Source organism: Actinomadura coerulea (genome assembly GCF_014208105.1).
GTDB lineage: Bacteria > Actinomycetota > Actinomycetes > Streptosporangiales > Streptosporangiaceae > Spirillospora > Spirillospora coerulea.
Genome location: NZ_JACHMQ010000001.1, coordinates 3779772 through 4007340, shown reverse-complemented (window position 1 = coordinate 4007340; position 227569 = coordinate 3779772). Strand labels below are relative to the sequence as shown.

Below are 227569 nucleotides of genomic sequence, written 5' to 3'. Positions count from 1 at the left end.
CTGTATACAGCATTATCCCGAATCCCTTGGGGAGGCAAGATGGCGACCAACCCCGGACGGGCGGCCATCGGACGCCGGACCGTCCTGACCGCCGGAGCCGCCGGAGCCGTATCGGCGCTGCTCGGAGCGAGCGGGTGCGCCACCGGAGGCGGCGCCGGGAAGGCGGGGCCCGCGCTCAGCGCCGGCGCCCAGGCCAAGATCGAAGGAAGGATCGGCGTCTGGTCGTGGGACGTCGCGGCGAAGGCGCTCAAGCGGCTCGCCCCCGCCTTCGAGCAGCGCCATCCCGGGACGAGCGTCGACGTCGTCGACATCGGCTACGACAACGCCTACGACAAGATCACCGTGGGGATGAAGGCGGGGAAGGGCCTGCCCGACGTCCTCACCATCGAGGGCACCAGGCTCCCCGGCTACATCGGCGCCTTCCCCGGCGGGCTGTACGATCTGACCCCCCTCGCCGGCGCCCGCCGGGCCGAGTTCGCCCGCGCGGCCTGGAAGGACGTCACCGACGAGCGCGGCAAGGTCTTCGCCCTGCCCTGGGACGGCGGGCCCTGCGCCCTCTACTACCGCGCCGACATGTTCGAGAAGGCCGGCGTCGACCCGGCGAGCATCGCGACGTGGGACGACTACGTCCGCGCCGGCGAGCGGATCAAGGCCGCCACCGGCAAGAAGCTCCTCGTCATGGACCCGCAGGAGGACAGCATGTTCCCGATGCTGCTCCAGCAGCAGGCACAGGGATACGTGCGCGGCGGGAGGATCGCCGTCTCCGACCCGCGGGCCGTCCGCGCCGCGACGCTGCTCAAGACGCTCGCCGACAAGGACCTCGTCGCCTTCGAGAAGGGCTGGGACGGCCTCGTCTCGGCCACCAAGGCGGGCAAGGTCGCCACCACCCCGTACGCGGTGTGGTGGTCGGGCACCCTCACCGACGAGATGCCCGAACTCAAGGGGAAGTTCGGCGTCGCGCCCCTCCCGGCGTTCGACCAGGGCGGGGTGCGGACGTCCAACGACGGCGGGTCGACGCTCGCCGTCAGCGGCCACAGCGCGAACGCGCGGACGGCGTGGGCGTTCATCGAGTTCGCCCTCGCGAACACCGCCAACCAGGTGTCCATGCTGAAGAACGAGGGCCTCTTCCCCGCCTACCTCCCCGCGCTGAAGGACCCGTTCGTGACCGCGCCGCAGCCCTACTACGGCGGCCGGCCCGTCTTCGCGACGTTCGCCGACCTCGCGGACAAGGTGCCCCCGATCGAGATCTCCAAGGACGGCCCCAAGGCGAGGGACGTCGTCAACCGCACCGTCTCCGGCATCGTGCTGCACGGGGACGACCCGGCGAAGGCCCTGGACTCGGCGGCCAAGCAGATCGCCGCCGCCACCGGCCGGTCGATCGCCGGGTGACCCCGTGGTCGTCGACGTGACGAAACAGAGGTCCGCGAAGAGCGGACCCGCCCGCACGGCCCGGCCGGACCCGCCGCCCCGGTGGCGGGAGCGCTGGCGCCGCCGGTGCACGCCGTGGACCTTCGCGGGCCCGGCGGCGGCGCTGCTGGCGCTGTTCTTCGCCTATCCGCTGCTGGCCGGCCTCTACCAGAGCTTCACCGCCGACCGCGACGGCGTGACGACCTGGGTCGGGCTGGCCCAGTACCGCCGGATGGCGGCGGACCCGGTCTTCTGGGCCGCGCTGCGCAACACCGGGCTGATCCTCCTCGTCCAGGTCCCGGTCATGATCGGGCTGGCGCTGCTGCTGGCGTTCGGGCTGAACCAGTCCTGGCTGCGCCTGCGCGCGGGATTCCGCATCGCCTACTTCCTGCCCGCCGTCACGATGCTGGTCGCCTACTCGGTGGTGTTCCGCGTCCTGCTCAAGACCGACGGCGGCCTGGTCAACCAGATGCTCGGCGCCGTCGGCCTGCCCGACGTCGACTGGCTGAACGGACCCGGATGGGCGCGGCTGGCGCTGATCGGCTCGATCACCTGGCGGTGGACGGGATACAACGCGGTCATCCTGCTGGCCGGGCTCCAGTCGATCGCCCGGGAGCAGTACGAGGCGGCGGCGATCGACGGCGCGGGCCCCCTCACCACGTTCGTGCGGGTGGTCATGCCACAGCTGCGTCCCGTCATCCTGTTCTGCTCGGTGACCTCGACGATCGGAACGCTCCAGCTCTTCGACGAGAACTACGTCCTGACCGGCGGGGGACCGGGCAACGCCACCACCACGCCCGTCCTCTACCTCTACAAGGTGGGCTTCGAGCAGCTCGACTTCGGCTACGCGGCCGCCATCTCCTGGGTCGTCGTCGCGATCATCGGGCTGATCTCCTACGCCCAGTTCCGCTTCATCGGGAAGGACGGGTCACGGTGAGCCAGGCCGCCGAGGCAAGGAGCCGCACGCGCGGGGGCCGCCCCCGCGCGGGCCGCGCGCTCGCCCTGCTGCTGCTCCTGGCGGGCGCGCTGATCAGCGCGGCGCCGTTCTACTGGATGGTGGTCGCCTCCACCCGCGACGACTCCGAGCTGTTCGCGTCACCGCCGCCGTTCCTGCCGGGCGGCCGGTTCCTGCACAACCTGGTGGAGCTGGAGCACACGATCGGCTTCGGCCGCGTCATGCTCAACAGCGCGGGCGTCGCCGTCGTCTACACCGTGCTCAGCTCGCTGATCTCCGCCATGTGCGGGTACGCGCTCGCCAAGTACCGGTTCCGCGGACGGCGCCTGCTGCTCGGCGCCGTGCTGGCGACCATGATGATCCCGTTCCAGGTGCTGCTCGTCCCGCTGTTCCAGATGATGGCGAGCCTCGGATGGGTCGACACCTACCAGGCGGTCATCCTGCCGTTCCTGGCCAACTCGTTCGGCATCTTCCTCATGCGCCAGGCGTTCCTCGCCTTCCCGGACGAACTGATCGAGTCGGCCCGCATGGACGGCGCGGGCGACCTGCGCATCTTCTACCGCGTCGTCCTCCCGGTGGTCCGGCCCCAGTTCGGCGCCCTGGTCATCTTCACCTTCATGACGCAGTGGAACGCCTTCCTGTGGCCGCTGCTGATGCTGAACACCGAGGACAAGTACACCGCGCCGGTCGCGCTGTACACGCTCATCGGGCAGAGCCACGTCGACTACTCCGGGCTGATCCTCGGCTCCTTCCTGGCGACGCTCCCCCTCATGTTGATCTTCTTCCTGTTCCAGAAGCAGTTCGTGTCCGGTCTCCTAGGAGGGGCGGTCAAAGGTTGACTTCCTCCCCGCTCAAAAGGCAGGGAGCTCCCGCGGTCGCCCGCTGGGTTTCCTGCTTCGCCGACGACCGCCTCGTCCGGGAGGTGTTCCGTTGAGGTCTTACACCGTCTCCACAGGCGGATGCCGCCAGCCCGGCGGCCAGGATGTTGCATGCCGCGTTCACGTCGCGGTCATGCTCGGCGCCGCAATCGCACGTCCATTCGCGGACGTTAAGCGGCAGCTTCGCGCGGACCGTTCCGCAGGTTCCGCACAGCTTGGAGGAGGGGAACCAGCGGTCGATCACGATGAGTTCGCGGCCGTACCAGGCGCACTTGTACTCCAGCATCGAGCGCAGTTGCGCCCACGCCGCATCAGAGATGGCGCGGGCGAGCGTGCGGTTCTTGAGCAGGTTGCCGACGGCGAGGTCCTCGATCACGACCGTTTGGTTCTCACGGACGAGACGAGTCGACAGCTTGTGCAGGAAGTCGCGACGGCGGTCGGCGATCCGGGCGTGCACCCGGGCCACCTTGCGGCGGGCCTTGTCCCAGTTCGCCGACCCTTTGGCTTTACGGGCCAGGTTCCGCTGCGCGCTCGCCAACCGGGCCCGGTCACGCCGCTCGTGCCAGGGGTTGATGATCTTCTCCCCGGTGGACAGGGTCACCAGCGAGGTGATCCCGGCGTCCGCTCCGACCGCCGCGCTGGTGGCGGGGGCACAGATGATGCTGTCCTGGCACAGCAGGGATACGAACCAGCGTCCCGCACTGTCACGCGACACCGTCACTGTGCTCGGTTCGGCACCCCCGGGCAGCGGACGGGACCAGCGGATGTCGAGCGGCGCGTCCATCTTGGCCGGCTTGAGATGACCGTCGCGCCAGGTGAAGGCGCTGCGGGTGTACTCGGCCGACGCACGCGACCTCTTGCGAGACTTGAACCGCGGATAGGCGGCGCGTTTGGCGAAGAAGTTGACGAACGCCGTTTGAAGATGCCTCAGCGCCTGCTGCAGCGGGACGCACGACACCTCCGCCAGGAACGCGAACTCCGGGGTCTTCTTCCACTGTGTCAGCGCGGCCGACGACTGGGCGTAGGAGATACGTCGCTGCTCGCCGTACCAGGCCTCGGTGCGTTCATCCAGCGCCTTGTTGTACACCAGCCGCACGCAGCCGAACGTGCGCGACAGCTCGGCCGCCTGCTCGCTCGTGGGATAGAAGCGGTACTTGAAGGCCCGCTTGACCTGCTGCGCCATGCCACACGTTTTACCAACCTCAGTGCCAGCCAGCTTGGCGGACGCCGAACTGCCCCGACTTCGCCATCCAGCTCCGTAAAAGCCCACTTCCTCCCTGGCTCGAAGGCCGGGGCATCAACCGAGGAGTCCCGATGAGCGAAGCGAACCGCGGGGTGCGAGGGAGCGTTCACTCGCGGGGAGCGGGGCTGCTTTATGGCGGGGACTACAACCCCGAGCAGTGGCCCGAGGAGGTCTGGGCGGAGGACGTCCGGCTGATGAACGAGGCCGGGGTCAACCTGGTGACGGTCGGCGTGTTCTCCTGGGCGCGGCTGCAACCGGGCCCGGACGACTGGGACTTCGGGTGGCTCGACCGGCTGCTGGACCTGCTCGCCGAGCACGGGATCGCCGCCGACCTCGCCACCGCCACCGCGTCGCCGCCCGCCTGGCTGGTGCGCCGCCACCCGGAGATCATGCCCGTCACGGCGGACGGCGTGCGGCTGGAGTTCGGTTCCCGCCAGCACTACTGCCCGTCCTCGCCCGTCTACCGGGGATCGGCGACGCGGCTGGCCCGGATGATCGCCCAGCGGTACCGCGCGCACCCGGCGGTCGTGCTGTGGCACGTCCACAACGAGTACGGCGACCACGTGACCGAGTGCTTCTGCGCCACGTCGGCGGCCGCGTTCCGGGCCTGGCTGCGGGAGAGGTACGGCGATGTCGCGGAGCTGAACCGCGCCTGGGCGACGGACTTCTGGTCGCAGCGCTACGGCCGGTGGGAGGAGATCGAGCCGCCGCGCGCCGCGCCCGGGCCGGTGAACCCGACCCAGCTGCTCGACTGGCGCCGGTTCTGCTCCGACGCCCTGCTCGGCTGCTACCTGGCGGAGAAGGCCGTCCTGGACGAGGACGGCGGCGGCCTCCCGGTGACGACGAACTTCATGTCGATGTTCAAGCCGCTGGACTACTGGAAGTGGGCGGCGCACGAGGACGTCGTGTCCGACGACGCCTACCCCGACCCGGCCGACCCGGCGGCGCACGTGAACGCCGCGATGAACTTCGACCTGATGCGCTCGCTGAAGGCCGGCCGGCCGTGGCTGCTCATGGAGCAGGCGCCGTCGGCGGTGAGCTGGCGCCCGGTCAACGTTCCGAAGCCGCCCGCGCTGGGACGGCTGTGGTCCTTCCAGGCGGTGGCGCGCGGCGCGGACGGCGTGCTGCACTTCCAGTGGCGGGCGTCGCGCGCCGGGGCCGAGAAGTTCCACAGCGCTCTCCTCCCGCATCGCGGCACCGGCTCGCCGCAGTGGGACCGGACCGTGCGCCTCGGGCGCGACCTCGCCCGGCTCGCCGAGGTCGCGGGCACCCGCACCGCGGCCGACGTCGCGATCGTGCTGGACTGGGACTCCTGGTGGGCGCTGGAACTGGACGACCACCCCTCGTCCCGGCTCCGGCTCAAGGACCTCACGCTGTCCTGGTACGGCGCGGCGCACGCCCGGAACGTGGCCGTCGACTTCGTCCCCCGGGGGGCGGACCTGGCGCCGTACCGGCTGGTGCTGCTGCCCAACCTCTACATGGCGAGCGATGAGACGGCCGCCTGGCTCGGCTCGTACGTCGCGGACGGCGGACGGTTGGTCTGCGGCTTCTTCAGCGGCATCGTCGACGATCACGACCACGTGCATCTCGGCGGCTATCCGGCGCCGCTCCGGAACGTGCTCGGAGTCGTCGTCGACGAGTTCTGGCCCGTCCCGGACGACGCGTCCGTCGAGGTGGCGTTCGGCGAACGAACGGTCCCGGCGACGCTGTGGAGCGAATGGCTGGAGACCGCCGGGGCGGAGACCGCGGCCGTCTACGGCCCCGGGGCGCTCGCCGGCCGTCCGGCGGTCACCCGCAACGCGCACGGCGCCGGGCGGGCCTGGTACGTGAGCTGCCACCTGGGCGACGGCATCGGGTTCGTGCTGGACGAGGCGTTCGCCGACGCGGGCGTCCGCCCGGTGCACGCCGTCCCGGACGGGGTCGAGGCCACCCGCCGGGACGGGCCCGCCGCGTCCTACCTCTTCCTGCTCAACCATCGCGACGCCGAGACGGACGTTCCCGTCCCGGGCGGCGTCGATCTGCTGTCCGGCACCGCCGTGCGGGGAACGCTGCGGCTGCCCCCGCTCGGGGCGGCGGTGCTCAGGACGGCCCACCCCCACCCCGAAAGGTGATCATGCGACGACCGCTCAACGCCCTGGCCGGGCTCACGCTCGGCTCCGCCCTCCTTGTCGGCGCCGTGCCGGCGTCCTCCGCGGCCGAGCGGAAGGCCGGGCCGGAGGGCTACGCCGACGTGCTCGACATGCACGGTGTCCCGGCCAACGCGCTTCCCGCGGAGGTCAACGAGGTCAACGTCTTCAGCGACCGCGGCGCGTGGCACGCCTACGCCCTGCCGCGGCCGGGCGACAAGGACGCCTACGGCGGGTTCTCCGGGCCGCTCTACATCGCCCAGGAGTACCCGTGGTGGCTGAGCAAGGCGTTCAGCCGCATCCGGCTGCGCGCGGACGGCCGGGACCTCGACCTCGGTGCCGCCGGCGCGCCCCGGCTCACCGCGCTGCCCGGGATGCTGCGCCAGGTCTACGACCTGCCGGGCCTGCGGCTCACCCTCGAACTGCGCTTCGCCTCCGGGCACAGCGCGCTCGTCCGCGCCTCCGTCGCCAACACCGGGACCGGTCCCCGGACGGTGGAGGTCGGCTGGAGCGGTTCGCTGCTGCGCCCGGACGACGAGCCGATGAAGAGCGCGCCGTCCCTGCACGCCACGGCGCGCGGCGTCGCCGTCGGCTTCGCCCGCGTCCGCGAGCAGTGGGACTACCTCACCGACGGCACCGAACGGTTCGAGGTGACCCACGCCGACCCGGTCCGCACCACCGTCACCGGCGACTCCTACCGCACGGACCTGGCGCGCCCGCTCACCCTCGCGCCGCGCGGCTCGTCCGAGCTGACCTGGGCCGAGTCCTACACCTTCACCGCCGCCGAACGGCAGCGGGAGGCGGCGGCCGTCCGCGACCTGCTGCGCCGCCCCGGGAAGGCGATCGGCGACACCGACGCCCGCTGGCGCCGGTACGTCGAGGCCGTCACCGCCGACGTGCCCGCCGGACGGCGGCGGCTCGCGGTCAAGGCGCTCGAGACCCTCGTCACCAACTGGCGCGGCCCGGCAGGGAGGCTCGACCACGGCGGCATCACGCCGTCCATCTCCTACAAGTGGTTCACCGGCGGGTTCTGGGCCTGGGACACCTGGAAGCAGGCGGTGGGCGTGGCGGGCTTCGACCCGGCGCTCGCCCAGTCGCAGATCAGGTCGATGTTCGACCACCAGATCACCGCGGACTCGCGGGACCGGCCGCAGGACGCCGGCATGATCCCCGACTGCCTCTTCTACAACGACCCCGCCCGCGGCGGCGGCAACTGGAACGAGCGCAACACCAAGCCGCCGCTGGCCGCCTGGGCGGTCTGGGAGACCTACCGGCGCAGCGGCGACGTCCGGTTCCTGCGCGAGATGTATCCGAAGCTGGTCGCCTACCACGACTGGTGGTACCGCACCCGGGACCACGACCACGACGGCCTCGCCGAGTACGGCGCGACCGTCGACCCGGCCAACGACACGCCGGAGGCCCGGCGGCAGGCCGCCGCGTGGGAGAGCGGCATGGACAACGCCCCGCGCTTCGACGCCGCGCTCGGCACCACCGCCGTGGAGAACCGGGACGCCGCCGGTCGGGTCGTCGGCTACTCCCTGAACCAGGAGTCCGTCGACCTCAACTCCTACCTCGCCGCCGAGAAGGGCTACCTCGCGGCGATCGCGCAGCGGCTCGGCGACCGTGCGGCGTCCCGCCGCCTGACCGCGCAGGCGCGGACGCTGACCGCCGCGATCCGCACGCGGATGTACGACCCGGCGACCGGCTACTTCTACGACACCGACCTCGCGTCGGGCCGGCGCCTCACCGACCGGGGCCGCGGCATCGAGGGCGCGATCCCGCTCTGGGCGGGCGTCGCGTCCGGGCCCCAAGCGGCCGCCGTCCGCGGCAGGCTGACCGACCCGGAGGAGTTCGCCACCCCGATGCCGTTCGCGACGGTGTCGAAGAGCTCGCCGTACTTCGCCCCGGAGAAGTACTGGCGCGGCCCCGTCTGGCTCGACCAGGCGTACTTCTCCCTGGAGGGCCTGCGGAGGTACGGCTACCGCGCCGACGCGTCCGTCCTCGCCGACCGCCTGCGCGGCTCGGCGTCCGGCCTTCTCGGAGACGGGCCGATCATGGAGAACTACAACCCGCTGACGGGGGCCCCGCTGAACTCGACCAACTTCAGCTGGTCCGCCGCCCTGCTGCTGGCCCTGGACTGACGCCGCCAGGGGGCGGCTCCGGCCTCAGGGCCGCCCCCTGGTCAGCTCTTGTGGGGGATCTGCTGCACGGTCCCTCCGTCGATGACGAACTCGGCTCCGGTGGCGAAGGACGACTCGTCGCTGGCGAGGAAGACGACGAAGGAGGCGACGTCCTCCGGCAGGCCGGGGCGTCCGAGGGGGATCGGGACCATGTCGTCGGGGATGCCTTCGGTGAGCGGTGTCCGGATCAGGCCGGGGTGCAGGGAGTTGACCCGGATGCCGTGCGGGGCGAGCTCCACGGCGACCGACTTCGTCAGGCCCCGCAGCCCCCACTTCGAGGCCACGTAGCCGTGCGCCCAGGAGGTGCCGCGAAGGCCCTCGATGGAGGAGTTGTTGATGATCGAACCGCCTCCGGCGGCGATCAGCGCGTCGGTGGCCGCGCGGATGCCGAGAAACGGGCCGGTGAGGTTGACGTCGATGATCTGCCGCCACTTCTCCGGCCTGAACCGGTTGACGGCCGCGCCGTTGGCGATCCCCGCGTTGTTGAACAGGACGTTCAGCGCGCCGAACTCCGCGACGGTGGTCTCCACGGCCGCCGCCCAGTCCGCCTCGCTGGTCACGTCGAGGTGCACGTAGCGTCCCGCGTCGCCCAGCTCGTCCGCGACCGCCCCGCCCTCGTCGTCGAGGATGTCGCCGATCACGATCCTGGCGCCCTCGGCGGCCAGGGCCCGGGCGCTGGCCGCGCCGATGCCGCGTGCCCCGCCGCTGATCAGAGCGGTCTTCCCGTCCACACGTCCCATGGTCGCCGTTCCTCTCTGCCGGTGCCCCGGTCGGTCAGCGCCGCCGCGAAGACCCCGCGGGCGGTGGTGAAGGGCAGGTCGAGCGGCGTCCGCAGCCCCGGCGGCGCCGCGACGACGTCGGGGATCGCGTTGACGATCCGCCCGGCGCCCGCGGCGATCGCGGCGTAGTTGTGGTCGCCCTTGGCGCTGGCCGGGCAGATGTCGACGCGGTAGGACGGCTCGCCGGTGATCTCGACCCGGTAGGAGCCGCCGTCCTGCGCCGGCTGCGGCCAGTCCGGCCGCAGGTCGCCGCGCAGCCGGGTCGTGTGGTCGATGACGAGGACCTCCCGGCCGCCGGCGACGCCGGTGATCGTGAACCGGACGGCCGCCATCCCGCCGGCGGGGATGTGCCCGGCGGCCACGTCGAACGCCTCCGGCGCCGGCTCCTGCTCGAACCACTCGGTGATCTCGTCGAGCTCGAAACCGAACCCCCGGGCCAGCATCCGGAGACTGACGCCCCACGACGCGGCGAGCATCCCCGGCCGCAGCAGCTTCGGCAGATCCCCCACGGGGCGGCCGAAGCCCATGAAGTCGAACATGACCGGGCCGCCGTCGTAGGTCGCGTAGTCGGCGATCTCCGAGCAGCGCACCTGCTCCACCCGCTGGCAGGTGCTCGCGATCGCGAAGGGCAGCAGGTCGTTCACCCAGCCCGGGTCCACTCCGGTGGTGAAGACGCTCGTCCCGCCCGCCCGGCACGCGTCCTCGATGGGACGGATCATGCGGTCCGGCAGCAGGCCCCAGGGGTAGATCAGCGGCACCGGGGAGGAGGCGACCACGTTGCTGCCCGCGGCGAGGATCTTCCCGATGTCGGCGAGGGCGCCGGGCAGCCGGGTCTCGCCGATCGCGCAGTAGACGGTGCAGTCCGGCCGCGCGGCGAGGGCCGCGTCCAGGTCCGCGGTGGCCGCGACGCCCGTGACCACGTCGAGCCCGGCGAGCTCGCCGGCGTCGCGCCCGGCCTTCGCGGGGTCCGACACGACCAGCCCGGCCAGCTCGAAGCGGGGATCCTCGATCAGCTGCCCGAGGGCGATGCGGCCGACGTTGCCGGTGGCCACGTGCAGGACGCGGATGGCCATGATGCTCCTCGACGGGGAGAACGGTCGATAGAACCCGTTACCGGACCACGTGGCGGCGGCCGATTTCGACGTTCACCGCGCCGTGCTGGTCAGCTGGCTGGACACATGTCCAGCATAGGTCGAGCCCTGCTCTCCTTGCAATGGTCGACCCCGCGGCCCCTATCCGGACAGGTGTCCGGACAGCCTTCCAGTCCAGTTGGAACGCGTTCTACTATGACGCCATGCGCAACGGAGCCGCGCCCGCCCCGGGACCGGGCTCCGGCACCCCGGCCCGGCCGCCGCCGGGCGGGACCGCCGAGGCAAGGAGATCCGCAGATGGCCCACCCGCCGGCGACGCCTCCGGGCCGGTACGCCGCCCTGACCCGCGCGGAACTCGCGGTCCTCGTGCCCGAGCTGCTCCTGATCGGCCAGCTCATCGACCGCTCCGGGATGGCGTGGTGCATCTCCGCGTTCGGCAGGGAGGAGATGGCGCGCATCGCGATCGAGGAGTGGGCGGCGTCGAGCCCGATCTACACCAGGCGGATGCAGCGGGCGCTGGGCTACGCCCCCGACGTGCCGGGCGAAGGCGACGTCCCGACGATCTTCAAGGGCCTGCAGCTCGACATCGGCGCGCCACCGCAGTTCATGGACTTCCGCTACACCGTCCACGACCGGTGGCACGGCGAGTTCCACCTCGACCACTGCGGCGCCCTGATGGACGTGGAGCCGATGGGCGACGACTACGTCCGGTCCATGTGCCACGACATCGAGGACCCCACCTTCGACGCCACCGCGGTCGCGACCAACCCCAAGGCCCGGGTGCGGCCGATCCACCGGCCGCCGCGCCGCCCCGCCGGCCGGCACCCCCACTGCGCGTGGACGGTGGTCATCGACGAGTCCCACCCGGACGCCGAGGGCATCCCCCTGCTCGCCGACAACGAGCGCTCCCGCGCCGCGACCCTCGGACTCGCGCCGATCGACCCGTCCGACGACGGGCTCGCCGACTACTCCGGGCCCCTGCTCTCCGACCTCGACTTCGCCGCGTTCTCCCGGTCGGCGCTGGCACGGATCGCCGACGAGGTCTGCCTCCAGATGCACCTGCTCGACCGGGCCTTCGCGCTCGCCGTGGCCCGGCGGGCCTCCGGCGCCGGGGAACTGCTCCGCATCCGCCGCAAGCAACTCGTCGGCATCGCCGGGGTCGCCGCGGAGCGGCTCGCCCGCGCCCTGGACGTGCCGCGCGACGCCGAGGGAGCGGCCCGCCTTCTCGCGGTGCACCCCCTCCTCAACCCCGCCGCCTACGTCGACGCCGACATCGAGGGCGCGGACGTCGCCGTCCGTCCGTCCCCGGCGCATGAGGACGGCGCCTGGATCTCCCTCTGCGGACCCGGATGGACGACCGCGCTCCAGGCCGTCGTCCGCGCCGTGGACGACCACCTCGACGTCGAGGTGACCGGCCCCGGCGACGGGGAATGGCGACTGACCGTGGTCCGCCGCGACGACCCCGCCCCGGAGCCCGGCGAGGTGGCCGTCGTCCGCTTCAGCACCGGCACCGCCTTCGCCTTCCAGCCCCGCCGCCCCCTGCCGATCACTCCGGTCTGAGGCCGCCCGCGCGCAGGGCGGGGGCCAGCCAGCGGTACAGGACGGCGCGGACCTCGGCCTCGTCCCGCGGAGGCTCGCTCGGATGCTGCAGCAGCGAGGTCAGCAGGCGCATGACGATCTCGGCGAGGCCGTCGAGCTCGTCCTCTGCGACACCGGCGGCCGCCCAGTCGACGGGGAAGCGCTTCAGCATCTCGGCGCCGTAGGCGATCGCCTCCGCGGTGGTGGCCCCGCGGCCGAAGGCGGCGGAGTCCTCCAGCTGGAGCAGCAGGCTCAGCCTGGGCTCGTTCGGGATGGTCCGCACACAGAAGACCATGCCCTCGACCACGGCGTCGGCCGGGTCGCCGATGCCCTGGAGGTGGGCGATCAGCCGGTCGACGAACGACTCGGCGCCCTGGGCCGCGACCTCGCCGATGATGTCGCTGATGCGGCCGAAGTGGCGGTAGACGGTCTGGCGGGTCACCCCGAGCTCGTTCGCGACGTCGGACAGCGTCGTCTTCACGACGCCGTGCCTGTCGATGCAGCGGACGGTCGCGTCGACGATGCGCTGCCGGGCCTCGGCCTCCGACGCGGGAGGCCGGCCGCGCCAGCCGTGGTGCCCCATGGGCCTTAGGATCGCACAGGCTCCGCCGTCCGCCGGAACATGATCGCGCGGTGCGCGGCCACGATCATCCCGGTGGCGGCGACGGAGCACAGCGCCGCGTACCACAGGCTGCCGATCGGCGTCCCCCGCTCGGTGACGCCGCCGGTCGAAGCGAGGTACGCCGGCAGCGCGACGAGCCAGAAGACGACGTGGACGCCCAGGTACAACGCCGGATAGGTCCGCGCGAACAGCGGCGAGGCCACCGCGCCGCCCTCGCCGGAGCGCCCGGCGCGCCACGCGTCGGCGAGCAGGAGGATGCCGGCGACCCAGACCGCGGCGAGCTCGGCGCCGAGGATGGCCCGCTGAATCCCGAGGTGGCCCTCGAAGGCGCCGCTGGGGGCGCTGACGACGATCATCGCCAGGGGTGTCACGGCGCCCGCGACCAGGGTGCGCCGACCGATCCGCGGGCCGGCGAGGGGCCCGCGGCCGTCCCGTTCGCCGACCAGGCGGACGACGAGGTAGGTCATCGCGCCGAAGGAGACCGAGGCGAAGAGCAGCATGCTGTTCATCGGCACCGACGCGAGCGCCGGCTGGTTGATCTTCTCGTTGGCGGTGTTCCACGCCCACCACCTCAGCTGGGGGCCGAGCTGGTCGAAGACCTCGTAGAAGACCTGGCAGGCGAACGCGACCGCCACCGAGCCGACCAGCGGCCCGCGCCGCGCGAAGACGCCGAGCACCCGGACGAGCTCGTAGGCGAGCTGGGAGATCGCGGGATAGAACGCCACGATGTACAGCGGCAGCCGGTCGTACATGAACTGCACGGTGAACACGTTGTGGGAGAAGATGAACCCGACGTGGTCCTGCAGACCGAACCAGCCGGGGAAGTACAGGGGCGGTTCGATCACGGCCAGGTAGACGACCGAGGCGAACCACAGCGAGATGTTGACCGGGTCGCCGTCGCGCCGCCACCGCCGCCACGCGTGGACCAGGGCGAACACCGCGCCGCCGACGATGAGCAGTTCGAGCGCGGCCATGGTGCCGTCGGCCAGGTCGAACGGGTTGCGGAAGCTCACCACGGGGTCGGCGCCGTGGCAGGAGAAGCCGAGCCGCCCGGCGACGCGCTCGGCCGCCGAGTCGCAGGTGTGGTCCATGAGCCGCCTCCCGGCGTCAGGTGCCGACAAGGTCGTCGCCGCGGGCCGGCGGGGCGCCGGGACCGGTATGGCCGGTGAAGTCGATGCCGGGCGGATCCCGCCGGTAGTCGAACCCGTGGGGAACGACGGTGCGGCCGAGGCGCTGCCGCAGCTTGTACCGGACGACGCCGAACCAGAACCGCGGATCGGCGGCCATCTGCCGGAGCGACCTGTCGAGGTTGAACACCTGGGCGAACGTCCGTTCGACGTAGTCGTCCTCGCGGCTCGCGGCGGTGATGGCGTTGAAGACCGGCCAGCTCAGGCGCGCGGTGAGCCCGCGGCGCCAGGCGGCGGCGACCTCGGTCCCGGTCGCGAAGTCGTACGCCTGGTCACGGGCCATCGCCAGCATCCAGGGCACCTGGAGGGACTTCCTCTGCCCGCGCAGGAACTCGCGCGTGAACGCGAGGTCGACGGCGCCGCGCCTGCGCAGCACCTCGTCGAGGATGAGCGCCGAGCGCGCGGCGGAGCTCATCCCCTGGGCGTAGAAGGGGTTGAAGGCGCAGATCGAGTCGCCGACGCACACCAGCCCGACCGGGGGGGCCTTGAGCAGGTCGTACCGGCGCCACTTGTTGCCGGTGGAACGGGTCAGGTGCACCGCGGAGGTCGGAGTGCAGGCACGGGCGGCCTGCGCGAACACCGGTGTCCGCACACGGTCCAGGGCGTCCTCGAACGCCTCCGCCTTGCGCGGCATCTCAAGACCCCACGACCCCATGCACACGATGGCGCGCCCGCCCTCGATGGGGAAGAAGTTGCTGAGGAACTCGTGCTCTGCCGGGTGGTCGCCGCTGTCCTGGGTCGGAGTGATGACCAGGTGCTTCCACCACCACGTCTCCGGGCGCCGCCCCGCCGGGGGCAGGTCGTACCAGCGCGAGGTGTAGGTGACCTTGGCGTCGAGCGTCTTCTCCGGCGGCGCGGGCCACCCGGCCGCGCCGAGCCACTCCACGACCGAAGAACCGCGTCCCAGAGCGTCGACGACCAGGTCGGCCGCAAGGTGGCCCTCGCTGTCGTACTCGACCCCTTCGACGCGACCGCCCGTGGAGCGAAGCCCGGTGACGGTCACCCCCTCGCGGATCTCGATGGCCGGCAGCTCGCGGACCTTGGCGCGCAGAACCCGCTCGATCAGCACCCGGGAGCTGTACACCATCGTCATCGATCCGGACTTGCGCGGTGCCCAGCCGTCGTTCTCGCAGTAGGCCGCGTCCATCGACGGCATCAGGTGCATCCCGCCCGCGGCGATGAGCGCCTCCTCGAACCCGGGGAAGATCTCTCCGATCGCGCGCCGCCCGGAGTTGAGGAGGAAGTGCGGGTGCTTGCTCTGCGGGACGCCCCGCCGATGCTCGGCCTCCGGCGGCAGCCGGTCCCGCTCCAGCACGACCACCCTCTCGAAGTGGCGGGCGAGCACCCCCGCGGCGCACAGCCCCGCCACACTGCCGCCGAGCACCACGGCCGTCCCACGCGGCATGCCGCCACCACCCATCCATTCATACACTCAACGAGTGAATGTATGATTAACCCATGCGGAGGCCCCGCGCAAGGGTCGGCATATCTGGTCTTGAGCGACTGGAGACACGCGGACCTGGCCCACCTGCGCCCGTCCCGGCGCAGACCGAGTACCCGGCGGCTACTTCCAGAGGTAGTCATAGCGGGCAGGGGCCTGGGCGACCAGAACCTGGCCGTCTCTGACCTGCCACTCAGTCTGGTGTCCTTCCTCCTGGAAGACGAGGAAGAGCCCGCACACCCGGTCGCCGTCCTCGTCCGCCGCGGGGAGGGCGGCGATCTGCCGAACCTGGTCGAGGACTTCGCCGGAACCGGAGGAGCGAACCGCTCGGGCGTAGCACGCCGCGTCGAGCCAGCCGCCTTCCGGAAACGTCCATCCCGCAGGGTCGCCGCGGCGGATGATGCGCTCGGCATCGGCCCTCTGCCCGTGGAACTCCAGCCAGCCGCGTATGTAGACCCAGGCGCCCATGCCGCCATGATGCCGGGGAACGGTCCTCGCCCACGCAGATCGGAGTCCCGTGAGCTGGTTGCCTCCTGAGGAGTACGTCCGCACTCTTCCGAACGCCACCATGTACGCCGCCTTGTACTTCACCGACGTCGACGGCGATCCTCTCTTCCTGCGCTCGGCACTGGGCGTGGAGACCTGGCAGTTCCCCGGCGGCAACGTGGAGCACGGCGACGCCACCCCGTTCGCCGCGGCCGTGCGGGAGTGCGGAGAGGAGACCGGCATCGAGTTCGACGAACCGCCCGTCCTCCTTCTGACGCACTTCCTCCCGGCCCAACCGAGGTGGCCCCGCGCGAAGATCGGGTTCATCTTCGACGGCGGAACGCTCACGGACGCCGAACTCGGCCGGATCGTCCTGGACCCGTCCGAGCACACCGAGTGGCTCGTCCAACCGATCGGCGCCTGGAAGGCGACGATGAGCCCGCGCTCGTTCAGCCGGGTCGCGGCCGTGCACGAGGCCAGAAGCAGCCGATCCGCGACGTTCCTCTGCGAACCGCCGCCCGCGTAGCTCGTCCGGGTGTCGGCCGCGCCCGCTCCGTCTCAGGGGAGGCGGAAGGCGAGGAGGGTCTTGTCCTGGGCTGCCACGAGGGTGCGGTCGCGGGTGGCGAGCGCCCATTGCCTGGTGGGGGAGGAGGTGGAAACGGGGTGGTTCCAGACGAGCTCGCCCGTCTCGGCGTCCCAGCCGTAGAGTCCCGCGCCCGTGGCGCCGGCCACCCCGGTGCAGATCATTCCGCCGGCGGCGACCAGCCGGGCGGTGCGGGTCGCGGGCGTGTTGACGGACCAGACCCGGCGGCCCGTGCGGGCGTCGAACGCGATGAGCCGCGGGTTGTCGAGGATGTAGGCGTACTTCCCGCTCACCAGGAGGCTCCGTTCCTGCCCGCCGGGCGAGGCCGGTGTGTAGGTCCACCGCTCCTGGCCGGTGGACGCGTCCAGGGCGTACAAGGTCGGGCTGCCTGTGTAGACCGTCCCGCCGGCCACGGTGAAGTCCTGGGAGAGCTGAGCCTCGTCGTGGGGCTTCGCCGCGGCCTTGGGAAGCTCGACGGCCCAGAGACTGCGGCCGGTGTCGGCGGCCAGCGCCTCCAGCCTGACGCCCGACGGGTTGCGGAAGATCAGGTTCCCGCCGCCCTCGGGGACGAAGGTCAGGCCGCCCTCCGGATCCGCCCAGCGGAGCGCGCCCGTCGCGGTGTCGAGCCCGACGAGCAGGCTGTCCGCCCCGCGGGGGGTGCCGATCGCGACGAGGGTGTGGTTCGTGATGCCGTAGAGGAAGCAGAGGGAGGTCTCGGAGGGCCACTCGTAGGCCCAGAGCCGGCTGCCGGTGGCGGCGTCCACGCCGAAGACGGTCTGGTCCCGGCCGGTGATGACGAGTTTCCCGTCGTCCGGCCCCACCAGCTCGGGGTAGTCGTCGCCGGCGGCCACGTCGCTGCTCCACCTGACCCGGTGGGACTCGTCCATGGCGATCAGCCGGTCCTCCTCGTCCGGGACGCCGTAGATCATGTTCGGTCCGGTGACCGCGACGGAGAACCTGCTGGACCACAGCTGCCGCCCGGTGTCGAGCGAGTGCCAGCGGTACACCGGTCCCTCGTCGTGGGGGACGACCGTCCGGGAGAGGACCTCGACGGCGAAGCGCCGGTCGCTGAGGTCGCCGATCGTCGTCCGCCACAGCGGCTTCGGCGGGGCGGGCCTCCGGCCGGCCCCGCCGTTCGCCGCGGCCAGTGCCGCGGCCGTCCCGCCGCCGATGACGGCGAGCCCAGCGGCGGCGGCGCCGCCGAGCAGCAGCCGGCGACGGGTGCGGGACTTGGCGAGCTCCCGTATGTCCAGGAGGAGCGTGTCCTCCCGCTGCCGCAGCTCCTCGCCGAGGGGGCCCGGAAGCCACCCGGGTGCCACCGGCTCGGCCGCCAGAAGCGACGGAAGCAGCTCGGTGGGCGGACGCTCGCCGGGGTCGCGGCTCAGGCAGGCGGCCACCAACCGCTCCAGGGACGCCGGTACGCCGTTCAGATCGGGCGCCTCGTGCAGGCTCCGGTGAATGATCGCGGCCAACGCATCCCTGCCGAACGGGGGACGACCGGTGGCGGCGAAGGCCAGCACGGCCCCGAAGGCGAACACGTCGGCGGACGCGGTGAGCGTCCCGCCGCGGATCTGCTCGGGGGACATGTAACCGGGGGAGCCGATGATCTGCCCCTCGGAGGTGAGCGCCCGCGTGGGCCCGCGGGACGCGTCATGGTCGGCGGCCTTGCTGATGCCGAAGTCGATGACCCGGGGCCCGTCCTTGGCCAGCAGGATGTTGGCCGGTTTGAGGTCGCGGTGCAGCAGCCCCGCCGCGTGGATCGCGATCAGGGCCTCGCCCAGCCCCGCGCCGAGCGTGCGCAGCAGCGGCTCGGGCATCGGCCCGTACCGTTCGACCGTCTCCTTCAGGCTGAGCCCGTTGACGTACGCGGTCGCCAGCCACGGGACGGCCCCGTCCGGATCGGCCTCGACCACCGGGCTGGTGAACGCGCCGCTGACCCGCTGGGCGGCCGCGACCTCGGCCCGGAACCTGGCCCGGAACCCCGGGTCCCCGGCGAGCTCCGGCCGCACCACCTTGACCGCCACCGCCCGTCCGGCCGGGGACGCGCCCAGGTACACCCGTCCCATGCCGCCCTCGCCCAGCCGCCGCAGCACCCGGTACCTGCCGATGCGGTCGGGGTCCTCGGGCACTGGCGGGGCCGTCACGAGGCCGCCCGGAAGCAGAGCAGCCGCTCATGATCGGTCGCGAAGACCGACGAGCCGGACACGGCGACGTCCCACTTCCCGGCGCGGGGGACGTCGCCCCAGTGCGCCCACAGTCCCCGGCCGGAGGCCGTGGCGGCGAAGACGCCGCCGCCGAACGCGACCGCGAGGGCGTCGTCCGACGCCGCCTCGTGCCCCGCCTCGCCAACGAACTTCTCCGGACCTGCCAGGGTCCACGCGGAGGCCCCGGTCGCGCGGTCGTGAGCGTGCAGGTCGTCACCCCTGAAGATCACTTTGCCGGCCGCGTGCAGGACGGAGGGGAACTCCGCGCCGGCGGTCCGCGACCACACCCTCTTCCCACCGGCAGTGTCGACCGCCTGGAGCGTGTCGGCGAAGTTCCCGAAGACCCTGCCGCCGGATACCGCGATGCCCTGGGTCAGCCACTCACGCCCGTTCTTGGACCAGTCGACGGTCCAGCGCCTGCGGCCGGTGGCGAGGTCGACGGCGCTGAGCGTGTGCTTCACATTGAGGTACAGGCCGTTCCGGTCGACCGCGCCTTCGACGGTCGAGTCGGCGAGGGGGAGCCGCCACCGGGCCTTGCCGCGGGCGAGGTCCACGGCCCACACGGCCGGGACGTCCTCGTCCGAGGACGTCCCCGACTCCAGCAGGACCGCGCCGTCGGCCACGCCGAAGACGGAACCGGGAAACGCGCCGTCGGGCATCGGCAGATGCCTCGGCTCACCGGACGCCGCGTCGACCAGGGTGATCGTCGTCTCGCCGTCGAGACCGCCGCCGTTCGGGAGGATGAACGTCGACCCGTTGACCGCGCTGCCCGTGAACATGCCGACGTCCGCCGTCCACAGCCGCCGCCCCGATGCGGCGTCCACCCCGTATGCCGCGTCTTCGCCGCCCCACAGCACGACACCGCCCGCGACCAGCAGGTGCGATTCGTCGGACCCGACAGGCGCGGGCGGGACGAACGTCCACGCCGGCGCGGGCGCCGCGGCGATGGCGGTCCCGCGGGGCGCGGGCTTGGCGGGCTTGGACTTCCCGCCCGCCAGGGCCCAGCCCGCCGTCCCCGCGCCGATGCCGGTCACGGCGACCGCCGCCCCGGCGGCCAGCCCCAGCACCCGCCGCCGCCGCAGGCCGCCGGAGGCCGTCTCCTCGATCCTCGGCAGCGGCGGCGGCGGCGCCACGGGCCCGGACGAGATCCGGTTCGCCTCGGCCTCCCTGGCCGCCAGGTCCCGGCGAAGCGCCGGAGAGATGAGCGCCGAAGGATCGGCGGGGGTCAGCGCCGCGAGCACGTCCGTGAGCGGAGGCCGCCGGTCCGGTCGCTTGTCCAGGCAGGCGGCCAGAATGCTCCGCAGCGACGCGGGCAGCCCGTCCAGACGGGGTTCGCCGTACATGATCTCGTACAGCAGCGCGCCCGGGTCGCCCTCGCCGAAGGGCCGGGCCCCCGTGGCCGCGTAGACCAGCACGCCCCCCAGCGCGAACACGTCCGCCCCGGGCCCCGCGTCCTTGGCCCCGGCGACCTGCTCGGGCGCCAGGTACGCCAGCGTGCCGATCATGCCGCCGGTACGGGTGATCTGCGTGGCGTCGACGACCTTGGCGATCCCGAAGTCGATGATCTTGGGGCCGTCCTCGGCCAGCAGGACGTTGCCGGGCTTGAGGTCGCGGTGCACCAGCCCCGCCCCGTGGACGGCCTGCAGCGCCTCGGCGAGCCCCGCGCCCAGAGCACGGACGGCCGGTTCGGGCAGCGCCCCGCCGTCTTCGACGGCCTCCTTCAGCGTGGGCGCTGGGACGAAGCCGGCGGCGAACCAGGGTTGCGACGCGTCGGCGTCGGCGTCCAGCACGGGCGCCGTGTACAGCCCGCTGACCTTGCCCGCCGCGCCGATCTCGCGGCGGAACCGCTCCCGGAACCCCGGATCCTCGGCGGAGTCCGGCCGAATGAGCTTGAGAGCCGCCAGCCGCCCACCCCGCGACCGGGCGAGATAGACGACCCCCATCCCACCGGCACCGAGCCGGGCGAGAATTCGATACCCGCCGACCCCAACGGGATCCCCCGGCTGGAGTGGCCCCATCCCGCCCCCACCTCGAACGAACACCAGTGTCTGTAAGTCTATCGAACCTCCACCCGCTCAACTCGACCTCGCTGCCCCCGCCGGTCGCCAACGTGGTCACTCGACACGAGCAAGGCGCCGGCGGCATCAACTCCCTCAATTGGAGTCAAAGACGCCCCGCTCCCTTCAGCCGAGAGCCACAGTGACACCGTAAAGCCGTGGAATCGGCAAGCCTGGCCCCCGAAACCGTCGCTCTGTTGCTCCGTGACCTCTGCATCGATCTCGGGTTCTGCCTGTCGCCGGTAGCTCGTGCGAATGCCTGTGACCGGGTCCCGCGCGCTTGGCAGCTTGGAGAATGTGTGCGAGAAGTTGTCCGGGTCGGTTGGCGTGCCCATCTCGGACGGGCAGCCTGTGATCCTGCCACGCTTCACCGAGCGCGAGCCGCGCCTTTGCCTGGTCGGCATGCAGAGTGCGGAGCACGCTCATGGCCTGCGTTGTGAGCACGAGCGTCCCGGCGCGACTCGGCCGTCTTCAACTCACTGAGCATGATGCGCGTCTTCCGCCCGCAGCTCTTGATTGGGAGGCCGGGGACGACGTACGGCTCGGCAGGCTGACCGGGGGCGGTGAACGCGTCGGCAGGCAGACCGTCGATGAGCAGCGGCGAAGCCGTGCTTGCGTTCGAGCGCGCTCGAACTCCTAGCGTCGCCGGCATGACATCTCAACCAGGGACTCAGCGGACATGGATCATCACCGGCGCGTCGGCGGGCTTCGGCCGTGCCATCGCCGAGTGCGCGGTCGGGCGGGGCGACAACGTGGTGCTGGCCGTGCGGCGGCCGGCGTCGGTGGCCGACTTCGCGGACGCCCACCGCGACCAGGTGCTGGTCGCCGAGCTCGACGTGCGTGACACCGGGCGCGCCGGGGACGTCGTGCGGGCGGCGGTCGACCGGTTCGGTCGGGTGGACGTGCTGGTGAACAACGCCGGCCGCGGGGTCGTCGGCGCGGCAGAGGAGGTCGGCGAGGAGGAGCTTCGTGCGTCTTTGGAACTGCACCTGCTGGGTCCGGCGGCGCTCGTGCGGGCCGTCCTGCCGTACTTCCGCGAGCAGGGGTCGGGCACGATCGTGCAGATGAGCAGCCAGGGCGGGCGCATCTCCTTCCCCGGTGTCGGCGCGTACTCGGCCGGCAAGTTCGCGCTCGAAGGCTGGTCGGAGGCGCTGGCCGGCGAGGTCGCGCCGTTCGGGGTCCGGGTGATGATCGTCGAGCCGAGCCGGTTCCGCACCTCCTTCAATGCACCCGACGTGCTCGGGATCGCCGACGCAAGCACCGCCTACACCGGCCTCCTGCGGGCCGTCCGCGACGACATGGCCAGGGCCGACGGGATCCAGGAGGGCGATCCGGTACGGGCCGCGGAGATCATCGTGGACCTGGTAGCCGGTGACGAACTGCCGCTGCGCCTTCCGCTCGGACGTGAGGCGGTCGAGCGCATCGGAAGGTCCTACCGGCAGAACCTGGAGGAGCTCGAACGCTGGGCCCCCACCGCGCGTGCCGCCGACTTCCCCGGCGCCGCCGCATCCGCCCGGCCGATCTAGAGTGGCGCCATGGCCACGGACGATCTGATGGCGAGGGCGCTCGCCGCCCTCGACGAGGTCGACGGCCCGATGTCGGTCGAGGTGATCCACCGCCTCGTCGACGTCGGCGCCGCCACCGACCCCATGACCATCACGGAGGTCGCCGACCTGCTCGACATGTCGCCGCACACGCTGCGCTACTACGAGCGGATCGGGCTGGTCGAGGTGGCCCGCGACGCCAGCGGCCACCGCAGCTACGACGCGCGGGCGGTCCGGAGACTGGTCTTCCTGACCCGCATGCGCCTGTCCGGGATGGCCATGCGCGACCTCCAGCACTACATGCGGCTGGCCGACGAGGGCGACGACACCGTCCCCGAGCGCCTTGACCTGCTGCTCGAACACCGCGACACGATCCGCCGCCAGCTCAAGGAACTGACCCTGTCCCTGGCGGCGACCGAATACAAGATCGCCACCTACGGCGGCCACACCAGCCCCTCGTCAGCGGGCAAGGCCTGACCCGTCGGCACCGAACCGCGGACATGAAGCTGCAGGACATCACCTCAGAGACCGTCCGCGAGTGGATTACGCACGTCAATAATCAGGGCGCTTCCGCCTACCGCATCAAGTACTGCAAGACGGCGATCCTCAACGCCATCTTCACCACCGCTGTGAACGACGGCGTCCTCGTGTACCACCCCAGCCGCGGCGTGAAGACCGACCCGGGCCCCGAGAAAGCCGCGCCAGATCATCACGGCCGACCAGTTCGCCCGTACCTACGAGGCCTTCCCGGATGCGACCGCTCAACTCCTCGTCGAGACCGACATCGAAAGCGGTCTCCGCTGAGGCAAGCTGACCGAACTTCGCGTCAAGGACCTCGACTTCGCCACCGGCATCCTCACCGTCAGCCGCTCTGTCGTCGAACTCGTCCCCAAGCTCCATCCCGAGGGCCGCCGCTTCATCGGACGACCAAGAAGGCTCCGGCAGAGGTCACGTGGGCCGATCTGGCGTCCGCCGCGATGAGATCCGTCAGGCCAAGGCCGACAAGCTCGCATGCGAGGTCCGACCTCTCGCCGAGGACAGCTCCTACCGTTGGTAGGATTAAGTGGTGGACAGCAAGCGAACTTCCGTCAACCAGCCTCTCCGTGTCGCGAAGCGCCGCAACGCCGCGAGTGGACACAGCGCGACCGAAAAGTTGTCGGCCACCATCCGCCGCGGCCGCAAGGCTGAGATTCGCGAACAGGCCCGCAAGCTGGGCTTGTCCGATTCCGCCTACGTTGATGAGGCGATCGCGGCCAAGCTCCAACTCGATGCCCTCGCCGAGTTCGTTGACGAATTGGAAGAACGGCACGGGCCGTTCAGCGAGGACGAGATCCAGGCCGCCCTCGCCGCCTGGCCGTCTGCGCAAGATCAGTGAGTGCCGCTCGAGGCCGTCGAGCTGCAAGGCTTGGCGGGATCCTGGTACTCGACAACGACGCCATCAACAAGGCCGCCACCGACCGCAACGTTGCGATCTTCTTCGCCGCTGCGCTGCGCAAGCAGGCACGCTTGGTCACGTCCAGTGTCGTACTGACGGAGATCCTTCGCGGTTCCGACCGGGACACGAAGCTGAATCATGTGCTGTCCAGCACCAGAACGGTCGTTGAGCCTGTCACCGAGGACCTTGCACGCGCCGCCGGGAAGCTGATCGGTGACGCGGGGTTCGACTCAGCGGAGGTTGTAGAAGCCTTGGTCGCCGCGACGGCTCACATGTACGCCGACCGTGCGGAGGCGGCAGGGCAACAGCCTGATGTGCTGATCTTGACCGCCGACGCCACCCACCTGCCGGGGCTGGCAGGTGACAGGAAGGGAGTAAGAGTGCAGAACGTAAAGGACATTCGCGCTTCCTGAAATCCGATCGGCGCGGCCCCACTGGACGCTGGGGGGATGGCCGTGTCGGCGGCCCACGGTTTCGTCTGCGCGCTGGACCGTCCGCTCCGAGAAGCCGCTCAACGTCGATCCATGGCTCGACATCCGCATCGCAGATGTCAAGATCACTGGCGGCTGTCATCTGGAGCACTGCATCATCCGGTCCAGGACCGGTGGCGCGGCGCGGTCGTGGGTAGACGAGCGGGGCCGGGCACTGTTGGAGTGGACACACCGGTTCATCACCGATGCCTGGGGCTGGGATGTCCCCATCAGGGCATCCGCGACGGGGAGGCCTCGGCCGTCCCAGCCGCACGCGAAATTGAAGAAGAGAGCGGATGGCGGCCGGGGCCTATGCGTCCTCTCATGGTCATTCTCCCCCACGCCCCGGCCTGCCGCGTGCGGACGATCTGCGGCTCGAAGCGTCCCGATCACGTGGGCCATCTGTCCGCACCGGCCCGGCCTGTGTGATCACGGTCTTGGGCCGGTGCACGTGGCGGAGTTGCCGCCACCTCGCTCGTCCGGTTTTGCCGGTTATGACCCAGATGGCGATGATCTCGCCCGACAAGCCGAGCCAGGAGTGAGCCCCGGAGAGCAGGGGAGGACGGGTGAGATGGTTCGGCAGCTCCCGGAAGGGGGCGGGAGCGTGAAGCAGATGAGCCAGGACGGGTTGCTCGCCCTCCCCACCACGGTCAGCGTTGAGACCGCCGCCCGCGCCATCGGGCTAGGACGCACACGCGTCTACCAGCTCGCCCGGCAAGGCGAGTTCCCCTGCAAGGTGATCCGCATCGGCACGAGCTACCGCATCGTGACGGTCGATTTCCGCCGGCTCCTCGGCATCGAGCCGAGCTAGCGAGCCGTCCACGGAAGGTTCGGTTCCCGTCGGGGAGCCGGACCTTCCGCGCCGAGGACGCAAGATCCGTCACCGTGCTGATCTCCGCCAATGACGGCCAGAGCGTGATCGCGAAGGTTCGCAATTGAACCAGGATGCCGCCCAGGCGTGCCAGTTCCCAGTGACAAATGATCTTCAAAAGGGCGGCCAAGATCGCCTCATTGGGCTCTGGCCTGGGGAAATGAGAGAGCGGGCGACGGGAATCGAACCCGCGTAGCCAGTTTGGAAGACTGGGGCTCTACCATTGAGCTACGCCCGCTAGGCGTCTCGGGGGCCTGGGTGGGCCTCGATCGCCATCCCGTAGCGTACAGGGTTCTTGGGGTGGTCGTGCCTTCGCGGAGCGGGCGGGGGGCGAACGGGACTACACTTCTCGCGTCATCGCGTTCGGCGGTGGTTCGCGGGCTGTAGCGCAGCTTGGTAGCGCACTGGCTTTGGGTGCCAGGGGTCGTGGGTTCGAATCCCGCCAGCCCGACCGCGGGTCTCCTGCGACGCGGCGTCCGCACGCCCGTGCGGACGCCGCGTCCGGTCACGCCTGAGCCGCCAGGAGGGTGCGGGCCTCGGTCGCCGCGATGGTGATCGCCTTCGGGAGGTTCTCCGGGCGGCGGCCGCCCGCGTTCGCGACGGGGCCCTTGCCGCCCGCGCCGCCGCCGACCTCGCGGGCCGCGCCGGTCAGCAGGTCGCGGGCCTGGACTCCGGTGGACGCGCCCGCCGCTGCGACGAGCACCGCCTTGCCGTCCGACTCGGTTCCGAGGACCACCAGGCCGCGCTGGCCGCGGCGGGTGAGGACGCCGGTCGCGATCGCGCGCAGGTCCGCGCCGGTCAGGCCGGGGACGGTGTGCGCCACCAGCCAGCCGCCGGGGACGGGCTCGGCGAGGGAGCCGAGGCGGTCGGCCTCCGCGTCCAGGCGCGCTCGGTGAAGCGACGCCAGGTGCCGCTGGGTCTCCGCGAGTGTTTCGAGGCGTTGCCGGAGGCGGTCCGGGGCCTGGTCGGGGTGGACGTTCAGCAGCGCCGCGAGTTCGTTGAGCAGGTGGCGCTGGCGGTCGTGGTGGCGGAGGGCGTCGGCGCCGGTGAGGGCCTCGATGCGGCGCAGACCCGTGCCGATGGAGGACTCGCCGACGATGTGGACGGGGCCCGCCTGCGAGCCGTGGCCGACATGGGTGCCGCCGCAGAGTTCGCGGGAGGCGTCCCCGATGTCCACGATGCGGACGTCGTCGCCGTACCGCTCGCCGAACAGGGCGACCGCGCCGGCGCGCTCCGCCTCCGCCCGGGTCGCCTCCCAGACGCGCACCTCGGGGTCGTCGAGGAGGTAGTCGTTGACGAGGGTCTGGACGAGGTCGGTGTCGACGGGGGAGAAGTGCGCGAAGTCGAAGCGCAGGCGTCCGGGCTCCACGCGGGAGCCCTGCTGCGCCGCGTGGTCGCCGAGTGTGCGGCGCAGCATCGCGTGCAGGACGTGGGTGGCACTGTGCGAGCGCGCGGTGGCCGCGCGGCGGTCCGCGTCCACGATCGCCTCGGCCTCGTCGCCGGGGCGGACCTCGCCGTCCGCGACGCGGACGGTGTGGACGTGCAGGCCGTCCAGTCCCGGGCGGGTGTCGACCACCTCCAGCGTCGCGCCGGACGTGCGGATCGTGCCGGTGTCGCCGACCTGGCCGCCCGACTCCGCGTAGAACGGGCTGCGGGTCAGGATCACCTCCAGTTCGTCGCCCTTGGCCGCGGCGGGTACCTCGCCGTCGGGGCCGAGGAGGGCGCCGATCCGTGTTTCCGCTGTTTCGGAGGAGTGGCCGACGAAGTCGGTGAGGCCGTGCGCCGCGGTGACGCGGCGGTAGAGGTCCTGCCGCGCGACCGCGCCGCCCTTGCGGCCCTGTCCGGCGCGGTGCGCCTGGCGGCGCTGCGCTTCGAGGAGCTCGGTGAACGCGTCCTCGTCGACCGTGAGGCCGGCCGAGCGTGCCGCGTCGACCGTCAGGTCGATCGGGAAGCCGTAGGTGTCGTGCAGCTCGAACGCCGTCCGCCCGGAGATGGCGGTGGCGGCGCGGCCGATCGCCGCGTCGAGGAGCTGGGAGCCCTGGCGCAGCGTCCGCTCGAACGCCTCCTCTTCGGCCCCGACGACCTGCTCGATGAGCTCGGACCGCCGGGCCAGCTCCGGCCAGGCGTCGCCGAGGTTGCCGACGACGCTGGAGGTCAGCGCGGGCAGGGTGGGGCCGTCGATGCCGAGCCTGCGCGCGTGCCGGATCGCGCGGCGCATCAGGCGGCGCAGGACGTAGCCGCGGCCGTCGCGGGCGGGCATGACGCCGTCCGCGATGAGGAACGCGACCGAGCGGGAGTGTTCCGCGACGACGCGGAAGGACGTCGAGTCGTCGCTGCCGTCGCGGCCCGGGTAGGCGCGGCCCGCCATCTCCTGGACGAGACGGAGCGTCGGCGCGAGCAGGTCCGTCTCGCACACCGTGTCCACGCCCTGCAGCACCGCCGCGAGCCGGTCGAGACCGAGCCCCGTGTCGATGTTCCGTGAGGGGAGTTCGCCGAGGATCGGGTAGTCGTCCTTGCCGGAGCCCTCCCCACGGAGGTTCTGCATGAAGACGAGGTTCCAGAGTTCCTGGTACCGCTCGCCGTCCACTGCGGGTCCGCCTTCGCGGCCGAAGGACGGCCCCCGGTCGTAGTGCAGTTCGGAGGACGGTCCGCAGGGGCCGGGGACGCCCATCGACCAGTAGTTGTCCTCCATGCCGAGCCGCTGGATCCGCTCAGAGGGGACGCCCACGCGCCGCCAGAGCCGGACGGCCTCGTCGTCGTCCAGGTACACGGTGACCCAGAGGCGTCGCGGGTCGAGGTTGTAGTGGCGGGTGAGCAGCTCCCACGCCCAGGCGGTCGCCTCCGCCTTGAAGTAGTCGCCGAAGGAGAAGTTGCCGAGCATCTCGAAGAACGTGGCGTGCCGCGTGGTGCGGCCCACGTTCTCGATGTCGGACGTGCGCGCGCACTTCTGCACCGACACGGCGCGCGGGTGGTCGGGCGTGGTCTCGCCCAGGAAGTACGGCTTGAACTGGTTCATGCCCGCGTTCGCCAGCAGCAGCGTGGGATCGGAGGGGATCAGCGGGCTGGACGGTACGACGCGGTGGTCGCGCTCCTGGAAGAAGCCCAGGAAGGTCGAGCGGATGTCAGTCGAGCGCATGGGACGGCCTCACGAGGTCGATGGGATGAAGGCGCACACCGCCGAGCCGGGCCGGGCACGTCTGCGCGTTCCCCAGCTCGGCGCGGCTAGCTCGCCGTCCCACCTCGTGAATGACCATCGCCGTCCACGCTACCGGTGCGCGCCGTCCCCCTGCACGTCCATTTGGCGGGCGTCGTAGTCGGCGCGGGCGGCGTCGATCTGGGCGAGGTGGTCCTCGGCCCAGGCGACGAAGGTGCCGGCCGCGTCCATCAGCGTCGCGCCCAGCGGTGTGAGCGAGTACTCCACGCGGGGCGGCACCACGGGGTAGACGGTCCGGACGACGATGCCGTCGCGCTCCAGGCCGCGCAGCGTGACGGTGAGCATCCGCTGGCTGATGCCGTCGATCTCGCGCTTCAGCTCGGTGAACCGTTTGGTGCGTTCGCCGAGCACCGCGATGACCTGCAGCGACCACTTGTCGCCGATGCGGTCGAGGATCTCGCGGGCGCGGCAGCCGAGGGCGGTGTGCTCCATTGGTTCCCTCCAGGTGACCGGGGCAGAAAAAAGTGCCTTCTTGTGGCGGTCGTCGGGTTGTCCGCACCATGGAAGCGGTTCCTGAAAGGAACTGCCTTACCTTCCATAACCGTAGGAGACACCATGACGGCCCAGCTTGTCGAGATCCCCGGCTACGTCGCCGGGACCTGGACCATCGACCCCCTGCACTCCGGGGTCGGCTTCACCGTCCGGCACCTGATGGTCAGCCGGGTCCGCGGGCGGTTCGGGACGTTCGAGGGGACGATCGTGACCGGCGCCGACCCGCTCGCCTCGTCGGTGACCGCGACCGTCGACCTGGCGTCGGTCGACACCGGCAACGCCCAGCGCGACGAGCACGTGAGGTCCGCCGACTTCCTGGACGTCGCCAGGTATCCGGCCATGTCCTACCGCTCCACCGGCGTGCGCCGCGACGGCGAGGACTTCGTGCTGGACGGCGAGCTGTCGCTGCGCGGCCTCACCCGGGAGGTCCCGCTCCGGCTGGAGATCGGCGGCTTCGGTCCCGACCCGTTCCGGGAGGACGACCCGTTCAAGGGCGCCCGCGCCGGATTCACCGCGACGGGCGAGATCAGCCGCCTGGAGTTCGGTGTGGGCGCGGCGACGACCGCGGCGGGCGGCGGGCTCGCGCTGAGCGACAAGATCCAGATCGTCCTGGAGATCGAGGCGGTCCGCCAGGACGGCTGAGCCGCGTGGACCGGAGGGCGGTGCTCCTCAGCCGCCGAGCAGGGAGGGGAGCGCGTCCAGCGTCGTGATGCGCGCGACGTCCAGGGGGCCGGGGGACGGGCCGCCGGAGCGGTCGAGCCACACGCCGGTGAGGCCCGCGGCGGCGGCGCCCTGCGCGTCGGTGACGAGCCGGTCGCCGACGTAGGCGGCGGCGTGCGGTTCGGCGCCGAGGGCCGCGCAGGCCGCCAGGAAGATCCCGGCGGCGGGCTTGGCGGCGCCCGCCTCGCTGGAGGCGACGACGACGGGGAGCCGGGCGGCGAAACCGATCCGTTCGACCTTCAGGCGCTGCTGCGCGGCGTCCCCGTTGGTGATCACCCCGAGCCGCAGACCGCGTGCCGCGAGGGCGTCGAGCGCCGGTTCCGCGTCCGGGAACGGGCGCCAGGCGGCCTCGTAGCGCGCGACGAACCCGGCCAGCCAGGCGTCGGCGCGGGCGTCGTCCCAGTCGCCGAGGCCGAGCTCGCGGGCGAGGGTGACGATCCGGAGGCGGCGCTGCCCGGCGAAGGTCAGCTCGCCCGCCAGATACCGGTCGACGGCCTCCTCGGTCAGCTCCGCCCAGCGCGCGGCGAGCGCCGCCGGGTCCTCGTCCGGGAACATCCCGACGACGGCCCGGCGCGCGGCGCCCTCGTGGTCGAGGAGCGTCCCGTCCAAGTCGAACAGCACCGCCGAGATCATGAGAGGAACGCGCTGAGCGCGGCGGTCAGCTCGGCCGGCGCGTCCTCCTGCACCAGGTGCCCGGCCCCCTCGACCGTGTGGAGGCGTGCCCCGGGGACGAGCGCGGCCAGCTCGCGGCCCTTGGCGGCGGGGATCCACGTGTCCTCGGCGCCCCAGCAGACGAGGACCGGCAGGTCCAGCTCGCCGTAGCGGCCCTGGACGTCGCCGGCGCGGCTCCGGTACGTCCTGCCCAGCGCCCAGTCGTGCAAGAAAGCTCCTCGTGTCGTCCGTCCGGTGCGGTCTGGGGCACCTTGGCCTTTCCCATGATGGACGACCCGCGCGCCACGGCCGACAAGCCTCCACGGTTCGGGGCTCGGGAAGGGGCGGGCCCCTGACCGGCGTCCGGTTGGTCAGGGGCCCGAAGTCTCGGCTGTCTGAGGGGCTGGGAGTACCCCTTCTGCGAACAGCTCAGCCGAGACCGCTCTTGATCGCGGTGATCAGTTCACCGCCCGTCGTGTCGCCGCTGAGTTCCCAGAAGAAGGCGCCGCCGAGACCCTGGTCTCCGGCGAAGCCCATCTTCCCGCGGATGGTGGACGGGGTGTCGTAGCTCCACCACTCGCTGCCGCACTTGCCGTAGGCGGTCCCGGCGACCGTGCTCGTCGCGGGGCACTTGCCCTTCAGGACCTTGTAGTCCTCGATGCCGGCCTCGTAGGTGCCGGGCGCGGCGCCGGTCGCGGTGCCGCCCGGCTCGGACTGGGTGACGCCCGTCCAGCCGCGGCCGTAGAAGCCGATCCCGAGCAGCAGCTTGTTCGCCGGCACGCCCTTGGCCCTGAGCTTGGAGATCGTGTCGGTGCTGTTGAAGCCCTCGTGCGGGATGCCCGGGTAGGACGTGAGGGGCGAGTGCGGCGCCGTCGGTCCCTTGGCGTCCCAGGCGCCGAAGTAGTCGTAGGTCATGGGGTTGTACCAGTCGACGTACTGGGCGGCGCCCCCGTAGTCGGTGACGTCCATCTTGCCGCCGTCGCTCGCGTCCGCGGTGATCGCGGCGGTCACGAGGTCGCCGGACCCGAACTTGGCGCGCACGGCCGCCATGAGCTTCCTGAACGCGTCCGGTCCGCTCGTGTCGCAGGTCAGGCCGCAGGCGTTCGGGTACTCCCAGTCGATGTCGATGCCGTCGAAGACGTCGGCCCAGCGCGGGTCCTCGACCAGGTTGTAGCAGGACTCGGCGAACGCGGCCGGGTTCTGGGCGGCCTGGCCGAAGCCGCCGGACCAGGTCCAGCCGCCGAACGACCAAAGGATCTTCAGGTCCGGGTGCAGCTTCTTCAGCTTGCGCAGCTGGTTGAAGTTGCCGCGCAGGGGCTGGTCCCAGTTGTCGGCGACGCCGTCGACGCTCTGGTCGGCGGTGTAGGCCTTGTCGTAGTCGGCGTAGGAGTCGCCGATCGCGCACCGGCCGCCCGTGACGTTGCCGAACGCGTAGTTGATGTGCGTCAGCTTGGCGGCCGAGCCGCTCGTCTCGACGTTCTTGACGTGGTAGTTGCGCTGGTAGACGCCCCAGTTGGTGAAGTAGCCGACGACCTTGTCCCCGCCGCCTCCGGGGTTGCCGCCGCCCTCGTCGGTGGTGGCCGACACGGGGGCCGACGCGGAGGAGGTGTTCCCGGCGGCGTCCTTGGCCTTGACGGTGAAGGTGTAGGCGGTCTTGGCCGACAGCCCGCCGACGGTCGTGCTGGTGCCGGTCACCGACGCGGCCTTGGCCGAGCCGTTGTAGACGTCGTAGCCGGTGACGCCGACGTTGTCGGTTGACGCGTTCCACGCCAGCGACACGCTGGTGGCGGTCTTGCCGGTGGAGCGGAGGCCGGACGGGGCCGAGGGGGCCTCGGTGTCCTTCTCGGGGGGCGTGGAGCCGTCGCAGGTCGCGCCGTTGATCTTGCAGCCGGTGAACCAGCCGGATCCGGTGCCGCCGAACCCGAAGCTGGTGGTCGCGCCCGCGGCGATCGTGCCGTTCCAGCCGGTGTTGGCGAACGTGTAGTGGTTCCCGGAGACGGTCTTGGTGGCGTTCCAGACGTTGCCGACCGACGTCCCGGACGGCAGGTCCGCCTCCAGCTTCCAGCTGCTGATCGCCGAGCCGGTGCCGTTGGTGATGGTGCAGTTGCCGTCGAAGCCGGTGCCCCAGTCCGAGGTCTTCTTGCAGGCGGCGGTGACCGCCTCCGCCGACGACGCCGGGGGCGCCGTGAGCAGGGCCGTGGCCGCCGCCAGTGTCGCTGCGCCGGCGAGCGCGATGGCCCGCCGTCCGCCCGGTCGTGACATGGTTCTCCGTTCGGTTCGGCCCCCGAAGCAAACACGAATCCCCGTCAATTCTTAGGAAAGTTTCCTAAGAATTGCGCCGATCGTAACCGCGCCGAAGGGCGCCGACAAGGGCCTCCGGGGCGGCCGCGAAGCCCCCCGCGAGTGGTCTAAGCGACTGCCTGGACTCATACGGTCACCGGCCGCCGAGAAAAAGTCAGGGCGCGCCGAACCATCCCGGCATGTCGAGGCGCCACAGGTCGGCGGGCGTCATCCGGCGCAGATCGTCCTCCAGGGCTCGCAGGCGCTCGGCGCCGAGCGTCCGGACCCAGTCGCCCCGGATCCGCTCGAAGGCGCGCTCGGACCGGACGAGGGAGTCCACGGCCCGCGGGGTCAGCCGGACGATCTTCCGGCGGGCGTCCCGCGGGTCGGCCCCGCGCGCCAGGTAGCCCGCCCGCTCCAGCGACTCCACCATCTTGCCCGCGGCCTGCTTGGACACCCCGAGCCGGCGGCCGAGCTCCACCGCCGTCGTGCCGTCCGGGCCGATGGCCTGGAAGACGAAGCCGTGCATCGGCCGCAGCTCCGGGTGCCCCTCCCGGGCCAGTTCGGCGTGCAGCTCGTCGATGATCATGCGGAACGCCAGGAAGAGCCGCAGCGGCAGCTCGAATCCGGGCGCGTCCCGCGGCCCGCCGTCACTTGACATGAAAGACAACCTCGTTGACTATATGGACAACCACATTGTCTAACTTAGGGGACGGGGAGCCATGACGCTCATCCGCAACGCTGAGAGCCGCCGGACCGAGACGCCGAACGGCGTGATGACCACGGCCGCCACGCCGACCCAGGGCGGCACCCAGGGGATCGCCGTCTGGCGCGTGAAGGGGACGCCGGGCAAGACCGGTCCGCTGCACGCGTTCGACACCGAGCAGGTGTGGACGTTCCTCGGCGGCGACGCCGTCGTCGACCTGGACGGCCGCAAGCTGGAGGCGGGCGCCGGCGACACCGTCGTCCTGCCCGCCGACGCGCCCCGCCAGATCACGGCCGGGGGCACCGGGTTCAGCGCCGTCGTCGCCGCCCGCGCGGGCTGCCGCGCCTACGACCCGGAAGCCCTGGTGGACGAGACCCGGTGCGCCATCGCGCCCCAGGGCGACGAGCGGATCGTCCCGCCCTGGGCCGAGTGACCGAAGATCCCGGGGATCAGGCGCCCAGATAGGCCAGGACGGCGAGGACGCGGCGGTTGTCGTCCTCGGACTGCGGCAGCCCGAGCTTGCCGAAGATGCTGTTGGTGTGCTTGCTGATCGCCTTCTCGGTCACGAACAGCTTCGCGGCGATCGCGGCGTTCGAGCGGCCCTCCGCCATCAGCCCGAGCACCTCGCGCTCGCGGGGGGTGAGCTGCTGCAGCGGCTCCTCACGGGCGTGCCGGGTGAGCAGCTGGGCCACCACGTCCGGGTCGAGGGCGGTGCCGCCGCCCGCGACCCGGCGCACCGCCTCCACGAAGACCTTGACGTCCGACACGCGGTCCTTCAGCAGGTAGCCGATGCCGCCCCTGCTGTCGGACAGCAGCTCCCGCGCGTACAGCTGCTCCACGTGCTGCGACAGCACCAGGACCGGCAGGCCCGGGACCTCCTTGCGCGCGTCCAGCGCGGCCCGGAGCCCCTCGTCGGTGAACGTCGGCGGGAGCCGGACGTCGACGACCGCCACGTCCGGGCGGTGCGTGGTCAGGGCCCGCAGCAGGGAGGGCCCGTTGTCGACCGCCTCGACGACCTCGAACCCGAACGCGCCCAGCAGGCGGATCAGCCCGTCCCGGAGGAGGGCGAGGTCCTCGGCGATGACAACGCGCACGGCAGCTCCATGGTCACGACGGTCGGCCCGCCGACCGGGCTCGTCACCGCCATCGTCCCATCGAACGCCGCCAGCCTGCGCTCGATACCGCGCATTCCGCTTCCGGCCGCCGGGTCGGCGCCGCCCGTCCCGTCATCCCCGACGATCATGAGCAGCCGGTCCCCGGGGTACTCGATCTGCACCCAGGCGCGCCGCGCCGCCGAGTGCTTGACCACGTTGGCGAGCATCTCCGCCACCGCGAAGTACGCCGCCGACTCCACCGGGGCGTCGCTCCGTCCCGCCAGGTCGATCCGGACGTCGACCGGCAGCGGCAGGGTGAGCGCGAGGGCGCGCACCGCCCCGTCCAGGCCACGCTCGGCCAGGACCGGCGGATGGATGCCCCGGACGAGGTCGCGCAGCTCCGTCAGCGCCGTCCCGCTCGCCTCGCGGGCCTCGGCCAGGAGCTTCTGCGCCGTGTCCGGGTCGTGCTTCATCATCTCCTCGGCGAGGCCGATGTTCATGCTCAGCGCGACCAGCCGGGCCTGCGCGCCGTCGTGCAGGTCGCGCTCGATGCGGCGCAGCTCGGCCGCCGAGGCGTCCACCGCCTCCGAACGCGTCTCGGTGAGCCGCTCGACGCGCTCGGCCAGCGCGTCCCGCGTCGGCGCGAGCAGGGACTGGGAGAACCTGGCGTGCGCCTTCAGGAGCAGCGGTCCCACCGGGACGGACACCGCCGTCAGCGCCGCGCCCAGCACGACGGTGCCGACGAGGCCGACCGCGCCCCACTCGCCCAGCGGCCAGAAGGGGCCCCACCCGTAGTCGGTGAGCTGCGCCACCCACGGCGCCACGAACACGCCCTCCAGCCCGTAGAGCGTCATGCCGCCCGCGAGGACGCCGAGCACCAGCGCGGCCGGCACGTTCAGAAGGGACCACAGCAGGTCGCGCCATGAGGCCGGATCGGTGAGGACCCACTTCAGCCGGCCGAACACCCCTGCCTTGGCGGGCTCCGCCCGGTACGGGACGGGGATCCGCACCCCCGACCACTCGGCCGCCCAGACGCGCTGCTGGTTGGCGATCGTCCGGATCGCCTGGAACATCATCGGAGCCAGGACGACCCCGAACCCCAGCGGGATGAACGCGATCGACAGCACGGTCACGATGAACAAGGGCAGGTTCACCGCGTACGCCAGCACGATCTGGACGACCGATCGGAAGAAGCAGGCGAGGGCACGCCGCCCGTACTCGCGCAGTAGCTCGCTCACCGTTCCTCCAAGGGTTCGCCGTGGGATCTCCACCATTGTCATCGTTCGCCCCCTGGGGCTCGGTGGTGCTAGACCCCCTCTTCGTGACCGATGCGGTGGGGTTAGGCCTACCGTCATTCGAGCGTGACAAGACAACCGGCCCCGTTCCCTGGACAATGCACAGGCGACACTCAGGGGAGAAAGCGAATTCAAGCTGTGACAGCGACCATCAGCCAGACGTCCGACGGCCAGGGCCCCGGGCCCGCCCTGCGGCCCATCACCGAGCGCATCGCCGAGGAGATCGGCGTACGCGAGGGGCAGGTGCGGGTCGCGGTGGACCTGCTCGACGGCGGGGCGACCGTCCCGTTCATCGCCCGCTACCGCAAGGAGGCGACCGGCACGCTCGACGACGCCCAGCTCCGCGCGCTGGAGGAGCGGCTGCGCTACCTGCGCGAGCTGGACGAGCGCCGCGCCGCGATCCTGGAGTCGGTCGAGTCGCAGGGCAAGCTCACCGGCGAGCTGCGGGCGCAGATCATCACGGCCGACTCGAAGGCGCGGCTGGAGGACATCTACCTCCCGTACAAGCCGAAGCGCCGGACGAAGGCCCAGATCGCCCGCGAGGCCGGGCTCGAACCGCTCGCCGAGATGCTGCTCGGCGACCCGTCCCGCGACCCGCAGGCCGAGGCCGCGGCGTTCGTGGACGGGGAGAAGGGCGTCGCCGACGCGGCCGCCGCGCTGGAGGGCGCCCGCGCCATCCTGGTCGAGCGCTTCGCCGAGGACGCCGACCTCATCGGCGCGCTGCGCGAGCGGATGTGGAACCAGGGGCGCATGGTCTCGCGCGTGCGGGACGGCAAGCAGGAGTCGGGCGCCAAGTTCTCCGACTACTTCGAGTTCGCCGAGCCGTTCGCGAAGCTGCCCTCGCACCGCGTCCTCGCGCTGTTCCGGGGGGAGAAGGAGGAGGTCCTCGACCTCGACCTGGAGCCCGAGGAGGCGGGGGAGGACCCGGCCGCGCGCAGCTCCTACGAGGTGGAGATCGCCCGCCGGTTCCAGATCGCCGACCAGGGGCGCCCCGGCGACAAGTGGCTGTCGGACGCGGTCCGGTGGGCCTGGCGCACCCGGATCCTCGTCCACCTCGGCATCGACCTGCGCACCCGGCTGCGGCAGGAGGCCGAGGACGAGGCGGTCCGCGTGTTCGCCGCCAACCTGCGCGACCTCCTGCTCGCCGCGCCCGCCGGCACCCGCACGACCATGGGCCTGGACCCGGGCCTGCGCACCGGCGTCAAGGTCGCCGTGGTGGACGCGACCGGCAAGGTCGTCGCGACCGACACCATCTACCCGCACGAGCCGCGCCGCAGGTGGGACGAGTCGATCGAGACGCTCGCCACGTTGGCCCGCGAGCACCGGGTCGACCTGGTCTCGATCGGCAACGGCACCGCCTCGCGCGAGACCGACAAGCTCGCCGCCGACCTGATCGCCCGGCATCCCGACCTCGGGCTGACCAAGGTCATGGTGTCGGAGGCGGGCGCGTCGGTGTACTCGGCGTCGGAGTACGCGGGCCGCGAGCTGCCCGGCATGGACGTCTCGCTGCGCGGCGCCGTCTCCATCGCGCGCCGCCTCCAGGACCCGCTCGCCGAGCTGGTCAAGATCGACCCCAAGTCGATCGGCGTCGGCCAGTACCAGCACGACATCTCCGAGGTGAAGCTGTCGCGCTCCCTCGACGCCGTCGTCGAGGACTGCGTGAACGCCGTCGGCGTCGACGTCAACACCGCGTCCGCGCCGCTGCTCACCCGCGTGTCCGGCATCGGGGAGGGCCTCGCGGACAACATCGTCGCGCACCGCGACGCCAACGGCCCCTTCCGCAGCCGCTCCGGGCTGAAGGGCGTCCCGCGGCTCGGCCCGAAGGCGTTCGAGCAGTGCGCCGGCTTCCTGCGCATCCCCGGCGGGGACGACCCGCTCGACGCCTCCAGCGTCCACCCCGAGTCCTACCCGGTCGTCCGCCGGATCCTGGACACCGCGGGAACGGACATCAAGGCCCTCGTGGGCAACACCGCCGTCCTGCGCTCGCTCAGGCCGGCGGAGTTCGTCGACGACACCTTCGGGCTGCCGACCGTCACCGACATCCTCGCCGAGCTGGAGAAGCCCGGCCGCGACCCGCGCCCGGCGTTCCGGACCGCCACGTTCAAGGAGGGCGTCGACAAGCTCGCCGACCTCGAACCCGGCATGCTCCTGGAGGGCGTCGTCACCAACGTCGCCGCGTTCGGCGCCTTCGTGGACGTCGGCGTCCACCAGGACGGGCTCGTGCACATCTCCGCGATGTCGGACAAGTTCGTCTCCGACCCCCGCGATGTCGCCAAGCCCGGCGACATCGTCCGGGTGAAGGTCCTGGACGTCGACCTGCAGCGCAAGCGCATCTCGCTCACGCTGCGCCTGGACGACGAGCCGGGCCGCGACCAGCAGGGCGGCGGCCGGCGCGGCGAGCAGCGCGAGCAGCGCGAGCAGCGCGAGGGGGCCGCACGCCCCGGACGCGGCGGGCCCGACCGGCGCGGCCAGAACCAGCGGGGCCAGGACCAGAAGGGTCAGGACCAGCGCGGCCGGAACCAGCGCGGCGGGCAGCGCCGCGGCGGGCAGGGGGGCGGCGGCCAGGGAGGCGGCGGCGCCATGGCCGACGCGCTCCGGCGCGCCGGCCTGGACAAGGGCCTCCCCGGCAACGACAAGGGCCGTTCCGGCAAGAAGCGCTGACACCCGGCGGCGTGCAGCGGACGGCGTCCCGCGCTCAGCGCGGGGCGCCGTTCAGTTCTCGCCGAAGCCGCGCCACCGCCCGTCCGAGCCCGTCTCGGTCGGGCGCCGCGGGCGGACGGGACGCCGCGGCGCCGCCGCCTCGGGATGAGGCGCCTCGGGGTGAGGCGCCCCGGACCGGTCGGAGGGGTCCTCGCCGAGCGGGTCCTGCGCGTACGGGGAACGCTGCCGCGGCACCTGCGGCGCGTGCCGGTACGCCTGGCCGAGCCTCGGGCCGCCCAGCGCCGGCCCGCCGACCGCCGTGCCGAACGGGTCCACCGCGTCGGCGGCGTCCGCGGAGGAGCCGTCGGGCCCGTCCGGAATCGGCCGGTGCCGGGGGAACTGCAGGACGGCGACCGCGCCCAGCACCAGCGCGCCCAGTCGCATCGCCGAGTGCCCCGCGTCCCGCGGCCAGGGCTCCGCGTAGAGGAACGTGCCCATCGCCAGCAGGTAGGTCTTGGCGCTCACCGTCATCACGGTCGCCACGATCGACACCCGGCAGCGCTGGAACGCCATGACCATGATCCCGAACCCGATGGCCGCCGCCAGCACCGTCAGGTACGGCCACGGCGTCGCGGCGATGCGCAGGCTCGTGGCGTGCGGGTCGTCGCTCCACCCTTTGATCGCCAGCTCGGCGGTGCCGACCGGGAAGCCCGAGCTCAGGCCGTAGGCGATGCCGGTCACGGGGCGCGCGTGCCGGCCGTCGGGCCGGTGGTCGCCGAGGATGAGGATCAGCAGCGGGACCAGCACCGCCGGGGCGGCCACCGCGGCGATCCTCCACGGCGGCGCGTCCGCCGAGCCGATCGGCTCGTCCCCCCGCAGCGACGCGGTCAGCAGCAGGATCGCCCCGCCGATCAGCACCAGGCTGAGCCACTCGCGCGCGGTCAGCCGCTCGCCGAAGAACACCAGCGCGATCAGCAGCAGCGGCAGGATGCCGGACATGAAGATCGGTACCGCGGTGGACAGCGGCAGGTTCCCGAGCGCGAGGATCTGCAGGCCGAGCCCGCCGAGCACGATCCCGAGCGCGATCAGGAAGACCCAGTCGGTCACGATCGTCCGCACCATGTGCGGGATGCGGTTGCCCCGTACGGCGGGCATCCGGTCCGCCGCCAGCTTGAACACGGCGAACCCGAGGTAGTAGAGACCGGTCGCACTGAAGGCCGCGGCTATCCCGTTCATCCCGGACGAGTATGGGGGTCCCGGTGCTCCATGTCACTGCCTGTGCGGCGCCGCTGACTCGGATTCGCCGGGCTTGCGGGGCTCCGATGTCCGCAGACGGCGCCGCGACCCCATAGACTTGGCCGCGCGAAGGCGCGGAGCCGTATTTCGGCGTGCCCGCGCCGCCGAGAGACTGACCGGCCGAGCACCACGGCGCAGCCCGCTGCGTGGAGGCCGAGGGCTCGCACGTAAAGAGGAAGAGAACGCGTCGAACGCCGCGGCCGAGACAGCGCCCGATCAAGGAGACCGACCCCAGTGAAGACCGATGTCGAGGAGCTCACCCCCACGCGGGTCAAGCTCACCGTCGAGGTTCCGTTCGACGAGCTCAAGCCGAACCTCGACAAGGCGTACAAGGAGATCTCGCAGCAGGTGCGGATCAAGGGCTTCCGGCCCGGCAAGGTTCCCGCCCCGCTGATCGACAAGTACGTCGGCCGGGGCGCGGTCCTCCAGGAGGCGGTCAACGACGCGCTTCCCGAGCTGTACGGCCGCGCCGTCGAGGAGTCCGAGATCTTCGTGCTCGGGCAGCCCGACGTCGAGGTGACCGAACTGGAGGACGGCACCCAGTTCGCCTTCACCGCCGAGGTCGACATCCGGCCGAAGTTCGAGGTGCCCGACTACGACGGCCTTGAGGTCGTCGTCGAGGACGCCGAGGTCACCGACGAGCAGGTCGGCGAGACCATCGACAACCTCCGCGAGCGCTTCGCCTCCCTCACCGGCGCCGAGCGCGCGGCCGAGGAGGGCGACTTCGCCACCATCGACCTCGTCGCGCGGATCGACGGCGAGGAGATCGAGGACGCCTCCACCACGGGCTACTCCTACGAGGTCGGCAGCAACTCCGCGATCGAGGGCCTGGACGAGGCCATCACCGGCCTCGCCGCGGGCGAGGACAAGACCTTCACCGGCACCCTGGTCGGCGGCGAGCACGCCGGCGAGGAGGCCGAGATCACCGTCACCGTGCAGAGCGTCAAGGTGAAGAACCTGCCCGACCTGGACGACGAGTTCGCCCAGCTCGCCAGCGAGTTCGACACCATCGAGGAGCTGCGCGAGGACGTGCGCGTCCGGCTCGGGCGGCAGGTGAAGCTGCAGCAGCTGTCCGAGGCGCGCGACAAGGCCCTCGAGGCGCTCCTGGAGAAGGTCGACATCCCGCTTCCCGAGAAGGTCGTGGAAGAGGAGATCGGCCGCCGCAACCAGCAGCTGGAGCAGCAGCTCCAGATGGCGGGCATGACCCGGGACGACTACCTCGAGGAAGAGGAGAAGACCGCCGAGGAGTTCGACACCGAGGTCGCCGACGCGGCCCGGCTCGCGGTCAAGGGCGGCTTCGTGCTCGACCAGCTCGCCGTCCAGGAGGAGCTGGGCGTCGAGAACGAGGAGCTCAGCGAGTACGTCGTCTCGCAGGCGATGCAGATGGGCGTGCAGCCGCAGCAGCTCGCCGAGTACCTGACGCAGAACAACCAGCTCCCGGCGATCGTCTCGGAGGTGCTGCGCAGCAAGGCGCTGAACCTCGTGGTCGAGCACGTCACGGTCAAGGACGAGTCGGGCAACGAGATCGACGTCGACGCCGTGCAGCGCGAGCTGAACGGCGAGACCGCCCAGGCCGAGGACGCCGCCGAGGAGGCGGCCGACACGCAGGCCGAGGGCGGCCCGACGCAGGAGGCCCCCGAGGAGACGGCTGAGGCCGCCGCTGAGGAGGCCCCGGCCGCCGAGGCTGCCGACGAGCAGGCCGCCAAGGGCAAGGACGCCTAGAGCTTTCTGGACGTCCGTGAGGCACCGGGCACGCCCCGCATCCGTACGACGGGTGCGGGGCGTGCGCGTGAGCGGGGCCCGCGGGGCCGGGAGCGGCGGTGAAGATCGCACGCGTCCCGCGCGTCGCCGGGGCCGCGCCGGGTACGCCCCTGGCGAAAAGCCGGGCCCCCGGGCGTGAGTGGGCCCGTGAGCGCGTTAATGTCCAATCATCCGAACCGATTAAAAGGACCGGAGGAACACCCGGTGAGCATGCCTCCGACTTTCCACGAGTCGTCGCGGATCCAGGCGCGGGTCGCCGAGGCGCCCCTGTTGCCTCTGGGCGACCAGCTGTTCCAGCGGCTGCTGCGCGAGCGCATCGTCTTCCTCGGCCAGCAGGTCGACGACGACATCGCCAACCGCATCTGCGCCGAACTCCTGCTGCTGTCGGCCGAGGACGGCCGCCGCGACATCACGCTCTACATCAACTCGCCAGGCGGCTCCGTCACCGCCGGCATGGCGATCTACGACATCATGCAGTACGTCCCGAACGACGTGGTCACGGTCGGCATGGGCCTGGCCGCCTCGATGGGCCAGTTCCTGCTGTGCGCGGGCGCCCGGGGCAAGCGCTACGCCCTGCCGCACGCGCGGATCATGATGCACCAGCCGTCCGGCGGCATCGGCGGCACCGCCTCCGACATCAAGATCCAGGCCGAGCAGATGCTGTACGTGAAGAAGACGCTCGCCGAGAAGATCGCCGAGCACACCGGCCAGGAACTCGACCAGATCGAGCGCGACTCCGACCGGGACCGCTGGTTCACCGCCGACGAGGCCAAGGACTACGGGTTCGTCGACCACGTCGTGCTCAGCGCCACCCAGGTGCCCTCCGAGGGCCCCGTCTCCTGACGACCTCACAACGATTCGGAGGCACACAGTGAGCGACCTCATCCGACCCGGTTTCAGCGATATGGTCCGGCCCGCCGCGTACGCGGGCGGCTCTCCGAAGCCGGTCGACGACCGCTACATCATTCCGTCGTTCGTCGAGCGCACCACGTACGGGGTCAAGGAGATGAACCCGTACAACAAGCTCTTCGAAGAGCGGATCATCTTCCTCGGCGTGCAGATCGACGACGCGTCCGCCAACGACGTGATGGCCCAGCTGATCACGCTGGAGTCGATCGACCCCGACCGCGACATCAGCATCTACATCAACTCGCCCGGCGGCTCGTTCACCGCCATGACGGCGATCTACGACACGATGCAGTTCGTCAAGCCCGACATCCAGACCGTGTGCATCGGCCAGGCCGCGTCCGCCGCGGCGGTGCTGCTCGCGGCCGGGACGCCGGGCAAGCGGGCGGCGCTGCCCAACTCGCGGATCCTGATCCACCAGCCCGCGACCGAGGGCAGCTACGGCCAGTCCAGCGACATCGAGATCCAGGCCCGCGAGATCATGCGGATCCGCGATCTGCTGGAGTCGATCCTGGCCGAGCACAGCGGCAAGGGCATCGACGAGGTCCGCCGCGACATCGAGCGCGACAAGATCCTCACGGCGGCCGAGGCCAAGGACTACGGCCTCATCGACGACGTCTTCGCCAGCAGGAAGCGGAAGGCCGAGGTAGTGTCGTCCTGAGACGGCACGAGGACGAGGGAGTCCCCCAGCCCGGTCGTCACACTTCCGGGCGAGGGGCTTTCCAAGTCCGCTGGAGGCGGTAACGTCGAACCCGACGTCGTGAGCCTCCGGGACGCAACCAGCTGCGCCGCATCCTCCAAGGCTGGCGGCCCCACGAAAAGGAGACGGTTGGGTGGCACGCATCGGCGACGGTGGTGACCTGCTCAAGTGCTCGTTCTGCGGGAAGAGCCAGAAGCAGGTCAAGAAGCTCATCGCGGGTCCGGGCGTGTACATCTGCGACGAGTGCATCGATCTCTGCAACGAGATCATCGAGGAGGAGCTCTCCGAGACCTCCGACCTCAAGTGGGACAACCTGCCCAAACCACGGGAGATCTACGAGTTCCTCGACTCCTACGTGATCGGGCAGGAAACGGCGAAGAAGGCGCTCTCCGTCGCCGTCTACAACCACTACAAGCGGATCCAGTCGGGTGACACCGGCCGTGACGACCTGGTCGAGCTGGGCAAGTCCAACATCCTGCTCCTCGGTCCCACCGGATCCGGCAAGACGCTGCTCGCGCAGACGCTCGCCAAGCTGCTCAACGTCCCGTTCGCCATCGCGGACGCCACGGCGCTGACGGAGGCGGGCTACGTCGGGGAGGACGTCGAGAACATCCTCCTCAAACTGATCCAGGCCGCCGACTACGACGTCAAGAAGGCCGAGACCGGGATCATCTACATCGACGAGGTCGACAAGATCGCTCGCAAGAGCGAGAACCCGTCGATCACCCGGGACGTGTCGGGGGAGGGCGTCCAGCAGGCCCTGCTGAAGATCCTGGAGGGCACCACCGCCAGCGTGCCGCCGCAGGGCGGCCGCAAGCACCCCCACCAGGAGTTCATCCAGATCGACACCACCAACGTGCTGTTCATCTGCGGCGGCGCGTTCGCCGGCCTGGAGAAGATCGTCGAGTCCCGGGTCGGCAAGCAGGGCATGGGCTTCGGCGCGCAGATCCGCTCCAAGTCCGACTTCGAGGAGTCGTCGGCGGTGCTCGGCGACGTGATGCCCGAGGACCTGCTGAAGTTCGGCATGATCCCCGAGTTCATCGGCCGGCTCCCGGTGATCACCTCGGTCCACAACCTGGACCGCGAGGCCCTGATCAACATCCTCACCGAGCCGAAGAACGCGCTGGTGCGCCAGTACCACCGCCTCTTCGAGCTCGACGGGGTCGACCTGGAGTTCACCGACGACGCCCTGGAGGCCATCGCCGACCAGGCCATCCTGCGCGGCACCGGGGCCCGCGGCCTCCGCGCGATCATGGAGGAGGTGCTCCTGTCGGTGATGTACGAGGTGCCGAGCCGCCAGGACGTCGCCCGCGTCGTCATCACCCGGGAGGCCGTGCTGGAGCACGTCAACCCGACCCTCGTCCCGCGCGACCGTCCCAAGCGCGAGCCGCGGGAGAAGTCGGCCTGACACCGCACGAGATCTGAACCGCGCGAGAGCAGCGGGCGCCCAGGGGGCCCGCTGCTCTCGGCGTTTCCGGCTAGGGCCGCGTCCGTCCGGCCGCCTCGCGGGACGGGTGGTTCCCGAGGGCGAAGTCGACCGTGTCCAGCGCCCACGTCCAGGACGCGTCGGCCTCGCGGGCCGTGTGGCCGAAGGCGCCCGCCAGCTCCAGGCTCACGTAGCCGTGGAACACGCTGCCGAGGAAGCGCACCGCGTCGGTCTGGTCGGGTTCGGGAAGGTCGTACCCGCGCAGGATCGCCCTCGTCATCTCCGCGTGCCGGGGCCCGGCGCTCGCCGCCGCCGTCTCCGGGTCGAGTTCGAAGCGGGCCGCCGCGTACCGTCCGGGATGCTCCGCGGCGTAGGCGCGGTAGGCGCCGGCGCAGGCCACGAGGGCGTCCTTGCCCGCGCGCCCCGCCACCGCGCCCGCGACCCTGTCGGCCAGCTCGTCCAGGGCCAGCAGAGCGACCCGCGTCTTCAACTCCCGGACGTTCTCGATGTGCGCGTAGAGGCTGGGGTCCTTGACGCCGAGCCTGCGCGCCACCGCCGAGACGGTCAGCCGGTCGAAGCCGATCTCGTCGGCCAGCTCCGCCGCAGTCCGGGCGAGGCGTTCGGGAGTGATGCCCGCGCGCGCCATGGAACCTCCGAACTTAGAGCCTCTTGGTGATTACCTGTTCATGTTAGGGAGCGGGGGCGGACCTGACGAAGCGGCCCGCCCCGGCCGTCCCTCGCCGCCCGAGTTCCTCACACGCCGGCATCCGGCACTCTGGCCCGGCAACGCAAGGACCCCATTCCTAAGGTAACTTGGAGATTGCCTAATACTATTAGGAAGAACAGAGGGCAGGCATGACCGAGTGGATCACCACTCCCATCGACATGCGCATCGTGCGGGGGGCGCTCGAACTGGAGAGGACGGGGCGCGGAGTGCTGCCGCACCGGCTGCCCCTCGCCGCCCGCGCGCAGTACCCCGACGAGTACATGGCGAGGACGGAGGAGCAGCCGTCCGGCGTGCGGCTGGCCTTCCGCACCCGGGCCACCGCCGTGGAACTGGACGTCCTGACCACCAAGCGGGCCTATGAGGGCGCCCCGCCGCAGCCGGACGGCCTCTACGAGCTCGTGGTCGACGGGCGCCCGGCGGGCGCGGGCAGCGTGCCCGGCGGGCACCTCGCCGTCATCGACATGGCGACCCAGAAGGCGGTCACCAGGCCGGGCGAGCCGGGCACGCTCAGGTTCGCGGGCCTGGCCGCCGAGGCCAAGGACGTGGAGATCTGGCTGCCGCAGGTCGAGCCCGCCGAGCTGATCGCGCTGCGCACCGACGCCCCCGTCGAACCCGTCCCGGACACCGGGCGCCCCGTGTGGCTGCACCACGGCAGCTCGATCAGCCATGGCTCCACCGCCGCCGGCCCCACCTCCACCTGGCCCGCGGTGGCCGCCGCCCGTGGCGGCGTCGACCTGGTCAATCTCGGCTTCGGCGGGAACGCGCTGCTCGACCCGTTCACCGCGCGCGCCATCCGCGGCACTTCGGCCGACCTGATCAGCCTCAAGATCGGCATCAACGTCGCGAACGGCGACGCGATGCGCCTGCGCGCGTTCGGGCCCGCCGTGCACGGCTTCCTCGACACCGTCCGCGAGGGGCACCCCGAGACGCCGCTGCTGCTCGTCTCGCCGATCCTCTGCCCCGTCCAGGAGCACACGCCGGGCCCCCTGGCCCTCGACCCCGGGGCGCCGCGCCTGCGGTTCCGGGCCACGGGCGACCCGGCGGAGGTGGCGAGCGGGCGGCTGACGCTCACCGTCATCAGGGACGCGCTGGCCGCCATCGCCGCGAGCCGCGCCGCGGACGATCCCCACCTGCACTACCTCGACGGCCGCGCGCTCTACGGCGAGGCCGACTACGCGGAGGTGCCCCTGCCGGACGAGATCCACCCCGCCCCCGAGAGCCACCGCCTCATCGGGGAGCGCTTCGCCGCGCTGGTCTTCGAGAACGAGCACGGAGCCTTCGCGGCCCGCTGAGCCGGGGGAGGGGCCGGACGCCCGCCCAGAGCGCCCCTAGGCGGCCGGACCGCCGGAGATGTCGCCGACCAGCGCCGCGACCTCGTCGACGAGGGCCTTCTGGTGCGGCTGGAGGTCCTGGCCGGCCATTCCGGAGACCACCGGCAGGAACGGATCCGCGAAGGGCTCGGCGCCGGCCAGGGTCTCGATGACCGCCAGACCGCAGAACGGGACGTAGACCGGGTTGTAGCCGCCCTCGTGCGACATCGCGATCCGGCCGCCGCACAGGTCCTCGGCGACCTCCATGAGCCGGCGCGTCATGGTCCGGTACCCCTCGGAGGTCAGCAGCTGGCGGGCCAGCGGGTCCATGGCGCTGCCGTCGAAGCCCGAGGCCACGAGGATGAGATCCGGCCGGAACCGCTGCAGGGCCGGTGCCACCACTCGGTCCATGGCGTAGAGGTAGCCTCCGTCGCCGGTCCCGGGAGGCAGCGGGACGTTCAGCGCGTACCCGAATCCGGCGCCGTCACCGCGTTCGGTGAGCGCGCCGCTGTCCGGCGGGAAGCAGTTGTCCTGGTGCAGGGAGATCGTGAGCACGTCCGGGTCGCCGTAGAAGAAGGACTGCGTCCCGTTGCCGTGGTGGACGTCCCAGTCGACGACCGCGATGCGCCGCACGCCGAGGACGTCGCGGGCGTGCCGGGCGGCGATGGCGAGGTTGCCGAAGACGCAGAACCCCATGCCGCTGCCCGCGACCGCGTGGTGACCGGGCGGGCGGACCAGGGCGTACCCGTTGGTGACGTCGCCGCTGACGACCGCCTCGACCATCGTGATGACCCCGCCGGCCGCCAGGGCGGCGATCTCGTACCCGCCCTTTCCGAACGGGCTGAAGCCGTCCCCCGCGTCGCCTCCCTTCGGCCACCGGCTCTCGGCCTGGATCCGCTCCAGGTGGTCCCGGGTGTGGACCTTGAGGATCTCCTCCTCGGACGCGTGCCGCGGCCGCACCCGCTCCAGCCGGTCGATGAGCCCCGACACGACGATCAGTTCGTGGATGCGCCGCTTGGTCTCGGCGTTCTCCAGGTGCATGTAGGGCTGCAGCCCGGCCGCCGGGTCCGCCCCGAACAGTCCGGCGTTCGATCCGGTGTCATGCCAGCCGAAGATCTCGTGGTACAGGTAGCCCGTGGCCATCGCTCGTTCCTCTTCCGGTGACGAGGGCGCTTCGCCCAGTGGAGACATCGGTCGCCGCGGGTCCGCCTGCGGGCCCGGTCGCGTTATGGGACCGCGGGCCACGCGTCCGGGGCATCCGTAGAACTGCGGAGTCGCCCGACCGGTGCGGCCCGGCCCCCGCCCGGAGGGCGCCGGGCGTGTGCGGCTTCGGAGTGCGATGACGGCAGATCTTGTCCAGGAACCGTCCGCGCCATAGATTCGGGGCTCTCGTCGTGGCTCGCTGCCCGACCGTGCTCGTCCCGGAGGTGCCATGCCCACCTACCGGCATGTCGCGCTCGCGGCCGAGATCGGGATGCTGGTCCGCGAACCGGACGCGGTCCAGGCGCGCCAGGAGGTGCTGCGCCTGCTGAACGAGGTCCTGGACGGCGACGCCGCGTCCCTGGTCGCGGTCGATCCGTTCGGAGGGGAGCACCGCCAGATCGCCGGGCTGGGCTACGCGGCCGAGACGGCGCGCTCGCTGGCCGTCGACTTCGCCCGGACCCCCTGGTTCGACGACGTGCTCAACGCCGAGCTGCCGCCGTCCATCTCCGAGGAGCCGAGCCAGAGCTTCCGCCGCGGCTGGTTCTACGAGGAGTACGTGGAGCCCGCGGGGTTCCGGGACGGCATGACGGGCGCCCTGCGACGCGACGGGCGCTACGTGGGCCTCGTGCACCTCTCCACCGGACGGCACGGAGCCTTCGACACGCGGGTCCGCCGGCTGCTCGCGTCCGTCATGCCGGCGCTGGCGGCGATGGCGGATGCGACCGGGCAGGCCGTCCACGCCGGCGGCGTGGGTCCCCTGGATCGCGCCGCCCTCGTGTCCGGCGACCGGGTCGTGCCGGTCCCGGGGCGGAACCGGCCGCAGGTGCTGGAGGACGGTGCCTTCCGGGAGGTCGTCGCGGAGTTCCGGGAGTCGGGCGGCCGGCGGCTTCGCGTCCTCTGGCCCCTCGACCGGATGTGGCACCGCGTCGGGCTGCTCTCACCCGAGCTTTCCGTCTGCCCCCCAGGGGCGGTGCTCGTCCACACGCGACCTGCCGAGGTGCCCTACGGACTGACCGGTCGTGAAGTGGAGGTCCTGACGCGCCTGGCGATGGGGATGACCAACGACGTCATCGCCCAGCAGTTCTTCCTGTCGCCGCGCACGGTCCACAAGCACGTCGAGCACATCCTGCAGAAGACCCGGACGTCGAGCCGGACCGAGGCCGCGGCACTCGCCGTGCGCGAAAGCATCCTGTACCCCGTGCCCGGCCTGCCCCGGCGCGCAGGGGTGCGGGCCTTCCTGAGCCGTGCGGGCGGTTGACGCGCCGTCCGGGGGACGGTCCACCGGTCTGTGCCCTTGCGCCGGGACCGGGCCGTCAGGCGCGGGACTCGCCGAGGCCGGCCTCGCGGGCCAGGACGATGGCCTGGGCGCGGTCGGCGACGTGCAGCTTCATGAAGATGTTCGAGACGTGGTTGCGGACGGTCTTCTGGCTGAGGTAGAGCGTTCCGGCGATCTCGGTGTTGCTGCGGCCCTGCGCGATCAGCTCGAGGACCTCCCGCTCCCGCTCGGTGAGCTGCGGGAACGCGGCCTGCCGCGGGTCGGGCATGTCGGTGAAGTAGGTGAGCACGCGGCGCGCGATCTCCGGGCCGTAGATGGCCTCGCCCGCCGCGACCGCCTTCACGGCGCGGGCGATCTCCTCCGCGCCGGACTCCTTCAGCAGGTAGCCGCGGGCGCCGGCGCGCATCGCCGCGAAGACCGAGTCGTCGTCGCGGAACATCGTCAGCACCAGCACGCCGATGCGCGGGCTGGTGCGGGTGATGGTGCGGGTCGCCTCGATGCCGTTGCCGCCGGGCATGTGCAGGTCCATGATGACGACGTCCGGCTGGAGCTCCGCCGCCAGCCGGACCGCGCCCGGCCCGTTCTCGGCCTCGCCGACGACCTCCACCCCGAGCGCCTGCAGCAGCCCCTTCAGCCCCTGCCGGAAAACCGGATGGTCGTCGGTGATGAGCACCCGGATGGTCTCGGTCATCGCCGCCCGTCTCTTTCGATGGAGGGACGATGGTACCCGGCGGCGATCCGCGCGGCGGCGAGCGGCAGGCGGACGGTGACGACCGTCCCGCCGCCGTTCCGGGACGTGATCGCGCAGGTGCCGCCGACCTCGGCGGCCCACTCCTTCATCGCGGCCAGGCCGCGGCGCGGCCTCGGCTGGCTTCCGTTGCGGGCGGCGTCCGGCAGGCCTGGCCCGGTGTCGGCGACCACCAGGTGCAGGTCGGCGTCCCGGGTCAGCCTGACCGTCACCGTGCTTCCGGGGGCGTGCAGCCGGACGTTGGTCAGCGCCTCCTGCGCGATCCGGTACGCCGCGACCTCCACCGCGGCGGGCAGCCCGGCGGGGTCGCCGTCGAACCGGACGTCCACCCGCTCGCAGCAGCCGCCGGCGAACGACTCGATCGCGGCGACGAGGCCGAGGTCGTCCAGAGCGGGGGGCCGCAGCCCGTGCGCGAGGTCCCGGATCTCCCCGACGGCCGTCGCCAGCCGGTCCCGGACCTCGGCGAGCAGCGGGTCCATCCGCTCCGGCTCGCCCGCGAGGGTGATGCGGGCGGCGTCCAGCGACATCGCGAGGCTGGCGAGCGTCGGCCCGAGCCCGTCGTGCAGGTCGTGGCGCAGCCGGCGGCGCTCCTCCTCGCGGCTGGCGAGGATGCGCTCGCGGGAGCGCTGCAGGTCGGCGGTGAGACGGTGGAGGGCAGGGATGGTCGCGGCGCGTGCCGCCACGGCCCCCGCTGTGAACGCGCCGGCCAGCACGGCGGCGCGTGCCAGTCCCGCTCGCATCCCGTCCCTCTCCCTCCGCCCCGCCATCGCGGGACCTCGCGGCCACCCTTTCCGGCGAGGCGACCCGGTGTCAGGTGACCAGTGTCCCGACCGCGGCGGGAAAACGCTCTCTGACCCTTCCGCCGCGTGTCGCGGACGCCGAGCACGGCGCCGGCCAGGGGGAGGCCCGCCGGTGGCGCGCCTTCTGCACGGCGCCCGCGGACGTGGTGCGGGGCGGCCCGGCCGCCGGACGGGTGACCGCCAGGTGGTTCCGGTCGACCGGATCAAGGCGATCTGCGTGGACGTGGACGAGGCGTCGGGGGCTCGCCGATGCGGATCTCCTTCGCGCGGCAGGCCGTCCCTGGGCCGTCCACCCCCTGCGTCCCCGTAGAATCGTCAGCCGTGACACAGCCCAGCAAGGAGCGCGGCCAGGGCGCCGCCGCGGACGTCGACCTGCCCACCCAGTACCGACCGGCCGATGTAGAGGGCCGGCTCTACGAGCGGTGGGTATCGGCGGGGCTGTTCACCGCCGATCCGGAACGCGCGCCGGAGCGCCCGGCCTTCTCGATCGTGATCCCGCCGCCGAACGTGACCGGCTCGCTGCACATGGGCCACGCCCTCGACCACTCCATCCAGGACACCCTCGTCCGGCGCCGCCGGATGCAGGGCCACGAGGTGGCGTGGGTGCCGGGCATGGACCACGCGGGCATCGCCACGCAGAACGTGGTGGAGCGCGAGCTCGCCAAGGAGGGCCTGTCGCGGCACGACCTCGGGCGCGCCGAGTTCGTCGAGCGGGTCTGGCAGTGGAAGGCCGAGTCCGGCGGACGCATCCTCGGCCAGATGCGCCGCCTCGGCGACGGCGTCGACTGGACGCGCGAGGCGTTCACGATGGACGACGACCGCGCCCGCGCCGTCCGGACGATCTTCAAGCGGCTGTTCGACGACGGCCTGATCTACCGCGCCGAGCGCATCATCAACTGGTGCCCGCGCTGCCTGACGGCGCTGTCGGACATCGAGGTCGAGCACGAGGAGGTCGACGGCGAGCTGGTCTCGATCCGGTACGGGTCGGGCGAGGACGAGATCGTCGTCGCGACCACCCGGGCGGAGACGATGCTCGGCGACACCGCCGTGGCCGTCCACCCGGAGGACGCCCGGTACGCGCACATGGTCGGGCGGGAGATCGAGCTCCCGCTGACCGGCCGCCGCATCCCGGTCGTCGCCGACGAGCACGTCGACCCCGCGTTCGGCACCGGCGCCGTCAAGGTGACCCCCGCGCACGACCCGAACGACTTCGAGATCGGGCGGCGGCACTCGCTGCCGTCCCTGTCGGTCATGGACGAGCGGGGCGTCGTCACCGCGCCCGGCCCGTTCGCGGGGCTCGACCGGTTCGAGGCCCGCCCGGCGGTCGTGGCCGCGCTGCGCGAGCAGGGCCGGATCGTCAAGGAGGTCCGCCCCTACAAGCACTCGGTCGGGCACTGCCAGCGCTGCTCCACGGTCGTCGAGCCGCGGGTGTCGCTGCAGTGGTTCGTCAAGGTCGAGTCGCTGGCGCGGGCCGCGGGCGACGCCGTCCGCGACGGCCGCGTGAAGATCCACCCGCCGGAGATGGCGTCCCGCTACTTCGAGTGGGTCGACAACATGCACGACTGGTGCATCAGCCGCCAGCTGTGGTGGGGGCACCGGATCCCGGTCTGGTACGGGCCGGACGGCGAGGTCGTCTGCCCGGGCCCGGACGAGGAGCCCCCCGCCGGCTGGACGCAGGACTCCGACGTCCTCGACACGTGGTTCTCCTCCGCGCTGTGGCCGTTCTCCACGCTCGGCTGGCCGGACGAGACGCCCGACCTGAAGCGGTTCTACCCCACGTCCGTCCTGGTCACGGGCTACGACATCCTGTTCTTCTGGGTCGCCCGCATGATGATGTTCGGGCTGTACGCGATGGACGGCGTCCAGCCGTTCGAGACCATCGCCCTGCACGGGATGGTCCGCGACCAGTTCGGCAAGAAGATGTCCAAGTCGTTCGGGAACGTCATCGACCCGCTCGACTGGATCGACGCCTACGGCGCCGACGCGACCCGCTTCACGCTGCTGCGCGGTGCGAACCCCGGTGGGGACGTCCCGGTGGCCGAGGAGTGGGCGCAGGGCTCGCGCAACTTCTGCAACAAGCTGTGGAACGCGACCCGGTTCGCGCTCATCAACGGCGCGCACACCCGCGGCGAGATGCCCGCCGAGCTCTCCACGGTCGACGCCTGGGTCCTGTCGCGGCTGCACGCGGTGATCGCGGAGGTCGACGCGCACCTGGAGGCGTTCGACTTCGCGAAGGCGTGCGAGGCGCTCTACCACTTCGCGTGGGACGAGGTCTGCGACTGGTACGTGGAGCTGGCCAAGGTGCAGCTCGCCGACGAGCGCGCCGAGGCGACCCGCCGCGTGCTCGGCGAGGTCTTCGACAACCTGCTGCGGCTGCTGCACCCGGTCGTCCCGTTCGTCACCGAGGAGCTGTGGACGTCCCTCACCGGCGCGGAGACGGTCGTCACCGCGCCGTGGCCGGCCGCCGACCCGGCGCGCCGCGACGGCGGCGCCGAGGAGCTCGTCGGCTCCCTCCAGCGGATGGTGACCGAGGTGCGGCGGTTCCGCGCCGACCAGGGCCTCAAGCCCGGTCAGCGGGTCGCCGCGCGGATCGAGTGGAACGGGTCCCCCCTGCATCGCCACGAGGACGGCATCCGCTCGCTGCTGCGCCTCACCGAGCCGGAGGACGGCTTCTCCTCGACGGCGTCCCTGCCGGTCGAGGACGTGAAGGTGCACCTCGACACCGCCGGAGTGATCGACGTCGCCGCCGAGCGCAAGCGGCTGGAGAAGGACCTGGCCGCGGCCCGCAAGGAGGTCGACCAGGCGCGGCGCAAGCTCGGCAACGAGGCGTTCATGGCGAAGGCGCCCGAGGCGGTCGTGGCGAAGAACCGCGACCGGCTCGCCCAGGCGGAGTCCGACATCGTCAGGCTGGAGTCGCAGCTGGCCGCGCTCCCGGCGGGCTGACCCCCGCCGGCGGGCCGGCCCGGCCGCTCTTGACACGGGTGCTGACACGGCGATCCTTCGGCACGGTGGCGCCTGCCGCAGTTACGATCCCGTTGGGCCCGTGGGCCTTTGCGGTATTTGAACCATCGGGAGTGCAATGGCCGATTCACGACCCCGGTCCGGCACGCCGGACTCCCCGTCCGGCGAGGACCTGGACGCGGCGCAGGTCATCGAGGACGATCCCGGACCGGAGGCCGCCCCGGCGCCCTTCGGCGGCGCGCGCCCCTGGTGGTCGATCGACATCGGCGACGGGACCGGCCCGCACGCGATGGTGAACGGCACCGGCCCGCAGGCCATGCCTCCGCTGCGGGAGGTCTCGGGCCCTTACGCCCTGCCGAGGAACGGCACCGGCCCGCACGCGATGCCCGTCTCGGCGAACGGGTCGGGAGCGCTTCCGGTCGTGGGCACGGGCCCGCACGGCGTCCTGCGGGACGGCACCGGCCCGCTGCGGCCGGTGACCGGCGCCCCGGCGGGGCCCGGCGGGCGCCTGCCGAAGCCGCTGCTGGTCGCGGGCGCCGTAGCGGTCGCCGCCGGGGTGCTGCTGGTCGCGGGCGTGCTGGCACTGCGGGCCGGCGGCGCCGACGAGGACGGCGGGGCGCCGGCCGGTCCCGGGCCGTCCAAGAAGGTGGTCAAGGCGGGACCGACGGCGGGGGGCCTGCACAAGGATCCGCTGACCTCCCCGCAGGCGAGCGCCGCGTACCCGTTCGTCGCGGGCGCGGTCGAGGCGGGCGGCATCCCGGTGACCGGCAACGGCCTCGCCGTCTACACCGAGGAGCCGGTGCGCAAGGTCAACGTGCTGTTCGTGGGCGGGACGGGCCGGATCGGCGATCCCGCGGGCTTCCTGCAGGAGACGCAGCCGACCACGTTCATCGCCGGTCAGGACGCCGACCCGGGGCGCAGGGGCGGCAAGGCGGTCTGCGGGACGTTCGCCGTCCTCGCCGAGACCCACACCTACTGCGCGTGGGCGACCAAGGACTCCTTCGGCGTCGTCGCGTCCAACCGCCCCACGGCGAATCCGCAGTTCCCCCTGATGGCCGACCTGATGCACCGCGTCAGGAAGGACGTCGAGAAGCCGAAGTGACGTAGAGGCGCTCGGTGTCGGCGCCCACGGCGTCCAGGACGAGCCCGGTGAAGTAGACCGTGCCGAGGGCGACCACGCGGTGCCCGAGCGTCGCGAGCGACTCCGGCGTGATCGCGGCGGGCCCGACCACGTCCCAGTGGGGCGGCAGCGCGCGGGTGAACCGCAGGTGCGGCAACCCGAGCCGGACGAACGTCACGGGCAGCGCGCCCAGCTCGGCGACGGCGCCGTCCACATCCTTGTGGTCGGGGAGGCAGACCACGGCGTGGTCGATCGCCCCCCACGCCTCCCGGGCGGCGGTGAGGGCGGCGGCGACCCCGGCACGGTCGATCGCGGAGTCGACCAGCACACGGGTGGCCGACCCCGGCACGTCGTGCCAGGACAGGCGGCCGGGCAGGACGACCGAGGACAGCACGTCCCGCACCGCCGCGGCCGGGGGCTCGGCCACTCCGGGGAGGCGGCGCGCGGCGGCGACGCCGAGTTCCGCCGCCGCGCGTCCGAGACCGGCGGGGAGCAGGTCCCGGGGGAGCCCGCTGCCTCCGGGCCAGACGAACTCCGCGGCGCCGAGCACCCGCGTGACCTCGGCCGACTGCGGTGCCGACAGGACGCGCGTCCGCGGCCCGGCGACCCCGAGCTTCTCCTCGGCGATCTCCGCCGCCGTGTCGCCGAGCACCCCGGCGTGCTCCAGGAAGACCGGCGTGATCGCGGCCACGTCCGGCGGGAACAGGGCGGCCTCGTCCGACCGTCCGCCCATGCCCGCCTCCAGGACGAGCGCGTCCGCACCGGCGCGGCGCGCGTGCAGGACTCCCGCGAGCGTGAAGAGCCCCGACGGGGACAGGTAGCCGCCGGACGGCGGCGGGAGCGCGGCGACGGCCTCCCCGACGGCGTCCGCCAGGAAGGCGAGCTCGCCGGCGGAGACGGCGCGCCCGTCCACCCTGACGCGGTCGCGGTCGCTGCGCAGCCCGGGACTCGTGACCGTGCACACGCGCAGCCCGGCGGCCCCGAGGAACGCCGACGCGTAGGTCGCCGCCGTCCCCTTCCCCTTGGAGCCGACGACGGTCAGGACGGGGACGTCCGGCGCGAGGAGGCCCAGCGCGTCCGCCAGGGCGCGGGCCCGCCCGACGTCGCGGGTCTCGCCCGGGGCGCGCCGCTCCCACTCGCGGTAGAACACCTCCATGCCTCCAGTGTGGGCCCGGACGGGGGCGCGCCCACCGCCGAGTAGGCTCTGTGACCGTGAGTCAGCTATCCGAGCCGTCCGATTACAGGGCCACCGTCGGCGCGATCATGGGGCGCGGGGTCGAGTGGGAGATCGACCCGACCCTCGACCGGATCGCCGACCTGGTCGACGTCCTGGGGGCGCCGCACCGCGCCTACCCGGTGATCCACATCGCGGGGACGAACGGCAAGTCCACCACGGCCCGGCTCGTCGAGGCGCTGCTGCGCGAGCGCGGCCTGCGGACCGGGCTCTACACCAGCCCCGAGCTGACGACGCTGCGCGAGCGCATCGCGATCGACGGGGAGCCGATCAGCGAGGAGCGGTTCGTCGAGGCGTTCAACGACGTGCTGCCCTACCTGCAGCTGGTCGACGGCAAGCACGAGGCCCGGCTGTCGTTCTTCGAGGTGCTCACCGCGATGGCCTTCGCGGCGTTCGCGGACGCGCCGGTCGACGTGGCGGTGGTCGAGGCCGGCATGGGCGGCGCCTGGGACGCCACGAACGTCGCCGACGGCGCCGTCGCGGTGATCACGCCGATCGGCCTGGACCACACCCGCTACCTGGGCGACACGCTGGAGCAGATCGCCGGGGAGAAGGCGGGCATCATCAAGCCGGGCGCGATCGCGGTGCTGGCGCAGCAGCCGGTCGAGGCCGCCGAGGTGCTGCTGCGGCGGGTCGTGGAGACCGGCGCGACGGCGGCGCGCGAGGGCGTCGAGTACGGCGTGCTCGGCCGGGACGTCGCCTTCGGGGGCCAGCAGATCTCGCTGCGCGGCCTGCACGGCGTCTACGACGAGATCTTCCTGCCGCTGTTCGGCGAGCACCAGGCGAGCAACGCCGCGACGGCCCTGGCCGCCGTGGAGGCCTTCGCCGGCGGCGCCCCCACCCGGGGCGAGCCGAACCTGGAGGCCGCGACCCGGATCGCACCCGGCGAGTCCTTCCTCGGCGGCGAGGAGGGGCAGCTCGACCCGGCCCTGGTCCGCAGCGGCTTCGCCAAGTCGGCCTCGCCGGGCCGGCTGGAGGTCGCCCGGACGGGCCCGACCGTCCTGCTGGACGCGGCGCACAACCCCGCAGGGATGGCCGCGACCGTCAACACGGTCACCGAGTCGTTCGGCTTCACCCGCCTCGCCGGGGTCCTCGCCATCGCCGCCGACAAGGACGTCGCCGGGGTCCTCGACCAGCTCGAACCCGTGCTGGCCGAGCTGGTGGTGACCCGCAACTCCTCGGCGCGCTCGATGCCGCCCGAGGAGCTGGCCGAGATCGCCGAGGGGGTCTTCGGCGCCGAGCGCGTCCACGTCGTCCAGCGGCTGGACGACGCCATCGACCGGGCGATCGGCCTCGCCGAGGAGACCGGCGAGTACCGGGGCGCCGGCGTGCTGATCACCGGCTCGGTGGTCACCGCGGGCGACGCCCGGACCCTGCTGCGCGTCGGGGAAGGCCGGTGACGGGCATGAGCGCGCGGACCGCCCCGAACCCGGCGCGCAGGCTGTTCGCCACGGTGCTGGCGTGCGAGGCCATCGTGATCGCCCTGGCGATCCCGGTGGCGGTGACGGTGCTGGACGTGGACGGGGCGACCGCCGGCGGCGTGTGCGGCGGGCTGGCCGTCGCGTGCGTGGCGCTGGCCGGTCTGCTGCGGTTCCCGTGGGCGGTGCCGGCGGGAACGGTCCTCCAGGTGCTGATTCTCGCGACCGGGTTCATGGTGCCGGCCATGTTCTTCCTCGGTGTCGTTTTCGGGGCGCTTTGGGGCACGGCCATTTGGCTGGGACGCAAGGTGGGCGGCTCTCCACCGCGCTAGGTTCGCGGGGACGGCACCATTGCGTCCGCCGACCATCGCGTTTTCCCATTTACCGAGCTATTTGGACATATTGCCCTTTCGGGAAATGTGCGTGCGGCGGATGACGACGTCCTAAGGAGCACGCCGTGTCCTCCCACGCACGCGAACACCCGCCCGGAGACCTCGCCGGGACGCGGCCCGCCGCGCCTCCGGCGCGCCTCGCCGAGGGGGCCGCCCGGCGGAGGCTCGCGACGCTCGGCGCGCTGCTGCTGACGTTCACCGCGCTGCCCGCCGCCGTCCTGGTGGTGCCCGACGCCGTGGGCGGCGTCGTCCCGGCCGCCGCGAGCGCCCTCGCGCTCGGCGACGCCGAGATCCCTGGGCTGCTGCGCGCCACCGGGCTGTCCCTGCCCGCCCTGCTGGTCACGGTGCCGCCCGCCGCTGTCGCCGCCCGCCGGCTCCCCGCGTGGGGCGTGCTCGTGGCAGGGCTCGCGGTGCTGCTCGCCGGCGTCGGCGCCGCGGGCCTCGCCCGCTCGCTGCCCGACATCGGGGCCGTCCGAGCCGTCCAGGGCGTCGGGGCGGGCCTCGTGCTGCCCGCGAGCCTCGTCCTGGTGTGGGAGCGCCGGAACCGCGCCCTGGCGGCCGCCTGGGCCGGAGCCCTCGCGGGCACGCTGATCCTCGCGATGCCGCTGGCGCTGAAGGCCGTCCCCGTGCCCGCCGACGGCACCGCGGTCCCCGACTGGCGCGTCGCGCTCGCGCCCTACCCGCTGCTCGCCGTCGCCGCCGCCGGAGCCGCGCTCGCCCACCCCCTCCTGCACGGACGCCGCCGCCGGCGACCGCCCGCCCTCCGGCGCGCCGAGCGCGGCCGGCTGCTCCTCGTGCTGGTCCCGGCGGGCGGCTTCGCCTTCCTCGCCGTCGTCGCCGCGCACGGATGGTCGCCGGGCGCGCGGCTCCTCCTCGCCGGGCTCACGCTCCTCGCCCTGACCGGCCTCGCCCTCGCCGGCGGCCGGGACGCGGCCGCCGGGGGCCCGGCCGGCGGCGCGGTCGTCATGATCACCATCGGCCTGCTCTGCCAGCCCGTCGCGGGCCCGCTCGCCGGGCTGGCCGCCGCCGAGGCGGGGACCGGGGGCCCGCCGCTGCTCCCGTTCGCCGTGGCGGCCGCCGCCGCCCTCGCGGCGGCGCTCGCGGCCACCCGCGCCGGGGCCCGCGGCGCCGTCCGCGCCGGCCACCTCCTCATGATCTCCGCCGTGCCGCTCGGCCTCGCGGGCGGCGCCCTCGGCCGCTGGGCGCTGCTCGCCCCCCTCGTCCCCCTCGGCGCGGGCGCCGGGCTGGCCCTCGCCGCCTCGCTCCGGGACGCGCGGGTGGGCGCCGCGCTGTTCGGGCTCACGCTGTGCTTCCCCGCGGTGCTGGCCGGGCAGCTGCTCGTCCTGTCGCTGCAGGCGGCGCGGCTGGAGCGGATCCGCCCGCTGACCGACGCCCAGCACGTGCACGCGCTGCTGGAGGGCTACCGCGTCTGGCTGGCCGTCGCGGGGGTGGCCGTCGTCCTGCTCGCCGGAGCCACCACCCGCCTGTGCGCCGGACACGCCGCCGCGGCGCGCCCCCGCACCGCGCGGCCGCCCGGGGATGCCGCCGCGGACCCCGGGGCCGGGTAGGATTCGCGCGCTTACCGAATCCGAAATGCTCTAGGAGAAACTGTCGTGTCCGAGCGCACTCTTGTCCTGGTCAAGCCCGACGGCGTTCGCCGCGGCGTCGTCGGCGAGGTCATCTCCCGGATCGAGCGCAAGGGCCTGAAGCTCGTCGCGCTGGAACTGCGCACCCTCGCCCGCGAGACCGCCGAGGCGCACTACGAGGAGCACAACAGCAAGCCGTTCTTCGGCGAGCTGGTCGACTTCATCACCGGCGGCCCGCTCGTCGCCATGGTCGTCGAGGGCCCGCGCGCCATCGAGGCGTTCCGCTCCCTCGCCGGCGCCACCGACCCGGTCAGCGCCACGCCGGGCACCATCCGCGGCGACTTCGCCCTGGAGATCGGCGAGAACATCGTCCACGGCTCCGACTCCACCTACTCCGCCGAGCGCGAGATCAAGCTCTTCTTCCCCGAGGTGTAGTTCGAAAGCGGTCCGAGGGGGCCGGCCGTCGCTCGTCCAAGAACCGGCTCATGGACGGGTAAGGGCCGGCCCCTCGGCATGCCGGCGGGCTTCACGCGCCGGTAGATCCTCGGCCCGGGGTTCGGCTTTTCCGCGGACGCGCGGAGCGGTGCCGTGAAACGAATCCGACCGTGTTGCGGCGTGGGGCTGTGTCGGGCGGGGGAAGACCCCCTAAGATCCTCGGATACCCGGTGGCGCCGGGTCTGCCGTGGGGCGCCGCGCGTCTTTGGCAGACCGGTCGCCGGGTCAGTCCGCCGGGTTCTCTTTATGGAAAACCGGGCTGGTCAGGACGCGTTTTTTTCGCGACGCGCGGCGCGGGGGTGACTGCCCGCAGAGGTACGCGCACGTTACGATGGACACGCCGCTATACACGCCCGTCAATCATGAAGGGCTCCCTTTCTTCATGGGTAACAAGCTGTCGTTTCTTGGCCGTGACATGGCGGTCGATCTTGGTACTGCCAACACCCTGGTGTACGTGCGCGGGCGTGGCATCGTCCTGAACGAACCCTCCGTGGTGGCGATCAACACCAATACCGGGAAGATCGTCGCGGTGGGCATCGAGGCGAAGCGGATGATCGGCCGCACACCGGGCAACATCGTCGCGGTCCGTCCGCTGAAGGACGGCGTCATCGCCGACTTCGACGTCACCGAACGGATGCTGCGCTACTTCATCCAGAAGGTGCACAAGCGCCGGCACTTCGCCAAGCCGCGGATCGTCGTGGCCGTGCCGAGCGGGATCACCGGGGTGGAGCAGCGCGCGGTGAAGGAGGCCGGCTACCAGGCCGGCGCCCGCCGCGTCTACATCATCGAGGAGCCGATGGCCGCCGCGATCGGCGCCGGGCTGCCCGTCTACGAGCCGACCGGGAACATGGTCGTCGACATCGGCGGCGGCACCACCGAGGTCGCGATCATCTCGCTCGGCGGGATCGTCACCAGCCAGTCGGTGCGCGTCGGCGGCGACGAGCTCGACCAGGCCGTGATCTCTTTCTCCAAGAAGGAGTACTCCCTGATGCTCGGGGAACGCACCGCGGAGGAGATCAAGATGGCGATCGGGTCGGCCTATCCCGGCGGCGACGACGAGCCGCACGCCGAGATCCGGGGCCGCGACCTCGTCAGCGGGCTGCCGAAGACCGTCGTGATCTCCGCCGAGGAGGTCAGGCGGGCGATCGAGGAACCGGTCAACGCCGTGGTGGACGCGGTGAAGACCACTCTCGACAAGTGCCCGCCCGAACTCTCCGGCGACATCATGGACCGCGGCATCGCGCTCACCGGCGGCGGCGCTCTGCTGAAGAACCTCGACGAACGGCTCCGTGAGGAGACCGGGATGCCCATCCACCTGGTGGACAACCCGCTCGACTCGGTGGTGCTCGGCACGGGCAAGTGCGTCGAGGACTTCGAGTCGCTCCGGCAGGTGCTCGTGCCGGAGCCGCGGCACTGATCTGGACATGGCCGGTCCGGGGGCGCGAGGGGTCGCTCCCCGGGCGGGCCGATTCGGACATCGTCCGCCGAGGGCGGCAGCGCCCGCCGGGACGCGGGGGCGTCCCCCCTCGTGAAGCACTGGGCTCCCGGCGGACAAGGGAACGGGAGGTCGGTGCGTGAAGGACACCCGGCGCACCCGCGTGGTCCTCGGCGCATTGCTGGTCGTGGCGCTCGCGATGATCACGATTGACTACCGCGGCGGGCAGGACTCGCCGCTGCGCGGCCTGCGCGGCGTCGGCGCGACGGTGTTCGGCCCGGTGGAGCGGGCCTCGGCGTCCGTCGTCCGGCCCGTGGGCAACACCTTCGACGCGATCACCGACGCGCCGGGCGAGCGGCGCCGCGCCGACCGGCTCGCGCGGCAGAACCAGCGGCTGCGCGAGCAACTGCGCTCCAGCCGCCTCGACCAGGACCGGTCCGCGCAGCTGCGCAGGCTGCTCGGCACCGCCGGGATGGGCGGCTACAAGATCCACGCCGCGCAGGTGATCTCCGCGGGGCAGGGCTTCGAGGACACCGTCACCATCGACGCCGGCAGCCGCAGCGGGGTCAGGCCCGACATGACCGTGATGAGCGCCGACGGCCTCGTCGGGCGCGTCACCCGGGTCGGGCCCGCGACGGCCACCGTCCTGCTCGCCACCGACCAGACGTCCTCCATCGGCTCCCGGCTGGAGGAGTCCAAGGAGATCGGGATCATCCAGGGCCGGGGCCGGCGCGGACTCGGCCGGGGCAGCGCGACGCCGCTGCGGTTCCAGCTGCTGGACGCCGCCGCGCCGATCCGGGTCGGCCAGCGGATCGTCACGCTCGGATCGCAGGGGCAGAAGCCCTACGTCCCGGGCGTCCCGATCGGCATGGTCGAGCGGATCGAGCGGTCCACCAGCGGGCTGACCCGCACCGCCTACGTCCGGCCGTTCGTGCGTTTCACCAGCCTGGACGTCGTCGCCGTCGTGGTCGCCCCGCCGAAGACCGACCCGCGGGACGCGGTGCTGCCGCCCAAGCCCCCGCCTCCGCCGACCCCGACTCCGACCGCGACCGCGACGCCGTCGGCGAGCAAGAGCCCGAAGGCGAGGCCGCGCCACTCCAAGAGCCCGTCCACGAATCCGACACGGGGGGACTGACGTGCTGAACCCGCCCGAGGCGTCGCCGGCCGGCCGCGCCGCGGTGACCGCCGTGGTGATCGTCGTGACGCTGATCCTTCAGGTGTCGGTGGCGAACCGGCTGCCGCTGCCCGGCGGCGTCCAGCCCGACCTGGTGCTGCTGGCCGTGGTGGCGCTCGCGCTCGTCGCGGGCTCCATGACCGGCATGGTGGCCGGGTTCCTCGCGGGCCTCGCCGCCGACATCATCCCGCCCGCCGACCACACCATCGGCCGGTACGCGCTCGTCTACTGCCTCATCGGGTACCTGTGCGGCGTCGCGTCCGCCGAGATGGACCGCCAGTCCGCGGTGCCGTTCTTCGCCGTCGCGGCCGGCGCGCTCGCCGGGACCGTGGTGTACGCGGGCACCGGCATGATCCTCGGTGACCCGCGCGCCGCGTGGGCGTCCGTGTCCGGCATGGTGCCGCTGCAGGTGCTCTACGACGTCATCGCGAGCCCGTTCGTGGTGTGGGCGGTGCTGCGCGCCACCCGCCGCTACGAACGCGGGGAGCGCGCCCGCGGCGACCGCCTGGCCGTGCCCGCCGCCCGCTACCGCGCGATGTCGGGGCGGAGCGGGACCCTGTGAACCCGAGGACCCACTTCCGCCTCGTCGTCCTGTACGTGCTCGTCGCCGCGCTGCTGCTCGTCCTGATCGGGCGGATGTGGGCGCTCCAGGTCCTGGAGGGCGAGCACTACCGGGCGGTCGCCGCCGAGAACCGCACCCGCGACATCGTCGTCCCGGCCACCCGCGGGATGATCCTCGACGACCGCGGCAGGCCGCTCGTGCGCAACCGCAGCGCCCTCGTCGTGTCGGTCGACCGCACCACGCTGTCGCGGCAGAAGGACGGCGGCCAGACCGTCCTGAAGCGGCTCGCCGCCGTGCTCGGCACGTCCCAGGAGGAGATGGCCAAGCGGACCCGGCTGTGCGGGCCCGGCATCAAGCGGCCGTGCTGGCCCGGCTCCCCCTACCAGCCGATCCCCGTCGAGGACCACGTCGACCCCAAGCGGGCGTTGCAGATCATGGAGCGGCAGGAGGACTTCCCCGGGATCACCGCGCAGGTCCAGGCCGTCCGCGACTACCCCCAGCCGGAGGGCGCGCGCCCCGCGCAGCTGCTCGGCTACCTCCAGCCCGTCACGCAGGAGGAGCTCGACAAGCGCAAGGGCCTGAAGGTCACCGGCTACAGCGGCGTCGACCTCGTCGGGCGCGACGGCCTGGAGGCGCAGTACGACTCCGCGCTGAGCGGCGAGCCCGGGTTCCGCAAGGTCCTGGTCGACAGCCAGGGCCGCGTCACCGGCACCGCGCAGGAGCAGCCCCCGACCGCCGGCAGCAACCTCGTCACCAGCATCGACGCGGGCGTGCAGGGCGCGGCGGAGGACGCCCTCAAGCACGCGATCGACGGCGCGCGCAAGCAGGGCCGCCCCGCCGACGCCGGGGCCGCGGTCGTGATGGACGTGCGCACCGGCCGGATGGTCGCGATGGCGAGCTACCCGACCTACGACCCCGGCATCTGGACCGGCGGCATCTCCCAGGACGAGTACGACGCTCTGCTCGGCAAGAAGCAGGGCGAGCCGCTGATCTCCCGGGTCACCCAGGGAATGTTCGCCCCCGGCTCCACCTTCAAGATCTCCTCGGTGTCCGCCGCGGTGGAGGACGGCAACAGCCTGACCGGCACCTACGACTGCCCCGGCTCCTACAACGTCGGCAACCGCGCGTTCCGCAACTTCGAGGGCGAGGAACTCGGCGCGATGTCGCTGCACACCGCGCTCGTCAAGTCCTGCGACACGATCTTCTACCGCTTCGCCTACCAGGAGTGGCAGCGCGACGGCGGGATGAAGCCGAAGAAGAACCCCTCCGACCCGATGGTGAAGATGGCCCGCAACTACGGGTTCGGGTCGCGCACCGGCGTCGACCTGCCCAGCGAGAGCGAGGGCCGCATCCCGGACCGGGGGTGGAAGAAGAACTTCTGGGACGCCACCAAGGCCGCCAACTGCAAGGGCGCCAAGACGGGCTATCCGGAGGTCGCCAAGACCGACCCGGCTCGCGCCGCCTACCTGAAGGCCGTCGCGACGGAGAACTGCACCGAGGGCTACGTCTGGCGGCCCGGTGACGCGGCGAACTTCTCGGTCGGGCAGGGCGACGTCCTGGTGACGCCGCTGCAGCTCGTCCGCGCGTACGCGGCCGTGGCGAACGGCGGCAGGCTGCTGACCCCGCGGCTCGGCGTCGCGGTCGTGCGTCCCGACGGCTCCATCGTCCGGCGGATCGACGCGCCGCAGCCGCGCCGGCTGCCGGTCGAGGGGAAGGTGCTCAAGTACATCCGCGAGTCGCTCGCGGAGGTGACGAAGAGCGGCACGGCGTCCGGGGCGTTCACCGGCTTCGACTTCAAACGCGTCGACGTCGGCGGCAAGACCGGCACCGCGGAGGTCTACGGCAAGCAGGACACGTCCTGGTTCGCCTCGTTCGGCCCGGTGGACAAGCCGCGCTTCGCGGTGGTCGCGATGGTCTCCCAGGGCGGGCAGGGCGCGCAGACGTCCGCGCCGGCCGTCCGGGAGATCTGGGAGGCCATGTACGGGACGAAGGACCGCAAGGCCATCCTCCAGGACGGGAGGCTCCCGTCCGAGCTGCCGCGGATGCCCGCCGAGGGGACCGCGCCGTGATCACCGATTCCGGGGTCGGCAGCGTCGACGCCTACGCCGCCCACCGGTCGTGGACCAGCAGGCTCGCCGGGCTGCGCCGGCTGGACCTGCCGATGCTGCTGGCCGTGCTGGCGCTGTCGGCGGTGGGCGCGCTGCTGGTGCGCTCGGCCACCTTCCACCTGCTGACCGAACAGGGCAAGGACCCCGAGGGCTTCCTCAAGCGGCACATCCTGAACCTGGTCATCGGCTTCCTGCTCGGCGGACTGGTCACCGTGCTGGACTACCGGCTCCTGCGCGCCTACGTCCCGATCCTGTACGGACTGGCGTGCGTGGGGCTGCTGGCCGTGCTGACCCCGCTCGGCTCGACGATCAACGGCTCGCACTCGTGGATCGTGGTCGGCGGCGGGTTCCAGGTGCAGCCGTCGGAGTTCGCCAAGGTCGGGCTCGTCGTGCTGCTGGCGATGATCCTCGGCGAGCCGCGCGACGGGGAGATCGGCCCCGGCCGGCGGGACGTGCTGCTCGCGCTCGTGCTCGCCGGGGTGCCCGGCATGCTGATCATGCTGCAGCCCGACCTCGGCACCACGCTGGTGTTCATCGCGGTGGTGCTCGGCATGCTGGCGATCTCCGGGGCGCAGAAGCGCTGGCTCGTCGGGCTGGTCGGCGGGGGCGTCGCCGCGGGCGCCGCGGTGTACTTCTTCGGGCTGCTGAAGGCCTACCAGATCGCCCGGTTCACCGCGTTCCTGAACCCCGAGGCCGACCCGCGCGGCGCCGGCTACAACGCCCAGCAGGCCCGCATCGCGATCGGGTCGGGCGGCGCGTTCGGCAAGGGCCTGTTCCACGGCGAGCAGACGGGCGGCCACTTCGTCCCCGAGCAGCAGACCGACTTCATCTTCACGGTCGCGGGGGAGGAGCTCGGCTTCGTCGGCGCGGCCGTCATCATCGCCCTGCTCGGCGTGGTGCTGTGGCGCGGGCTGCGCATCGCCACCCAGGCCGCCGACCTGTTCGGGACGCTCGTCGCCACCGGGGTCGTGTGCTGGCTGGGGTTCCAGACGTTCGAGAACGTCGGCATGACGATCGGGATCATGCCGATCACCGGGCTGCCGCTGCCGTTCGTGTCCTACGGCGGGTCCGCGACCTTCGCGAACATGATCGCGTTCGGCCTGCTGCAGGCCGTCCACGTGCGCCGCCGCCCGTTCGATTAGCGACCCGCGACCGCGTAGGCTGGACGTTCATCCCCACGTCCCCTGCACGGAGGGTTCCGTCATGCCGGTCGAGTCGCTCTTCCCGCGCCTGGAGCCGCTGCTCCCGAGCGTGCAGAAGCCGATTCAGTACGTTGGCGGCGAGCTGAACTCCCAGCTCAAGGACTGGGACGAGACCACCGTCCGATGGGCGCTGATGTATCCGGACGCCTACGAGGTGGGGCTGCCGAACCAGGGCGTCCAGATCCTCTACGAGATCCTCAACGAGCGCGACGGCGTGCTCGCCGAGCGGACGTACTCGGTGTGGCCCGACATGGAGGCCGTCATGCGGGAGCACGGCATCCCGCAGTTCACCGTCGACGCGCACCGGCCGGTCGCCGCCTTCGACGTGTTCGGCGTGTCGTTCTCCACCGAACTCGGCTACACGAACCTGCTGACGGCGCTCGACCTCGCCGGCATCCCGCTGGAGGCCGCCGACCGCACCGGCGACCACCCGATCGTGATCGCGGGCGGGCACGCCGCGTTCAACCCCGAGCCGATCGCCGACTTCGTCGACGCCGCCGTCCTCGGCGACGGCGAGGAGATCGCGCTCGCCATCACCGAGGTCGTCCGCGAGTGGAAGGCCGAGGGCGAGCCCGGCGGGCGCGACGGGCTGCTCCTGCGCCTCGCCGCGTCCGGCGGCGTGTACGTCCCGCGCTTCTACGACGTGACCTATCTGCCCGACGGGCGCATCCAGCGGGTCGCGCCGAACCGTCCGGGCGTCCCGTGGCGGATCGAGAAGCACACCGTCATGGACCTCGACCAGTGGCCCTACCCGAAGAAGCCGCTGGTCCCGCTCGCCGAGACCGTGCACGAGCGGTTCAGCGTGGAGATCTTCCGCGGCTGCACCCGCGGCTGCCGGTTCTGCCAGGCCGGAATGATCACCCGTCCGGTGCGGGAGCGGTCGATCACCACGATCGGCGACATGGTGGAGCAGGGGCTCAAGGAGTCCGGCTTCCAGGAGGTCGGGCTGCTCAGCCTGTCCAGCGCCGACCACAGCGAGATCGGCGAGGTCGCCAAGGGCCTCGCCGACCGCTACGAGGGCACCAACACCTCGCTGTCGCTGCCGTCCACGCGGGTGGACGCCTTCAACATCACGCTCGCCAACGAGTTCTCCCGCGGCGGCCGGCGCTCCGGCCTGACGTTCGCGCCGGAGGGCGGCTCCGAGCGGATGCGCAAGGTGATCAACAAGATGGTCAGCGAGGACGACCTGATCCGCACCGTCACCACCGCCTACGAGAACGGCTGGCGGCAGGTCAAGCTGTACTTCATGTGCGGCCTGCCCACCGAGGAGGACGAGGACGTCCTCGCCATCGCCGGCATGGCCAAGCGGGTCATCCAGGCCGGGCGCGACGCCACCGGCCGCAAGGACATCCGCTGCACCGTGTCCATCGGCGGGTTCGTGCCGAAGCCGCACACCCCGTTCCAGTGGGCCGCGCAGTGCGACCACGAGACCGTCGACCGCCGCCTGCGCGCCCTCAAGGACGCCCTGCGCGGCGACAAGGAGTACGGGCGCGCCATCGGTCTGCGGTACCACGACGGCCAGCCGTCGATCGTCGAGGGGCTGCTGTCGCGCGGCGACCGGCGCGTCGGCAAGGTCATCCGCGCCGTCTGGGAGGACGGCGGCCGCTTCGACGGCTGGAGCGAGCACTTCTCCTACGAGCGCTGGACGGCCTGCGCCGAGAAGGCCCTGGCCGGGGAGCCCGTCGACCTCGCCTGGTACACCGTCCGGGAGCGCGACGAGGTCGAGGTGCTGCCCTGGGACCACCTCGACGCGGGCCTCGACCGCGAGTGGCTCTGGCAGGACTGGCAGGACGCCGTCGACGAGACCGAGGTCGAGGACTGCCGCTGGACGCCCTGCTACGACTGCGGCGTCTGCCCCACGATGGGCACCGAGATCCAGATCGGCCCGACCGGCAGGAAGCTTCTCCCGCTTGACGTGGTGTGACTGGATTCGGCCTCGCCGTCCCTTGAGCTGCAAGGGTTCCGGGCTTACGGGGGCGGTGCCTGGCGGAACCGGGTCCGGCGCCCCGTACTCTATAGGGAGACCTGTATCTCGACTCGACACGAGTAGGAAGGACCAGAACCCTGGCACCCATGCCGGAGGGTCCGGCGCCGGCCCCCGTGACCCAGCGACTGCGCGTCCGCTATGCCAAGCGGGGCAGGCTGCGGTTCACGAGCCACCGCGACATTTCCCGGGCCGTGGAACGCGCCGTGCGGCGCGCCGGGATCCCTGTCGCGTTCAGCGCCGGATTCACCCCCCACCCGAAGATCTCGTATGCGGGTGCGGCGGCGACAGGGGTGGCCAGTGAGGCCGAATACCTCGAACTCGGGCTCACCGAGACCCGCGACCCTGCGCGGGTGCGAGCCGATCTCGACGCGGCCCTGCCTCCCGGACTCGACGTCCTGGACGTCGTGCCGGTAAGGGCGGGACACGGCGACGCCCCGGTGAAGCCGGGCGCGTTCACCGATCGGCTCGAGGCGTCCGAATGGCGGATCAGGCTGGACGGTGTCGCCGAAGGCGACGCCGCCGCGGCCGTGGCCGCCTTCATGGGCGCCGAGAACATCGAGGTAGAACGTCTCACGAAGAAGGGACGGCGCCGTTTCGACGTGCGCGCCGCCGTGTCCGCCTGCGAGCTGGACCGGCGCGCCGCCGAGACGGCGAATGCCCCTTGTGCGATACTTCGAATGGTTGTTCGGCATTCCACACCCGCCGTTCGACCCGACGACATCCTCACCGGACTGCGTCAGGTCGCCGACCTCGCGCCGCCGTCACCGCCGCTGGTGACCAGGCTGGCGCAGGGGCCCCTCGACGCGGACACCGGTGGTCTCGCGGATCCCCTGGATCCCGACCGGGAGACCGGCCTACCGCCCGGCGACGACGCCGGGACGGCCCGCGGCCTTGAGCGGCCGCGGTCCGGGGACGCCGCGAGCGCGGATGCCGTCAGCGCCTGACCGTGGGACCGAAGCCGTGGAGGCACGGAACCGGCCCCGCAGGGTACGGAAGGCGCACCCCCGACGACTTCGTCGTCATGGCCGGACCACCGTCCGGCCGTGACGGCACCGACTGACGAGGTGCTCTCGTGCGGCGCACCGCATCGTTCCGCTTCCGGCGGGACGGGCGGACGCGCCCGGGAGCCTGACGGGAGATTGCCCGGATGCTTGAGAACGAAGCCGATGCGGCCGCGGCCGAAGGCGCCGACGGAACCGTTGACGACGAGACCGCGGAGGCCGCGCGGACCGAGAAGGCGCGGAGCGGAAGCGCCAAGAGCGGGGGCAGGGGCGTGACGTCGCGTCCGCGCCGCGCGAGCCGGCCCGCCGGCCCGCCGCCCGACGTGGACGAGACCCCCGCCGAGCCCCCCGCCGCGCAGCCGGAGCCCGCCTCCGCCGAGCAGCCCGCACCCGCCGAGGAGGCCGCGGCGCCCGCCGAGCCGGCCGAGCCGCCGAAGCGGACCCGGACCCGCGCGCGCAAGACCACGAAGGCCGCCGCCGAGACGGCCGAGCCCGTCCCGATGACCGGCGCCGAGACCACGCCCGAGGCCCCCGCCGCGCCGGCCGCCGCGCCGCCCGCCGAGCCGCCCGCCGAAGAGGCGCCGGCGCCCCGCACCAGGACCCGCCGCCGCCCTGCCAAGGCCGCCGCCGAGGTGCCGTCCGTGCCGCAGGTCCCGGCCGTCCCGGTCGCCGGGGAGGTGCCGGCCCCCGAGCAGGTGTCGGAGACCGAGCCCGCGAGCGGCGTCGGCGTCCCCGGCGTGACGTTCCAGCCGCCGATGGTCGTCTTCCAGCCGCCGCAGCCCAAGGCCGAGGCGCCCGCCCGGCCGAAGCCCGCCGAGGCCGAGCCCGCCGTGCAGGACGCCGGCGAGGAGGACCAGGACCAGGACCACGGGCCGGCGGACGAGGACGACTCCGAGGACCGCCCGTCCCGCCGTCGCCGCCGCCGTGGCGGCCGCGGCCGCGGCCGGGGCGGCAAGGAGGGCGCCGAGGACGAGGGCGACGACGCCGAGGGCGACGCCGAGGCCGAGGAGCCCGCGGAAGAGCAGCCCGCCAAGCCCGCCAGGGCCGCCAAGGGCAAGGCGGCGAAGGGCAAGGCGTCCAGGGCGAAGGACAAGGACCAGGACAAGGAGCCCAGGGCCGAGGAGCCCGAGCAGGGCGCCGCCGAGGGCGAGGAGGACGACGGAGAGGGCACGAGCCGCCGCCGTCGCCGCCGCAGGCGCCGTTCCGGGGCCGACGGCGAGTCCGGCGGCACCGACGACCCGCCGAACACCGTCGTGCACGTCCGCACGGCCCGCGAGGAGCGCGCCGCCGCCGAGGACGAGGTCCAGTCCGTGCGCGGCTCGACCCGCCTGGAGGCCAAGAAGCAGCGCCGCCGCGAGGGCCGCGAGCAGGGCCGCCGCCGCCCGCCGGTGATCACCGAGGCGGAGTTCCTGGCCCGGCGCGAGGCCGTCGAGCGGGTCATGGTGGTCCGCCAGGAGGGCGAGCGCACGCAGATCGCCGTCCTGGAGGACGACGTGCTCGTCGAGCACTACGTCAACCGCGCGACGCACCAGTCGTACGTCGGCAACGTCTACCTCGGCAAGGTCCAGAACGTCCTGCCGTCGATGGAGGCGGCGTTCGTCGACATCGGCAAGGGCCGCAACGCCGTGCTGTACGCGGGCGAGGTCAACTGGGACGCCTCCGGGCTGGAGGGCCAGCCCCGCCGCATCGAGTCGGCGCTGAAGTCGGGCCAGTCGGTGCTCGTCCAGGTCACCAAGGACCCCCTCGGCCACAAGGGCGCCCGGCTGACCAGCCAGGTCTCCCTGCCCGGCCGGTACCTGGTCTACGTGCCCGACGGCTCGATGACCGGCATCAGCCGCAAGCTGCCCGACAAGGAGCGCAGCCGCCTCAAGTCGATCCTCAAGAAGGTCATGCCGGAGCAGGCGGGCGTGATCGTGCGGACCGCGGCCGAAGGGGCGACCGAGGAGGAGCTCGCCCGCGACGTCTCGCGCCTGGCCGCCCAGTGGGAGAGCATCCAGAAGAAGGTCAAGACGGCCTCGGCGCCGTCCCTTCTCTACGGCGAGCCCGACCTGACGATCCGGGTCGTCCGCGACATCTTCAACGAGGACTTCACCAAGCTCGTGGTGTCCGGCGCCGAGGCCTGGGACACCGTCTCCGACTACGTCCAGTACGTCGCCCCCCACCTCGCCGACCGCGTCGAGCGCTGGACCGGCGACCAGGACGCCCTGTCGGCGTTCCGCATCGACGAGCAGATCGCCAAGGCGATGGACCGCAAGGTCTGGCTGCCGTCCGGCGGCTCCCTGGTGATCGACCGCACCGAGGCGATGACGGTCATCGACGTCAACACCGGCAAGTTCACCGGGCAGGGCGGCAACCTGGAGGAGACCGTCACCCGCAACAACCTGGAGGCGGCCGAGGAGATCGTCCGCCAGCTCCGGCTCCGCGACATCGGCGGCATCATCGTCGTCGACTTCATCGACATGGTGCTGGAGAGCAACCGGGACCTGGTGCTGCGCCGCCTCGTCGAGTGCCTGTCGCGGGACCGTACCAAGCACCAGGTCGCCGAGGTCACCTCGCTCGGGCTGGTGCAGATGACCCGCAAGCGGGTCGGCCAGGGGCTGCTGGAGGCGTTCTCGGAGACCTGCGAGTCCTGCAACGGCCGCGGCATCCACGTCCACCTGACGCCGGTCGAGCCGAAGGCGGAGAAGGCGGCCGGCAAGGAGTCCGGACGCCGCCGCAAGCGCAAGGGCGAGGTCGAGAAGGCCGTCGAGGAGAAGCTGTCCCGGCACGAGGCCAGGCCCAAGGAGGCCGCGGAGGAGCCCGCCGCCGAGGAGCCCGCGACGGTGCCCGCCGCCGAGACGGCGCCGGTCGTGGAGGCCGCGCCCGAGCCCGTCCGTTCGCGGCCGAAGCGGTCCCGGCCGGCCAAGCGCCCGGCCGGCCCGCCGCCCGAGATCGACGAGGCCCCGGCGCAGGCCGCCGTGGAGGCCGCCGAGGCCGCCGAGGAGACCGCCGGCACCGCGCCGGGCGCGCTGGACTCCGCCGAACCGGTCCCGGTCGACCCCAACGGCGCCGAGCCGGCCGCCGGCGAGCTGAACGGCGCCGGTGTGGCCGTCGGCGAGTCCAACGGCTCCGCGCCCGCGGGCGACCAGGACGGCGCCGAGCCCGCCCGCCGGCGCCGTGCCCGCCGCCCCCGCGCGACGGCGGCGCAGGCCGCCGACGGCGGAGAGTCCTCGGACTGACGCGGGGCCGGACGCCCTGGCCGGACGCGTTCGCGTTCCGGCCAGGGCATCCGGTACCCTTGACCTTCGGCGCGCCTTCGGTGCGTCGCCCGAATCCGCACCGCGAGCCCCGTCCGGGGATCGTTCGGTGCTCACCTCATCGATCCGGTGGGGCACAGCAGAGAGCGCCAGGGTCCTCCTGGTGTGCCGCCCTCGGCCCGGTGCCGGGGGTAGGCCCCCGTCCGGGGGCTGGTAAGCCACGCGTGGGACCGGTTCACTCCGGAAGCGCGCGCAGACGAAGGGTTTCCGCGGTGTACGCGATTGTCCGCGCAGGCGGCAGGCAGGAAAAGGTCGCCGTCGACGACGTGCTGGCCGTCGACAAGCTGGCCGGTGACGTCGGGTCGACCATCACGCTCCAGCCCCTGCTGGTCGTGGACGGCGACGACGTCGTGAGCCGCACGGCCGACCTCGCCCGCTACGAGGTGACCGCCGAGATCCTCGGCGCGGTCAAGGGCCCCAAGATCAACATCATGCACTACCGGAACAAGACCGGGTACAAGCGGCGGATGGGTCACCGTCAGCCGTACACCGAGGTCAAGATCACCGGTATCAAGGCCGGCAAGAAGTAAGGGAGAGCGGTCTCATGGCACACAAGAAGGGCGCATCGTCCAGCCGCAACGGTCGCGACTCCAACGCCCAGCGCCTCGGTGTGAAGCGCTTCGGCGGCCAGGTCGTCAACGCCGGCGAGATCATCGTCCGCCAGCGCGGCACCCACTTCCACCCCGGCCCGGGCGTCGGCCGCGGCGGTGACGACACGCTGTTCGCGCTCGTCGCGGGCGCGGTGGAGTTCCGCCGCTACCGCGGTCGCAACGCGGTGAGCGTCGTCCCGCCGGCGGAATAGTCCGCCGGGGGCAGCGACTTTTTGTTCGAAGGGGCGGACCGTTTCCGGTCCGCCCCTTCGCCGTTCTTACCAAGGTTCCCTGAGGAGAGTCACCGTGGCCGCTGGAGCGGGATCGGGCGCGCAGTTCGTCGACCGGGTGGTGCTGCACGTCGCGGCGGGCAACGGCGGCAACGGCTGCGCCTCGATCCACCGGGAGAAGTTCAAGCCGCTCGGCGGCCCGGACGGCGCGAACGGCGGCCGCGGCGGCGACGTGGTCCTCGTCGTCGACTCCAACGCCGCGAGCCTCCTCGAATACCACCGGCGCCCGCACCGCAAGGCCGGCAACGGCAGGCCGGGCCAGGGCAGCCTGCGGACGGGCGCCGACGGCGACGACGTGATCCTGGCCGTCCCCGACGGCACCGTGGTGAAGTCGGGCGACACCGTCCTCGCGGACCTGGTCGGCGAGGGCACCCGGTTCGTGATCGCCAAGGGCGGCAGCGGCGGTCTCGGGAACGCGGCGCTGGCGACGGCCAAGCGCAAGGCGCCCGGGTTCGCGCTGCTCGGGGAGCCGGGCGAGGAGCGCGACGTCGTCCTGGAACTGAAGAGCGTCGCCGACGTCGCGCTCGTCGGGTTCCCGAGCGCGGGCAAGTCGTCGCTGATCGCCGCGCTCTCGGCCGCCAAGCCGAAGATCGCCGACTACCCGTTCACGACGCTGATCCCGAACCTCGGCGTGGTGAGCGCGGGCGACACGACGTTCACGGTCGCGGACGTGCCCGGCCTGATCGAGGGCGCCAGCGAGGGCCGCGGCCTCGGCCTGGACTTCCTGCGCCACATCGAGCGCTCCTCCACCCTCGCGCACGTCCTCGACTGCGCCACGATGGAGCCGGGCCGCGACCCGGTCAGCGACTTCGAGGTGATCGAGCGCGAGCTGCAGGCCTACGACCGGGTGCTGGGCGACCGCCCGCTGTCGGACCGACCCCGCATCGTCGTGCTGAACAAGGTGGACGTGCCCGACGGCCGCGACCTCGCCGAGATGGTGCGGCCGGAGTTCGAGGCCCGGGGCCTGCGCGTGTTCGAGGTGTCGGCGGCGTCGCACGAGGGGCTGCGGGAGCTGTCGTTCGCGATGGCGGCGATGGTCTCGGAGTACCGCGCCTCGCTGCCCGCGGCGGAGCCCACCCGCATCGTCATCCGGCCCGAGCCGCTCGGCGGCGACACCGACTTCGAGGTCAGGACCCTCGGCGACAACACCTTCCTGATCACCGGCACGAAGCCGGTCCGGTGGCTGCGCCAGACCGACTTCGCCAACGAGGAGGCCGTGGGCTACCTCGCCGACCGCCTCGCCCGGCTCGGGGTGGAGGACGCGCTCGCCCAGGCGGGCGCCAGCGCCGGCGCCACCGTCCTCATCGGCACCATGGACGAATCGATCGTCTTCGACTGGGAGCCGGAGGTCGCGGCGGGCGAGGGCACGAGTGGCCCGCGCGGCACCGACCGCCGCCTGAGCGGCTGGTCCTGAACGAACAGCCGGGGGTGTGGGGGCGTTCCCGTAGAGAGCAGTGTCGTGAGCGGAGCTGAGTCATGAGTGGGCGTGAGGCGGTCGCGAAGGCGCGGCGGATCGTGGTGAAGGCGGGCTCGTCCTCGCTGACCACGCCGCAGGGCACGATCGACGTGAACCGCATCGACGCGCTGGTGGACGTCCTCGCCGCGCGCCGCGGCGAGGGCACCGAGATCGTGTTCGTGTCGTCGGGCGCGATCGCGGCGGGGCTCGGCCCGCTCGGCCTGACCCGCCGCCCGCCCGACCTCGCGACGCAGCAGGCGGCGGCGAGCGTCGGGCAGGGCCTGCTGTTCGCCCGCTACACCTCCTCGTTCGCCCGGTATGCGCTGACCGTGGGGCAGGTGCTGCTCACCGCCGACGACATGATGCGCCGCTCGCACCACCGCAACGCCCAGCGCACCCTCGCGCAACTGCTCGCCATGGGCGTCCTGCCGATCGTGAACGAGAACGACACCGTCGCGACCGACGAGATCCGGTTCGGCGACAACGACCGGCTGGCCGCGCTGGTCGCGCACCTGATCCGCGCGGACGCGCTGGTCCTGCTCTCGGACGTGGACGCCCTCTACACCGGCGACCCGCGCCGTCCCGGGACGCGCCGTGTCGACGAGGTGCGCGGCCCCGCCGACCTCAGGGACGTCGAGCTCGGCGGCTCCGGGCGGGTCGGCACCGGCGGCATGGTCACCAAGGTCGAGGCGGCCAGGATCGCGGGCATCCCCGTCGTGCTGACCAACGCCGCGTCCGCGGCGCGCGCGCTGTCCGGCGACCACGTCGGGACGCTGTTCCATCCGGCCGAGGGCCGCCGCATGTCGACCCGCAACCTGTGGCTGGCGCACGCGACGACGGGCCAGGGCCGCGTCATGCTGGACGCGGGCGCGATCGAGGCGGTCGTGCGGCGCCGCAAGTCCCTGCTCCCGGCGGGGGTGACCGGCGTGGAGGGCGACTTCGCCGCGGGCGACCCGGTCGACCTGTGCGACACGGCCGGCGAGGTCGTCGCGCGCGGCCTGGTGAACTACGACGCGTCCGAGATCCCCGAGCTGATGGGGCGCTCGACGCGCTGGCTGGCCCGTGAGCTGGGCGCCGAGTACGAACGCGAGATAATCCACCGCGACCATCTGGTGATATTGCAATGACGGGAGCCTGCTGATGAGCGACGAGCGCGAGGAGTTCCTGCGGGTGGCGCGGCGCGCCAGGGAGGCCGCCGCCGGGCTGGCCCCGCTGCCGCGGTCGGCGAAGGACGCGGCGCTGCACCGCATCGCGGACGCGCTGGTCACCGCCGCCCCGGAGATCGTCAAGGCGAACGAGGCCGACGTCGCGCGGGCCCGCGGGAACGGCATCTCCGAGTACATGATCGACCGGCTGAGCCTGTCGGAGGCGCGGATCGCCTCGATCGCCGACGCCGTCCGGAAGGTCGCCGCGCTGCCGGACCCGGTGGGGGAGACGGTCCGCGGGAGCGTGCTGCCGAACGGGCTGGAGCTGCGCCAGGTGCGGGTTCCGCTCGGCGTCGTCGGGATCATCTACGAGGGCCGCCCGAACGTGACCGTGGACGCCGCCGCGCTGTGCCTGAAGAGCGGCAACGTGGCGATGCTGCGCGGCTCGTCGTCGGCGTACGACTCCAACACGGTGCTGGTCGAGGTGATGCAGGGCGCGCTCGCCGGCACGGAGGTCCCGCCGGACGCGGTGCAACTCGTTCCGGGCACGTCCCGGGAGTCGGTGAAGCACCTGATGCGGGCGCGCGGCCTGGTGGACGTGCTGATCCCGCGCGGCGGCGCCTCGCTGATCAACTCGGTGGTGGAGGAGTCGACCGTCCCGGTGATCGAGACGGGCGTCGGGAACTGCGCGGTGTACGTGGACGCCGCCGCCGACGTCGACACGGCCTTGGACATCCTTCTGAACGCCAAGACGCAGCGTCCTTCGGTGTGCAACGCCGCCGAGACGTTCCTGGTGCACGCCGACATCGCCGACACGTTCGTCCCGCGCGCGCTTGAGGCGCTGAAGGGCGCCGGTGTCACGGTGCACGGTGACGAGCGGATCCGCTCCTTCGGCGGCGACGTCGTGGAGGCGACCGAGGACGACTGGTACGCCGAGTACCTCTCGCTCGACATCGCCGCCCGCGTGGTCGACTCACTCGACGACGCCGTCGCGCACATCCGCCGGTACGGCTCGGGGCACACCGAGGCGATCGTCACGACGTCCCAGCCGGCCGCGAAGCGGTTCGTCGCGCTGGTCGACTCGGCGGCCGTGATGGTGAACGCCTCGACGCGCTTCACCGACGGCGAGGAGTTCGGGTTCGGCGCGGAGATCGGCATCTCGACGCAGAAGCTGCACGCCCGCGGCCCGATGGGGCTGCCGGAGCTGACGTCGACCAAGTACGTGGTGACCGGGGAAGGACACGTGCGCGGCTGAGCTCCGGATTTGTGACATTTTTGCCATTGATGTCACGTGTCGGGTGTGGTCTGATTCACGATTGTGACTCGTCAGTACAGCCGCCGTCGCGTCCTGCGGGGCGCCGCCCTCGGCGCGGGGATCGCCACCACCGGACTGGCCGCCTTCCCCGCGCGCCCCGCCGCCGCGGCGGCGCCCGCGCTGCGCGGTCCCGCCGCCGGCACCACCCTCGACCGGACCTACCTGCTCGGCGCCGCGGGCGCCGGTGGGTACCGCAAGGTGACCACCGGTCCGGGTGAGCCGCACCTGCTGCGCCGCGACCTCGGCGGCGCCGCCTCCGCGCGCCGGGCCGCCACCCGCCGCGGCATCCTGGCGTTCGGCCATCTCACCGACGTCCACATCGTCGACGCGCAGTCCCCGGCCCGCGTCGAGTTCGTCGACCGGCTCAAGGACGGCCTGGACGTCCTGCCGGTCGAGGGCGCCTACCGGCCGCAGGAGATCCTCTCCACGCAGGTGGCCGAGGCCATGGTGCGGGCGGTGAACCAGGTCGGCCGCGGACCGGCGACCGGGCTCGGCCTCGCCTTCACCATCAACACCGGCGACGCCGCCGACAACGTCCAGTACAACGAGCTCCGCTGGATCATCGACCTGCTGGACGGCGGGCGCATCCGTCCGGACTCCGGCGACCCGAACCGCTACGAGGGCGTCATGGACTGGGCGTCCTACGACCGCGCGTTCTGGCATCCCGAGGGCCCGCCGCCCGGCGCCGAGGCCGACCTGCCGAGCACCCGGTACGGCTTCCCGCGCGTGCACGGCCTGATCGACGCCGCGCGCCGCCCGTTCCAGGCGACCGGCCTCGACGCGCCGTGGCTGGCCGCGTTCGGCAACCACGACGGGCTCGTCCAGGGCAACCTGCCGGTCAACCCGCTGGTCTCCGGCCTGGCCACCGGTGGCATCAAGATCGGCGCCCCGGCGGACCCCGGCCAGGCCGAGCGCCTCGCCCGCATGATGAGCGGGGGCGACGCCGCCGAACTCGTCCGCCTCAGCCGCGAGCAGGGCGGCGCGGGAGGACTGTTCCGCCCGGTGACCCCCGACCCGAACCGCCGCATGCTGTCGCGCGCCGAGGTCGTCGCCGAGCACTTCAGGACCACCGCGTCCCTGCGCGGCCATGGCTTCACCCTCGCCAACCTCCGCGACGGGACGGCCTACTACGCCTTCGACAAGGGCGTCGTGCGCGGCCTCGTCCTCGACACCGTCAACCCCAACGGCTACTCCGAGGGCTCGCTCGACAAGAAGCAGCTCGCGTGGCTGGAGTCGCAGCTCAAGGCCGGTAGCAGCCGCTACCTCGCCCCGGACGGCACGGTCGTGCGACACGCGGTGAAGGACCGGCTGTTCGTCCTGTTCAGCCACCACCCCATCGGCTCGCTGGAGAACCCCCTCGGCGGCGACCGCGTCCTCGGCGACGAGGTCGAGGCGCTCCTGCTGCGCTACCCGAACGTCGTCCTGTGGGTGAACGGCCACACGCACCGCAACCAGGTCATCCCGCACGCGCGCAAGGGCGGCGGGGGGTTCTGGGAGGTCAACACGGCCGCGCACATCGACTTCCCGCAGCAGAGCCGGATCGTCGAGCTGGCCGACAACGGCGACGGCACCCTCTCGGTGTTCGCGACGATCCTCGACTCCGCCGGGCCCGCCTCCTACGGCGGCCGCCTCACCGACCCGGTCCGGCTGGCGTCGCTGTCCCGCGAGCTGTCGGGCAACGACTGGCAGGACCGCGAGGAGAACCGCCGCGGCGAGGCCGCCGACCGCAACGTCGAACTCCTGGTTCCGGCGCCCTTCTGAGGAACGGCGAAGGGCCGCCGCGTCCGTGTCGCGGCGGCCCCCGTCCAGCGCCCGGTCAGCTGCCGGACGTGGGCCCGTTGTCGCGCCGGGTGAACCGGTCGAACAGCCCGCCGGCCGCCCCCGCCGCGGCGTCGGCCATGTCGCGGACCTTGCCCACGAACGGGTCGGCCGTCCGCTCCCACGACTCCCGGTACGACTGCGCGGCCTCCTTGATCCCGTCGCGGACCGACGCGTCGCCGTCGTGCTCCCGGCGCGCGTAGTCCCCGGCCAGGATGCGGTCGTACTCGCCGCTGCGCGCCCACCGCTCGATCTCGGCGAACCGGATCACAGCGAACGGGTGCGACTGCCCGAGCAGGTTCATGAACTTCAGCAGCCCGTCCCGCACGTCGCCGGCCGCGTCGTACTCCCGCGCCTGCTGCAGGAACGCCTCGGCGCTCATCTCACCGAGCCGCGTCCCGCCCGCGAGCTTCATGTTCACCCGCTTGGCCGCGTCGAGGTCCTGCCCGGCGAGCAGCCCGGCCCGGTCCGACGACAGCTCCGCCTTCCGGAACCACTCGCGCAGCCCGATGACGATCGCCGCGATGCCGACGTTGCCGAGCGGCAGCCACGCCAGCCGCGCCCCGAGCTGCAGCAGCACCTGCATCATCGTCTGGTACACCGCGTGCCCGGACAGGATGTGCCCGACCTCGTGCCCGACGACGAAGCGCAGCTCCTCCTCGTCCAGCAGGTCGATCAGGCCGGTGTTCAGCACGATGAACGGATGGTCGGACCCGAGCGCCATCGCGTTCGGCGTCGGGTCCTGCCGCACGTAGAGCTCGGGGACCTCCGGCATGTCCAGAATGTAGGAGGCGTCGCGGACCATGTCGTAGATGTGGCGGAACTGGTCCTCGCCGACGCGCACCGTCCCGCCGAGGAACATCAGCCGCAGCGACCGCTCGTTGACCAGCCCCGACAGCTTGCGCAGCACGACGTCGAACCCGGAGAGCGAGCGCAGCGCGACGAGCGCCGACCGGTCCGCCGGGTGTTCGTAGGCCCGGGAACTGATCCCGGGAAACCGCGTACGTGCTCGATCCGGTGTGTTCTCCGTCATCTCTGGCATGGTAGTTCCGACGATCCACCGTGCCGCAGGGTTCCCCGCCGCGGGAGCCGCGACCGGCTCTGGCCGCGCCCGGGAGGCAGCCATGTTCGACCCGAAGGCCGAGGCGATGTCCCTCGACGAGCGCGCCGCGCTGCAGCGGCACCGGGTGTGGGGGCTGGTCGACCGGCTCCTGGCGGCCGGCGGCGTGCAGGGGCGGCGGCTCAGGGACGCCGGCGTCGGGCGCGGGGCCGACGTGACGCTCGCGGGTCTGCGGGACCTTCCGTTCACCACCAAGCAGGACCTCTGGGACCACTACCCGTTCGGGATGCTCGCCGTGCCGCGCGACCAGGTCGCCGCCGTGCACGGGTCCAGCGGGACGCGGGGGCGCCCGACGCTCGTCGCCTACACCAGGGCCGACCTCGACCTGTGGGCGGCGATGTGCGCTCGCTCCCTGTCGTGCGCGGGGGCGTCGCCGGGCAGCGTCGTCCACAACGCCTACGGGTACGGGCTGTTCACCGGCGGGATCGGCATCCACCAGGGGGCCGTGGCGCTCGGCGCCACCGTGGTGCCGATGTCGGGCGGCATGACCGACCGGCAGGTGCGCATGCTCGCCGACCTCCGCCCCGACATCCTCACCTGCACGCCCGCGTACGCGCTGCGGCTGGGGGAGGCCGTCGCCGAGGCGGGAGTCGAGCCGGTGTCGCTCAAGGCCGGGCTCTTCGGCGCCGAGCCGTGGTCGGAGGAGCTGCGCACCGCCATCGAGGACGTCCTGCCGATCAAGGCGATGGACGTCTACGGGCTGTCGGAGGTCATCGGGCCCGGCGTGGCCACCGAATGCCTGGAGCAGGACGGCCTGCACGTCAACGAGGACCACTTCATCGTGGAGGCCGTCGACCCCGCCACCGGCGTCCCCGTCGAGGACGGCGCCCCGGGCGAGCTCGTCTTCACCACCCCCACCAAGCAGGCGCTGCCGCTGCTGCGGTACCGGACGGGCGACATCGCTTCCCTCACCCGCGGCGAGTGCGCCTGCGGGCGGACCCTGGCGCGGATGAGCAAGATCATCGGCCGCGCCGACGACATGATCGTCGTCCGGGGCGTGAACGTGTACCCGAGCGAGGTCGAGCGGGTCCTGCTCGGCTCCGGGCTCGTCCGGCCGCACTACCAGCTCGTCGTGGACCGGCGCAGCCCCACCGCGCGGCTCCTGGTCGCCTGCGAGGCCCTCTCCGGCGATCCGGAGGCCGCCCTCGTCCACGCCCTGTACGAGACGCTGGGGCTCACCGCCGAGGTCGCGGTCCTGCCCGAGGGGACCGTGCCGAGGGTGGAGGTGGGCAAGGCCGTCCGCGTCGTGACCTGGGAGGACGGCGACCCGCCGCTGCCCGGCCTCGCCTGAGCCGCCGGGGGCGGAGGTTCCGGACGCGGCCCCGCTGGCTATTGTCGTCGCTATGACGCAAAAGCGGCGCATGGGGATCATGGGCGGCACCTTCGACCCGATCCACCACGGGCACCTCGTGGCCGCCAGCGAGGTCGCGCACTTCTTCTCCCTGGACGAGGTCGTGTTCGTGCCCACCGGCATCTCGGCCCACAAGGAGGGGAGCAAGGTCGCCGCCGCCGAGGACCGCTACCTCATGGCCGTGATCGCCACCGCGTCCAACCCGCGCTTCTCCGTCAGCCGCGTCGACATCGACCGGCCCGGCGCCACCTACACCGTCGACACGCTCCGCGACATGCGCGAGATCCAGGGCCCGGACGCCGACCTGTTCTTCATCACCGGCGCGGACGCGCTGGAGAAGATGCTCACCTGGCACGACACCGACGAGCTCTTCGAACTCGCCCACTTCGTCGGCGTCACCCGCCCCGGCCACCGGCTCGCCGACCCCGGGCTGCCCGACGGGCGCGTCTCCCTCATGGAGGTGCCCGCCCTGTCGATCTCCTCCACCGAGTGCCGTGACCGGGTCGGCAGCGGCGAACCCATCTGGTATCTCGTCCCGGACGGGATCGTCCAGTACATCAACAAGCGGGGCCTCTACCGTGGTGCCGCCTGACGGGCGCCGCGGCCACATATTCTGGACGGGGAACGGGACCGCATCCGCCATTGCGGTCGAACAACAACAAAGAGGTCGATCGTCCGCCGCCCATGAGAAGGTGGGAGCGGAGACGACCCCTACAGGGAGGATCGCGAGCGCATCGTGACCGCATCCGAGAGGGCGGCGCAGCTCGTCCGGATCGCCGCCGAGGCGGCAGGCGACAAGCTGGCCGACGACATTCTTGCCTACGACGTGAGCGAGCAGCTCGTCATCACCGACGCGTTCCTGCTCTGCTCGGCCCCCAACGACCGCCAGGTCCGCGCCATCGTGGACGAGGTCGAAAAGCGCCTGCGCGAGGAGGCCGAGGCCAAGCCCGTCCGCCGCGAGGGCGAACGCGAGGGCCGCTGGGTCCTGCTGGACTACGCGGACATCATCGTGCACATCCAGCACGAAGAGGACCGCATGTTCTACGCCCTCGAACGGCTCTGGAAAGACTGCCCCCTCATCGACCTGCCGGACAGCGTCACCGCCCACCAGGCCCAGCGCGCCCGCGCCGTCGGGAGCCCGAGTGAGTGACGCCCGCCCGGCCCGCGAACCGGGCAGACGCCGCCTGGTCCTCTGGCGGCACGGCCAGACCTCGTGGAACGTCGAGCGCCGCTTCCAGGGCAAGACCGACATCCCCCTCGACGAGACGGGCGTCGCCCAGGCCGAGCGCGCCGCCCGGCTCCTCGCCGGCCTCCGCCCCACCGCGCTGCTCGCCTCACCGCTGCGCCGCGCCGCCGACACCGCCCAGGCCCTCGCCGACATCACCGGACTGCCCGTCCGCTACGACCGCGACCTCATCGAACGCGACGGCGGCGCCTGGGAGGGCCTCACCTCCCGCGAGATCCGCGAACGCTACCCCGCCGAGCACGCCGCCTGGCAGCCGCCCGGCGGCGAAACCAGCGCCCAGGTCGCCAAACGGGTCGGCTCCGCGCTCGAACGCGCCCTCGACGAACTCGCGCCCACCGGCCAGCTCGTCGTCGCCTCCCACGGCGCCGCGCTCCGCCTCGGCATGTCCCACATCCTCGGCCTCCCCGAGGAGACCTGGGAACGCCTCGGCGGCCTGTCCAACTGCTGCTGGTCCGTCATCACCGAGATGCGCGACGGCGGCTGGCGCCTCGCCGAGCACAACGCCGGCACCCTCCCCGAACCCGTCCTCAGCGACGACCGCCCCGACGCCGGCACCTGACCCAAACGATTCGAGACCAGTCCCGGCCGTCCTATACACTGGCTGGGCGCCGCGGGATGAACGTCCACGCGGCGGCGGGGCTATGGCGCAGTTGGTAGCGCGCCTCCATGGCATGGAGGAGGTCTGGGGTTCGAATCCCCATAGCTCCACGAACGGAGTTGGGAGGACCGTGCCCACGGAAAGCTTGGGCCGGGACTCCCTTCTTCATGTCTACCTGGGGGGCGACCCCCAGACCCCCGATGTGGGGGCTCCGCCCCCACGCCCCCTCCCGGCTTGGCTCCCTGGGCATCCGCGGGCTGGCGGGGCCCGCTGTGGGTGTTTGGGGCTTCGCCCCTCGCCCCCTTTCCCGGCCTTTGTCCTTGGGGATCCGCGGGCTGGCGGGGCTCGCTGTGGGTGTTTGGGGCTTCGCCCCTCGCCCCCTTCCTGGCTCTTGTCCTTGGGGAGCTTCGCGCCTTGCGTCCTTGCGGCTTAGGTCGCTGGCGACTCCGGGACGGGCTTTGCCGGTTGCTGGGGCTTTGGCCCTTGCCCCGCCTCGGGTCGGCCTTCGCCTTGGGGAACCTGCGCAAAGGCTTCACCATGGCGGCGGCTTCCTTTCCTCCCTCCGCGCTTCGCTGTGTCGATCATGAGGGAAGGCCCTCACGTGGCGATGCATGATCGAGATGAGGGCTGACCCCATGAGAAGCCGGTTCACCGGGAAGAGGATGCTGCTGGCAGCCGCGGTCGCCGGGGCGGCCGTCACGGCGGCGGCCGTTCCCGCGCAGGCCGCTCCGCCGCCCGACTCCGAGGCCAAGCAGGTCGACGACTGCGCCGAGGCGCTCGACGTGCTCTCCTCCTTCAAGCTGCTCCCGAGCAAACCCGACCTCGGCCGGACCGTGTGCTCCCTCGTGAAGCAGCAGAGGGATGAGAAGGACCCGTACACCAACGAGGTCCACACCGAGTACACCGACGACAACGGCAAGAAGGTCGAGAGCGACACGTCCCTCGGCTCGGTCGAGTGGCTCAAAAGCCTCACCGTCCATGTCCCGACGGTCAACGACCACTGGTACTCCTACACCTCGAAGAGGCCCTGACCCGCGCGCCGGCCGCGGAGGGGCGACCCTCCGCGGCCCGCGCGTCCCAACCGCTCCCAACGTGCACTAAGCTTTTCCTCGCGAGGGGCTATGGCGCAGTTGGTAGCGCGCCTCCATGGCATGGAGGAGGTCTGGGGTTCGAATCCCCATAGCTCCACAATCGATTCGGGAGTGGCCGCCCAGGGGGCGCCGCTCCTTTTCGTTTCTCAGGCCGTGAAGCGCAGCACGGCGCCCACGTGCAGAGCCGGGGCCTGACCGTTCGAGGGCAGGACGACCAGTTCACCGTCGGTCGCGGCGGCCGCCCTCACCAGGGCGGCGTCGGCGCGGTCCTCGCGGGGGTCCGCCACACCGAACTCCTCGCGCAGTTCCTCCGCGGTGGTGGCGACCTGGGAGGGGTCGGGGCCCACCCAGAGGCGAGCCTGCGAATCCGGCTCGTCCACCAGCAGGAGCGTCTCCACGCGGGCCTGGCGCACGGCCTCCGTCGTCGCGTCCAGCCCGGAGACGGCACGCTGCCCGTTGGCGAGTTCCCGGTCGAATCGCTCCGCCACGGTCATGATGCGCTCGGTGGACTTCAGGTGCAGCAGGCGGCGCAGCTCGGCGTCGAGGTCCGGGTCGTCGACCGTGGTGTTCTTGTCGGCCTCGACGGTGTGCGCCAGGACGTGCTCCGAGACCTCCTCCAGCACCGCCGTCCTGGCCCGGGTGTCACCGGCGATCACGACCGCCTCGGCGCCGCAGCGCTCCGCGGCCCTGTCGATCTCGTGGGCGACCTTCTTGGCGTTGACCTTCCAGACGTTCTCCGAGGAACGCTGGAACCGCGACTGGTTCCAGTCGCCCGCCTTGACCTTGCGGATGGGGTAGTCCTCGTCCCCGTCCACCTCGATGCGCTCGCGCTTCCCGTCGGCGGTGACGCAGTCGATCGCGCCGCCGCGGCGGTCCACGACCGCGAGCAGGTGCGGGAACCTCTCGCCGCGCTCGACGAGATAGGGCAGGACGTCGGGGAGTGGGGCGAGGGTGGCGCGCGTGCCGCGGGGCGGGCCCGGAAGGCGTTCGCTGTGCACCACCTCGCCGTCCGCCGCGAAGATCACGATGCCTTCGGAGCGGCGCTGCGCCAGATCCTCCTGGATGGTCTGCTCGATCGCGCGGAGCGTCGCGTCCGGCGTGCCGCCGGCCTCCAGCTCCGAACGCAGCGCCCGCCACCGAAGCTCCGCGGCCTTGGACGCGTCCTCGGTGGTCCGGGTGAGGTCGGCGTACACCGACGCGTACGGTCCCGGCCGTTGGTACAGCTTTTTGAGGAATGCCAGATCCATGGATTGGCCGTACCCCCCGTATCTGGGACAAACGTGGTGCGTGGGACGTCAGCCCTCGGCGGACTTCTGGAGCCGCGCGTAGGCGAGCTGCAGCCAGTCCGAGCCGGCGACCGCGGTCATCGTGGCCCCGGCGAGCCGGGTCGCGTCCGGGGCGAACACCAGCCCCGCCGCGTACGCCGTCGCCACCCACTGCGACGTGCAGAACGGGCATGTGATCAGCTCGCCCACGGCGTGCCGGGCGCCCTTGCCGCGCACCTCCTCCGACAGCTCCGCCGGACCGGCCGTCCCGGAGTAGCGGGTGAACGGGGCGCGCAGCGGGCTCGTCACCGGGTCCTTCGTGATCAGCCGGGACGCCTTGTGCGTGGTGATCGTCATGAGCGCGAGGTCGGCGAGGCCGATCGCCGGGGCGCGGTCGCGGAGGCGGCGGCCGAGCAGCGCCAGCGTCCCCGTGGTGAGGGCGTAGACGGCGAGCGTGCCGAGGTAGGAGCCGAGCGGCCGGTCCTCCCCGGCGGCGTACTCCTCCTTCTGCCTGCGCGCGGTGTCGACGACCGCGTTCATGGGCTCTCCTTCTCTCGGGGGGACGAGGCACGGCTCGCCGTCCGCGACGGGTGTCCTAGTGGTCGCGCAGCGCCTTGACCAGTTCCGACTTGTTCATCGAGGAGCGGCCCTCGATGCCGATCTCGCGGGCGCGCTTCAGGAGGTCGTCCTTGGTCCAGTCGTCGTAGGAGGGGCTCTTGCCGCCCCTGCGGCCGACCTTCTTCTCTCCCTGGCCCGCGGACGCGTTGGCGATCCGCGCCGCCTTCTCCTTGCTCTCTCCCTTGTCGCGAAGCTTCTGGTACTTCTTCTCGTCCTTGATCTGTGCTCTGGGCATACGGATTCCGTACCCGGCTCGCGGGATCCACACATCGGGGACAATGGCTACCCGGGAAGGGGGCCATCGTGCGCATCGGCATCCTGGGACCGCTCGACGTGCGGGACGGGGCCGCGCGGCCGGTCGAGGTCGCGGGCCGCAGGCTGCGGGCCCTCCTCGTGCGGCTGGCCGTCGAGGCGGGCCGCCCCGTGTCGGCCGAGCGGCTGCTGGACGACCTGTGGGAGGGCGCTCCGCCCGGCGGGAACGCGCTCCAGGCGCTCGTGTCCCGGCTGCGCGGCGTCGCCGGGCGCGACATGGTCGAGCACGGCCCGGCGGGCTACCGGCTCGGGATCGACCCCGCCGACATCGACGCGGTCGCGTTCGAGCGCGGCGTCGCCGCCGCCCGCGCCGAGCAGGACCCCTGCGCGCGGGCCGACGGCCTGCGCACGGCACTGGCGCTGTGGCGCGGGCCCGCCCTCGCCGACGTCGCCGACAGCGACTTCGCCTACCCGGCCATCACGCGGCTGGAGGAACTCCGGCTCGCCGCCGTGGAGGACCGCGTCGACGCCGAGATCGCCGCCGGGCTCCCCGTCCCGCCCGCGGCCGAACTGGAGCCCCTCGCCGCCGCGCACCCGCTGCGCGAGCGGCTGCGCGGCCAGCTGATGCGCGCCCTGTACGCGGCGGGACGCCAGGCCGACGCCCTGGAGGTGTACGAGGAGACGCGGCGCGCCCTCGCCGACCGGCTCGGCGTCGACCCGTCCCCGGAACTGGCCGCCGTCCACCTGTCGATCCTCCGTCGAGAGGCGACGGCCCCGCCGCCCGAGCCGGCCCCCGCCGTCCCGCCGCCCCCGCGCACCAACCTTCCCGCGCAGCTCACCAGCTTCGTCGGCCGGGAGGAGGAGTCGCAGCGGGTCGGCAAGCTGCTCCGCGAGACCCGCCTGGTCACCCTCACCGGCCCCGGCGGCGCCGGCAAGACGCGGCTGGCCGGGGAGAGCGCCGCCGCGCTCGTCGACGAGCTGACGGACGGCGTGTGGTTCGTCCCGCTCGCCCCGGTCAGCGACCCGGGCGACGTCGTGCACGCGGTGCTGTCGGCGCTGGCGGTCCCCGAGACCGTGCGCCCCACCGAGACCCGCGTGGCGGTGCGGCCACTCGAACGGCTCACCGACTTCCTCGCCACCAAGCGGACCGTCCTCGTCCTCGACAACTGCGAGCACCTCATCGACGCCGTCGCGCGGCTCGTCGACCACGTCGTCGCGCACGCCGACGGCGTCCGCGTCCTCGCGACCAGCCGCGAACCGCTCGGCATCACCGGGGAGTCGCTGTGCCCGGTGCCGTCCCTCCCGCTGCCGGCCGAGGACGCCGCCGGCGACCCCGCCGACGCCCTCGGCTACGCCTCGGTGCGGCTGTTCGCCGACCGCGCCGCCGCCGTCCGTCCCGGCTTCGCCGTGGACGCCGGAAGCGTCGCCGACGTGGTCGCGATCTGCCGTGCGCTCGACGGCATCCCGCTCGCGATCGAGCTGGCCGCCGCCCGGCTGCGCTCCCTCACCCCCGGCCAGGTCGCGGCCCGCCTCGGCGACCGGTTCCGGCTGCTGACCGGCGGCAGCCGCACCGCCCTGCCCCGGCACCGGACCCTGCGCGCCGTCGTCGACTGGAGCTGGGAACTGCTGGACGGCACGGAGCGCGCCGTCCTGCGCCGCCTCGCGGTGTTCGCCGGCGGCGCCACCCCGGAGGCCGCCGTCCGGGTGTGCGGCCTCGCCTCGCCGGACGCGCCCGACCCGCGGGACGTCATCGACGTGATCGCCGCGCTCATCGACAAGTCGCTCGTGATGGCCGACGGCGACACCGACGTCCGCTACCGGCTGCTGGAGACCGTCCGCGTCTACGCGGGGGAGCGGCTGGAGGAGGCGGGCGAGACCCGCCGTGTCCGCGACGCGCACGCCGCCTACATGGTCGAGTTCGCCGAGCGCGCCGAGCCGGAGCTGCGCCGCGGCGACCAGCTGGTCTGGTCCGCCCGGCTGGCCGCCGAGCGCGAGAACTTCACCGTGGTGTTCCGGCACGTCACCGAGATCGGCGACGTCGAGGCCGCGCTGCGGCTCATCGCCGGGCTGGTGTGGTTCTGGATCCTGCGCGACATGGAGCGGGAATCGGGCAGTTGGACGGTCGTCGTCCGCGACATGGCGGGCGGCGCGGCGCCTCCCGGTCTGGAGGAGGCGTACGCGCTGTGCGTCGTCTTCGCCACACTCGTGAGCGAGCTGACCGACGGGACGGGGCCGACGAGGGAGTCGATGCAGGCGGGGGTGAAGGGCACCCTGAGCGTCGTCCCCGCGTCGCCCGCGCACCCCGTGCTCGCGCTCGCCGAGACCGCGGCCGCCATGTTCGGCGGCGACGTCGAGGAGATCCGGCGCAGCCTCCACCGCATCCGGGAGCACGCCGACCCGTGGGTGCGGGCCGTCGTCCGCGTCATCCTCGGGCACATGGGCGTCAACACCGGCCAGATCGACGACGCCGCCGAGCAGGCCGCCGACGGCTACGCGCGGTTCCGCGAGCTGGGCGACCGCTTCGGAATGATCGTCGCGCTGAGCTGCATGATGCAGACCGCCATGGCGCGCGGCGACCTGGCGGAGGCGCTCCGCCTCGGCGAGGAGGCGTACGGCTACGCCACCGGGGGAGTCAGCCCCGAGCAGGGCGCCACGCTGCTCGCCCAGCTCGCACGGGTCCGCGCCCGGCGGGGCGAGACCGCGCGCGCCCGCGCCGACCTCGAAGACGCCATGGCGCAGGCCGAGCGGGTCGGCGAGTTCGCCGACGCCGCCGGCTCGTCCCTTCTGCTGTGCGAGCTCGCCTTGCAGGACGGCGACCGCGAGGCCGCGCGCCTTCATGTCGACCGCGCGTGCGGGTGGGTCGAGTCGCGCAGCCACCGCCCGGACTTCGCGCAGGCCGTCCGGAAGGCGCACAGCCGCCTCGGCTGCCTCGCGGAGGAGGACGGCGACATGGAGGCCGCGAAGCGCTGGCACGTCCAGGCGCTGAACGATCTGCCGAACGACGTGCTGCTCGGGAACCCGACCGTGGCCGCCCTCGTCGAGGGCGTCGCCGCCTACGCGGCCGCGCGCGGGGAGCACGTGCGCGCGGCCGAGCTGCTGGGCACGGCGCACAACCTGCTCGGCTACCGCGACGAGGGCAGCCACGAGGTCCGCCGGACGCTGCCGCTCCTCCTCGGCGTCCTCGGCGAGGAGGCGTTCGCCGCCGCGTACGAGCGCGGACGGCGGTTCAGCCGGGACGACGTCTTCGACCAGGCGGACGGGCTGGTCGACTCGATCTGAGCGTACCCGCTCCCCGGCCGGTGTGCGCCGCGAACGCGCGGCGCCCCGGGAGACGATCTCTCCGGGGCGCCGCGCGTTCGGGGGCGGACGTCATGCCCTCCGCGAGTACATGCGCATGGCCAGGGGGAACGTGACGACGACGATCCCCGCCGCCCAGGCGAGCGTGTACCAGGCGTGGTTGCCGATGGGGCCGCCGACGGTCAGCGCGCGCACCGACTCCGCCAGGTGCGTGACCGGGTTGACCTTCGTCCACGCCTCCAGCCAGCCCGGCATCGTGGACGTGTCCGGCACGAGGATGCTGCTGCCGAACGTCAGGGGCATCACCCAGATGAACGCGAGCCCTTGCACCGTCTCCGGCGTCGGCGCGACCAGCCCCACGAGCACGGAGATCCAGCAGACGGCCAGGTAGAACACGTACGCCAGCGCGAACGCGGCCAGCACCGACAGCGGATCGGTGTGGAACCGGAAACCGAGGACCGACCCGAAGCCCACGAGCACCGTCATCACGGTGATGAACCGGACCGTGTCCCCGAGGACGGTCCCGAGGAGCGGCGCCGAACGAGCGATCGGGAGGCTCCGGAACCGGTCGAACACGCCCTTGTGGATGTCCTCGTTCAGCGCCGTCCCGAGCCCCATCGTGGCGAACATCGCCATCTGCGCGACGAGACCCGGAAGCAGCTGCTGCAGGTAGGAGTGCGTGTCGCCGGACACCGCGCCGCCGAACACGTACAGGAACAGCAGCAGGAACACGATCGGCATCAGCGTCGTGTCCAGCAGCTTCTCGGGCGAGTGCTTCAACTGGGAGACGTTGCGCCACGCCAGCGTCAGGCCGTGCCGGAGCGTCCTCTTCATGCTGATGCGCGCGGGCGGCTCCGCCGCGGACGGACGGCTGCCAACGGTGATGGCGGTCATGTCAGGCCCCCTCGGAAACGAGCTCGGACTTGGTTTCTTCGGCGTGATGGCCCGTCAGTGTGAGGAAGACCTCGTCCAGGCTCGGCATCCGCAACGCCAGCTCGGCCGCCACGATGGACGCCTCGTCCAGCCGCCGCACCAGAGCCGACAGCAGGCGCGGATCGTTCACGGCCGCCGTGACCAGGCCCGCGGCCTCCTGGACCTCCGGACGCTCCCCGGTCAGCTCGGCGACGATCGAGGCGAGCTGTGCCACGCGGAACGGCTCGGCCGCCCGGACCACCAGCGTCTGCCGCCCGATCCGCCCCTTCAGATCGTCGGAGGTGCCCTCAGCGATGACCCGCCCGTGGTCGAACACCGCGATCCGGTCGGCGAGCGCGTCGGCCTCCTCCAGATACTGCGTGGTCAGCAGCACCGTCGCCCCCTCGGCGACGACATCCCGGACCGTGTCCCAGACCTCGTTGCGCGCCCGCGGGTCCAGCCCGGTCGTCGGCTCGTCCAGGAAAATGATCTCCGGGTGGTTGATCAGGCTCGCCGCCAGGTCCAGCCGCCGGCGCATCCCGCCCGAGTACGTCTTGACGGCGCGCGCCCCCGCGTCGGTGAGCCGGAACCGGTCGAGCAGCCTCCGCGCCCGCGCCTTCGCCTCCGCCCGGCCGAAGTCCAGCAGCCGGGCGATCATCACGAGGTTCTCGAAGCCCGTCAGCTCCTCGTCCACCGAGGCGTACTGCCCGGTCAGGCCGATCTTCGCCCGGACGCGCACCGCGTCCTTGACCACGTCGTATCCGCCCACCTCGGCGCGTCCGGCGTCCGGCTTCAGCAGCGTCGCCAGCACGCGCACCGCGGTGGTCTTGCCCGCTCCGTTCGGTCCGAGGACCCCGAGCACCGTCCCCCGGCGGGCCGCGATGTCCACACCGTCCAAAGCGTGGGTGTCCCCGAACCGTTTCCGCAGTCCCTCCGCGCGGATCACTTCGTCCATCTGGTTCCTCCCGTAAGTACTTCGCCGTGACGACCACCACCGTGGGGGAGATCGCTGACATCACACGGACATCGATGCGCGGACGCTGACGTGACGCTGACGGGTGGGTGACGCCGCCGATGTGAACCGCATGTGACCTGGAGGTTTCGGTGAAGGGACGAACAGGTGGCCGGGCTCGATTTGACGGGCCTTCCAAGGCTGCCTAATCTCAGTGGTGCCCCAAGGGGATGCGGGACGCCGACAGGCGGACGGCCCCGGGGGACACCGAAAGAGGAAAACGGTTCGCAGTGCTCTGCGAGCCGAGGTACTCTTGAAGGACAAGCCCGGACGGGATGCAGGACGCCGCAAGGTGGCCGGCCCGCAGGGCGCCTCCCACAGAACGATCTCTCCGAGTCTTCGGCTTGGTGCGGTGTCGTCGCGGGGGGTGGGCACACCTTCGACTCGTCAAAAAGATCTTCGCAGATCGGCTTGACAGTGAAGATGAGTCTGGTAAGTTAGCAGGGTTGCCCCGGAGCCGGGGGCCGCGAGAGCGGAGTCCGGCGCGGTGGGTGTCCGTTTCTTGAGAACTCAACAGCGTGTTAAAAGCCAGTGCCTTTATCGGCTCGGCCATGTTTTGGCCGGGTCGCCCCGTGCCGCTCCACTTTGTGGGGTGGTGGGGATTTCTTTGAGGCAATGCCATCCCCTTGGGGATGGTGATGCCGGGATTGTTTCCTGAGGTTTGGCCGGCTGGGGTTCGCCCCCTGGTTGGTCGTTGGACCTTGATGGAGAGTTTGATCCTGGCTCAGGACGAACGCTGGCGGCGTGCTTAACACATGCAAGTCGAGCGGAAAGGCCCCTTCGGGGGTACTCGAGCGGCGAACGGGTGAGTAACACGTGAGCAACCTGCCCCTGACTCTGGGATAAGCCCGGGAAACTGGGTCTAATACCGGATATGACCACTGGTCGCATGATCGTGTGGTGGAAAGTTTTTCGGTTGGGGATGGGCTCGCGGCCTATCAGCTTGTTGGTGGGGTGATGGCCTACCAAGGCGACGACGGGTAACCGGCCTGAGAGGGCGACCGGTCACACTGGGACTGAGACACGGCCCAGACTCCTACGGGAGGCAGCAGTGGGGAATATTGCGCAATGGGCGGAAGCCTGACGCAGCGACGCCGCGTGAGGGATGACGGCCTTCGGGTTGTAAACCTCTTTCAGCAGGGACGAAGCTAACGTGACGGTACCTGCAGAAGAAGCGCCGGCTAACTACGTGCCAGCAGCCGCGGTAATACGTAGGGCGCAAGCGTTGTCCGGAATTATTGGGCGTAAAGAGCTCGTAGGCGGTTTGTCGCGTCTGTCGTGAAAGCCCACGGCTTAACCGTGGGTCTGCGGTGGATACGGGCAGACTAGAGGCAGGTAGGGGAGAATGGAATTCCCGGTGTAGCGGTGAAATGCGCAGATATCGGGAGGAACACCGGTGGCGAAGGCGGTTCTCTGGGCCTGTACTGACGCTGAGGAGCGAAAGCGTGGGGAGCGAACAGGATTAGATACCCTGGTAGTCCACGCCGTAAACGTTGGGCGCTAGGTGTGGGGTCCTTCCACGGATTCCGCGCCGCAGCTAACGCATTAAGCGCCCCGCCTGGGGAGTACGGCCGCAAGGCTAAAACTCAAAGGAATTGACGGGGGCCCGCACAAGCGGCGGAGCATGTTGCTTAATTCGACGCAACGCGAAGAACCTTACCAAGGCTTGACATCGCCGGAAAACCATCAGAGATGGTGGGTCCTTTTGGGCCGGTGACAGGTGGTGCATGGCTGTCGTCAGCTCGTGTCGTGAGATGTTGGGTTAAGTCCCGCAACGAGCGCAACCCTCGTTCCATGTTGCCAGCACTTCGGGTGGGGACTCATGGGAGACCGCCGGGGTCAACTCGGAGGAAGGTGGGGATGACGTCAAGTCATCATGCCCCTTATGTCTTGGGCTGCAAACATGCTACAATGGCCGGTACAGAGGGCTGCGATACCGTGAGGTGGAGCGAATCCCTTAAAGCCGGTCTCAGTTCGGATCGAAGTCTGCAACTCGACTTCGTGAAGTCGGAGTCGCTAGTAATCGCAGATCAGCAACGCTGCGGTGAATACGTTCCCGGGCCTTGTACACACCGCCCGTCACGTCACGAAAGTCGGCAACACCCGAAGCCCGTGGCCCAACCACCTTGTGTGGGGGGAGCGGTCGAAGGTGGGGCCGGCGATTGGGACGAAGTCGTAACAAGGTAGCCGTACCGGAAGGTGCGGCTGGATCACCTCCTTTCTAAGGAGCACCAACTGGCCGGGATCGCCTCGCAAGAGGGATCGTGGTCGGTGGCTGCCGTTGACAGCGAATGTCTGTCAGGTGGCTGCTCATAGATGTGGAGCACTGGCTACTCAGCTCACCGCGTGTGTGAGCCGGCAAGTACCGTCCTGCGGCTTCGGCTGGAGGAAGGGGAACGGCGGTTTCAGGCAGGCGGGGGGTTGGACACGCTGTTGAGTCCTGAGGGAACGGGCGCGAGCCCGGGTGACCTCGGACTGCGGGACCAGGACCGCATCACCGGAAGGTGGTGTGGTTTTGGTGGGCCCGGTTGTTTTTTGAGAACTGCACAGTGGACGCGAGCATCTCTGGTGAACGATGAGAGCCGCTTTGAAGGGACCCTTCTTCGGGAGGGTGTCTTCGGGTTGGTCTTGTTGTTTATCTGCGATTTGTTCTGATCGTTTTGTGTGTTCAAGTTTTTAAGGGCATACGGTGGATGCCTTGGCATCAGGAGCCGATGAAGGACGTGGGAGCCTGCGATATGCCTCGGGGAGTCGGCAACCAGACTTTGATCCGGGGATTTCCGAATGGGGAAACCTGGCACCCGTCATGGGGTGTCGCCGCCTGCTGAATGTATAGGCAGGTTGGTGGGAACGCGGGGAAGTGAAACATCTCAGTACCCGCAGGAAGAGAAAACAATAGTGATTCCGTGAGTAGTGGTGAGCGAAAGCGGAGGAGCCTAAACCGTGCGCGTGTGATAGCCGGCAGGCGTTGCGTGTGCGGGGTTGTGGGACCACCCTGGTCCAGCTGCCGCTGGGCCGAGGAGTTATAAACCGCTGGGATAGTCGAATGGCTTGGGATGGCCGACCGTAGACGGTGAGAGTCCGGTAGACGAAATTTCAGTGGCTTCTGGGTGTGTTCCCGAGTAGCACGGGGCCCGTGAAATCCCGTGTGAATCTGCCACGACCACGTGGTAAGGCTGAATACTTCCTGATGACCGATAGCGGACCAGTACCGTGAGGGAAAGGTGAAAAGTGCCCCGGTGAGGGGTCGTGAAATAGTACCTGAAACCGTGTGCCTACAAGCCGTCAGAGCCTCCTCAGTTACCTTTCGGGGTTTCTGTTGGTGATGGCGTGCCTTTTGAAGAATGAGCCTGCGAGTTATGGTGTGTGGCGAGGTTAACCGGTGGCGGGTAGCCGTAGCGAAAGCGAGTCTGAATAGGGCGTTTTTAGTCGCATGCTGTAGACCCGAAGCGGAGTGATCTAGCCATGGGCAGGGTGAAGCGCCGGTAAGACGGTGTGGAGGCCCGAACCCACCAGGGTTGAAAACCTGGGGGATGACCTGTGGTTAGGGGTGAAAGGCCAATCAAACTCCGTGATAGCTGGTTCTCCCCGAAATGCATTTAGGTGCAGCGTCGCGTGTTTCTTGCCGGAGGTAGAGCTACTGGATGGCTGATGGGCCCTACCAGGTTACTGACGTCAGCCAAACTCCGAATGCCGGTAAGTGAGAGCGCGGCAGTGAGACTGCGGGGGATAAGCTTCGTAGTCGAGAGGGAAACAGCCCAGATCATCGGCTAAGGCCCCTAAGCGTGTGCTAAGTGGGAAAGGATGTGGAGTTGCTGTGACAACCAGGAGGTTGGCTTAGAAGCAGCCACCCTTGAAAGAGTGCGTAATAGCTCACTGGTCAAGTGATTCCGCGCCGACAATGTAGCGGGGCTCAAGCACACCGCCGAAGCCGTGGCATTGACACGTAAGTGTTGATGGGTAGGGGAGCGTCCTGTATCCGGTGAAGCCTCGGGGTGACCCAGGGGTGGAGGGTGCGGGAGTGAGAATGCAGGCATGAGTAGCGAATCACACGTGAGAAACGTGTGCGCCGGATGACCAAGGGTTCCTGGGGCAGGCTAATCCGCCCAGGGTAAGTCGGGACCTAAGGCGAGGCCGACAGGCGTAGTCGATGGACAACGGGTTGATATTCCCGTACCCGCTGGTATGCGCCAACGCTGAATCCTCTGATGCTAACCACCCGAACCATTCTTGAGGCCTTCGGGCCTGTTGGATGGGGAGCGTGGGACCCGAGGGGGTAGTAGGTGAGTGATGGGGTGACGCAGGAGGGTAGCTCAGCCCGGGCGATGGTTGTCCCGGGGTAAGGCTGTAGGGAGAGAGACAGGTAAATCCGTCTCTCGCGTATCCTGAGAGCTGATGCCGAGCCGTTTTAGGTGAAGTGAGTGATCCCATGCTGCCGAGAAAAGCCTCTAGCGAGTGTACCGGCGGCCCGTACCCCAAACCGACTCAGGTGGTCAGGTAGAGAATACCAAGGCGATCGGGTGAACTGTGGTTAAGGAACTCGGCAAATTGCCCCCGTAACTTTGGGAGAAGGGGGACCTCGCTCGGTGATGGCACTTGCTGCCTGAGCTGGGTGGGGTCGCAGAGGCCAGGGGGAAGCGACTGTTTACTAAAAACACAGGTCCGTGCGAAGTCGTAAGACGCTGTATACGGACTGACGCCTGCCCGGTGCCGGAACGTTAAGAGGACCGGTTAGGGGGACTTGTTCCTTCGAAGCTGAGAATCTAAGCGCCGGTAAACGGCGGTGGTAACTATAACCATCCTAAGGTAGCGAAATTCCTTGTCGGGTAAGTTCCGACCTGCACGAATGGCGTAACGACTTCCCCGCTGTCTCAACCACAGGCCCGGCGAAATTGCAGTACGAGTAAAGATGCTCGTTTCGCGCAGCAGGACGGAAAGACCCCGGGACCTTCACTATAGCTTGGCATTGGCGCTTGGAGCGTCTTGTGTAGGATAGGTGGGAGACTGTGAAGCTCAGACGCCAGTCTGGGTGGAGTCGTTGGTGAAATACCACTCTGGTCGTTTTGAGCGTCTAACCCGCACCCGTGTATCCGGGTGGGGGACAGTGCCTGGTGGGTAGTTTAACTGGGGCGGTTGCCTCCCAAAATGTAACGGAGGCGCCCAAAGGTTCCCTCAGCCTGGTTGGCAATCAGGTGGCGAGTGCAAGGGCACAAGGGAGCTTGACTGTGAGACGGACGTGTCGAGCAGGTGCGAAAGCAGGGCCTAGTGATCCGGCACCTACGTGTGGAAGTGGTGTCGCTCAACGGCTAAAAGGTACCCCGGGGATAACAGGCTGATCTTCCCCAAGAGTCCATATCGACGGGATGGTTTGGCACCTCGATGTCGGCTCGTCGCATCCTGGGGCTGGAGTAGGTCCCAAGGGTTGGGCTGTTCGCCCATTAAAGCGGCACGCGAGCTGGGTTTAGAACGTCGCGAGACAGTTCGGTCCCTATCCGCTGTGCGCGTAGGAGAATTGTGAGGGTCTGTCCCTAGTACGAGAGGACCGGGACGGACGAACCTCTGGTGTGCCAGTTGTCCCGCCAGGGGCACGGCTGGTTGGCTACGTTCGGTCGGGATAACCGCTGAAAGCATCTAAGCGGGAAGCCTTCCTCGAGATGAGTTCTCCCACCCCTTTGTGGGTGTAAGGCCCCCGGTAGACGACCGGGTTGATAGGCCGGAGATGGAAGCGCGGTAACGTGTGGAGTCGACCGGTACTAATAGGCCGAGTGGCTTGAACACACTGAACGTTCAGAGTGAGTCGCTGCGAGACGATGTTCGCGTCCCTGTGTGGTTCCCAGGAAACAACTGGGTGACCGCTGTTTTGATAAGTGAATTCTGAGCCGAATGGTTCGGACGTGGATTTGCACGCCCCCCTTGGTGTTTGTGGGGATGGTGCGTTGAGACGTTCGGTGGTTTTGGCGAGGGGGAAACACCCGGTCCCATCCCGAACCCGGAAGTTAAGCCCTTCAGCGCCGATGGTACTGCATGGGAGACCGTGTGGGAGAGTAGGACACCGCCGGACACATATTGCAGAAAGGCCCCGCCGTCACGGCGGGGCCTTTCTCATTTGTCGTGGCGGGCGGTCAGATGGGCCGGTGGGCGATCTGGATCAGGTTGCCGCACGTGTCGTCCAGGACGGCAGTGACGACGGGGCCCATCTCGACGGGCTCCTGGATGAAGCGGACGCCGAGACCGCGCAGCCGGTCGTACTCGGACTTGACGTCGTCGACGTCGAACGAGGCGAACGGAATGCCATCGGCGACGAGCGCCTCCTTGAACGGCTTCACGGCGGGGTGGCTGCTCGGCTCGAGCAGCAGATTCGGGCCGCCCGGGTCCTTCGGGGACACCACCGTCAGCCACCGGTCCTCGCCGAGGGGGACGTCGTGCATCTTCTCGAAGCCCAGGATGTCGGTGTAGAACCGCAGGGCCTTCTCCTGATCGTCCACGAACACGCTTGTCAGGTTGATTCTCATCTCGGTTCCCTTTCTGCCTTCGACGGTGCCGCCGTCACGGACGCTCGGGGCCCGAGGGCCGGCCGAGCCACCGCTCGACGATGTACTGGAGCGGGCCGGTGTTGATGTAGTGGAACTTGTACCGGCCCTCGCGTCTGGTCTCGACCAGTCCGGCGGCCTCGAGGACGTCGAGATGCTGCGAGATCGCCTGCCGTGACGAGCCGAGCCCGTGCGCGGTCGTCAACCGGCCGCAGATCTCGAAGAGAGTCTGGCCGTTCTGGCGGGTCAGCTCGTCGAGGATGGTGCGCCGGGTGGGGTCGGCCAATGCCTTGAACATGTCTCCCACTCACCCAACGTTATGCAAGTCACGGCTTGCCTGTCAAGATCGACCGCGGGTGGCGCGGCGGGTCGATCTGGTGCCTCGCAGCGCCGACCGGTATCCCCGCGATCGTTCACGCCGGCCTACGAGGAGGCGCGATGTGTGCTGGCCCTGCGAGCCGCGGCGATCGAGCCGAGGGGCGCCGGCCGGAGGAGCAGCGGTAGGGCGGTGGCGGCCAGGCAGATGACACCGGCCGCGAGGGTCGCCGCGTGCAGGCCGCCCAAGGTGGCGTGGATCGGGTCCGTCGTCGACGAGAGCGCACCCGTGCGCGCCGTGACGATGGCCGCCAGGCCGGCCGTGCCGATGCCGCCGAGGAACTGCGGCAACTGCGAGAGGCCGCCTGCGGTGCCCTGCTCGTCGTCCCGCAGCCCGGACGTCATGGCGGTGATAAAGGAGACGACCGTCAGGACATGGCCGAAGCCCATCGCGCCGGACGTGGCGAGCAGCAGCGGGAGTCCGCCCGCCGCGGGGAGGAGGGCCATGGCGCCGGTACCGATGCCCTGAACGGCGAGGCCGAGGCTCATGGCGCGGCCCCTGCCCAGCGCTGTGATCAGGCGGGCGGCCAGAAGCCCCGCGACGAGGGCCGCGACGCCTTCCGCGAGGAAGCCGGCGCCCGTGGCGAGAGGCGAGTAGCCGAGCACGTCCTGCATGTAGAGGCTGAGAAGGACCGTCGTTCCGCCGCACATGCCGAGGGTGACGAACCCGACGAGGCCGCCCCACTTCACCGTCGGCCTGTTCAGCAGGCCCAGTGGGATCAGCGGGGCTGGGTGCCGCCGCTCCGCCAGGAGAAACGCGCCAAGGCAGAGGACGGCCAGAGAGAACGACCCCAGCGTCGGCGGGCTCGCCCACCCCGCGTCCGCGCCCGTCGAAATGCCATAGGCCAGAGCGAACAGGCCGATGCTCGCCAGTACGGCACCGGGAACGTCCAGGCGGGCCGCGGCGCGAGTGCCGGTGCCGCGCGGCAGGGTCTTCGTGCCGAGCAGCACCAGGCCGCTGATGGCGGCCAGGAACAGCATGGTCCAGCGCCAGTTCAGCCCGCTGGTGATGATGCCGCCGCCCAGGGTGCCGAGGACGAATCCGAGCGACAGCACCGCGCCGTTGACGCCCAGTGCCCGCGTCCGGCGGGGTCCTTCGGGGAACGCCGCCGTCATCAGCGCGACGGCGGTCGGGGTGATCATCGCGGCGGACGCGCCCTGGCCCGCGCGGGCGGCGATCAGTGGTGCCGGACCGTTCGCCGCTGCCGCCACCAGGGAGAAGCCGCCGAACAGGACGACTCCGAGGATGAACAGCCGGCGGCGCCCGACGATGTCGGAGACGCGGCCGAACAGGGGCAGCAGGCTCGCGGTCGGCAGCAGGCAGGCCGTCGCGACCCACTGCAGAGAACCAGTGCCGGCGAACCCCAGGCTGCGCCCTATCTCTGGGAGCGCCACGGTCACGACCGAGTAGTCCAGCCCTGTCATGAACGTGGCGCCGCACAGGGTGAGCAGGACCAGCCATCCGCGGCGGCCGAGTGCCCTGGAACGCGCGTGCCGGATCGAGTCGTCCGTCATGTTCGCCCTTTCGATGTGTCGTGCCGGGACCCATGTCGGCGTCCCGGCACGACCCACCCTCCGGCGAACCGCGAGCGCTACCCAGCCCCCTGCTGGAAGCACCCCTCCGGTGCCTACACCTGACAGGTGCAGGCAAAGCGGGCCGGAAGCGAGCATGCTGGAGGGCATGGAGCAACGGTCCGAACTCGGCGAGTTCCTGCGCAGCCGTCGCGCACGACTGCGTCCCGAGGACGTGGGTCTGCCCGACCACGGCGGGCGGCGGCGCGTGCCGGGGCTGCGCCGCGAGGAGCTGGCGCAGCTCGCGGGCGTCAGCGCCGGGTACTACACACGCCTGGAGCAGGGGCAGAGCCCCAACGCCTCGGAGGCCGTCCTCGACGCGATCGCCCGCGTGCTGCGGCTGGACGAGACGGAGCTCGCCCACCTGCGGAGCCTCGCCCGCCAGAAGACCGCGCCGCGCAGGCGTCCGCGGCCGGAGCGGCTGCGCCCTGCCGTCCGGCTCATGATCGGCGCGTTCGGCGACACCCCCGCGCTGATCATGGGCCGCCGCTACGACGTGCTCGCCTGGAACCGCGCCGCCCACGCGCTGCTCGCCGGGCACCTGCCGTTCGAGGCGCCCGAGCAGCCCCATGGACGTCCCAACATCGCGCGCCTCGTCTTCCTGGATCCGCACACCCGCGAGCTGTACGCCGACTGGCGGACCAAGGCCCGGGACACGGTCGCGGACGTGCGCATGACGGCCGTCCGCTACCCCCACGACGCGGAGCTGACCGGCCTCGTCGGCGAGCTCACCGTGCACAGCCCCGAGTTCGCGTCCCTGTGGGCGGCGCATCCGGTTCAGGACTGCGCCGTCCGGTACACGCGCGAGTTCCGGCATCCGCTGGTGGGGGCGATGACGCTCAACAACGAGATCATGGAGCTGTCCAACGACGAGGGCCAGCGCATGGCCGTGTTCACGGCCACTCCCGGCACCCCTTCGGCCGAGGCCCTGACCCTGCTCACGGGCCAGGCCGGCGGGACCGGCCGGCCTGATGGCGGCGTTCAGGCCAGCGCGTTGAAGACCGCCTCGGCGCGGTCGCGCTTGGCGTAGAGGTCCCACGCGGTGTCGGCGATGGTGTCTGGATCGAGGGTGGGGATGCCGAGGCCGTCCAAGCCGTCCAGGCCGTCCTGCTGGGACGTCACCATCCGGTGGATGTCGCCGCGTTCGATCAGGCCGCCGATCGTCAGCGTCCCGGCGTAGATCCCTGTCTCGGTCAGGGCCGCGTTGAGCGTCAGGGCGTAGTTCCGCAGGGCCGCCGAGGAGAGCGCGAGGCCGCCGAGCATGGGCATCGGGACGACCGCGCTGAGACCGCCCGCGAACAGCAGCCCGCCGCCGCCGCGCTCCAGCATCCCGGGCAGGACGGCGCCCACCACGTCGATCGCGGGATACACCGAGCGCATCGCCTCCTGGGCGGCCGGCACGTCCGTCGAGGTGATGGGAACGGGCCGGGCGTTCAGATCCGCCGCGCCGGGGCCGTAGTAGACGACGTCGACGCGGCCGATCCCGCCGAGCGCGGCGAGCAGCGCGTCGCGGTCGCGGACGTCCGCCGCGATGGCCGCGGCCTCGACGCCCTCGGCCTCCAGCGCCGCGATGTAGCCGGGGTGGCGCGCCCCGTTCCTCGACATGAGCACGATCTTGTGGCCTTCGCGGCCGAAGCGGTGGGCGACGGACATGCCGAGACCAGGTCCGGCCCCGATGACGACGGTCGTGGAGGACATGCGCAACTCCTGTAAGTTGAGGTTGGCCTCAATTTAACACGAAACTTGAGGGTGCCCTCAACTTCATAGGATGGAGGCATGGCCGGGAAGAGCAGGCCGCTTCGGGCGGACGCCGTGCGGAATCGGGACAAGCTGGTGGCCGCCGCCGCGGCCGTGTTCGGGGAGCGCGGCCTCGACGCGCCGCTGGAAGAGGTCGCGCGGAGGGCGGGCGTGAGCATCGGCACGCTCTACAACCACTTCCCCGCGCGCGAGAACCTTTTCGACGCCATCTTCCCCGCCCGCCTGGCCGCGCTGGACGAGATCGTCGAGCGGTCCCTGGCCGATCCCGATCCATGGAGCGGGTTCGTCGCCTACATCGAGGGGCTGTTCGCGCTGCAGGCCGAGGACCGCGGGCTCAACGACGCGCTCGCCCGGCGCTTCCCGCTCGCCCCCGAACTGGACACGGCCTGCCATCGGGGATTCGACCACCTGGTGAAGATCATGGCCCGGGCCAAGGAGGCCGGTGGCCTGCGCCCCGACTTCGAGCCGCAGGACGTCGTGACGCTGATGTGGGCGATGTCGCAGGTGATCCGGGAGTCGGCGGACGGCGCGCCCGACGCCTGGCGGCGCTGCCTCGGGTTCTTCCTCGACGGGCTGCGCGCCGAGGCGGCGCGGCCGCTGCCCGTCCCGGCGCTGACCCCCGAGCAGGTCGCCCGGTTCATGGATTGACGCCGGTGCGCTGGTGCCTCTCCTGGGTTCAGGCTTCCAGGTCGTTCAGGAGGGCTTGCAGTGCGTCCAGTTCGTCCTCGGTGAAGACGTGGATGCCTGAGCGGCGCAGGAGGGCGGTCGTCACGCCGGAGCCGGGGACGGACGTGCCGGTGAAGGTGCCGTCGTAGACGCGGTGGCCGCCGCAGGACGGGCTGCCCTCCTTGAGCAGGGCGAGACGGGCGCCGGAGCGCCGCGCGGTCTCCAGGGCCAGGCGGGCGCCGCGGAGGAACTCGCCGGTGACGTCGGCGCCGCCGCCGGTGAGGACGCGGGCCGTGCCGTCGAGGACGTCGCCGCCGGAGCCGCCGACGATCTCGGCGGGCGGGCGGGGGATCGGCAGACCGCCCGACACCTCGGGGCAGAACGGAACGAGGCGGCCCTCGGCGCGCCAGCGCTCGAAGGGGCCGCCGGCCACCGGCTTGGCCGCCCCGTCGTAGCGGACGGGCCGCCCGGCAAGGCACGAGCTGACCAGGATGCGTTCCACGCCGCCCAGCCTATGCGGGCCGCGTCCCAGCGCCCGTACAGAGGCTGGGCCGCGTCCGCTGGTGCGGGTGCCACGCCTTTCGACCCGCGACGTCCGAAGACGTCGCGGGTCGAAGGCGCGAAAAGGGCGGCCGTCCTACTTGCCGGCGCGGATGCGGTTGACGGCGATCTGGGCGACGCGGACGGCCGCGCCCGGGTTGAGGCGGACGCCGCGCCAGGCGAGGCGGCCGTGGGCGGGCGCGACGATGAGGGCCTGGTTCCTGGCGACGCCGCGCATGATGTCGCGGGCGAGCTTCTCGGCCGTGTAGAGGCGCGGGGCCGCCTTCGCGATGTCGCCGGTGGCGTCGCCGCTCAGCGGGGTCTCGGGCAGGTCGGGGTTGATGTTGTGCAGCAGCGGGGTGTCCACGAAGCTCGGGCACACCACGCTGACCTTGACGCCGCGCCCGGCGGCCTCGGCGCGCAGGCCGAGGGAGAGGCCGACGACGGCGTGCTTGGTGGCGGTGTAGGGGATGCCGATCGGCATCGGGACGAGCCCGGCGAGCGAGGCGGTGTTGACGATGTGGCCGCGGCCCTGCTCCAGCATGATCGGGTAGGCGGCGTGGACGCCGTGCACGACGCCCTTCAGGTTGATGTCGATGGCGCGGTTCCAGTGGTCGAGGGTGAGTTCCTCGGCCAGCCCGCCGACCGCGATGCCCGCGTTGTTGAACACCAGGTCGAGCCGCCCGTGGTCGGCCCTGACGCCCTTGTAGAGGCCGGTGACGGCGTCGGCGTCGGTGACGTCGAGGGGCGCGGAGACGGCCTTGCCCTTGCCGAGGGTGTTCAGCTTGTCGGCGACCTGCGCGGCGCCCTCGGCGTTGATGTCGGTGACCACGACGGTGTCGCCGCGCGCCACCAGGGACGTGGCGATCGCACGGCCGATGCCGGACGCTCCTCCGGTCACGATCGCGATGCTCATTGCGCGCTCCGCTCGGGTGGTCGGCGGGCCCGGGCTCGTGGGTGGAGCGAGCCCGGACCGCGCCGACTAATTGGATCTTCTGTTCAATTGCGTGGATTCTAGGGGGCGGCGCGGGCCGCCGGTACTCACCGGGACGATGAGTTCGCCGCCGCCGGCTCGTCCCGCCGCTCGGTCCGGAGGCGCCGGCGGGCCGTGCTCACGCGGCCCTGGCCGGCGCGACGGCGCGCCGCTGCTTGGGCTCGTCCCAGATGCCGAAGGCCTTCCAGACCTGCTTGCTCAGCGGGGTGATGACGCCGAGCTCGGCCATCAGGTCGCGGATCTTGCCGACCGAGTTGGAGACCTCCGCCTGCGCGGCGTCGTTCTTGTAGGCGGCGCGGACGACGTCCTTCGGGATGTCGAAGTGCCGCACCATCGGCCCGGGCGGGGACAGCATGATCCGCGCCATCACGCCGAGGACGACGGGCGTGGCGATGCCGAGGATCCGGCGGCGGACCGGGTGCATGTTCGGGACCCGGTGCTTGAGGTAGTGCCGGGCGAACGAGATGTGCCGGGCCTCCTCCGCGATGTGGATCTTCATGATGGTCTCCTCCAGGGGGTGCTTGATGTGCCCGCCCTTGAGGGACTTGCGCTGGACGTAGTCGATGGGGTCCTCGCCGCCGAGCACGAAGATGAAGAACATCTCGGTGCTGACCAGCGGGATCCACGGGGCCGCCTGCGCGATGAGGCTGAGCGACCGCGGCATGCCGCGGATCGGCATCTTCGTCCGGTTCACGAACTCCTGGAACATCATGCCGTGGTGACATTCCTCGGTCGTCTCGTGGTAGACGTACCGGAACTCGGGCCGGCCGTTCGGCAGCCGGTAGGCGTAGTTGAGCAGCCCGCGCTTCAGCAGGTTCTCGAACTGCAGCCCGATCTTCATGGCGGTGGCGACGCGCCACAGGCCGATCTGCGACCGGATCTCCTGCGGCTGCGACTGGTACCACTCCGTCTCCCCGAGGCGGTCGAACGGCGGCAGCACCCAGCGCGGGTCGTTCTTGTCGACGAGGAACTCGGGGTCGTCCCAAGGGATGTCGGCGTAGGCCTCCCAGTGCTTGTCGACCGAGGCCTTGTTCAGGCGGTCGATGACGCCGAGGTACGACTTCTTGTCCTTGACCTGCTCGCGGACCTCGTCGGCGAGTTCGGTGGGGGCTTTCGGCATGGGGGACGCTCCCTCGGGGTGGTGCGGTCGGCCGGGGCCGGTGCGTGACGGGACGGGGCTAGGGGCCGGTGCGGGGCCGGGCCTCCCCCGTGCCCCGCTCGGGGACGATCAGCTGCGCGACGTCCTTGACCTGGCGCAGCACGGCGGCCTGGTGGCCGTCGGCGTCGTCGTCCAGCGCGTTCTGGATGGACAGCCCGACGAACATGGCGAACAGGGTCCGCAGCGTCGTCGAGACGAAGTCGGGGGGAAGGGTGTTGTCGGGGAACAGCCGCTCGAACGTCTCCGTGATCACCTGGAGGATCCGCTCGTTCAGGTCGCGGCACAGCGGCCGCAGCTCGTCGTCGGTGCGGGCCGCCACCGCCAGCTCCATGAGGGCCTTGGCCGGACGGCCGCGGAACACCTCCCAGAGGAGGTCGAGCGCCCCCGACACGTTGCGCCGCTCCGCGGGCAGCACCGCGAAGGCCGTCTCGTAGGCCAGGCGCTGCGCCTCCAGCAGGTGCTCCAGCGCCGCGGCGACGAGGACCATCTTCGTCGGGTAGTGGTGCTGCTGCGCCCCGCGCGAGACGCCGGCGCGGCGCGCCACCTCCGTGGTGGACGTCCCGGCCCAGCCGAGGTCCACCAGGCACTCCGTGGTGGCCTCCAGGAGCCTGGCCTGCGTGCGGGACCGGCGCTCCTCCTGCGTTCGCCGCCCGGGGGGCGCGAGCCGGTGACGTCTGCGGCTGCTTACTGACACGCCTCGAAGGTACGAGCGCGACATACATGCAATCAAGCCTGCATGTATGTTGCCCGCGTCACAATTGGACGCCGCGTCTTATTGATCTTCGTGTGTCCGCCGCGTACCGCGCGGGACGTACCCGGCGGCCCCCGAGACCGCCCCGGGGAGCAGGAGCAGTGCATCTCCTGGCCCGACGACGGGCCCCGTGGCGTGAGGCCACGATCCCGGTCATGGGAAACGCAGCGGAAGCAAGACGATCGATCGGCGAGGGCGCCGACGCGGGCGGCGCCCGCACGGTGGGCCTCGGCAAGGTGTACGGGTCCGGCGCCATGGCGGTGCGGGCCCTCGACGACGTCAGCGTGGAGTTCCCGGCCGGGCGGTTCACCGCGATCATGGGTCCGTCCGGGGCCGGGAAGTCCACGCTCATGCACTGCGTCGCGGGTCTGGAGGACGCGACGTCAGGCAAGGTCTACGTCGGCGGCCAGGAGCTCGGGGCGCTGTCGGACCGCCGCCTGACCCGGCTCAGGCGCGAGCGGATCGGGTTCGTGTTCCAGGCGTTCAACCTGCTCCCCACCCTGACGGCCCGCGACAACATCCTCCTGCCCCTGACCCTCGCGGGGGCGGGCCCGGAGCGGGAGTGGCTGGACACGGTCGTCCGCGTCCTGAAGCTGGGGGACCGGCTGTCGCACCGCCCGTCGGAGATGTCGGGCGGCCAGCAGCAGCGGGTGGCGCTGGCGCGCGCCCTGGTCACCCGCCCGCAGATCGTGTTCGCGGACGAGCCGACCGGCAACCTCGATTCCCGCACCGGCGCCGAGGTGCTGGCGCTCCTGCGCGACGCCGTGGACCACCTCGGCCAGACCGTGGCCATGGTCACCCACGACCCGGTCGCCGCCGGGCACGCGGACGCGGTGGTGTTCCTCGCCGACGGCCGGGTCGTGGACGTCATGGACGCCCCCACGGCCGACCGCGTCCTCGACCGCATGCGGGGACTGGGGGACGACCGGTGATCGGCCTCGTCTTCAAGGAGCTGTGGGGACGCAAGCGCCGCATGGCCGGCTCCCTGGTGGCGGTCTTCCTCGGCGTGACGTTCCTGACCGGGACGCTCGTGCTGGGCGACACCCTCGCGGCGAGCATCGACGGGTACGTCTCCAGCGCTTACGGCGACACGGACGTGGTCGTCAGGAACGCGACGAGGGTGAGCGACGCGCCGTGGGGCGCGCGCGGGCGGATCGACGCCTCCATCCTGGACAGGGTGCGCGGAGTGGAGGGCGTCGCCGCCGCCGAGCCGACCATCGAGGGGTCGGGGCAGCTGCTCGCCAGGGACGGCACGGTGATCGCGTCGCGCGGCCCCCGGACGGCGGGCAACTGGAAGACCGATCCGAAGCTCAACCCCTACCGGCTCGCCGAAGGGCGGGCGCCCCGCGCGCCGGACGAGGTCGTCATCGACAGGATGTTCGCCGACGAGGGCCGCCTGAGGGTCGGCGACCGGACGGCCGTGCTCACGCCGGAGAAGGTGCCGGTGACCGTCGTCGGCATCAGCATGTTCGGCGACGAGGAGGCCTTCGGCGAGACGTCGTTCACGGCGTTCTCCCTAGAAGGCGCCCGCAGGCACGTCGCGAAGGGCGCCGACCGCATCAGCGGGGTCTCCGTCCGCGCGCGGGACGGAGTGGACCAGGCGGAACTGGCCTCCCGCGTGCGGGCAGTGCTGCCCGCCGGGGTTCAGGTCCTCACGAAGAAGGCGCAGGTCGAGGAGGGCATGAGCCTCGTCCAGAACGGCTTCCTGCGCGTGTTCCGGACCGTTTTGGCCGCGTTCGGCGGGGTGGCGCTGCTGGTCGCGGCGTTCAGCATCCACAACACGTTCGCGATCACGATGGCGCAGCGGACCCGGGAGTCGGCCCTGCTCCGCGCGCTCGGCGCCGGTCGCCGGCAGGTCGTCACCATCGTCGGCTTCGAGGCGCTGGTGACCGGCGCCGCCGCGACCCTCGCGGGGCTCGCCGGCGGGCTCGGGTTCGCCGCCCTGCTGCGGGAGCTGTTCCTCCGCTTCCGCATCGGGATCGCGCTGGAGGGCCTCGCCGTCGCCGCCACCACGGTCATGATCGCGGTCCCGGTCGGGCTGCTGGTCACGCTGGCCGCCGCGCTCGGCCCGGCGCTGAAGGCGTCGCGGGTGCCGCCGCTGGCCGCGCTGCGCGAGGTCTCCGCCGAGGCGTCCCGGCCGTCGGAGACCCGCCTCATCGTCGGCGGCGTCTTCGGGGCCGTGGCGGTCGGCACCGTCGCGTTCGGCGCGGTCACCGGGCAGACGGCGATGGCGGCCGCGGGCGCGGTGGTGACCGTCGTGTCGCTGGTCGTGCTCGGCCCCGTCGCTGCCCGCCCCGCCGCGGTGCTGCTCGGGGGGCCCGCGGCGCGGCTGCGCGGCGTGCCCGGCAGGCTCGCGCGCGACAACGCCGCCCGCAGCCCGGCGCGCACGGCCGGGGCGGCGACCGCGCTGATGATCGGCGTCGGGGTCGTCACGCTGATGACGGTGTTCCTCGGATCGCTGCGCGCCTCCCTGGAGGACGGCGTGGCCGGGTCGTTCAAGGGCCCGATCGTCGTGGACGCGGGCACCAACGAGACCGGTGGGTTCGCCACCTCGCTCGTGCGGGAAGCGGCGAAACTGCCCCAGGTGGGCGACGTCGCCGGGATGGGCCCCGGCAGCATGCGGGTGGACGGCGCGCCGTCCACCGTCAGTGTCGCCGATCCGTCCAGTCTGCGTCGCGTCCTCGATCTGGACGTCACCCAAGGCGGCCTCAACGACGCCGGTACGTTCGCTGTCTCGAAGAAGGCCGCGGACGACAACGGCTGGCGCGTGGGTACCGCGGTCGGTGTGACGTTCGCGGACGGTGCCTCGCAGAAGCTCACCGTCGGCGCCGTCTACGGCAACACCGACCTGACCGGCGACTACCTCGTCCCGCGGTCGGTGTGGGACGCGCACACCAGGCAGCCGCTGGACACCAGGGCGTTCGTCGAGCTGAAGCCCGGCGCGTCGGTCGCGTCCGCGCGGCAGGCCCTCACCGCGCTGGCCAAGCCGTACGGGGCGCCCGAGGTGGAGTCGCGGGACGAGTTCGTGGCGGCGCAGACCGAGGAGATGGCCGGCTTCATCGGCGTCGTCTACGGGATGCTGATCCTGGCCATCGTCGTCGCGCTGCTCGGCATCGCCAACACGCTGTCGCTCGCCGTCCACGAGCGGACCCGCGAGCTCGGCCTGCTCCGCGCGGTCGGCGCGACGCGCCCGCAGATCCGGTCGATGGTGCGCTGGGAATCGGTCATCGTGGCGCTGTTCGGCACCGGCGGCGGGCTCGTCCTCGGCGTGTTCCTGGGCTGGGGCCTCGGCGCCGCCCTCGGCAACCCGTTCGCGCCGCCCCTCGCGCAGGTCGCGGTCATCGCCGTGGTCGGCGCGGCCGCCGGGGCGCTCGCCGCGATCCGTCCCGCCCGGCGCGCGGCCCGGCCGGCGATCCTGTCCGCCATCGCCGCCCCGTGACGGCGCCCCGCGACGGCGCCGTCCGGGGCGCGGCCGCCCCCGTTCCCCGGCGCCACGCCCGGGGAACGGGGCGTCCTCCCAGGTCGCGAGGCCGTCGCGGGGCGGGCCGCGTGTCGCGCGCGGGCCGTGGCTAAGGTAAGTCCATGCAGGTCAACCAGTCGGGCAAGCTGACCAACGTCTGTTACGACATCCGCGGGCCGGTCCTCAAGCGCGCCAAGCAGCTGGAGAACGAGGGCAGCAAGATCCTCAAGCTGCACATCGGCAACCCGGCCCCCTTCGGGTTCGAGGCCCCGCCCGAACTCCTCCAGGACATGATCCGCAACCTGCCGGAGGCGCACGGCTACAGCGACTCCAAGGGCATCCTCGCCGCCCGCCGCGCCATCGTGCAGCGCTTCGAGGACAGCGGCGTCGCGGGCGTCGACGTCGAGGACGTCTACCTCGGCAACGGCGTCTCCGAGCTCATCGTCATGACGCTGCAGGCGCTGCTCAACGACGGCGACGAGGTCCTCATCCCGACGCCCGACTACCCGCTGTGGACGGCGTCGGTGTCGCTGTGCGGGGGCACGCCCGTCCACTACCTGTGCGACGAGGACGACGGGTGGCAGCCGAGCCTGGACGACATCGAGTCCAAGATCGGTGACCGCACCCGCGCCCTGGTGATCATCAACCCGAACAACCCGACCGGCGCCGTCTACTCGCGCGAGGTGCTCTCGCGCATCGTCGAGGTCGCCCGCCGCCGCAACCTGATCATCTTCGCGGACGAGATCTACGACCGGATCCTCTACGACGACGCCGAGCACGTCCCGATCGCGTCCCTGGCCCCCGACCTGCTGTGCCTCACCTTCGGCGGCCTGTCCAAGAACTACCGCGTCGCCGGGTTCCGCTCTGGATGGGTGGTGCTGTCCGGGCCGAAGGAGCACGCCGAGTCCTACATCGAGGGCCTCGACATCCTCGCCAACATGCGGCTGTGCCCGAACGTCCCCGGGCAGCACGCCATCCAGGCCGCGCTCGGCGGCTACCAGAGCATCGACGACCTCGTCCTGCCGACCGGGCGCCTCGGCGAGCAGCGCGACCGCGCGTGGAAACTGCTGAACGACCTGCCGGGCGTCAGCTGCGTCAAGCCCACGGGCGCCCTCTACGTCTTCCCGCGCCTGGATCCGGAGATGTACCCGATCAAGGACGACATGCGCTTCGCCCTCGACCTGCTGGAGCAGCAGAAGCTCCTCATCGTCCAGGGGACCGGGTTCAACTGGCCGTCCACCGACCACTTCCGGATCGTCACCCTGCAGTACGCCGACGACCTGGAGGACGCCGTCGGGCGGATCGGCGAGTTCCTCTCCGCCTACCGCGGCTAGGGCTGCGCCGCGGCGGCGTCGAGGCGGCGGAGCGCGCCGCGGACGACGGCGGGATCCGTGGTCGCCCAGAACGGAGGCAGCGAGTTCTTGAGGAAGCCGCCGTAGCGGGCCGTGGCGAGCCGGGGGTCGAGGACGGCGACCACGCCGCGGTCGTCCATCGAGCGCAGCAGCCGGCCCGCGCCCTGCGCGAGCAGCAGCGCCGCGTGCGTCGCCGCGACCGCCATGAACCCGTTGCCGCCGCGCGCCGCGACGGCCCGGGACCGCGCCGACGACACCGGGTCGTCGGGGCGCGGGAACGGGATGCGGTCCATGATGACGAGCTGCAGCGACGGGCCGGGGACGTCCACGCCCTGCCAGAGCGACAGGGTGCCGAACAGGCAGGTCCGCTCGTCCTCGGCGAACTGCTTCACCAGCAGGGACGTGGAGTCCTCGCCCTGGCAGAGCAGGGGGTGGGACAGGTGGTCCTTCAGCTCGTCGGCGGCCTGGCGCGCGGCGCGCATCGAGGAGAACAGGCCGAGCGTCCGCCCGCCCGCCGCCTCGATCAGCTCGGTGATCTCGGTGAGGTAGGCGTCGGCGAGGCCGTCCCGCCCCGGCTGCGGCAGATGCCGGGCGACGTACAGGATGCCCGCCTTCGGATGGTCGAACGGCGAACCGACGTCGAGCCCCGACCAGACGACCTCGGTCTCCTCGCCCTTCTCCGTGGCGGTCCGCGCGAGGCCCTCGGCGGCGGTCCTGGCGTCCTTCGGGCCGCCCTCGCCGAGCGGCGGCAGCCCCCACTGGCGGGCGAGCGGCTCGAACGACCCGCCCAGCGTGAGGGTCGCCGACGTGAGGACCGCGGTGCGCTGCTCGAACAGCGTCGTGCGCAGCAGCCCCCCGACGCCGATCGGCGCCACGTGCAGCGCCGGCGGCCGCTTCGGGCGCCCTTCCTGGACGAACGGCTTCTCCAGCCACACCACGTCGAAGCGCTGCGCCATCTCGGGCTGGAACGCCTCCAGGATCCGCACGGCCGTGTCGTGCAGCTCCTCAAGCGAGGACCGCGCCGCCTTGCGCGCGGCCATGTCGCCGGGGTCGGCGTCCTTCTTCTCCGGGCCGAGCGCCGTGACGCAGGCGTGCGCGGCGTCCCGCACGGACGCCAGGGTGTTGCCCAGGGCGCCGGACAGGACGTCCATACGGCCGGCGGGCATCTCCTCCAGCAGAAGGCCGAGCCCTTCGGCGGCCTCCTTGAGCCGGTCGGCGAGGTGCTCCTCGGTCAGCCGCCCGCAGCGCCGCGCGGCCGTCTCCACGCCGGCCGCGCTCAGATCGCCGGTCGCGACCGAGGTGACCCGGTCGACCAGCTCGTGGGCCTCGTCCACGATCACCACGTCGTGCTCGGGCAGGACCTGGAACTCCTCCAGGGCGTCGATGGCCAGCAGCGCGTGGTTGGTGACGACGATGTGCGCCTCGCCGGCCTGCGCCCGCGCCAGCTCGGCGAAGCACTCGCTCCCCTGCGGGCACCGCTGCGCGCCCAGGCACTCCTTCGCCGTCACGGCGACCTGCCGCCACGCCTGCTCGCCGACCCCCGGCACGAGCTCGTCGCGGTCGCCGGTCGTGGTCTCCTCGGCCCACTCGTTCAGGCGCTTGACCTGGCGTCCGAGCGAGGACAGCTGCTGCGGGTCGAACAGGCTCGGCCCGCCGTCCTCCTCCTCGGGCACGCCCGTCTGTACCCGGTGCAGGCACAGGTAGTTGCGGCGGCCCTTGAGGATCGCGAACTTCAGCTCCGTCCCGAGCAGCGGCCCGAGGGCCTCGGCGAGCCGGGGCAGGTCGCGGTCGACGAGCTGCCGCTGCAACGCGATCGTCGCCGTGGACACCACCACGGTCGTCTTGTCCTTGACGGCATGGCGGATCGCGGGGACCAGATAGGCGAGCGACTTGCCCGTCCCCGTGCCCGCCTGCGCGGCGACGTGCTCCCCGGAGTCGATGGCCCTCTCGACCGCCCGCGCCATCGCCACCTGCCCGGGGCGCTCGGCGCCCCCGACGGACGCGACGGCCGCGGCGAGCAGGGTCGCCATGTCCGGAATCTGGGTCTCGCTGCCGGTCAGCAGATCAGGGGCGGGCACGTCGCCCAACGCTACCGCCCGCGGCCGACACCCGCGTCCCGTCCCGCGCGACCGCGTCCCGGATCGCCCGGGGGTTATCCACAGTTCCGCGAGCCGCGGCGGCCCCAGCGCCGCCCCTGAAACCCTCGGCACATGACATCACTGGTGCTCCGCTCAGCCCAGGACGCCATCGCGGCCGTCCCCTACCTGCTCGGCTTCCACCCCTCGCGCAGTCTCGTCGTCATCGGCTTCGAGGGGCGGTCCGGCGGCACGTGCGCGGTCCGGCTCGACTTACCGTCGCCGGGCCCCGCCGGACGCGTCGCGGCCGTCCTTGCCGGCAACGGCTTCGCCCGCTCGCTGCTGCTCGGGTACGGCCCGGCCCGCGAGGTGGCGGAGGCCGCCCGGCCCATGCGCGCGGCCCTGGCCGCCGCGGGCGTCCCCGTCGCCGAGGCCATCCGCGTCGCCGACGGCCGCTGGTGGTCGCTCACCTGCGACGACGTCTGCTGCCCACCCGAAGGGACCCCGTATGACATCTACGCCAGCACCGTCGCCGCCGAGGCGACCTTCGGAGGCCACGTCGCCCTGGCCGACCGCGCCGAGCTGGTCGCCTCCGTCCGGCCGCCCGAAGGCCCCGACCGCGCCGCCATGCGCCGCGCCGCCGAAGGCGCCGAGCGGCGCTACCTGGCCCGCCCGCCCTCGTCCCCCGAAGACGACCTCGCCTTCGTCCTCGCGCTGCTCGCCCGCGCCCGCACCGGCACCCGCCCGACCGACGAGGAGGTCGCCTGGCTCGGCGTCCTCCTCACCGACCCGCGCGTCCGCGACGAGACCTGGATCCGCCTCGACGAGGACGCGCCGGCCGCCGACATCGCCTTCTGGCGCGACATCGTCCGACGCGTCGACCCGGCGCGCGTCCCGGCGCCCGCGTCCCTGCTGGCCTTCGCCGCCTACTCCGCCGGCGACGGAGGCCTGGCGAACGTCGCCCTGCAACGAGCCCTGGACGCCGACCCCGCCTACTCCATGGCCGTCATCCTCCGCGAAGTGGTCAACGCAGGCATCTCGCCCGCCAAACTCCGCATGCGCGAGGCCGACCCTCCGCGCGCCGACCGCCAGAAGGCCGGCTGACCGTGCGCACCGGCGGCTCTTCGCGCACTCCCTCGCCGGAGGGGCGCCGTCCGGGACAGGGGGTCAGGAGGAGACGGCCTGGCCGGGGGTGCCGGGGTCGATGCGGCGGTCGCGGTTGCGGTCGTTCCAGGCGCGCATGCGAGGCGGGTACCCGACGATCTGGACGTCGTAGACGGGCAGTCCGAGGTCGCGGGCCACCCTGCCGATGACCTTGGGGGAGCCGACGCGGCGGCGGGTCCACTCGCCGTCGTGGGCGACGGCGACGGCCGTGGTGTCGGTGGCGTACGTCTCGGGCTCGACGAAGAACTCGACGCCGCGGCGGGCGCGGGCGAAGGCGATCAGCGCCTCGATGTCGGAGTCCGTCGCCTCCCTGTCGAGCTTGGTCACCGTGGACCCGCGGTGCCTGCGGATCCCGAACCGGTCCCGGAACCTCATCCCTCACCCCGTCGGCTGGTCCCGCCCGGAACGGCTCCCGAGCGGGCTGGCGTGTACGACGACAACGAGACCGGAGGCACGCCGGTTCCCGACACAGCGGCGGTGACCACGGCCGGCCGGGGGGCCGCGCCCTAGACTGGCGCCTTCGGGGGATCATCACACGGGGGTGTCGATGGACGGGCCGAACCTTGTTCGGCGAGTGGCCGGGGCCGTGCTCACGGTCTCGGTGCTCGGGCTCCTGAGCACCCTCACCCCGGCCCAGGGCGAGGTGAGGCCCCTCGCGCGGGCCGAGCCCCCCAAGGTGAGGGCCGCGCCGAGACCGGCGGCGCCTCCGAAGCCGCCGCCCCCCGACTGCGCCCGGGCCAAGTGCCTGGCGCTGACGTTCGACGACGGGCCCGCGGAGAGCACCGCGGAGCTTCTGGACATCCTCGACGCACGCAGGGTCAGGGCGACGTTCTTCATCGTGGGCGAGAACGCCGCGAAGCATCCGGAGCTGGTGCGGCGCGAGCTGGAGGCCGGGCACGAGATCGCCGACCACAGCTACACGCACGCCGACCTCGGGCGGGCGTCCCACAAGAAGATCATGGACGAGCTGACCCGGACGCAGGACGCGATCCGGCGGGCGTCCGGGGTCACGCCGACGCTGCTCAGGCCGCCCTACGGGTCGACCTCCGAGCGGCTGACGAAGATCACGCGGGAGCTGGGGCTGGCGCAGGTGCTGTGGACGGTCGACCCCCTCGACTGGGAGCACCGCGACACCGCCTACGTCGAGAAGCGGGTGCTGAAGGCGGCGCGGCCCGGCTACATCGTGCTGATGCACGACATCCATCCGACGAGCGTGAAGGCCGTCCCGAAGATCATCGACCGGCTGGCGGCCGAGGGGTACGTGTTCGTCACGGTGCCCGAGCTGTTCGGCGGGCGCCTGGCACCCGGGAAGGAGTACGTCCAGCGCGAATCAGGGGATCCTCAGGGTCTTCCCTGATGGCCCCGCGGCGGCGCCGCGCGGAGCATGGGCGTATGAACAGCAGTTACGCGGCGGGGGATCTGCGGGTCTCGGACGCCGAGCGGGAACCGGTCATCCAGCGGCTTCAGGAGTCCTACGCCGAGGGGCGGCTCGACGAGGACGAGTTCGACGTGCGCGTGCAGCTGGCGATGACGGCCAAGACGCGCAACGACCTCGGCGCCGTGCTCCTCGATCTGGTGCCCGTCCCCGCGCGGCCCGCGGCGGTCGAGGGCGGGGCCGCCACGGGCGAGGACCGGATGCTGGCCGCCGCCGCGCACGCGGTCGCCGTCCCCACGCTGTTCGTCGGCCCGCTCGTGCTGATGCTGCTGAGCGGCAAGCGGTCGGCCTACGTCCGGCGGCAGGCGGCGGAGGCCGTGAACTTCCAGGTGACGCTGCTGCTGCTCACGATCGTCACCTTCGGCGTCGGCGGGGTCGCGTACGCGGTGGCGTGGGTGCTGTCGGCGGTCGCGGCCGTCTTCGCGCTGACCGGTCAGGAGTTCCGCTATCCGTGGATCCTGCGCCTGGTGAAGTAACCAGGGGCCGCGCGAGCCCGGCGTTGAACGCGGCTCGGGTTTGTCGGAGTACGCCTCCGGGGAGGGTTGACGTGGCCGCGTCGAGCGCGGCCCGCCGCCTCCAGGAGATGGAACGACGCCTATGCGCACGCCCGTGGGTTTATTCCCCTCCCTACCTGTGACTCCTTTAACGTCCGAGTTATGTGGACCATGCATGGGATGATCGATTAACTATGCGAGGGAGGGGTAGATGACGGAGCTTGCGGTCAAGGGCGATCACCAGCAGGCGGTGGAGGCGCTCAGGAGGTCCTACGAGGCCATCCCGGAGGGCACTGCGGTGCGGCTGGCCAAGCGGACCTCGAACCTGTTCCGGTGGCGCGACCCCTCGGCGGCGCCCGGCCTGGACGTCTCCGGCTTCGACAAGGTGCTGGGCGTCGACCCGGACGAGCGGACCGCGCAGGTCCAGGGCATGACGACCTACGAGGACCTGGTCGACGCGACGCTGCCGCACGGACTGATGCCGACGGTCGTCCCCCAGCTGAAGACGATCACGCTGGGCGGGGCGGTGACCGGGCTCGGCATCGAGTCGACGTCGTTCCGGGACGGGCTGCCCCACGAGGGCGTCCTGGAGCTGGAGGTCCTCACCGGCGACGGGCGGATCGTCACGGCCACGCGCGACAACGAGCACCAGGACCTGTTCTACGGCTTCCCGAACTCCTACGGGACGCTCGGCTACAGCCTCCGGTTGAAGATCGAGCTGCGCCCCGTCCGGCCCTATGTCCGGCTGCGGCACCTGCGGTTCACCGACGCGGCCGAGCTCGCCCGCGTCCTGGGGGAGATCACCGAGTCCGGGACGTTCGAGGACGAGACCGTCGACTTCATGGACGGGACGGTCTTCGGCGCGGACGAGCAGTACATCACGCTCGGCTTCTTCGCCGACTCCGCGCCCTACACCTCGGACTACACCGGCCAGAAGATCTACTACAGGTCGATCCGGCAGCGGTCCGTCGACTTCCTCACGATCCGCGACTACATCTGGCGCTGGGACACCGACTGGTTCTGGTGCTCGGGCGCGTTCGGCGTGCAGAACCCGACCGTCCGGCGGCTGTGGCCCGACAAGTTCAAGCGCTCCGACGTGTACCGCAAGCTGGTCGCCTACGACCGCCGGTACCACATCGTCGCCCGGGCGGAGCGGTGGCGGGGGCTGCGGCCGCGCGAGGACGTCATCCAGGACATCGAGGTGCCGGTCGAACGGCTTCCGGAGTTCCTGGAGTTCTTCCACGACAAGGTCGGCATGAGCCCGATCTGGCTGTGCCCGCTGCGTGCGAAGGAACGGTGGCCGCTGTACCCGCTCGACGTGGGCCGCCCCTACGTGAACGCCGGTTTCTGGGGGACGGTGCGGATCCCGCCGGGGCAGATCCCCGAGTACCACAACCGGCTCATCGAGCGTAAGGTCGCGGCCCTCGACGGCCACAAGTCCCTCTACTCGACCGCCTTCTACGGCCGGGACGAGTTCTGGAAGTACTACGACGGGGAGAGCTACCGGCGGCTCAAGGGGGTCTACGACCCGCGCGGGCGGCTGCTGGACCTCTACGACAAGTGCGTGCGCGGACGCTGACCAGGCGCCCGCAGTTCGGGGGAGCCCCGCGCGGGAGGCGGCCGACCGCCGCCGCCCGGGCCGGGGCGGAGAGACAGGAGGAACCACAATGACGCTGGCCAGGGTCTTCGAGCAGCTCGCCGGGGCTGAGGCGCCAGTGGAGTTCACGGCCTACGACGGATCGCGGGCGGGAGTGCCCGGCGCCGACATCCGTTTCGACGTGCGCTCACCGTACGCGGTCTCGTACCTGCTGCACTCGCCGGGCGCGCTGGGGCTCGCCCGCGCCTACGTCACCGGCATGATCGACGTGAACGGCGACATGATCACCGCGCTGACCACGATGCAGCAGGTGCTCAGCGATGTGACGCCGCGCGACAAGGCGAGGATCGCCGGCGGGGTGCTGCGCGATCCGCTGCTGCGCGCGGCGGCGTCGCGCCGGCTGGACCCGCCGCCGCAGGAGGCGCCCTTCAGCCGCATCCCGGCGTGGCTGCGGCACTCCAAGAAGCGGGACGCGCGGGCCATCTCCCACCACTACGACGTGTCCAACACCTTCTACGAGTGGGTGCTCGGCCCCTCCATGGCCTACACCTGCGCGTGCTACCCGCATGAGGGGGCCACGCTGGAGGAGGCGCAGTTCACCAAGCACGACCTGGTGGCCAAGAAGCTCGGGCTGAAGCCCGGGATGCGGCTGCTGGACGTCGGCTGCGGCTGGGGCGGCATGGTGATGCACGCCGCGAAGGAGTACGGCGTCAAGGCGCTCGGGGTCACGCTGTCCAAGCAGCAGGCCGAGTGGGCGCAGAAGGCCATCGCCGACCGGGGCCTGTCCGACCTCGCGGAGGTCCGGCACATGGACTACCGCGACGTGGCCGAGACGGGCTTCGACGCGGTCAGCTCCATCGGCCTGACCGAGCACATCGGGAAGAAGAACCTTCCGGCCTACTTCTCCTTCCTCCACGGGAAGCTGAAGAAGGGCGGGCGGATGCTGAACCACACCATCACGCGTCCGGACAACACGTCCCCGTCCCGCAAGGAGAACGGGTTCATCAACCGGTACGTGTTCCCGGACGGCGAGCTGGAGGGCCCGGGCTACGTCCAGTGCCAGATGAACGACGCGGGGTTCGAGATCCGGCACCAGGAGAACCTGCGCGAGCACTACGCGCGCACGCTCACCGGCTGGTGCGAGAACCTCGACGCGCACTGGGACGAGGCCGTCGCCGAGGTCGGTGAGGGCACCGCCCGCGTGTGGCGCGTCTACATGGCGGGCTGCGTGCTCGGCTTCAACCAGAACTGGATCCAGCTGCACCAGACGCTCGGTGTGAAGCTGGAGGACGACGGCACGAGCCGCATGCCGCTGCGGCCCGACTGGGGTTCGTGACCGGCGACCGCATCAGGCGCCGACGAGCCGACCGGAACGCTCCGGTCGGCTCGTCGGCGTTTCGGGGCGCTCAGGCGCGCGCCTTCTCCCAGGGCTCGCTGGCGAGGAAGTAGGTGTCGTAGAGCTCCTGGACGTCCAGGAGGCTCTCGGGCGGGACCTTCCCGTAGGCGATGCGCTCCAGGTGGCGGAAGTACTCGAACCGCTCGACGCCCGGGGTGATCACGATGAGGATGTCGGCGGCCTCCCCGGGGGCGGCCGCGAAGGCGTGCGGCAGGCCGGGCGGCACGACGACGAGGTCGCCGCGTTCGGCGGTCACCACCTGCTCGCCGGAGAGCAGCTGCGCGGTGCCGTCCAGCATGTAGAACATCTCGGCGGAGCCGTCGTGGCGGTGCGGTTTCGCGCCGTCCGCGCCGGCGCCCAGGGTGACCCGCTGGGTGGACAGCGCGCCGCCGGTCGAGCCGCTGTCGGCGAGCAGCCGGATGGTGACGGGGGACCGGCCGATCACCTCTGCCTCGGCGGAACGGACGATCACGGACTCGTCGAAGTCGGGTGAGATCAGTGACATGCGGTGGGCTCCTTGTCCGGGACGGAAGAGATCAGAGGGCGAACAGCAGGGCCGCGCTGACGAGCACGATCACGGCGGTGGCGAAGTGGATGCCGAACGCGGCGGCCTTGGTGCCGCCGTGGCGCAGCACGATCAGGCAGTCGCCGAACGGCGCGATGGCCACGACCAGCATGTACCAGCCCACGGCGTGGGCGTCGGCGAAAGCGATCAAGGCGAGGCCGAGGATGCCGAACGTCAGGTCGCGCAGGCCTTTGATCTCCAGGTACGCGGCGTCGCCGTCGGGCTTGGCGGGCACGCCGTAGCCGGCGGCGGCCGGGCGGGGCGAGAGGAGGAACCGCGCGCCGATGAAGAGGACGAACAGGGCGAGCACGACGGCCAGGCCATAGGCGACAGGGGTGAGCATCGAGATCTCCACGAGTGCTAGCAGTGCTAGGAACGAGAACGACGCTAGCATAGCGCCGACAGGATGGCTAGCGATGCTAGAATCACTGCCATGTCGATCCAGGGGCGCCGGGAGCGCGAGCGGGCGGAACGCGAGAAGCTGATCATCACGGCGGCGCGGGAGCTGGCCGAGAGCGAGGGGTGGGACGCGGTGACGACGCGCCGGCTCGCCGCGGAGATCGAGTACAGCCAGCCCGTCCTCTACAGCCACTTCAAGGGCAAGGGCGCCATCATGGCGGCCGTCGCGGTCGAGGGGTGCGCCGAGCTCGCGGGGGAGCTGCGGCAGGCGCGCACCGCGGCCGCCGCGCCCGCCGAGGCGCTCGCGGACGTCGCGGCGGCCTACACGGACTTCGCGGAGCGCAGGCCCGCCCTCTACGACGTGATGTTCGTCAGGGACGTCGACCTGCCGTTCGCGACCCCCGAGGCGCCGCCCGCGCTCCAGGAGGCCTTCGGCGAGCTGCGCGAGACCGTCCGGCCGTTCGCGGGCGAGGACGACGTGGACGTGCTCACCGAGACGTTCTGGAGCGGCATGCACGGCCTGCTCACCCTGATGCGCGACGGGCGGATGCACCGCGAGCACCACGAGCGGCGCATGGCCGTCCTGCTCAGCCGCTTCTCCGCCTGACCCCGCCCGCCGCGGCCGGAGGCCGGGCCGGTCAGCCGGCGGCGGGGCCCGCGCCGGCGGCCTTGATGAGGCCGTCGGGGGTGAAGGCGACCGTCACCTGGCCGCCCTGCGGAGCGACGCCCTCGATGACCTCCTCGCTCTCCCTGATCCGGCACCCGTGGTGGGCGAGGAAGCCGCGGACGACGCGGCGCTGCTCGGTGGGGAAGACCTCGGCGGCCGTCGTCATCATGCGCGTCGCCGAGAGCGGGTCGAACTCGGGCTTGGGGAGGGCGGGGTCGGCGACGTGGAAGTAGAACGAGCCCTTGCCGTCGTTCACGCGGCAGCTCTGCACGCCGCTGCCGCCGAGCAGCGCGGCGGCGGCGATCGCCATGGTGGTCGCGGCCTGGTGCGGTTCGGGGAAACCGGACAGGTCCAGGCGTCCCGCCGCCAACTCCGGGACGGCGTTGCGCTCGCCGTGCTCGCGGACGGCCGCCAGCGGGGCGACGGCGGGCACGTGCTCGCCGTAGTGCGGGTTGGCCCACGCCCACAGCCACGTGTCGCTCAGGTGCGAGAAGCTGCCGAGGAACGTCATGCCGTGGAAGGTGCGGCCGCCCGCGGTGAGGACGCGCGCGTCGACGTCGAAGGTGATGTCGACGTCCCCGACGGCCTCGTTGAGGAGGTTCTGCCGCTGGATCGCCGCGGCCGACCCCGCACTGGCGAACATCGTGAACTCCGGGCTGTAGTCGCTGAGCCCGTTCGGGAACTCCGTCCAGAACCGGGCGCGGCGCTCGTCGCTCCGGAGCCGGTAGAGGGCGCCGAGCCTGCGGGCGGACTGCTCGGTGCCGGCCTCCTGCACGGACCTGCGGAACCAGCCGATGGCGGTGTTCACGTCCCCGGCCTGCTCGAAGTGCGCGCCGAGGCAGTAGGCGGCCTTGGGATGCCCGAGGTCGGCGGCCTGCCGCCACGCCTGGACCTGACCCGCGGGGTCGCCCCTGTCCTGCAGCACGAACCCCAGGTTGAACGCGGCGCCGCCGTTGCCGCGCTCGGCGGCGCGGGTGTACCAGGTCTCCGCCGCTTCGAGGTCGCCCTTCCCGTCGTCGTCGTACAGCCGGCCGAGGTTGAACGCGGCCTTGTCCGAGCCGAGATCCCAGGCCCGGCGGTAGAAGTCCATGGCCTCGCCGGCGTCGCCCCTGTTCTCCAGCAGGATGCCCAGGTTCAGGGCGCCGCCCGAGAAGCCGCCCTCGGCGGACCGCCGGTACCAGCGTTCGGCGGCCTCCAGGTCGCCGTCGCGCTCCGCCGCGTAGCCGACCTCGAAGGCGCTCTCCGGCAGCCCCGCCTCGGCGGCCCGCCGCCACCACGCCACCGCCTCCCGGTCGGCGCCGCGTTCCGCCGCGATGCCGCCGAGCTCGTGGGCACCGCCCGGATGCCCCGCTTCGAACGCCTGCCGCAGCAGCTCCTCGGCCTCGGCGAGGTTCCCTCCGCGCCTGGCCTCCATGCCGCGCTCGTACGGTTCGACTGATCCGGCCGGGTACTCGGTCATCGCACGCCCCCTTTGAGTGATCACAGGTTCACGGGATCGACGCTGCGCGCCCGATCCGGGTTCCGCCGGCGCCCGGACTTGCGAAACCGCTCCGCACGCATGGACGGGCCCGCCCTCCCGGTGGTAAGTCCGGGGGAAGAACGGGCCGTGCCGCGGCCCGTGGAGAGTGGGAGCCCCCCATGGAACACGACTATGTCATCGTCGGCGCCGGGTCCGCGGGGTGCGCGCTGGCCGCTCGCCTCTCCGAGGACGACTCCGTCACCGTCGCCCTCCTGGAGGCGGGCGGCCCGGACGACAGGAACGAGATCCACATCCCGGCCGCGTTCCCGAAGCTCTTCAAGACCGAGTGTGACTGGGACTACAGCACCGCAGCGCAGCCCGAGCTGGCCGGGCGCGAGCTGTACTGGCCGCGGGGGCGGATGCTCGGCGGATCGTCCTCGCTGAACGCGATGATGTGGGTGCGCGGCCACTACGACGACTACGACGACTGGGACGTTCCCGGCTGGTCGTACGAGGACGTCGTCCCGTACTTCAAGCGCGTGGAGGGGCGCGTCGGCAGCAACAGGGGCGACGTGTACGGCACGTCCGGCCCGGTCACGATCTCCGAGCAGCGCAGCCCGAACGTGACGACGCGGGCGTTCCTGGAGGCGTGCGCCGCCGCCGGCCTCAACAGGCTGCCCGAGCTGAACGGCCCGTCCAACGAGGGGTACGCGCTCACGCCGGTCAGCCAGCGGCGCGGCAGGCGGTGCAGCGCGGCCGACGCCTACCTTCGCCCCGCGCGGGGGCGCCCCAACCTGACCGTCGTGACCGGCGCGCAGGTGTCGCGGATCCTGATCGAGGACGGCCGCGCGACCGGCGTGGAGTACGGCGGCGAGCGCGTCACGGCGCGCCGCGAGGTCGTCCTGGCCGCGGGCGCGGTCGGGTCGCCGCACCTGCTGATGCTGTCCGGCGTCGGCGACCCCGAGCACCTGCGGAGCGCCGGCGTGGAGCCGGTCGTGGAGTCACCCGAGGTGGGGCGCCACCTCCAGGACCACCTGTCGGTCGGCGTCGTCCGGCACTGCCCCATGAAGGTCACGCTCGCGGGCGCGGAGTCGCTGCCGAACATCGCCCGCTACCTGCTCGCGCGGCGCGGGCCGTTCACCTCCAACGTCGGCGAGGCGGTCGTCTTCACCAAGAGCGCCCCCGCCCTGCACGCCCCCGACCTCGAACTGATCTTCGCGCCGGCCCCCTACGTCGCGCACGGGCTCACGCCGCCGACCGAGCACGGCGTGACGCTCGGCGTCGTGCTGCTGCGGCCCGAGTCGTCCGGGCGCGTCTCGCTCGCCTCGGCCGACCCGGCGGCCCCGCCGGTGATCGACCCCGGCTACCTGACGGAGGAGAGCGACCTGCGGCGCCTGATGCACGGCGTCCGGCGCGCGGAGGAGCTGTTGGCCGCCGACGCGCTCAGGCCCTACGTCGGCGACGTCATGGAGCCCTACGCGGGGGCGGACGACGAGGAGGCGCTGGCCGCCTACGTCCGGGGGCACTCCGAGACGCTCTACCACCCGACCGGCACGTGCCGGATGGGCACCGACGCCGGCTCGGTCGTCGACCCGGACCTGCGCGTCCGAGGCGTCGAGGGCCTTCGCGTCGCGGACGTGTCGGTCCTGCCGGAGATCACCCGGGGCCACACGGGCGCCCCCGCCATCATGATCGGCGAGAAGGCCGCCGACCTGATCAGGACGCCAGCCAGCTGAGGACGCGCTCGTTCACCTCGGCGGGGCGGTCCAGCTGGAGGAAGTGGCCGGCGCCGCCGATCCGCTCGGCCCGCGACCCCGGCGGGAGGGCGGCCCGGACGGCGTCGAGGTCCACCGCGTCCGCGGTGAGGCAGCCGTCCTCGGCGCCGTGCAGATAGAGCACGGGGCGCTCGCCCGTGGCGGTGGTCGCCTGCTGCTCGGCCGCGTACCGGTCGATGTGCCGGGACGGGTCGAGCATGGCGCGGTAGTACCCGATCGCCGCCGCGGCGTTGTCCGGCGCGCCGAGGCACTCCATCACGCGGTCGACGTCGCCGGACCGGTCACGGCCGTCGTCGGGCGACCAGTCGCGCCACAGACCTTCGACGAACGCGCGGCCGAACGCCGGCTCGGCGAGCGGCGTCTGGAAGACGAAGATGTAGAAGGAGCGCTTGAGCTGCTCGTAGTCGAAGAACGCGGTCGTCAGCACCGAGATGGGCGGGACGGACATGGCGACCGCCTTGCGCCAGCGGTCGGGAGCGGCGTTGGCGGCGCCGTAGGTGGCGAAGGCGCCCCAGTCGTGGCCGACGAGAACCGCGTCGGGGCCGCCGCCGAGCGCCTCGTGCAGGGCGATGGCGTCGGCGGTGAGGGCGCCGCCCTGGTACGCGCCGTCCGCGGGGACGGACGTGGGGGCGTAGCCGCGCATGAAGGGCGCCACGGCGCGGTAGCCGGCGGCGGCCAGCTCCGGCATGAGGTGCCGCCAGGTGTGCGGGGAGTCGGGGAAGCCGTGCAGCAGCAGCGCCAGGGGCCCGTCCTGGGGGCCGGCGGTGAGGTATCCGAAGTCGAGCCCGTTCGCGTTGACCGATCCGGTCGTGATGTCGCCCATGTGCGCCTCCTCGGTTCGCGGCGAACGGTACCCGCGGCTCCGCGGCGCCGGACCAGCGGGGCCATCCGTCTTCGGATATCGGCGTATCATCATGTATTTACAGCGGATTCCGTAGTCATATAGCATCAAGGCAACTGGATCAATCGCACCGAGGGAATCGTGATGACGGAGTCGGACGTGACCAGCCAGCAGCACGACGCGATGCAGAGGGCGGCGCGCGACCATCTGTGGATGCACTTCGCGCGGCACTCGGCGGCCGGGGGCGGCGGCGAGATCCCGGTGATCGTCCGGGGCGAGGGCCCCTACGTCTACGACTCGGCCGGCCGCCGCTACCTGGACGGCCTCGCCGGGCTCTTCACCGTCCAGGCCGGGCACGGGCGCGAGGAGCTGGCGCAGGCCGCCGCCAAGCAGGCCGCCGAGCTGGCCTACTTCCCGATCTGGTCCTACGCGCACCCGAAGGCCGTCGAGCTGGCCGAGCGGCTCGCCGCCCTCGCCCCCGGCGACCTGAACCGCGTCTTCTTCACCACCGGCGGCGGCGACGCGGTCGAGAGCGCGTGGAAGCTCGCCAAGCACTACTTCAAGCTCACCGGCAAGCCCGGCAAGCACAAGGTGATCAGCCGGGCCGTCGCCTACCACGGCACCCCGCACGGCGCGCTGTCGATCACGGGCCTGCCCGGCCTGAAGGCGCCGTACGAGCCGCTGGTGCCGAGCGGCTTCCGGGTGCCCAACACCAACATCTACCGGGCCGCCGAGCACCGCGACGACCCCGAGGCGTTCGGCCGGTGGGCCGCCGACCGGATCGAGGAGGTCATCGAGTTCGAGGGCGCCGACACCGTCGCCGCCGTGTTCCTGGAGCCGGTGCAGAACGCCGGCGGCTGCTTCCCGCCGCCGCCGGGCTACTTCCAGCGCGTCCGCGAGATCTGCGACCGGCACGACGTCCTGCTGGTGTCGGACGAGGTGATCTGCGCGTTCGGCCGCCTCGGCACGATGTTCGGCGCGCAGCGGTTCGGCTACGCGCCGGACGTCATCACCTTCGCCAAGGGCGTGACGTCGGGATACGCGCCGCTCGGCGGGATGCTCGTGGCGGACCGCCTGTTCGAGCCGTTCAGGGGCGGGACGGAGATGTTCGCGCACGGCTACACGTTCGGCGGGCACCCGGTGTCGGCGGCGGTGGCGCTGGCCAACCTCGACCTGTTCGAGCGCGAGGACCTGACCGGGCATGTCCTGCGCAACCGGGACGCGTTCCGGAGCACGCTGGAGCGGCTGCGCGACCTGCCGATCGTCGGGGACGTGCGCGGTGACGGCTACTTCTACGGCATCGAGCTGGTGAAGGACCAGGACACGCGGGAGACGTTCGACGACGAGGAGTCCGAGCGCCTGCTGCGCGGGTTCCTCGACAAGGCCCTCTACGAGGCGGGCCTGTACTGCCGGGCCGACGACCGCGGCGACCCCGTCGTCCAGCTGGCGCCGCCGCTGATCTGCGACCAGGGGCACTTCGACGAGATCGAGCAGATCCTGCGCTCCGTCCTCCAGGAGGCCTGGACGCGGTTGTGACCCGGCCGCCGGGGGCGCGGGCGCGCCGCGGCCCCGGCGGGCTGATGTGAGGCGCGTCACCCGGCCGATCAGTGTGCGCTTGCATCTTTACTTTGAGAGGGTGCATGTAAACCGAATTGGGTTCGGACGTGACGAGGTGGTGGGCGCGTGCTCAAGGTCGACGACATCAACCTGACGGACTGGGAGTTCTGGCGGCGGCCGCACGACTACCGGCACGAGGCCTTCAAGGCGCTGCGCTGGCACGCCGGCCTCATCCGCTACGAGGAGCCGGACATCGTCATCGCGCCGCAGGGCCCCGGCTACTACGCGCTGACGCGGCACGCCGACGTCGTCGAGGCGTCCCGCCGCCCGCAGGACTTCTGCTCCGGCCGGGGGGCCATCAGCATCCCGGACATGCCGGGCGACATGCACGAGTACTTCGGCTCGATGATCAGCATGGACGACCCCCGGCACGCCAAGATCAGGCGGATCGTGTCCCGGGCGTTCTCCCCGCGCATGATCCAGCGGTTCGAGGACCGGGTCGAGGCGGTCGCGGGCCAGATCGTCGAGAACGTGGCGGCGGGCGGCGGCACGGGCGACTTCGTCGCCGACGTCGCCGCCCGGCTCCCCCTGAAGATCATCTGCGACATGATGGGCATCGCCGAGGACCAGTACAGGACCGTCCTGGACGCCACGAACGTCATCCTCGCGGGCAACGACCCCGAGTTCATCCCGACGGCGGAGCCGGAGCAGATGGCGATGGCCCTGCTCGGCGCCGGGGAGACGCTGCGCGGCCTCGTCGAGGACCTCGGGCGGCAGCGCCGCGCGAACCCCACCGACGACCTCACCTCCGCCCTGGTGAACGCCAACCTCGACGGCGAGTCGCTCACCGACCAGGAGCTCGGCTCGTTCTTCATCCTGCTGGTCGTCGCCGGCAACGAGACCACCCGCAACGCGATCGCGCACGGCCTCGACCTGTTCACCCGCAACCCCGGCCAGCGGGCCCTGCTCACCGAGGACTTCGACGGCCGCATGCCCGGCGCGGTCGAGGAGATCGTCCGGTACGTCTCGCCGGTCATCTGGATGCGCAGGACCGCGACCCGCGACACCGTGCTGAACGAGCACGAGATCAAGGAGGGCGACAAGCTCGTCCTCTACTACTGGTCCGCCAACCGGGACGAGTCGGTCTTCACCGACCCGGAGCGGTTCGACATCCTGCGCGACCCGAACCCGCACGTCGGCTTCGGCGGGCCCGGGCCGCACTTCTGCCTCGGCGCGCACCTGGCCAGGCGCGAGATCACCGTGATGTTCCGCGAACTGCTGCGCCGCACGCCCGCCCTCCGCGCCTCCGGCGACCCCGACCGCCTGGAGTCCAACTTCATCAACGGGATCAAGCGCCTGCCCTACACGATCTGAGCCCGGACTACCAGGGCAGGGGGCCGTCCTCGGCGAGGAACGCGCCGGTCGGGCCGCCGTCGCCGAGGAGGGCCACCCCGGCGATCACGGACGCCCCCTGCTCCGGCGTCCGGTGCCCGGCGTGGTCGTTGAGATCCGTCGCGCAGTACCCGGGCGTGGCGGCGTTCACCGTGACCGAGGTGCCGGCCAGCTCCTTGGCGTAGGCGACGGTGACGGCGTTCAGCGCCGACTTGGACGCGTTGTACGGCAGCAGGTTGACACCGTGCACCGGGCTGGACGGGTCGCCGTGCAACGTCAGCGAGCCGAGCTCGCTGGAGACGTTGACGATCCGCCCGGCCGGGGAGCGGCGCAGCAGCGGGAGCATCGCGTTGGTGACCGCGACGACGCCGAACACGTTGGTCTCGAACGCGGTCCGGACCAGGTCCGGCGCCGTCCGGCTCGGCGGGAAGCCGGTGGCTCCCGTCGTGGTGATCCCGGCGTTGTTGACCAGGATGTCGAGCCGGCCGAACTCGGCGTCGATCCACTTGGCGGCGGCCTCGACGGTGTCGGCGTCGGTGACGTCCAGCCGGACGAAACGGGCGTCGAGCCCCTCGGCGGCGAGCGCGGCGGCGGCCGGCCCGCCGCGCTCGGCCGAACGCGCCCCGAGCAGGACGGTGGCGCCGTCGCGGCCGAGGACGCGGGCCGTCTCGAAGCCGATGCCCTTGTTGGCTCCGGTGATGAGTGCGATCTGTGTCGTCATGCCGTCCAGGTTCACCGGCGGCGTCCGGGCTGAGGAGAGACCGGCCGAAGCTGGGATCGGCCGTACCACCCTCGACCCGGCCGCCGCTCCGGCGTATCGGACATGCTGGAGGACATGGACAGACAGGAGATGGCGGCGTTCCTGCGTTCCCGGCGGGCCCGCATCCAGCCCGCCGACGTCGGGCTCCCGGGAGGGACGCGCCGCCGAACCCCCGGCCTGCGCCGGGAAGAGGTCGCGCGACTGGCCGGGATGTCGGTGGACTACTACATCCGGCTGGAGCAGGGACGCGGGCCTCGCCCGTCCAGGCAGATCCTCGGTGCGCTGGCGCGCGCGCTGAGGCTGACCGACGATGAGCGCGCCTACCTCCACGGCCTCGCCGGCGAGGCGCCGGAACCGCCGAGCGGCCCTTCGCAGGACGTTCCGCCGGGCATCATCCACCTGCTCGAACGGCTGGACGACACCCCCGCCTACGTGCTGAGCGCCCGGCAGGACATCATCGCCTGGAACCCGCTCGCGGCGGCGCTCATGACCGACTTCGCCGCGATGGCGCCCCGTGACCGCAACGTCGTCCGGTGGCTGTTCACCGGCTCCGACATCGAGCGGTACGGCGCCGACGAGTACCTGACGCGGTTCGCCCGCGGACTGGTGGCCGACCTGCGGGCGGCGTTCGGCCGGTATCCGGGCGACCCCGGCATCGCCGAACTGGTCGCGGAGGTGTCGGCCCGCAGCCCCCTGTTCGGCCGGCTCTGGGAGGAGGGCGAGGTCGGGATCAGGCGCGGCAGCCGCAAGCTGATGACGCATCCCGTGGTCGGCGAGCTGGACATGCACTGCGACGTCCTCCACGTGCCGGAACGCGACCAGCGGGTCGTCCTCTACACGACCACGCCGGGCACGCCCTCGCACGAGGCGATGAAACTGCTGCGCGTCGTCGGGACCCAGGACCTCAGCGTCCGCTGAGGCCCCGGGGCCCGCGCGCGGTCAGCGCAGCTCGCGCTTGAGGATCTTGCCGGTGGCGGTCATCGGCAGCTCGTCGCGGAACTCGACGATCCGCGGGTACTTGTAGTTGGCGAACTGCTCCTTGCCCCACGCGACCAGCTCGTCCTCGGTCACGGCGGCGCCGGGCGTGCGGATCACGTACGCCTTGACCTCCTCGCCGTGCGAGGGGTGCGGTACGCCCACCACCGCGGCCAGCGACACCTCCGGGTGGGTCATCAGGACCTCTTCCAGCTCCCGCGGGTACACGTTGTACCCGCCCCGGATGATCATGTCCTTGGAGCGGTCGATGATGTAGTAGTAGCCGTCCTCGTCGCGGCGGGCCACGTCGCCGGTGCGGAACCAGCCGTCCCTGATGGCCGCCTCGGTCGCCTCGGGCCGCCCGTGGTAGCCCTTCATGATGTTGTGGCCCCGGACGGCGATCTCCCCGGGCCCCTCGCCCTCGATCTCCTTCCAGTCGTCGTCGATCAGCTTCATCTCCACGCCCCACACGGGCAGGCCGATCGAGCCGGGCTTGGTCGGGCGGTCCGGGCGGTTGAACGAGGCCACCGGCGACGTCTCCGAAAGGCCGTAGCCCTCCAGGACGTCCACGCCGAACTTGGTCTTGATCCCCTTGAGGACCTCCATCGGCAGCGCCGACCCGCCCGACACCGCGACCCGCAGGTTCTCCCGGATCGCCTCGATGTCCTCGTCGGAGGTCTCGTCGGTCAGCAGGCCCCAGTACATCGTCGGGACGCCGGCGAAGATGTTCACCTTCTCCTTGACCATCAGCTCGACGGCCTGCCGCGCGTCGAACCTCGCCTGCATGACGAGCGTCGCGCGCCGGTAGAGGCCGACGTTCATCACGCACGTCTGGCCGAAGATGTGGAACAGCGGCAGCGTCACCAGCGACGTGTCGTGCAGCGTCCGGTAGAAGAGCGTGTCGTCCACCATGGCGTTCATCAGCAGGTTGTTGTGCGTGAGCTCGGCGCCCTTCGGCTGCCCGGTGGTCCCGCTGGTGTAGATGATCACGGCGGTGTCGCCCGGCCCGGTCCGCGCCGTCTCGAAGGTGCCCGGCTTCCCGGCGAGCGCGGCCCAGAACAGCTCCGCCCCCTCGACCGGGGACTCGGTGGCCGACGGGTCGGCGGACAGAAGGAAGAGGTGCTCGCACCCCTCCGCCTGCTCGAACCCGGCGCGCCCCATCTCGCCCAGCGGCAGCTCCGGCGTGCCCTCGAAGCAGAAGAAGGCCTTGGCGCCCGAGTCGCCGAGGTGGTAGGCGATCTCCCGCGGCTTGAGCAGCACGTTCAGCGGGACGACCACCGCCCCCGCCTTGAGCACCCCGAAGTACACCATCGGGAAGTACGGGAGGTTCGGGCTGGACAGGGCCACCTTGTCGCCCGGCCCGATGCCGCGCTCGCGCAGCAGGTTCGCGACCTGGTTCGCGACCTGGTCGAGGAAGGAGTAGGAGAGCCGGAGGTCGCCGAACACGACGGCGTCGCGGTCGGGCGTCTCCCGGGCGGCGTCCTCCAGCAGCACGGACAGGTTGAGCATGGCACTCCTCGCGCGGAAAGGTGACCGGCCGGTTAGTTACCGACGAGTGTATGAAACCGTTCCGCACATCCTGCTGCACGGGGCGCGTCCGGCGCCATCATTCGCAGGCCCTGACGTGGCGTTTTCGTCGTCGCGGCGGCGCGTCCGCAGGAAAAGGGAGGGCCCGCCCCCCGTCGTGGTCCCGGTCCTATGACCGGATCCGGACGGTTCGGGCGGTCGCCGGGCCCGCGCCGTATGCCCGTCACCCGGCGGCGCTAGCATGTGCCGCTGCAGCGAGAAAGGGTGCGCGATCTTGATCATCTTCGGCTGGCGAGTGGTGTTCTTCACCCTGACCAGGGGAATCTTCCACTGCCCCGGATGCGGCGGCGACCGCGACTACCGCCGCAGGCAGGGGCGCAACTTCTTCACGCTGTTCTTCATCCCGGTCATCCCGCTGACGAAGGCCGGCGGCGAGTTCGTCGAATGCGACACCTGCCACGGCCGCTGGAACCCCGCCGTCCTCGACGTGCCGACGACCGCGCAGCTCGCGCAGATGCCCGCGATGCTGCTGCGCATGGCCATCGCCCAGGTCCTGCGCTCCGGCGACTACACCAACGCGGCCGCCCGCTCCCGCGCGGTCGCCGTCGTCCGGCAGGCCGGCGAGCCCGGGTACGACGAGTCCGCCCTGAACGCCGACCTCGGCCGTCCCTTCGACGAGGTCCGGGTGGAGATGGGGCGCGCCGCCTCGGCCCTCGCCCCCGAGGCGCGGGAGAGCATCCTGCGCGCCGCCGCCGAGATCGCGCTGGTCGACGGCCCGCTGACCGTCTCCGAAGAGGAGACGCTGTCCGCCGTGGGCGCCGACCTGGAGCTGACCCGCGTGCAGGTGACCGGCGTCGTGTCCATGGCCCGCCAGGAGTCGGGGCACTAAGTCGCGGCGGGCGGGGTTGCGGTTGCGCTACCCTTTGAGGTATGCCAGCCAGGCTGCTCCTCGAAGGACCGCGTTGACGCACTGACGTCAGCGTGGTGGCCCCTCCTGTGCGAGGGGCCGTTTCATGTCGGCGGACGGCCACGACCCAGCAGCAGGAACCGGAGTCAGAAGCGTGAGCAGCGACGTTCCCCACCGCGCAACGCCGGGGGGTACCGGGGGGGCGTCCCCCCTGAGCGACGGGTACGACCCACGGGCCGTCCAGGACAAGTGGCAGGCCCGCTGGGAGGAACTCGACCCGTTCAAGGCGGACGAGAAGGGCACCGCTGACGAGCGCCGCTACGCGCTGGACATGTTCCCCTACCCCAGCGGCGACCTGCACATGGGCCACGCGGAGGCGTTCGCCATCGGCGACGTCGTCGCGCGCTACTGGTTCCAGCGCGGCTTCAACGTCCTGCACCCGATCGGCTGGGACTCCTTCGGCCTGCCCGCCGAGAACGCCGCCATCAAGCGCGACTCGCACCCGGCCGAGTGGACGTACGCCAACATCGAGACGCAGGCGGCCTCCTTCCACCGCTACGCCCCGTCCTTCGACTGGACGCGGCGCCTGCACACCTCCGACCCCGAGTACTACAAGTGGACGCAGTGGCTGTTCCTGCGCTTCTACGAGCGGGGCCTGGCCTACCGCAAGGGCGGCCACGTCAACTGGTGCCCGAAGGACCAGACCGTCCTGGCCAACGAGCAGGTCGTCGGCGGCCACTGCGAGCGCTGCGGCGCGCTGGTCGAGAAGCGTGTGCTGACCCAGTGGTACTTCAAGATCACCGAGTACGCGGACCGGCTGCTGGACGACATGGCGCAGCTGGAGGGCAAGTGGCCCGAGCGCGTCCTGCTGATGCAGCGCAACTGGATCGGCCGCTCCACCGGCGCCGACGTCGACTTCGTGATCGAGGGCCGCGACGAGCCCGTCACCGTCTACACCACCCGCCCCGACACCCTGTACGGCGCGACGTTCATGGTCGTGGCCGCCGACGCCGCCCTGGCCGAGGAGATCTGCCACCCCGACCACCGCACCGCGTTCGAGGCCTACCGCGACGAGGTCTCCCGCGAGAGTGAGATCGAGCGGCTGTCCACCGAGCGTGAGAAGACCGGCGTGTTCCTGGGCCGCTACGCGGTCAACCCGGTCAACGGCGAGCGGCTGCCCGTCTGGGCGTCCGACTACGTCCTGGCCGAGTACGGGCACGGCGCGATCATGGCCGTCCCGGCGCACGACCAGCGCGACCTGGACTTCGCGCTGAAGTTCGGCCTGCCCGTCCGCGTCGTCGTCGAGACCGGCCTGGCCGACCCCGCCGAGACCGGCGTCGCCACCCCCGGCGACGGCGCGATCGTCAACTCCGGCCCCATCGACGGGCTGACCAAGGCCGACGGCATCGCCCGCATCACCGGGATCCTGGAGGAGCGCGGCACCGGCCGCGCGTCGGTGAACTTCCGGCTGCGCGACTGGCTGGTGTCCCGGCAGCGGTTCTGGGGCTGCCCGATCCCGATCGTGCACTGCGAGGCGTGCGGCGAGGTCCCCGTCCCCGACGACCAGCTGCCCGTGACCCTGCCCGAGGGCCTGCGCGGCGCCGACCTGGCGCCCAAGGGCACCTCGCCGCTGGCCGCCGCGTCCGACTGGGTGAACACCGAGTGCCCCAAGTGCGGCGGCGCCGCCACCCGCGACACCGACACCATGGACACGTTCGTCGACTCGTCCTGGTACTACTTCCGCTACTGCTCGCCCGGCTACGAGGGCGGCCCGTTCGACGTCGAGCAGGTCCGCAAGTGGATGCCGGTCGACCAGTACACGGGCGGCGTCGAGCACGCCATCCTGCACCTGCTGTACAGCCGGTTCTTCACCAAGGTCCTGCACGACATGGGCATGGTCGACTTCACCGAGCCCTTCACCCGGCTCCTGAACCAGGGCCAGGTGATCAACCAGGGCAAGGCGATGTCGAAGTCGCTGGGCAACGGCGTCGACCTGGGCGAGCAGATCGGCGAGTTCGGCGTGGACGTCGTCCGGCTGGCGATCCTGTTCTCCGGCCCGCCCGAGGACGACATCGACTGGGCCGACGTGTCCCCGCACGGCATGTCGAAGTTCCTGTCCCGCGTGCACCGCATCGCCGCCGAGGTCTCCTCCGAGCCCGGCGCGGACGTCGCCTCCGGCGACACGACCCTGCGCCGCGCCACGGCCCGCACGGTCGACGAGGTCACCACGCTGGTCGAGACGCAGCGCTTCAACGTCGCCATCGCGCGGATCATGGAGCTGGTCACCGCGACCCGCAAGGCCATCGACTCCGGCCCCGGCGCCGCCGACCCGGCCGTCCGCGAGGCCGCGGAGACGATCGCGGTCCTGCTGTCGCTGTTCGCCCCCTACACCGCCGACGAGGCATGGGAGGTGCTGGGCCGCACCGCGCCGGTCGTCCGCGCGGGCTGGCCGTCCGCCGACCCCGCCCTGCTGGTGGAGGAGTCGGTCACCTGCGTCGTCCAGGTCGCCGGGAAGGTCCGCGACCGCCTGGACGTCCCGCCCGGCATCGCCGAGGAGGAACTGGAGCGCCGCGCCCTGGCCTCGGCCAAGGTCCAGGACGCCCTGGCCGGCGCCGGCATCGCCAAGATCATCGTGCGCGCCCCGAAGATCGTCAACATCGTCCCCAAACGCTGACCCCGGGCGCCGCGCCGCTCCACCCGAGCGGCGCGGCGCCCTTCGGGGAGGGCTGCCGGGGGCCCGGGCATGCGTGAGCGGCCGCCGGAGGCGCTCCGGCGGCCGCTGTGGGCCGGTGTCACATCTTGCGGAGGACCGCCACGACCCGGCCGAGCACCGAGGCCTCGTCGCCGGGGATCGGCTCGTAGGCGGGGTTCTGGGGCATCAGCCAGATGTGGCCGTCGTCGCGGCGCTTGAACGTCTTGACCGTGGCCTCGCCGTCGATCATGGCGGCCACGATGTCGCCCTGCTCGGCCACCGGCTGCTGCCGAACGACCACCCAGTCACCGTCCGCGATCGCGGCGTCGATCATCGAGTCGCCGGTGACCTTCAGCAGGAAGTGGGTGCCCTCGCCGACCAGCTGCTTCGGCAGGGTGAAGACGTCCTCGACGGCCTCCTCGGCGAGGATCGGGCCGCCGGCGGCGATGCGGCCGACGAGCGGCACGTAGGCGGGCGCGGGCTGCCCCGAGGCCGCCTCGTAGGCCTCCTCGTGTGTGCGCACCGGCGTCGTGCCCGGCACCCGCACCTCGACCGCGCGCGGCCGGTTGGGGTCGCGCCGCAGGAAGCCCTTGCGCTGCAGCGCCCGGAGCTGGTGCGACACGCTGGAGGTGCTGGTCAGGCCCACGGCCTCGCCGATCTCGCGCATCGAGGGCGGGTACCCGCGGCGCTGGACCGAGTCACGGATCACCTCCAGCACCATGCGCTGCCGCTGGGTCAGGCCCGTCTCGTCCATCGGCCCGTCGGGCAGGTCCCGGACCTTGCTCATCGCTCGTCGCCTCCCGGGCGCCTCGGATCCGTCACTCCTTGTCATGGAACGCTATCGCGTCCAGGCCCGATGATCAAACAATTGTTCGAAGATGTGCTCGCTTTTTCCGGACGCCCCCTGGTAGAACATCGTACAGGTGTTCGATCGAAAATGCATTCGAAGTCGAGGAGGGGAGAGATGCCGGGTTCACTCCACAGTGACCGCCCCCCGATCCGCCTGACCCGCCGGGGCCGCGCCGTCCTGGTCGCGTTCACCGCCACCGTCACCCTCGTGTTCCTCTGGCTCACCGTGGGCCCGGGCGCCTTCGCCGGTTCACGGGAAAGCCGCGGTGGCCCGTCGCGTCCCGCCGAAACGGTCGTCGTCGAGCCCGGCGAAACCCTTTGGGACATCGCGTCCGCCGCCGATCCCGGCAGCGATCCGCGCCTTGTGGTGCGGCGCATAATCGACCTCAACGGCATGGCCGGCGACCCCACGGTCCACCCCGGCCAGGAACTCCGGCTTCCCTCAAGCTGACCGGCGCACCGCAGGCTTCGTCACGCTCGGTTACCTTGTGGCGCGTCTCAAGGTGCCTGTCGAACGTCCTCCCTCTCGTCGGGCGGTTGCCGGGGCAGTCGTCCTCTTGCCGGTCGCGAGCGTTGGCCGCCGGTGTGTCGCCTGCCGTGCCGGACGTGCCCGCGCGGCTGTTTGAGATCGACTGTCGTGCGCGCGGAGCGGCTCGAGGTGCGGCGCGCCCGGTGGGATGGAGGCCCTGAGCGGCGGGCGACGGCCGCCCCTTCGCGGCGAGGTGGCGGGAGGCGTGTTCGAGCAGGGTGCCGCCGCCCGGGCCGGTAGGGCGGAGAGGGGTCTCTTGCTGCGACTTTGCCGTGGCGGGGGTTACCCGGAGGGGCCTGTCGGAGGCGGTGGGTGACGACACGCCCGGAGGGAAAATCCGGGGGCCGGAGATGACCTGCGCGGACGCGGCGGATGTGACGGAGGGGACTCGGGAGCAGGTTGCGAAGGAGTCCGGTGAGCCCTACGGTTGACCACAACATCTAGTAGTCACATCGATGTAGTTCCCTATATATGGCACTACCATCGGTGTAAGTCGTTTACGTCAGGGGAGGGATTGAACGTGCACTGCCCGTTCTGCCGCAACCCTGACACCAAAGTGATCGACAGCCGTTCGACCGATGACGGGGGCGCCATTCGGCGTCGCCGGTCGTGCTCGGAATGCGGCAAGCGATTCACGACGCAGGAGAATGTGCTCGTGATGGTGGCCAAGCGCAGCGGGGTCACCGAGCCGTTCTCCCGGGAAAAGATCATCGCCGGTGTGCGCAGGGCCTGCCAGGGCCGTCCGGTCGACGAGGATGCGCTCGCGAAGCTGGGGCAGCGGGTCGAGGAGGCCATCAGGTCGTCCGGGTCCGCGGAAATCCCCTCGCACGAGATCGGCCTCGCGATCCTGGGGCCGCTCGGCGAACTCGACGAGGTCGCCTATCTGCGATTCGCCTCGGTCTACCGGAGCTTCGAGTCGCTGGACGACTTCGCCAAGGAGATCGAAGCACTGCGGAAGGCCGGTTCCTCGGGGGAGCCCGGCCCGTCCCGTTAGGGACGGTTCCGGAAACACATCAGCACAAGTAAAGGCGTCTCCGCGCGGGCATCGCCCGTGCGGCGGCGTGGTTGTTCCTGGACAGGGCCCGGCGGGAGGGTCCGAGAGGGGGAAGGTCATGACGGAGACGGTGAGCGGCTCGGCGGCGCGGCGCGGCAAGGGGGGCCGCAAAGGGCTGAAGATCGAGCGCATCTTCACCACGCCCGGCGTGCACCCGTACGACGAGATGCGCTGGGAACGTCGTGACGTCGTCATGACCAACTGGCGCGACGGCTCGGTCAACTTCGAGCAGCGCGGCGTCGAGTTCCCCGACTTCTGGTCGCTGAACGCCGTCAACATCGTCACGTCGAAGTACTTCCGCGGGGCGGTCGGCACGCCGCAGCGGGAGTGGAGCCTGAAGCAGCTCGTCGACCGCGTCGTCCGGATGTACGTGGACACGGGCCTCAAGGAGGGCTACTTCGCCTCCGAGGAGGACGCCGAGATCTTCGACCACGAGCTGAAGTACGCGCTGGTCCACCAGATGTTCAGCTTCAACTCGCCCGTGTGGTTCAACGTCGGCACCAGGTCCCCGCAGCAGGTCTCGGCGTGCTTCATCCTGTCCGTGGACGACACGATGGAGTCGATCCTGGACTGGTACAAGGAAGAGGGCGTGATCTTCAAGGGCGGCTCCGGCGCCGGCCTGAACCTGTCCCGCATCCGCTCCAGCCGGGAGCTGCTGTCCTCGGGCGGCACCGCCAGCGGCCCGGTGTCGTTCATGCGCGGCGCCGACGCGTCCGCCGGAACGATCAAGTCGGGCGGCGCGACCCGCCGTGCCGCCAAGATGGTCGTGCTGGACGTCGACCACCCCGACATCGGGGAGTTCATCGAGACCAAGGCGCGCGAGGAGGACAAGATCCGCGCGCTGCGGGACGCCGGGTTCGACATGGACCTCGGCGGCAAGGACATCGGCAGCGTCCAGTACCAGAACGCCAACAACTCCGTCCGGGTGTCGGACGAGTTCATGCACGCCGTGGAGTCGGACGGCGAGTTCGCGCTGCGCGCCCGGATGACCGGCGAGGTCGTCGAGACGATCAAGGCCAAGGAGCTGTTCCGGCTCATGGCCAAGGCGGCGTGGGAGTGCGCCGACCCCGGCATCCAGTACGACGACACGATCAACGACTGGCACACCAACCCCGAGACCGGGCGGATCACCGCGTCCAACCCCTGCTCGGAGTACATGAGCCTGGACAACTCGTCCTGCAACCTCGCGAGCATCAACCTGCTCAAGTTCCTCAGCCCCGAGGACGCCTTCGACGTCGCCCGGTTCACCAAGCTCACCGAGCTGATCATCACGGCGATGGACATCTCCATCACGTTCGCCGACTTCCCGACGGAGAAGATCGCGCAGACGACCCGCGACTACCGGCAGCTCGGCATCGGCTACGCCAACCTGGGCGCGCTGCTGATGGCGACCGGCCACGCCTACGACTCCGAGGGCGGACGGTCCCTCGCGGCGGCGATCACGTCGCTGATGACGGGCGTCGCCTACCGCCGCTCGGCTGAGATCGCCGGCGTCGTCGGGCCGTACGCGGGCTACGCCCGCAACGCCGAGGGCCACAAGCGCGTCATGCGCAAGCACGCCGCCGCCAACGACGGCGTCCGCACGCTGGACGCGATGGGCAAGGCGATCCACGCCGCCGCGGCCAAGCAGTGGACGGACTGCCTGAAGGCCGGCGAGAAGAACGGCTACCGCAACGCGCAGGCCAGCCTGCTCGCCCCCACCGGGACGATCGGCCTGATGATGGACTGCGACACCACCGGCATCGAGCCGGACCTCGCGCTGATGAAGTTCAAGAAGCTCGTCGGCGGCGGGTCCATGCAGATCGTCAACCACACGGTGCCGCGCGCCCTGAAGCAGCTCGGCTACCAGCAGGAGCAGATCGAGGCGATCGTCGAGTACATCTCCGAGCACGGCCACGTCGTGGACGCGCCGGGGCTGCGCCCCGAGCACTACGAGGTGTTCGACTGCGCGATGGGCGAGCGGGCGATCAGCCCGATGGGGCACGTGCGGATGATGGCGGCCGTCCAGCCGTTCCTGTCCGGTGCGATCTCCAAGACCGTCAACATGCCGGAGCAGGCCACCATCGAGGACATCGAGAAGGTGTACTTCGAGGGCTGGCGGCTCGGGCTGAAGGCCCTGGCGATCTACCGCGACAACTGCAAGGTCGGCCAGCCGCTGTCCGCCGCGGGCAAGAAGGAGGAGCCGAAGGCGGCCGCGCCCGCCGAGACGGCGCCGCGCCCCGTCCGCCGGCGGCTGCCGAAGCAGCGCCCCGCGACCGTGACCCGCTTCTCCGTGGCGGGCGCCGAGGGGTACATGACCGCCTCGTCCTACCCGGACGACGGCGTCGGCGAGGTCTTCCTCAAGCTCGGCAAGCAGGGCTCCACGCTCGCCGGCGTGATGGACGCCTTCTCCATGGCGATCTCCATCAGCCTCCAGTACGGCGTCCCGCTGGAGACGTGGGTGGAGAAGTTCACCAACATGCGGTTCGAGCCGGCGGGCATGACCGACGACCCGGACATCCGTATGGCGACCTCGGTGATGGACTACATCTTCCGCCGCCTGGCGCTGGACCACCTCCCGTACGAGGAGCGCGCCGGGCTCGGCATCTTCACCGCCGAGGAGCGCGCGATGCAGGCCAACGGCGAGGACCCCGCCGCCCTGCACGCCGAGGAGGAGGTCGACCGCGAGTCGCTGGCGCAGTCCGCCGAGATCGCCCGGCCGGCGGCGCCCGCCCCGGCCGCGGGCGGTGAGGCGCGCTCGTCCATGGAAGTGATCGAGAGCCGCCAGGGCCGCACGGCCGACGCGCCGCTCTGCCTCACCTGCGGCACCAAGATGCGCCCGGCGGGCAGCTGCTACGTCTGCGAGGGCTGCGGCTCCACCAGCGGCTGCAGCTGATCCGCAGCCGATATCGGCTGCGTAGTTCCTGGTCAGAGCGGGGTATCGGCGACAGGCCGGTACCCCGCTCTCGCTTTCGGTTGGGTTATGCGACCGTCATCGGATCGACTCCTCGCCACGCAGGGGTTCGGGCGCGGGGTCTTGACGGGTCTTCATGGTCAGGGCCAGCACGATGGTGCAGGCGGTGAAAGCCGCTCCGACGGTGAAGGCCGTGGTCGCCCCCTTGGTGAAGACGTGGTGGCCTGTTCCGTGTGCCGTGCGGGTGGCGGCGCCGAACGCGGTGACGAGGATGGCCAGCCCCAGTGCGCCGCCGATCTGCTGCATGACGTTGAGCAGGCCGGAGGCGGCGCCGGCGTCCTCCGCGCGTACCCCGGAGGTCAGCACGGTGGTGATCCCGACCAGCAGGGTGCCCATGCCGAGGCCGGCGATGAGTGTCGGGCCGAGCAGCGATCCCGCGTAGCCGTCCGACGGTGTGAGCCGGGCAAGCCAGAGAAGGCCCACGGTGATGGCCGCCGCGCCGGAGGCGGTGAGCGTCTTCGCGCCGAGGCGGGGCAGCAGCCGAGCGGAGGCGTGGGAGGAGATGAGGATCAAGACGGTCAGCGGCACGAACGCGAGGCCGGCCTTCAGCGGGTCGTAGCCGCGGATCTGCTGCAGGAACTGGGTGAGGAAGAAGAACATGCCGTTGCCCGCGGCCATGACGAACAGCAGGCCGAGGTAGCCGGTGGCCCGGTCGCGGTGGGCGAACAGCCGCAGCGGAGTGATCGGCTGCCGGGCCCGGGCCTCGATGGCGACGAACAGCGCGAGCAGGATGACGGCCGCGCCGAGCGCGCCGAGGGCGGCCGGGTCGCCGAAGTCCTGCTCGGCGGCGCGGATGAAGCCGAAGACGAGTGCGGTCATGCCCAGGGTCGAGGTCAGCGAGCCGGCGAGGTCGAAGCGTCCTGGACGGCGGTCGGTCTCGGCGATGAACAGCGGGGCCGAGACGAGCAGGACGGCGCCGACCGGCACGTTGATGAACAGGACCCAGCGCCAGGAGATCCAGTCGGTGAGCATTCCGCCGGCGATCAGGCCGAGGGCGGCGCCGGAGCCGGAAACGGCCGCGTAGGCGCCCAGTGCCCGCCCTCGCGCGGCCTGGTCGGGGAAGCCGATGGTGATCAGGGCGAGCACGGTCGGCGCGGCGACGGCGGCACCGATCCCCTGCCCGGCGCGGGCGACGAGGAGCATCCCGGCCGAGGCCGACAGCCCACCGGCCAGTGACGCGACGGTGAACACGGCGACTCCGCCGATGAGCGCCCGCCGCTGGCCGAAGATGTCGCCGATGCGTCCGCCGAGCAGGAGCAGCCCGCCGAAGGCCAGCATGTAGGCGTTCAGCACCCACGACAGATCGGCGGGGGAGAAGGCCATGTCGCGCTGGATGCGGGGCAGGGCGATGTTCACCACGCTGGTGTCGAGGATGAACATCGTCTGGCAGGTCAGCACGATCGCCAGCACGAGGCCCGGCCGGCGCCGCGATCCGGGCGGGCCGGGCACACGGGTGCCCCCCGTTGTCGGCGTGGGCAGGATCTCTTCGGTCATGACGGCTCCTCGCTGCGGCGTGGGATTAAACGAGGAAGTTCCTCGCTTCAAGTCCGGTACGATATGAGGAGGTTCCTCGTTTAGCAACCGGCGGAGGGTTCATGACGAATGGGCGGGCGACCGGGCGGGCGCCGCGCAAGGACGCGCGGCGCAACTACGACCGGCTGCTGGCGGCGGCGCGGGCGGCGTTCACCGAGCAGGGCGTCGGCGCGTCCCTGAACGACATCGCGCGCAGAGCCGGCGTCGGGAACGTCACCCTCTACCGGCACTTTCCGACCCGCCAGGCGCTTCTGGAGGCACTACTGGGCGAGAGCCTGCGAGGGCTGCGCGTGCGCTCGGACGCACTGCTCGCCGCCGCCATGCCCGGCGACGCACTGGCCAGGTGGTTCGAGGCCGCGGTGGAGCATGCGATGACCTATCGAGGCCTGGTCGAAGCCCTCGTTGAGAGCCTCGCCGATCCGGAATCGGACCTGCACGCCAGTTGCCAGGCGATGAAAGCGGGCGGGGCGCAGCTGCTGGCGCGCGCTCAGCAGGCCGGGGCCGTCCGGCCGGACGTGAACGCCTCCGCGCTGTTCTCGCTCGTCGCGGCGGTCGCCTGGGCCGTGGAACGGGCTCCTGAGGACCGTGAGCAAATCCTGGCCGTCCTGTTCGACGGACTCCGCCCCGCTACTGACCTCCTGTGAAGTGACGACGGCGCTTGAGACCGAGTTTCGCACGAGCGAACCTTTGTCCGTGGCCCCGATCCGCGAGCGGGGCCGCGACCAGGACTAGGATCGGATCATGCCTTTGTCGGTTGAGGACATCGACCGGTTCGAGCTGGCGAGGCCTCGCCTGCAGGCCATCGCCTACCGTCTCCTCGGTTCCGCGGACGAGGCCCAGGACGTCGTGCAGGAGACGTTCCTGCGCTGGCAGGCCGCCGACGTCGGCCGCGTCGAAATCCCCGAGGCCTGGCTGACGAAGGTGCTCACCAACCTGTGCCTCAACCAGCTCAGCTCCGCGCGGGCACGCCGCGAGACCTACGTGGGCCGATGGCTCCCCGAGCCGCTGCTCGCGGGGGACGTGATGCTCGGGCCCGCCGACACGGCCGAGCAGCGCGAGTCGGTGTCGTACGCGGTCCTCACCCTGATGGAGCGCCTGTCCCCCAACGAGCGGGCCGTCTATGTGCTGCGGGAGGCCTTCGACTACCCGCACCGGGAGATCGCCGAGATCCTCGACATCACCGAGGCCGCCTGCCAGCAGATCTTTCACCGTGCCAAGAAGCATGTCGCGTACGGCAGGACGCGCAGCGAGATCGACGAGGCCGCCGCCCATCGGATCGTCGAGGAGTTCCTCGCGGCCGCCGCCAGCGGCCAGACCGACGAGCTCGTACGTCTCCTCACCAAGGACGCCGTCTCCGTCGGCGACGGCGGAGGGCGGGTCCCGGCACGCACAAGGCCGTTCGAGGGAGCCGTCGCGGTCGCGAAGTTCGTCCGGGCCCTGTTCAAGCCCGACGAGGCCAAACGCGCCGTCGTCGGCGGCTCGTCCGAGATCTACGCCTGGGTCGCCAATGGCGAGCCCGCCGTCGTGGCCGTCGTGGACGGCCGGGTCGTCGCCGTCATGTGCCTGGAGGTCACAGCCGAGGGCATCACTGCCTGCCGTACTCAGGCGAACCCCGACAAGCTCGAACGCGCGACCCGGCAATGGGCGGCGGCCGACCATGGGGAGCCCCTGCTCACGGTGTGACGCAGGTCACGTTCGACTTCTGTCAGCAATCGTCGGGCCATCCGGTTCAAGTGGCGAACCCGGACCGGAGAGCAAGGGAGCCGACGATGAGAGTACTGGTGGCAGGAGCGACCGGAGCGATTGGCAAGGAACTCGTGCCTCGTCTGGTCGAAGCGGGGCACGAGGTGTTCGCCATGGTCCGCAGCGAATCCGGCAAGTCCGGGGCGGCACGGCTGGGCGCGGTACCGGTCATCGCCGACGCGCTCGATCGCTCCCAGGTCGAGGCGGCCGTGCGCGAGGCGGCCCCCGAGGTGATCGTCAACCAGTTGACCGCCATCGGGGACATCGACACCCGTCATTTCGAACGCAGCTTCGCCGCCACCAGCCGGCTGCGGATCGAGGGGAACGACAACCTGCTCGCGGCCGCGCGCGCCACCGGTGTACGGCGGTTCGTCGCCCAGAGCAACGGCGCTTTCACCTACGACCGCACCGGCGGACGGGTCAAGAGCGAGCAGGACCCCCTGGACCGCTCACCGATCGCCCCGATGGCCTCCATGATCGCCGCGGTCGAGCATCTGGAGAAGGCCGTGCTGAGCGCCGACTGGACCGAGGGGATCGTGCTGCGCTACGGCGCGTTCTACGGGCCGGGCACCTCCATGGCGCCGGGTTCCGAGCAGATGGAGATGATCCGCAAGCGCAAGTTCCCGGTCGTCGGCGACGGCGGCGGGGTCTGGTCGTTCATCCACATCGCCGACGCGGCGGAGGCCACGGTCGCGGCGGTGGAGAACGGCGGCCGCGGTGTCTACAACATCGTCGATGACGACCCCGCCCCGGTCGCCGAATGGCTGCCGGAACTGGCGGCGATGCTGGGCGCCAAGAAGCCGCTGCGCGTACCGCGGTTCATCGGACGGCTGGCCGCCGGAGAGGCCGGAGTCGTGCTCATGACCGAGCTGCGTGGCGCATCCAACGCCAAGGCCAAGCGCGAACTGGGCTGGCACCCGGCACACCCGACCTGGCGCCAGGGCCTCCAGCCTGTGGCGTGACCCTCCGAGCCTGAGAACGGGGGCGGGCATCCGCCGGCGGTTCGGTGGCCGCGGAGTCAGGGATCGGCTTCGGCCGGTCCCTTCTCGCGTGCCTCAGTTCGGTGTGCCGGTGTCGTCCGCGGGGCGCCTGGCCGGCTGGGTGGACGAGGTCCGGCGGCGCTGGGCGGGCTTGCGGCGTCCGGCGACCAGCACGTCGTCGGGATCGTCGGCGGGCTTGTCCGGTGTCTCGGACGGGTCCGGGACGGGCGCCGCGGGCGGTTTGGGGGACCGGCGCGGCTTCTTCGCGGGCTTCGTCTCGGCCTGGCGCAGGGACTCGACGAAGCTCGCCGCGTCCTCCTCGTCCTCGTCGCCCTGGCTGGGGCGGTGGAGGCGCTTCGAGGCGACCCACTGGTCGAGGGTCAGGCGGCCGCCGCCGCCCGCCGCGAACAGCAGGCTGGCCATGCCGAGCGCGAGGACCAGCTCGTAGCCGTTCTGGACGCTCTTGCCGTCCACCAGGAAAAGGCCCTGGTCGGCGTGGACGAAGACGAACGCGCCCGCCATGTCGATGAAGAGCAGGGCCCCGGTGACGGGCAGGCCGAGCCCGACGATCAGCGCCGCCCCGCCGAGGAGTTCGACGAACGCGGAGTAGACGGCCGCGGCGGTCGGCAGCGGCACGCCGAGGGCGTCGAAGGAGCGGCCGGTCGCGGTGACCCCCGCCTCGATCTTCTGCCAGCCGTGCGCCATGAAGACGATGCCCACGCCCAGCCGCGCCAGGACGGCGGCGACGTCGTACAGCGGACGAGTGCGCATGCCGGCGGCTCCTTCGGAGCGGGGGGACGGGCCCTGGTTGACGGAGAGTATGACGGCCCCGAGGCGGATCTCGCGAACATCGCAGGTGAACGGGCCGCTCAGGTTTCGTTGAAGGCGCGGACGAGGACCGCGGCGACGTTTTTGAAGCGCCACGACGATGCCGGCCTTGTCGGCTGACGCGCCCGCGCAGTAATAGGAATCGCACATGGCGGTTCTCCCGGGTGAGAACATGACCGCATGATGGGTTCTCGCCAGCTGGAGTACTTCAGGGCGGTGGCGCGTGAGCTGCACTTCACGCGTGCGGCGGAGACGCTGCAGATCGCCCAGCCCGCCCTGTCGCAGCAGATCCGAAAGCTGGAACGGCAGCTCGGCATCACGCTGTTCGAGCGCAACAACCACCGGGTCGAGCTGACGCCGGCCGGGGCGGCGCTGCTGGAGCACGCCGAGCGGATCCTGTCCGACCTCGCGGCGGTCGAGGACGAGATGCGCGGCTGGGCGGCGGGCACGCGGGGCCGGATCCGCCTCGGCGGAGCCCGCGGCCTGACGGCCCGGCTCGCGCGCCTGCTCGCGGAGTTCACCGAGGAGTTCCCGGCCGTCGAGGTCGAGTTGCGGGAGATGAACACCGAGGAGATGGTCGCGGGCCTCGGCGGCGGGAGCCTCGACGCGGCGACCGTCGTCCGGATGCCTCCCGAGGAGGCGGGGCGGCGGCTGGAGTCCCTTCCGCTCGGCGAGGAGCCGCTCGTACTGATCACTTCGGTGTCGGCGCCGCTCGCGGGCAGGTACAGGGTGCCCGTCGCCGCGCTGGACGGTGCCGAACTGGTCTGCTACTCGCCGGGCTCGGTGATCCGCGAGATCGTCCTGTCGGCCTTGGCGGCCGCCGGTGCGACGGCGCGCATCCGGTTCGAGACGCGGGAGTACGGCACGGCCAGGGTCATGGCGAGCGTGGGGCTGGCCGCGGCCGTCGTCCCCCGCTCGGTGGCCGAGGAGCCGGGCCGTCCGGTGAGCATCGTCCGCCTCGATCCCGAACCGACGTGGGCGCCGTCCCTGGCCTGGCCCGCCGGACGCCGTCCGAGCCCGGCGCTGGCCGCGTTCATCGACTTCGTCGCGCGCCGTCCGGACCTCGCCTCGATCGGACCGTGACCGCGGGACGGCCGAGCCGCCGGAGCGGCCGCCGCTCCGCGAACGCCGAGGGCTGTGGTTCACGTGTCATAAGCCAGAGATATGACGTCGAGCTCTACTAGGTCTTGGACATCTTGCCGGCATCGGCATGAGGATGGAGGCGTCCCCCAGAACGTTGACTGCTTACAGAGGAGCGCGACATGAATCGTGGCGAGCGCGGGCGGCGCGAGTACGAGGGTTTGATGGGGCACGGGCCCGAAGAGGCGCTCGGTGAGGTGCTCCGGACCTCGCCTCAGATGTTCGAAGCCGTTGTGGAGGGGGCGTTCGGCGGGGCGCTGGCCCGGCCCGAGCTGAGCCGCCGAGCGCGCGAGCTGGCCTCCGTCGCCATCATCGCGGCCATGGGCGGCGCCGAACGCCGCCTCGCCAGCCATGTGCGGGGAGCGTTGCGGCAGGGCGTCGAGCCGTCCGAACTGCTGGCCCTCTGCGAGCACATCTCGGTCTACGCGGGATTCCCTCGTGCCCTGGACGCGCTCGCCGTCGTCAACGGCGTTCTGGAAGAGCAGGGCGGGGCGAAGCCGCCGCGCACGCACCGCGTCGCGCTGGCCGACCACGAGACCGTCGTCGCGCAGAAGGGCGAGCACGGGCCGGCCGTGATCCTCTCGCATTCCCTGGGCGTGGACTGGCGCATGTGGGAGCCCGTCATGGAACGACTGGCGAACGGGCGGCGGGTCTTCGCCTACGACTTCCGCGGACACGGCGCCGCCGCCGGGGCGCCCCGCCCGTTCACCATGGACGACCTCGCCGCGGACCTGCTCGGCGTCCTCGACGCGTTCGACGTGGACCGGGCGCACGTCGTCGGCCTGTCGATGGGCGGGGGCATCGCCCAGACCGTCGCCGTCCGCGCACCCGAACGCGTCGCCTCGCTGGCCCTGCTCGCCACCACCGACCACGCCTTCGACAGTTTCGAGGCCCGAGCCCGATCCGGCGAGGCCGACGGCATGGAGGCGCAGATCGTCCCCACTCTGACGCGCTGGTTCACGCCCGCCGCGCTCGCCACCGACCCGTGGGGCGTCCGGTACGCGCGGGAGCGCATCCGGCGCTTCGACTCCGCCGACTGGGCCGCGGCCTGGCGGGCCTTCAGGGGCGTGGACGTCCAGGGCCGCCTGACCGGGGAGGACTTCCCGACCCTGGTGCTCGCGGGCGAGCTGGACGCCTCGACGACCCCGGAGATCATGTCCGGCATCGCCGGACGCGTCCCGGGCTCGACCTACCGGGAGCTTCCCGGCACACCGCACATGCAGACCCTCGAACGTCCCGACCTGGTCGCCGAAGCCCTGGACGACTTCCTCCCGGCCGACCGCTAGACCCTGCGCCCTTGAACCGTGCGCCCTTGGACCGTGCGCCCTGTCCGCCGCGCGGGGGAGCCGGACACCCCGCGCGGGGGAGCCGGTGCACGCCCGGCCGACGGCAGGCTTCCCCCATGACGGAGATATCCGGAGCAATCGGAACGAGATGGGAGGCGGCTCGGCGGCTCGGCGGGTACGGCGCCGCCGCGTCCCTGTCGCTCTACCTGGCGGTCAAGGTCGTGTGGATAGCGGCCGCGGCGCTCGGTCGCGTTCCGGCGAACTTCGGTGGTGCGGACTGGATCGTGCTCAACGCGGTGACGGTCGGCATGTCCGCGACCGGGATCGCGCTGGGGCTCGTCCTGGCGCGGGGCACGCGGTGGCGGATTCCCGGCGCGCCTCTGGTCTTCTTCACGTGGGTGGCCAGCGGCTTCCTGATACCCCTCATGCCCTACACCCTGCTCAGTGCCCTCCTGGGCGCCGGTGAGGAGGACACCGGTGGCGACGCTGCGCCGTCCTGGGAGATGGCTCTCATCGGCATCGGATTCACCGGCATGGCCCTCGGCCTTGCCGTTGCGCTCCCCATCTACATGCGGCAACGATGGCCGACCGCCTTCCTGGGACGCGTCTGCGACCGCGGCAGAACCGCTGTCCGACGCGCGCGGACGGCCGCCGTTTGCGCGGCCGTGCCGACCACCTTCTGGGCGCTCTGGTCGGCAGGCGCGGAAGTCGGTCTCGACCCCGCGCACCGTGACCTCGTCGACCTGAACGCCCGGCTCCTCCTGGGCGATTCGGCTCTCTGGGCGCTCCTCGGCGTCGGGAGCATCCTGGCCGTCAGCTCCGCACGCCCGAACATGCCCGTCTGGCTGCCGACGGCCCTCGGATTCACCGCGTCCGGCTCCCTCTTCGCCTGGGGCGGCTGGAGAGCCGCGGTCGCACTCCTTCGCCCGGGCGGCTACGCATCCGCGGAGCATCCGAGCGCGGCCGTCGCTCTCAACGGCCTCGCCGCCGCAGGAGGCCTCCTGATGCTGAGCGTCCTCCTGACGTCTCTCCGCACCCCCGAAGCACCGGCCAGCAGCGCGCACGCCGGCAAGGGGTGAGCGGGGCGCGGGGCCGTTCAGCGAGTGCGGCCCCTTGGCTTCAGAGGTGTCGCAGGCATGGCGGGCGCCGGGATGGGGGAGCCGTCGTAGCCGCGCACGGTGCCGAACCGGTCCCCTCCCATCCAGTCCTCCCGGGCGCGGGCTATCTCTTCTCCCGTCCGGGCGACGAAGTTCCACCACATGACGAGCTTCTCCTCGAACGGTTCGCCGCCCAGCAGCACGAGGCCGCTCGCACCGTCGGCCCTCAGGGGCAGCTCGCGGCGGCCGGACCCCAGGTACAGCATCGAGCCGGGGTCCACGCGCATGCCGTCGACCTCCGTCACGCCGGACATCGTGAGGACGGCGTACTCGAAGTCCGGTTCCACGGGCAGGCGCACGTCCGCGCCTGCCGCCAGGGCGATGTCCGCCCCGACGATGGGCGTGAAGACCGTGCCGGGCGACGCGGCCCCGTCCAGTTCCCCGAGGATCACGGTGGCGCTGAACCCCGGGCCGTCGACGACCGGCAGGTCGGCGTGATGCTCGAACGCCGGGTCCGTGTCCCTGTCCGAACCGGGCAGCGCCACCCAGAGCTGGGCACCGTGCAGGACAGGGCCGTGCCCGCGCGGCGACTCCTCCGAGTGCGAGATGGCCCGCCCGGACGTCATCAGCCCGAGCTCCCTCGGCCGGACGGTCCGCAGACTGCCCAGGCTGTCGCGGTGGAGCACCTCGCCGCCGTGCAGCCAGCTCACCGTCTGCAACCCGATGTGCGGATGCGGCGGCACCTGCATCCCGGGCTCGTCGGCGATGTCGTCCGGCCCGTAGTGGTCGACGAAGCACCAGGCGCCGACCATCCGGCGGCCGAGGCCGGGCAGCAGCCGCCGGACGACCGTGCTCTCGCCGAGCGGCACCCGCCGGGGCGGCAGCAGCTCATGGACCGGCCCTCCCGGGACGTCCTCCCGCCCTCCGCACTCGACCGGTTTCGGCTTGACGTCGAGATTGCTCACCCGGACCACCCTCCCCGCGACGCCGCCATTCAACAACGCCCCCGCCGTCCCCACCGAACCGACCCGCCAGAAACCGCGCCACCACACCAGTACGCGGACACGTGACCTGCCCGGACGCTCTCAGGTTCGGTGTCGTGGAGAGGCGGCACAACCGGACGCCGGGAGGGTGGGGCCGCCCCCGGGCGGGGTCACGGGGTGGGGAAGGACGGAGCCCACGGCTCGTTGCCGATCTCCAGCGTGTTGATCAGCTGGCCGATGGCCCGGTACCAGCCGGCGAGCACCAGGATTTCGAGTAGCTGAGGCTCGTCATAGTGCTCGACGAGGGCGGTCCAGGTCCCGTGGGATATACGGGCCGAGTCGTGGAGTTCGTCGGCCGCGCTCATCAGGAGGCGCTCCCTCGGTGACCAGGGGGCGCCGTCGCCGGACACCGTCGCCCGGAGCTGCTCCCCGCTGAGCCCGGCGGCCTCGCCGAACGTCGCGGCGTGGACGCCCCACTCGTACTCGCAGCCGGTGCGGGCGCAGGTCCGGTCGATGATGATCTCTCGGTCCCGGGCGGGCAGGCGGCCGTGGGCGAGCAGCCCGGCGCCGAGCACGCGCATGCGGGACGCCAGTTCGGGGTTCCGGTGCAGGACGCGGAACAGCACCAGCGGGTCGTGCGCGACGTCCGGCGGCATCCATCTGGCCAGGGCGGCGGCGATCTCGGGGGTGTACGGGGGATCGAGCGGCGCGATACGCGGCACGGCGGCCTCCAAGCTGCTTCGATTTTAGAAGCAGTCTGATGCTTCGAAAAGAGAAGCACAAGGGGGGCTTCCCGGGTTCAGCCGGGCCCTTCGTCGAGCGCCGCGGCCCACCGGTCGGACCATCGCGACAGCGGGCGGAGAGCCTCACGGGCATCGCGGCCCAGTTCGGTCAGGGCGTACAGGTTCTCGGGCGTCCGGCGGACGAGGCCCGCGTCGATCAGTTCGAGGAGCCGCTGCCGCAGAACGCTGGACGACATGCCGTCGCAGCGCTGCTGGAGGGTGCGGAAGCCGAGGGGCCGGTCCCGCAGTTCCCAGACGATGCGCAAGGTCCAGCGGCGGCCGAAGAGGTCCAGGGCCGCCATCAGCGGGCGTCCCCCGGACGAGCCGCGCACCGGCCTTCCCGGTTTCGGCATGCCCCCTCCTGTGGTGCAATCCCCGAAACCCTAGCCGCCCCAACCGCCCCGCACTCCCGCCCGCGGCGTGTACCCGGGTGCGGCCCGTTCCCGCCCGCGCCGTGTTCCCCCGGCGCGGCCTGTTCCCGGGGCTGTGGAATCCAGAGCGGTGGAATCCGGGGCGGGGGTGCGGGGTTCAGGTCTACGTGATGCACGGTGAGTACAAGGTTCCCGGCGGCAAGCTGGTCGTCGCCGACGTGGACGTCGTGGACGGGCTGCTGCGCGGCCCGAGGATCAGCGGCGACTTCTTCCTGGAGCCGGACGACGCCCTTGAAACGATCAACGCGGCCCTGGACGGGCTCGCGGCCGGGCTCGACGCCCGGGCGATCGGGGCCCGCGTCCAGGCGAGCCTTCCCCGGGACACGGTGATGCTCGGCATCACCGCCGAGGCCGTGGGGATCGCGGTGCGGCGGGCCGTCGCGCGCGCGTCGGACTGGCGCGAGCACGACTGGCGGCTCGTCCACGAGCCGCCGCAGGACCCCGCGCTGCACATGGCCCTCGACCAGGTGCTCGCCGAGGAGGTCGGCGCGGGACGGCGCCCGCCGACGCTGCGGGTGTGGGAGTGGGCGTCGCCGGCGGTGGTCATCGGCAGCTTCCAGTCGCTGCGCAACGAGGTCGACGCCGCGGAGGCCGAGCGCCACGGCGTGGACGTGGTCCGCCGGATCAGCGGCGGCGGCGCGATGTTCATCGAGCCGGGCAACACCATCACCTACTCGCTGTACGCGCCGGAGAGCCTGGTGGCGGGGATGTCCTTCGCCGAGAGCTACGCCTTCCTCGACGACTGGGTGCTGGGCGCGTTGGGCGAACTCGGGATCAGGGCCTGGTACCAGCCGCTGAACGACATCACCTCCGACCACGGCAAGATCGCCGGGGCCGCGCAGAAGCGGCTGGCCGCCGGCGCCGTGCTGCACCACGTGACCATGGCCTACGACATCGACGCCGACAAGATGCTGAAGGTGCTCCGCATCGGCCGGGAGAAGATCTCCGACAAGGGCATCGCCAGCGCGAACAAGCGCGTGGACCCGCTCCGCCGCCAGACCGGCCTGCCCCGCGAGGAGATCATCGATCGCATGATCGCCCATTTCCGCGGCCGCTACGGCCTCACCGACGACCGCGTGACCGAGGACGAACGGCGCCTCGCCGGCAAGTACGTGACCGACAAGTTCGCCACCCCCGCTTGGACCGCACGGGTTCCGTAGGGGCGCGGCACCTCTCCGCCGGGCGACTCCCATGACGCCTTCCTCTCGGTGCGGGCGCGGTCGACCTGGCCGGGGACGCTCTGCGCGGGTCGCCGCCAGCGCGGTGGGCACGCCTCCTGCGGGTGGCCAGGTCGCTCCCGCGCGGGGCCGGGGGTGCGGTTCGTCAGGCGGGTTGGGTGTGGGTGCACGGGGCCGCTTCCGGGACGGTGTGCTTCTCGGGCGCGGCGGTTCGTTCGGGGCGGGCTATGAGGCGCCAGGCTGCCAAGGCCGCGGCGGTGTAGGCGGCTCCGACCAGTGAGAACGCGAGGGTCGCGCTGGTCGTCCAGTCGGTGGACGCGCCCAGGACGGCGCCGATGACCGCGATGCCGATGAGCGTGCCTATCTGGCGGCCCGTGTTGAGGACGGAGCCCGCGACGCCGCCGTTGCCCGGGCCTGCGGCGTCGACCATGACGGCCGTCATGGCGGGGGAGACGATGCCGCCCGCGATGCCGGTCGCCGCCAGGGCCGCGGCGGTCGTCCAGTAGGGGCCGGACGGGGTGAGCGTGGCCAGTGCGAACGAGGCCGCGGCCGCCAGGAGGAGGGAGGCGGTCAGCAGGACCCCGGTCGGGACGCGCGCCGACAGGTGCGCGAAGGCCAGGTTGCTCAGCGGCAGGAAGACGGTCATCGGGAGGACCATCAGGCCCGCCCGGAGCGGGCCGGCGCCCGTGCCGTGCTGGAAGTACAGGCCGACCAGGAACAGCGTTCCGAAGAACGCGGCGTTGAACAGGAAGCCCACGGCGTTGGCGCCGGTGAAGCGCGGGCCGCGGAACAGCGCCCACGGCATCACGGTGGCGGGCGCGCGGCGTTCCCTGAAGGGCAGGAGGGCGGCGACGGCCAGTGCCGCGGCGATCGCGGTGAGGACCGGGAGGGAGGTCCAGCCGCGGTGCGGTCCTTCGATCAGCGTGAAGCTCAGGGCGCCGAGGCCGGCGGCCAGGGCGGCGTGGCCGGGGAGGGCGAGCGGCGCTGGACGGCCGGGGACGGGGGCGATGTGGCGGCGGGCCAGCGCCATGCCCGCGATCGCGAGCGGCACGTTCAGCAGGAAGATGCTGCGCCAGCCGAGCGTGCCCACCAGGAGGCCGCCGACCGTCGGGCCGAGCGCGATCGAGGAGGACACGGTCGCCGACCACAGGCCGAGCACGCGCGCGCGGCGCCGCGGGTCGGGGAACGCCTCGACCAGCAGCGCCAGCGAGCTCGGCATGAACAGCGCGGCGCCCGCGCCCTGGACGAGCCGGGCCGCGATGAGGACCTCGATCGCGGGGGCGAGCGCGGCGGCCAGCGAGGCGGCGAGGAACACCGCCATGCCCCACAGGTAGACGCGCCGGGCCCCGAGCCGCCCGGCGAGGCCGCCCGCCAGCATCAGCAGGGCCGCGAACGTCAGCACGTAGCCGTCGACGGCCCAGGTGAGGCGGCTCAGCGGGGCGTGCAGGCGCTCCTGGACGGTCGCTCCGGCGATCTGCATGACCGTGGCGTCCACGCTCGCCATCACGAAGCCCGCGGCGAGTGCGGTGATCTTCATGGCGGGGGAGCCTCCGTGTCCGGATGCCATGATCAGTCCTCTCGTGAAGCGGACGGGTGGCGTCCGCTTCGAGGGAAGCTAGCGCAATCGGACGCGAGCTGTCCACTTAAATCGGACCGGAACCGTCCGCTTGTGGCTAGAATCCGGTTATGAGCGGTACCAGGAGCGCCGTGGACCGGCTGCTGGACGACGGCACGGGCCGCCGTCCGCGGGCCGACGCCCGGCGCAACGTGGAGCGCCTCGTCGCGGCGGCGCGCGAGGCGGCCGGCGAGATCGGCGGCGAGGTCACGGCCCACGACATCGCGCGCCGCGCCGGGGTGGGCGTCGGGACGTTCTACCGGCGCGTCAGCACCCTGGAGACGCTGCTCGAAGCGGTCCTCGCCGAGGTGCTCGGCGAGATCGTGGCCAAGGGCGACGAGGGGCTCGCCGACCCCGACCCCTGGGAGGGCTTCTGCGACTTCGCGGCCTCCTACACCCGGCTGCGGAACGAACTGTGCGACATCAACTACGCGCTGGGCGGCGGCATCGACCACGCGCGCGGGGAACTGCGCGAACGCATCCGCCTTCTCGTGGAGCGGGCCCAGGGCGCCGGTGCCATGCGCGCCGACATCACGTGGCAGGACGTCGCGTTCCTGCTGGTGTCGGTCTCCACCGGTGACCACACGGTGGGCCTGCGGGCGGGTGACCAGCAGTGGGACCGCAATCTCCGGATCGTGCTCGACGGCCTGCGCACGCCCGAGCCCGCACCGCTGCCGGGGGCGCCGCCCACCGACTCGTCCGGGTGAGGCGGCGCGAGCGGAACGGAACTCCCCCGGGCCGTCGTCCGTCCTCCTCTCGATGGCGAGTCGCGGGGGTCGGGCGGCTGCCCGTAGGTTGGTGACAGTCGGTCGATGACGAGGAGCGTTCATGTCGATGCAGAAGGGCGCCAACACGGCGGTTCCGGTTCCTTCGGTGCGGGTCGAGCTTGGCTGGCAGGGCGGCCCCGGCGTGCCCGACGCGGACGCATCTGCGCTCCTGCTGGCGGAGACCGGCCGGGTCCGGTCTGACGACGACTTCGTCTTCTACAACCAGCCCGTGCACGGTTCGGGCGCTGTCAGGCACGAGGGCAAGCAGCAGGGGCCGACCGTCCGTGACGTCCTGGCGGTCGACCTGAACCGGGTCGAGCCCGCCATCGACAAGATCGTCATCGCCGCGTCCTCGGACGGTGGGACGTTCTCCAAGTTCCAGGGCCTCTACGTGCGCGTGCTGGACGCCGCGGCAGGGGCGGAGGTCGCCCGCTTCGAGAACCCGGGCGCCACCACGGAGACGGCGTTCGTGCTCGGCGAGCTCTACCGCAGGCAGGGCGCGTGGAAGTTCCGTGCCATCGGCCAGGGCTACGACTCCGGGCTCGCCGGGCTGGCCACCGACTTCGGCATCAGCGTCGACGAGCCCGGCCAGGCGGCACCTCCCGCGCCTCCGCAGCCGCAGCCGCAGGCGCCCGCGCCGCCGCAGGCCCCGCCCCCGCCCGCGCCGCAGGAGCAGTACGCGCCCCCCGGCGGCCAGTACACGCCTCCGCCGCCCCCGGGCGGCCAGTACACGCCCCCGCCGCCGCCTCCCGGCGGGCAGTACGCGCCCCCGCCCGGGCAGTACGCCCCGCAGCCCGGCCAGTACCCGCCCCCGCCCGGGCAGTACGCACCTCCGCCGCCCCCCGGCCAGTACCCGCCGCCGCCCGGCCAGTACGCGCCCCCGCCTCCCGCCGGTGCCGCGCCGCCGCAGCAGCAGGGCGGCAAGATCTCCCTGACGAAGAACGCGCCGTCGGTGTCGCTCACCAAGCACGGGGCGACGGGCGGCCACATGCGCGTCAACCTCAACTGGACGGCGCGCGAGGGCGCGGCCAAGGGGCGCCTCGGCAAGCGCCGCCGCGGGGTCGACCTCGACCTGGACCTGTGCTGCCTGTGGGAGCTGAAGGACGGCCGGAAGGGCATCATCCACGCTCTCGGCGACATGGGCGCGCTGGACCGCCCGCCGTTCATCAAGCTCGACAAGGACGACCGCACCGGCGCGATCGAGACGGGGGAGAACCTCCACATCAACCTCGACCACACGGCGGAGTTCAAGCGGATCCTGGTGTTCGCCGAGATCTACGACGGCGCTGACGACTTCCGGGGCATGGACGCGATCGCCACGCTGTTCCCGGTGGGCGCGCCGCCGATCGAGATGCACATGAACGACTGCATGGACGCCTCCCGTGACGCGGTCCTGGCGCTCATCGAGAACGTGAACGGGGAACTGGTCGTCCGCCGTGAGGGCCGGTACGTCCTGCCGCCGCCCGGCCGTCCCCGCTGGGGCAAGATGACGGTCGACCAGGCGTACGGCTGGAACCTGGAGTGGGTCGCCTCGCGCGGCAAGGACTGAGCACCCCACGGCGCGCGGTGTGCCGGAACGGGCCCGGGAACGTTGGCTGATGCTGCCGATTGTCCCGGGCCCTTGGCCGACGGTAGGAACGGTCACATGAGCACCCAGCCGCAGTACCCCGTCGTGCCTGCGCCTCGTTTCGACGTCCCGCCCGGGCAGTCGGTCGAGCGCGTCCGGACTTTCGCCGACACGATGACGCTGCGCCGCACCGTCCGTGACTTCTCCGACCGTCCGGTGCCGCGCGCCGTCATCGAGCACGCGGTCCGGGCCGCGGCGACGGCGCCCAGTGGGGCCAACCTGCAGCCGTGGCGTTTCGTGGTGGTGACCGACCCGGAGCGCAAGAGGCGCCTCAGGGAAGCCGCCGAGCAGGAGGAGCGGGAGTTCTACGAGAAGCGCGCTTCACAGGAATGGCTGGAAGCGCTGGCTCCGCTCGGTACCGACTGGCGCAAGCCGTTCCTTGAGGACGCCCCTGCGGTCATCATCGTCTTCGAAGTGCACAAGGGACCTGAGACGCCGCGTCCGTACTACGTAAAGGAGTCCGTCGGCATCGCCGTGGGGTTCCTGTTGGCCGGGCTCCACCAGGCGGGGTTGGCGACCCTTACGCACACCCCGAGCCCCATGCGCTTCCTGAACGAGGTCTGCGACCGTCCACGGGAAGAACGCGCCTACGTCGTCATCCCCGTCGGCTACCCGGCGGACGACGCGATGGTGCCCGACATCACCCGCAAGCAGGTGGACGAGGTCGTCGTCTGGACGTGACGGGAGCGCGCCTTGCTCACGCCGCCTTCAGATGCTCGGCCAGCTTCTTGTCCCGGGCCACCCTGACGAGCGCCGCGGTGAGCCGGGCCAGGTCCTTCTCCGGCACCTGTGAGGCGAGCTTCTCGGTGTCACTGGTCAGGCCGAGGCGTTCGGCGCCCTTCTTCACCTGGTCGTCGACGTAGGGGCGGAGCCACGGCCAGATGGCCTGCGCCTCGCGGCAGAAGATGTCCACGCCGGTGGGGCCGATGCCGGGGAACTCCCGCAGCAGCTTCGCGGCCTTCTCAGGGTCGCGTCCGGCTTCGATGGCGAGCCGCCTGAGGTCCCCCTTGTACCGGTCCTCGACGATCTCCGCCATGTCGCCCAGCCGGGACGCGGTGCTCTCGTCGTAGCGGACGTAGTGGCCCCGGCCGAGCGCGTCGACGCGTTCCTGTCAGGTGAGCCTGCCCATGCCGCGTGCCGTGCCGCCCCCCGCGTCGAACAGTTCGCGGGCGGCGGCGAGGGCGATGTCCGAGGAGATGCGGGCGCTCAGCAGGTTGGCCAGGACGAGCAGCTTGAACAGCGCGGCCGGCTGGTCCTTCAGGGTTATGCCTGCTTCTTCGGCGAACGTCCCGCCGGATTCCCGCAGCAGCCTCTTGACGACGGCATCCATGGCATCCACCTCCCGTGTCTGCCGCTCTACCCGAGCCGTCAGGGATGACTCATGCACGCGCGCGGGAGGGTCACAGCAGGCTGAGTTGTCCTTCACCGGCGAGCGGGTCGCGGTGCTTCTTCATGTGCCGCCAGCGTGGGAGGTCGTCCAGGTACGACCACGACAGCCTGTGGTGCGGCGTAGGCCCGTGCTCCTCCAAGGCCCTCTGATGGACGGGGGAGGGGTACCCCGCGCTGTCGGCGAACCCGTAGCCGGGGAACTCGCCGTCCAGATCTGCCATGAGCCGGTCCCGATGGACCTTCGCCAAGACGGACGCGGCCGCGACGGTGACCGACCTTTGGTCGGCCTTAATTTCGCACCGGACGCGCCAGGGGCGGCTGAGGAAATCGTGCTTGCCGTCGAGGATGACCACATCGGGTTGGACAGGTAGCGATTCCAGCGCGCGGATGGCGGCGCGCCTCAGCGCGACGGTCATGCCCAGCTCGTCGATCTCTTCCGGGCTGGACGCGCCGATGGCGTGCCCGGCCAACCAGTCAGGAAGGATTTCTGCGAACGCCTCGCGATGCGCATGCGTGAGGAGCTTGGAATCGGTCAGCGCGACCGTCTTCTTCCCGCGTCCAGGCAGGACCGGTGGCGGGCCGAAGTCCGTCACCGCCGCGCACACCACGACGGGCCCCGCCCACGCTCCTCGGCCGACCTCGTCCACTCCCGCGATCACGACCGGGCGGCCGCTTCCGGACGGCGCGGCCCGCAGTTCCTCCTCGATCTCGTAGCCCGCGGCACGCAGCACGCTCGGGGCGGCGGCGGGCGAGGGGACCAGCCCGGGTAGCGCACCGGTGGGGTCGGTCAAGGGGTCTCCTTAAAGCGGGAACGGCCTGCGGCACCGATCGTAGGGGCGCGCCGTCCCGCGCGCTCGGAACCGGAAGCAGAGCGGAACCTTCACTTCTGGACAGGACGAATGTCCAGCTCCCAGGTGCGGGTCGGGCTCCGTTCCGCACCAGGCAGGGGTCGATGTAAGTCAACGAACAGGGCGCGGGTAGTCCCGTTCCGGGCGGTCCTGCGCTTTACTCGCTCTTGATGGCTTTGTTCGGCAGGTCCCGCTCCCGCCCGGCGAAGAACGCCGCGGCGCGGGATCTTTTCGAGCGCCTGCGATGGCGCTACTTCCAGGTCGCTCCCGGGCTGAGGTTTCTGGGGGCGGTCCTGCTCATCGCGCTTGTGCTGGTGGCGACGGTCCTTCTGGACGGGCCGATCCTCGGGGCGGCCGCGTTCACGGTGATTCTGCTGGTCGTCGTCCATCTGACACTGCGCTCGCCCACGGGCATGGCCGTCGTCGCGGTCATCCTGGCGTGGTTGGCCCTATCGGTGCCCTTGGGCAGGCTCTACCCGGACGAAGGAAACCCGCTTTATCTGAACCCGTCGCTGCTGCTCGCCCTGCTCGCCGTGCCCGTCGCATTCGTCGCCTTCCGTTTGCGTGGATACGCGCCGTGGCGCACGACGCTCCTGGGGCTGGCCGCCGCGGGTGTGGCGACCGCGGCGTGCGCCCACCCGCTGCCGGAGACAAGCGTGACGCCGGGCTGGCTGGCGGCGCTGGCCGTTCTCGCCTACCGCTGGGACCGGGCTAGACGGGCCGTTCCGGCGGAGGCTTACGAGACGGGTTGGGTGCAGGAGCAGGCGAGCCCGAAGGGGGACGCCATGACAGGGCCGCGCAAGAACTCCTCCGGCCCGGAGAAGCGGGAGCGGACGGACAAGCCGAGCAGGCCCGACCGGCGTGGTTCCGGAGAGGACGGAGTCGCCGGCACCCCCGCGCAGGCCGCGCACGACCAGCGCGCCGCGGCGCAGGCCGCCGACTCCGGTGCCGTCCCCGAGCGCAAGGTGCCGCCCGAGCGCCGCGCGGAGTCGCCCGACATCTCCGTGGCGGACGCGCTCGCGGAACTCGAGAACATGATCGGGCTGGAGCCGGTCAAGCGGCAGGTCCGCTCCATCGCCGCGTCCATCGAGGCGGCGCACATGCGCGCCGCCGCCGGGGTGCCCACCGAGAAGCCCATGCGGCACTTCGTCTTCGTGGGGCCGTCCGGCACGGGCAAGACCACCGTCGCCCGCGTCCTGGCCAAGATCTTCTACGCGTTCGGGCTGCTGCCCGAGCCCGCCCTGGTCGAGGCTCACCGCGCGGACCTCGTCGGTGAGTTCCTGGGGGCGACCGCCATCAAGACCAACCGGCTCGTCGACTCGGCTCTGGGCGGGGTCCTGTTCGTCGACGAGGCGTACAGCCTGGTCAACTCCGCGGAAGGGCAGCCCGACCGGTTCGGCGATGAGGCGGTCCAGACCTTGCTCAAGCGAGCCGAGGACGACCGCGACAACCTTGTCATCATCCTGGCGGGGTATGAGACCCAGATGGCGGAGTTCCTCGACTCCAACCCTGGGCTGGCCTCCCGCTTCGGCACGCGCGTTCTTTTCCCGTCCTACCGCTCCTCGGAGCTGCTGCAGATCGCCGACTTCCACACCGCCCTGCGCGAGGACCGGCTCGACGCCGACGCACGCCGCCGGCTCGCCGCCCGCTTCGAGGAGGTCGAACGGCGCGGGATCGTCGACGACCTGGGCAACGGCCGGTTCGTCAGGTCGCTCGCCGAGGCGGCGGCGCGCGCGCGGGACGTGCGCGTGGTCGAGGCCGTCTCGTCGTCGGGCGCGCCGGCCAGGCCCACCGCCGACGACCTGGTCACCGTGCGCGCCGAGGACGTGGAGACCGCCTTCGCCGAGGTCACCGAGCGGTTCCGCGGCTACGCCGAGACCCCGACCCTGGACGAGGCGCTCGGCTCCCTCGACGCGATGATCGGGCTGGAGCCGGTGAAGCGGCAGGTCCGCGAGATCGCCGCCCAGTTGCAGGTGGCCCGGATGCGGCAGGAGCAGGGCCTGGTCACCCGTCCGCCGACCCGGCACTTCGTGTTCACGGGCCCGCCGGGCACCGGCAAGACCACCGTCGCGCGGGTCCTCGGCCGCGTCTTCGCCGCGTTCGGGCTCCTCGCCCGCCCGGAGGTCGTCGAGGCCCAGCGGGCCGACCTCGTCGGCGAGCACCTCGGCGCGACGGCGCTGAAGACGAACAAGGTGGTCGACTCCGCCCTCGGGGGCGTCCTTTTCGTCGACGAGGCGTACGCGCTGAGTAACTCCGGCTACTCGGGCGGTGACGCGTTCGGGGCGGAGGCGGTCCAGACGCTGCTCAAGCGGGCCGAGGACGACCGCGACCGCCTCGTCGTCATCCTGGCCGGATACGACGCCGACATGACCCGGTTCCTGGCCTCCAACCCTGGGCTCGCCTCCAGGTTCGACCTGCGCGTGGACTTCCCGTCCTACGGGCCTGACGAACTGCTCCGCATCGCCCAGCTCATGGCCGAGCAAGGCGGCGACCAGTGGGAGGAGCGCGCCCTGGACGATCTGGCCCTCGTGTTCCAGCGCGCATGCGGAACGGGCCGGATCGACGAGCTGGGCAATGGTCGCTTCGCCCGCTCCATGTACGAGAAGGCGTGCGCGTGCCGGGCGCTTCGTGCGGCCCGGCTCGGCTCCGCCGCGACCGCCGCCGACCTGACGCTCCTCACCACCGACGACGTCCGGGACGCCTTCGCGGAGCTGTCCCACCGCCTCGCCTGAGCCGCCTCTGGGGGCCTCTCCCGTACTGTCGGCGGGCTGCGATGTAATCGGGGCATGGCCTCGGTGACGTGGAAGCAGGTCCTCGCCTGGCGGATGCGGCGGCAGTTCGTCGAGCAGGCGGGGGACCTGCCGGCCCCGGAGATCGCCCGGCGGCTGGCGGGCGTGCAGGCGCAGGTGGCGTCCGCCGCCGAGTTCGCCGTCGCGGTACGCCGGCGGACGCCGGTCTCCGGCGAGGTGGCACGGGCCCTGCTGGACGATCGGACGCTCGTGAAGACGTGGGCCGCGCGCGGCACACTGCATCTCCTGCCCGCCGACGAGGCCGCGGCCCATCTCGTGCTGTGCTCGTCCATCCGCAACTGGGAGAAGGCGGCCTGGCAGCGGACCTTCGGAGCCACGCCGGCCGACCTGGAGGCGATCGCCGCTGCCGCCGCCGGCGCGTTGTCGGACGGGGCGGCGCTCACCCGCGAGGAGCTCACCCGCGCCGTCGTGGACGAGACGGGCTCAGGGCATCTCGCCGAGGTGCTCGGATCCGGCTGGGGCACGCTGCTCAAGCCGCTGGCATGGTGGGGTGTGCTCTGTTACGGGCCGCCCCAGGGCACCAAGGTCACCTTCACCTCTCCGGCGCGCTGGCTTCCGGGCTGGGCGGGCATGCCCTCCATGGAGGAGGCCGCCCGTACCGTCATCCACGCCTATCTGGGCGCCCACGGGCCTGCGACCCCCGACATGTTCGACAACTGGCTGATGCGTAAGCAGAGCCGGAAGAAGGACGTCAGGACGTGGTTCGCCGCCGCTGAGGACGGGGTGTCCGCTGTCGAGGTCGAAGGCGTGTCCATGTATGTCCTTGACGAGCACAAGGACGAGCTCCTCGACACCGCACCCAGCACGTCCGTGCGGCTACTCGGTGGGTTCGACCAGTACATCCTGGGTGCCGGGACAGGCTCGACCTATCTGGTGCCGGCCGAGCACAAGAGCCAGGTGAGCCGAGCGGCCGGATGGATTTCTCCGGTCGTCCTGCACGAGGGGCGGGTCGCCGGTGTGTGGGAATCCGCGGATGGCGAAGTGACCGTGACCCCGTTCGAGGACATCCCCGCTACGCCGCTCAAGGAGGAGCTGGACCGTCTGGCGCCGTTGCTGGGCTGACCCGCGTCCCGCCTGACGCGGGACGACCGGGCCCCGCTGCCGTCCGGTGCGGATCGGCCGTCTAGGGTGCCCAGCGTGGACCAGCGGGATGAGCCGACCGAGTATCGGCAGACGCCGTACAAGGCGCCGGACGGCGCCACCGAAGTCCTTCTCGTCAGGCACGGCGCCTCCGCGCCGGCGCGCCCCGACAGGCCGTTCCCGCTCGTGGACGGCCACGGCGACCCCGAGCTCGCGCCCGAGGGGCGGGAGCAGGCCGAGCGGGTCGGTGAGCGGCTCGCGGCCGAGCGCTTGGACGCCATCTACGTGACGCCTCTGCGCCGCACATCCCAGACGGCGGCGCCGCTGGCACGCCGCCTCGGGTTGGAGCCGCGGGTCGAGCGGAACCTGCGCGAGGTCCATCTCGGCGACTGGGAGGGCGGCCTCTTCCGCAAGAAGGTCGCCGAGAACGATCCGGTGGCGCAGCGGATGTTCGCCGAGGAGCGCTGGGACGTCATCCCGGGGGCGGAGAGGAGCGAGACTTTCGCCGCCCGCGTCGAGGAGGGGCTCGTCCGGCTCGCGGCGGCCCACGCGGGCGGGCGGATCGCCGTGTTCACCCACGGCGGGGTGATCGCCCAGGCCCTCGCGGCCGCCACCGGCGCCAGGCCGTTCGCGTTCCTCGGGGCGGACAACGGCTCGATCTCGCGGCTGGTCAGGCTCGGCGCCCTGTCGTCGCTGCGCGGCTTCAACGACGTCTCCCACCTGGACCGGTCCGCTCCCGCCCCTCTGACCTAGAGCCGGAACCGAAGCCTCTGCCCCGGGCGCAGCTGGGCGGCCTCGGCCACGGCCGCCGAGGCGAGCACGGCGACGACCGGGTAGCCGCCAGTGGTCGGATGGTCGGCCAGGAAGATGATGGGCAGCCCGCTGGGCGGCACCTGGAGAGAACCGATGACCATGCCTTCGCTGCCGAGTTCGCCGTCGCGCGCCCGTTCGAGGGGCGGTCCGTTCAGGCGGACGCCCACGCGGTTGCTGTCCGGTGACACCTCGTAGAGCGAGGACGTGAGCGTGGACAGTGCGTCATGGGCGAACCAGTCGTCCCGCGGGCCGGGCAGAATTCGAAGGCTCGGGGTCTCCGGCATGGCTGCGACGGGCACGACATCCACATTGATGTACTGGAGACCTCCGGGAGAGCCGACCGGCAGACGGTCACCTGGCGCGAGCGGTGCCGGCCCGAGGCCGGACAAGAGGTCGGTCGAACGGCTGCCCAGCACTTCGTCCACGGCGATACCGCCCCGCACGGCGACATAGCTACGGAGCCCGGACGTGGGCGTGCCGAGTTCGACGACGGCGCCCGCCGCCACGAAGCACGGCGCGTTCATTGCGTGAGGACGGCCGTCGATGCGCAGCGTCACCGGAGCGCCGGTCACCGCGATCCAGGCGTGTCCGCGGAAGCGCAGGGCGGCGCCGCCGAAGGTGCACTCCACGCCCGCCGCGCCCTCCGGGTTGCCCACGAGGCGGTTGGCCAGCCTGAAGGCGCGCTGGTCCGCGGCTCCGGAGCGGGGGACGCCGAGATGGGCGCGACCGGGCCTGCCGAGGTCCTGGACGGTCGCCAGCGGCCCGGGCCGCACGACCTCGATCAAGAACGCTCCTCGGGGACGAACCGCACCCGCGTCCCCGGCCGGAGCAGGGACGGCGGATCGCGCGACACGTCCCACAGCGGCAGGCGGCTGCGGCCCAGCAGCCGCCAGCCGCCCGGCGACCGGGACGGGTACACGGCCGCGTACGGGCCCGCCATCGCCACCGAACCGGCCGGGACGGCCTTCCTCGGCGAGGCGCGCCGTGCCACGTGCAGCGCCGGATCCAGACCCGACAGGTAGCCGAAGCCCGGGGAGAAGCCGAGATAGGCGACCGTGTACGAGCCCGCGGAGTGGCGCCGGACGACCTCCTCGCGCGACAGGCCCGTGAGGGAGGCGACCTCGTCGAGATCCTCGCCGTCGTAGACGACGGGTATCTCCAGCGGCTCGGCGTCGCCCGCCACGTCGCCGGCCAGGCGCAGTCGCGGGAGGCGCGCCGCCAGACTGCCGAGGTCGGTGGTGTGGTCCGCCACCACCAGGACGGTCCGTTCCCCGGGGACGACGTCCACGACACCGGGCAGCGGGACGCTTCTGAGGGCGGCGTCCATCCGGTGGGCGGTCGCCAGATCCCCGGTCTCCACGAGCAAGGCGGTGTCGCCGACCCGCCGCACCTTCACGCGAAGGACTCCAGGGTGACGCCCGCCTCGGAAAGCGCGGACCGGACGGACCTGGCGAGGACGACCGCGCCGGGGGTGTCACCGTGCACGCATATGGAACGGGCCTTCAACGTGACCTCGGTACCGTCCACCGCGACGACGGACCCGTCCACCGCCATCCGCACCGCGCGCTGCACGACCGTGTCGGGGTCGTGGACGACCGCCCCCGGCTCACGTCGTGACACGAGCGCGCCGGACGGCGTGTAGGCGCGGTCGGCGAAGCACTCGGCGACGACGGTGAGTCCGTCGGCGACGTCGTGCACCGCGGACCCCGGGAGCGTGAGCAGGGGGAGGGACGGATCGTAGGCCCGTACCGCGTCGGCCACCGCGCGCGCCTGGACGGGGTCACGTGCGACCCTGTTGTAGAGGGCGCCGTGCGGTTTCACGTACGCCACACGCCCGCCCTCCGCGCGCGCTATGCCGTCCAGTGCCGAGAGCTGGTACAGGATCTCGGCGGTCAGCTCCGGGGCGGCCACGTCCATCTCGCGGCGGCCGAAACCGGCGAGGTCCCAGTAGGAGACCTGCGCGCCGATCGTCACCCCGCGCTCGACGGCCGCCGCGCACACCCGCCGCATGATCAGCGGATCGCCCGCGTGGAACCCGCACGCCACGTTCGCGCTCGTGATGACGTCGAGCAGCGCCGCGTCGTCGCCCAGCCTCCAGACGCCGAACCCCTCGCCGAGGTCGGCGTTGACGTCGATGACCGTCATGCCCCGCAACCCGTCATGCCTCACGACCCGTCATGCCCGCTACCACCGATCCCCGTGCTCAGACGGTCTCCTCGCGCAGGTCCTCGACCTCGTGCCGGGACGCCCACGCCTGGTACACGCCCCGGTCGAACGGCTCCAGGCCGAGCCGCTCCGCCACGGGGACCTTGCCGCCGCTGTACTCCACGCGCAGCCAGCCCTCGTGCTCGCCGAGGACCACGAACGGCTCGCCGCGCCACGTGCAGTGGGTGGTCACGTACTGGAGGTGGTCGACGTCCGCCCGGGGCACCACCTGGACGTACCGGTCCGGGGAGACCTGCCTGAACCCCTCCGCGGGCCGCGCGGCGTAGAGGCGCACCTGGTCGCCGTCGGGGCTCGCCTCGTACTCGGCGCTCCGCCAGCCCGCGTAGTAGCCGTGCCGGATGCTCACTCCGGGCCTCCCGGCAGTTTCACGAGCCACCTGCGCAGGTCGGCGTCGTAGCTCGCGACGAGGGAGACCCTGCCCCGCGCGTCGAGCCGGTACATCTCGGCCCCGTGCGGCAGGCGCTGGCTCTCGACCTTGAACTCGGGGATCGCGGGCCCGTCGCCCGGCGCGTACCCCGAGCCCGGGAACGGCGCCTTCTCGATCACCCATCCGCCCGGGATGATGCCCATGCTCCACTCGTCGATGCCGCCCAGCGGGCGGCGGAACAGGGCCGGCTTCACGGCCGGCCAGCGGATCACGAAGATCTGCTCGTCCGCGGGCGCGAACGGCGACCCCTCGTACACCAGCCCCAGGGCCCGGATCAGCGCGGCGGGGCTTCTCAGCTCCTGGACGTCCTGGAATCGGTGCACGTAACCGGCGACCAGGTCATAGCCGCCTTCCAGGTAGTGCTGCACATGCTCGGGCCGGACGGCCTTCTGCATCACCACGACCTGGGATGCGTCGGCGGGCCCCTGCGCCTGAGGCGCCGTCCCCCGCCCCCCTGAGGGAACCCGGGCCCCGCGTTCGACGATGCTGGGCGCTCGCTCCACGCGGGTCTGCGTACTGGCAGGAGAGGGCTGCGCGGCTGCGGCCGGGACGCTCTGCTCGCGTGTCTCGGTGCCCGGTCGCCGGGAGTCTGGGCGTGGTTGACCAGGGTCTGTGTGTGGTCGACCAGGGTCTGGGCGCAGGGCGTCGGCCCGTGCCCGCTCCCGCTGGCCGTAAATCGGCGCCACAGGAAGCCCGAGAGGGTCGCTCGGCGTCTCCCGGGCCACCGAAGGTTCCTTCGCGACCGGTCTTTCCCTGGGAAGGGGCGTCTCCCTGGTCACCGGGGCCTGCCCGGCGGCGGGAACCTCGGGTCGCCGCGGCGGAGCCGGGGGCGCCTGGGCAGGAGCCGGGGGCCGTTGCGCGGGCGCGCGGACCCCGGGCGCGGGCGGACCGTCCAGCGGCGCTGTGCTCGTCTGTGACGGCGCCGACGGCGCGGGGGGTGCGTCGGTTCGAGGCCGCGCCGGTTCCGGGCGCTGGGACCGCCTGGGGGCCCGGCGGCCGCCGGGCGGCGTACCGTGCCCCCCGGCGCGGGACGCGGAGCGGCGCGCCGACGAGCCGGCCACGTGGACGTCGGTCGGCACGGGCGGCGTGGGCGTCCGTGGCTCCTCGGGTTCGAGGAGCGCGTTGGCGTCCAGGTAGCACGCACTCGGCAGGCCGGGGTTCACCGCGAGCTGCCACTCCGGGTGCGGCCAGCGCCGCGACAGCTCCGCCAGCGAGGCCTGCCGGTGGTGGACCGCCTGCCCTTGCAGGGATCGGTCCATGGCCTCGGGCGAGGTGAAGGCGAGCACGAACGTGCCGTCGCCGAACCGCGCCGTGGCGAACTGGTGACCGCCGCCCTCCGGATCGCCGGGCGAGGGCAGGTAGAGCGTGGCGCGCGCGAGCAGCTCCAGGTAGCCGTGCTGGTCACCCCGTTCGCGGGCCTCGGCCAGGGCCGCCTCCAGCGACGACCCGGACGGGCGCGCCGGACGCGCCGAGGCCTGTGCGGGACGCTCGTCCTCGGGGACGGCGAGCGCGATGCCGAGACCGGGCAGGGCCAGGGGTCCGCCGCCGGGCCCGGCCTTGCTCGCCTGGTAGACCAGTTCGAGCGGGGACTCGATGCCGTAGACGTCGCGGAACGCGCCCGTCATCTGCCCGGCGAGCAGGGCGCACGCCTCCAGCAGCTCCGAGGAGGCGCGCCCGCCGCGCCCTCCGCGCTCGCGGAAGGTGAGCCGGTCCCACCAGTTCTTGCGGTCCTCCTCGTCGGGCGGCTCCCAGCCGAGCGCCCTCAGCCGCCGCTCCTGGCGCGACGCGAGGGGGCGGGGCAGGAACGCGCTGCCGACGGCCTCGGCGTCGAGCGTCCCCTCGGAGCGCATCGCCTGGACGTAGGGCAGGCCGCTCGGACCCTGCAGGATGAGGAACGACGTGACCGGCAGCCGTGAGAGCTCCAGTGTCAGCCGTCTGGCGAAGTCGTTCCAGTCCACTGGGGATCCACTTTCACGTGCGGGGCGGGATTCCGTACTCGACGGTAGCCGAAGGGCGCGTCACTCGGTCCAGGGAGACGGAACCGCGTCGGCCCGCACCGGCGTCCAGACGCCGCCGATGGCGTCGTATACGGCGACCGGCGCCTGCTCGCCCTCGCCCGCCGAGCGCCACAGGCGCGTGCCGTGCGGTGGTCGCATCGGGACGCCGGCGGGGCGCGGCGCAGGAGGGGGCGCCTGGCGCGCCGGCCGGACCGGAGGGGTCTCGGCCGGGCCGCCGGCCGCCGGAGGGTTCTCGACCGGCGGGGGGCCGGCGGGAGGATCGCCCGCCGGAGGATTTCCGGCAGGCGGGACGGCGGCAGGCGGGTCGTCGGTCGGTGCGCCGAGAGGCGCCGCCGCGGCCGGCTCCGGTGCCCTCGGCGGGGCGCCGGCTTCCAAGGCCGCCCGCAGGTCGGCCGCCGTGAACGGATCGACCGCCGTGTGGGAGTCGTCGTAGGGGACGTCCGCCGCCCCGCCCGGGGCCGCCCCGCCCGGGGCGGGCGAGCCGTGGGCCGAACCGTTGACCGGGGGAGTCGAGCCGCCGGCGACGGGGTTCGGCCCAGAGAGGGCGTTGGGGTCGACCGTTCCGTACGGGTTGGGCTCGGTCGGCAGAGGGCCGTACTGGAGGGGCTCGGGCGCTCCCGCTCTGCCGCCCTGCAACCGCCCGATGACGGACGAGTCCAGGAGCACTTCGCTGGGCAGGCCCCAGTTGATGGCCAGGCGCCACGCGGGATCGGGCCAGCCGGCGGCCAGCCGGGCGAACGAGGTGCGCCGGTACAGGCCGGGATGCCGGTCGCCCGTGCGCGCGAGCGCCCCAGGCGAGGTGAACACCGTGACATAGGTGCCGCTGCCGATGGTGATGGTGGGGAACTCGGCGCGGTCGGGGTCCTCCACGGCGGAGGCGGTCGCCGGCAAGACCAGGTCGGCGTTCTCCAGAAGCTTGAAGTAGGCGGTGTTGTCGCCGTTCGCCTTGGCTTCGGCGAGACGTGGTTCGAGCAGTTCCGCGTCCATGCCGGGCAGCGCCTGCTCGGGCAGCGGCAGTCGCGTCCCGGCCAGGGGAGGGCCCGCGGGCAGGGGAGCGGCGCCGGACAGGGGATCTGCTCCGGACAGGGGGTCTGCTCCGGACAGGGGATCGGTACCGGAGAGGGGGGCGGCTCCTGGCCGGGGCCCGCCGGACGACGCGCGGCGCTTGCTCACCCGCGACGGGTCGGCCACCTCGATCCCGAAGTCGAGCAGCTCGATGAGGCCGGACCCGTGCCGGTGGAACGACTCGTACACGAGGTCGGACGGGCGCCGGACGCCTTGGACGTCCCGGAGCGCCGTGACCATCACGTCGGCCAGGCGCGAGAAGTCGGCCTCGGTCACGCTCAGCATCCCGCCGGGCATGCCCGCCTCGGGCAGCTCCGTCCACCAGTTGCGCGGCGCGGGGTCGGCGGGCGGGCGCCAGCCCGCCTCGCTCATGACCTCTTCGTCGGCCAGGGTGAGCAGGAGGGGGCCTTCGAGGAAGTTGTTGCTGACGGCCTCGGCGTAGAGCCGGTCGGGCTCGCGCATGGCCTGGACGTAGTGACGGCTCTCGTCGCGTTCGCGCACGATCAGGATCGTGTCCCGTTCGAGCCCCGCCAGCTCACGTCCCAGCCGCCGGGCGAACTCGGACCACTCCAACAAGATCACTCCCTACGACCAGGGGCCGGTGCCGACCCCCGCGAGACCGCGCCCGGGACCCGATGATTGTCGCCGGGAGCGCGACGCGCAAACCGGGAGTTCAGTCGGGCGGCGGTTCGTGACGAAGCACACGCAGGGCCTCCCGGAGGGCCCGCGGGTCGTCCCCGCAGCGGTCGAGGACGCCGATGAGCTTGTGCAGGATCTCGTGGCGCTCGTACCCGACGTCCAGCAGCGACTGGGCGGTGTCCCACAGGTGGGGCGGGTCGCCGTCCCACAGCATCGCCGCCAGCCGCACGTGCGCGTCGAGGTGGTCCTCGTCGCCGCCCGGGTGCTCGAACTCCAGCAGGGCGCGGCGGTCGCCGGGGTCGGCCGGGTCGAGCTCCGACAGGTCGACGGGGTCGTGCCGCCCCGCCGGCCGGTGCGTGCCCGACAGGAACGGCAGGGCGAACGCGCGGCGGGGGAGGGCCTCCAGGTCGCCGTCGGGCAGCAGCCGGTCGACCAGGCCCCGGTCGAGGCCGAATGCGGCCGGATCGCGGTAGGCGGCGGAGAACTTCGCGGTGGCGTCCCAGAGGGCGTCCAGGGTCGCCCTGATCCCCTCTTCCGGCAGCCCCGTGCGCCGCCCGGCCCAGCGGACCCACGCGGCCAGCACGTGGGGGACGGCCTCCTGTTCCGACGGGGAGAGCAGGACCTTGCGCGGCAGCCAGTCGAGCAGGAACATCTCGCACTTGAGGGGGCTGACCCGCAGCGGCCGCCCGAAGTCGTGCGCGCAGCCGTAGTCGATGATCCGGTCCACGCACCGGATCGCCGCGGAGATGTCCGACAGCTCTCCCGCCTCGTCCGAGGCGAGGAACCGGGTCGCGATCGTGGCGCGCCTGTCGCGCCCGTACACCGGAGGCTGGGGCAGGCGGCCGCCCGGCGGAAGGATGTCCACGCGCGCGCGGACGAACGCGTGGTAGGAGCCGAAGTTCTCGTTCACCGGCGGGGCGTCTGTCCTGTCGGTGAGATCAAGGGCGCTCTGCAGCAACGCCTTGGTGTCGCGCGGGTCGAGCTCCTCGAACCGCATCAGCGGGTTCTCCCGGCCTTCGCGGCGGCAGTGGTCGAGGAGCCGGTCCACCCGGGAGGAGACCCAGGCGTCCCGGACCATCCCGCTCGCCGTCGGACGCCCCGCGGGCGCGGCGGACGCGGGCGTGCCGCGAGGCTGGACGACCCCGGCCCTGTTGCGGTCGACCAGGATGACCAGGGCGTGCCTTTCGGAGCCCCCGTAGGTGTAGGTGCAGATGACGGAGTCCTGGTCGCCGTAGACGTCCCTGGACGCGAAGCACGCCTCGGGCTCGACCATGCCGACGCGGTCGGCCCAGCCGGGCCTGGCGACGCCGTCGCTCATCAGTTGCAGCGCCGCGCGTTCGGCCTTGGCGGCCTGCCGCGGGGTGCCCATGTAGGCGATCCCGGTGAGCAGAGCCAGTGCGGCCGGGGTAGCGGCCGCCGCGGCGTAGCCGACCAGGGCCTCGCCGATGACCTCCTCCACGTCGCCGTCCGGGACGCGCTGCCCCCACCAGGAGCCGAGGATCTCGCTGACGATGAGCTCCGCGTCCAGGGGACTGCGCACCGCCAGCAGTTCGCGGGCGTGCTGGAGCATGCCGTCGAAAATCGCCGAGACCTCGTCCGGGGGTTTCGGGCCGTCCCGGGCCGGGTCCCCGGAGGAGCGGCTGCGGCTGCGGGGACTCACCCCTCTAGCCTCTCAGATCCGGAGCGCACGGTGGCCCGGACACCGGCGAAGGCCGGATTGGGCCGTCACCGCACCGCCCGGGCGAGCGGGCGAGCGGCCGGCGGCTCAGCCGTCCGTTCAGCCGGAGACGTCGCCGTCGGGCCCGCGCCCGGAGGGCGGTCGCGACTTCAGGATCCCGGTGAGCTGCTCCCGCGCCATCCGCTCGACCCTGTCGGGCGTGGTCTCCAGGCCCAGATGGGCCATGCAGGCCTGGACGTCGGCCACACACCGGTGCACCGCGTCTGAGGGGAAGGACGCGAACTCGTCGCACAGCCGTCGTGCGAGAGCGTCACGTGTCTCGTTCCGGTGATCGGCCAGTGCAGGCATCAGCGCACACCTCCGCGCACGGGGTACCGGCGGGCGGGGACGCCGCCGGTGAGACGGAGCGCGCTTCGGACCGCCCTTGAGTGGGAGCTTCAGCGAGAACCCCGCCTCGATGCCACATTCCAGCCCCGATGCGGGGAGAGTCAAGACGTGCCGGGAGGTCGTTTCGCAAATTCTGGACCCCGTTCACCGGGCGTTCCCGGAGGACCGGCCGCCGCCTCGCCCGCCCCCGCGCCGGCCTCGTCCAACTGCGCGTTCGCTTCACGGACGGCTGGCCGTCCACCGGCGTTCGCGGACCCGCGGGCGGCGTCGGCCCAGCTCGCGTGATGCCGTGCGGCCCAGCCGGAGTCCACCCGCCCGGTCAGCATGCCTGTCAGCGCCTCGCGGTCCCGCAGCGCCTCCCACAGGTGCCCGGCGGTCACCGCGAGGACGGCGAGGAAGAGCCAGTCGTGGACGAAGGTGGAGCCCGTGCGCCACCGGTCTCCCCACGGACCGGGGAAGGTCATGATCTCGCCGGTGCCGAGCATGACGAGGATCGCGCCCGCCATGAACGCCGCGTTCAGCTTCTGGCCCGCGTTGAACTTGCCCACGGGCAGGATCCCGCGCCCGTCCCGCACGGCCCTGCGGTCGCCGCGCCTGAGCCACTGCCAGTCGGCGGGCACGAACCTGTTAAGCCTGCGAAGGTCGGCCCTGAACGCCCGGGACAGCAGACCGAGCACGATCGGCACGGGCAGGGCGAAGCCGCACCAGACATGGACGGTCTTGACCATCTCCCTGCGGCCCACCAACGCCGACAGCGGCGGCAGGTAGAGCAGCGCCGCGGTCAGCAGGCAGACCAGCATCAGCAGTGCGGTCGCATGGTGGATCGAGCGTTCGGCCCGGGTGAACCGGACGAGCCGCCCGGGCGGCTCAGGTGGGCGCATCGCCGCGTCCGTTCGACCGTCCCACCCAGGCGTCCACGTCGTAACCGAGTCCCTCCCAGTAGCCGGGCCTCACCCGGTCGGTCAGTTCGATGCCCCCGAGCCACTTCAGCGACTTGTAGCCGTACATGGGCGCGACGTACAGCCGCGTGGGACCGCCGTGGTCGTGGGTGACGGGCTTGCCGTCCATCTGGGTCGCGACCAGGACGTCCCGGCGCCGCGCCTGCTCCAGCGTCAGCGACTCGGTGTAGAGGCCGTCGAACGACGTGAACCGCACGGCGCGCGCGCGGGCGGACACTCCGACCGCGTCCAGCAGATCGGGCAGCGCCACGCCGACCCACCGCACATCCGGGACCCGCCAGCCCGTCACGCACTGGAAGTCCCTGTCGAGGACTGTCTGCGGAAAATGCGCCAGATCGGCCATCCCAAATGATTGCGGCTTGTCCACAAGGCCGGAAACGGTCACCCGGTGTGTCGCGGGGCTGTGCCGCTTCACACCGGACGTGACCGAGTAGTACCGGAACCCGCCGGCGGCCGGCAGGACGTCTCCGATCGGCCCGACCGGCGCCAGCGTCCGGCTCACCCTGTCCTGGACGGATGCCCCCACGGCGACCCCCGCCACGCCGAGGCCGAGCATCCCCAAAACGACCCGCCGCCCTACCGGACTGCCCTCCGGCCGTTCGTCCTCGCTCACCACTCCATTCGAGCACCCCGGCCTGCGGCTCGCCAGGGGGCGGCGGACCTCGTAAGACTTCTGACAGATCCGGGCGTCGCCCCCGGCCGGCTCCGGGCGCCGCCCTAAGCTGAGTCCATGGCCACGAAGGTTCACCTCGCGCAGCGTCCGGAGGCCGACGAGCTGCTCGGACGCAGTCCGCTGGCCGCTCTTGTGGGCATGCTGCTCGACCAGCAGATCCCGATGGAATGGGCGTTCTCCGGCCCCTACACCATCGCGCAGCGGCTCGGTTCGGACGACCTGGACGCCCACGAGATCGCCGCCCGCGACCCCGAGCGGTTCGCGGCGCTCCTGGCGGAGAAGCCCGCCGTCCACCGCTACCCCGGGTCGATGGCCAAGCGCGTCCAGCAGCTGTGCCGGTACCTCGTGGACAACTACGACGGGGACGCCGAGAAAGTGTGGAAAGGCGTCGACAGCGGCAAGGAGCTGTTCAAGCGGCTGAACGGCCTTCCCGGCTTCGGCAGGCAGAAGGCGCAGATCTTCCTGGCCCTGCTGGGCAAGCAGTACGGAGTACGGCCGGAGGGCTGGCGAGAGGCCGCCGGCGATTACGGCGAGGAGGGCTCCCACCGGTCCGTCGCCGACATCACCGGTCCCGACTCTTTGGCCAGGGTGCGGGCCTTCAAGCAGGAGATGAAGGCGGCCGCCAAGGCCGCCGAGTAAGGTCGGGAGCCGGGCGGAACTCGCCGAACGGGGCGAGTTGACACCCCGTGACGCATGTACGCCGTAACATCTCCTACTTGCCGTCCATGCCGGGCCGCCCCGCAGGCCCATCCACGACGGTGTCCGAAACCGACGAGTTCGTCCGGGGCCTATGGGACAAGGATGTTCAGCAGGGCTTCCGTACGCGGCGAACCATCGGGATGATGAAGACCTGACTCCGACCGGTGTTGTGATGGAGGCGGGAGCGTTAACCTGCTCCCATTCACTCATAGTGATGAATAATTGCCGCGCGGTACGGGACCCTCTGGGGCGGAGGTGTTGTCGTTGAGCACCGAGACGTCCGTCCCGCATCCCCGCGTCTCAGGGGTGGAGGGGCAGCCCATGGATGCGTCCGACGCCGCGCTGTACGCGACCTTGCTGGAGGAAGCGCCCGAAGGGCTGGCGTTCTTCGACCGCGACCTGCGCTGCCGCCGGGCCAACGGCGCGCTCGCGGAGCTGCTGGACGTGCGCGTCCGCGATCTCCAGCAGCGCCGCCCGTCGGAGGTGCTGCCCGAGGCGCTGGCGGCGGCGTTCGAGACGGCGCTCCGGAAGGTGCTCGCCGAGGACCGCCCGGTGGGCGACGTCGAACTCGTCGTCCCGGTCCGGCCGCTCGACGCGTCCGGCGAGACGCCCAGTGTGGCCACCGCCGTCGAGGAGCGCATCCTGGCGTGCACGTGGCTGCCCGCCAAGGGCGGCGGCGAGGAGCGGCCGGGCGTCGTCCTGACCGCCCAGGACGTGACCGAGCGGCGCAGGGCCGAGGAGGTCATCCGCCGCAAGGAGCAGCGCTACCGCTCGCTCGTGGAGGCCAGCGCCCAGGTGGTGTGGGTCGCCGCTCCGGCCGGCGGCGCCATCGACGACGCGCCCGAGTGGCGCGCCATCACCGGCCAGACGCCGGACGACTACGCGGTCGGCGGCTGGCTGTCGGTCGTGCACCCCGAGGACCGGCCCCGCATCGAGGCGCACTGGCGCGACTGCGTGGGAGAGAACCGGGTCTTCGAGACCAACTACCGCATCCGCACCAAGAGCGGTACATACCGGCACTTCGACGTCCGGGCCGTGCCCATCTGGCGCGGCGACGCGGTCATCGAGTGGGTCGGCGCCAACACCGACGTCACGGGGCAGCGCGAGGCCGAGGAGATGCGCGGCCGGCTGACCGAGCAGCTGTCGGCGGCGGCGCTGCGCACCGCGCGCCTCCAGCAGGCCACCTCGATGCTCGCCGAGGCACTGACCGTCTCCCAGGTCGTCCAGGTCATCACCGAGGTCGGACGGTCCGCCATCGGCGCCGACTACTCCGCGGTGGCGCTGCTGGACGACGACAAGCTGCGGCTCAGCATCGTGGCCCCGTCCCAGCCGGGATCGGAGAGCGAGACGCCCCCGGTGTCCCGCGACGGGATCAAGGTCAGCGACCAGACCGTGATGTCGGTGGCGGTGCGCGAGAGCCGGCCGTTCCTGGCCGAGCACCCCGACAGCCTGCGCCTGCAACTGGGCCACGGCGAGCGCGACCTGTTCGCCCAGCACACGGAGGAGCGCGCCTGGGTGGGCCTGCCGCTGCTCGCGGCCGGCGCCCCGATCGGCGCGCTCCGCTTCTCCTTCACCCGGCCCAGGGAGATCACCGAGGAGGAGCGGGTCTTCCTGGAGGCGCTCGCGGGCCAGTGCGCGCTGGCCGTGGAGCGGGCCCTGCTGTTCGAGCGCGGGCACAAGACCGCCGAGGAGCTCCAGCGGAGCCTGCTGCCCAGCGACCTGCCGCAGCTGCCGGGCATGGCGCTCGCCGCCCGCTACAACCCCGCGACGCGCCATGTCCAGGTGGGCGGCGACTGGTACGACGTCTTCCGCCTCGCCGACAACCGGCTCGCCGTGGCGGTCGGCGACGTGATGGGCAAGGGCGTCCTCGCCGCGGCCGGAATGGGCCGCGTCCGCAACGCCCTGCGCGCCCTCGCGCTGAACGACCCGCGTCCCGCCGCGGTCCTGGCCGGCCTCGACCGGCTGTTCAGCGCCACCGAGGACGAGGAGCAGTTCACCACCGTCGTCTACGCGGTCATCGACCCCGAGACCGGGCAGGGGGAGCTCAGCAACGCGGGCCATCCTCCGGCCCTGCTGATCTCGCCCGACACGCCCGCGCGCGTGAGCAGGCGGGAACCCGGAACCCCCCTCGGCTGGCCGAGCCAGCGGCAGCAGACAAGTTTTTCCATCGAGACCGGCAACACTGTGGTCTTCTATTCCGATGGACTTGTGGAGAACCGTAGGCGTGGGGTGGACGCCGGGCTCGAGGAGCTCGTCGCCGTCGCGGCGGACGCCCCACCTGAAGTGGTAGGAGATCCCGAGAGACTCGTCGACTTCCTGGTCGATCGGATGCTTGCCGGATATGAGCAGGTAGACGATGTGACCGTGCTTGCCCTGCACGTCCCGCCCAAGTCCGAGTGAACCCCGCCGAAGACGGCACTGAGACGGTCCGCGACGTTCGAAGGACCGCCTCGCGCCCTCTAAGGTGGAGTGTTACCGGGTAGGACTCCAAGGCGGAATGCGCAGCAGTGCCAGAATGCTTGACCCAGAGAGAGCGGGTACGCTGCGGTCCCGCACCGGGAGGTCCGCTCCGTGTGTGGTCCCACCCAGTGTGAGGCCGAGCCCGTCAGGGCACTTGGGTCAACCAAGCCACACGTTCGTTCGAGAGGTATTTGTGTCGCCTGCTAGCTCGACCTCGAAAGCGTCAGATCTGCACGATCACGTCATCGCGCAACTGATCGAGCGTGGACGGTCCCAGGGTTACCTCGAAGCCGACGACGTACGACGTACGTTCGAGGAGGCCGACATCCCCGTGTCGAAGGCCTCCAGCATTCTGCGGAGCCTCAGCAAGGAGGGTGTGACCGTCATGGTGAGCGCTGCCGACTCCGCGGCGCCCAAGCGTCCGCGCAAGCGCGCGACGCCGCCGGCACGCAGGCCCAAGACCGCCGCCGCCGCCAAGGAGCAGCCCGACACGGTGACCGCCGTCGTCGGCGACGACGCGCCGGAGGAGGCCGTCGCCGCGCCGCGCCCGGCGGCCCCGAAGCCCGCGCCGCCGAAGAAGGCCACGCCGCCCAAGGGCGCCAAGGCCAAGAAGGGCGCGCCTGCGAAGAAGGCCGCGCAGCCGGTCAAGGCCGCCCCGTCCGACAAGGCCGGCAAGGGGGAGGACCCCGACGTCGACGACGAGGTGGACGTCGACCTCGACGAGGACCTGACCGACCTCGAGGTCGAGCTCGTGGACGACACGGCCGAGGCCGAGGCCGAGGAGCCCGAGGCCGAGGCCGAGGCCGAGGAGGAGCCGGCCGCCGCGCCCGTCGCGAAGGCCGCTCCGAGCGGCAAGGGCGACACCCCGACCTCCGAGGAGGAGGGGTTCACCCTCGGCGACGACGACGAGGACGCGCCCGCGCAGCAGATCGCGGCCGCCGGCGCCACCGCCGACCCGGTCAAGGACTACCTCAAGCAGATCGGCAAGGTGCCGCTGCTGAACGCCGAGCAGGAGGTCGAGCTCGCCAAGCGGATCGAGGCCGGCCTGTTCGCCGAGGAGCGCCTCGCCGTCGCGGGCCCCTCGATGTCCGAGGAGGACCTCGAGGACTTCGAGTGGATCGCCGAGGACGGCCGCCGCGCCAAGAACCACCTCCTGGAGGCCAACCTCCGCCTGGTGGTCTCGCTGGCCAAGCGCTACACCGGTCGCGGCATGCTGTTCCTGGACCTGATCCAGGAGGGCAACCTCGGCCTGATCCGCGCGGTCGAGAAGTTCGACTACACCAAGGGCTACAAGTTCTCCACGTACGCCACCTGGTGGATCCGGCAGGCCATCACCCGCGCGATGGCCGACCAGGCCCGCACCATCCGCATCCCGGTGCACATGGTCGAGGTCATCAACAAGCTGGCGCGCGTGCAGCGGCAGATGCTCCAGGACCTGGGCCGCGAGCCCACCCCGGAGGAGCTGGCCAAGGAGCTCGACATGACCCCGGAGAAGGTCGTCGAGGTCCAGAAGTACGGCCGCGAGCCCATCTCGCTGCACACGCCGCTCGGTGAGGACGGCGACAGCGAGTTCGGCGACCTCATCGAGGACTCCGAGGCCATCGTCCCGGCCGACGCGGTCAGCTTCACGCTGCTGCAGGAGCAGCTCCACTCCGTCCTGGACACGCTCAGTGAGCGCGAGGCGGGCGTGGTGTCGATGCGGTTCGGCCTCACCGACGGCCAGCCGAAGACGCTGGACGAGATCGGCAAGGTGTACGGGGTGACCCGGGAGCGCATCCGGCAGATCGAGTCCAAGACCATGTCGAAGCTGCGCCACCCGTCCCGGTCCCAGGTCCTGCGCGACTACCTGGACTGACCGGCCCCACCGCGGAAGACGACGGCAGGGGCCCGGCGATCTCGCCGGGCCCCTGCCGCGCCGTCAGTCGTGCAGGATGACGTCGAGGTTCGCGCCGTTCAGCTCGACGGTGTGGCCGAGGCCGGCGACGGCCTTCACCAGCTCCTCCGGGGTGCGCGGCGCGGCGCCCGCCTTGATCAGGTCGTGGGCGACGCGCCCGCGGGTCGCCTTGGCCATGTGGCTGACGACGGTGCGCTGGGGGACGCCGCCGGCGAGCCGCTCGCGGAACACCCTCACGGCGACCGCCGGGCCGGGCGCCTTCCACACCGACGCGTACGGTCCGGACCGCATGTCGACGACCAGGTCGTCGTCGAGCCGGAGGGCCTTGCGCATCGCCGGGCGCCACGACGCCCCCAGGCCGCCTCCAGGCGGCAACGACACCCCCATGGACAGCCGGTAGGGCGGGACGCGGTCGGTGAGCCTCAGCGCGCCCCACAGCCCCGAGAACACGATGATCTGCCGGGCGGCGGCCTCGGCGTCCAGATCGGCGAGGTCGAGGTTGTCGTAGAGGACGCCGGTGTAGAGCCGCGCCGCGGGCAGGGTCGGCGCCTTGCGCAGCGCCCTGTTGCGGGCGAGGGCCTCGTCGGCCTGTCCGGGCGGAAGACCGAGTGTCTCCGCGGCGCCGGCGCCCCGGGACGCCTTCGCCAGGGCCGCGAGGACGCGCCGCCGCGTGGGCGTCAGGCCGGGGAAGCTCAGCGAGGCGAGGTCGAGGGGCGGGCCGTCCCCCTCGGTGGCCTTCTTCTCCGACGGCGGCAGCAGGATATGCACGATCCCCCCGAAAGCGGTGACAGATGGCGCGGGCCTTGGACAGGCGGTTGGACGAACTGGTCGCCGAGGCTTGGCCCGCGCCGTTCGCACAGGATATTGGCGGCTGGTGGCTGCGCCACGCCGACGGCGTGACCAAGCGGGCCAACTCCGTCCTGCCCATGGACGACCCGGGGGACGTGGACGTGGCCATTGGGCGGGCCGAGCGCTTCTACACCGCGCTCGGGCTGCCGACCGTGTTCCTGATGGACGCCCAGGCGCGGCCCGAGGGGCTCGACGGGGTCCTTGCGGGGCGGGGCTACGAGCTGGTCGAACCGACGATCGCGATGACGGCCGACCTGAGCGGTCCTTACGAGCACGAGGGCGTGGACGTCCTGGACGCCCCGTCCCGCGAGTGGCTCGACCGGTGGTGGTCGGTGGACGGCCGCCGCGACCACCGTCCGCCGGTGGCGGAGAAGATCCTCACGGGTGTGAGCGCCGGGTACGCCTGCGCGGACGGTCTCGCCGTGGGACGCGGCGTCCCCCAGGGAGAGTGGCTCGGCGTCTACGCCATGGCCGTCGCGCCGGACGCGCGGAGGCGGGGGCTGGGCCGGCGCGTCCTGCGGGCCCTGCTCGGCTGGGGGAGCGAGCGGGGGTGCACGCGGGCGTACCTGGTCGTCGTCGAGCGGAACGCCGCGGCCAGGGCGCTGTACGAATCGGAGGGGTTCGTGCCGGCGGCCGCCTATCACTACCGCGTAAGGGACATCACCGCGAGGTGAGAAACGCAATATGGTTACGATATGCAGCCACTCGGATACTCTTCGCAGTTATCGCCGCATCGCGGCGCGCGGTGGGCCAAAGGAATGAAAGCGAACGGCGGCCACCGTCTCCGGTGACCGCCGTCCTTCGCTCGCTCTATTTGTGGAGGTCTACCGCTCCTCGTCCGGAGCGGCGGCCGGGGTTTCGGTAAGCCGGTCGGTCTCGTCCTGTATGTCGGCCCCATTGGAGCGGAGGGCCTCTGCGTACTTGCGACCGTGGTGGGCGCAGAACAGAAGGTCGCCGCCGCCTACAAGGACCGCACGGACGTAGGCCTGAGCGCCGCAGCGGTCGCATCGGTCGGCGACGGTCAGCGGCTTGGTTGGGGCAAGGGCTCCAGTCACGGCACCTTCCTCATGCTCGGGGTCGGTACTTAGGACAACATCTAACCCGACGTCGGCGTTCCCAACCTGGTTCTTCGTACGCCCACAGCAGAATGGCCCAATAAGTGACCGAGGTCACATTAGGCCGCGTCCCACCGGAACAGGCGTACGGCGATCAACGCTCCGACCACCGCGACCCCCAGCAGAACGGCGATCTGGGGCAGCGCGGAGGTCGGCCCGAGTCCTCTGCCCATCACATTGAGCATCCCCTCGTTGAGATAGCGCAGAGGGAAGATGTAGGACAGCGTCCTCATCCAGGCCGGCGAGGCGTCCAGCGGGAAGAACGAGCCGCCGAGGAACGCCATCGGCAGCACGATCAGCTGGGTCACCGCCTGGGCGGTCTCCTGCGTCTTGGCCCACGCGCCGATCAGCATCCCGATCGACAGGAAGGCCAGCACGCCCGCGATCACCATCGGGATCGCCATCCACCAGGCGCCGCTGAGCTTCAGGCCGAACATCGGGAGCTGCGCCACGAGCACGAACAGCGCGAACTGGACGAGCGCCACGGCGAGGCTGACCGCCACGCGCGCGGCGAACACGGTGGGGATGGGCGCCGGGGAGAGCTGGAGGCGGCGCAGGATGCCCTTGGTCCGCCACGTGACGAGCGTCTGGGAGGCCCCGAAGACGCCCGCCGACGCCAGCGCCCAGCCCAGCAGGCTCGGCGTGAAGAACTGGATGGCCTTGAGGGAGTCGTCCTCCACCCGCTGGTCGGTCAGCCGGTAGGCCGGCGGCTTCCCGGAGGCCGAGAGGTTCGCCGACTGGACGACCGAGTTCATCAGACCCCGCACCGTCCCGGACTTGACCTGGTCGGCCGCCGAGTAGTGGACGACCAGCTCGCCCCCGCGCTGCTCCACGACGGCGTCGGCGTCGCCCTTCTCCACCGTGCGCAGGGCGGCGGCGCGGTCGGAGGCCTTCTCGACCTTCATGACCTTGCCGAGCTCGCCCCCTCCCTGCGCCACCGCCTGGTCGAGGACGGGCGCCCTGCCCACCTCCAGGACCTTCACCTTGGACGTCGACTGGTGGCCGAAGATCCCGCCGAAGACGACCAGGAACATCAGGGGGAACAGCACGGTGAAGAACAGCGCGGTGCGGTCGCGCCGGAAGCCCAGGAACATCGCCCTGGCCAGGCTCTTGAAACTCTCGAACGTGCTCACGCCCTGTACTCCCGTCCGGTGAGCTCCAGAAAGACGTCCTCAAGGGTGGCGCCGCGGATCTGGACGCCGTCCAGCGCGTTCTCGGCGGCCATGGCGGCGACGACCGCGGAGGGGTCGCGGGTGGAGATGGTGAGCGAGACGCCGTCGTCCTCGGCCTCGTCCGCGCCCGGCAGGAGCCGCGCGTCGGCGACGTCCAGGACGCCGCTGGCCACGCTGATCCTGGCCGGGGCGTCCAGCCCGCGCACCAGCACCGCCGGCGGGCCGAGCCGCAGGATCTTGCCCGCGTCCATGATGGCGACGCGGTCGCACAGGCTCTCCGCCTCGTCCATGTAGTGCGTGGTCAGCACGATGGTCCGGCCCTCGGTGTTGATGGTCCGGAGGACGTCCCACAGGTTGCGGCGCGCCTGCGGGTCCAGCGCGGCGGTGGGCTCGTCCAGGAACACGAGCTCGGGGTCGTGCACGAGCGCGCAGGCGATGGACAGGCGCTGCGCCTGGCCGCCCGAGAGCTTCTCGACGCGGGTGTCGGCCTTGTCGTCCAGGCCGACCAGTTCGAGCATCGAGTCGGCCTTCTTCGCGGGGGCGCCGTAGAGGGAGCCGAACGTCCGCAGCTGCTCGCGCGCGGTCAGCCGCTCGAAGAACGAGGACGCCTGCAACTGGACGCCGATCCGGGGGAGCAGCTTGGAGTTGCGCGGCCACGGAGACAGGCCGAGCACGGTGAGATCGCCCTCGTCCGGCTCCCGCAGCCCCTCGATGATCTCCAGTGTGGTGGTCTTGCCCGCGCCGTTCGGCCCGAGGATGCCGAAGAACTCGCCCTCCTCGACGGTGAACGTCACGCCGTCCACGGCCACGACGTCCCCGTATCGCTTGCGGAGGCCCGAAACCTCGATCGTTTGCGCCATGCGAGGACACTAGGGATGAATCGGGCTTTCGCACACCCACCCGAAGGTGGAGGTCCGGGTCCAGAAGTCGGAGTGCGGGTAGCCTGGCGAACCGTACGGGCCCTCCTGCGCCGGCGTGCGGAACGTCGGCGGCGGCGAGCCTTTCGGTGGATTGTCGGCGGCCGGGGGTACCCTGCTGCCGACCGTCCTACCCCCGAGGAGCACACGCACGTTGACCGCCGCGACCGCCGAAGCGACAACCGAAGACCCGCACGGCTACTCCGCCCGGCACCTCTCGGTGCTGGAGGGGCTGGAGGCCGTGCGCAAGCGACCCGGCATGTACATCGGGTCGACCGACAGCCGTGGCCTCGCGCACTGCCTGTGGGAGATCGTCGACAACTCCGTCGACGAGGCCCTCGCGGGCTACTGCACCCACATCAGCGTGACGATGCACCCCGACGGCTCCTTCGAGGTGGGCGACAACGGTCGCGGCATCCCGGTCGACCTGGAGCCCAAGACGGGCCTGCCCGGCGTCGAGCTGGTCATGACGCGGCTGCACGCGGGCGGCAAGTTCGGCGGCGTGTCCTACACGGCCTCCGGCGGCCTGCACGGTGTCGGCGCCTCCGTCGTCAACGCCCTGTCCGCCCGCCTGGACGTGGAGGTCGACCGCGACGGCCACACCCACGCGATCAGCTTCCGGCGCGGCCTGGCCGGCGAGTTCGCCGACGACGGCCGCCCGAACGCCCGGTTCAAGAAGAGGTCGGGCCTGCGGCAGATCCGCAAGGTCGCCAAGAAGACCACCGGTACCCGTACCCGCTTCTGGCCCGACCTGCAGATCTTCCTGAAGGACGCCACGGTCGAGCAGTCCCTCGTCCTCGACCGGATGCGGCAGACCGCGTTCCTCATCCCGGGCCTGACCATCGACGTCCGCGACGAGCGCGGCGAGGAGATCGTCGACGAGACGTTCCGGTTCGACGGCGGCATCAGCGAGTACTGCTCCTACCTCGCCAAGGACGCCCCGCTCGTCGACGTGCTGCGGCTCCAGGGGCGCGGCCACTTCACCGAGACCGTCCCCGTCCTCGACGACCAGGGCCACCTGACGCCCACCGACGTCGAGCGCGACCTCGAGGTCGACGTCGCGCTGCGCTGGGGCAGCGGCTACGACACGATCACCAAGTCGTTCGTCAACGTGATCGCGACCCCGAAGGGCGGCACGCACGTGCGCGGCTTCGACCGCGCCGTGCTCAAGGTCCTCAACGAGCAGCTCCGCGCGGTGAAGCTGCTCAAGAACGGCGACGAGGACGTCATCAAGGAGGACGTCCTCGAGGGCCTCACCGCCGTGGTGACGGTCCGCCTGCCCGAGCCGCAGTTCGAGGGCCAGACCAAGGAGGTCCTCGGCACCTCCGCGGCGACGCGCATCGTCTCCCAGGTCGTGCAGCGCGAGCTGCGGGCGATCTTCGAGAACCCGTCGCGCGGGCAGAAGCAGCCGCTGCGCGCCGTCCTGGAGAAGGTGGTCGGCGCGGCCAAGACGCGCATCGCCGCCCGCACCCAGCGCGACAACCAGCGCCGCAAGAACGCCCTGGAGAACTCGGCCCTCCCGGCCAAGCTCGTCGACTGCCGCTCCGCCGACGACCGCAGCGAGCTGTTCATCGTCGAGGGCGACTCGGCCCTCGGCACCGCCAAGCTGGCCCGCAACTCCGAGTTCCAGGCGCTGCTGCCCATCCGCGGCAAGATCCTCAACGTGCAGAAGGCGTCCGTCGCCGACATGCTGAAGAACGCCGAGTGCGCCGCGATCATCCAGGTGCTCGGCGCCGGGTCGGGGCGGACGTTCGACGTCGAGGCCGCCCGCTACGGGCGCGTGGTGATCCTCGCCGACGCCGACGTCGACGGCGCGCACATCCGCACGCTGCTGCTCACCCTGTTCCACCGCTACATGCGGCCGATGCTGGAGGCAGGGCGGATCTACTCCGCCGTCCCGCCGCTGCACCGCATCGAGCTGGTCAAGCCGCGCAAGGGGCAGGACAAGTACATCTACACCTACTCCGACGCCGAGCTGCGGCAGCGGCTCGTCGAACTGGAGCGCAAGGGCCAGCGCTGGAAGGAGCCGATCCAGCGCTACAAGGGCCTCGGTGAGATGGACGCCGACCAGCTGGCCGAGACGACGCTCGACCCCCGGCACCGGGTGCTGCGCCGCGTGCGCATCGAGGACGCCGAGGAGGCGGGCAAGGTGTTCGACCTGCTGATGGGCAGCGAGGTCGCTCCGCGCCGCGCGTTCATCACCGCCGGGGCCACCGAGCTGGACGTGGAGCGCATCGACACCTGACCGGGGCTTCTCCACCCTGGGGTGGAGAGGGGGAAGTCCAGCCGGGCGCCGATCCGCGCGAGGGCCGGCGCTCCCTATGCTCGGGGCATGAGCACGCTGGACGACGTCCTCCTCCCCGCCGCCGTCACCGCCCCGGTCCCGTACCGGCGGCGGTGGGCGGGCTTCGCCCGCGCGCGCCGGGCGCACGCCGTCCCTCCGCTCCTCGCGGCGGGTGCGGTGCCGGCCGGCGTCGCGCCGTGAGGGCCGTCGGGGAGCGGACCACCCGGGTCGTGATCGTCGGCGCCCTGCTGACCTGGGGCCTCTTCGCCTACGTCCGCGGGATGCTCAGGGTCGATCCGGCTCCCGCGCTGCACGGCGCCGGCCTGGCCCTCGTCGTGCTGAACGTGGTGGTGCTCGCCCTGCTGGGGAGCGGCATCTGGGTCGGGCGCAACAGCGAGGCGCGGCGCCGGCGCCTGGGCGTCGCCCTTCTGCTGGCGGCCATCGGCTCGGCGATGGCGCTGTACGCGCTCGCCCCCGACTCCGGCACCGGGTTCGTCTTCTCCGTGGCGGGGCTCTGGATGCTGCTGCTGTGGCTGCCGATGCCGGGGGGCATCACGGTGAGCGCGCTGACGATCGCCACGATCGGCGCGCTGGGGGAGGCGGTCGGCTCCGGCGGCGCCGACGTCGGCCAGATGGCGGCGGTCGCGGGCATCACCCTGGGCGCGCTCGCGAGCCGCCGTGGCAAGGCCGCGCAGGAGGCGACCCGCCGCGCGGAGGCGGCCAACGCGGTCCTCGCCGAGCGGTCGCACATCGCCCGGGAGATCCACGACATCCTGGCCCACTCGCTGTCGGCGCAGATCGTCCACCTTGAGGGGGCGCGGCTGCTGCTGGCGCGGGACGGCGACCGGGCCCAGGCTCTGGACCGGGTGGAGCGCGCGCGGAACCTCGCCCGCTCGGGCCTGGAGGAGACCAGGCGGGCCCTGGCCACGCTGCGGGGGGAGATACCGCAGCCCAAAGAGGTCATCCAGGAGCTCGCCGAGGAGTTCTACGCGAGCACCGGGCGACCCTGCGACGTGCATGTGACCGGTGCGCCGCGCGAGCTGCCGCCGCAGGCCGGCCTCGCGGTCGTCAGGACCGCCCAGGAGGCGCTCACCAACGTCCGCAAGCACGCGCCGGGCGCGCGCGCCCAGGTCGCCCTGCGCTATCTCGCGGGCAGGGTGGAGCTCGAGGTGACCGACACGGGCGGCGCCGAGCCCGCCGATCAGCCGGACGGCGGCGGGTACGGCCTCGTGGGGATGCGGGAGCGCGCGGAGCTGATCGATGGGACGCTGGTGACCGGACCGGACGGCAAGGGATTCCGCGTGTCCCTCACCGTGCCGGCCTGACGGGAGGGGCGAGCGGTGAGCGGCACGGCGAGGATCCTGGTCGTCGACGACCAGACCGTGGTGCGGGAGGGCCTGGTCCTCCTGCTGGAACTGCTGCCCGGCATCGAGGTCGCGGGGGCGTGCGGCGACGGCGAGCAGGCCGTGGCGATGGTCGCCGAGTTGCGTCCCGACGTCGTCCTGATGGACCTGCGGATGCCGCGGATGGACGGGGTGGAGGCGACCCGCCGGATCAGGGAGGCGCACCCGGACGTCGGGATCGTCGTCCTCACCACCTACGCCGACGACGAGTCGATCTTCGCCGCGCTGCGCGCCGGGGCCCGCGGCTACCTCACCAAGGACGCCGACGCCGACGAGATCGCCCGCGCCGTCGCCGCCGTCCGCGGGGGAGCGTCGCGGCTCGACCCGGCCGTCCAGCGCCGCCTGGTCGAGGCCGTGGCCGCCGGCGAGGCCCCCCGCCGGGCCCCGGGCGGCGGGCTGCCGGACGGTCTGACCAGGCGCGAGGCGGAGGTGCTGGCCCTCATCGCCCGGGGGCGCTCCAACGCCGAGATCGCGGGCGACCTGTTCATCTCCGAGGCGACCGTCAAGACGCACATCAACAACCTGTTCGCCAAGGCGAGGCTCCGCGACCGGGCCCAGGCCGTCACCTACGCCTTCCGGCACGGCCTCGGCGGATGATCTTCGGTCAGGGTCCGGCAAGGGCCGGGTCAAGGCCCCCTCCCGCGCGCCCGCGCGGCCCCAGCATGGGACCGTGCTGAGAACCTGCATGATCGCGGACTACCTGCGCCCCTACGCGCAATGGCGGATCAACCGCCCCGACCCCTGCGACGACGGCCGCAACGCCCGCGCCGCGATCGGCCTCATCGACGCGGCCGCCTACGTGAACGAGCTGGACGACAGCGAACGCGTCATCGTGCGCATGGCCATCGCCGGCTGCTTCACCCTGGGCCGCTTCAACCCGGGCGCGGAGGGGGAGAAGGTCATCCGGTCCTGGCACTACGACGACGCGTCCGGCGGCCCGGCCGACCTTCTGGAAATCCTGGCGGTCTGCGCCGAACGCGGTCTGCGGACACCGGTGCCGCAGCCCCGCGAGGGCCAGACCGCCCCGGCGTGACCGCGGCCCGCCGGTAACCAAGCGATCGCTTGCTAGGCTTCGGGCATGCCCTCCCAGGACCACATGAAGCAGGCGCTCCAGACCTACGTCGACGCCTTCAACGCCGCCGACGCGGTCACCGTGTGCGGCCTCTACGCCGACGACGCCGTCATCGAGGACCCCGTCGGCCACCCCCCGATCAGCGGCCGGGCCGCCATCGAGGAGTTCTACGCCAACGCCATCGCCGGAGGCGCCAAGCTCACCCTCGACGCCCCCGTCCGCGGCTCCCACGGCGACCGCGCCGCCATGGCCTTCACCGTCGACGTCCCCGGCCTGCGTGTCCGCGCCATCGACGTCATGACCTTCAACGCCGAAGGAAAGATCGTCCGTATGGAGGCCCACTGGGGCCCCGACGACATCGAGACCTGACCTCGCGGGAAGCCGCCCCCGTCCTCGGCGAGGGCGGCGGGCTTGGCCGGATCCGGCCGCGCGCTGACCGTAACCAATCAGCCACCGCAGGTGAGAGCCGGATGGAGCGAGTCAGACCCTCCCTCAATCGCGGTATGTGCACACTCCGTAATCAAGTGAGCCGTCGAGGCATCTGGCGGCCGAGCGTGACGTGGTGAACACTCCTTGTGTTCGGTCCCCCGCTCACCTGCCGTCGCCCACGACTCAGACACACCCCGCATCCCGGGGCGCGTGGGCACCGGCGGTGGGGAGCCACCGTCGAAGGAGAACATATGCCGTCGATCAAGACCACAGCCCTGGCCCTGGCCGCGACCGCCATGGTGACGGGCCTGGCCACCGCCGGAGTCGCCAGCGCCCAGACCCCCTCCAAGCCCGCCGCGGCCCGGGCCGCGGCCCTTCCGCCGGGGTACCAGATCGTCGCCCTGCCGAACGCCAACGTCCCCAACTTCCAGCGGCGGGTCGTCGTCTGCCCGGGCACCAAGCACGTCCTCGGCGGCGGCGGGGAGGCGCGCGGCAACGGCGCCATCCTGGTGGGCTCCTTCCCCACCGACGACGGTCGCGGCTGGATCGCGCTCGGCCGCCAGATCGGCTACAACGACGTCGGCATCAGCGTCTACGCGATATGCGCCGACTGACACCGGCCCCTTCCAGCGCTCCCGGCCGCCTCCGCGGCTCCGGGCGGTGAAGGGCGGAGGCCCCGGGCGAACGCCCGGGGCCTCCCGCGTCAGTCCTCGTCGGAGGGCTCTTCGGCGGAGGGCGTTTCCTCCGGTGCCGGGCCGATGGGGCCGCTGACGGCCGTCAGCGGCGTGTCCAGCGCCTCGCCGGATCCGTCCCTGCGGCCCATCGTGACGTTGAGCGTCGCCGGTCTGCCGCCGGCGCCCGCCGCCCGCAGGGGCGTCAGGGCCGCCCAGGCCTGGAGCAGCACGTCCTCGCCCTTGAGGAAGCGGTGGGCGCGGACGCCGCCGGTGGCGCGGCCCTTGGACGGGAAGTCGGCGAAGTCGGCGAGCTTGATCGCGCCGGTCTGGGTGCCGGGCAGCGCCGAGGACGAGCCGGAGACCGTGATGACGCGGGCCTCGCGGGCCGGGTCGAGGGCGCCGAACCACAGGACGCTCGCGCCGGCGCCGAGCTTGATGCCCGCCATGCCGCCGGCGGCCCGGCCCTGGGGCCGGACGACGGACGCGGGGAAGTGCAGGAGCTGGGCGTCGGTGCTGATGAAGACGAGGTGCTGCTCCTCGGACATCAGCTGGACGGCGCCGACCACGCGGTCGCCGTCCTTGAGGCCGATGACCTCGAACTCGTCGCGGTTGGCGGGGAAGTCGGGGACCACCCGTTTGACCACGCCCTGGGCGGTGCCGAGCGCCAGGCCGCCGCCCTCCTCGCCGACGGAGGCGATGCCCACCACCGTCTCGCCCGGTTCCAGGTCGACGTACTCGGTGACCGGCGCCCCGCCCGCCAGGGACGGGGGCGTCGCGGACGGCGGCAGCGTCGGCAGGTCGAGGACGTCGATGCGGATCATCCGGCCCAGGGACGTCACCGCGCCGACCTGGCCGCGGGCCGTGGCGGGCACGACCGACGCCAGCACGTCGTGCGCGGCGCGGGGGCCGCTGTCGGGCAGGGGCGAGGCGTCGTGCGTGCGGGCCATGAGGCCGGTGGCGGACAGCAGCACCGTGCACGGGTCGTCGGCGACCTCCAGCGGCACGGCCTGCGCGGCGGTCTGGCCCGAGGACTCCAGCAGGATGGTGCGGCGCGGGGTGGCGAACTCCTTGACGACCTCGCCCATCTCCTTGGAGACGACGCCGCGCAGCTTGCGCTCCGAGTCGAGGATCGCGGTCAGCTTGGCGATCTCCTTGGCGAGCTGCTCCTTCTCCTTCTCCAGCTCCAGGCGGTCGAAGCGGGTGAGGCGGCGCAGCGGGGTGTCGAGGATGTACTGCGCCTGGATCTCCGACAGCTCGAAGATCTGCATGAGGCGCTGCTTGGCCTGGGCGGCGTCGTCGCTCTGCCGGATGACCTGGATGACCTCGTCGATGTTCAGCAGGGCGACGAGGAGGCCCTCCACCAGGTGCAGGCGGTCCTCGCGCTTCCTGCGCCGGAACAGGGAGCGCCGGCGGACGACGTCGATGCGGTGGTCGATGTAAACCTGGAGCAGGTCGCGCAGGCCGAGCGTGCGGGGCTGGCCGTCGACCAGGGCGACGTTGTTGATGCCGAACGTCTCCTCCATCGGCGTGAGCCGGTAGAGGTCGGCGAGGACGGCCTCGGGGTTGAAGCCGTTCTTGATCTCGATGACCAGGCGGAGCCCGACGGTGCGGTCGGTGAGGTCCTTCAGGTCGGAGATGCCCTGGATCTTCTTGGCGTTGACCAGTTCCTTGATCTTGGCCTTCACCCGCTCGGGGCCGACGGCGTAGGGCAGCTCGCTGACGATGATGCCCTTGCGGCGGGGCGTGACGCTCTCGATGGAGACCGTGGCGCGGGTGCGGAACGTTCCCCGGCCGCGCTCGTAGGCGTCGCGGATGCCGTCCAGCCCGACGATCTTGCCCCCGGTGGGCAGGTCGGGGCCGGGCACGAAGCGCATCAGCTCCTCGAGCGTGGCGTCCGGGTGGTCGATCAGGTGCCGGGCCGCGGCGACGACCTCGCCGAGGTTGTGCGGCGCCATGTTCGTGGCCATCCCGACCGCGATACCGGACGCGCCGTTGACCAGCAGGTTCGGGAACGCGGCCGGCAGCACCTCCGGCTCCTGCTCCTGCCCGTCGTAGTTGGGCCGGAACTCGACGGTGTCCTCGTCGATGGAGGCGACCATCAGCATCGCCTCGCGGGACAGCCGCGCCTCGGTGTACCGCATGGCGGCGGGCATGTCGTCGCCGCCGAGCGACCCGAAGTTGCCGTGCCCGTCCACGAGCGGCATCCGCATCGCCCAGGGCTGCGCCATCCGCACCATCGCGTCGTAGATGGCGCTGTCACCGTGCGGGTGCAGCTTGCCCATGACCTCGCCGACCACGCGGGCGCACTTGACGTGCCCGCGGTCGGGGCGCAGCCCCATCTCGTTCATCGAGTACAGGATCCGGCGCTGGACGGGCTTCATGCCGTCGCGCGCGTCGGGGAGCGCCCGCTGGTAGATGACCGAGTAGGCGTATTCGAGGAAGCTGCCGCGCATCTCGTCGGAGACGTCGACATCGACGATGTTCTCCTCGAAGTCCGGCGGAGGTGGAGGGGCTGGGGATCCGCGTCGTGCCATGCCCCACATTGTGGCCGGTCCCGGGGACATCTTTCGCCCGCCCCACCGGGTGATCCGGCCGAGTCGGCGGATCGATCCCGTTTCGTCACCTCCGCGGACCTGGCAGATTGAGCGGGAGACGTTCCGGTTCTTCCGGGTGGAAGTTCGTCGAGCAGGTGGAGGTTTCGTTGAGCGGGCTGGCCGACTTCCAGAACTCGATCTATCTGCAGGGGCTCGGAGACGTCCTGCCGCCGCTGCCCACGGACCTGACGAGGCTGGAGGGCCTCGCCGAGCGGTCGCTGTCGGCGCGGGCGTTCGGCTACGTGGCCGGATCGGCGGGCACCGAGGCGACCGCGCGGGCCAACCGCGCGGCGTTCGACCGGTGGCGGATCGTCCCGCGCATGCTGCGGGACGTCGCCGAGCGCGACCTGTCGGTGACCGTGCTGGGCACCCCGATGCCGTCGCCGGTCCTGCTCGGCCCCATCGGCGTCCAGTCGATCTTCCACCCGGACGGTGAGCTGGCGGTCGCGCGGGCGGCCGCGGTCGAGGGCCTGACGATGGTGCTGAGCACCGCGTCCTCGTTCGGCATCGAGGAGGTCGCGGAGGCGAACGGGGACGGACCGCGCTGGTACCAGCTGTACTGGCCGAAGGACCGGGAGCTCGCCGTCAGCTTCCTGGAGCGGGCGAAGACCGCCGGGTACACCGCCCTCGTCGTGACGCTCGACACGTTCACGCTGGCGTGGCGTCCGCGCGACCTGGACCAGGCCTACCTGCCGTTCCTGCGCGGGATCGGGGTCGCGAACTACTTCGGCGACCCGGTGTTCCAGAAGGCCGTCGGCGGGCCCGTGACGGAGGCCAACCGCGACATGGCGCTCCTGCACTGGGTGGCCAACTTCGGGAACCCGAGCCTGACCTGGGACGACCTGATCTTCCTGCGCGAGCACTGGGACGGGCCCATCGCGCTCAAGGGCATCCAGCATCCCGACGACGCCCGCCAGGCCGTGGACGCGGGGATGGACGCCGTCATCGTCTCCAACCACGGCGGACGCCAGGTGGACGGCGCCGTCGCGTCGCTGGACGCGCTGCCCGGCGTGGTCGAGGCCGTCCGCGACCAGGCGACGGTCCTCTTCGACAGCGGGATCCGGACCGGGGCGGACATCGTCAAGGCGCTCGCCCTCGGTGCCAGGGCGGTCCTGGTCGGGCGCCCGTACGCGTACGGGCTGGCGCTGGGCGGCCAGGCGGGCGTCCAGCACGTCCTGCGCTGCCTCCAGGCCGAACTGGAGCTCACCATGGCGCTTTCCGGCGCCAAGCGTCCGGACGAGCTGCACCCGGAGGTCCTTCTCCGCGCCTAGCCCGCGCGAAGGCCGCGGTCCGCCGCCGGACTTTCGCCGGCGAATGCGGGTAGGGAGACGCGCATGCGCTGGCCCGATCACGCCATCTGGTGGCACGCCTATCCCCTCGGCTTCGTCGGCGCCGAACGCGAGGCCCCCGAACGCGAGGCCGCGCCGGAGCCGCGGCTCGGACGGCTCGCGGGCTGGCTCGACCACCTCGTCGGCCTCGGCTGCAACGGCCTCGCGCTCGGCCCGGTGTTCGCGTCCGAGACGCACGGCTACGACACCGTCGACCACTACCGGGTCGATCCGCGGCTCGGCGGCGAGGACGACCTGCGGCGACTGGTCGACGAGGCGTCCGGCAAGGGCGTCCGCGTGCTGCTCGACGGCGTCTTCAACCACGTCGGGCGCGGGTTCGTCCCGTTCGCCGATGTCGCCGCCAAGGGCGACGCCTCCGCGTACAGGAAGTGGTTCCACGCCGACCTGCGCACGTTCGAGGGCCACGACCGGCTGGTGACCCTGAACCACGACGAACCCGAGGTCGCCGACTACGTCACCGACGTCATGACCCATTGGCTGGAGCGCGGCATAGACGGATGGCGCCTCGACGCCGCCTACGCCGTCCCGCCGGATTTCTGGCGGACGGTCACAGACCGTGTCCGCGCGCGCTTCCCCGACGCATGGCTCGTCGGAGAGGTCATCCACGGCGACTACGCCGGCCTTGTGGAACGGACCGGATTCGACTCCGTCACCCAGTACGAGTTGTGGAAGGCCATCTGGAGCTCACTGAACGACCGGAACTTCTTCGAACTCGCCCACGCGCTGGACCGCCACAACGGGATGCTGGCGACCTTCGCTCCGCAGACCTTCCTCGGCAATCACGACGTGACCCGGATCGCCACCCGGCTGACCGAACGGCGCGACCTGGCCCACGCACTCGTGATCCTGATGACCGTGGGCGGCGTCCCGTCCGTCTACGCGGGGGACGAGTTCGCCCTTGAAGGCGTCAAGGAGGAGCGCGAAGGCGGAGACGACGCGATACGGCCGCCCTTCCCCGCCCAGCCCGGCGGCGTCCCCGGCCACGGCGGCGTCCACCATCGTCTTCACCAGGACCTGATCGGCGTGAGACGGCGCCACCCGTGGCTCGTCCGCGCAAGGACCACGGCTGCCACCTTGACCAATACGGCTTTTTCCTACACCGTGGAGGACGGCCCGGATCGGCTGGGAGTAGTCCTGAACACGGGCGAGGAACCCGCGAAGGTGGCTCTGCCTTCCGCCGGCTGGACGTGCGTGGCCGGTGACGCGGCCTTCGGCGGCGACGGCGCCGTCGTCCCACCCGCCGGCTGGGCGATCGCCGAACCATGACATCCGTCATGGGCCGCCCCTGAGAACTTCATGATCGTTTCCTGACGTCCGTGACTGCACGCCCGCGCCACCGCCGGACAGCATGGAGGCCATGAGGGCACCTGTGATCGAGGTACGCGACCTGGACCTGAACGAGGCCGTGCGCAACGTCTCGTTCACCGTGGCGCGGGGAGAGGTCTACGCGCTGCTGGGCCGCCACGGCTCCGGCAAGACGGCCCTGCTGGAGATCCTCGCGGGCCTGCGGCGGCCCACCGGCGGCACCGTCCGGCTCCGCGGCGCCGACCCCTACACCGACCGGGACGGCGCGCGCGCCTCCGCCGTCTGGCGCGACGGCGGCCTCTTCCCGGGGCTGACCGTCGCCGAGGTGGTCGACACCTGGCGGCGCTGGACCCTCGACCCGCTCACCCGGGACGAGGCGCTGCGACTGGTCGGCCTCACCCGCCACGCCGACGTGCCGTTCGAGCGGCTGGCCGCCGGACGGCGCCGCATGCTCGACCTGGCGCTGGCCCTGGTCGGACGGTCGGACGTGCTCGTCCTCGACGAGCCCACCGCGGGGCTCGACGCCGCCGCCGCGCGCGAGGTGTGGTCGGTCCTGGCCAGGCTCGCCGCGGACGGCGCCGCCGTGGTGGTCGCCACCCGCGACCCGGGCGAGGCGTGCCGCGCCGACCGGGTCGGGGTCCTGGACGAGGGCCGCCTGGTCACCGGGCGGGACACCGCCCGCCTCCGCGCCGCCTGAGCCCCCGCGCCCCCCGTGACGGCCGCATACGCTGGGCGGGTGCAGCCCCGGATCCCCCGTCCCACCGTCATCGCCGCGATCATCGTGGGGATGACGGTGCTGACGCTGGCCGGGTCCCTGCTGCAGGCGCTCTGGTACGAGGCGGTCGACCTGCGGGACCCCGGGCGCCTGCTCCTGGCCCTCGCCGGGACCGGCGCCGCCTTCGCCCTCTACGCCCGCCTCCTGTGGCAGAACCTGATGCGCCGCACCACTCCCGTGCACGGGCTCGGGCTCGCCGTGATCGCGGCGATCTGCTGGGCGCTGCCCCCGCTGCTCGGCACCGGTCAGGGCTGGGGCAACGCGCTCCTGGTCCCCGCCGGGCTGATCGCCGTCGTGCTCCCGGTGCGCGAGGCGGCCGCCGCGGGCGCGGCGGCGACCGTCCTGACCCCCGCCTACGGCGCGCTCCTCGGGCTCCCCGCGCTGACCGTCCTGTACGAGGCGGCGGCCGTGCCGCTCATCGCCTTCTCCGGATACGTCACGGTCTGGCTGTTCCATGTCGTGCAGGAGCTCCGCGAGGCGCGCGTCGAGCTGGCCCGGTCCGCGGTGGGGGAGGAGCGCCTCCGGTTCGCCCGCGACCTCCACGACGTCCTCGGCCACAGCCTCCAGGCCGTCGCGCTGCGCGCCGAGGTGGCCGAGCGGTTCGTCGAACGCGACGACGGCCGCGTCCGCAAGGAGCTGACCGAGATCCAGACGATGGCGCGGGACGCGGTGCGGGACGTGCGCGAGGTCGTCCGCGGCTACCGCGCCACGTCCCTGCGCACCGAGCTGGACGGCATGTCCGCCGTCCTGCGCGCCGCCGGGATCCGCTGCGAGCGCCCCGAGGTGTCGCCGGAGCTGCCCGCCCACGTCCACGAGCCGCTCGGCTGGGTCGCCCGCGAGGCCGCCACGAACGTCCTGCGGCACTCCAGCGCCACCTGGTGCGAGATCACGGTCCGGGCCGGCCGCGACCGCGTCCAGCTGGAGATCGTCAACGACGGCGCCGCGCGCCGGGCCGCGGGGGACGCCGGCAGCGGCCTGGCCGGGCTCGCCGAACGGATCGCGGCCGCCGGCGGCGCCTTCCGGGCGGGCCCCGCGGGCGACGGGACGTTCCGGGTGACGGCCGCCGTCCCCGCGAAGGGAGACGCATGATCCGCGTGCTGCTCGCCGACGACCACCTCCTGATCAGGGAGGCGCTCGTCCTGCTCCTGGAGACCGAGGACGGCATCGAGGTCGCCGCCGACGTCGGGCGCGGCGACGAGGCCGTCGAGCGCGCCCTCGCCCTCAGGCCCGACGTCGCCGTCCTCGACATCGACATGCCCGGCCTGGACGGCCTCGCCGCGGCCGAGCGCCTGGCCCGCGAGCTGCCCGCCTGCCGCCTGGTGATCGTGACCGCGCACGGCCGCCCCGGCAACCTGCGCCGCGCCATGGCCGCCGGCGTCCGCGGCTTCCTCGGCAAGGACGCCCCCGGCCGCCGCCTCGCCCAGGTCATCCGGCAGGTCGCCGACGGCGCCCGCTACATCGACCCCCAGCTCGCCGCCGACGCCCTCGCCGCCGAGGAGTGCCCCCTCACCCCCCGCGAACTCGACACCCTCCGCGCCGCCGCCGACGGCGCCCCCGTCTCCCGCATCGCCCGCACCCTGGGCCTCTCCGAGGGCACCGTCCGCAACTACCTCTCCGCCGCCGTCACCAAACTGGGCACCGACAACCGCCACACCGCCGCCCGCACCGCACGAGACCGGGGATGGTTGTAGCGCCCTGATCAGCGGCGGGCGAGGACCAGAGAGCCTCGTTTCGTCACTGGCAGGGGGGTGTTCAGGTGGGCGGCGGCCTCGGTGGCCTGGGGGCGGGGGACCTGGCGGGCGATCAGGTAGTCGCGGACGGCGGCCTGGTCGGGAAGGGTGATCAGCGGGGCGTCCCAGCGCTCCACCTCGACCTCGCCGAAGACCTCGCCGACGCGGGCCGGCGCCTCCTCCGCGTCGAACGTGGTCGGCTCGGGGCGCCACACCGGCGACAGCTCGGGGCTGTCGGTCCGGCAGATCGCGGTGACCAGGAGGAGGCCGCCCGGGGCGAGGACGCGGCGGGCCTCGCGCAGCGCCCGGTCCGGGTCGTCCAGCTGGGGGAGCAGGTTCACGGCGACGGCGGCGTCGAACGTCCCGTCCCGGAACGGCAGGCGCAGCGCGTCGGCCCGCAGGCGCGGCGCGGGGTGGGCGGACACGAGGTCGGCGGAGGCGTCCAGCCCGACGAGCCGGAACGGCGGCGGGTGGGGGAGGGCGTCGCTGAGGGCGCCCTCCCCGCAGCCGATGTCCAGGACGCGGGACGCGCCCGAGCCCAGCAGCTTGGAGGCGATGTGGTCGTGCAGGCTCCGTGCCCCGATCAGGTACTTCCTGGTGACCCTTGCCGCCAGGCGGAAGCGTTCAGGACCGGCGTCGTGGTCGGGTGTGAGGGCCATGCAGTGAGTCTGCCCGGTGTACCGCCCGGAAAGCGTCGTCAGGCGGTGGCGCCTCCGTCGATGACCAGGTCGTGGCCGATGACGTGGGACGAGGCGTCGGAGGCCAGCCACAGGATGGTCTCGGCCACTTCCGCGGTTTCGGACACCCGGCCGGACGGGGCGGAGGCGCGCATCCGCTCGGCGCGCCCGGCGGGCGTCTCGCCCGGGAGCAGCGACATCGGCGTGTCGGTGGCGCCCGGGCTGACGGCGTTGACGCGGACGCCGTCGGCGACGTGGTCGAGGGCGGCGGTGCGGGTGAGGACGCTGACCGCCGCCTTGGAGGCCGCGTAGGCCGCGAGGCCGGGGCGGCGCCCGTGCGCGCCGATGTTGGACGAGACGTTGACGATCGCTCCGCCGCCGTGGGCGCGCATGTGGGCGATCTCGTGCTTCATCGACAGGAACACGCCGGTCAGGTTCACCGCGAGGACGTCGTTCCAGGCGGCGGTGTCGATGTCGGCGACGGGTGCGGCGGCGCCGAGGATCCCGGCGTTGTTGACGGCGACGTGGAGGCCGCCGTGGCGGCCCGCGACCGCCTCGACCATCCCGGCGGCCGACGCGGGGTCGGCCACGTCCGCGACGACGTGGTCGGCCCGGCCGGGGCCGATCTCCTTCACCGCCTCGACCAGCGCGGTCTCGTTCCGTCCGGCCAGGACAACGGTCGCGCCCTCGCGGGCGAACGCGTGCGCGGCGGCGCGGCCGATGCCGCCCGCGCCGCCGGTGACGAGGACGATCTTGCCGTCGAATCGCATCTGGACTCCAAAATAGTAGAACGAACGGTCTCGAATTAGGAGGAAGAGAAGCCCCGCCGTGCGGCGGGGCGGCCGGGGTCAGGTGAAGAGCGCGGCGGCCTGGCGGGCCGTGTCGCGGAGGCGGTGGTCGTCGGCGGGGGCGCGGCCGAGGACGCGCATGCCCTGGAACAGGACGAGCAGGAGGCGGGCCAGCGCGCGGGGGTCCTTGTCCGGGGCCAGCTCGCCCTGGGCCCGCGCGCGGGTCAGCGCGGTGGTGAGCGAGGCCTCCAGGAAGTTCCAGCTCGCCTCGACCAGGCGCGCGGCCTCGGGGTCGCGCCCGGCCAGCTCGACCGCGGTGTTCACCACGAGGCAGCCGAGCCGGGGCCGGTCGCGCGCCGACTCCTCGGCGTAGCGCTCGATCAGGGCGCGGACCGCCGGCAGCACGGGCCCGGGCTGCGACAGCGCCTCGGCGATCTTCGGATCGGTGTCGCGGACGTAGTGTTCGAGGGCCTTCAGGTACAGCTCGCGCTTGCCGCCGAACGTGGCGTAGACGCTGGCCCGGGCGATGCCGAGGTGCGCCACGAGGTCGGCCATGGAGGTCGCCTCGTAGCCGCGCTCCCAGAACAGCTCCAGCGCGCGCCGCAGCGCGGCGTCCGGATCGAACTCCTTCGTCCGTGCCATGCCGAAGACGATAAGCCGTTCGAGAACGAACGGTCAAATATCAGCCCCGCGAAGCCGCCGGAACGGACGGGCGGTCCAGGTCCATGGAGTCCAGCACCGCGCCGTCGGCGGCGAGCGCCTCCACGACCGGTCCCCGGCGGGCGCCCCACACCACGACGACGTGCCCGTGCTCGGGGACGTCCAGGATCCTCTTGCCGACCCGCACCCGGGCGACCTCGGCCGAGGCCCGCAGCCGCGCCTCGCTCACCCACTTGGCGCCCCACGGCAGCAGCCGGTTGGCGTTGCGGACCGTCCGGCCCGACCCGTACCTGAGCAGGTGGCGCCCCATCTCGCCGGACGAGCGGCGCGCCAGCGGCTCCTCGGGGGCCGACCCGCCCGCGCCGCCGAGCTCCATCCACTCGCCGTCGCGGCGATGGAACGTCCAGCCCTCGATGAACGAGGACGCGGAGTCCCCCCACTGGTGAAGGAACGTGACAACGGCGATGTCGCCGTCCTTGTCGAGCCCGAGCGGAAGGTAGTCCCGGCCTTCGGTGAAGGCGGCGGGAGCGGGGACGGGAAGGCCGTCCCGGAGGAGCCGCAGGCACTCCTCGTGCACCTCGTGGTCGTTCATGATGGGGGACCTCTGATCGTGCAGGCAGGGCAAAGGGCCCTCCCGCGAGAGGGCCCCACGTGAGGTTCACTCTAGAGGTCCGGCTCGTCTGGTTTCACCCGTCTGGCGTACTCCCGACAAGCCTTTGCCATCTGTCCTTCATCTCATGGTCGATCACGGCGCCGCGCGGCCGGAGCGCCCGCGAGGCGAGGACGGCGCACAGGGCGGCCAGCGGCAGTTCCACCCCGGCCGCGAGGGCGATCGCCACCGTCCGCTCCGCGCCGGGCGCGGCGGTCGTCACGTCGAACCACGCGTCCACGGCCAGCAGCGCCCCGGCCGCGGCGGCGGCGAGGCCGTGGCGCGGGTCGCGGCGGACGAGCAGCACGCCGGTGCCGAGCAGCGCGGCGGCCTCCATCGCGTCCAGTCCCACCCAGGCGGCGGACCAGTTCGGCACCGTGGCGGTGGACGGCATGGTGGCGGCGAGCATCCACATCCAGGGCACCAGCGCGGCGGCGCCCCCGATGAACGCCCAGCCGAGCCGCCGGCCTCCCTCCCTCCGCCGCGCGGCGGGGCCGGGCGGGCCGTACCGTCCGGGGCGCGGACGGCGGACGGCGATCACGGGACGGGGCGAGGGGGGACCGGGGCGGGTCAGGACGGCGACCATGGGGACTCCTGCGGACGGTGTTCTGTGCGCATCCGCTGCCCGGATGCCTGGTCAAAGCCTGGCCGGGATCCGCCGCACGATCAGTAGCGCACCCTTCCGACTCGGGGTGGCACTGGGTTCACCCCCGGCCCTGCACCCTGGTTCATGGCGGCGCCCGAAGTGGGGCAATACGGTTTTGCCCATGGCATCCATCTCCGCGGCCCGGCGTGTCCGCGTGCACGCTCCGTGGTCGGCCGCGGCGTGGCGCGACACGGTCTTCGTCGTCTCGGGGGTGCCGCTGCAGCTCGCCGGCTGGCTGGTCCTCGGCTCCGTGTGGACGGTCTGGGCGCCGGTGCGGGTGACGCCGATCCTCGTGCTCACCGGTGTGTCGGCGATCCTGCTGCTGCTCGCGCTGCGCCCGCTGACGTCCTGGCAGCGGGAGCGGTGCTGGGCGATGCTCGGGCTCGACATCCCGCGCATGCCCGACTTCGACGGCGGGCGCGCCTGGGACGTGCTGCGCGACCTCCGCTCGCCCGAGCTGTGGCGGGTGCTCCAGTACCACCTGCTGGCCGGGCCGTTCCTCGCGCTCGGCGGGCTGGCCGTGACCGCGGCGTGGGCGGCCGGGCTCGCGCTCGCCACGTCCCCGGCCTACGCGTGGGCGGTGCACCCCGGCGACCCGCTGGCCGACCATCCGCAGCGCGTCGCCGTGCTCACCGCGGTCGGGGTGCTGCTGCTCGCCGCGGCGCCGTGGGCGGCGGCGGGGGTCCGGCGCCTGGACGCCCGCGCCGCCGCCGCGCTGCTCGGCCCCGACCGCGCGAAGGAGCTCCAGCGGCGCGTCGAGGACCTGGCCGAGAAGCGCGCCAGCGTGGTGGACGCCGCCGACCTCGAGCGCCGCCGCATCGAACGGGACCTGCACGACGGCGCCCAGCAGCGCCTCGTGTCCCTCGCGCTCAACCTCGGCCTCGCGCGCGAGACGCTCACCGGCGTCCCGGACGAGGCCATGCGCGTGATCGTGGAGGCGCACGAGGAGGCGAAGGCGGCGCTGACCGAGCTGCGCGACCTGATCCGCGGCCTGCATCCGGCCGTGCTGGAGGACCGCGGCCTGGACGCCGCCCTGTCCGGCGTCGCCGCGCGCGTGCCGCTGCCCGTCCGGCTCCGCGTCGACATCGAGCCGCGCGCCTCCTCCACCGTCGAGGCCGTCGCCTACTTCGTCGTCTCCGAGGCCCTCACCAACGTGGTCAAGCACGCCCGCGCGAACGAGGTGGACGTCCGCGTGGAGCGCCGCGGCGACGTGCTGCGGGTGACCGTCCGCGACGACGGCGCGGGCGGCGCCGACCCGTCCGCCGGGACCGGCCTGACCGGGCTCGCCCGCCGCGTCCGGTCCGTGGACGGTACCTTCCGGATCACCAGCCCCGCGGGGGGCCCGACGACCGTCACCGTGGAGTTGCCGTGCGCATTGTGATCGCCGAGGACTCGGTCCTGCTCCGGGCCGGGCTGATCAAGGTCCTGGAGACCTCGGGATTCGAGGTCGCCGCGGCCGTCGGCGAGGCCGAGGGGCTGCTGGCCGCCGTGCGCGAGCACCGGCCCGACGCGGCGATCGTGGACGTCCGGATGCCGCCCGGCTTCACCGACGAGGGCGTCCGCGCGGCGCTGGTGATGCGGCGCGAGACGCCCGGGACCGCGGTCCTGCTGCTGTCGCAGTACGTCGAGGAGCGGTACGCGGCGGACCTGCTGTCGACCAGCACCAGCGGCGTCGGCTACCTGCTCAAGGACCGCGTCGCGGACGTCTCGGCCTTCCTTGACGCGCTGCGCAGGGTCGCCTCCGGCGGCACCGCCCTGGACCCCGAGGTCGTCTCGCAGCTGCTGCTGCGCCGGCACCGCGACCCGCTCGACCGGCTCACCCCGCGCGAGAAGGAGGTGCTCGCGCTCATGGCCGAGGGCCGCTCCAACGCGGGCATCGCCGCGGCGCTGGTGGTGAGCGAGAGCGCGGTCGCCAAGCACATCAACAGCATCTTCGCCAAGCTCGACCTCCCGCACGCCGAGGGCGACCACCGCCGCGTCCTCGCCGTGCTGCGCTTCCTGGACGGCGAGGGGTGACGGCCCCGGCCGCCCCGGACCGGCCGCGGCGCCGCGCCGTCTGGATCGCGCTGGCGCTCGCGACGGCGCTGGTCGTGGTCGCCCCGGTCGCCCTCACGGCGTTCGGCCGGGCCGTCAGGCGGACGGCGACGTCGATGACCCCCCACCCGGGGCCGATCCGGGAGGTGCGGCTGGACGCGGGCAACGCCGAGATCACGGTGGGGCCGGGATCGGACGGCGGTGCGCGCGTCTACAAGGACCTCCACTGGGGCCTGAGCGAGCCCGAGATCACCGAGTCGGTGGTGGACGACGTCCTGTTCGTCACCTTCCGCTGCCCGGGACCGGACCGGCTGGGCATCGGGTGCGGAGCGGACATCGACGTCCAGGTCCCGGCGGGGGCGCGCGTGTCGGCGGTCTCCGGCTCCGGGAGCATCGACGTGCGCGGGGTGACCGGCGACCTCGACCTGCGGACCGGGGCCGGGGAGATCGCCGTCGCCGGGGCGCGCGGGCGGCTGCGGCTGCTGGCGAGGTCCGGAACGATCAACGGCCGCGCGCTGGCCTCGGCGAAGACCCAGGCCGACGTGTCGTCGGGCACTCTCGACCTCCGCTACGCCGAGCCGCCGGGTTCGGTCGACGCCTCCGCGGGCTCGGGCACCGTGAAGATCATCGTTCCGCCGGGCTCGCGCTACCGGGTCGCCGGGTGGACGGGCGCGGGCAACGCCCATCTCAACCCGGCGGTGTACGACGACCGCTCGTCCCGCCGGATCTCCGTCCGCAGCGGCTCGGGGGAGACCTGGGTCGACTACCGCGATGACTAGGGCGAACGCGGCGATCCGCAGCGATGAGCATCACACCGGGTGGATTTGCGTCATCGGTGTGCGGCCGGTTAACTGCTGACATGCCTTCCGTACGCCCGTGCCGTGAGCACCGCCCGCCGACGCGGCGGGCCATGCGGCGTACGTGTTGCCGGCGAATGTGTGACCGCTGAGGGCCCCCGCCTGAGCCTCGCGCCCCGAAGCGAGCGAACTCCGAACCCCTGAGTCGCGCATGTTCTTCCAACGCCACCTGCTGAGCCACGCGCCGTACCCGCCCGGTCTCTCCTGACCCGCGCGGCGCCGCCTCGGCGCGCCCTCCGGCGCCCGGCGCATTCCTGATCGCCGATCCGTCCCGAACGCCGCCCGTCCGGCGGCCCCCGTCCGCATGGGTGATTCCCTGTGATTCAGATCGAAAAACTTCGTAAGGTCTACCGCGGTCGCGGCCGCGAGGTGACCGCCGTCGACGGCGTCGACCTGACCGTCGTCGAGGGCGAGGTCTTCGGCGTGCTCGGCCGCAGCGGCGCCGGAAAGAGCACCCTGCTGCGCTGCGTCAACCTGCTGGAGCGCCCGGACGAGGGCCGCGTGGTGGTCGGCGGCCGGGACCTGCCGGCGCTGCGCGGCGGGGAGCTGCGCCGGGCGCGCCAGGGCATCGGCATGATCCACCAGCACTTCGGCCTGCTCGGCAGCAGGACCGTCGCCGGGAACGTCGCGTTCCCGCTGGAGGTCATGGGCGTCCCGCGCGCCGAGCGGGCCGGGCGCGTCGCCGAGCTGCTGGACCTCGTCGGGCTCACCGAGCACGCCAGGGCCCACCCGGCGCAGATCTCCGGCGGCCAGAAGCAGCGCGTCGGCATCGCCCGTGCGCTCGCGGGCCGGCCGAAGGTGCTGCTGTCGGACGAGGCGACGTCGGCGCTCGACCCCGAGACGACCGCCTCGATCCTGGAGCTGCTGCGCGACCTCAACCGCCGGCTCGGCCTCACGATCCTGCTCATCACCCACGAGATGGACGTGGTGAAGCGCATCTGCGACTCGGCCGCGGTCATGCGGGAGGGCCGCTTCACCGAGTCGGGACCGGTGCCCGAGCTGCTGGCCCGGCCCGGCTCGGAGCTGGCGCGCGGCCTGTTCCCGCTGCCTCCCGCCGAGCCCCGCGAGGGCACGACGCTGGTCGAGGTCACCTTCACCGGCGGCGCGACCGACGAGCCGTTCGTGTCGGCGCTCGCCCGCAAGTACGCGCTGGACGTCAACATCCTCGGCGGCGCGGTGGAGACGGTCGGCGGCGAGCGCGTCGGACGGCTCCAGCTCGAACTGCCCGGCGACCCCCGGACCAACGCCGCGCAGCTGGCGTTCCTGCGCGAGTCCGGCCTCGCCGTCCAGGTCCGGAACGCGGAGCAGGCCGACGACCTTGTCCAGGAGGACCCCCGATGAGCTGGAACGAGGTCATGCCGCTGCTGTGGCCCGCCACGCGCGAGACCCTCTACATGACCGGCGTCGCGACGCTGTTCACCGCCGCCCTCGGGCTCCTGCTCGGGGTGCTGCTGGTGATCACCGAACGGGGCGGGCTGCTGCCCGCGCCGCCGATCAACGCCGTGCTCGGCGTCGTGGTCAACATCGGCAGGTCGCTGCCGTTCCTCATCCTGATGGTGGCGATCATCCCGTTCACCCGGGCGGTCGTCGGCACCAGCATCGGCAACGCCGCCGCCATCGTCCCGCTGACCGTCGGCGCCATCCCGTTCTACGCGCGGCTCGTCGAGATCGCGCTGCGCGAGGTCGACCCGGGCGTCGTCGCCGCGGCGGACGCGATGGGCGCCACCCGCCGCGAGATCGTCGGCAAGGTCCTGCTGCGCGAGGCGCGGCCGGGCCTGGTGTCCGGGCTGACCGTCACCGTCATCGCGCTCATCGGCTACACGGCCATGGCCGGGACGGTCGGCGGCGGCGGGCTCGGCAATCTCGCGGTCGTCTACGGCTACGAGCGCTTCGAGACCAAGGTCATGGTCTCCACCGTGGCGCTGCTGGTCGTCATCGTCCTGATCATCCAGGCGGCGGGGGACCTCGCCTCCCGCCGCCTGACCCACAAGTAGCACCGAACCCACAGAGAAAGGCACTCCTCGTGCTTCGCAAGCTCACCGCCGCGCTGGCCTCCGCCGTCCTGCTCGCGGGCCTCACCGCCTGCGGCTCCTCGTCGGCCTCCGACGACCCGGACGCCCCGCTGAAGGTCGCGGTCAACCCCGTCCCGCACGGCGACATCCTCAAGTACGTCAAGGACGACCTGGCGGGCAAGGCCGGCCTCAAGCTGGAGATCGTCACCTTCAGCGACTACCAGCAGCCCAACACCGCGCTGAAGGAGGGGCAGGTCACCGCCAACTACTTCCAGCACGTGCCGTTCATGGAGGAGTTCGAGAAGAAGTCCGGGACGAAGCTGGCGTTCGTCGCGCCCGTGCACCTGGAGCCCCTCGGCGTGTACTCCAAGAAGGTGAAGAGCCTGCAGGCCGTCCCGCAGGGCGCGACGGTCGCGGTGCCGAACGACCCGGCCAACGAGGGCCGCTCGCTGAAGCTGCTCGCCGACAACGGCCTGATCACCCTCAAGCCGGACGCGCCGACCAGCGCGACCGAGCGGGACGTCGCGAGCAACCCCAAGGGCCTGAAGTTCAAGCCGCTCAAGGCCGCGCAGCTGCCCCGCTCGCTGGAGGACGTCGACCTGTCGGTGATCAACGGCAACTACGCCATCGAGGCCGGGCTCGCCCCGAACCGAGACGCGCTCGCCGCCGAGAAGGCCGAGGGCAATCCCTACGCCAACGGCATCGTCACGCTGCCGGAGGACAAGGACGACCCGCGCGTGAAGAAGCTCGTCCAGCTGCTCCAGGGCCCCGAGGTGAAGAAGTTCGTCGAGGACAAGTACAAGGGGTCGGTGCTGATCGCCTCCTGATCCCCGGGCCCGCCTCCGAACCCCGGAAAGCGTCGCGGTTTGTCCGTCGGTCCTGATAGGACATGTGCCGACGATCAGGCGAAGGGGACCCATGGCCATTTATCAGCACCTTGAGGAATACGTCGGCCTGCCGGTGGCCACGTTCAACGAGGACACCGGCATTGAGGAGGAGGACGACGGCCGCGGCGCGGGCACCGACCCCGTCAGCGGGGAGGACTTCCCGCCCGCGGGCGAGGCCGCCTGGTTCGTCGGGACGTCCTTCGACGAGGAGCCCTTCGGCGACGTCTGGGCGCGGTTCATGGAGACGGTCGACACCACCGAGGTGACGGCGCTCATCATCGGCTACTGGGGCGCGTCCTACGAGCTGGAGAACGTCCCCGACCCGGTGGAGATGCTGACCGGGGCGGCAGCGTCGTTCCCCAAGTTGCGGTCGCTGTTCCTCGGGGACATCACCGGCGAGGAGGCGGAGATCTCCTGGATCGAGCACGGCGACATCACGCCCCTGTTCGCCGCGTTCCCCGACCTGGAGCGGCTGGAGGTGCGCGGTGCGCAAGGGCTCGTCCTCGACCCGGTCAAGAGCGACAGGCTGAAGGTGCTGCGCTTCGAGTCGGGCGGGCTGCCCGCGCGGATCGTCCGCGCCGTCGGCGCGAGCGACCTGCCCAACCTGGAGCACCTCGACCTGTGGCTCGGCTCGGCGAACTACGGCGGCGACGCCACCGTCGCCGACCTCGCGCCGTTCCTGTCCGGCGAGCGGCTGCCGGCGCTGCGCCACCTCGGCTTGGAGGACAGCGAGATCCAGGACGAGGTCGCGGCGGCGGTCGCCGGCGCGCCGGTCGTCGCCCGGCTGGAGTCGCTGAGCCTGGCGATGGGCATCCTGACCGACCGGGGCGCCGAGGCGCTGCTGGCCGGCCAGCCGCTCACCCACCTGCGCGAGCTGGACCTGCACCACCACTTCCTGTCCGACGCGATGATCGAGCGGGTGCGGGCGGCGCTGCCCGGCGTCGAGGTCGACCTGGACGACCAGGCGAAGCCGGACGGCGACTGGCACTACATCGCGGTGTCGGAATGATCCAGGAACGCCTCTCCACCTTCGCGGGCCTGCCCGTCCACACCTTCGACGGCGAGCCGGACGGCCCGCTGCCCGAGCCGGAGGACGTGGCCTGGGGCGTCTACCACCACGTCCACGACAACGGCGTGTGGGGCGCGGAGGTCCCCGAGAACATCGACAGCCTCCTGAAGACGGTCGACACCACGAAGGTCACCCACCTTGTCATCGGCTTCTGGGGGTTCACCCGCGAGGAGTTCGACCCGGTGGGGTGGCTGGTGGACAACGCCGAGCGGTTCCCCCGCCTGCGCGCGCTGTTCTTCGGCGACATCCTCGACTGGGAATGCCACATCTCCTGGATCCAGAACGGCGACATCTCGCCGCTGTTCGAGGCTTTTCCGGGGCTGGAGCACTTCGAGATCCGCGGCGCGTCCGACCTGCGGTTCGAGCCGCTGCGCCACGAGCGGCTGAGGGTGCTGCGGATCGAGTCCGGGGGGCTGCCGGCCGAGGTCGTGCGGGCGGTCGCCGGCGGCGACCTGCCCGCGCTGGAGCACCTCGACCTGTGGATCGGCTCGGACCAGCACGGCGGGTCCTCCTCGGCCGAGGACTTCGCGCCCTTCTTCACCGGCGAGCGGTTCCCGTCCCTGAAGCACCTCGGCCTGGAGAACGGCCCGTTCCAGGACGAGCTGGCGGAGGCCCTGGCGAGCGCCCCGGTCGTCGCCCGCCTGGAGTCGGTCAGCCTGGCCATGGGGATGCTGTCCGACCGGGGAGCGGAGGCGCTGCTGTCCGGTCAGCCCCTCACCCACCTGCGCAGCCTCGATCTGCACCATGCCTTCCTGAGCGAGCCGATGGCCGGACGGCTCCGGGCGGCGCTGCCGGGCGTCGACCTCGATCTCGACGACGCGCTGGGGGAGGCGTCGTGGGTGGGCCGGGACCGGTTCTTCAGCGACTCCTACATCGCGGTGACGGAATGACGCTCGCGGTGGTCGGCACGCCCGGCGACCGGCGCCCCGCGCTGTTCGCCGCGGCGTGCCGGTCCGCCGGGCTGCCCGCGCCTCGGCTCGTCCGCTGGACGGACGTGCTGCGCGGCGTCCCGCTCTCCTTCGCGGCGGGCGAGCTGGTCCGCGTCGACTCGCCCGGCGAGGACCCCGAGGCCGACGCGCTGCTGCGCGGCCCCGGCGCGCCCGAGCGGGTCGGCGGCGGGGCGCGCTGGCACCGGACGTTCACGGCGGCGCTGCGGCGGCTGTCGGCGGAGGCCTCGGCGTCCGGCGCCCGCGTCCTCGGCGACATCGACGAGATCGCGGTCATGTTCGACAAGCGGCTGACCCACGCCCGCCTCCTTTCCGCGGGGGTCCCCGTCCCGGCCGCGCTGCCCGGGGCCGACGGGTACGCGGCACTCCGCTCCCGGATGGACGAGGCGGGCGAGCGGCGGGTGTTCGTGAAACCGGCGCACGGCTCGTCCGCCTCCGGCGTGGTCGCCCTCCAGACCGCGCCGGGCCGCGTGCGGGCCGTCACGTCGGCGTCGCTGACCGGCGGCCGCCTGGTCAACTCGCTGCGCGTCCGCTCGTACGAGACCGAGGACGAGGTCGCGGCGCTGATCGACCTGCTCGCGCCGGAGGGACTGCACGTCGAGCGGTGGTTGCCCAAGGCGACGCTCGGCGGGCGCGTGTTCGACCTGCGCGTCGTCGTCATCGGCGGCGAGCCCACGCACGCGGTCGTCCGCACCAGCCGGACCCCGATGACGAACCTGCACCTGGGCGGCGCCAGGGGAGACCTGGGAGCGGTGCGGCGCGCCCTAGGGGAGGACGGCTGGAGGCGGGGCCTGGACGTGTGCGCGCGGGCAGCCGCCTGTTTCCCGGGCAGCCCGATGGTCGGCGTCGACCTGCTCGTGGGGTTCGGGTTGAAGCGGTTCGCGGTGTGCGAGGTGAACGCCTTCGGCGATCTACTCCCCGGGCTGACCGGCCTGCCCGGAAGCTCCGCAGAGGGCCTGGACACCTACGGCGCCCAGGTCAGGACGCTGGTACAGGCATGCACGACATGAATCAGGTCATCGGCAGCCACGACGTGCTGCTGGTGACTCTCGACACCCTTCGCTACGACGTGGCCGCCGAACTGGCCGCGGCGGGGGAGACGCCCACGCTCACCGGGCTGCTCCCGGAAGGCCGCTGGGAGCGCCGCCACACCCCCGGAAGTTTCACCTACGCCGCGCACGCGGCGATGCTGGCCGGCTTCCTGCCGACGCCCGCGTCGCCCGGCCCGCATCCGCGCCTGTTCGCCGGCGCCTTCCCGGGCAGTGAGACCACCGCTCCCGGCACGTGGACGTTCGACGCCGCCGACCTGCCGACGGGCCTTGCCTCTGCGGGTTACCACACGGTCTGCGTGGGCGGCGTCGGGTTCTTCAACAAGCTGACACCGCTCGGGTCGGCGCTGCCGTCCCTCTTCGCCGAGAGCCACTGGGAGCGCGCGTTCGGCGTGACCGACCCGGAGTCGCTGCCCAACCAGATCGACCGGATCGCCGAGATCATGGCGCGGCTGCCTGCCGAACGGCGCCTGTTCCTGCTGCTGAACGTCGCGTCCCTGCACCAGCCCAACTGGTTCCACCTGGACGGCGCCACGAACTCGAACGGCGACACCCGTGCGAGTCACGCCGCCGCCCTCCGCCATGTCGACGCGCACATCGGCCGGTTGTTCGGGCTGATGCGCCGCCCGTGCTTCGTCATCGTCTGCTCCGACCACGGGACGGCGTACGGCGAGGACGGCCACACGGGCCACCGCATCGGCCACGAAGTCGTCTGGACCGTTCCGTACGGGGAGTTCGTTCTGCCGTGAATCCTTACCAGGCGTACGTGTACGCCTACCCGCACAAGACCGCCTACCGTCCGCTGCGACCGGCACCCGGGCTGGGTGACGTATGGGCGGGGGAGCCGCTCGACGCGCTCTTCCTGTACCTGCACATCCCCTTCTGCGAGATGCGGTGCGGCTTCTGCAACCTCTTCACCCGCACCGGCGCGCCCGAGGAACTGACCGGCGCCTACCTGGACGCGCTCGACCGCCAGGCGACCGCCGTCCTCGACGCCCTGGACGGCGCCGCCTTCGCCACCGCGGCCTTCGGCGGAGGGACGCCGACCTACTTCACCGCGTCCGAGCTGGAACGGCTGTGCGCGATCGCCGGACGGTTCCCCGGGTTCGGGTCGATCCCGCTGGGCGTGGAGACGTCCCCGGCGACCGCCACCACCGACCGGCTGACCGTCCTCGCCGAACACGGCACCACCCGCGTCTCCATCGGTGTGCAGAGCTTCCTGGACGAGGAGGCGCGCGCGGCCGTCCGGCCGCAGAAGCGCGCCGACGTGGAGGCCGCGCTGGACCGCATCCGCGCCGTGGGGTTCCCGATCCTCAACATCGACCTCATCTACGGCATCGACGGCCAGACGCCCGCGACGTGGCTGCACTCCTTGAACGCCGCTCTCACTTGGCGTCCTGAGGAGATCTACCTGTACCCGCTCTACGTCCGCCCGCTGACCGGCCTCGGACGCCGCGCCCAAGACTGGGACGACCAGCGCCTCACCCTCTACAGGCTCGGCCGCGACCACCTTCTCGGCGAAGGCTACGAGCAGGTGTCGATGCGGATGTTCCGGCTGCCGTCCTCAGGCGCGGGCGGCACGGAGTACTGCTGCCAGACCGACGGCATGGTCGGCCTGGGCTGCGGAGCACGCTCCTACACCTCCCGCCTCCACTACTCGTTCGAGTACGCGGTCGGAGCCGGGCAGGTGCGTTCCATTATCGACGACTACGTGCGCGAGACCGACTTCACCACTGCCCGCGTCGGCTTCACACTGGACGACGAGGAACGCCGCAGGCGGCATCTCGTCCAGTCCCTCCTGCAAGCTACTGGCGTCGACCTGCGCGCCTACCGCGCGCGCTTCGGAAGCGACCCGATGGACGACTTTCCCGCTGACCTGAAGCCGTTCGCCGAACGTGGATGGCTGGAGAGTTCCGAGACCGTGCTCCGGCTGTCCCCCGAAGGGCTCGCCTACTCCGACGCCATCGGACCGGCGCTCTTCTCATCGAGCGTGCAGGCGCTGATGGCGTCCTACGAGGCGCGGTAGATGGACCATCTGACGATCCTCTACCGGGGGCCGCTCGCCAGTTGCGACTACGACTGCCCGTACTGCCCGTTCGCCAAGCGCCGCGACACCCCGGAGCAGCTCCGCGCCGACCGCGCCGCCCTCGAACGCTTCACGGAGTGGGTGTCGCGCTGCGGCCACCGCGTCTCGGTCCTCTTCACGCCGTGGGGGGAAGGGCTCGTCCGCTCCTGGTACCGGCGCGCCCTGACCGACCTCAGCCACCTTCCGCACGTCGACCGGGTCGCGATCCAGACGAACCTCAGCCACCGCGTGTCGTGGACGGCCGGCGCCGACCCCACACGGCTGGCGCTGTGGGCGACCTACCACCCCGGCCAGGTTCCCTACGAGCGGTTCCTTGGCAAATGCCGGGACCTCGCGGAGCGAGGGGTCCGCTTCAGCGTCGGTATCGTCGGCCAGCCGGAGCATCTCGACGCCGCCCGCCGCCTCCGGTCCGACCTTCCCGCCGGAACATATCTCTGGGTCAACGCGGCCGAGGGACGCACCTACGACGACGCCGAGGCCGCCTCCTGGACCGAGATCGACCCGCTGTTCCCCGTGAGCCGCCGCCCGCACGCCAGCCGCGGCCTGCCCTGCCGGACGGGCGACACGGTCGTGTCCGTGGACGGCGACGGCACGGTGCGCCGCTGCCATTTCGTCCCGTCCGTCCTGGGGAACCTCTACGACGGCTCGTTCCGTGCCGCCCTGGCGCCGCGCCCGTGCCCTCTCGACACGTGCGACTGCCACATCGGCTACGTGCACCTCGAACCCCTCGGCCTCTACGACACCTTCGCCGACGGCATCCTCGAACGAATCCCCGCCCTGTTCGACCAGCCCTGACCTGCACGGACCGCCCGCTCCGCCCACCCGGACCGCTGGTGTAGCGGGCGGCGAGTGAGGCGCCGATCCGGGCGCTCTCCGAGCTGGGGGATCAGTGAGGCGAGACGGGGCCGGTTCGGACAGGCGATCGTCGGAACCGGCCCCCGGGTCAGGTCTGCTTCTCGGGGTGGTAGTCGGCCTCGTCGACGCCGAACGTCCACGCGACGCCCGCGCGCGCCGTACGGGTGTCCGGCGGGACGCGCAGGTAGTAGGTGCGGTGGGTTCCGTCTGGCTCGGGGGTGGAGTTGACCACCTCGACCATGACCACCGGCTCGTCGCCCGGCAGCTCGATCGACCACAGCACGCCCGTCTCGTCCCGGTGCAGGGGGCGCGCACCGGTCTCGGCCAGGTACCGGTCGTAACCGAAGATCTCCAGCATCACGCGGCGCAGCTCGGCGTTCTGCTCGGAGGAGATGCGGTCGGGCGTCAGGTTCTTCAGCGACGCGACGAAGCCGGCCGGGATCGGCATGCCGCGCCAGGCGTGCAGCGCGAACCCGTCAGGGTAGGCGAGGGCGGGGCCGTCAGCGCGGTGCAGCCGCCCGGGCTCGTCGCGGTACAGCTCGCTCGGCCGCTCCGACAGGATCACCAGCCGCTCGTAGGGCCACCACCAGCCGGCGGACCGCGCCACCTCCGCCAGGCCGGTCAGCGGGCCGTCGAGCCGTCCGAGCGACTCGAACAACGCCAGCCACGGCGCGTCGTGCTGGCCCAGGACGGCGTCGAGCGTGGCCGCGCGCAGCAGCGCTTCGGCCTCGCGCTTCTCCCGGGTCGACCGCCTTCTCCGCGCACCGAGGGACCGGCCGGTCGCCTGCTCGCCGCACGCCCCGCGCACGCGCGCGACCAGTGACTGCACCTGGTCCCACAGGAGCCCGCCGGTGTCGGCCCACGTGCGCGGCCACTGCTCCGGCCCCTGCTCGGAACATGCCGCCGCACGCTCGGCCTCCCAGGGGCGGGTGCGCACGTCCGTCAGGACGCTCGGCCCGGCCGTGAGGTCACCGAGGTCGGTGAGGTCGGTGCGGGCCTGTTCGAGGAGGTCGTCCAGCCCCGCCGCCTCCAGCGCCTCCCCGTGCCCGGCGATCACGGCCGCCGCGACGGCGCCGCGCGCGGGGGAGGGTACCCACAGGTACCGCTCGGGGGGCTTCAGCCCGGCGGAGGCGTAGGCCGCGGCCACGCCCGCCTCGGCACGGGCCCGGTCGGCGGGGCCGGTGGCGAACCCCGCCGCCTGCCAGTCGCCGACGACGAAGTGCGTCTCGCGTACCGTTCCGGTCGGCATCCCGCCTCCTCAGTCGGCCACGACGCGGACGGAACCGGGCACGTACTCGCGTTGGCGGACCACCCGGTACCAGCCCTTGGGCAGCGTGATCGCCGCGTGCTCCTCGTGCACCAGGCGCCCGCCGGACGGCAGGTGCAGGTGGTCGGGCACGAGCGGATCGGGGGTGCGCAGCAGCGTGCCCGGCGCGGCCAGCGCGTGCGCGTGCCCGGTGGCCTCGCCGAGGGCGAGCACCATGCGGCCCCGGCCGTCGCGCGGGGACGGCGGCAGTTCGCGGACGGACCGCGGAACCGTCTCCTCGGGCACGGGAAGGATCAGGACGTCTCCCTGTCGGTACATGCGGCGAACGTAACCCCCGCCACCGACAGAACCCCGCCGGCGGGACCGGCGCGGGGGTCAGAAGCCGCGGGTCCGGCGGGCGGCGGGGCGGGCCCAGCGGCCGGACGCGCTCAGGCCGACGTGCTGGAACGCGCGGACGAGTTCGCCGCCGAGGTTCACTCCGGCGCCGAGGGCGAGCGCCACGGACACCGCTCCGATGAGGCTCAGCACGCCCGCCTGGGGCGAACCGGTGTTCAGCTCGACCATGCCCCGGTAGAGCGCCGTCCCGGGCAGCAGCGGGCCGATGGCGGGCACCACGAACGGCATGACGGGCTCCCCGTGCCTGCGGGCGAGCCAGCTCGCCATCACGCCGACGATGGTGGCGGCCACGGCGGCGGCCAGCACCGGTGGAACGTGCCATCCGCGGGCCAGCACGAAGAGCACCCAGATCAGCGCGCCGCCCAGGGCGACGGTGGTCAGCACGTCCCGCGGGGCGGCCAGGGACACCGCGAACGTCAGCGAGATGGCGGCGGCGGCGATGACGGCGACGGGCTCCAGGTTCGCCGACGGGGTCGGCAGGTGCCGGACGTCGATCGGCACGCCCAGGCTGACCCCGACGTACACGACGGCGCCCAGCCCGGCGACGATCGCCGCGATCATGAAGAAGACCTCCAGCACCCGCGCCCCGGCGCTCACCAGATCCCCGGTGATGCCGTCCTGGATGCTCGCCACCAGCGGACGTCCCGGAAGCAGCGCCAGGATCGAGCCGGTGACGATCGTGGCGGCCTGGCCGGGGTTGCCCATCGCCACCACCACCGCGGCCGCCGCCGCGCCGATCGCGGCGGCCACCGTGAGCTGGAAGAACTCCGCGATGCCGCGGCGCGCGAGCGCGGCGGCCGTGCGGTCGCCCAGCATCGTGGCGACGAACGCGGTGGTCGCCACCAGGGGTCCGCCGCCGGACAGCACGCTGCCCGAGGCGGCGATGAGCCCGAGGGACACCACCAGCAGCCAGGTCGGGTACGGGGGGCCGCCCCTTTTGATCTCCGCGAGCCGCTTGTGGGCCTCCTCCAGTTCGAGCATGCCGATGGACGCGTCCTGGACGAGCTGGTGCAGCGCGGTGAGCCGCCAGTAGGCCGGGGTCCGCCGGCGGATGGAACGCGCGCTGGTCATCGGCGCCGCGCCCCCTCCCGGGTGCGCCGAGACGAGGATGCTCGTCAGTGTGACCTGCACCTCGCATCGGGGGAGCTCGTAGGCCACGCCCAGGCCGAGCATGGCCTCGTTCACGCGCTCGGTGGTCTCGCCGCTGGCCAGGAGGAGCTCGCCCACCCGCAGGACGAGGTCGATGGCCCGCGGGTCGACGATCTCACCGGGCTCGTCTTCTGGCGGTTCCGGGGGCGACCCGTCCATGAGGACCTGCCATGTCCGCCGCAAGCGTTCAGCCGCGCCCATACACCCGCCGATGTTCCTTCCCGCCCATGAACCGATCTTGACTGGCAGGCTACCCACCGGCCAGGTGTCCCCAATCCGTGGCCTGCCTCAGCCTTCTCCACAGAACGCGATTCTGGTGCGATGCCTTCCAAAGCACTGGTAGCAAGGACGCATGAGCTCTTCGGACGGTCTGCGCGACGAGGCCGAGCGGTGCCTGCGCGCCCTCGCCGGTGACCACGCGCGCCTGCGCGACGACCAGTGGACGGCGATCAGCGCGCTCGTCGTCGAGCGGCGGCGCGCCCTCGTCGTCCAGCGGACGGGCTGGGGCAAGTCCGCCGTCTACTTCGTGGCGACCCGGCTGCTGCGCGAGCGCGGCGCCGGCCCGACCGTGATCGTCTCGCCGCTGCTGGCGCTGATGCGCAACCAGATCGACGCCGCCGACCGGGCGGGCATCCGCGCCCGCACGATCAACTCCTCCAACACCGGCGACTGGGACCAGGTCTTCGCCGAGGTCGAGGAGGGCGCGGTCGACGTCCTGCTGGTGAGCCCCGAGCGGCTCAACAACCCCGACTTCCGCGATCTCGTCCTGCCCAAGCTCGCCGCGGGCGCCGGGCTGGTCGTGGTCGACGAGGCGCACTGCATCTCCGACTGGGGCCACGACTTCCGCCCCGACTACCGGCGGCTGCGCACCCTGCTGGCCGACCTGCCCCCCGGCATCCCGGTGCTCGCCACCACCGCGACGGCCAACGCCCGCGTCACCAAGGACGTCGCCGAGCAGCTCGCGGGCGACGACGCCCTGGTCCTGCGCGGCCCCCTCGAACGCGACTCGCTGCACCTCGCCGTGGTGAACCTGCCCACCGCCGAGCAGCGCATCGCCTGGCTGGGCGAGCACCTGGGCGACCTCCCGGGCAGCGGCATCATCTACACCCTCACGGTCGCGGCGGCCCACGAGATCACGGGGTGGCTCCGTGACCGCGGCTACGAGGTGGCCGCCTACTCCGGCCAGACCGAGCAGGCCGAACGCCTCCAGGCCGAGCGCGACCTGCACGACAACAAGCTCAAGGCCCTCGTCGCCACCAGCGCCCTCGGCATGGGCTTCGACAAGCCCGACCTCGGGTTCATCGTCCACGTGGGCGCCCCGCAGTCCCCGGTGGCCTACTACCAGCAGATCGGACGCGCGGGCCGCGGTGTCGACCGCGCCGAGGTGATCCTGCTGCCCGGCCGGGAGGACCGCGACATCTGGGCCTACTTCGCGAGCCTCGCCTTCCCGCCGGAGCACGTCGTCCGCAGCACGCTGGACGTCCTGGACTCGGCCGGCCGCCCGCTGTCCACCACGGCCCTGGAGCCGCTGGTCGACCTCAACCGGGCCCGCCTGGAGATGATGCTCAAGGTCCTCGACGTCGACGGCGCCGCCCGCCGCGTCAAGGGCGGCTGGACGTCCACGGGCGAGCCCTGGTCCTACGACCGCGAGCGCTACGAGCGCGTCACCGCCGAACGCCGCCGCGAGCAGCAGGCGATGCTCGACTACATCGCCGCCTCCGGCTGCCGCGAGGAGTTCCTGCGCCGCCAGCTGGACGATCCCGACGCGGCCCCCTGCGGCCGCTGCGACAACTGCACCGGCCGCCACTGGCCCACCGACGTCACCCAGGAGAGCGCGACCCGCGCCCGCGACCGCCTGCACCGCCCCGGCGTCGACATCGCCCCCCGCCGCATGTGGCCGACCGGCGTCAAGGACGACCTGGGCGTGTCCGGTCGCATCAAGCCCGAGCTCCAGGCCGAGACGGGCCGGGCGCTCGGCCGCCTCACCGACATCGGCTGGGGCAACCGCCTGCGCGACCTGTTCGCCGCCGGCGACACCGACGTCCCCGCCGACCTGGTGGACGCCGTCGTCCAGGTCCTCGCCGCCTGGGACTGGGCGGCCCGCCCCACCGGCGTCGTCACCATCGGCTCCCGCTCTCGCCCCCGCCTGGTGACGACGTTCGGGCAGCGCATCGCCCAGATCGGCCGCCTTCCCTACCTGGGCGAACTGGTCCCCGTCGGCGAGCCCGTGCCGCGCCGCCACAACAGCGCCCAGCGCCTGCGTTCCGTCTGGCACACCCTGACCGTCCCCACCGACCTGGCGGAGGCCCTGACCGACAATCCCGGCCACATCCTGCTGGTGGACGACCGCATAGAGACCGGCTGGACGATGACCGTGGCCACCCGCCTTCTGAAGGAGGCGGGAGCCCGATCGACCCTTCCCCTGGTCCTGGCCACCCCCACCTGACTCCGCGCCGACGCTCCGCCTGCCATCCGGCCTCCCGTCCCGCAGCACCTCAGCGCCCGGCCCACCGCCGCTCCGTCCCGGCTTGGCGGAGCGGGCGCCGTGGTGAGTGCGTGCCCTGGTGCCGACCAGGGCGCTGCACCGGGGCCCTTGCGGGGCCCCGATGCCTGCCCGGAGGGGGTGTGCCGCCCGCGCGCCCCCGTGGGCGCGGGCGGGACGTTTTCGGGCCGGCCCGTGCGCGCGGCCCCGCGCACGGGCCGGCGTCCGGTCCCGGCGCCGCGGCGGAGAAGAGCCGCGGCGAACGGGAGACCAGGGCGCCGGGCGGCGGCCCCGGCGGCCGGCACCGCCGGGGCGCGCCCGGGAGCGCCGCCGTCCTGGGAGTGGGACGGGTGACGGCGGCGGTGGAGCGGCTCGAGGGAAAGTGTTCTAGAGGTTAGAAAACTCTGTCCAGTTGTTTAGGAGAACATCTTGAGATAAGTTCAGGCGGAAATGTCATCATTTCCCGCCTAGTTGGCCCCGCGGCCATTTCCGTGGGTCCCCGAGAGAGGTAGTAATGTCCCTCCCCGTGCCCCCGACCCTCGACTCGCTGCTGGAGTGCCCGCCGGGCCTGCTCGACATGACGTTCGACCAGCTGCGGACCCTGCTGGTGGTGCACGAGACGGGCTCGGCGCTGCGGGCGGCCCGGGTGCTGGGGCGCGAGCAGTCGAGCGTCCAGAAGCAGCTCGACACGCTGAACCGCAACAGCCAGGTGCTGTGCGGCGAGGTCCTGACCGTCCGGCAGGGACGCGGGAAGGACTACCTCTTCACTCCGACCGGGGAGACCACGGTCGAACTCGCGCGCACGACGTTCGAGAAATGGATGGAGTCCATTCACTGGAGCCGGCGCCGCCTCGGCCGCATGCTGACGGTCGGCACCACCGAGTTCACCCTGCCGATCGTCTCCCGGGCCTGGGACCGGGTGTCGGAGGAGTTCCGGCAGCGCGAGGTCGAGTTCAAGGTCGCCCACGTCCGCACCAAGGACCTGTGGTCGCGGCTGGAGACCCGCCAGGTCGACCTGATCTGCGGCAGCATCGTCAGCACCCCCGAGGGCGACCTCCGCCTCCAGGAGTACGAGGTCGTCGAGTACGCCCGGGGCCAGGCGCTGCTGCTCACCAACCTGCCGGAGGGCGAGCTGCCCGGCACCCCGGTGCGGACCAGCCGCCTCGGGCGGATCCCGCTGGTGGTGCCGCCCGCCGGGCTCGTCGCCGACCTGCTCGCCACCTGGTACGGGACGAACTTCCGCGAGCGGCTCAACGTCGTCGCCGACATCGACGACGTGCACTACGGGCTGTCGCTGCTGCGGTCCGGGTTCGTGCGCGGCTGCATGATCGTCACCGGTTCGATCGGGCGGGGCATGGCCGCACAGGAGGACCCCGACGCCGTCCCGCTCCGCGCGATCGGGCTGCACGACGACCTCGAGCCCAAGGCCGAGTTCATGACGGGCGCCTTCGTCCGCCGCGCCGACCTCGAACGCTACGACGCGGGCCACCCCCTGAACCGCCTCTGGGACGCGGTCAGGGAGGACGTCCGCACCTACACTCCGCTCGCCTGAGCGGCCCCCGCCCTACTTGATCTGGTTGTCCACCACGTCGAGGGTCGGGCGGGCGCCCAGGTGCTGCATGGCGCGGGCGGCCAGGCGGCAGCCCGCGGTGAGGGCGTCGGCCGGCTGCTTGCCGTCCAGCCACGGCGGGAGGAACCCGGCGACGAACGCGTCGCCGGCGCCCGTGCCGTCGATGATCTTCTCGACGGGCTCCGCCGCGACGGTGACCGGCTCGGGGCGGCCGTTGGTGTACCACAGGGCCCCGTCGGCACCGCTCGTGATCACGACCTGCGGGTACCAGGCGGTCAGCACCTTGGCGGCCTGCTCGGGCGTGTCGCGGCCGGTGAGGATCTCGGCCTCCTTGGCGTTGACGACCAGGAGGCGGGCGCCCTGCGTCCACTCCAGGAACGGCTCGGCGCCCATCCGCTTGAGCGGGGAGGACGAGCCGCCGTCCACAGAGACCGACATCTGTGTCTTGCGGGCGATCTCCAGAGTGTGGATGGCCGCCTTGCGGGACCCCTCGTTGATCAGGGCGTAACCCGACAGGTGCAGGTGGGTGCCTCCGGAGAACAGGTCCTTGCAGCGCTCGATGTCCTCCGGAAGGAGGGCGGCGTTGGCGCCGGGGTCCGACAGCATCGTCCGGTCGCCCTTGTGGGTGACCATGACCACACAGGTGCCGGTGGGACGTTCCTGGTCCATGACGAGGCGGGCGTCGACGCCGTAGCCCATCAACTCCATGTCCCGGTTCCGGCCGGCGATGTCGGAGCCGCGGCGGCCGACGAATGCGGCGTCGGTCCCCTCCACGGCAAGCCATGCGGCCACGTTGGCGCCGGAGCCGCCACCGTGCGTCGTCACGGCGGCGGGCGTGTCGCTCCCCTTGGCCAGGGGATACGCGGCACGCGCCACGGTGTCTGTCATAAGATCGCCGACCACGACCACGCGCGTCATGGAGTCATCACCTCGATCAACACGGCCCGCGCGAGCGGCAATTCTTGGGCGTGTGCTCGACCGTAACAGCTTCGGAGCCCGGATTAGGTCTCGAACGCGCAGCGAAACCGAGGAAGCCGGTTTTTTCGTCGCGGGGCCGTGACGCATCCGTGCCTTACCCTCGGGTACGTGACCGAGCGTTATCCGGATCAGTGGGAGGCCGACGTCGTCCTCAGCGACGGCGGGACGGCCCATCTGCGTCCCATCCGGCCCGAGGACGCCGATCTCCTGCGCGCGTTCCACGCGCGGCTGTCCCCGGAGTCGATCTACTACCGGTTCTTCTCGCCGCGCCCCCAGCTGTCGGACCGCGAGGTCGAGCACTTCACGACCGTCGACCACGACCGGCGCGCCGCGCTCATCGCCACGATCGCGGGGGAGATGGTGGCGGTCGTCCGCTACGACCTGCTCACCGACCGGCGGGAGACGGCGGAGGTGGCGTTCCTCGTGGAGGACGCGCACCAGGGCCGCGGGCTCGGCGCGGTGCTGCTGGAGCACATCGCGGCGGCGGCGCGCGAGCGGGGGGTGCGCCGGTTCGTGGCCAGCGTCCTGCCCGACAACCGCCGGATGACCCGGGTGTTCCGGGAGGCGGGGTACCGGGCGGAGCAGCGCTTCGAGGAGGGCGTGATCGAGCTCGTCCTCGACCTGGAGCCGACCGACACCTCCCTGGAGGTCATGACGGCGCGCGAGCACCGGGCCGAGGCGCGCTCGATCCAGCGGCTGCTGTTCCCGCGGTCGGTGGCGGTGATCGGAGCGAGCCGGGCCGAGCACAGCGTCGGCCAGACCGTCCTGCGGAACCTGCTCGCCGGTGACTTCAGCGGCCCCGTCTACCCGGTGCACCCGACGGCGGTCGCCGTGGCGGGGGTTCGCGCGTACGCGTCCGTCCTGGAGATCCCGGACGACGTGGACCTCGCGGTCGTGGCCGTGCGGGCCGACGCCGTCCACGAGGTGGTGGAGGAGTGCGCCGGCAAGGGCGTGCGGGGGCTGGTCGTCGTGTCGTCCGGCTTCGGCGAGGTGGGAGAGGAGGGACGGGCCGCCCAGGAGCAACTGGTGCGGCTCGCGCGCGCCTACGGGATGCGGGTCGTCGGCCCCAACTGCCTCGGCATCGCCAACACCGACACCGACGTGCGGCTGAACGCGACCCTGGCGCCGACGATGCCGGGGCGGGGCCCGGTGGGGTTCTTCTCCCAGTCCGGCGCGCTGGGCATCGCCATCCTGCAGCGGACGGCCGCACGCGGCCTCGGGCTGTCCACGTTCGTCTCGGCGGGGAACCGGGCGGACGTCTCCGGCAACGACCTGATGCAGTACTGGGAGGAGGACCCGGCGACCAGGGCCGTCCTGCTGTACCTGGAGTCGCTGGGCAACCCCCGCAAGTTCGCGCGGCTGGCGCGCAGGCTCGGCCGCCGCAAGCCGATCGTGGCGGTGAAGAGCGGGCGCAGCACGCAGGGCGTCCCGATCGGGCACGCGGCGCGGGCGCTCACGCTGCCCGACCACGCGGTCAGCGCGCTGTTCGAGCAGGCCGGCGTGATCCGGGTGGACGACCTGGCGGAGCTGTTCGACGTGGCGCAGGTGCTGGCCTACCAGCCCCTCCCGGCCGGCGACCGCATCGCGATCATCGACAACTCCAACTCGCTGGGCCTGCTGGCGCAGGACGAGGCCGTCGCGCTCGGGCTGCAGGTCCGGCCGCGCATCGACCTCGGCCCCCGCGCCGACGCCGACGACTACGAGGCCGCCCTCGCCGGCGCGCTGGACGACGACACGGTCGACGCGGTCGTGGCGCTGTTCACGCCCCCGACGATCGGCGGCTACGACGTCCGCGTCCCCGAGCGGATCCTGCGGCTGGCCGCCGAGGGAAGGAAGCCGATCGTGGCGACCTACCTCGGCACCGAGGGCATGCCCGCCGACCTGCGCGTCACCGGCCCGGACGGGATGGCCGCGGAGGGGTCCGTGCCGTCCTACACGGCGCCCGAGGACGCCGTCCGGGCGCTGGCGTACGTGATCCGGTACGCGCGGTGGCGGCGGCGTCCCCCCGGCCGCATGCCGGTGTTCGAGGACGTGGACCGCGGCAGGGCGCGGGAGCTGGTCGCCGCGTGGCTGGGCGACGGCGGTCCCGTGGACGTCGCGCCGGAGCAGGCGGCGGAGCTGCTGGCCTGCTACGGCATCCGGCTCGCCGGCGGGGCGGACGGGGTCGCGACCCGCATCGTCGTCAGGGAGGACCCCTCGTTCGGGGCGCTGGTCTCGTTCGGGATCGCCGACGAGACCGCCGAGCTGCTGGACGACCGCGCGTACCGCCTGTCGCCGCTGGCGGACGCGGAGGCGGCGGAGATGATCCGCGCGATCCGCACCGCGCCGCTGCTGCTGGGGCACCGGGGCGCCGATCCGGTGGACCTCGGGGCCCTGGAGGAACTGCTGCTGCGCGCGTCGCGCCTCGGCTACGACCTTCCGGAGGTGGGGCGGCTGGAGCTGAGCCCCGTCATGGTGGGCCCGTCCGGGGTCGCGGTGCGGGCGGTGACGCTCACGCTGGAGCGCCCCCTCGGGCCGCGACCCGAACTGGAGCCGCGCCGGCTGTGAGTCCGGTCCGCGGGCCCGGGGCCGGACACCGGCCCCGGGGCCGCGGCGTGCCCGGCGTCAGTCCGGGGGCGGGGGAGGGCTGGGCTCCGGCGTCGGCGGGACGGGGTCGGGCGCGGGCCCCGGCGGGATCGGCTCGGGCCCCGGCGCGGGCGGGGACGGCTCGGGCGGCGGTCCGGGCGGCACCGGCTCCGGCGAGGGACCGGGCGGGATCGGCCCGGGCGGCCGCGGCGCGGGCCCCGGGGCGGGGCCGGGCGGCGGCTCGGGCGGCACCGGGGGCTGCGGGGGAGGCGCCGGGTCCGGCGTGGGCGGCGGCACCGGCGGCGGGGTCGGCAGTGGATGCTCGTCCATGCCCCCCCTCTACCCCGCACACCGACATATGACCGCGCGCCGCGGCGGTCATGTGCGCGTCCGGCCCCGGACAGGGCAGGATGGGGCCATGAGGGAAACCCGAGCGACCGTCAGTGGTCTGCGCACGGCGATCGAGCGCAGCGGTTACTACCCGGCCCTGGTCGCGGACGCGGTCGAGTCGGCCGTCGGGGACGAGCGAGTCACCGCCTACGTCGTCCACCACGAGGCGACCTTCGACCCCGCGATGGAGGTGCGGCGGCACGTGACCGTGCTCGTGCTGTCGGCGAGCCGGCTGCTGGTGTGCCACACCGACGAGCACCCGCCCGGCGAGGGCATGACGCGGCCGCACGCGTCCACCACCACCGAGGCCGTCAAGCTCGAACGCGTCCAGTCGGTCGCGGTGACCCGGGTCGTCCCCGACCCGGCGTCCTACGTGCCCGGCGTGCCGCCCACCGAGGTGGTGCTGACCATCGGCTGGGGCGCCATCGCCCACATCGACCTGGAACCCGCCACGTGCGGCGACGAGAACTGCGAGGCCGACCACGGCTACACCGGCAGCGTCACGGCCGACGACCTGTCGCTGCGGGTCAGCGAGGCCGCCGACGGCGCGGACGCCGTGAGCCAGGTGCTGGCCTTCGCCGAGGAACTGTCCGCCGTGACCGCGCGGTGAGCGAGGCGGCCGCCGAGCGGCGCGACGGGTCCGGCCCCGGGGAGGGGTCCGCCCTCCCCGAACCGCCCGTCCCGCGGTACGGCGAGGCCGCGCTGTCCGACCTGCCGTCCTCCGCGCTGGCCGCGCTGGGCGTCCCGGACGCGCCGAACGTCCTGGGCCTGCCCGCCGTGCCGCGCGTCTGCGTGCTGCTGGTCGACGGTCTCGGCTGGGAGCAGCTGCGGGCCCATCCCGGCGAGGCGCCCTTCCTGAACGCGATGGACGGCGGCCCGATCACGGCCGGGTTCCCGGCGACGACCGTCAGCAGCCTCGGCTCGCTGGCGACCGGCGCCCCGCCCGGCGCGCACGGCCTGCTCGGCGTGCAGATCGCGATCCCCGGCACCGGGCGGCTGCTGAACTGCCTGCGCTGGCGGGACGAAACCGTAGACCCCGAGACGTTCCAGCCGGTCCCGACCGTCTACGGGCGGGCCGCCGCGGACGGCGTCGAGGTCGCGTACGTGGCGAGTCCCCTGTACCGGGGGTCCAGCCTCAGCCGCGCCACGACGCGCGGCGCCCGCTACGTGTCGGCGGGCGGCCTCGGCCAGCTCGTCGGCCGCGCCGAGCGGGCCCTGCGCCGCGGCGACCGGGCCTACGTCACCGTGTACCACGCCGACCTCGACGCGACCGGCCACCGGTACGGGGTCGGCTCCGCCGACTGGCGGCACCAGCTGCGGTTCGTCGACCTGCTCGCGCAGCGGATCGCGGAGGTCCTGCCGCCCGGGTCGTCCCTGTACGTCACCGCCGACCACGGCATGGTCGACCCGGACGAGCGGATCGACGCCGACGCCGTCCCCGCGCTGGCGGAGGGCGTCGCCCTTCTCGGCGGGGACGCCCGCGCCCGCTACGTCTACAGCGAGCCGGGCGCCCACGCGGACGTGCTCGCCGCCTGGACGGCGACGCTGGGCGGCCGGGCGTGGGTCGTCAGCCGCGAGCACGCCGTCGAGGACGGCTGGTTCGGCGCGCTCGGCCTCGGGATGCTCGAACGGATCGGCGACGTGGTCGCCGTCCCGCACGCCGACCTCGCGATCGTCGCGTCCGAACGGGAGCCGTGGCTGGACTCGATGGTCGGCATGCACGGCTCCCTCGTCCCGGCCGAGCAACTGGTGCCGCTGCTCACCGCGTCCCGGCCCTGAGACCACCCCGCGGAGTTGAGATGAACCCGGAATCGCCCCTCCCTAATCGGGGCAACGGCGGCCAAACTGGCGATGTGCACCCTCTCATCGAAGTGCCCGCGCTGGACCGGCTGCTCCGACGGCAGGCGAACGTGGTCCTGCTGGACGTCCGATGGCATCTGGCGGGTCCGCCGGGGATCGAGTCCTACCGCAGGGGGCACCTGCCCGGCGCCGTGTTCCTCGACCTCGACCGCGACGTGGCCGGGCCTCCGGGGCCCGGCGGCCGCCACCCCCTGCCGGGTCCCGCCGACTTCGAGGCGGCGATGCGCCGCGCCGGGGTCTCGGCCGACAGCCTGGTCGTGGTCTACGACGACGCCGACTCCACGGCCGCCGCCCGGGTGTGGTGGTCGCTGCGCTACTTCGGGCACGAACAGGTCCGCGTCCTGGACGGCGGCTACCGCGCGTGGACCGAGGCCGGACACCCGGTGAGCACCGACGAGCCCGAGGCCAAGCCGGGCGACTTCGTCGCCGACCCGGGCCGCCTGCCCGTCCTGGACGCCGAGGGCGCCGCGGAGCTGGCCGGCGCGGGCGTGCTGCTGGACGCCCGCGCCGCCGAGCGCTACCGCGGCGAGCAGGAGCCGGTCGACCCCGTGGCCGGGCACATCCCGGGCGCCCGGAACGCTCCCACCTCCGGCAACGTCGGCGTCGACGGCCGCTTCCTGCCACCCGGCCTGCTGCGCGAGCGGTTCGCGCAGCTCGGCGCGACCGACGCGCTCGACGTCGGCGCCTACTGCGGCTCGGGCGTCACCGCCGCCCACGAGATCCTCGCCCTCCACCTCGCCGGCATCCCGGCCGCCCTCTATGTCGGGTCCTGGTCGAACTGGGTGGCCGATCCCGGCAACCCGGTCGCCACCGGCGACGGCTGACCCGCCTTCAGCCCGCGCCCATGGCCAGGAAACCGGTCGTGGCAGGGGTCCGGGCGGTGGCGGCCAGCGCCCGCGAGGGGGTCTGCCCGGCCGCCAGCGCGGTGTGGAACGCGGTCATGAAGGCCGGGGTCGCGTCGTCCCGGACGGGCAGGACGCTGGCGATCACGGTGGCGGTGCCGAGCGCCAGCAGGGCGCCGGCCATGCCGAGCACGGCGTCCCCCTCGTCGCCGCGGCCGATGTCGCACGCGGACAGGACGATCAGGTGCGGCGGATCGGCCAGCTCGTCCAGGTCGTGGACCATGAGGGGGCCGTCGGCCAGGCGCAGCCGGGAGAACAGGGCGTTGCCCTGGTGGAACTCGCCGTGGGCGGCGATGTGGGCGAGGGCGGCCCCTTCCAGGGCGTCGCGGACGGGTTCGGCGCGGGCGTCCGGGCCGTCCAGGACGGCGGCGCCGGGGCGCAGGCGGCGCAGGGCGGCGATCTCGCGGTCGGCGTGCAGGAGATCGGGGCCCGCCACAAGGACGGTGTGCCCGCCGGACGGGGCCCGCGTGCGGGCGTGGAGCCAGGCCCCGGCGGACGGGACGACCGTGAACGGGCGCCCCGCCAGGGACGGGAGCGCGGCCCACGGCAGACCGTGCAGTGCCCCCGTCGGGGCGATGACCAGCTCACGGTCGCCGAGGAAGGGGCGGAGCGCGGCGAACAGGAGGCGGTCGAGGCGTTCGGCCGCGCCCGTGAGCGAGGACGGCGCCGGAGGCCCGCCGTCCTCGGCGAGGCGGCACGCGGCGAAGCGGAGCAGGCCGGTCTCGCGCCGTGCCGCCTCGCCCGTGCCGAGGCGGTGGCGGCGGACGCGGCCGCGCGCGACGGTGACGGCGTGCAGTTCGCCGCCGATCGCGATCAGCTCGACGAGGGCGCGGTCGCCGAGCGCGGCGGCGACGGCGCCGGGCGCGGCGGGCCGGCCCGGGGACGCGCCGGACGGGCGGCGGCGCGTCCGGTCGCGGATCTTGCCCTCCAGCGCGGTCAGGTCCGCCTCCAGCGCGGCGGTGTCGGCCGGGGGCGCGGGCGCGGCCCCGCCGCGCGCGGTGTCGGCCGTGCGGTCGACGCTGAGGGCCCGCAGCGCGGTCAGCGCCGCGGCCCGCTCGGGGTCCCTGGGCGGGCGGACCCGGACCGGCCGCGCGATCGCCCGCCGCCGCTCCTCCACGGCGAGCAGCTCTCGCGCCGACCCGGACAGGCGGAGCCCGAGCTCCGCCAGTTCCGCGGCGAGACCCGCCGCGCGGGCGCGCAGGTCGAGCGCGTCCAGCGCCTCCGCGTGCTCCTCGGTCACCTCCAGCCCGGCCCTGACCGCCGCCAGCGCGCCCTTGCGGGCGTCCCGGGAGGAGTGTTCGAGGGCCGTCGCGTGCCAGGCGGCGATCCTGCCCGAGGCCGGGCCGCTCGTCCGCCGGACGGAGGCCAGCAGATGGCCCGCCGGCCGGCCCAGCGACAGCGCCACGCGCGCGGCGACGATACGGGCCTCGTCGGCGGCGTCCGCCCACCCGCCGCCTTCCAGCCGCTCCGCCGCGGCGGTGGCCGAGCGCAGCAGGACGGGGGACCGCTCACCGGACGCCCACCGGGCCTTGAGCAGCACGTGGTCGGCCAGCAGCGCCCATCCGGTGCGCTGCTGCTCGGTGAACCTCGTGCGGGCCCGCTCCGCCGCCACGGTGGCCTCCTCCGCGTTGCCGTCGGCCAGCTCGGCGTGGGCGAGGAGAAGGTAGCCGTCGGCCGTGTCACACCGGTAACCGTTCGCCGTGGCCGCGTCCAGGGCGGCGGTGAGGACGGGGCGCGCCTCACCTGGCAGACCCGCCATGATGAGCGTCTCCGCCTGGTCGAACCGGCACTGCGCCAGGCGCTCCCCGGTCAGGCCCTGTTCGGCCTCCGCGAAGAGACGGAGCGCGCGCGGGACGTCGCCGCGCCGCGACACCGTGAAGGCCAGGTTCCCCTTCGCCATGGCCGTCTGGTGGCGTAACCCGGCGGCCTCGCCGACGGCGACTGCCTCGGTCAGCGCCTCCTCCGCGCCGTCGTAGTCGCCGCGGAAGACCCGCGCCAGGCCGAGGTTGGTGAGCAGGCCGTTGAGCGCCGCGGGATCGTGCCCGGCGCGTAACCGGGGCAGGGCCCGCACGGCGACTTCGTGCGCCTCGTCCAGACGTCCGGCCCGTGCCAGGGCGCCCGCCTTGTTCGCGGCCAGGCGGTCGGCGTCGGGCCCGTGCAGGACGGCCTCCGCCCGCCGCGCGTGGGCGAGCGCCTCGGTGACGTCACCGCGCGCCGTGAGCAGCCCGACGAGGTTCATCCGCACCTGCGCCGCCGCGTACGCGTCGCTCCCGGAGGCGAGTTCCAGGGCGCGCCGGAGGAAGGCGAGGCCTTCGTCCAGCCTGCCCAGCTCCTTGGCCGCCAGGCCGGCCACGCGCAGCGGCAGGATCCCGCCGCCGTCCTCCAGCAGCGCGAGCGCCCGCGTGAGGGCGGTCGCGGGGTCGGTCGCCGCCATCCGCAGCAGGACGCGCTCGTCCCGCCCGGTCACAGCCGGATCCAGCTCGTGACGACCGACGTGCCGTCGTCCAGCCGCAGGATCAGGCTCACCAGCCCGGCCGGCACGCGCGGCAGCCAGAACATCCCCGCCGGCTCCGTGCGCGCCGTGATCCCGCCGGGCGGCAGGTCGCGGTGCCGGACCTCCACGAGCGCCGCCGCGGACGGGACGAGCCGCCCGTGGATCTCCCGGAACCGCCCGTCCGGCGACACCTCGATCTCGACCGTCGCGTCCGGGCAGGTGAAGGTCAGCGTCCGGGCCCGGCCGCCGCGCACCCCGGCCGCGCGGCCGCCCCGGTCGTGCTCCAGCTCCGCCAGCCGCGCGGCCGGCGCCCGCCACGCGATCGACGCGCGGGCCGCCGCGAGGACCGCCGCCGGCACCGGGTCGAGGATCTGGAACGTCGCGCGGACCCCCGCCATCAGCTCGTCGTCGTTCACGGGACGAGCCTCCGCAGCGACTCCAGGCAGCGCGCCCGCGTCGGGCCGACGCTGCCGACGGGGATCCCGAGGGCGGCGGCCAGCTCGGCGTGGCTCGGCGCGAGCGCGAACAGCCGCAGCAGCGTCCGGCAGCGCAGCGGCAGCCGCTCCAGCGCCGCTCCGACCATGCCGAGCCGCTCGCGCGCCGCGACGACCCGCGCGGGGTCGGGCTCC

The 227569-nt window shown here is 72.2% G+C and carries 197 protein-coding genes, 4 tRNA genes and 3 rRNA genes (1 of these 204 running past the window's edge); 120 read left to right on the top strand and 84 right to left on the bottom strand.

Annotation, left to right across the window (positions count from 1 at the left end; genetic code table 11):
- The first annotated feature begins 39 nt into the window (after positions 1-39).
- The 3 genes from BKA00_RS18370 to BKA00_RS40490 are packed head-to-tail and all read left to right on the top strand — an operon-like array spanning position 40 to position 3201.
- Positions 40-1389 carry an ABC transporter substrate-binding protein gene (locus BKA00_RS18370; protein WP_185026615.1) on the top strand — a complete coding sequence of 450 codons (1350 nt, stop codon included), beginning with the start codon at positions 40-42 and terminating at the stop codon, positions 1387-1389.
- Between the two features lie 16 nt (positions 1390-1405).
- Positions 1406-2344: an ABC transporter permease subunit gene (locus BKA00_RS39030; RefSeq protein WP_185026613.1), complete on the top strand. Its 939-nt coding sequence runs from the start codon at positions 1406-1408 to the stop codon at positions 2342-2344.
- Positions 2341-3201: a carbohydrate ABC transporter permease gene (locus BKA00_RS40490; RefSeq protein ID WP_221493202.1), complete on the top strand. Its 861-nt coding sequence runs from the start codon at positions 2341-2343 to the stop codon at positions 3199-3201. The genes BKA00_RS39030 and BKA00_RS40490 overlap by 4 nt, the downstream gene beginning before the upstream one ends.
- Here BKA00_RS40490 and BKA00_RS18355 read toward each other — a convergent pair.
- Positions 3191-4423 carry an RNA-guided endonuclease InsQ/TnpB family protein gene (locus BKA00_RS18355; protein WP_185026611.1) on the bottom strand — a complete coding sequence of 411 codons (1233 nt, stop codon included), beginning with the start codon at positions 4421-4423 and terminating at the stop codon, positions 3191-3193. The genes BKA00_RS40490 and BKA00_RS18355 overlap by 11 nt on opposite strands.
- Positions 4424-4554: 131 nt before the next feature.
- Here BKA00_RS18355 and BKA00_RS18350 point away from each other — a divergent pair, with 131 nt between their 5' ends.
- Together BKA00_RS18350 and BKA00_RS18345 are read left to right on the top strand one after the other, a co-directional pair.
- Positions 4555-6594, top strand: a complete 2040-nt coding sequence (locus BKA00_RS18350; RefSeq protein ID WP_185026609.1) for a beta-galactosidase — start codon at positions 4555-4557, stop codon at positions 6592-6594.
- Between the two features lie 2 nt (positions 6595-6596).
- The gene (locus BKA00_RS18345; RefSeq protein WP_185026608.1) at positions 6597-8750 is read left to right on the top strand and encodes an MGH1-like glycoside hydrolase domain-containing protein; all 2154 of its coding nucleotides are present in this window, start codon (positions 6597-6599) and stop codon (positions 8748-8750) included.
- 41 nt (positions 8751-8791) lie between these two features.
- On the opposite strand, the gene BKA00_RS18340 is transcribed toward BKA00_RS18345, so the two are convergent.
- Together BKA00_RS18340 and BKA00_RS18335 are read right to left on the bottom strand one after the other, a co-directional pair.
- Positions 8792-9529, bottom strand: a complete 738-nt coding sequence (locus BKA00_RS18340; RefSeq protein ID WP_185026607.1) for a glucose 1-dehydrogenase — start codon at positions 9527-9529, stop codon at positions 8792-8794.
- On the bottom strand, positions 9499-10641 hold the full coding sequence (locus BKA00_RS18335) for an NAD(P)H-dependent amine dehydrogenase family protein (RefSeq protein WP_185026606.1): 1143 nt from the start codon (positions 10639-10641) through the stop codon (positions 9499-9501). Before BKA00_RS18335 ends, BKA00_RS18340 begins: the two co-directional genes overlap by 31 nt.
- 315 nt (positions 10642-10956) lie before the next feature.
- Between BKA00_RS18335 and BKA00_RS18330 the strand changes: the two genes are divergently transcribed.
- Positions 10957-12219: a hypothetical protein gene (locus BKA00_RS18330; protein ID WP_185026605.1), complete on the top strand. Its 1263-nt coding sequence runs from the start codon at positions 10957-10959 to the stop codon at positions 12217-12219.
- On the opposite strand, the gene BKA00_RS18325 is transcribed toward BKA00_RS18330, so the two are convergent.
- From BKA00_RS18325 to BKA00_RS18310, 4 genes are all read right to left on the bottom strand, one after another.
- Positions 12206-12820, bottom strand: coding sequence for a TetR/AcrR family transcriptional regulator (locus BKA00_RS18325; RefSeq protein WP_185026604.1), 615 nt, complete (start codon positions 12818-12820; stop codon positions 12206-12208). The genes BKA00_RS18330 and BKA00_RS18325 overlap by 14 nt on opposite strands.
- Before the next feature lie 5 nt (positions 12821-12825).
- Positions 12826-13950 carry a hypothetical protein gene (locus BKA00_RS18320; protein ID WP_185026603.1) on the bottom strand — a complete coding sequence of 375 codons (1125 nt, stop codon included), beginning with the start codon at positions 13948-13950 and terminating at the stop codon, positions 12826-12828.
- A 16-nt stretch (positions 13951-13966) separates the two neighbouring features.
- Positions 13967-15451: an FAD-dependent oxidoreductase gene (locus BKA00_RS18315; RefSeq protein ID WP_185026601.1), complete on the bottom strand. Its 1485-nt coding sequence runs from the start codon at positions 15449-15451 to the stop codon at positions 13967-13969.
- 159 nt (positions 15452-15610) lie between these two features.
- Entirely contained in the window at positions 15611-15955 is a 345-nt protein-coding gene (locus tag BKA00_RS18310) for a hypothetical protein (RefSeq protein WP_185026599.1), read from the bottom strand.
- Between the two features lie 49 nt (positions 15956-16004).
- On the opposite strand from BKA00_RS18310, the gene BKA00_RS18305 reads away from it, so the two are divergent.
- Positions 16005-16499 carry an NUDIX domain-containing protein gene (locus BKA00_RS18305; protein WP_221493201.1) on the top strand — a complete coding sequence of 165 codons (495 nt, stop codon included), beginning with the start codon at positions 16005-16007 and terminating at the stop codon, positions 16497-16499.
- 32 nt (positions 16500-16531) lie between these two features.
- Here the strand turns inward: BKA00_RS18305 and BKA00_RS18300 are convergent, their stop codons facing one another.
- A complete protein-coding gene (locus tag BKA00_RS18300; protein ID WP_185026597.1) occupies positions 16532-18700 on the bottom strand; it encodes a protein kinase domain-containing protein in 2169 nt (722 codons plus the stop codon).
- Positions 18697-20778 carry a protein kinase domain-containing protein gene (locus tag BKA00_RS18295; RefSeq protein ID WP_268248191.1) on the bottom strand — a complete coding sequence of 694 codons (2082 nt, stop codon included), beginning with the start codon at positions 20776-20778 and terminating at the stop codon, positions 18697-18699. Before BKA00_RS18295 ends, BKA00_RS18300 begins: the two co-directional genes overlap by 4 nt.
- Before the next feature lie 689 nt (positions 20779-21467).
- On the opposite strand from BKA00_RS18295, the gene BKA00_RS18290 reads away from it, so the two are divergent.
- The 5 genes from BKA00_RS18290 to BKA00_RS18270 all read left to right on the top strand — a co-directional run bounded on the left by BKA00_RS18290 (position 21468) and on the right by BKA00_RS18270 (position 25077).
- On the top strand, positions 21468-22343 hold the full coding sequence (locus BKA00_RS18290) for an SDR family NAD(P)-dependent oxidoreductase (RefSeq protein ID WP_185026593.1): 876 nt from the start codon (positions 21468-21470) through the stop codon (positions 22341-22343).
- Between the two features lie 9 nt (positions 22344-22352).
- Positions 22353-22838, top strand: coding sequence for a MerR family transcriptional regulator (locus BKA00_RS18285; protein WP_185026591.1), 486 nt, complete (start codon positions 22353-22355; stop codon positions 22836-22838).
- A gap of 589 nt (positions 22839-23427) precedes the next feature.
- Entirely contained in the window at positions 23428-23736 is a 309-nt protein-coding gene (locus BKA00_RS18280) for a hypothetical protein (RefSeq protein ID WP_185026590.1), read from the top strand.
- Positions 23733-24209 (top strand): PIN domain-containing protein, encoded by a 477-nt coding sequence (locus BKA00_RS18275; protein ID WP_185026589.1) that lies wholly within the window; start codon positions 23733-23735, stop codon positions 24207-24209. Before BKA00_RS18280 ends, BKA00_RS18275 begins: the two co-directional genes overlap by 4 nt.
- A gap of 670 nt (positions 24210-24879) precedes the next feature.
- Complete coding sequence (locus BKA00_RS18270) at positions 24880-25077, top strand: helix-turn-helix domain-containing protein (protein WP_185034415.1); 198 nt, start codon at positions 24880-24882, stop codon at positions 25075-25077.
- Between the two features lie 227 nt (positions 25078-25304).
- On the opposite strand, the gene BKA00_RS18265 is transcribed toward BKA00_RS18270, so the two are convergent.
- A tRNA-Gly gene (locus tag BKA00_RS18265) sits at positions 25305-25375 on the bottom strand.
- A 139-nt stretch (positions 25376-25514) separates the two neighbouring features.
- Here BKA00_RS18265 and BKA00_RS18260 point away from each other — a divergent pair.
- Positions 25515-25588: transfer RNA gene (locus tag BKA00_RS18260), tRNA-Pro, on the top strand.
- A 54-nt stretch (positions 25589-25642) separates the two neighbouring features.
- Here the strand turns inward: BKA00_RS18260 and alaS are convergent.
- The gene (gene alaS / locus BKA00_RS18255; RefSeq protein WP_185026588.1) at positions 25643-28273 is read right to left on the bottom strand and encodes an alanine--tRNA ligase; all 2631 of its coding nucleotides are present in this window, start codon (positions 28271-28273) and stop codon (positions 25643-25645) included.
- A gap of 129 nt (positions 28274-28402) precedes the next feature.
- Positions 28403-28783 carry a winged helix-turn-helix transcriptional regulator gene (locus BKA00_RS18250; RefSeq protein WP_185026587.1) on the bottom strand — a complete coding sequence of 127 codons (381 nt, stop codon included), beginning with the start codon at positions 28781-28783 and terminating at the stop codon, positions 28403-28405.
- A gap of 123 nt (positions 28784-28906) precedes the next feature.
- On the opposite strand from BKA00_RS18250, the gene BKA00_RS18245 reads away from it, so the two are divergent.
- Positions 28907-29485: a YceI family protein gene (locus BKA00_RS18245; protein WP_185026586.1), complete on the top strand. Its 579-nt coding sequence runs from the start codon at positions 28907-28909 to the stop codon at positions 29483-29485.
- 27 nt (positions 29486-29512) lie between these two features.
- Here the strand turns inward: BKA00_RS18245 and BKA00_RS18240 are convergent, their stop codons facing one another.
- The 4 genes from BKA00_RS18240 to BKA00_RS18225 form a co-directional block, all read right to left on the bottom strand.
- On the bottom strand, positions 29513-30184 hold the full coding sequence (locus tag BKA00_RS18240) for an HAD-IA family hydrolase (protein ID WP_221493199.1): 672 nt from the start codon (positions 30182-30184) through the stop codon (positions 29513-29515).
- Positions 30185-30192: 8 nt separating this feature from the next.
- Entirely contained in the window at positions 30193-30444 is a 252-nt protein-coding gene (locus BKA00_RS18235) for an alpha/beta fold hydrolase (protein ID WP_221493198.1), read from the bottom strand.
- Positions 30445-30643: 199 nt separating this feature from the next.
- Positions 30644-32476 carry a glycosyl hydrolase family 18 protein gene (locus BKA00_RS18230; protein ID WP_185026584.1) on the bottom strand — a complete coding sequence of 611 codons (1833 nt, stop codon included), beginning with the start codon at positions 32474-32476 and terminating at the stop codon, positions 30644-30646.
- Positions 32477-32669: 193 nt separating this feature from the next.
- On the bottom strand, positions 32670-33155 hold the full coding sequence (locus BKA00_RS18225) for a MarR family winged helix-turn-helix transcriptional regulator (RefSeq protein WP_185026583.1): 486 nt from the start codon (positions 33153-33155) through the stop codon (positions 32670-32672).
- A 61-nt stretch (positions 33156-33216) separates the two neighbouring features.
- Between BKA00_RS18225 and BKA00_RS18220 the strand changes: the two genes are divergently transcribed.
- Positions 33217-33633, top strand: a complete 417-nt coding sequence (locus BKA00_RS18220) for a cupin domain-containing protein (protein ID WP_185026581.1) — start codon at positions 33217-33219, stop codon at positions 33631-33633.
- Between the two features lie 16 nt (positions 33634-33649).
- Here the strand turns inward: BKA00_RS18220 and BKA00_RS18215 are convergent, their stop codons facing one another.
- Together BKA00_RS18215 and BKA00_RS18210 are read right to left on the bottom strand one after the other, a co-directional pair.
- Positions 33650-34294 (bottom strand): LuxR C-terminal-related transcriptional regulator, encoded by a 645-nt coding sequence (locus BKA00_RS18215; RefSeq protein ID WP_185026579.1) that lies wholly within the window; start codon positions 34292-34294, stop codon positions 33650-33652.
- Positions 34246-35532 (bottom strand): sensor histidine kinase, encoded by a 1287-nt coding sequence (locus tag BKA00_RS18210; protein ID WP_230298538.1) that lies wholly within the window; start codon positions 35530-35532, stop codon positions 34246-34248. The genes BKA00_RS18215 and BKA00_RS18210 overlap by 49 nt, the downstream gene beginning before the upstream one ends.
- 195 nt (positions 35533-35727) lie before the next feature.
- On the opposite strand from BKA00_RS18210, the gene BKA00_RS18205 reads away from it, so the two are divergent.
- The gene (locus BKA00_RS18205) at positions 35728-38250 is read left to right on the top strand and encodes a Tex family protein (RefSeq protein ID WP_185026578.1); all 2523 of its coding nucleotides are present in this window, start codon (positions 35728-35730) and stop codon (positions 38248-38250) included.
- Positions 38251-38301: 51 nt separating this feature from the next.
- Here the strand turns inward: BKA00_RS18205 and BKA00_RS18200 are convergent, their stop codons facing one another.
- Positions 38302-39465, bottom strand: coding sequence for a hypothetical protein (locus BKA00_RS18200; RefSeq protein WP_185026576.1), 1164 nt, complete (start codon positions 39463-39465; stop codon positions 38302-38304).
- A gap of 294 nt (positions 39466-39759) precedes the next feature.
- Here BKA00_RS18200 and tig point away from each other — a divergent pair, with 294 nt between their 5' ends.
- The 4 genes from tig to clpX all read left to right on the top strand — a co-directional run bounded on the left by tig (position 39760) and on the right by clpX (position 44300).
- Complete coding sequence (gene tig / locus BKA00_RS18195; protein ID WP_185026574.1) at positions 39760-41247, top strand: trigger factor; 1488 nt, start codon at positions 39760-39762, stop codon at positions 41245-41247.
- Positions 41248-41496: 249 nt separating this feature from the next.
- Entirely contained in the window at positions 41497-42129 is a 633-nt protein-coding gene (locus BKA00_RS18190; protein ID WP_230298577.1) for a ClpP family protease, read from the top strand.
- Between the two features lie 61 nt (positions 42130-42190).
- Complete coding sequence (locus BKA00_RS18185) at positions 42191-42853, top strand: ATP-dependent Clp protease proteolytic subunit (protein WP_185034410.1); 663 nt, start codon at positions 42191-42193, stop codon at positions 42851-42853.
- A gap of 172 nt (positions 42854-43025) precedes the next feature.
- Positions 43026-44300, top strand: a complete 1275-nt coding sequence (gene clpX, locus BKA00_RS18180; RefSeq protein ID WP_149261596.1) for an ATP-dependent Clp protease ATP-binding subunit ClpX — start codon at positions 43026-43028, stop codon at positions 44298-44300.
- Positions 44301-44370: 70 nt separating this feature from the next.
- On the opposite strand, the gene BKA00_RS18175 is transcribed toward clpX, so the two are convergent.
- Positions 44371-44964, bottom strand: coding sequence for a TetR/AcrR family transcriptional regulator (locus BKA00_RS18175; protein ID WP_185026572.1), 594 nt, complete (start codon positions 44962-44964; stop codon positions 44371-44373).
- Between the two features lie 209 nt (positions 44965-45173).
- Here BKA00_RS18175 and BKA00_RS18170 point away from each other — a divergent pair, with 209 nt between their 5' ends.
- Positions 45174-46337: a GDSL-type esterase/lipase family protein gene (locus BKA00_RS18170; RefSeq protein WP_185026570.1), complete on the top strand. Its 1164-nt coding sequence runs from the start codon at positions 45174-45176 to the stop codon at positions 46335-46337.
- 36 nt (positions 46338-46373) lie between these two features.
- On the opposite strand, the gene BKA00_RS18165 is transcribed toward BKA00_RS18170, so the two are convergent.
- A complete protein-coding gene (locus tag BKA00_RS18165; protein WP_185026568.1) occupies positions 46374-47498 on the bottom strand; it encodes a class II histone deacetylase in 1125 nt (374 codons plus the stop codon).
- Positions 47499-47787: 289 nt separating this feature from the next.
- Here BKA00_RS18165 and BKA00_RS18160 point away from each other — a divergent pair, with 289 nt between their 5' ends.
- A complete protein-coding gene (locus BKA00_RS18160) occupies positions 47788-48816 on the top strand; it encodes a helix-turn-helix transcriptional regulator (RefSeq protein ID WP_185026566.1) in 1029 nt (342 codons plus the stop codon).
- A gap of 55 nt (positions 48817-48871) precedes the next feature.
- Here BKA00_RS18160 and BKA00_RS18155 read toward each other — a convergent pair whose 3' ends face one another.
- On the bottom strand, positions 48872-49525 hold the full coding sequence (locus tag BKA00_RS18155; protein WP_185026564.1) for a response regulator transcription factor: 654 nt from the start codon (positions 49523-49525) through the stop codon (positions 48872-48874).
- Entirely contained in the window at positions 49522-50322 is an 801-nt protein-coding gene (locus BKA00_RS18150; RefSeq protein WP_230298537.1) for a sensor histidine kinase, read from the bottom strand. The genes BKA00_RS18155 and BKA00_RS18150 overlap by 4 nt, the downstream gene beginning before the upstream one ends.
- Positions 50323-50703: 381 nt before the next feature.
- Here BKA00_RS18150 and BKA00_RS18145 point away from each other — a divergent pair, with 381 nt between their 5' ends.
- A complete protein-coding gene (locus BKA00_RS18145) occupies positions 50704-53325 on the top strand; it encodes a valine--tRNA ligase (RefSeq protein ID WP_230298536.1) in 2622 nt (873 codons plus the stop codon).
- A gap of 136 nt (positions 53326-53461) precedes the next feature.
- On the top strand, positions 53462-54445 hold the full coding sequence (locus BKA00_RS18140; RefSeq protein ID WP_185026558.1) for a hypothetical protein: 984 nt from the start codon (positions 53462-53464) through the stop codon (positions 54443-54445).
- On the opposite strand, the gene BKA00_RS18135 is transcribed toward BKA00_RS18140, so the two are convergent.
- Positions 54417-55619 carry a folylpolyglutamate synthase/dihydrofolate synthase family protein gene (locus BKA00_RS18135; RefSeq protein WP_185026556.1) on the bottom strand — a complete coding sequence of 401 codons (1203 nt, stop codon included), beginning with the start codon at positions 55617-55619 and terminating at the stop codon, positions 54417-54419. The two genes, BKA00_RS18140 and BKA00_RS18135, sit on opposite strands and share 29 nt — an antisense overlap.
- A gap of 107 nt (positions 55620-55726) precedes the next feature.
- Here BKA00_RS18135 and BKA00_RS18130 point away from each other — a divergent pair, with 107 nt between their 5' ends.
- The 18 genes from BKA00_RS18130 (at position 55727) to BKA00_RS18045 (ending at position 78910) form a co-directional block, all read left to right on the top strand.
- Complete coding sequence (locus BKA00_RS18130) at positions 55727-57097, top strand: bifunctional folylpolyglutamate synthase/dihydrofolate synthase (RefSeq protein WP_185034408.1); 1371 nt, start codon at positions 55727-55729, stop codon at positions 57095-57097.
- Positions 57098-57102: 5 nt separating this feature from the next.
- Complete coding sequence (locus BKA00_RS18125; protein ID WP_185026554.1) at positions 57103-57447, top strand: DUF4233 domain-containing protein; 345 nt, start codon at positions 57103-57105, stop codon at positions 57445-57447.
- Between the two features lie 125 nt (positions 57448-57572).
- Positions 57573-59075 (top strand): hypothetical protein, encoded by a 1503-nt coding sequence (locus BKA00_RS18120; RefSeq protein WP_185026552.1) that lies wholly within the window; start codon positions 57573-57575, stop codon positions 59073-59075.
- Between the two features lie 45 nt (positions 59076-59120).
- Complete coding sequence (gene ndk / locus BKA00_RS18115) at positions 59121-59528, top strand: nucleoside-diphosphate kinase (RefSeq protein ID WP_185026550.1); 408 nt, start codon at positions 59121-59123, stop codon at positions 59526-59528.
- A gap of 442 nt (positions 59529-59970) precedes the next feature.
- Positions 59971-61005, top strand: coding sequence for a rod shape-determining protein (locus BKA00_RS18110; protein WP_185026548.1), 1035 nt, complete (start codon positions 59971-59973; stop codon positions 61003-61005).
- A 157-nt stretch (positions 61006-61162) separates the two neighbouring features.
- Entirely contained in the window at positions 61163-62158 is a 996-nt protein-coding gene (gene mreC / locus BKA00_RS18105; RefSeq protein WP_185026546.1) for a rod shape-determining protein MreC, read from the top strand.
- A gap of 1 nt (position 62159) precedes the next feature.
- The gene (gene mreD / locus BKA00_RS18100) at positions 62160-62759 is read left to right on the top strand and encodes a rod shape-determining protein MreD (protein WP_185026544.1); all 600 of its coding nucleotides are present in this window, start codon (positions 62160-62162) and stop codon (positions 62757-62759) included.
- Complete coding sequence (mrdA, locus tag BKA00_RS18095) at positions 62756-64828, top strand: penicillin-binding protein 2 (RefSeq protein WP_185026542.1); 2073 nt, start codon at positions 62756-62758, stop codon at positions 64826-64828. The genes mreD and mrdA overlap by 4 nt, the downstream gene beginning before the upstream one ends.
- The gene (gene rodA, locus BKA00_RS18090; protein WP_230298535.1) at positions 64825-66009 is read left to right on the top strand and encodes a rod shape-determining protein RodA; all 1185 of its coding nucleotides are present in this window, start codon (positions 64825-64827) and stop codon (positions 66007-66009) included. The genes mrdA and rodA overlap by 4 nt, the downstream gene beginning before the upstream one ends.
- Positions 66010-66070: 61 nt before the next feature.
- Positions 66071-67993 (top strand): TIGR03960 family B12-binding radical SAM protein, encoded by a 1923-nt coding sequence (locus tag BKA00_RS18085; RefSeq protein ID WP_185026540.1) that lies wholly within the window; start codon positions 66071-66073, stop codon positions 67991-67993.
- Positions 67994-68142: 149 nt separating this feature from the next.
- The gene (locus tag BKA00_RS18080; protein ID WP_185026538.1) at positions 68143-69000 is read left to right on the top strand and encodes a TIGR03936 family radical SAM-associated protein; all 858 of its coding nucleotides are present in this window, start codon (positions 68143-68145) and stop codon (positions 68998-69000) included.
- A gap of 203 nt (positions 69001-69203) precedes the next feature.
- A complete protein-coding gene (locus BKA00_RS18075) occupies positions 69204-72275 on the top strand; it encodes a ribonuclease E/G (protein WP_185026536.1) in 3072 nt (1023 codons plus the stop codon).
- Between the two features lie 290 nt (positions 72276-72565).
- The gene (rplU, locus tag BKA00_RS18070) at positions 72566-72883 is read left to right on the top strand and encodes a 50S ribosomal protein L21 (protein ID WP_185026534.1); all 318 of its coding nucleotides are present in this window, start codon (positions 72566-72568) and stop codon (positions 72881-72883) included.
- 14 nt (positions 72884-72897) lie between these two features.
- Positions 72898-73155, top strand: a complete 258-nt coding sequence (gene rpmA, locus BKA00_RS18065) for a 50S ribosomal protein L27 (RefSeq protein WP_075899989.1) — start codon at positions 72898-72900, stop codon at positions 73153-73155.
- Positions 73156-73249: 94 nt separating this feature from the next.
- Positions 73250-74647 carry a GTPase ObgE gene (obgE, locus tag BKA00_RS18060; protein WP_185026532.1) on the top strand — a complete coding sequence of 466 codons (1398 nt, stop codon included), beginning with the start codon at positions 73250-73252 and terminating at the stop codon, positions 74645-74647.
- 62 nt (positions 74648-74709) lie between these two features.
- On the top strand, positions 74710-75816 hold the full coding sequence (gene proB, locus BKA00_RS18055; protein WP_185026530.1) for a glutamate 5-kinase: 1107 nt from the start codon (positions 74710-74712) through the stop codon (positions 75814-75816).
- Between the two features lie 13 nt (positions 75817-75829).
- Complete coding sequence (locus BKA00_RS18050) at positions 75830-77089, top strand: glutamate-5-semialdehyde dehydrogenase (protein WP_185026528.1); 1260 nt, start codon at positions 75830-75832, stop codon at positions 77087-77089.
- Positions 77090-77152: 63 nt separating this feature from the next.
- Entirely contained in the window at positions 77153-78910 is a 1758-nt protein-coding gene (locus BKA00_RS18045) for a TIGR03767 family metallophosphoesterase (RefSeq protein WP_185026526.1), read from the top strand.
- Between the two features lie 55 nt (positions 78911-78965).
- Here BKA00_RS18045 and BKA00_RS18040 read toward each other — a convergent pair whose 3' ends face one another.
- Positions 78966-80000: a M48 family metallopeptidase gene (locus BKA00_RS18040; RefSeq protein ID WP_185026524.1), complete on the bottom strand. Its 1035-nt coding sequence runs from the start codon at positions 79998-80000 to the stop codon at positions 78966-78968.
- A gap of 91 nt (positions 80001-80091) precedes the next feature.
- Here BKA00_RS18040 and BKA00_RS18035 point away from each other — a divergent pair, with 91 nt between their 5' ends.
- From BKA00_RS18035 to BKA00_RS18005, 7 genes are all read left to right on the top strand, one after another.
- The gene (locus BKA00_RS18035) at positions 80092-81378 is read left to right on the top strand and encodes a phenylacetate--CoA ligase family protein (RefSeq protein ID WP_221493197.1); all 1287 of its coding nucleotides are present in this window, start codon (positions 80092-80094) and stop codon (positions 81376-81378) included.
- A 52-nt stretch (positions 81379-81430) separates the two neighbouring features.
- A complete protein-coding gene (gene nadD, locus BKA00_RS18030) occupies positions 81431-82030 on the top strand; it encodes a nicotinate-nucleotide adenylyltransferase (protein WP_185026522.1) in 600 nt (199 codons plus the stop codon).
- A 144-nt stretch (positions 82031-82174) separates the two neighbouring features.
- A complete protein-coding gene (gene rsfS / locus BKA00_RS18025; RefSeq protein ID WP_185026520.1) occupies positions 82175-82588 on the top strand; it encodes a ribosome silencing factor in 414 nt (137 codons plus the stop codon).
- Positions 82581-83243: a histidine phosphatase family protein gene (locus BKA00_RS18020; protein WP_185026518.1), complete on the top strand. Its 663-nt coding sequence runs from the start codon at positions 82581-82583 to the stop codon at positions 83241-83243. Before rsfS ends, BKA00_RS18020 begins: the two co-directional genes overlap by 8 nt.
- Before the next feature lie 76 nt (positions 83244-83319).
- A tRNA-Ala gene (locus BKA00_RS18015) sits at positions 83320-83392 on the top strand.
- 525 nt (positions 83393-83917) lie between these two features.
- Positions 83918-84313, top strand: coding sequence for a hypothetical protein (locus BKA00_RS18010; protein ID WP_185026516.1), 396 nt, complete (start codon positions 83918-83920; stop codon positions 84311-84313).
- Between the two features lie 84 nt (positions 84314-84397).
- Positions 84398-84470 (top strand) — tRNA-Ala (locus BKA00_RS18005).
- 49 nt (positions 84471-84519) lie between these two features.
- Here the strand turns inward: BKA00_RS18005 and BKA00_RS18000 are convergent.
- From BKA00_RS18000 to BKA00_RS17990, 3 genes are read right to left on the bottom strand one after another with little or no spacing between them, the layout of a single operon-like run.
- Positions 84520-85620 carry a baeRF2 domain-containing protein gene (locus BKA00_RS18000; protein WP_185026514.1) on the bottom strand — a complete coding sequence of 367 codons (1101 nt, stop codon included), beginning with the start codon at positions 85618-85620 and terminating at the stop codon, positions 84520-84522.
- A gap of 48 nt (positions 85621-85668) precedes the next feature.
- Positions 85669-86178 (bottom strand): DUF1360 domain-containing protein, encoded by a 510-nt coding sequence (locus tag BKA00_RS17995; protein WP_185026512.1) that lies wholly within the window; start codon positions 86176-86178, stop codon positions 85669-85671.
- A 55-nt stretch (positions 86179-86233) separates the two neighbouring features.
- A complete protein-coding gene (locus tag BKA00_RS17990) occupies positions 86234-86491 on the bottom strand; it encodes a DUF7218 family protein (RefSeq protein ID WP_185026510.1) in 258 nt (85 codons plus the stop codon).
- Positions 86492-86559: 68 nt separating this feature from the next.
- Here BKA00_RS17990 and BKA00_RS17985 point away from each other — a divergent pair, with 68 nt between their 5' ends.
- Complete coding sequence (locus BKA00_RS17985; RefSeq protein WP_185026508.1) at positions 86560-89787, top strand: ATP-binding protein; 3228 nt, start codon at positions 86560-86562, stop codon at positions 89785-89787.
- Between the two features lie 90 nt (positions 89788-89877).
- Here BKA00_RS17985 and BKA00_RS17980 read toward each other — a convergent pair whose 3' ends face one another.
- A complete protein-coding gene (locus tag BKA00_RS17980; RefSeq protein ID WP_185026506.1) occupies positions 89878-90699 on the bottom strand; it encodes an ABC transporter permease in 822 nt (273 codons plus the stop codon).
- A gap of 1 nt (position 90700) precedes the next feature.
- The gene (locus BKA00_RS17975) at positions 90701-91672 is read right to left on the bottom strand and encodes an ATP-binding cassette domain-containing protein (protein WP_185026504.1); all 972 of its coding nucleotides are present in this window, start codon (positions 91670-91672) and stop codon (positions 90701-90703) included.
- 758 nt (positions 91673-92430) lie between these two features.
- Here BKA00_RS17975 and BKA00_RS17970 point away from each other — a divergent pair.
- From BKA00_RS17970 to rrf, 3 genes are all read left to right on the top strand, one after another.
- Positions 92431-93950, top strand: a 16S ribosomal RNA gene (locus tag BKA00_RS17970).
- 445 nt (positions 93951-94395) lie between these two features.
- Positions 94396-97507, top strand: a 23S ribosomal RNA gene (locus tag BKA00_RS17965).
- Between the two features lie 166 nt (positions 97508-97673).
- Positions 97674-97790 (top strand): 5S ribosomal RNA (gene rrf / locus BKA00_RS17960).
- The 16S, 23S and 5S rRNA genes sit together here, the layout of an rRNA operon.
- A gap of 61 nt (positions 97791-97851) precedes the next feature.
- Here the strand turns inward: rrf and BKA00_RS17955 are convergent.
- The 3 genes from BKA00_RS17955 to BKA00_RS17945 all read right to left on the bottom strand — a co-directional run bounded on the left by BKA00_RS17955 (position 97852) and on the right by BKA00_RS17945 (position 100149).
- Complete coding sequence (locus BKA00_RS17955; protein WP_185026495.1) at positions 97852-98241, bottom strand: VOC family protein; 390 nt, start codon at positions 98239-98241, stop codon at positions 97852-97854.
- 34 nt (positions 98242-98275) lie between these two features.
- Positions 98276-98557 carry an ArsR/SmtB family transcription factor gene (locus tag BKA00_RS17950; RefSeq protein WP_185034402.1) on the bottom strand — a complete coding sequence of 94 codons (282 nt, stop codon included), beginning with the start codon at positions 98555-98557 and terminating at the stop codon, positions 98276-98278.
- A gap of 125 nt (positions 98558-98682) precedes the next feature.
- A complete protein-coding gene (locus BKA00_RS17945; RefSeq protein WP_185026493.1) occupies positions 98683-100149 on the bottom strand; it encodes an MFS transporter in 1467 nt (488 codons plus the stop codon).
- 166 nt (positions 100150-100315) lie between these two features.
- Between BKA00_RS17945 and BKA00_RS17940 the strand changes: the two genes are divergently transcribed.
- Positions 100316-101236 carry a helix-turn-helix transcriptional regulator gene (locus BKA00_RS17940; RefSeq protein WP_185026491.1) on the top strand — a complete coding sequence of 307 codons (921 nt, stop codon included), beginning with the start codon at positions 100316-100318 and terminating at the stop codon, positions 101234-101236.
- On the opposite strand, the gene BKA00_RS17935 is transcribed toward BKA00_RS17940, so the two are convergent.
- A complete protein-coding gene (locus BKA00_RS17935) occupies positions 101188-101904 on the bottom strand; it encodes an SDR family oxidoreductase (protein WP_185026489.1) in 717 nt (238 codons plus the stop codon). The genes BKA00_RS17940 and BKA00_RS17935 overlap by 49 nt on opposite strands.
- A gap of 78 nt (positions 101905-101982) precedes the next feature.
- Between BKA00_RS17935 and BKA00_RS17930 the strand changes: the two genes are divergently transcribed.
- The gene (locus tag BKA00_RS17930; RefSeq protein WP_185026487.1) at positions 101983-102612 is read left to right on the top strand and encodes a TetR/AcrR family transcriptional regulator; all 630 of its coding nucleotides are present in this window, start codon (positions 101983-101985) and stop codon (positions 102610-102612) included.
- Positions 102613-102640: 28 nt separating this feature from the next.
- Here BKA00_RS17930 and BKA00_RS17925 read toward each other — a convergent pair whose 3' ends face one another.
- From BKA00_RS17925 to BKA00_RS17910, 4 genes are all read right to left on the bottom strand, one after another.
- The gene (locus tag BKA00_RS17925; RefSeq protein WP_185026485.1) at positions 102641-103132 is read right to left on the bottom strand and encodes a 2-thiouracil desulfurase family protein; all 492 of its coding nucleotides are present in this window, start codon (positions 103130-103132) and stop codon (positions 102641-102643) included.
- A gap of 135 nt (positions 103133-103267) precedes the next feature.
- On the bottom strand, positions 103268-104086 hold the full coding sequence (locus tag BKA00_RS17920; protein WP_185026483.1) for an SDR family NAD(P)-dependent oxidoreductase: 819 nt from the start codon (positions 104084-104086) through the stop codon (positions 103268-103270).
- Positions 104087-104282: 196 nt separating this feature from the next.
- The gene (locus BKA00_RS17915; protein WP_185026482.1) at positions 104283-105284 is read right to left on the bottom strand and encodes an AurF N-oxygenase family protein; all 1002 of its coding nucleotides are present in this window, start codon (positions 105282-105284) and stop codon (positions 104283-104285) included.
- A 58-nt stretch (positions 105285-105342) separates the two neighbouring features.
- Positions 105343-106017 carry a TetR/AcrR family transcriptional regulator gene (locus tag BKA00_RS17910; RefSeq protein WP_230298692.1) on the bottom strand — a complete coding sequence of 225 codons (675 nt, stop codon included), beginning with the start codon at positions 106015-106017 and terminating at the stop codon, positions 105343-105345.
- 212 nt (positions 106018-106229) lie between these two features.
- Between BKA00_RS17910 and BKA00_RS17905 the strand changes: the two genes are divergently transcribed.
- The 3 genes from BKA00_RS17905 (at position 106230) to BKA00_RS17895 (ending at position 110868) form a co-directional block, all read left to right on the top strand.
- A complete protein-coding gene (locus BKA00_RS17905) occupies positions 106230-107006 on the top strand; it encodes an ABC transporter ATP-binding protein (RefSeq protein WP_185026479.1) in 777 nt (258 codons plus the stop codon).
- On the top strand, positions 107003-109513 hold the full coding sequence (locus tag BKA00_RS17900; RefSeq protein ID WP_221493195.1) for an ABC transporter permease: 2511 nt from the start codon (positions 107003-107005) through the stop codon (positions 109511-109513). Before BKA00_RS17905 ends, BKA00_RS17900 begins: the two co-directional genes overlap by 4 nt.
- Before the next feature lie 143 nt (positions 109514-109656).
- The gene (locus BKA00_RS17895) at positions 109657-110868 is read left to right on the top strand and encodes a pyridoxal phosphate-dependent aminotransferase (protein ID WP_185026477.1); all 1212 of its coding nucleotides are present in this window, start codon (positions 109657-109659) and stop codon (positions 110866-110868) included.
- Here BKA00_RS17895 and BKA00_RS17890 read toward each other — a convergent pair.
- Positions 110865-112916: an ATP-dependent DNA helicase gene (locus tag BKA00_RS17890; protein WP_185034399.1), complete on the bottom strand. Its 2052-nt coding sequence runs from the start codon at positions 112914-112916 to the stop codon at positions 110865-110867. The two genes, BKA00_RS17895 and BKA00_RS17890, sit on opposite strands and share 4 nt — an antisense overlap.
- A gap of 180 nt (positions 112917-113096) precedes the next feature.
- On the opposite strand from BKA00_RS17890, the gene BKA00_RS17885 reads away from it, so the two are divergent.
- Positions 113097-114065: a DUF4192 domain-containing protein gene (locus BKA00_RS17885; protein WP_185026474.1), complete on the top strand. Its 969-nt coding sequence runs from the start codon at positions 113097-113099 to the stop codon at positions 114063-114065.
- Positions 114066-114128: 63 nt separating this feature from the next.
- On the opposite strand, the gene BKA00_RS17880 is transcribed toward BKA00_RS17885, so the two are convergent.
- Positions 114129-114500 carry a hypothetical protein gene (locus BKA00_RS17880; protein WP_185026472.1) on the bottom strand — a complete coding sequence of 124 codons (372 nt, stop codon included), beginning with the start codon at positions 114498-114500 and terminating at the stop codon, positions 114129-114131.
- Between the two features lie 199 nt (positions 114501-114699).
- Here BKA00_RS17880 and BKA00_RS17875 point away from each other — a divergent pair, with 199 nt between their 5' ends.
- The 4 genes from BKA00_RS17875 to BKA00_RS17860 all read left to right on the top strand — a co-directional run bounded on the left by BKA00_RS17875 (position 114700) and on the right by BKA00_RS17860 (position 118987).
- Positions 114700-115482, top strand: a complete 783-nt coding sequence (locus BKA00_RS17875; protein WP_230298693.1) for a polysaccharide deacetylase family protein — start codon at positions 114700-114702, stop codon at positions 115480-115482.
- A 35-nt stretch (positions 115483-115517) separates the two neighbouring features.
- Positions 115518-116036, top strand: coding sequence for a DUF1707 and DUF4870 domain-containing protein (locus BKA00_RS17870; protein ID WP_185026468.1), 519 nt, complete (start codon positions 115518-115520; stop codon positions 116034-116036).
- 229 nt (positions 116037-116265) lie between these two features.
- On the top strand, positions 116266-117633 hold the full coding sequence (locus tag BKA00_RS17865) for an FAD-binding oxidoreductase (RefSeq protein WP_185026466.1): 1368 nt from the start codon (positions 116266-116268) through the stop codon (positions 117631-117633).
- A gap of 88 nt (positions 117634-117721) precedes the next feature.
- Positions 117722-118987, top strand: coding sequence for a class I SAM-dependent methyltransferase (locus BKA00_RS17860; RefSeq protein ID WP_185026464.1), 1266 nt, complete (start codon positions 117722-117724; stop codon positions 118985-118987).
- A gap of 70 nt (positions 118988-119057) precedes the next feature.
- Here BKA00_RS17860 and BKA00_RS17855 read toward each other — a convergent pair whose 3' ends face one another.
- Entirely contained in the window at positions 119058-119552 is a 495-nt protein-coding gene (locus BKA00_RS17855) for a cupin domain-containing protein (RefSeq protein WP_185026462.1), read from the bottom strand.
- A 31-nt stretch (positions 119553-119583) separates the two neighbouring features.
- Positions 119584-119955, bottom strand: coding sequence for a DUF4267 domain-containing protein (locus BKA00_RS17850; protein ID WP_185026460.1), 372 nt, complete (start codon positions 119953-119955; stop codon positions 119584-119586).
- Positions 119956-120045: 90 nt separating this feature from the next.
- Between BKA00_RS17850 and BKA00_RS17845 the strand changes: the two genes are divergently transcribed.
- Positions 120046-120618 carry a TetR/AcrR family transcriptional regulator gene (locus BKA00_RS17845; RefSeq protein ID WP_185026458.1) on the top strand — a complete coding sequence of 191 codons (573 nt, stop codon included), beginning with the start codon at positions 120046-120048 and terminating at the stop codon, positions 120616-120618.
- A 31-nt stretch (positions 120619-120649) separates the two neighbouring features.
- On the opposite strand, the gene BKA00_RS17840 is transcribed toward BKA00_RS17845, so the two are convergent.
- Positions 120650-122137, bottom strand: coding sequence for a tetratricopeptide repeat protein (locus BKA00_RS17840; RefSeq protein WP_185026456.1), 1488 nt, complete (start codon positions 122135-122137; stop codon positions 120650-120652).
- Between the two features lie 179 nt (positions 122138-122316).
- On the opposite strand from BKA00_RS17840, the gene BKA00_RS17835 reads away from it, so the two are divergent.
- Positions 122317-123873, top strand: coding sequence for a GMC family oxidoreductase (locus BKA00_RS17835; RefSeq protein ID WP_185026454.1), 1557 nt, complete (start codon positions 122317-122319; stop codon positions 123871-123873).
- On the opposite strand, the gene BKA00_RS17830 is transcribed toward BKA00_RS17835, so the two are convergent.
- Entirely contained in the window at positions 123854-124735 is an 882-nt protein-coding gene (locus BKA00_RS17830; protein WP_185026452.1) for an alpha/beta fold hydrolase, read from the bottom strand. The genes BKA00_RS17835 and BKA00_RS17830 overlap by 20 nt on opposite strands.
- Positions 124736-124897: 162 nt before the next feature.
- Between BKA00_RS17830 and BKA00_RS17825 the strand changes: the two genes are divergently transcribed.
- Entirely contained in the window at positions 124898-126289 is a 1392-nt protein-coding gene (locus BKA00_RS17825; RefSeq protein WP_185026450.1) for an aspartate aminotransferase family protein, read from the top strand.
- Between the two features lie 147 nt (positions 126290-126436).
- Positions 126437-127684, top strand: a complete 1248-nt coding sequence (locus BKA00_RS17820) for a cytochrome P450 (protein ID WP_185026447.1) — start codon at positions 126437-126439, stop codon at positions 127682-127684.
- 7 nt (positions 127685-127691) lie between these two features.
- On the opposite strand, the gene BKA00_RS17815 is transcribed toward BKA00_RS17820, so the two are convergent.
- Complete coding sequence (locus BKA00_RS17815; RefSeq protein ID WP_185026445.1) at positions 127692-128423, bottom strand: SDR family oxidoreductase; 732 nt, start codon at positions 128421-128423, stop codon at positions 127692-127694.
- A 114-nt stretch (positions 128424-128537) separates the two neighbouring features.
- Between BKA00_RS17815 and BKA00_RS17810 the strand changes: the two genes are divergently transcribed.
- Positions 128538-129380: a helix-turn-helix transcriptional regulator gene (locus tag BKA00_RS17810; protein ID WP_185026443.1), complete on the top strand. Its 843-nt coding sequence runs from the start codon at positions 128538-128540 to the stop codon at positions 129378-129380.
- A gap of 21 nt (positions 129381-129401) precedes the next feature.
- Here the strand turns inward: BKA00_RS17810 and BKA00_RS17805 are convergent, their stop codons facing one another.
- On the bottom strand, positions 129402-130946 hold the full coding sequence (locus tag BKA00_RS17805; protein ID WP_185026441.1) for a long-chain-fatty-acid--CoA ligase: 1545 nt from the start codon (positions 130944-130946) through the stop codon (positions 129402-129404).
- Between the two features lie 292 nt (positions 130947-131238).
- On the opposite strand from BKA00_RS17805, the gene BKA00_RS17800 reads away from it, so the two are divergent.
- Positions 131239-131853 carry a TerB family tellurite resistance protein gene (locus tag BKA00_RS17800; protein WP_185026439.1) on the top strand — a complete coding sequence of 205 codons (615 nt, stop codon included), beginning with the start codon at positions 131239-131241 and terminating at the stop codon, positions 131851-131853.
- Between the two features lie 229 nt (positions 131854-132082).
- Positions 132083-134545, top strand: coding sequence for a leucine--tRNA ligase (leuS, locus tag BKA00_RS17795; protein ID WP_230298735.1), 2463 nt, complete (start codon positions 132083-132085; stop codon positions 134543-134545).
- Positions 134546-134663: 118 nt separating this feature from the next.
- Here the strand turns inward: leuS and lexA are convergent, their stop codons facing one another.
- Positions 134664-135350, bottom strand: a complete 687-nt coding sequence (gene lexA, locus BKA00_RS17790; RefSeq protein ID WP_185026435.1) for a transcriptional repressor LexA — start codon at positions 135348-135350, stop codon at positions 134664-134666.
- Positions 135351-135419: 69 nt separating this feature from the next.
- On the opposite strand from lexA, the gene BKA00_RS17785 reads away from it, so the two are divergent.
- The 3 genes from BKA00_RS17785 to BKA00_RS17775 all read left to right on the top strand — a co-directional run bounded on the left by BKA00_RS17785 (position 135420) and on the right by BKA00_RS17775 (position 139870).
- Entirely contained in the window at positions 135420-135863 is a 444-nt protein-coding gene (locus tag BKA00_RS17785; RefSeq protein WP_185026433.1) for a LysM peptidoglycan-binding domain-containing protein, read from the top strand.
- 598 nt (positions 135864-136461) lie between these two features.
- Positions 136462-136935: a transcriptional regulator NrdR gene (gene nrdR / locus BKA00_RS17780; protein ID WP_141583086.1), complete on the top strand. Its 474-nt coding sequence runs from the start codon at positions 136462-136464 to the stop codon at positions 136933-136935.
- A gap of 118 nt (positions 136936-137053) precedes the next feature.
- Entirely contained in the window at positions 137054-139870 is a 2817-nt protein-coding gene (locus tag BKA00_RS17775; RefSeq protein ID WP_185026431.1) for a vitamin B12-dependent ribonucleotide reductase, read from the top strand.
- Positions 139871-139966: 96 nt separating this feature from the next.
- On the opposite strand, the gene BKA00_RS17770 is transcribed toward BKA00_RS17775, so the two are convergent.
- Complete coding sequence (locus BKA00_RS17770) at positions 139967-141442, bottom strand: MFS transporter (RefSeq protein WP_185026429.1); 1476 nt, start codon at positions 141440-141442, stop codon at positions 139967-139969.
- A 101-nt stretch (positions 141443-141543) separates the two neighbouring features.
- On the opposite strand from BKA00_RS17770, the gene BKA00_RS17765 reads away from it, so the two are divergent.
- From BKA00_RS17765 to BKA00_RS17755, 3 genes are all read left to right on the top strand, one after another.
- Positions 141544-142125 carry a TetR/AcrR family transcriptional regulator gene (locus tag BKA00_RS17765; protein ID WP_185026427.1) on the top strand — a complete coding sequence of 194 codons (582 nt, stop codon included), beginning with the start codon at positions 141544-141546 and terminating at the stop codon, positions 142123-142125.
- A gap of 97 nt (positions 142126-142222) precedes the next feature.
- A complete protein-coding gene (locus tag BKA00_RS17760; RefSeq protein ID WP_185026425.1) occupies positions 142223-143164 on the top strand; it encodes an RNA polymerase sigma-70 factor in 942 nt (313 codons plus the stop codon).
- Positions 143161-144186, top strand: coding sequence for an NAD-dependent epimerase/dehydratase family protein (locus BKA00_RS17755; protein ID WP_338072146.1), 1026 nt, complete (start codon positions 143161-143163; stop codon positions 144184-144186). Before BKA00_RS17760 ends, BKA00_RS17755 begins: the two co-directional genes overlap by 4 nt.
- A gap of 93 nt (positions 144187-144279) precedes the next feature.
- Here BKA00_RS17755 and BKA00_RS17750 read toward each other — a convergent pair whose 3' ends face one another.
- The gene (locus tag BKA00_RS17750; RefSeq protein ID WP_185026423.1) at positions 144280-144975 is read right to left on the bottom strand and encodes a DoxX family protein; all 696 of its coding nucleotides are present in this window, start codon (positions 144973-144975) and stop codon (positions 144280-144282) included.
- Positions 144976-145212: 237 nt separating this feature from the next.
- Here BKA00_RS17750 and BKA00_RS17745 point away from each other — a divergent pair, with 237 nt between their 5' ends.
- The 3 genes from BKA00_RS17745 (at position 145213) to BKA00_RS17735 (ending at position 148537) form a co-directional block, all read left to right on the top strand.
- The gene (locus tag BKA00_RS17745) at positions 145213-146115 is read left to right on the top strand and encodes a LysR family transcriptional regulator (RefSeq protein ID WP_185026421.1); all 903 of its coding nucleotides are present in this window, start codon (positions 145213-145215) and stop codon (positions 146113-146115) included.
- A gap of 179 nt (positions 146116-146294) precedes the next feature.
- Complete coding sequence (locus BKA00_RS17740) at positions 146295-147458, top strand: alpha/beta hydrolase (RefSeq protein ID WP_185026419.1); 1164 nt, start codon at positions 146295-146297, stop codon at positions 147456-147458.
- Between the two features lie 116 nt (positions 147459-147574).
- Positions 147575-148537, top strand: a complete 963-nt coding sequence (locus tag BKA00_RS17735) for a hypothetical protein (protein WP_185026417.1) — start codon at positions 147575-147577, stop codon at positions 148535-148537.
- Positions 148538-148554: 17 nt separating this feature from the next.
- Here the strand turns inward: BKA00_RS17735 and BKA00_RS17730 are convergent, their stop codons facing one another.
- The 3 genes from BKA00_RS17730 to BKA00_RS17720 form a co-directional block, all read right to left on the bottom strand.
- The gene (locus BKA00_RS17730; RefSeq protein ID WP_185026415.1) at positions 148555-149520 is read right to left on the bottom strand and encodes a pirin family protein; all 966 of its coding nucleotides are present in this window, start codon (positions 149518-149520) and stop codon (positions 148555-148557) included.
- 188 nt (positions 149521-149708) lie between these two features.
- On the bottom strand, positions 149709-150260 hold the full coding sequence (locus tag BKA00_RS17725) for a carboxymuconolactone decarboxylase family protein (protein WP_185026413.1): 552 nt from the start codon (positions 150258-150260) through the stop codon (positions 149709-149711).
- A 77-nt stretch (positions 150261-150337) separates the two neighbouring features.
- On the bottom strand, positions 150338-150673 hold the full coding sequence (locus BKA00_RS17720; protein WP_230298695.1) for a winged helix-turn-helix transcriptional regulator: 336 nt from the start codon (positions 150671-150673) through the stop codon (positions 150338-150340).
- Between the two features lie 188 nt (positions 150674-150861).
- Between BKA00_RS17720 and BKA00_RS17715 the strand changes: the two genes are divergently transcribed.
- Positions 150862-151911, top strand: coding sequence for a lipoate-protein ligase LplAB (locus BKA00_RS17715; protein WP_185026411.1), 1050 nt, complete (start codon positions 150862-150864; stop codon positions 151909-151911).
- Between the two features lie 163 nt (positions 151912-152074).
- Here BKA00_RS17715 and BKA00_RS17710 read toward each other — a convergent pair whose 3' ends face one another.
- Entirely contained in the window at positions 152075-153496 is a 1422-nt protein-coding gene (locus BKA00_RS17710) for an MFS transporter (protein ID WP_185026409.1), read from the bottom strand.
- 119 nt (positions 153497-153615) lie between these two features.
- Between BKA00_RS17710 and BKA00_RS17705 the strand changes: the two genes are divergently transcribed.
- The 3 genes from BKA00_RS17705 to BKA00_RS17695 all read left to right on the top strand — a co-directional run bounded on the left by BKA00_RS17705 (position 153616) and on the right by BKA00_RS17695 (position 156619).
- Complete coding sequence (locus BKA00_RS17705) at positions 153616-154251, top strand: TetR/AcrR family transcriptional regulator (RefSeq protein ID WP_185026407.1); 636 nt, start codon at positions 153616-153618, stop codon at positions 154249-154251.
- Between the two features lie 121 nt (positions 154252-154372).
- Positions 154373-155860 carry a TerD family protein gene (locus BKA00_RS17700; RefSeq protein ID WP_185026405.1) on the top strand — a complete coding sequence of 496 codons (1488 nt, stop codon included), beginning with the start codon at positions 154373-154375 and terminating at the stop codon, positions 155858-155860.
- 96 nt (positions 155861-155956) lie between these two features.
- Positions 155957-156619: a nitroreductase family protein gene (locus BKA00_RS17695; protein WP_185026403.1), complete on the top strand. Its 663-nt coding sequence runs from the start codon at positions 155957-155959 to the stop codon at positions 156617-156619.
- 16 nt (positions 156620-156635) lie between these two features.
- Here BKA00_RS17695 and BKA00_RS40485 read toward each other — a convergent pair whose 3' ends face one another.
- The 3 genes from BKA00_RS40485 to BKA00_RS17685 all read right to left on the bottom strand — a co-directional run bounded on the left by BKA00_RS40485 (position 156636) and on the right by BKA00_RS17685 (position 158058).
- Positions 156636-156974: a hypothetical protein gene (locus tag BKA00_RS40485; protein ID WP_338072145.1), complete on the bottom strand. Its 339-nt coding sequence runs from the start codon at positions 156972-156974 to the stop codon at positions 156636-156638.
- Positions 156975-157049: 75 nt separating this feature from the next.
- Positions 157050-157268 carry a hypothetical protein gene (locus BKA00_RS40480; RefSeq protein WP_338072144.1) on the bottom strand — a complete coding sequence of 73 codons (219 nt, stop codon included), beginning with the start codon at positions 157266-157268 and terminating at the stop codon, positions 157050-157052.
- Positions 157269-157338: 70 nt separating this feature from the next.
- Complete coding sequence (locus tag BKA00_RS17685; protein ID WP_185034393.1) at positions 157339-158058, bottom strand: ribonuclease HII; 720 nt, start codon at positions 158056-158058, stop codon at positions 157339-157341.
- Positions 158059-158345: 287 nt separating this feature from the next.
- On the opposite strand from BKA00_RS17685, the gene BKA00_RS17680 reads away from it, so the two are divergent.
- From BKA00_RS17680 to BKA00_RS17670, 3 genes are all read left to right on the top strand, one after another.
- On the top strand, positions 158346-160907 hold the full coding sequence (locus tag BKA00_RS17680) for an AAA family ATPase (protein WP_185026401.1): 2562 nt from the start codon (positions 158346-158348) through the stop codon (positions 160905-160907).
- Between the two features lie 54 nt (positions 160908-160961).
- The gene (locus BKA00_RS17675; protein WP_185026399.1) at positions 160962-162047 is read left to right on the top strand and encodes a winged helix DNA-binding domain-containing protein; all 1086 of its coding nucleotides are present in this window, start codon (positions 160962-160964) and stop codon (positions 162045-162047) included.
- Positions 162048-162122: 75 nt separating this feature from the next.
- A complete protein-coding gene (locus BKA00_RS17670) occupies positions 162123-162818 on the top strand; it encodes a histidine phosphatase family protein (RefSeq protein WP_185026396.1) in 696 nt (231 codons plus the stop codon).
- Here BKA00_RS17670 and BKA00_RS17665 read toward each other — a convergent pair.
- The 10 genes from BKA00_RS17665 to BKA00_RS17620 all read right to left on the bottom strand — a co-directional run bounded on the left by BKA00_RS17665 (position 162815) and on the right by BKA00_RS17620 (position 172890).
- Positions 162815-163663, bottom strand: a complete 849-nt coding sequence (locus BKA00_RS17665) for a 5-oxoprolinase subunit C family protein (protein WP_185026395.1) — start codon at positions 163661-163663, stop codon at positions 162815-162817. The genes BKA00_RS17670 and BKA00_RS17665 overlap by 4 nt on opposite strands.
- On the bottom strand, positions 163660-164274 hold the full coding sequence (gene pxpB / locus BKA00_RS17660) for a 5-oxoprolinase subunit PxpB (RefSeq protein ID WP_185026393.1): 615 nt from the start codon (positions 164272-164274) through the stop codon (positions 163660-163662). The genes BKA00_RS17665 and pxpB overlap by 4 nt, the downstream gene beginning before the upstream one ends.
- Complete coding sequence (locus tag BKA00_RS17655) at positions 164271-165023, bottom strand: LamB/YcsF family protein (RefSeq protein WP_185026391.1); 753 nt, start codon at positions 165021-165023, stop codon at positions 164271-164273. The genes pxpB and BKA00_RS17655 overlap by 4 nt, the downstream gene beginning before the upstream one ends.
- 58 nt (positions 165024-165081) lie before the next feature.
- The gene (locus BKA00_RS17650) at positions 165082-165450 is read right to left on the bottom strand and encodes a hypothetical protein (protein WP_230298696.1); all 369 of its coding nucleotides are present in this window, start codon (positions 165448-165450) and stop codon (positions 165082-165084) included.
- Positions 165447-167489 (bottom strand): SseB family protein, encoded by a 2043-nt coding sequence (locus BKA00_RS17645; RefSeq protein WP_185026389.1) that lies wholly within the window; start codon positions 167487-167489, stop codon positions 165447-165449. The genes BKA00_RS17650 and BKA00_RS17645 overlap by 4 nt, the downstream gene beginning before the upstream one ends.
- A gap of 60 nt (positions 167490-167549) precedes the next feature.
- Positions 167550-169190 (bottom strand): SseB family protein, encoded by a 1641-nt coding sequence (locus BKA00_RS39020; RefSeq protein ID WP_230298697.1) that lies wholly within the window; start codon positions 169188-169190, stop codon positions 167550-167552.
- Positions 169191-169287: 97 nt separating this feature from the next.
- Positions 169288-170823: a hypothetical protein gene (locus tag BKA00_RS17635; protein WP_185034389.1), complete on the bottom strand. Its 1536-nt coding sequence runs from the start codon at positions 170821-170823 to the stop codon at positions 169288-169290.
- 207 nt (positions 170824-171030) lie between these two features.
- Entirely contained in the window at positions 171031-171279 is a 249-nt protein-coding gene (locus BKA00_RS17630) for a hypothetical protein (RefSeq protein WP_185026387.1), read from the bottom strand.
- Between the two features lie 140 nt (positions 171280-171419).
- Positions 171420-172199 (bottom strand): cytochrome b/b6 domain-containing protein, encoded by a 780-nt coding sequence (locus BKA00_RS17625; RefSeq protein ID WP_185026385.1) that lies wholly within the window; start codon positions 172197-172199, stop codon positions 171420-171422.
- The gene (locus BKA00_RS17620; protein ID WP_221493193.1) at positions 172186-172890 is read right to left on the bottom strand and encodes a molybdopterin-dependent oxidoreductase; all 705 of its coding nucleotides are present in this window, start codon (positions 172888-172890) and stop codon (positions 172186-172188) included. The genes BKA00_RS17625 and BKA00_RS17620 overlap by 14 nt, the downstream gene beginning before the upstream one ends.
- 117 nt (positions 172891-173007) lie before the next feature.
- Between BKA00_RS17620 and BKA00_RS17615 the strand changes: the two genes are divergently transcribed.
- The 3 genes from BKA00_RS17615 (at position 173008) to BKA00_RS17605 (ending at position 177964) form a co-directional block, all read left to right on the top strand.
- Positions 173008-173589 carry an HhH-GPD-type base excision DNA repair protein gene (locus tag BKA00_RS17615; protein WP_185026383.1) on the top strand — a complete coding sequence of 194 codons (582 nt, stop codon included), beginning with the start codon at positions 173008-173010 and terminating at the stop codon, positions 173587-173589.
- Positions 173590-173970: 381 nt separating this feature from the next.
- Positions 173971-176049: a SpoIIE family protein phosphatase gene (locus tag BKA00_RS17610; protein ID WP_185026382.1), complete on the top strand. Its 2079-nt coding sequence runs from the start codon at positions 173971-173973 to the stop codon at positions 176047-176049.
- A 253-nt stretch (positions 176050-176302) separates the two neighbouring features.
- A complete protein-coding gene (locus BKA00_RS17605) occupies positions 176303-177964 on the top strand; it encodes an RNA polymerase sigma factor (RefSeq protein WP_185026380.1) in 1662 nt (553 codons plus the stop codon).
- Between the two features lie 63 nt (positions 177965-178027).
- Here the strand turns inward: BKA00_RS17605 and BKA00_RS17600 are convergent, their stop codons facing one another.
- Complete coding sequence (locus BKA00_RS17600; RefSeq protein WP_185026378.1) at positions 178028-178771, bottom strand: YaaA family protein; 744 nt, start codon at positions 178769-178771, stop codon at positions 178028-178030.
- Positions 178772-178806: 35 nt separating this feature from the next.
- On the opposite strand from BKA00_RS17600, the gene BKA00_RS17595 reads away from it, so the two are divergent.
- Positions 178807-179526: a GNAT family N-acetyltransferase gene (locus BKA00_RS17595; RefSeq protein ID WP_230298699.1), complete on the top strand. Its 720-nt coding sequence runs from the start codon at positions 178807-178809 to the stop codon at positions 179524-179526.
- Between the two features lie 150 nt (positions 179527-179676).
- On the opposite strand, the gene BKA00_RS39015 is transcribed toward BKA00_RS17595, so the two are convergent.
- The 3 genes from BKA00_RS39015 to BKA00_RS17585 all read right to left on the bottom strand — a co-directional run bounded on the left by BKA00_RS39015 (position 179677) and on the right by BKA00_RS17585 (position 181999).
- The gene (locus tag BKA00_RS39015) at positions 179677-179907 is read right to left on the bottom strand and encodes a DUF7455 domain-containing protein (protein WP_230298700.1); all 231 of its coding nucleotides are present in this window, start codon (positions 179905-179907) and stop codon (positions 179677-179679) included.
- Between the two features lie 119 nt (positions 179908-180026).
- Positions 180027-181100 (bottom strand): ABC transporter permease, encoded by a 1074-nt coding sequence (locus BKA00_RS17590; protein WP_230298701.1) that lies wholly within the window; start codon positions 181098-181100, stop codon positions 180027-180029.
- Positions 181097-181999, bottom strand: a complete 903-nt coding sequence (locus BKA00_RS17585; protein WP_185026374.1) for an ABC transporter ATP-binding protein — start codon at positions 181997-181999, stop codon at positions 181097-181099. Before BKA00_RS17585 ends, BKA00_RS17590 begins: the two co-directional genes overlap by 4 nt.
- Positions 182000-182210: 211 nt before the next feature.
- Between BKA00_RS17585 and BKA00_RS17580 the strand changes: the two genes are divergently transcribed.
- From BKA00_RS17580 to BKA00_RS17550, 7 genes are all read left to right on the top strand, one after another.
- Complete coding sequence (locus tag BKA00_RS17580; protein ID WP_185026372.1) at positions 182211-184301, top strand: DNA gyrase/topoisomerase IV subunit B; 2091 nt, start codon at positions 182211-182213, stop codon at positions 184299-184301.
- Positions 184302-184388: 87 nt separating this feature from the next.
- Positions 184389-184541: a hypothetical protein gene (locus BKA00_RS17575; protein ID WP_185026370.1), complete on the top strand. Its 153-nt coding sequence runs from the start codon at positions 184389-184391 to the stop codon at positions 184539-184541.
- The gene (locus BKA00_RS40475) at positions 184538-185665 is read left to right on the top strand and encodes a sensor histidine kinase (protein ID WP_185026368.1); all 1128 of its coding nucleotides are present in this window, start codon (positions 184538-184540) and stop codon (positions 185663-185665) included. Before BKA00_RS17575 ends, BKA00_RS40475 begins: the two co-directional genes overlap by 4 nt.
- Positions 185666-185680: 15 nt before the next feature.
- Positions 185681-186340 carry a response regulator gene (locus BKA00_RS17565; RefSeq protein ID WP_185026366.1) on the top strand — a complete coding sequence of 220 codons (660 nt, stop codon included), beginning with the start codon at positions 185681-185683 and terminating at the stop codon, positions 186338-186340.
- A 73-nt stretch (positions 186341-186413) separates the two neighbouring features.
- The gene (locus tag BKA00_RS17560; protein ID WP_185026364.1) at positions 186414-186776 is read left to right on the top strand and encodes a hypothetical protein; all 363 of its coding nucleotides are present in this window, start codon (positions 186414-186416) and stop codon (positions 186774-186776) included.
- Between the two features lie 45 nt (positions 186777-186821).
- Positions 186822-187184, top strand: coding sequence for a nuclear transport factor 2 family protein (locus tag BKA00_RS17555; protein ID WP_185026362.1), 363 nt, complete (start codon positions 186822-186824; stop codon positions 187182-187184).
- A gap of 311 nt (positions 187185-187495) precedes the next feature.
- On the top strand, positions 187496-187858 hold the full coding sequence (locus tag BKA00_RS17550; RefSeq protein WP_185026360.1) for a hypothetical protein: 363 nt from the start codon (positions 187496-187498) through the stop codon (positions 187856-187858).
- Between the two features lie 89 nt (positions 187859-187947).
- On the opposite strand, the gene BKA00_RS17545 is transcribed toward BKA00_RS17550, so the two are convergent.
- On the bottom strand, positions 187948-190452 hold the full coding sequence (locus BKA00_RS17545; RefSeq protein ID WP_185026358.1) for a DNA gyrase/topoisomerase IV subunit A: 2505 nt from the start codon (positions 190450-190452) through the stop codon (positions 187948-187950).
- 167 nt (positions 190453-190619) lie between these two features.
- Between BKA00_RS17545 and BKA00_RS17540 the strand changes: the two genes are divergently transcribed.
- From BKA00_RS17540 to BKA00_RS17520, 5 genes are all read left to right on the top strand, one after another.
- Positions 190620-191783, top strand: a complete 1164-nt coding sequence (locus BKA00_RS17540; RefSeq protein WP_185026356.1) for a lactate 2-monooxygenase — start codon at positions 190620-190622, stop codon at positions 191781-191783.
- A 63-nt stretch (positions 191784-191846) separates the two neighbouring features.
- On the top strand, positions 191847-193127 hold the full coding sequence (locus BKA00_RS17535) for an alpha-amylase family protein (RefSeq protein WP_185026354.1): 1281 nt from the start codon (positions 191847-191849) through the stop codon (positions 193125-193127).
- A gap of 91 nt (positions 193128-193218) precedes the next feature.
- Complete coding sequence (locus tag BKA00_RS17530; RefSeq protein ID WP_185026352.1) at positions 193219-193863, top strand: ATP-binding cassette domain-containing protein; 645 nt, start codon at positions 193219-193221, stop codon at positions 193861-193863.
- 39 nt (positions 193864-193902) lie between these two features.
- Positions 193903-195030, top strand: a complete 1128-nt coding sequence (locus BKA00_RS17525; RefSeq protein ID WP_185026350.1) for a sensor histidine kinase — start codon at positions 193903-193905, stop codon at positions 195028-195030.
- Positions 195027-195632 (top strand): response regulator transcription factor, encoded by a 606-nt coding sequence (locus BKA00_RS17520; RefSeq protein ID WP_185026348.1) that lies wholly within the window; start codon positions 195027-195029, stop codon positions 195630-195632. The genes BKA00_RS17525 and BKA00_RS17520 overlap by 4 nt, the downstream gene beginning before the upstream one ends.
- 8 nt (positions 195633-195640) lie before the next feature.
- On the opposite strand, the gene BKA00_RS17515 is transcribed toward BKA00_RS17520, so the two are convergent.
- The 5 genes from BKA00_RS17515 to BKA00_RS17495 form a co-directional block, all read right to left on the bottom strand.
- Positions 195641-196330, bottom strand: coding sequence for a class I SAM-dependent methyltransferase (locus tag BKA00_RS17515; RefSeq protein WP_185026346.1), 690 nt, complete (start codon positions 196328-196330; stop codon positions 195641-195643).
- A gap of 38 nt (positions 196331-196368) precedes the next feature.
- Complete coding sequence (locus tag BKA00_RS17510; protein WP_185026345.1) at positions 196369-197118, bottom strand: SDR family NAD(P)-dependent oxidoreductase; 750 nt, start codon at positions 197116-197118, stop codon at positions 196369-196371.
- Between the two features lie 78 nt (positions 197119-197196).
- Entirely contained in the window at positions 197197-197778 is a 582-nt protein-coding gene (locus BKA00_RS17505) for a TetR/AcrR family transcriptional regulator (RefSeq protein WP_185026343.1), read from the bottom strand.
- A 40-nt stretch (positions 197779-197818) separates the two neighbouring features.
- The gene (locus tag BKA00_RS17500; RefSeq protein WP_185026341.1) at positions 197819-198388 is read right to left on the bottom strand and encodes a hypothetical protein; all 570 of its coding nucleotides are present in this window, start codon (positions 198386-198388) and stop codon (positions 197819-197821) included.
- 94 nt (positions 198389-198482) lie between these two features.
- Positions 198483-199031: a hypothetical protein gene (locus BKA00_RS17495; protein WP_185026339.1), complete on the bottom strand. Its 549-nt coding sequence runs from the start codon at positions 199029-199031 to the stop codon at positions 198483-198485.
- A 181-nt stretch (positions 199032-199212) separates the two neighbouring features.
- On the opposite strand from BKA00_RS17495, the gene BKA00_RS17490 reads away from it, so the two are divergent.
- The 12 genes from BKA00_RS17490 to BKA00_RS17435 all read left to right on the top strand — a co-directional run bounded on the left by BKA00_RS17490 (position 199213) and on the right by BKA00_RS17435 (position 210827).
- Positions 199213-200472 carry a sensor histidine kinase gene (locus tag BKA00_RS17490; RefSeq protein WP_185026337.1) on the top strand — a complete coding sequence of 420 codons (1260 nt, stop codon included), beginning with the start codon at positions 199213-199215 and terminating at the stop codon, positions 200470-200472.
- Positions 200460-201107 (top strand): response regulator transcription factor, encoded by a 648-nt coding sequence (locus BKA00_RS17485; protein WP_185026335.1) that lies wholly within the window; start codon positions 200460-200462, stop codon positions 201105-201107. The genes BKA00_RS17490 and BKA00_RS17485 overlap by 13 nt, the downstream gene beginning before the upstream one ends.
- Positions 201104-201904 carry a DUF4097 family beta strand repeat-containing protein gene (locus tag BKA00_RS17480; RefSeq protein WP_185026333.1) on the top strand — a complete coding sequence of 267 codons (801 nt, stop codon included), beginning with the start codon at positions 201104-201106 and terminating at the stop codon, positions 201902-201904. Before BKA00_RS17485 ends, BKA00_RS17480 begins: the two co-directional genes overlap by 4 nt.
- A 396-nt stretch (positions 201905-202300) precedes the next feature.
- Positions 202301-203323: a methionine ABC transporter ATP-binding protein gene (locus tag BKA00_RS17475; RefSeq protein WP_185026331.1), complete on the top strand. Its 1023-nt coding sequence runs from the start codon at positions 202301-202303 to the stop codon at positions 203321-203323.
- Positions 203320-203976 (top strand): methionine ABC transporter permease, encoded by a 657-nt coding sequence (locus BKA00_RS17470; RefSeq protein WP_185026329.1) that lies wholly within the window; start codon positions 203320-203322, stop codon positions 203974-203976. The genes BKA00_RS17475 and BKA00_RS17470 overlap by 4 nt, the downstream gene beginning before the upstream one ends.
- Positions 203977-204005: 29 nt before the next feature.
- A complete protein-coding gene (locus BKA00_RS17465) occupies positions 204006-204821 on the top strand; it encodes a MetQ/NlpA family ABC transporter substrate-binding protein (protein WP_185026327.1) in 816 nt (271 codons plus the stop codon).
- A 91-nt stretch (positions 204822-204912) separates the two neighbouring features.
- Entirely contained in the window at positions 204913-205890 is a 978-nt protein-coding gene (locus tag BKA00_RS17460; RefSeq protein ID WP_185026326.1) for an STM4015 family protein, read from the top strand.
- Complete coding sequence (locus tag BKA00_RS17455; protein WP_185026324.1) at positions 205887-206840, top strand: STM4015 family protein; 954 nt, start codon at positions 205887-205889, stop codon at positions 206838-206840. Before BKA00_RS17460 ends, BKA00_RS17455 begins: the two co-directional genes overlap by 4 nt.
- Positions 206837-207907, top strand: a complete 1071-nt coding sequence (locus BKA00_RS17450) for an STM4014 family protein (protein ID WP_185026322.1) — start codon at positions 206837-206839, stop codon at positions 207905-207907. The genes BKA00_RS17455 and BKA00_RS17450 overlap by 4 nt, the downstream gene beginning before the upstream one ends.
- Positions 207895-208695, top strand: coding sequence for an STM4013/SEN3800 family hydrolase (locus BKA00_RS17445; protein ID WP_185026320.1), 801 nt, complete (start codon positions 207895-207897; stop codon positions 208693-208695). The genes BKA00_RS17450 and BKA00_RS17445 overlap by 13 nt, the downstream gene beginning before the upstream one ends.
- Positions 208692-209972, top strand: a complete 1281-nt coding sequence (locus tag BKA00_RS17440; RefSeq protein ID WP_230298702.1) for an STM4012 family radical SAM protein — start codon at positions 208692-208694, stop codon at positions 209970-209972. Before BKA00_RS17445 ends, BKA00_RS17440 begins: the two co-directional genes overlap by 4 nt.
- Complete coding sequence (locus tag BKA00_RS17435; protein ID WP_185026318.1) at positions 209973-210827, top strand: STM4011 family radical SAM protein; 855 nt, start codon at positions 209973-209975, stop codon at positions 210825-210827.
- Between the two features lie 148 nt (positions 210828-210975).
- On the opposite strand, the gene BKA00_RS17430 is transcribed toward BKA00_RS17435, so the two are convergent.
- The 3 genes from BKA00_RS17430 to BKA00_RS17420 are packed head-to-tail and all read right to left on the bottom strand — an operon-like array spanning position 210976 to position 213900.
- Positions 210976-212136, bottom strand: a complete 1161-nt coding sequence (locus BKA00_RS17430) for a DUF6745 domain-containing protein (protein ID WP_185026316.1) — start codon at positions 212134-212136, stop codon at positions 210976-210978.
- 9 nt (positions 212137-212145) lie between these two features.
- A complete protein-coding gene (locus tag BKA00_RS17425; protein ID WP_185026314.1) occupies positions 212146-212472 on the bottom strand; it encodes a hypothetical protein in 327 nt (108 codons plus the stop codon).
- 57 nt (positions 212473-212529) lie between these two features.
- Positions 212530-213900: a threonine/serine exporter family protein gene (locus tag BKA00_RS17420; RefSeq protein ID WP_230298703.1), complete on the bottom strand. Its 1371-nt coding sequence runs from the start codon at positions 213898-213900 to the stop codon at positions 212530-212532.
- Positions 213901-214051: 151 nt separating this feature from the next.
- Between BKA00_RS17420 and BKA00_RS17415 the strand changes: the two genes are divergently transcribed.
- Both BKA00_RS17415 and BKA00_RS17410 read left to right on the top strand, forming a co-directional pair.
- Positions 214052-216145 carry a RecQ family ATP-dependent DNA helicase gene (locus tag BKA00_RS17415; protein ID WP_185026312.1) on the top strand — a complete coding sequence of 698 codons (2094 nt, stop codon included), beginning with the start codon at positions 214052-214054 and terminating at the stop codon, positions 216143-216145.
- A 562-nt stretch (positions 216146-216707) separates the two neighbouring features.
- A complete protein-coding gene (locus BKA00_RS17410) occupies positions 216708-217733 on the top strand; it encodes a LysR family transcriptional regulator (RefSeq protein ID WP_221493192.1) in 1026 nt (341 codons plus the stop codon).
- Positions 217734-217745: 12 nt separating this feature from the next.
- On the opposite strand, the gene BKA00_RS17405 is transcribed toward BKA00_RS17410, so the two are convergent.
- Positions 217746-218669, bottom strand: coding sequence for a carbohydrate kinase family protein (locus tag BKA00_RS17405; RefSeq protein WP_185026310.1), 924 nt, complete (start codon positions 218667-218669; stop codon positions 217746-217748).
- 168 nt (positions 218670-218837) lie between these two features.
- Here BKA00_RS17405 and BKA00_RS17400 point away from each other — a divergent pair, with 168 nt between their 5' ends.
- Entirely contained in the window at positions 218838-221276 is a 2439-nt protein-coding gene (locus tag BKA00_RS17400; RefSeq protein WP_185026308.1) for a GNAT family N-acetyltransferase, read from the top strand.
- Positions 221277-221333: 57 nt separating this feature from the next.
- Here the strand turns inward: BKA00_RS17400 and BKA00_RS17395 are convergent, their stop codons facing one another.
- Positions 221334-221624 carry a hypothetical protein gene (locus BKA00_RS17395; protein ID WP_185026306.1) on the bottom strand — a complete coding sequence of 97 codons (291 nt, stop codon included), beginning with the start codon at positions 221622-221624 and terminating at the stop codon, positions 221334-221336.
- An 88-nt stretch (positions 221625-221712) separates the two neighbouring features.
- Here BKA00_RS17395 and BKA00_RS17390 point away from each other — a divergent pair, with 88 nt between their 5' ends.
- The 3 genes from BKA00_RS17390 to BKA00_RS17380 all read left to right on the top strand — a co-directional run bounded on the left by BKA00_RS17390 (position 221713) and on the right by BKA00_RS17380 (position 224368).
- Positions 221713-222294: a DUF5998 family protein gene (locus tag BKA00_RS17390; protein ID WP_185026304.1), complete on the top strand. Its 582-nt coding sequence runs from the start codon at positions 221713-221715 to the stop codon at positions 222292-222294.
- Positions 222295-222386: 92 nt separating this feature from the next.
- Positions 222387-223463, top strand: coding sequence for an alkaline phosphatase family protein (locus BKA00_RS17385; RefSeq protein WP_221493959.1), 1077 nt, complete (start codon positions 222387-222389; stop codon positions 223461-223463).
- A 74-nt stretch (positions 223464-223537) separates the two neighbouring features.
- Positions 223538-224368, top strand: coding sequence for a rhodanese-like domain-containing protein (locus tag BKA00_RS17380; RefSeq protein WP_230298704.1), 831 nt, complete (start codon positions 223538-223540; stop codon positions 224366-224368).
- A gap of 7 nt (positions 224369-224375) precedes the next feature.
- On the opposite strand, the gene BKA00_RS17375 is transcribed toward BKA00_RS17380, so the two are convergent.
- The 3 genes in view from BKA00_RS17375 to BKA00_RS17365 are tightly spaced (each overlapping or abutting the next) and all read right to left on the bottom strand, a layout consistent with a single transcriptional unit that may run on beyond the window.
- A complete protein-coding gene (locus BKA00_RS17375; RefSeq protein WP_230298705.1) occupies positions 224376-226913 on the bottom strand; it encodes a CHAT domain-containing protein in 2538 nt (845 codons plus the stop codon).
- Positions 226910-227356, bottom strand: a complete 447-nt coding sequence (locus BKA00_RS17370; protein WP_185026298.1) for a hypothetical protein — start codon at positions 227354-227356, stop codon at positions 226910-226912. The genes BKA00_RS17375 and BKA00_RS17370 overlap by 4 nt, the downstream gene beginning before the upstream one ends.
- A protein-coding gene (locus tag BKA00_RS17365; protein WP_230298706.1) for an RNA polymerase sigma factor crosses the window boundary here: on the bottom strand, positions 227353-227569 show its end. It continues 308 nt past the right edge of the window; the window shows 217 of its 525 coding nt (coding positions 309-525); its start codon lies beyond the right edge, outside the window — the gene reads right to left on this strand; the stop codon is at positions 227353-227355. Before BKA00_RS17365 ends, BKA00_RS17370 begins: the two co-directional genes overlap by 4 nt.

What these genes read in the sequence shown, in the direction of transcription:
- BKA00_RS17425 (WP_185026314.1), bottom strand. Translation starts at nt 212,472, where the DNA reads ATGTACCGACAGGGAGACGTCCTGATCCTTCCCGTGCCCGAGGAGACG.
- BKA00_RS17745 (WP_185026421.1), top strand. Translation starts at nt 145,213, where the DNA reads ATGATGGGTTCTCGCCAGCTGGAGTACTTCAGGGCGGTGGCGCGTGAG.
- BKA00_RS17720 (WP_230298695.1), bottom strand. Translation starts at nt 150,673, where the DNA reads ATGCCGAAACCGGGAAGGCCGGTGCGCGGCTCGTCCGGGGGACGCCCG.
- BKA00_RS18200 (WP_185026576.1), bottom strand. Translation starts at nt 39,465, where the DNA reads ATGAACGGGATAGCCGCGGCCTTCAGTGCGACCGGTCTCTACTACCTC.
- BKA00_RS17830 (WP_185026452.1), bottom strand. Translation starts at nt 124,735, where the DNA reads ATGGGCGACATCACGACCGGATCGGTCAACGCGAACGGGCTCGACTTC.
- BKA00_RS18230 (WP_185026584.1), bottom strand. Translation starts at nt 32,476, where the DNA reads ATGTCACGACCGGGCGGACGGCGGGCCATCGCGCTCGCCGGCGCAGCG.
- BKA00_RS18330 (WP_185026605.1), top strand. Translation starts at nt 10,957, where the DNA reads ATGGCCCACCCGCCGGCGACGCCTCCGGGCCGGTACGCCGCCCTGACC.
- BKA00_RS17740 (WP_185026419.1), top strand. Translation starts at nt 146,295, where the DNA reads ATGAATCGTGGCGAGCGCGGGCGGCGCGAGTACGAGGGTTTGATGGGG.
- BKA00_RS17840 (WP_185026456.1), bottom strand. Translation starts at nt 122,137, where the DNA reads ATGACCGAGTACCCGGCCGGATCAGTCGAACCGTACGAGCGCGGCATG.
- BKA00_RS17390 (WP_185026304.1), top strand. Translation starts at nt 221,713, where the DNA reads ATGAGGGAAACCCGAGCGACCGTCAGTGGTCTGCGCACGGCGATCGAG.
- BKA00_RS40480 (WP_338072144.1), bottom strand. Translation starts at nt 157,268, where the DNA reads ATGGATGCCGTCGTCAAGAGGCTGCTGCGGGAATCCGGCGGGACGTTC.
- BKA00_RS18155 (WP_185026564.1), bottom strand. Translation starts at nt 49,525, where the DNA reads ATGACCGAGACCATCCGGGTGCTCATCACCGACGACCATCCGGTTTTC.
- BKA00_RS17545 (WP_185026358.1), bottom strand. Translation starts at nt 190,452, where the DNA reads ATGGCACGACGCGGATCCCCAGCCCCTCCACCTCCGCCGGACTTCGAG.
- BKA00_RS17430 (WP_185026316.1), bottom strand. Translation starts at nt 212,136, where the DNA reads ATGCCGACCGGAACGGTACGCGAGACGCACTTCGTCGTCGGCGACTGG.
- BKA00_RS18125 (WP_185026554.1), top strand. Translation starts at nt 57,103, where the DNA reads ATGAGCGCGCGGACCGCCCCGAACCCGGCGCGCAGGCTGTTCGCCACG.
- BKA00_RS18315 (WP_185026601.1), bottom strand. Translation starts at nt 15,451, where the DNA reads ATGCCGCGTGGGACGGCCGTGGTGCTCGGCGGCAGTGTGGCGGGGCTG.
- BKA00_RS18345 (WP_185026608.1), top strand. Translation starts at nt 6,597, where the DNA reads ATGCGACGACCGCTCAACGCCCTGGCCGGGCTCACGCTCGGCTCCGCC.
- BKA00_RS18270 (WP_185034415.1), top strand. Translation starts at nt 24,880, where the DNA reads ATGAGCCAGGACGGGTTGCTCGCCCTCCCCACCACGGTCAGCGTTGAG.
- BKA00_RS17775 (WP_185026431.1), top strand. Translation starts at nt 137,054, where the DNA reads ATGACGGAGACGGTGAGCGGCTCGGCGGCGCGGCGCGGCAAGGGGGGC.
- BKA00_RS17510 (WP_185026345.1), bottom strand. Translation starts at nt 197,118, where the DNA reads ATGCGATTCGACGGCAAGATCGTCCTCGTCACCGGCGGCGCGGGCGGC.
- BKA00_RS17555 (WP_185026362.1), top strand. Translation starts at nt 186,822, where the DNA reads ATGCCCTCCCAGGACCACATGAAGCAGGCGCTCCAGACCTACGTCGAC.
- BKA00_RS17635 (WP_185034389.1), bottom strand. Translation starts at nt 170,823, where the DNA reads ATGCTCCAGCACGCCCGCGAACTGCTGGCGGTGCGCAGTCCCCTGGAC.
- BKA00_RS18130 (WP_185034408.1), top strand. Translation starts at nt 55,727, where the DNA reads ATGGGGCGCGGGGTCGAGTGGGAGATCGACCCGACCCTCGACCGGATC.
- BKA00_RS17735 (WP_185026417.1), top strand. Translation starts at nt 147,575, where the DNA reads ATGACGGAGATATCCGGAGCAATCGGAACGAGATGGGAGGCGGCTCGG.
- BKA00_RS17530 (WP_185026352.1), top strand. Translation starts at nt 193,219, where the DNA reads ATGAGGGCACCTGTGATCGAGGTACGCGACCTGGACCTGAACGAGGCC.
- BKA00_RS17825 (WP_185026450.1), top strand. Translation starts at nt 124,898, where the DNA reads ATGACGGAGTCGGACGTGACCAGCCAGCAGCACGACGCGATGCAGAGG.
- BKA00_RS17810 (WP_185026443.1), top strand. Translation starts at nt 128,538, where the DNA reads ATGGACAGACAGGAGATGGCGGCGTTCCTGCGTTCCCGGCGGGCCCGC.
- rpmA (WP_075899989.1), top strand. Translation starts at nt 72,898, where the DNA reads ATGGCACACAAGAAGGGCGCATCGTCCAGCCGCAACGGTCGCGACTCC.
- BKA00_RS17435 (WP_185026318.1), top strand. Translation starts at nt 209,973, where the DNA reads ATGGACCATCTGACGATCCTCTACCGGGGGCCGCTCGCCAGTTGCGAC.
- BKA00_RS17495 (WP_185026339.1), bottom strand. Translation starts at nt 199,031, where the DNA reads ATGGTCGCCGTCCTGACCCGCCCCGGTCCCCCCTCGCCCCGTCCCGTG.
- BKA00_RS17880 (WP_185026472.1), bottom strand. Translation starts at nt 114,500, where the DNA reads ATGAGGTTCCGGGACCGGTTCGGGATCCGCAGGCACCGCGGGTCCACG.
- BKA00_RS17905 (WP_185026479.1), top strand. Translation starts at nt 106,230, where the DNA reads ATGGGAAACGCAGCGGAAGCAAGACGATCGATCGGCGAGGGCGCCGAC.
- BKA00_RS17655 (WP_185026391.1), bottom strand. Translation starts at nt 165,023, where the DNA reads ATGACGGTCATCGACGTCAACGCCGACCTCGGCGAGGGGTTCGGCGTC.
- BKA00_RS17750 (WP_185026423.1), bottom strand. Translation starts at nt 144,975, where the DNA reads ATGCGCACTCGTCCGCTGTACGACGTCGCCGCCGTCCTGGCGCGGCTG.
- BKA00_RS18185 (WP_185034410.1), top strand. Translation starts at nt 42,191, where the DNA reads ATGGTCCGGCCCGCCGCGTACGCGGGCGGCTCTCCGAAGCCGGTCGAC.
- BKA00_RS17395 (WP_185026306.1), bottom strand. Translation starts at nt 221,624, where the DNA reads ATGGACGAGCATCCACTGCCGACCCCGCCGCCGGTGCCGCCGCCCACG.
- BKA00_RS17850 (WP_185026460.1), bottom strand. Translation starts at nt 119,955, where the DNA reads ATGCTCACCCCTGTCGCCTATGGCCTGGCCGTCGTGCTCGCCCTGTTC.
- BKA00_RS17550 (WP_185026360.1), top strand. Translation starts at nt 187,496, where the DNA reads ATGCCGTCGATCAAGACCACAGCCCTGGCCCTGGCCGCGACCGCCATG.
- BKA00_RS17980 (WP_185026506.1), bottom strand. Translation starts at nt 90,699, where the DNA reads ATGACCGCCATCACCGTTGGCAGCCGTCCGTCCGCGGCGGAGCCGCCC.
- BKA00_RS17710 (WP_185026409.1), bottom strand. Translation starts at nt 153,496, where the DNA reads ATGGCATCCGGACACGGAGGCTCCCCCGCCATGAAGATCACCGCACTC.
- BKA00_RS17610 (WP_185026382.1), top strand. Translation starts at nt 173,971, where the DNA reads ATGGATGCGTCCGACGCCGCGCTGTACGCGACCTTGCTGGAGGAAGCG.
- nadD (WP_185026522.1), top strand. Translation starts at nt 81,431, where the DNA reads ATGACGCAAAAGCGGCGCATGGGGATCATGGGCGGCACCTTCGACCCG.
- BKA00_RS18370 (WP_185026615.1), top strand. Translation starts at nt 40, where the DNA reads ATGGCGACCAACCCCGGACGGGCGGCCATCGGACGCCGGACCGTCCTG.
- BKA00_RS18325 (WP_185026604.1), bottom strand. Translation starts at nt 12,820, where the DNA reads ATGGGGCACCACGGCTGGCGCGGCCGGCCTCCCGCGTCGGAGGCCGAG.
- BKA00_RS17420 (WP_230298703.1), bottom strand. Translation starts at nt 213,900, where the DNA reads ATGGGCGCGGCTGAACGCTTGCGGCGGACATGGCAGGTCCTCATGGAC.
- BKA00_RS17945 (WP_185026493.1), bottom strand. Translation starts at nt 100,149, where the DNA reads ATGACGGACGACTCGATCCGGCACGCGCGTTCCAGGGCACTCGGCCGC.
- BKA00_RS18165 (WP_185026568.1), bottom strand. Translation starts at nt 47,498, where the DNA reads ATGGCCACGGGCTACCTGTACCACGAGATCTTCGGCTGGCATGACACC.
- BKA00_RS18010 (WP_185026516.1), top strand. Translation starts at nt 83,918, where the DNA reads ATGAGAAGCCGGTTCACCGGGAAGAGGATGCTGCTGGCAGCCGCGGTC.
- BKA00_RS17490 (WP_185026337.1), top strand. Translation starts at nt 199,213, where the DNA reads ATGGCATCCATCTCCGCGGCCCGGCGTGTCCGCGTGCACGCTCCGTGG.
- BKA00_RS40485 (WP_338072145.1), bottom strand. Translation starts at nt 156,974, where the DNA reads ATGGCGGAGATCGTCGAGGACCGGTACAAGGGGGACCTCAGGCGGCTC.
- BKA00_RS17535 (WP_185026354.1), top strand. Translation starts at nt 191,847, where the DNA reads ATGCGCTGGCCCGATCACGCCATCTGGTGGCACGCCTATCCCCTCGGC.
- BKA00_RS18310 (WP_185026599.1), bottom strand. Translation starts at nt 15,955, where the DNA reads ATGGGCGCCTGGGTCTACATACGCGGCTGGCTGGAGTTCCACGGGCAG.
- BKA00_RS17615 (WP_185026383.1), top strand. Translation starts at nt 173,008, where the DNA reads ATGGCCACGAAGGTTCACCTCGCGCAGCGTCCGGAGGCCGACGAGCTG.
- BKA00_RS18075 (WP_185026536.1), top strand. Translation starts at nt 69,204, where the DNA reads ATGCTTGAGAACGAAGCCGATGCGGCCGCGGCCGAAGGCGCCGACGGA.
- BKA00_RS18135 (WP_185026556.1), bottom strand. Translation starts at nt 55,619, where the DNA reads ATGGAGGTGTTCTACCGCGAGTGGGAGCGGCGCGCCCCGGGCGAGACC.
- BKA00_RS18085 (WP_185026540.1), top strand. Translation starts at nt 66,071, where the DNA reads ATGCCGGTCGAGTCGCTCTTCCCGCGCCTGGAGCCGCTGCTCCCGAGC.
- lexA (WP_185026435.1), bottom strand. Translation starts at nt 135,350, where the DNA reads ATGAGCAAGGTCCGGGACCTGCCCGACGGGCCGATGGACGAGACGGGC.
- BKA00_RS17760 (WP_185026425.1), top strand. Translation starts at nt 142,223, where the DNA reads ATGCCTTTGTCGGTTGAGGACATCGACCGGTTCGAGCTGGCGAGGCCT.
- BKA00_RS18225 (WP_185026583.1), bottom strand. Translation starts at nt 33,155, where the DNA reads ATGTCAAGTGACGGCGGGCCGCGGGACGCGCCCGGATTCGAGCTGCCG.
- BKA00_RS18295 (WP_268248191.1), bottom strand. Translation starts at nt 20,778, where the DNA reads ATGGGGCCACTCCAGCCGGGGGATCCCGTTGGGGTCGGCGGGTATCGA.
- BKA00_RS17450 (WP_185026322.1), top strand. Translation starts at nt 206,837, where the DNA reads ATGACGCTCGCGGTGGTCGGCACGCCCGGCGACCGGCGCCCCGCGCTG.
- BKA00_RS17455 (WP_185026324.1), top strand. Translation starts at nt 205,887, where the DNA reads ATGATCCAGGAACGCCTCTCCACCTTCGCGGGCCTGCCCGTCCACACC.
- BKA00_RS17405 (WP_185026310.1), bottom strand. Translation starts at nt 218,669, where the DNA reads ATGACGCGCGTGGTCGTGGTCGGCGATCTTATGACAGACACCGTGGCG.
- BKA00_RS17805 (WP_185026441.1), bottom strand. Translation starts at nt 130,946, where the DNA reads ATGCTCAACCTGTCCGTGCTGCTGGAGGACGCCGCCCGGGAGACGCCC.
- BKA00_RS17815 (WP_185026445.1), bottom strand. Translation starts at nt 128,423, where the DNA reads ATGACGACACAGATCGCACTCATCACCGGAGCCAACAAGGGCATCGGC.
- BKA00_RS17950 (WP_185034402.1), bottom strand. Translation starts at nt 98,557, where the DNA reads ATGTTCAAGGCATTGGCCGACCCCACCCGGCGCACCATCCTCGACGAG.
- BKA00_RS18035 (WP_221493197.1), top strand. Translation starts at nt 80,092, where the DNA reads ATGTTCGACCCGAAGGCCGAGGCGATGTCCCTCGACGAGCGCGCCGCG.
- BKA00_RS17505 (WP_185026343.1), bottom strand. Translation starts at nt 197,778, where the DNA reads ATGGCACGGACGAAGGAGTTCGATCCGGACGCCGCGCTGCGGCGCGCG.
- BKA00_RS18220 (WP_185026581.1), top strand. Translation starts at nt 33,217, where the DNA reads ATGACGCTCATCCGCAACGCTGAGAGCCGCCGGACCGAGACGCCGAAC.
- BKA00_RS17415 (WP_185026312.1), top strand. Translation starts at nt 214,052, where the DNA reads ATGAGCTCTTCGGACGGTCTGCGCGACGAGGCCGAGCGGTGCCTGCGC.
- BKA00_RS17785 (WP_185026433.1), top strand. Translation starts at nt 135,420, where the DNA reads ATGATCAAACAATTGTTCGAAGATGTGCTCGCTTTTTCCGGACGCCCC.
- BKA00_RS18000 (WP_185026514.1), bottom strand. Translation starts at nt 85,620, where the DNA reads ATGGATCTGGCATTCCTCAAAAAGCTGTACCAACGGCCGGGACCGTAC.
- BKA00_RS17575 (WP_185026370.1), top strand. Translation starts at nt 184,389, where the DNA reads ATGAGCACGCTGGACGACGTCCTCCTCCCCGCCGCCGTCACCGCCCCG.
- proB (WP_185026530.1), top strand. Translation starts at nt 74,710, where the DNA reads ATGAGTGGGCGTGAGGCGGTCGCGAAGGCGCGGCGGATCGTGGTGAAG.
- BKA00_RS18285 (WP_185026591.1), top strand. Translation starts at nt 22,353, where the DNA reads ATGGCCACGGACGATCTGATGGCGAGGGCGCTCGCCGCCCTCGACGAG.
- BKA00_RS17835 (WP_185026454.1), top strand. Translation starts at nt 122,317, where the DNA reads ATGGAACACGACTATGTCATCGTCGGCGCCGGGTCCGCGGGGTGCGCG.
- BKA00_RS18160 (WP_185026566.1), top strand. Translation starts at nt 47,788, where the DNA reads ATGCCCACCTACCGGCATGTCGCGCTCGCGGCCGAGATCGGGATGCTG.
- BKA00_RS18040 (WP_185026524.1), bottom strand. Translation starts at nt 80,000, where the DNA reads ATGACGGAGAACACACCGGATCGAGCACGTACGCGGTTTCCCGGGATC.
- BKA00_RS17470 (WP_185026329.1), top strand. Translation starts at nt 203,320, where the DNA reads ATGAGCTGGAACGAGGTCATGCCGCTGCTGTGGCCCGCCACGCGCGAG.
- BKA00_RS18140 (WP_185026558.1), top strand. Translation starts at nt 53,462, where the DNA reads ATGGCCGATTCACGACCCCGGTCCGGCACGCCGGACTCCCCGTCCGGC.
- BKA00_RS17515 (WP_185026346.1), bottom strand. Translation starts at nt 196,330, where the DNA reads ATGGCCCTCACACCCGACCACGACGCCGGTCCTGAACGCTTCCGCCTG.
- BKA00_RS17765 (WP_185026427.1), top strand. Translation starts at nt 141,544, where the DNA reads ATGACGAATGGGCGGGCGACCGGGCGGGCGCCGCGCAAGGACGCGCGG.
- BKA00_RS18335 (WP_185026606.1), bottom strand. Translation starts at nt 10,641, where the DNA reads ATGGCCATCCGCGTCCTGCACGTGGCCACCGGCAACGTCGGCCGCATC.
- BKA00_RS18050 (WP_185026528.1), top strand. Translation starts at nt 75,830, where the DNA reads ATGAGCGACGAGCGCGAGGAGTTCCTGCGGGTGGCGCGGCGCGCCAGG.
- BKA00_RS17845 (WP_185026458.1), top strand. Translation starts at nt 120,046, where the DNA reads ATGTCGATCCAGGGGCGCCGGGAGCGCGAGCGGGCGGAACGCGAGAAG.
- BKA00_RS17460 (WP_185026326.1), top strand. Translation starts at nt 204,913, where the DNA reads ATGGCCATTTATCAGCACCTTGAGGAATACGTCGGCCTGCCGGTGGCC.
- BKA00_RS17585 (WP_185026374.1), bottom strand. Translation starts at nt 181,999, where the DNA reads ATGGCGCAAACGATCGAGGTTTCGGGCCTCCGCAAGCGATACGGGGAC.
- BKA00_RS18245 (WP_185026586.1), top strand. Translation starts at nt 28,907, where the DNA reads ATGACGGCCCAGCTTGTCGAGATCCCCGGCTACGTCGCCGGGACCTGG.
- BKA00_RS18110 (WP_185026548.1), top strand. Translation starts at nt 59,971, where the DNA reads ATGGGTAACAAGCTGTCGTTTCTTGGCCGTGACATGGCGGTCGATCTT.
- BKA00_RS17695 (WP_185026403.1), top strand. Translation starts at nt 155,957, where the DNA reads ATGAGCACCCAGCCGCAGTACCCCGTCGTGCCTGCGCCTCGTTTCGAC.
- BKA00_RS18250 (WP_185026587.1), bottom strand. Translation starts at nt 28,783, where the DNA reads ATGGAGCACACCGCCCTCGGCTGCCGCGCCCGCGAGATCCTCGACCGC.
- BKA00_RS17770 (WP_185026429.1), bottom strand. Translation starts at nt 141,442, where the DNA reads ATGACCGAAGAGATCCTGCCCACGCCGACAACGGGGGGCACCCGTGTG.
- BKA00_RS17680 (WP_185026401.1), top strand. Translation starts at nt 158,346, where the DNA reads ATGGCTTTGTTCGGCAGGTCCCGCTCCCGCCCGGCGAAGAACGCCGCG.
- BKA00_RS18340 (WP_185026607.1), bottom strand. Translation starts at nt 9,529, where the DNA reads ATGGGACGTGTGGACGGGAAGACCGCTCTGATCAGCGGCGGGGCACGC.
- BKA00_RS17445 (WP_185026320.1), top strand. Translation starts at nt 207,895, where the DNA reads ATGCACGACATGAATCAGGTCATCGGCAGCCACGACGTGCTGCTGGTG.
- BKA00_RS17940 (WP_185026491.1), top strand. Translation starts at nt 100,316, where the DNA reads ATGGAGCAACGGTCCGAACTCGGCGAGTTCCTGCGCAGCCGTCGCGCA.
- BKA00_RS17890 (WP_185034399.1), bottom strand. Translation starts at nt 112,916, where the DNA reads ATGGCGACCCTGCTCGCCGCGGCCGTCGCGTCCGTCGGGGGCGCCGAG.
- BKA00_RS17975 (WP_185026504.1), bottom strand. Translation starts at nt 91,672, where the DNA reads ATGGACGAAGTGATCCGCGCGGAGGGACTGCGGAAACGGTTCGGGGAC.
- BKA00_RS17870 (WP_185026468.1), top strand. Translation starts at nt 115,518, where the DNA reads ATGAACAGCAGTTACGCGGCGGGGGATCTGCGGGTCTCGGACGCCGAG.
- BKA00_RS17630 (WP_185026387.1), bottom strand. Translation starts at nt 171,279, where the DNA reads ATGCCTGCACTGGCCGATCACCGGAACGAGACACGTGACGCTCTCGCA.
- BKA00_RS18350 (WP_185026609.1), top strand. Translation starts at nt 4,555, where the DNA reads ATGAGCGAAGCGAACCGCGGGGTGCGAGGGAGCGTTCACTCGCGGGGA.
- BKA00_RS17935 (WP_185026489.1), bottom strand. Translation starts at nt 101,904, where the DNA reads ATGTCCTCCACGACCGTCGTCATCGGGGCCGGACCTGGTCTCGGCATG.
- BKA00_RS18170 (WP_185026570.1), top strand. Translation starts at nt 45,174, where the DNA reads ATGACCGAGTGGATCACCACTCCCATCGACATGCGCATCGTGCGGGGG.
- BKA00_RS18080 (WP_185026538.1), top strand. Translation starts at nt 68,143, where the DNA reads ATGCCGGAGGGTCCGGCGCCGGCCCCCGTGACCCAGCGACTGCGCGTC.
- BKA00_RS17625 (WP_185026385.1), bottom strand. Translation starts at nt 172,199, where the DNA reads ATGCGCCCACCTGAGCCGCCCGGGCGGCTCGTCCGGTTCACCCGGGCC.
- BKA00_RS18175 (WP_185026572.1), bottom strand. Translation starts at nt 44,964, where the DNA reads ATGGCGCGCGCGGGCATCACTCCCGAACGCCTCGCCCGGACTGCGGCG.
- alaS (WP_185026588.1), bottom strand. Translation starts at nt 28,273, where the DNA reads ATGCGCTCGACTGACATCCGCTCGACCTTCCTGGGCTTCTTCCAGGAG.
- BKA00_RS17995 (WP_185026512.1), bottom strand. Translation starts at nt 86,178, where the DNA reads ATGAACGCGGTCGTCGACACCGCGCGCAGGCAGAAGGAGGAGTACGCC.
- BKA00_RS17675 (WP_185026399.1), top strand. Translation starts at nt 160,962, where the DNA reads ATGGCCTCGGTGACGTGGAAGCAGGTCCTCGCCTGGCGGATGCGGCGG.
- BKA00_RS17955 (WP_185026495.1), bottom strand. Translation starts at nt 98,241, where the DNA reads ATGAGAATCAACCTGACAAGCGTGTTCGTGGACGATCAGGAGAAGGCC.
- BKA00_RS17860 (WP_185026464.1), top strand. Translation starts at nt 117,722, where the DNA reads ATGACGCTGGCCAGGGTCTTCGAGCAGCTCGCCGGGGCTGAGGCGCCA.
- BKA00_RS18190 (WP_230298577.1), top strand. Translation starts at nt 41,497, where the DNA reads ATGCCTCCGACTTTCCACGAGTCGTCGCGGATCCAGGCGCGGGTCGCC.
- BKA00_RS17920 (WP_185026483.1), bottom strand. Translation starts at nt 104,086, where the DNA reads ATGAGCATCGCGATCGTGACCGGAGGAGCGTCCGGCATCGGCCGTGCG.
- BKA00_RS17865 (WP_185026466.1), top strand. Translation starts at nt 116,266, where the DNA reads ATGACGGAGCTTGCGGTCAAGGGCGATCACCAGCAGGCGGTGGAGGCG.
- BKA00_RS17705 (WP_185026407.1), top strand. Translation starts at nt 153,616, where the DNA reads ATGAGCGGTACCAGGAGCGCCGTGGACCGGCTGCTGGACGACGGCACG.
- BKA00_RS18150 (WP_230298537.1), bottom strand. Translation starts at nt 50,322, where the DNA reads ATGCGAGCGGGACTGGCACGCGCCGCCGTGCTGGCCGGCGCGTTCACA.
- BKA00_RS17520 (WP_185026348.1), top strand. Translation starts at nt 195,027, where the DNA reads ATGATCCGCGTGCTGCTCGCCGACGACCACCTCCTGATCAGGGAGGCG.
- BKA00_RS17915 (WP_185026482.1), bottom strand. Translation starts at nt 105,284, where the DNA reads ATGCCGAAAGCCCCCACCGAACTCGCCGACGAGGTCCGCGAGCAGGTC.
- BKA00_RS17855 (WP_185026462.1), bottom strand. Translation starts at nt 119,552, where the DNA reads ATGTCACTGATCTCACCCGACTTCGACGAGTCCGTGATCGTCCGTTCC.
- BKA00_RS18355 (WP_185026611.1), bottom strand. Translation starts at nt 4,423, where the DNA reads ATGGCGCAGCAGGTCAAGCGGGCCTTCAAGTACCGCTTCTATCCCACG.
- BKA00_RS17715 (WP_185026411.1), top strand. Translation starts at nt 150,862, where the DNA reads ATGCACGGTGAGTACAAGGTTCCCGGCGGCAAGCTGGTCGTCGCCGAC.
- BKA00_RS17990 (WP_185026510.1), bottom strand. Translation starts at nt 86,491, where the DNA reads ATGCCCAGAGCACAGATCAAGGACGAGAAGAAGTACCAGAAGCTTCGC.
- BKA00_RS17885 (WP_185026474.1), top strand. Translation starts at nt 113,097, where the DNA reads ATGACATCACTGGTGCTCCGCTCAGCCCAGGACGCCATCGCGGCCGTC.
- BKA00_RS18290 (WP_185026593.1), top strand. Translation starts at nt 21,468, where the DNA reads ATGACATCTCAACCAGGGACTCAGCGGACATGGATCATCACCGGCGCG.
- BKA00_RS17500 (WP_185026341.1), bottom strand. Translation starts at nt 198,388, where the DNA reads ATGAACGACCACGAGGTGCACGAGGAGTGCCTGCGGCTCCTCCGGGAC.
- BKA00_RS17895 (WP_185026477.1), top strand. Translation starts at nt 109,657, where the DNA reads ATGCAGGTCAACCAGTCGGGCAAGCTGACCAACGTCTGTTACGACATC.
- BKA00_RS17930 (WP_185026487.1), top strand. Translation starts at nt 101,983, where the DNA reads ATGGCCGGGAAGAGCAGGCCGCTTCGGGCGGACGCCGTGCGGAATCGG.
- BKA00_RS18320 (WP_185026603.1), bottom strand. Translation starts at nt 13,950, where the DNA reads ATGGACCACACCTGCGACTCGGCGGCCGAGCGCGTCGCCGGGCGGCTC.
- BKA00_RS17700 (WP_185026405.1), top strand. Translation starts at nt 154,373, where the DNA reads ATGTCGATGCAGAAGGGCGCCAACACGGCGGTTCCGGTTCCTTCGGTG.